Source organism: Microcystis ichthyoblabe FBCC-A1114, assembly GCF_050500245.1.
GTDB lineage: Bacteria > Cyanobacteriota > Cyanobacteriia > Cyanobacteriales > Microcystaceae > Microcystis > Microcystis ichthyoblabe_A.
On the sequence record NZ_CP191408.1, the window covers coordinates 4,146,405 to 4,377,090 of the forward strand.

Sequence of the window (230,686 nt, forward strand, 5' to 3'; positions counted from 1 at the left end):
GGGATTGAGATAAGGGCAGTTTGTTGGGTTGATTTTGCGTTAAAATTAAGTTAGATATGTCTTAATTGATGAAACTTAGCAAGACAATGAATACTTCGATTACTTTTCAAGAAATTGCCGCCGAAATACAATTATTTGATAATATTGAACAAAAAGAACAATTTATTTTTGTGGTGGGTGCTTTAGTTTCTCGCATCATCAGTCTTCATAAAGCCGCAGAAATCATGGAAATGGATACAGAAATGTTCTTGAAAATTTTAGAATTAATGGGAATCGATTTTTCTTATCTTACTACAGAAGACATAGATAGAGAAAAAAAATGGTAATCTCTATGAAAATTGTTTTCAATTCTTCCCCTTTAATCTTTTTGTCTCAGTTAGGATTTTTAGAAAAATCCCTAGATTCTAATGATAATTTTTATTTGCCTGCAACCGTACAACAGGAAATTAATGCCAAACAAGATCAATCTTCAGAGACTCTTAATAAGCTGATCAATCAACAGAAATTAATTATCCTAAATATTAAATTAATCTCTCTAGCAAATAGTTTAAATGAACGTTTAGGGAAAGGTGAATCTGATGCCATTACTTTAGTAGCAACAGTGAGTAAACCAATTGCGAATATCTTTTTGAGTAACTTGTAACATAGTGCGATCGCCGATTTAGTAGATTGGGTTGAGGCACGAAACCCAAGATGATCAACTATTAATTTATTTGGTTGGTGTTGGGTTGCACTTTGTTTAACTACATTTTGGCAGTAAAGAGGCGATTAGGGTTGATAAACGGCGAACGCTAATCTTGTAAGCTTTAAAAAGTGCTATCTAAAAAACTAAACAAACTATAATTAAAATTACTGCAAAAATTTAGAGAGTAAAGAAGGAAATATGACAGAAATAGTTTTTTTAGTGGAAGATGCACCGGAAGGGGGATATACAGCAAGGGCATTAGGCGAGTCTATTTTTACCGAAGCCGATGATTTACAATCTTTACGAGAAATGGTAAAAGATGCCGTTAATTGTCATTATGATGATAGGGAAAATCGCCCTAAAATTATTCGTTTACATATTGTTAGGGATGAGGTATTTGCGGTATGAAGCTACCCAGAGATTTATCCAGTGATGACTTAATCAAAAAATTGTCTGAGTTAGGTTATGAAGTGAGTCGTCAAACGGGTAGCCATATTAGACTAACTACTTCTGAAAATGGTACACATCAGATTACTATTCCTGCTCATAATCCTGTCAAAATAGGCACTTTAAATAATATTTTGCGCGATGTCGCTCTACATTTTAATCTAAGTAAAGATGAACTATTGAAAAGACTGTTTTAAAATGGCTATCTCCTGTAGATTGAGTGCGATCCAAGATGATCAATTATTAATTTATTTGGTTGGTGTTGGGTTGCACTTTGTTTAACTACATTTTGGCAATAAAGAGGTGAACGCTTTTATTTTAATAATCTTTCCTATTTTTCATGACTTCCTATCCACCCCCAAATATAATCTTCATCATCTTTAAAAGCTAAAGCTCTATAATTAATACCAAATCCTGCCGATCAAAATTCTCCAACTTTTTTAAAAGACAAAGAAGGATGGTTTAAGTCACTTTTTAAAAGCTCAAAATTCCTTCTTACTAAAATTTGATTTGTTTTTCCCATTGTTGATCGTCTAACTTATTAATCCAATTTCTTAAATACAAAAAGTCATCAAAAGTAAGGCTTTCAATTTCCGCTTGAGTTAATTGTAACTTTGTCATCTTACTATCTTTCCACAACAATAGTTCAAATTTGAGTTTTATATTATCATTTTTTATGTAAAAATGGAGATTTGTGATGGCATTTGGCAGAATATTAGAAGTGCAATCGCTTTTCTGATCGGGTGCATTAACAGAGTATAATGCGCCTTATTTCTTGTTATTGATGGATTCCCACCATAACTTTAAATCACTTTCATTAATCTTTTTTTGAAGATATTCAATCTGATCTGAATAGCTGAGATTTTTCATGTCTTCAGCCATTTTTTCTTGACTGGTTTGTTTAAAAGCTAAACAGTCAAAACTTTTTTTAATTGTCGTTGGCTTCATCAATTGTTACCTCTAAAGGAGAAATAATAGTCAAAATCCCATAGCCATTGAGTAAATTAATTTGATTATAGCCTTTCATTTTATCTAGGCGCACAATATGTTTAAAATTCCATGATATGATTGCATCCGCTCTAGCTATTGTAGCAGCCGCTACATGAGTAGCATCATTAATAGACTTTGATGTAACAACTCATTCATTGATATAAGCATCCCTTAACTGTAAAACTTCAGGTGTTATCTTAACTACTTCAATAACTCTCTGCGGAATCGATAATAAAATATCTTTAACCGATTGGGAGGCATTAATTAATTCGCTAACAATGATATCACTGATTAACAAAATAAACTTTTCTTGCTTAATGGCTTCCATCAATTGATTGGACTCTAAGGAAAATTCATCATCTAAACAGCATCCAATCACTGATGTATCAAGATAAACTCTAAGTTTTTTCATAAATGATAGAAAAAGTTTTCTGATCTTAGTTTAACATCAAAAGTGCGATCGCCGCTCTTTTAGAGTGGATTAAGGTAGTGTAATGCAGCTTATTGATAATAGAATTTTTGAAACCTAAAAGTCGAGGGCTTTGGTTTTAAGATTTATCAAGCTTAAAGTACAATTAACATTAAGCTATAATAATCATTAGTCAACAACAATTATTACTATGTCTTTTGCAGCTAAATATCGAGATCGGATTGTGATTAACCCAGACATTCGCAGTGGCAAACCTTGCATTGTTAATACTCGTATTGCAGTAGCAGATATTTTTGATTATCTAGGAGGAGGGATGACTATTGAAGAAATATTAGATGATTTCCCCGATCTTACCTTAGAAGATATACAAGCCTGTTTTGCATTTGCCGCCGAGCGGGATCGTCGTTTAATGGTTATTCCCTATGAAACTGCTATTTGACGAAAATTTATCACCTAAACTACCTCTGTTACTGGTATCACATTTTCCGGATAGCGCTCATGTTAGAGATTGTAGCCTAAAAGGGTTTCCCGATCAAAGGGTTTGGGAATATGCGCGTATCAATGGATTTATAATTGTCTCGAAAGATTCTGATTTTTATCAACGGAGTTTGTTGTATGGCCAACCTCCAAAGTTCATCTGGTTGAGGATTGGAAATTGTACCACTTATCATCTAATCAGTCTTATTTTAAAACATAAACAAGCTATTAAGAGATTTAGCGATAATTCTACCGAGTCTGTTTTAGTAATTACATAATCATATATTATCCTAAGCGATCGCTTTTCTGATCGGGTGCATTAACAAAGTATAATGTGCCTTATTTATTGTCTATTGATGAAATGAGCCAAAGACGTTAATTTAAAAGATTGAGGTCAGGGGAGTTTGTTAGGTTGGTCTTGTGTTAAAATTAAGCTGGAGTAAATTCTAATCCCCGATTAAAATTTCAACAGAACAATCACCATGAACTTTTATACCGTTATTCTGAGAAAAAGTGCAAATTATTGGGTTTCATTATGTCTTGAAAATGGATTAGTTGGACAAGGAGAAACTCAGGAAAAAGCTATTGAGAAACTAAAAGAAGCGATTGAATCTTTTTGGGAGATTTATCATGATCAAGCCAATATATATACCAGTCCTATTCCTATAGACGAACTTCATGAATTTTTAACTGTGGGAGATTCTGAAACTCCCGAAACTTACGAACTCAGAAAAGTTTATGCCTAAAAATATTCCTTCTCTTAAACCCAAAGCACTAATCAAAATTCTTGAAAAAGGCGGCTGTCAATTTTATCGAGAAGGAAAAGGTGATCATCGTTTATATTGTAGAGTATTGTATAATCAACGTCGAATCGTTCCTATTGATATAGGTGCAAAAGAAATGTCCCCTGCTTATGTTTTACGAATTTTTAGACAATTTGGTTTTACAGATGAAGAAATAGAACATTTATTAAAATAGATGATTGAATGGGTTTTTTCAAAAGAATAAATTATCTATTCTAGTACACTTTATCTTAATTTTATTTCCAAGAGCTAAAATAAAGCTAAAGCTAGTTTTTTAAGTTACATTAACGCGATAGTAAAACCCTAGATTGCTTGTTATAAATTGATTTAATGATTAATTTTCACCCAGTCATCGCCGATAAATTAGCCTGCCTTAAAAACAGGTAAAGTGACTATCACCATTTTGCGTAATTTTTCGCTCTGGTAATGAACTTTTGATTATGAAATGATCCAAAGACGTTAATTTAAAAGATTGAGGTAAGGCAGTTTGTTGGGTTGGTCTTGTGTTAAAATTGGGTTAGGGCTAGTCTGAATCATTTATCCTGTATCATTTAAGGGTGGAGAAAACTATGCTAAAAACCTTTAAAGCAATTTTGAAAAATAATACCCTTCAATGGCTTGATGAAACTCCTGAAATCAACTCAGAATATCCTGTTAATGTTTATATTACCTTATTAGAAGAAAATATCATTGGTGAAAATCGATCTAACGGTCAAAAAATGGCCAATGCTTTGAAAAAAAATTGCTAACAATAATACTTTTACTGCTGTTGATACCCAACAGTGGCAACAACAAAATCGTTGCGCTCTCTCTCTTCCTAATCGGGATTAAATCATGTTATTAGATAGCAATATTATTATCTATGCCGCTCAATTGGAAAATGAGTTTCTCAGGGAGTTTATTGCAGAAAATTCTCCTTATGTATCTGCTTTATCTTATCTGGAAGTTTTAGGTTACTATCGGTTAACTCATCAGGATAAAGTCTATTTTGAAGAATTTTTTACAAGCAGTAACTTTAAAACAAATCAGAAAGATGTCCTTAGGAGATGCCATTATTGCAGGAACAGCTTTCGTTTATAATTTAACAATTGTAACTCGCAATATTGATGATTTTAATTGGATCAGTAAATTAAATCTAATTAACTCTTTTCAACGGTAAAAAAATATCCATCCTGATATACTTTATCGCCAGTCCATTATTCAGAGTAAATCTTCTAGTTTTATGGTGATATAATTTTGAGTTTGATTGGGATTTTGGATAAACCTAACGACGATTTTATCTCGTTCTTCTAATAGGGTTTCTAGGGTTAATAAATTTGATTCTGTAGATTGAGAGAGAATTTTATATAAGGTACTCTCGCTCGAATTATAGTCTCGCTCATTTTCTTTGGCAATATCACTAATTTCGTTACGATTATAAAGAATAATTCCTCTGAATTGCACAAATATTTGTGCATTTTGATAGTTTTTCTGGGGATTAGCATGATTATTGAGAGTCAGAAGCATATAGATTCTATTCATCCCGCTTTGAAATTTACCAGCAATCTGCTTTAATGTGCTTTCTTTGTCTTTTTTTGCCTGTAGGGATGCTTTGAGTTCAATTAAACAAATTTGCAGATGATAATTGAGAATTTTACCCCCATCATCGACTTTTCTCTGTAAAACTAATATAGCTTTTTCAGGGGTTTTGCCGGAAGCAGAGATACCGGGTATCTCTTTTTCTAAATTGATAACCCAGATTTTATCTACTTCTGTAGATATATTTTTGTCATTTTTAGACGATAACTGTAAGTGATTAATAACTACTTTCTTTAAATCGCTCTTATTTGTTTCTTGAATTTCAATATACTCATCCTGACTAAGGGATATTTCTTGAATAAAACCCTGTTTTTCTAAAGCTTGGTGAAACTCTTGTCTAAGGGAAAATATTTCTTTTTTTGAGTTAGACTTACTCATTCTCTGCTAAATAGATATGATTGGTTAAAATTTCTCCAGATTTCTGCACGGAGTTGATAACTTCTGTAAAATTACGAAAATAAACACCATATTGACTGGTTCCATAATCAATAATTTTATCACCTGTGAAAAAGTAAACCCCTAAGTCTTCTTTAGCAATTGAAATTTCTGGATTTAAATTTTTTAATTGATTATCTTCAATAATTTTTGTGACATCAACACCATAACTTTTTAAGGTATGAAGATAAACATAATTGTTGAGAATATCGGTTAAAATTGGGCTATGGGTGGTGATCAAAACCCGATTATTATGCTCGGTGACAAATTGAACTAAAATATCCATTAAGCGAATTTGATTTTCGGGATGCAAATTAACCTCTGGTTCATCTATCATCAAAAAATTGTTTTTTTCCTTGGCCCAATATTTGAGATAAAGATACAAGATAGTCAACTGATTGACTGAAGATGAAGCTAGATACATAGGTAAATCTTTGCTTTCATCGAATTTAAAAGAAAATTGAATAGGTGCGATCGATTCTAGACTAGAAATGGTGATTTCTCCTCCCATTAATCTGCTCATCTTTTCGATCAGAGAATTATAAACTGAATTAATTTCTTTCTTGGTATTGAGAGAATAAAGCGACTCAATCACTTTATTCATTGGTTCTGTATAAGACCTTTTGGGTAATTGTTCCCGAAGACGTTTTAATTTATCTTCATTACTGTCACCATCATCATCAATATTTTCTATTAATTCTTGCAATCGACGATTATACTCACTTCTTTTATTTCTCTCTATCTCATAAATGTACTGGTAGAAAACAGGAAAAAAGCTACGACTAGCGGGGATAAAAAAAGTATCTTGTATCGGAGACAAAAGCACTCTTATTATTGACGGAATAATTACTGATTCCTTGTATGGTTTAGCTCTCTCAAAAAAGTCTCTGGGTATTTGATCAAATACTTTCTCAGGGATATTATTCTCTTTTATATTTATTGTTAGGCTACCTTTGCCCTTGCTAATCTGTAAATACTCCAGATCATTATTTCCTGCAACACGAACCAAAAAAGTTGTTTTAAATGTCGTCTCTTTAAATTCTTTGATATTTGCTTGAAAAATTAATTTATTGGAACCAATAATCGTTTCTTTAATACTGGCATCAAGATTATAAGTATTAACAACTTCTTTTTCAATAAACTGGCTAAATTTATTGAGAATTTCATCGATTAATTCTTGATTGATCCTAATTTTTTTAATAGGTTTTTCCGAGTCAATTAATAAAGAATCAATTTGGGTATTTTCGGAAAACTTTCTAATATTGTCATTATTAAAAATTGTCCATAAAAGCTGAGAAACTAGGGTTTTGCCACTATTGTTGTAGCCAATAAAAGTATAAAAATTCTTGGTTAAATCTATAGCTTGATTATTATTTCTAATTGATCCCAAATTCTTGATCAGTAGTTCCATATTATTTTTACCAATCACACCGAGAGAATAACTAATTTTTTAAAGGTGGACATTTTGTCCACCCTTAAAACTATTGTAAACTGCTAGTTAACTGACTTTTGGCCTTAGCTAAAGCTTCGCTTAACTTACTAGCATCCCGTCCCCCAGCTTGAGCTAAATTGGGACGACCACCACCACCACCGGCGCAGATTTTAGCGATCGCACCGATAAATTTACCCGCTTGTAAACCCTTATCTTTAATCACCCGGGGACTAAAAGCGGCCACTAAACTCACTTTATCAGCTGCGGGAGTCGAGGCCAAAATTACCGCCCCTTCCCCTAATTTTTGCTGTAGTCTTTCGGCTGCGGCCATCAAAGCATTAGCATCAATATCACCCAAAGAAGCGACTAATAGCTTAAATTCGCCGATAGATTCAGCTTGAGATAGCAAAGCATCCGATTTATTTAGTGCTAACTCCTGTTTAACCGCTTCTAACTGCTTTTGTGTCCCCTTTAACTCCGATTGTAGGGCCGTAATGCGATCGGGAATTTCCAGAGGTTTGACCTTAAAGCGATCGCACAAATCCCGTACCACCTGATCCCGTTCATTCAAATAGGCTAACACGGCAGGGCCGGCCACCGCTTCGATGCGTCGAATTCCTGCGGCGATTCCCGTCTCGGAGATGATTTTAAATAAACCGATCTCGGCGGTATTTTTAACGTGAGTTCCCCCGCATAATTCCATAGAAACGCTAGGAATATCGATAACTCGTACTTCTGAGCCGTATTTCTCGCCAAACATGGCAATAGCTCCCTTTTGCTTCGCTTCTTCCAATCCCATCACCGCTATCTCGGTGTCATGCGCTTCGGCAATCCAAGTGTTAATCTGTTCTTCCACCTGTTGCAATTCAGAGCTAGTCAGGGGACGAGGACAGTTAAAATCAAAACGGAGGCGCTCAAAACTGACGAGGGAACCCGCTTGGGAAATCCCCCCATCGACAAGCTTTTTCAGGGCCGATTGTAGCAGATGGGTGGCGGTATGATTAGCTTGAGCGCGACGACGACAGGAGCGATCAATCTGAGCATTAATTGTATCGCCGGTGGTGACAATTCCCCGCTCAATCCGACCAAAATGGATAAAAATCCCCGATTCTTTCTGCACATCCTCAACGCGGATAAGCAGATTATCGCCAGTTAAATAACCCTTGTCACCGATTTGTCCACCCGATTCGGCATAAAAAGGCGTTTTATCGAGAACTATCTGCACCTCAGTGCCTGATGCGGCCGATTCCACCGTTTTACCAGCGACTAAAACCGCCGTTACTGTTGCGGTTGCTTGCAAATCCGTATAACCGAGAAATTCCGTCGGGTGAATATGTTCTGCCAGCTTATCTAAACTGCCCTGTACCGTCAAATCTATGGTTTCGTGGGCGGCTTTTGATCTTTGCTGCTGTTTTTTCATTTCCTGCTCGAAACCCGCCGTATCGACGCTTAAACCCTGCTCCTCGGCGATTTCTTGAGTCAGTTCCAGGGGGAAGCCATAGGTATCATAAAGGGTAAAAGCATCGACTCCCGAAATCTGGCTTTTTTCTTTTTCTAGAATCGATTCGAGCAGTTTCTCGCCTCTTTCTAGGGTTTCTAAAAATCTCGCTTCCTCTCGCTCTAATTCTGCCTTGATCACCGTTTCTCGTTCCCGAACATTGCCATAGACGGACTCGGAAAGAGCGATCGCAACTTCCGCCACTTTGGTGATAAATTGACCTTCAATACCGATTAAACGCCCGTGCCGTACTACTCTCCGAATCAGACGACGCAGGACGTAACCTCTGTCAGTATTCGATGCTGAGATACCATCCGCTATCATGTGTACTACTGAACGCACATGATCGCCGATGACTTTTAGGGAAACTTTCGTTTTTTCGTCCGCTTTCTGGTAGTCTATGGCTGCTAACCGGGCCGCTTCAGCGACAATCGGGAAAATTAGGTCAGTTTCGTAGTTATTGGCGACTTTTTGCAGGATTTGCGCCATCCGTTCCAAACCCATCCCCGTATCGATGTTTTTATTCGCTAGGGGTGTCAGATTGCCATCCGCGTCGCGGTTATACTGCATGAAGACGAGGTTATAAAACTCGATAAAACGGCTATCATCCTCTAAATCGATGGTTTTATCCCCTAATTCCGGGTGAAAATCGTAGTAAATTTCCGAACAGGGACCACAGGGACCCGTGGGACCCGATACCCAAAAGTTATCCGCTTCGCCCATTTTTTGGATACGATGGGCAGGAATACCGATTTTATCGCGCCAGATAGCGAAAGCTTCCTCATCCTCTTTAAAGACACTAACGACTAATCTTTCGGGGGGAAGGTTAAAAACTTCTGTGGACAATTCCCAGGCCCAGGCGATCGCTTGTTCTTTAAAATAATCACCAAAGCTAAAATTGCCCAACATCTCAAAAAAAGTATGATGTCTAGCAGTCCGGCCGACATTTTCGATATCGTTGGTGCGAATACATTTTTGAGAAGTGGTAGCGCGGGGAAATTCTGGGGTCTTTTGCCCTAAGAAAATCGGTTTAAAAGGGAGCATTCCCGCAATAGTCAGCAAAACGGTGGGGTCTTCTGGTACTAGAGAGGCACTAGGGAGAATTTTATGGTTTCTGGCCGCAAAAAAGTCTAAAAATCGCTGGCGAATCTCGCTTCCGCTTAGGTGGTTACTCATAGAAGATGTCAGTTAGTCAGAAAATGCCTATTTTATCCATTGTGGCATTTTTGCGTTTTAACTCTCCACCTTTACTCTCGCGCCGCTTGTCGGACCTGCTCTAAGTCTAAATCCAAAGCTTGAGCGATTTGTTCCACACTTAAACCCAAGGCCAGCAAACGGGGAATAGATTCCAGTTTTCCTTCTAGTTTTCCTTCTAGTTTTCCTTCCAGTTTTCCTTCCTGTCGTCCTTCCCGTTTAGTTGCTTCCTTCCATTCCTGATAGGTTTGAGATAAAGTCATAAACACCTCTCTATCCTCAGTTTCTAGGATGTTATTTATTTCCATACTAACCCGCCAACTAATCAATAATTCCAAGACATTTTCCCGGAAAGCATTACCTTGAGGTAATTCTAACAATTCTCGCACCGCTTGGTTTTGCGTTTTTCCCCGTCCTAATAATCTTAACCAGAGAGTCTCAGCAGTCACAGGCAATTGATTAATAGCGATAATTGCCGTGCGATAAAGCAAGGGAAGAAAATAGACTCCTTCTGGCCAATCTGGATCTAATTTTGCCCCAAATCCTTCTAAAACAGTGATACCAGCGGAAGGGGATAAAATCCACAAACGAGGGGCATTCTCTTCATTGTAGCTCTGATTTTCCCGTTTAGCTTGTCTTTGCAGTTCGGCTAAAATCGTCAAAAGTTTCGCTAAACAATTACGAATCTCGCTCCGATTGGGAGGATTGCGATAGGGTTCAATTAAGACAGTATTAAGGACAATTCTGCCTAATAATCCCAGATAATCGGGGTTGGGTTCGGGATTGGGGGAAAAAAATACATCTATCTGTCGGGTTTCATCGCTGACTTCTTTGCTGATTTCGACGGTTCCCAGGGGAGAAAGTAATTGTTCAAGGTAATTTTTGGCAAATTGATCATGGGGTTTCATGAAGTTTCTTGAATAGCTTGTCGGACTTGTTCTAAGTCTAAATCCAAAGCTTGAGCGATTTGTTCCACACTTAAACCCAGAGCAAGTAAACGGGGAATAGATTCCAGTTTTCCTTCCTGTCGTCCTTCCTGTCGTCCTTCCCGTCGTCCCTCCTGTTTAGTTGCTTCCCTCCATTCCTGATAGGTTTGAGATAAAGTCATAAACACCTCTCTATCTTCAGTTTCTAGGATGTTATTTATTTCCATACTAACCCGCCAACTAATCAATAATTCCAGGACATTTTCCCAGAAAGCATTAGAACTCTTGCAAATTAATTATATGTTATAATGCTGGGTTAACTAATTTTTTTGGGAAAATTAGTTAATTGGTACATCGGGGTGAGAGCATCTCAAACGCTAAAAAAGGTAAAAATTTCGGCTCTTCGTTACTTGTTATGGTTCGATAGGGGGGCATAAATTGACTAAATCCTTCTCTGGCAAGAGACTTAATTGATGAGTTCGCTCTAGATAAAAAACAATTGACAAAAATCGCCAAATGCCTTTCTACATAAGGGTTCCATCCCTTATAACCCCAGTCCATTGCATAACACAAACCGGAGAACCAAGATTTCCATTATACCATAAAAAAATTATGCAAGATGTATATTATTGTAGGGACGAATTGCCTTCGCTCCTACAATAATAATTATTAACGGTATTAGCAGAGGATTGTTGATTACTTTCCTCTAGTTTTTTCGGCCCAAACTTTGCTGGGTAATCCCCAAACATAGATGAAACCTTCGGCCGCTTTATGATCAAACTGATCCTCGGCTCCGTAGGTAGCTAAATCGGGAGAATAGATAGAATTGACTGACTGACGACCGACCACTTTAGCGTTACCTTTAAACAGTTTGAGTCGCACCGATCCCGTTACCTGTTCTTGGGTTTTGAGGATAAAAGCATCGATCGCTTCCTTTAAGGGACTGTACCACAATCCTTTATAAATTAACTGTCCGTAGGTATCTTCAATTCCCCGTTTATATTGGGTAACATCTCCAGTTAAAGTTAAACTTTCTAAGTCCCGGTGAGCATCAATTAAAACTAATAAAGCCGGGGCCTCGTAAATTTCTCGCGATTTAATTCCCACTACCCGGTTTTCGATCATATCTAAACGACCAACACCGTGTTTACCCACTAGGTCATTTAATTGACTAATTAGCGTGACAGAATCGAGATTTTCTCCGTTTAAACTGACAGGAATACCCTGATTAAAACCAATATCGACGTATTCCGGCTCGTTGGGAGTATCGGCGATCGCTTTGGTCATTAGATAGATTTCTTCCGGGGGTTCCGTCATCGGATCTTCCAAGGGACCGGCTTCAATACTGCGCCCCAACAGGTTACGATCGATACTAAAAGGCGAGGATTTTTTCACAGGGGACTCGATCCCGAATTTTTCCCCGTAGGCGATGGTTTCTTCCCGGCTCATGCCCCATTCCCGGGCGGGAGCGAGAACTTTTAAACTAGGATTAAGGGTCATAATGCCCACATCAAAACGCACTTGATCGTTACCTTTGCCAGTGCAACCGTGAGCGACGGCATCGGCCCCGTATTTCTCGGCGGCCTCTACTAATAATTTAGCGATTAAAGGACGAGCCAGGGCGGTAGAAAGGGGATAACGATTTTCGTAGAGAGCATTAGCTTGAATTGAGGGAAAAGCGTATTCTTTGACGAATTCTTCCTGAGCATTGACCACTAAGGATTCGATCGCTCCGCAGCGCAGAGCCTTTTCTTGAATTGGTCCTAATTCGTCTCCCTGTCCTAAATCGGCGGCTAGGGTAATCACTTCTTCTACTCCCCATTCCTGTTTGAGATAGGGAATACAGACGGAAGTATCGACTCCTCCGGAATAAGCTAAAACCACTCTCTTGGCGCGTCCCATAATTTTTTCACCTAAAAACGACTAATTGATTACTCTTTTAAGTTTATTATATATCTTGGGGATTGGATGCTTCTTTTTTAATGCTTTTTTGTTTAGTTTTTGATGAAGAAAAGGAATAGGAAGTCACGAGCAAAGAGCCAAAACTAAACGGGCAACCGGCCGCTATTTACGTTTACTGGCAGCACGACGGGAGGATTTTTTCGGAGCGGTATTTGGGGGATTATCGTTAGTTTTATCTTTAAATATTGGAATAGTAAAATGAAACTGACTGCCGTTATTTTTGCCCCTCGATTCTGCCCAAATTTCGCCGCCCCAACCATTAACGATCTGACGACAGATAGCCAGTCCTAAACCGGTTCCCCCAGCACTGCGTCGCAGGGCCCCCTCCTCTTGGTAAAAGCGATCGAAAACCTGTTCTAAAAGATTGGGTTCGATCCCGCGTCCGGTGTCAGAAATCGTCACTTCTAGAGTTTTTGGTTTTCCCAAAGCGACTTCGATCGAGACATTTCCCTCCCGTCCGGTAAACTTACAGGCATTATCGAGAAGTTTGGAGAGTAATTCCACTAACCACTCGCCATCGGCTAAAACAAAGGGCAGATTAGGGGGGACAAGATTGCTAATTTTTGGATTTTCGTTGTCGAGATTGCGGGAGTGAACGTGACTGATGGCTAATTCTACACATTCCGATAAGGATAAAGCTTCAGGATTCCAATTAACCCGGCCACTTTCTAACCTGGAAAGAGTTAAAAAATCTTGGATTAATTTACGCATTCGTTCCGCATCTTTCAGAGCAGTATCAAGCATAATTTGGCGCATTTCCGCCGGCATATCCGGTTCCGAGGCCAAACTTTCTAGACAGACTTGAATGGTGGACAGGGGGGTGCGTAATTCGTGGCCGGTAATGGCGACTAAATTAGAACGAGTGCGATCGAGGGCGGCTAATTGTTCATTTAAATCCTGTAAATTAGCGTAGGCTTCTGCTTGAATGAGGGCGACTCCGATTTGAGTGGCCACCGCGTCCACCAGGGCGACATCCTCGCTTTTCCAAGTGGTGGTATAGGGTCCACAGTGATGCAGTTCCAACATTCCCAAGAGACGACTTTGGTAAAAAATCGGTACTAATAACCAGGAATAGATGGAACATTCCCGCACCAGATTTTGAATGGAATCGCCGGGGAGACGGGGATCGTGAATAGCGTCTTCAATTTTCAGGGATTCTCTCAATTCCAGCGCTTCCTGAAAAAGAGGATTATTTTTCAGAGGCCATTTTTGTCCTTTGATGGAACTAATGCCGGAGTTTAAAAATTCGTGTTCGATGGTGGCGTTAATGTCGGCTTCCTTACAACGATAGACCACGCAGCGACAGACTCCCAATCCCTCCCCCAATTTCCGCACTGCCACCTGGAGGATATCTTCCGGATCGAGGGAACGACGGATCGCCGCTGTCACCGAGTTGATCAGTCTTTCTTTGTGTTCTTTCGATGCCAGGGAACGATTGGCTTTCAGCAGTTTATACTGTCCCGCTTGCAAATAAGTGACCAATCGCTGGACAAAGGGATCCGGTTCCTCTTGATGATCCCTATCCGTCAGTTCACAGATTAGGTATTCTTCTTGAGCGCGCCTAATTTTGTCCGCCAGTTCGGGACGATAATCGAGAATATGATTTAAGAGAATTTGGGCGGCCTGTTGACTCACATGGCGATCACTCGTCCAAATCCCCTCAAAACGGCGATTATTATCCATAGCTGCCCTATTTTCCCCTTCGGCTACCAGATGGGTTCGCTCCCGACAGATTAAACAACTAGCATAATGGCGACTGATAACCACTAGATGCCATTCTTGGGCTAAACTGTCGTCCGGTTGAAAAGCGATCGTCTCGCAAACGTCGGAACTATGCTTAAAATCGGTTTCTGGGGCTGACAAAACATAAACTTGCCCGCTTTTGTGGGCAATGCGTCGGTAGCGATGGGCCTCTTGACGATAAAAGCGCTCACGCTGAAAACTGGCAATCACTAACGGTTGATCGTCTTCCGCTAAAACCTGATCCTCCATGGCGTGGGATAGCGCGGTCAGGGATGCTTTGAAGTACATCTGCGATCGCCATTGGGGGAGTAACTGCAACAGTTCTGTTAAAACAGAAGTTGATCTGCTCATCGATGATCTGTTTCGAGTCGAGTGTGACTAGCAAGCGCAATAGAGGGAACTAGCAATTTCTCCCTTGACCCTATCCTACAGGCTCAAGGGGACAAGAGGTGAGATCGTGTCGTGATCGCAAGAAATTTAAACCGAGTGATGCCAAAAAGTGAGGGAAATTATTCTAGTTAACTAGAGGTTGCTGAATAAATCTAAAAACCTTGTTGGGTCAGACTTTTAGACTTTTGAGAAATCAAAAAGTGCCAGCCGTTGCGGAGATCGGGGGGAAAATTCAGGTACTTTTTCCCTGAAAATTAGGTAACTGACTACCTCAAAATCGGTAAAACCCCACACCCCACACCCCACACCCTGCCCCCAGGAAAAGCTTTTTGCCGCAAACCCTAACTAGAGGTTGCTGAATAAATCTAAAAACCTTGTTGGATAAGACTTTTAGACTTTTGGGAAATCAAAAAGTGCCAGCCATTGGAGGGATCGGGGGGAAATTTTAGGGACTTTTTCCCTGAAAATTAGGTAATTTACCAGATGAAAATGGGTAAAACCCTACACCCTACACCCTACACCCCACACCCTGCCCCCACGAGAAACTTTTTGCCGCAAACCCTAACTAGATGTAGGCGACTTTCATTGCCCAAAGGATCAGAGCAATAATACTACCGATAACGATAATCGACGATATCGCCACTACTGCCGGTTTATCGGCTCCCTCGAATTTCATGATGCCACGATTTAAGTCTGACATTGCTTTTAACTCCTTTTCATGAGATGGATAAGGTATGAGACACTTTCGGATCATAAATTAGCGAACTCTCATCTATCCGTGTTATTAGAAATTGGTATCATTCGGCTGTCTTTAATCATTCTAGGCGTTCTTTTCCTTCTTGGCCTTCTCCTTGAGGCTATTTTAAGAATTGTCTTCGGGTTCGGTAATCCGCTTATTTACAAAGCCGATGCCGAAATTGGCTATCTTTTGGCTCCTAATCAACAAACGCGCCGGTTTTCCAATTTTATCGCCGTTAATCAGTATTCGATGCGGAGCGATCCGATTACACCCCAAAGGCCCCCAGAGACGACGAGAATAATGTTAATCGGTGATTCGATCGCTAATGGCTCCTGGTGGACAGATCAAAAAGAGACCATTTCTGCTTTAATCACCAAAAATTTAGGACAAAATCTGACAGGTTCGGTGCAAGTTCTCAATGCTTCGGCTAATTCGTGGGGACCGCGCAATCAATTGGCCTATCTGCGACGTTTCGGCACCTTTGAATCTCAGGTGATTGTGTTATTAATGAACACCGATGATCTGTTCGCTTTAGCTCCTAGTTCGGCGGTGGTGGGACGAGAAATTAATTATCCCGCTCACCGGCCGGCTTTAGCTTTAATCGAATTATACGATCGATATTTTAAGCGTTATCCTCCCCTGTCACCAGTGCAGGAAGGGGGCGATCGAGTGGGCAATAATTTAACCGCTCTTGCCCAAATTCAAGCCCTTGCTCAGGCTAATCAAGCCCGTTTAATTATCGCTATTACCCCCCTCATTCGCGAAGCTCAAAAACAGGGGCGAGATTATGAATTAAAAGCCCGTCAAAGACTAGCGGATTTCACCAGCAACCAGCAGATTTTTTATCTAGATTTTCTGCCCATTTTTCAAGCACATTCTAATCCTGATTCCCTCTATCGCGATAATATTCATCTCAGTCGAGACGGTAACGAGTTAATTAGTCAAAAACTGACCGAGGCAATCAAAAAGGTCTTTTAATTAGGGTTTACTGAATCAGTTATCAGTTATCAGTTATCAGTTCACTGTTTACTGATTACTGTTCACTGATTACTGTTTACTGAAAATACTTCCCACTTCCCTAACAACCATACCAAAGCTTTTCTATCTGTTTTGCTAGGTCCAATAACTCAGAGCGATCGCTTGTATCCCTTAAGAGGGTGACATGGCCTAATTTTCGACCGGGACGGGATTTTTTACCGTACCAAAAAACGTGAGCGTCTGGAATTGCCGCTAAAACTGCTCTTTTTTCGCCATAATCACCGTCACTATCCTCAAAACCCAATAGATTAACCATGACTGCCCCGGCAGATTTTAAATCCGTGGCTCCGAGGGGCAAATTAGCCACTGCTTGCAGTTGTAGGGAAAATTGGGAGGTAAGACAGGCAGAAAGGCTGTAATGACCCGAATTATGGGTACGGGGAGCGATTTCATTAATCAATACCTCCCCCTGCGGAGTGACAAATAACTCGATCCCGAAAACACCCACCGCCGACAAACTACTTAACAGATGATGGGCGATAGGTTCGGTTTGAGCCTGTAAAGATTGGTTAAGAGCGGCGGGAGCGATTACCCAGTGACAGACTTGCTCCTCTTGATAGGTTTCCACCACGGGATAGGTGACGATTTCCCCGGTTAATCCCCTAGCGGCAACGATGGCTAATTCGCGCTCGTAGGGAATATAAGCTTCTAACATCAAGTCAAGACGCTCTAATTGCGGCTTTTTGGCGTTTAATTCTTCAGGAGTGCGGATAATAAAGGTTCCCTGACCATCATAACCGTGTCGTCGTGCTTTCAGCACTAGCGGAAAAGGATAATTTTCTAGTTGGGATAAATTATCTATCGCCCAAAAATCAGGCACAGGCAACCCTAGAGAGCGTAAATAACATCTTTGCTCGTATTTATCCAATAGGGGGCGCAGATTTGCCAAACTAGGATAGAATTTAACTCCTGTGGCCGCTAATTCTTCTAGGGCATCTAAATTAACAAACTCATTTTCAAACGTGATCAGATCACAGTGTTGAGCTAGTTTTTTTGTGCCTTCCACGTCAGCTATTTCCGCAAAGACAACCCCGTCAGCTAAAGCAACGGCGGGATCGTCGGGGTGTGGTGTTTGTACAATTAGAGAAATGCCTAATTTCTTGGCTTCCTGTGCCATCATCCATGCTAATTGTCCACCACCAATAACACCAACCCTTGTTTGCATCATTGATCACATCCTAAAGATTCCGGGGTAGAGATGCCGGTTTTTGAGTTGACACCCTCGGCTCTTTCACAGAGATTTTTGATTTGTTGAGCGTCAAGCACGGCAAAACTAAAATCAGCACCGTTGATATTGACTCCCTCGAAAATGGTGCGCAGCATGATCGCTTCGGCAAAAATGGCATCGCTTAAATCGGAATTTTTAAAGGTACTCAGATAGGCTAACCCATTGGTTAAGTCCGCTCCATGAAAGTTGCCTTCGATGATAGAGGCTCCGTTAAACACTGCCCCGCGCAAATCGGCAGAGCTAAAGTTAGAATCTTGCAGATTAACGTTAGTAAATTGGGCAGATTGCAAATTTTGTCCCGAAAAATCCTTTCCTGTCAGATTCTGGTTTTCATAACTGGCATTGGCTCCTGTGACAGCAGCAGAACTGGCAGCTAAGGCATTGACAGGAGATAGGATAAATAGTGTTGCAAAAAAAGCGATCGCTAATCGAAAGATAGTCTTCATTGGCGGCAAATTCCATCAGTGGGCATTCTTGATTTTATAGCAGTAAGCCATCAGCCGTCAGCTTTCCGCTGGCCGCCAGAAATTGCCGGCACACAAACCTTTATAATAGCTGTCTGAGCTTATACTGTCATGCAATTTGGTCTAAACAAAAATATTTAAGCCACAGGCCCTCAGCTTTCAGTTAAATAAAGTAAAAGACAAAAGTTAATTAGTTTTCTCTCTCCTGACTCCTATTTCTAAGGACAATTTCTGATTTATACAAGAGGTTTGATGGATACACCGCAACTTTTATTCAATGGTTTAGCCGTCGGCAGTATTATTGCTCTGGCTGCTGTTGGTTTAACCCTTACCTGTGGCATTTTGCGTCTGTCTAATTTTGCCCACGGCGATTTTATGACTTTGGGTGCTTACATAACTTGGCTGGTAAATGCTCAAGGAGTTAATCTCTGGTTAGCGATGCCGGTGGGGGCAGCGGTGACAGCTATTGCCATGCTCATTGCCGAGAGATTATTATGGAAACCTATGCGCGATCGACGGGCTGACTCTACCACTTTAATTATTATTTCGATCGGTTTGGCTTTATTTCTTCGCAATGGTATTTTAATGATCTGGGGCGGCAGTAATCAACGCTACGATCTGCCTGTGATGACCGCTACGGAAATTTTTGGTATTAAAGTAGCTTTCGATCGCTTGTTAGTTATTGGTTTGGCAATTATAGTTATTATTGCCCTCCATTTTTTATTACAAAAAACTAAGATCGGTAAGGCGATGCGTGCCGTAGCTGACAGCAACGATTTAGCTAGAGTAACTGGAATTAACGTCGAATGGGTTGTCTTCTGGACATGGATAATTACCGGAGTTTTAACTGCTTTAGCTGGAGGGATGTTCGGGTTAATTACCGGGGGAGTACGTCCCAATATGGGCTGGTTTTTAATCTTACCAATGTTTGCGGCCGTTATTTTAGGTGGTATTGGTAATCCCTACGGAGCGATTGCTGGAGCTTTAATTATTGGTGTTGCTCAAGAAATTAGTGTTCCCTTAATTGGTTCTGATTATAAATTAGCCGTGGCTTTATTAATTATGATCTTGCTGTTATTATTCCGTCCCCAAGGTTTATTTAAAGGCACGGTTTAACAGTTATCAGTTATCAGTTATCAGTTATCAGATGTAAGTTTTAAGTTATTTATTTATCTTCATCTTTATCCCTGTTTACTGTTTACTGGACGGCTACGCCGTGCCTTTGGCAACACTGAAAAGCCCAATCTTTAATCCTGAATATATTCTTCCCCGGTGATTAAAGCGTATTCAGCGCGGGTGAATTCTCGACCTAAATAAGCAGCATGATCGAACATAGTAATAGGACAAGGTTGGGTTTCTTCGATCACTTTGACGGCTAATTCTTTGGCGGTTCTCGCGGTGTAAATAGACTCAGGATTGCGATCAAGTTTTTGCCTAACACCGATAACTTTTCCCGTTTCTGGATCGACGGCTAAACCTTTTTCGTTGATAATATTGCTGTAATGTTTGGCACAGATTAACCCTGCTTCTCGGTCGAGATAAATAATAAAATATCCTGCGGGATCGAGAGCGATCGGGCGTTTGGAAAGTTGATGATCAATAGCGGTGATTTGGGATTTTAATTCGCTCATTTTCTTGACAAAATCACTTAAATAGGGTTTGCTGAAAAAGTTTGTTGGTGGGGCTAGGAGTCAGTAGCCGGTCGTCAGGAGTCAGTAGCCGGTCGTTTCAGGCTTTGTTGCCCTTCTTTTTTTGTACCAGTCTATGTACTACAAGAAGAATAATGCAAGGTTTTTGAATGTCCCAATCCTATATTCTTGCACTAACATCGGATTTTAACAGGTCAAAAGCCTTATTTTAAAAGGGTTTTACCATTATTCAGCAAGCCCTAAATATGTAGTTGAAAGCAAGAGCAAATTATATCACATACCATCATCCGGCTCTTCTCGACTTTGTGTGATAATTTTTGCTTATGGAATCGTGAAATGTTGACTGAGAAGGACTTTTACGACTATTTTGCCGAAGAAACTATCAGTATAGGCTTCGTTTCCACACATAAACCAGAAGAGCCATCATCCTTGTCCTCTCCTCTGGCAACAGGAGGATAAACTCAGAAAAACATAAACAGGGACACTTGTAGAGTAACCCAAGGGCTAGTATGATTGTCTGCTGCGAGACGAATAGCACTGCCCGGAAACGCCACCGAACCAACCCCCTGAAGCAAGAAATTTTGAGACAGATAATATCGCCCAATTAACAGTAATTCATGGCCAAGATCATAGGATTTTAGCGTCTGGAGGGCGGGATTACCCCCTAATACCAATTCTCCAAAGTCTGACTACAGAAGTTTAATCCCCCTAAATCCCCCTTAAAAAGGGGAACTTAAAGGGGGATTTAAATTCGATGTGTAGTTTTCATTTAGAGAAATGGTATAACCGTAACCTTTCAGGGGGGAACAGAAGCGCTGTATTGGCTAAAAAAAGAAAAAGCTACCACCATCAAGGTGACAGCTAAGGGACTTGCGCTTTGATAATGTACCTTTTGGGCGAACGCAGTTCGCCCCTACATTGTGGACAAAATCCGTTACTGTAGGGGCGCAAGCAAGCATTCATTGGTGTCAACTTAAGGGAAGAGGTTCCCATATTTGTCGATGGAGAGCCTCTTTCTCTCGATGTCGCTGACGTTCAGCTTTAATCAGTCCAAAAAGTTGAGCGCGTTCGGCTAAATAGCTGATTACATCTGGGTTTTCGCCCCGAGAGAAAGCCTTCGCTACATAGTAAAGGCTTCTAAAAACCATCTCGACAGAAATTTTTTCTTGCGGCTGATGGAGAGCGACAGCCACATCTTGAACTATCTGAGTGAGAACAGTATAGAAAATCAAGGTAGTGAGAATTTGGATTTGTACGCCGTTAGTGTGTCCAACCCATAAATAGGCCAGTCCTAAGAGTCGCTTAGTTAAGAGAAAAGCTTCTTCTATCTGCCATCTTCTTCTATACAAATCACAAACTTCCTCAGCGGATAGTTGTTGAGAATCAAGCACGTTTGTCAAATAATCATACCAAGTATTTCCCCAAAGAACTGAGACTAATCTGACGGTCGAATGGCAAGGATTAGAGCGATACTGACCGAGGGTAATAATCTCATCTCGGTAAAGTTTTCCTGCGGACAAAACTTGCTTTATTTTGTAAGATGTTTTCCCCCTCATGCGGGTAAGAAAATATTTTCCTTCCTTAGTAAATTGGTCAAACCACGGAAAACTAAAAAAGCCTAGGTCAACGACTAGCAAGCCTGATGTAGGTAGCTCATTTATTAATTGTTCTGCCCATACTTTATCGTTACATCTCTCATTTTTCTGATACCATACTGTCACAGGTACTTGCGTAAATGCCTCAACAATCATCATTATTCTTCCAGCCAATTTCCCAGATTCCTTCTCGGAAGCTTTCAGGCTTTTCCTCAGCTGCTCTAGGGTTGAGCCATCGGCTATCCAAATAACACTGAATTTTTCTCTCACCTTTTGCCATTTCTCAGCTATGCTAATTTTACCTGACATTTCTTTTCTTTTTTCTAAAATATTTCTCAGCAGCAATACAAAGATTTCCGTAGGTAAGCTCATCAATCTTTTGGATACAGCTTGCTTACTTACTTTTAGAGGTTCTACCCAGAGTAATCCTTCCTCTTTTCAGACTCTTACAGCTTCACTTGATCCCGCTATCTGGCAATAGACTAAGCTTACCAATAAGGCGACCACCACGGGTAAGGTTAATAATCTATCTCTCATGATTTTTTCATGATTTCCTCGCATATATTTTAGCGGCGTAAATAATCTTGGCTCTAGATATTTTTTAAGTTCTTCTATTACTTGTGGGATTTCTGGGCTTGGGCATTGATGTGGTCGCCGCAAATCTGGAACCCCCTGTTTTCTCGGTCGTTGCTTAGAGCGCTTTTTCACTGACCCAACTCTGACTTCCCCACCCTATTTTACCATTTTTTACTTCCTTCCTCTTGGATAATCAGCTACCTTTTATAATTAAGCTTCTTGCTTAAGTTGACACCAATGGCAAGCCTTGCGCCCCTACAGTAACGGATTTTGTCCACAATGTAGGGGCGAACTGCGTTCGCCCAAAAGGTACATTATCAAAGCGCAAGTCCCTAACCCTTCTTCTGCTTTACGACGGCTAACCAGACCGGGTAAAACTTGGTGTCCTGCGTGAACCCATTTGCCAAATTCTTCTGCCGCACCCTGATAATCCTTGAGGTTAAGTTTATGGAGTAGGGTAGAGCCTGCAAGAGTTCCTAATCCTAAGTTAAAGGCAAACGAAACTAATGCGTCATATTGATCCTGGTTAATGGGGACTTTGACCAGATTGGATACTCCAGCTTCAAAGGTTTCTAGGTCTTGTTCGAGAAGATTTTCGGCTTCTGATCCGGTAATTGTCATTCCTGCGTGAACACCTTTGGTATGGCCATAACCAATTGTCCATACTCCAACAGTATCTTGGTAAGCGTTGAGTTTTACCCCTTCAAAGTGTTTAATGAGATCGATTCCTTTTTGGCTAATTTTCATGGCTTTTGCTCCTGTTTATTGATGGAGAAAATGATTTGAGATTGTTAGTAACGGTAGGATGTGTGGCTCTTTGGTTTGTGTTATGCAATGGACGGGGGTTATAAGGGATGGAACCCTTATATAGAAAGGCATTTAGCGATTTTTGTTAATTATTTTCGATCTAGAGCGAACTAATCAATTAAGTCTTTTACCAGATAAGGATTTAGTCGATTTATGCCCCCCTATCGAACCATACCAAGTAACGAAGAGCCGGATGTGTTAGCGTAACGCATCACAATTTAGATTAAAGTGTTTTGAAAAAGTAAAAGGTGCGTGGGTGCGTGGGGCGCACCCTACGCGATCGGCGATCACTCTTTTTCGTACAATTCGTTGTCAGGGCCAATTAACCCTGGCTCTTCGGGAATTGTTATGCAAATAATTAACTTAAAATAAAATTCGATGAGAGTACCTAAGCTCAAAAGTAGCTGAAATTCATACAGGGAAGGACTTAAGGCACAAACAGGTTAATGCCAAAAGATAGACAATTGAGTTAAGATTTGATATAATTGCCAAAAACGAGATTATTTTACTTATGATACTTGACAAATTTTTGAACCTACAAGGAACCTGTATTCAAGGCTATCGACACCTAGAAAATATCGGTATAGTTTGACCAGTCGAATCGAAAAATCAAAAAGCAATCTGTCCTCGTTGTGGGTTAGAGAGCGATAAACTCCACCAAAATCATCGACATTTAGTCAAAGATTTACCAATCTCAGGTCAACCAGTGTACCTACAAGTTAATCGTCGTCAATTTAAGTGCGGTAATTGTCAGAAACCCTTTAGCGAAGAGTTAGATTTTGTCGCCAAGAAACGAACCTATACGAAAAGACTAGCCGAGAATATACTCGAACAATTAAAAGAAGGAGATATTTTAAATGTTAGCCGAAGAAATGACGTAACGGAAGAAGAGATTCAAAGAATGATAGAGGACATCGCCGAAGAAATTACAGAGCCAGACCTATCGGAATTAAAAAGACTAGGAATTGATGAAATCGCTCTAGTCAAAGGGCAAAAAAATTACTGTGCAGTTTTAGTAAATTTAGATACGGGAAAACTAATAGCTATTCTAGAGAAGCGAACACAAGAAGAATTGAGGAAAACGCTGACAGGCTGGGGAAAAGAGGTGTTAGAGCAAATTGAAGAAGTCAGCATAGATTTTTGGTTGCCCTATAAAAATTTGGTGAAAGAATTGATGCCATCGGCCGAGGTAGTCGCCGATAGATTTCATGTAATGAAACAAATTAATCAAGAGTTAGACGAACAGAGAAGAGCGGAAAAAAGAGCCGTAGAAGCGCAGAAAAATAAAAAACAGAAAACGGAAAAAGAAGCAAAGCTAGAAGTTTTAAAGCGAAGTAAATATAGTCTGTTAAAAAATGAAGAAGATTTAACGGAAACTCAAAAAATCAAACTAGAAGCTATCAAAGAAAAATTCCCAAATTTGAAAAAGATGCAGGAATTAAAGGAAGAATTTAGAAAGATTTATGAAACCTCAGAGAATCCGACAGAGGGAATGCTATCCATCTCGGAATGGTTGGCAAAATCCTCCAGTGTTTTTACTAAGAGTTGTCAAACAATCCGAAACTGGTTTGGAGAAATAATTAGTTATTTCGAGCGAAGGACAACGAGGCTCTTCGTTACTTGGTATGGTTTGATAGGGGGGCATAAATCGACTAAATCCTTATCTGGTAAAAGACTTAATTGATTAGTTCGCTCTAGATCGAAAATAATTGACAAAAATCGCTAAATGCCTTTCTATATAAGTGTTCCATCCCTTATAACCCCCGTCCATTGCATAACACAAACCGAAGAGCCGAGAGCATCAAGAATACCTATAGGGCCAGACGAGGAAAAAGAAAGAGTCGAAGCGGAGCGAAAAATAAGCGTGGCGCGATTCCGGAGCGTGGCAGCATTGGCCAAGAACAAAACCGCATCGGACATCAACCCTTGTCACCGAAAAACTTTTCCAAGAGATTCCCCCTGACAAAAGAAAAACCGACCCTTGTGACAAGGTCAAAGAATTTTGTGGACATCAAGAGTTGAGTCAGAAACTAGGAGCAGATTTTTATTTTACTACTCCTTATCATTCTTGGGAAAGAGGATTAAACACAGGGTAAGAGTATCTTAAATCCTTGACAAAATGAACTTTATGTGGTTCTCTTCCCCATACCCCACACCCCAACAAACTTTTTGCCGCAAACCCTATGTAACCCTAAAGTTTTATTTACCTTCTCCTACTACAGATTGATAAAATCTTTCTAGACTTTCTACGGAGGTTCGATCGTTAAATACTGTATCGATATTCATTTTAGTATAATCTTTGATTGTTTGTCGCCATTGATTATCTAAACCTAAACGGATAGCAATTTCAATATAGTGATTTTTATCGGTAGCAATTGTCTCGGTTATGCCTAATTTTTTCAAGATAGCATAGGAATGTCGTCCGCGCATAAATTCCCCCGGACAGGTAACAACTGGAAGCTGACAGGCAATTGCTTCGAGGGTGGTATTTCCTCCCGACCAACTTAAGTTATCTAAATAGATGTCTGCTAATAAGTTAAGCTGAAAATAATCATTTTGTTCTAATTGTGGCATCATTACCCCGTAATTTTGCCAATTGAGTCCATACCTATTAAAAGCTTGACTTAATCTCGACTGAAAGCAATGGGTCACAAATTCGCTACGATGACAGATAAAAATAAAGTGGCTGTGGGGAACTTAGGGACTTCCAAAAAATAAACTATTCATTCTCAAGAATAATAATCATTCTCGGAGTGTGGGAGGTAGGGATCGATGGTTGCCCCCTCCTTCCAATTTTGTAGTAGAATTAATCCTGTACATTATTAATCAAGTTTTTCTTTTTAAGAATATATGGAATTAACTGATTCCCTCAAGAAATTGCTCAGTGAAACTGCACTTCAATTAAAAGGTGCAGCTAAAAGAAGATTCATGGCGCAAACAGTCTTAGAATTAGGCTATGGGGGACAAACCCTTGCTGCACAGGAGTTAGGCTGGAATCGAACTACTATTCGTAAAGGAATTAAAGAACTAAAAAGAGGCATTATTTGTGTTGATAATCATTCAGCTAAGGGGCGGAAAAAAGCAGAAGAACATTTACCTTTTCTATTGGAAAACATCAAAAATTTAGTGGATTCTCAAAGCCAAACTGACCCAAGTTTTAAAAGCCAAAGGCTTTATGTGAGACTGAGTGCGGCCGAAGTCCGAAAGCAATTAATCTCTAAATATGGGTACAGTGATGAGGATTTACCGAGCGAGGAAACTATTCGGGTTAAATTAAATAACTTAGGTTATCGTCTGAAAAGAGTCGCTAAAGTTTTACCTCAAAAAAAATTCCAGAAACCGAGGCAATCTTTGAGGAATTAGCTAACATTAATCGGGAAGCGGATGAAGACCCTACGATGTTACGTCTTAGTTTAGATGCCAAAGCCCGTGTTAATATTGGACTGTTTGATCGAGGAGGTAAAAATAGAATAACTGTCGAAACAAACGATCATGATTTTAATCCGAAAACAACCCTAACCCCTTACGGAATATTTATTCCAGAATTTGATGAGTTGTTTTTGTATTTCACTACCTCCACAGTCACCAGTAACTTTATTGTTGATATATTAGAGGATTTCTGGGAATCTGAAAAATCTCGTTTTGAGAAAATTAAAACTTTGATAATTAATCAAGATAATGGATCAGAAAATAATTCGAGACGAACTCAGTTTATGAAACGTATAGTTGAGTTTTCCCAAAAATATCAAGTTAATATACGTTTAGCTTACTATCCCCCCTACCATAGTAAATATAATCCTATTGAACGAACCTGGGCTGTGTTAGAAAACCATTGGAATGGGAGTATTTTAGATGAAATCGAAACAGCTTTGAAATTCGCCCAAACTATGACTTGGAAAGGAAAACACCCGATTGTTAAGTTGATTACTGAAACTTACGAAAAAGGAGTAAAGCTTACTAAAAAAGCCATGGAAAAAATCGAAGAAAAAATCGAACGTCTCACAGAATCAACGAATCAAGACTTTCCCGATTTGGGGCAATGGTTTATTGATATTTATTATGATAAGACCTAGTTTGTAGTTAACTAAGATGGTTAGCTAAAAACTGTATTTGATTCTTTAACTTGTCCTTGTTATACTCGAAAAAGCTCGGAAGTATAAAAGTTTATGCTGCTATTTTTTTTTCGGAAAAATAGGTTGTAATGGGAGACTCTTTGTTTTCCTAGACAAAAATAATTACTTTTTCAAAAAAACACTTTTCTATTTTTTTGTTGGGTATTTTATTCTCTGGAAGTCCCTTGTCGGGCAATTCTAGGAAAAATATCGTCATTTTCTGGCAGATATTTAAATAAACTTTGACAGTTTAAGTAGATGATTTTATCCTCGGCTAATCCCATCTCTAAACGAGTTTTTCTCTGGGGAGGAAGCGAGGGTTTAGCATAGGCAATACCTAAATTGGATAAGCGAATTAATTTTTAACTGTAGTGATTATCTCCCTCCGTGGGTTCCATTAATTCACTGGAGATAAAATAATCAATGGTTGGTAATCCTGAGGTGATTGGATGTCCCCAAGTTACACATTGTACTGGAGCTAAACGCAATCCTGCTAGTTGGGTAGTACGAGCATCCATACCAATATCTAAATAAACGAGAATATGTAACTGATTATCTAAAATATTTTGAGCAATTTTTTCCATATTAACTAAATTATCAAACTGATAAAAATAATCACTTTGCTCTTGATATTCTCTTGTAAAATTATCGCAGGTGTTATTAATATCTATTCCATAACAGTAAATTTCAAATTGCTCTCGATTTCGCCACTGCAACCATCCTTGAAAGAGTTTCGCTACTGTGTGATGACGCAGGTGAGCAGAAATATAGCCAAGGCGAATTTTTCCCGTAGGCATGGTTAGGTTTTTTACCCAATTGGGAAAGTTAACCGAGGCAATTTTATAAACTAATTCTCCATATTTTTTTTGTAGTTCTAAATCATTTTCCGCTTGATATTGAAGATAAAAATTAGTTCTTAATCCAATACTTTTCCACGCCTCCTGTTGTTGATTATTAGTGGTTAAATCAAGATTGGACAAGATATTATCTAACCGTTTCTCGTAGTTTGCTCGATATAGCATAATATCTGCTTGAGTTGTGTAAACTATCGGCATTAACCGCATTAATTCTAACTTCAGGGATAGGCGATCGGGAAGATACTCTAAAGCCGATTTAGTTGCTTGAATTGCCACCTCGATCGGATAATTATTTTGTAGTAACCAAATTAGGCGCAAATGTAAATCAATATTTTCTGGATGATAGGCAATTCCTTTTTTATACACTTCTAAAGCCTGTTTTTCTCCTTTGAGAATGAGATAGCAATGGGCGCAATTTAAATAAAAATTGCTGTCCTCTATTTTAATTGCTAATAATTTTTGATAATAGTTTAATGCTAATTGATAGATTTTTCTTTGATAAAAATAATCACCTGAATAAAGATTCGCTCTTTTTTGGTCAGCTTGCAGGTTTTCCCAAAGGGAGAGATTTTGACTAATTTCTCGTCTATCTCCTGCCAGTTGTTGGGCAGTTTTATAAGCATTTTTTGCTTCTGTCCAAGCTTGTTTAACTAAATAGACATTGCCTAAATTGATATAAAAAGGATAAAAATCTGCCTGGTTATTAATTCCCTGCTGATAGAATTTTTCGGCTGACTCTAGCTGCCCTAATCGATAAAATAAATTGCCCAGTTTATTATAAGCATCGACAAAATTAGCCTTGAGATCAATCGCTTTTTGATAAGCTGATAAAGCTGTATCTGAACGTGATTGTTTTTCTAGCACCATGGCCATGGTATAATGATATAAGGCTTGATTTTCCTCTAAGTTGATGGCTCGTGCCAAACAGTTAAAAGATTCTGTTAGTCGGTTAATTATATAGTATAAATATCCTAAATCGTGCCAGATGTAAGCTAATTGTTCACGCCAAGATAAAATTCTTAAGTAAAAGTCCTCAGCTAAAGTATATTCTCGCCGATTAATTGCCTCTTGCACCTCTTGAAGACAGGAGTTTATCGCAGTCAGGGCATAATTTTCTATCTCTTCATCCCCTTCTATTTCCTCTAATTCTAGCCACTGAAGATAGATTAATTTAGCTTGGCCAAACTGCCAGCAATCAAGATTTCTAATTATCTCTTTTTTGAGCAGCACAATTAAATCCTGACTGGACTCTGATTGTAACAGCCAAAATAACCAAATTTCTTGCGCTGTTGCTTGCTGCTCTAGCAGCAGATAAGCTAATCCCAGATAGGGATAATAATCAGTCACTTCCGGATGAACCGCCAGCACTTGCTGACAAAATAACAATAACTGATTATAGTCTCCCGATGCTAACATTAGCTCGATCGCTTGTTAGTGATCGCTGTTGATCATTATCTTTCACTCTCGTTGCTCGGCTCTTCTGGTTTCTGTGTGGAAACGAGGTCTATACTGATAGTTTCTTCTTTCAAAATAGTCCTAAAAGTCCTGACCAGTAAGCATTTAACCTTACATAAGCAAAAATTATCACACAAATTTGAGAAGAGCCGTTGCTCTCATTCCACAATACCCTCGATCGAGCTTAAGGTAACATCTTAAGCTTATTGAACTTAACTAGCGATAGATTCGAGGATTTATTAGCCCTATCAAAGCAAAAAACCCTGATTTTGCCTTGATTTTGCCCCATCTACCGCCCTAGCCCGACAAGTAATTTCTCATATAGATAAGAATTATTCTCAATAGCTGTACAATAGGAAAAGACAACTTTGCCAAGAATCGAGCAATGAACGATAAAATAACTCGGAGAGTCTTTCTAGGCGCGGGAACAGCCACCTTAGCAGTAGCAGTGGGTCAATTAGGGAAAATAAACGAAGTTTCCGCCCAAACTAAACAATTAAACCTCTATTCCTCCCGTCACTACAACACCGACCGACGATTGTATGACAACTTCACCCGACAAACGGGAATAAAAATTAACCTTGTCGAAGGGGAAGCAGACCCATTAATCGAACGGATCAAAAGCGAAGGCCGCAATAGTCCTGCTGATATACTCCTGACGGTAGATGCCGGGAGATTATGGCGGGCCGACCAACAGGGAATTTTTGCCCCGGTCAATTCCCGCATTCTCACCCAAAGAATTCCCGCTAATTTGCGTCACCCCAAAGGTCACTGGTTTGGGTTTAGTAAACGCTTGCGGGTAATCATGTATAACAAAGACAGAGTTAACCCCAGAGAAATCGATTCCTATGGGGATTTAACCAATCCCAAATGGAAAGGAAAAGTCGTCACTCGGTCATCTAGTAACATCTATAGTCAATCTTTTACCGCTTGGTTAATCGACATCCAAGGGGAAGCAGCCGCAGAAAAATGGTGTCGAGGATTAGTGGCTAATTTTGCCCGTTCACCCCAGGGCAATGATAAGGCACAAATCGAAGCTGTAGCCGCAGGAATTGCCGATTTAGCCCTAGCTAACACCTATTACTTAGCTGGGTATGCCGAAGAAAAAGACCCCGCTAAACGGGCAATTTATGACCAAGTAGGCGTAATTTTCCCCGACCAAACAGGGCGCGGCGCTCACGTTAATATTAGCGGTGGTGGTTTAATTAAAACCGCCCCCAATCGAGAATCGGCCATTAAATTTTTAGAGTATCTTTCTAGCAATGAAGCACAGAACTTTTTTGCTAAGGGTAATCAAGAATATCCCGTCGTTCGAGGAGTTGCTTTAGACCCTGTTCTGGCAAAACTCGGACGCGGGAAGGAAGATACAGTTAGTGTGGCTAATTATGGTCCTAATTTAGCCAAAGCAGTACAGGTAATGAATCGCGCTGGTTGGAAATAAGTTATCAGTTATCAGTTATCAGTTATCAGTTAAGGCAATTGAAATAAAACCGAGAGATTATTAGCTGGCATAGGAATTACTTCTAACAATTGTAAACCTCGATCGCTCGCTGCTTGCACCACATCTTCTAAATTCCTCACTCCCCAAGTAGAGTTTTGAGAACGGAGAGAAAAATCAAAGCTTTCGTTACTAGGAGAAGTATGTTTTCCCTGCCGTTTATAGGGACCATAAAGATAGAGAATTCCCCCCGAACCGAGAATGCGACTCGCTCCTGCCATTAAAGCTAAACAGGCGGACCAAGGGGCGATATGAATCATATTAATATTAACAATCGCATTAATAACAATATTTTCCGTCTCTACCGCCCAAACTGACTGATGAACATCGATAAATAGGGGGCGATCTAGATTAGAACTAGGATAATAATCGCACCAACTGCGAATACTATCTAGAGCCAGAGGGTTACAATCCGAGGGAATCCAACGACAAGGAGCAAGACGAGGGGCAAAAAAAACAGCGTGTTCACCCGTGCCGCTAGATATTTCTAGAATATTCCCAGTCTTCGGTAAAAATTGGCTGAGAACTTCCAAAATCGGCTGACGATTGCGTTCTGTTGCCGGGGCATATTGACGTAAATCAGACATAATTACAGCGTTTTTCCTAAAGATGAAGCGTAACCTAATTTAGTATCGACGACCGGCTCCCATCTTGAATCAGTTATCAGTTATCAGCTTTTTTCTCCCCCCTCCTTTCTCCCATCTCCCCATTCCCCCACTTCTCTATTCCCCTATTCCCCATCTCCCCTCTCCCCAACTCCCACTCTGCAATAACTACTGGCAGCCAGAAATACGTTGGGTGCATATCATACTTTGTGCTTTTTGTCAAAAAAACTTTTTTTTTGCAATAAAACTACACACAAAAAAGATCATCGTTGTTGGTGAAATTGACTAATTTACCCGTCCTAATTAGGATAACCTTCTAGGTGTGGCAAGGGTTTCAACCATTGCTGCCTAAAAAAGCACGGAATATCCCATTATGAAATTCAGTAAAATCGCTGTAACCATTGTAACATCGTTGTTAAATAAAAATCTTTCTCAATTAATTCTTAAGAATTTATAAATATTGCGGAATGTTAATTTAAATATTCTCAAGTTTTTGGCATCAATAAATAAATTTTGCTTATCTTTGGCAAACATTGGGTTAGGAGTCAGTCATCAGTCATCAGTTATCAGTGTCAGCTTTTTTCTCCCTTCTCCCCATTACCCCATCTCCCTGCTCCCCTCTTCCTGCTCCAGAAAAATATTAAGTTTTATTAAGAAGTTAGTGACAAAAGACCAGCTTTAATCTCTATTATCGTAGTAAGTGGCTTTTGACCCGAATCAAGCCGGTCAAGATAAATAGTAACTTTTGCCCATCATCAAACAAAGATGGTCAGTCTAACTAAAACAGTCGCTGTGGCCATGCCCTCGTGATCAATTCCTATGTCAACCCTGGTTATTGTCGAATCCCCCACCAAAGCTCGGACGATCAGCAATTATCTGCCTAGCGGCTATCGAGTCCAAGCCTCCATGGGCCACATCCGCGATCTGCCCGCCTCTGCCGAAGAAATTCCCCCCGCCCACAAAGACAAATCCTGGGCTAACTTAGGCGTGGATGTGGAGAACGATTTCGATCCTCTCTACGTCGTCCCCAAAACCAAAAGTAAAATCGTCAAAGAATTAAAAGAAGCCCTCAAAGGCGCGAGCGAACTGATCCTCGCCACTGACGAAGATCGGGAAGGAGAAAGCATCAGTTGGCATCTCTTACAGGTACTCAACCCGAAAATACCCACCAAAAGGATGGTATTTCACGAAATCACCAAAGAAGCGATCCAAACCGCCCTGAAAAATTGTCGCTCCATCGACGAAAATTTAGTTCACGCCCAAGAAACCCGCCGCATACTCGATCGCCTCTACGGTTATACCCTCTCCCCCCTACTCTGGAAAAAAATCTCCAAAGGTTTATCCGCCGGCCGGGTGCAATCCGTCGCCGTGCGTCTGCTCGTACAACGGGAACGGGAACGACGGGCTTTTAAAACCGCCAATTATTGGGATCTGAAGGCGACTTTAGAAAAGGACAAAAATCAATTCGACTCGAAATTAGTCACCTTAAACGGTCAAAAAGTGGCAAATGGGAGCGATTTCGATGCCGACACCGGCAGACTGCTCCCCGGTCGCCAGGTGACACTCTTAGATCAAGCCACCGCCACCGCCTTAAAAGAACAGATCCAAGACAAAATCTGGCGCGTTAGCCACACCGAAGAAAAACCCACCACTCGCAAACCATCCCCCCCCTTCACCACCTCCACCCTACAGCAAGAAGCTAACCGGAAACTGGGCATATCCGCCAGGGACACCATGCGAATCGCCCAAAATCTCTACGAACAGGGCTACATCACCTATATGCGGACCGATTCCGTCCATCTTTCCGATCAGGCCATCAGCGCCGCCCGTCATTGTGTAGAACAAATGTACGGAAAAAACTATCTCAGTCCCCAACCCCGGCAATACACCACCAAAAGCAAAGGCGCGCAGGAAGCCCACGAAGCCATCCGACCTGCCGGCAGTAGCTTTCGCTTGCCCCGGGAAACCGGCCTGAGCGGACTAGAATTCGCCCTCTACGACCTAATCTGGAAACGTACCGTCGCCTCACAGATGGCCGATGCCCGTATTACCCAGATCGCCGTTAATATTCAGGTGGAAAATGCCGGATTTCGCTCCTCCGGCAAAAGAATCGACTTCCCCGGCTTTTTCCGCGCCTATGTGGAAGGTTCCGACGATCCCGAAGCCGCCATCGACGACCAAGAAATAATCCTACCCCCCCTCAGCGTCGGTGATACCCCCAATTGTCGCCAACTAGAAGCCATTAGCCACGATACCCAACCCCCCGCCCGTTATAGCGAAGCCTCCCTCGTAAAAACCCTCGAAAGTGAAGGAATCGGGCGACCCAGCACCTACGCCACCATTCTCGGCACCATTATCGATCGCGGTTATGCCCAAATGCGGAATAAAACCCTCATTCCCACCTTCACCGCCTTCGCCGTGGTTAGTTTGTTAGAAAATCATTTCCCCGACCTGGTAGATCCCAAATTTACCTCGAAGATGGAGGAAACCCTCGACGACATCGCCACCGGTTCCGCCCAATGGTTGCCCTATCTCGATCGCTTCTATCGCGGCGAAAAGGGGCTAGAAAGCCAAGTCAAAGAGCGCGAGAGTCAAATTAACTCTAGCACCGCTAAATCGGTGATTTTAGAGGATTTACAGGCAACCATCAAGATCGGCAAATACGGTCCCTATCTAGAAGTCTCCCGAGGCGATGAAATCCTCACCGCTTCCATCCCCGCCGATTTAACCCCGGCGGATCTGAACCCCGAACAGGTAGAAACCCTGCTGCGACAAAAAACCGAAGGTCCGGACAAAATCGGTCTTCATCCCGACACCGGAGAGCCGATTTATCTGCTCGTGGGTAGTTACGGTCCCTACGTCCAGTTAGGAGATATCAGCGATGACAACCCCAAACCGAAACGCGCCTCCCTACCCAAAGGAGTCAAACCAGAGGATGTCACCCTCGAACAAGCAGTGGGTTTATTGGCACTGCCACGACTGCTGGGAACCCATCCCCTCACCGGAGGCAAAATTAAAGCCAGTTTAGGGCGTTTTGGTCCCTATGTAGTTCAGGAAGAGGGCAAGGAAAAAGAATATCGTTCCCTGAAAGCCGGCGATGATGTCTTAACCATAACCCTCGATCGAGCTTTGGCTTTATTAGCCGAACCCAAAAAAACTCGCGGCACTCGCGGTTCCACCAAACCACCCCTAAAAGAATTGGGTAAACATCCCGACGACGGGGAATTGGTGGGATTGTACGAGGGTCCCTACGGAGTTTATATCAAACACGGCAAAACTAACGCCAAGATTCCTGAAGGAGAAACCGCCGAAACCCTAACTCTAGAACAAGCTTTAGTCGCCCTAGCAGCCAAGACAACCACTGCCAAGAAAACCACTACCAAGAAAACTACTTCTAGCACCACTAAAAAAACTACTTCCCCGGGTAGTAAAACCGGCAAAAGTAAGACGGTTTAGCGGTTAGTGGTGAGGCAATTTTCTACCCGGTCAATTCCTCACCCTGATGCGAGGACAAATCTGGCTGGCTTTTTTGTCCTTGGCACCACTTTGACTAGGCTGATCCTAAGTAGGTAGGCGTTAAAAATTATCAGACACCCCCCTTATCAAGGGGGGCAGGGGGGATCGAACCCCCCTTATCAAGGGGGGATTAAGGGGGGATCAAACCCCCCTTATCAAGGGGGGATTAAGGGGGGATCAAACCCCCCTTATCAAGGGGGGCAGGGGGGATCAAACCCCCCTTATCAAGGGGGGCAGGGGGGATCAAACCTAAAATCCATTTTTAATTTAATTACAACCAGCTACTTATACCCCAAATTCCCTACTGTAAAGCAATCGCCATCGCTTCTTGGGGAATTTGTCGGTAAATTGGTTTTAAAAATTGTTCTATGGCATCCGATTCGGGGGCAGCCAGGGGAAAATTGCCTAAAATGTCGAGAATGGTTTGATTTTCATTCCCCTGCGTAATTACAACGAGGGAGGGATCTAGCTCCTCATCGTACTGCCAAAAGCGATCGATAGCACTTTCGGGGGCAGTTTTTTCGACTGCTGCGGGGGGTTCACTGACTGCTAAAGGTTGATTATCAGAGGAATAGGAGCGTTTTTCGCGTAAAGCTTCCAGAATTTGGCTTTTGCTTCGGCCGCGCAGTTGCAAAAGCAGGAAGGGATCGACACTAAAACGATCGCCCAATTGATAATATACTGCTCCTATATGTTTGCAGGGGTTGGCTTGATCGGGACAGGTGCAACGGGAGCGAATATCAGCTAGGGAAAAGGGAAATAAATTTACCCCACTATCGATAAAAACACGCTCGATATGATCGGGCATTTGTCCGGTGAGTAATTGAGCAGAATAAATGGCTTTTTTGGAGAGAAGCTTAATAATATAATCCCATTCTTCATCACTAAAAGCCGCTAGGGATAAATCCACTATATAAGGCTCTGGTTCACTGCCTTGTACTCTAGCAATAACTTGCGAGTCTTCAAAGTCAATACTTAAAACATTGCCCTCTCTAGCGTAGAGTCTAGCTCGTTCCAAGCGTTTTTTAAAGCGATAGGAATCGAGTAGTTCTAACCATTTTTGTACCCACCAAGTTTGTTCTGTCATTTTTTATTTACCCTACCGCTTATCAGCTTCGTTACTAACAAAAACACCAATTCAAAAAGGAAACACATCAGCCTAGAGGCCTGATTAAGAAAGGCTCATCAGGTATAGTCTGATCAATATAACAACAAATCAGACCCAAAAACGAAGCCCTCAACATTTTAACATAATACCATTTTTCTTTATTCGTGACAGGTATCCTACTCCCCTCTCCCAGAAAGGGGTTGGGGATGAGGGCAATTAACCATCTCTGCCATTACTTGAGAAAAATGGTATTAGTATTAAGATAAAATTATTGTAGTATCAACGGAAAGTGCGTAAAAAAACTTACTCCCAGGGATTTTACCAAAATGTCTAACGAAACCGTTACTTATAGTCTTGAATCCGTCCTCAAGGAAATCAAAGACAGCATCAAGGAAGTTAACCAAAAAATCGATACCTTGCAACAGGATATTAACCAGAAATTTGATAAAATCGACGAACGGCTAACTAAGCTAGAGGTAGGACAAGCAAAACTAACTGAGAAAGTCGATGGGATGGATAGAAGACTAGAAAAGCTGGAAGGAACCCAAAAAAATCAAGTTTGGACGTTAATTATCCTTTTAGGAGGAGCGATCGGAACGGCAGCGTGGCGATCCTTTTTTTCTGGTAATCCTTAGAAATATTAGCATAAGTAGCTGGTTATAATTAAATTAAAAATGGATTTTAGGTTCGATCCCCCCTTAATCCCCCCTTATTAAGGGGGGCATCTAATAATTTTTAACGCCTACCTACTTAATACTAAATCCTAGGCAATAGGTAATCAGTCTTTAATAACCAGATTTAGGATTAAAATAAAATTATTATACTATCATTACTCCCAGGGATGTTACCAAAATGTCTAACGAAACCGTTACTTATAGTCTTGAATCTGTCCTCAAGGAAATCAAAGACAGCATCAAGGAAGTTAACCAAAAAATCGATACCTTCCAACAGGATGTTAACCAGAAATTTGATAGCCTACAGAAGGATTTTAACCAGAAATTTGATAAAATCGACGAACGGCTAACTAAGCTAGAGGTAGGACAGGCAAAACTAACTGAGAAAGTCGATGGGATGGATAGAAGACTAGAAAAGGTGGAAGGAACCCAAAAAAATCAAGTTTGGACGTTAATTATTCTTTTAGGAGGAGCGATCGGAACAGCAGCGTGGCGCTCTTTCTTTTCTGGTAATCCTTAGAAATATTACTATAATTTCTCACTTTAGGGTAGTTATGAGGGGAAATCAGCAGATGTGAAACTCAGGTTAAAAATAAGGGATATTTAACCCATCCTACCCCTAATTATGCTTTCCTCAACCATCTTTTTAACAATCGCCACAATGCCACTATTATCCCCCCAATTAAAACTAAAGGAAACTTAACCACCCCCAGAAAGAAAGCAACGATTAAGGGATATTTTTGGGTTTCTAATTGCCGAATTGCCTGATCGCAATCTTGAACATCCGCTGCTAACCCCAATGCTTGAAATAATTCCCGCGACTGAAGAAATGCTTCTTTCGCTTCCGATATACGTTTGAGTTTATAGTAGGTAACTCCCAGATTAAACCAAGATTTCGCTTCACCCCCCCGATCACCGATTTCGCGTGTGATTGCTAAGGACTGTTGATAAAACTCGATCGCTTTTTGGTATTCTCCTAGGGAATCGTAAACATTGCCTAAATTACCGTAGGATTTCGCTTCACCCCCCCGATCACCGATTTCCCGAAGGATTGCTAAGGACTGTTGATAAAACTCGATCGCTTTTTGGTATTCTCCTAGGGAATCGTAAACAATGCCTAAATTATTGTAGGATACCGCTTCACCCCCCCGATCACCGATTTCCCGTTTGATTGCTAAGGACTGTTGATGAAACTCGATCGCTTTTTGGTATTCTCCTAGGGAATCGTAAACATTGCCTAAATTACCGTAGGATTTCGCTTCACCCCCCCGATCACCGATTTCCCGAAGGATTGCTAAGGACTGTTGATGAAACTCGATCGCTTTTTCGTATTCTCCTAGGGAATCGTAAACATTGCCTAAATTATTGTAGGAAGTCGCTTCACCCCCCCGATCACCGATTTCGCGTTTGATTGCTAAAGACTGTTGATGAAACTCGATCGCTTTTTGGTATTCTCCTAGGGAATTGTAAACAGTGCCTAAATTATTGTAGGAAGTCGCTTCAACCCCCCGATCACCGATTTCCCGAAGGATTGCTAAGGACTGTTGATGAAACTCGATCGCTTTTTGGTATTCTCCTAGGGATTTGTAAACATTGCCTAAATTATTGTAGGAATACGCTTCACCCCCCCGATCACCGATTTCCCGTGTGATTGCTAAGGACTGTTGATGAAACTCGATCGCTTTTTGGTATTCTCCTAGGGAATAGTAAACAGCACCTAAATTATTGTAGGAATACGCTTCACCCCCCCGATCACCGATTTCCCGTTTGATTGCTAAGGACTGTTGATAAAACTCGATCGCTTTTTGGTATTCTCCTAGGGAATAGTAAACATTGCCTAAACTGGTGAGGGATGCGGTATATTTCCAGTTGGTTTGCTCCTCCTGTTGTTGGTAAACAGTGACTAATTCAAGGTAATAATCCGCTAGGGTTTGATAATACCCCCGTCGGGTGAGAAAATCATCGATAGCACGGAGAATATCAAAAGCATTGTCGTACTCGGTTAACTGATAGTGATGATAGAAAATTTCTAGGTAAGGTTGCACATCGTTGAGGATTCCCCAGGAGTCGGGTTGAGCAATAGAAAGATAATAGGCGATCGCTTTTTGGTGTAATTCCCTTTGATCGCCGGCTTTGTATTGTGCATATTCCCAAACTAAAGGCTGAAAACTAAAAATTCGCTGGCGATTTTCCTCTTTTTCTTCTAATAATGATCGTCGCTGTAATTCTCGCAGATCTGCCGTGATCTCGGACAGTGCGATCTCCGGGTAATTATCCATCACCGCTTTGGCTGCCAGAGAATCAAATTCTCGGCGATAAATGCTGGTTTTAGTGAATAATTCCTGCTGTCTTTGGCTAAGTCGCTGAAAACTAGCATCTAAAACTAAAGCAATTCCCACTGTCTCTTGACGATGACTCCCCACCACCTGCGAATCGCTCAAAAGTTGCGATAAATTTCCTAATCCTAAATCCGCTAACCTTTCTAAACTGGGGTTTTGCGGAAATTCTGCTAAGATTAAATCCGCCACCAATCGCAGGAGTAATGGATGACCATCCACCCGTCGAGAAAAGTTCTCTAGATCCCCTGTTATTTGCGATTCCGCTAACAATTGCGCCCCTTCAGGAGGTTTCAAACCTTTTAGCTCAATCCAACGGTTAAAACCCATAGGTTTTGGCTTTTCTCTGGTGGTGACTATAATTTTGCTGGTGTCACCTTTTTCTATCCAAGCAGTGAAAAACTGCTGATAAAATTCATTATTCCAAGAACCATCTTTCCCTAATAAACTCTCTAGATTATCGATAATAATTAGGTGGCGATGGCGTTGCAGTTGTCTGATTAAAGCTTCCTGTAAATCTATTTCTTCTTTGGGGACGGGATAACCAAAGTCCGTCAGGAATTGGCGAGCTAAACCACTAAATCCGCCCAGATTTCCCGCTTCCCACCAAAAGCGTTTTGGGAATAAATCTTCATCGTCTCCTAGGGAAGGATCGAGGGGAATTTCCTCCTCAAAAATTTTGCTGGCTAGGGTAGATTTTCCAATTCCTCCAACTCCTTTGATGCCAATCATCGCAACATTTTGATCAGTAAACCACTGCTTAATTTGGGTGATTTCCTCCTTCCTTCCCTGCCAATGGACGAGACTTTTTCGAGCATTTCCTCCCTTGAAAATACTCCTTTGACTACTGCGATTATTTTCTATTGCGTCTGCTTTTGGGTGCAGATCCGCCAGTCATTCAGGAGGGATTCCTAGATTTAAATTACCCTTAACTTCTTGAATGTTCAATTGTTGTTTAATATCTTTGTTAATTTGCATACCGATTTGAGTTTTCCTTTCTGTTTGATTCTGATTAATTATCATAATTTGTTGTGCTAGGGTTTGGATTTCTTGGGCAAAATTGGGGTCTTTGAGCATTTCTACCTGTAAAAAAGGAACCACTTGCTGTTCAATCATCGCCTCGGATTTAGTTTGTTCTGCTGCCGCTAAAACCTGTGCTGCGGTGGGTTCCTTTTGTAACTTTTGCTTAATTTTTTGCCACAATTCTACACCTTTATCCATTGCTCCTTCCGTTAATTTACCGATAACAGCTTCAAAGGCGATTTTAGCGATTTCGGCGGCGGCTAATTCGGCTAACATAATTATCAATTGCGAGAATTTTTCGCCATTCTAGCACAACTATTTTGGGATGAAAGCAGGAAAGTCAATCACTCATCTTGTCGGGAATCAGCGTTCCTTTGATCCCCCCTTAATCCCCCCTTGATAAGCTGTCCTTTAGTCACATCTTTCTTAACATTTCAAACCTTTGTAGCACAAGGCTTTCAAGACTCGGTTAACAATTTGTAATATTCCTTGTTGACACCCTTACAAAACAAAGAAAAAACTGAAATCAAGTCAGGATAAGGGTTGGAGTGCTTACTGCAAAAATTGTTAAGAAAGATCCCTATAAGGGATAGCTTGATAAGGGGAGCAGGGGGGATCGACACCCCCCTTATCAAGGGGAGCAGGGGGGAGAACCCAAATAACCAGATTTAGTATAACCCCTAAACTAATACACTTGTTCTATAGCTTGCCCAAAAAAATTCCAGAAAAGGGAATGAGGGTAAAAAGGGAAAAAAAGAGAAAAAGGGTTACAAAGTCCTCCCAGCACCGCACACCACCCGAAAACCGCTGCCGTTGTAGTTGAAGTCGCGGCGGTTGTGGAAGGGGCGGTAAGCAGAACGGCAGTAATTCGGATTGCGGCACCAAGAACCGCCCCGCAATGGAGAACGATTATCATTATCATTTTCTATCCAAGCACTGCCATCCGTCGGCGCACCATAATAATTATTGTGCCGGGTATCGGCACACCATTCCCAGACATTGCCGTGCATATCGTACAACCCAAAGGCATTAGCTACCTGAAAATAGCCCACTGGGGTTGTTTTACGTCGATATCTTCCTGTGGGTTCATCGGCATAAGTTTCAGTAGCTCGATAGTTAGCTAAATCTGCCGTTATCGTTTCCCCAAAGTGAAAGGCGGTTGTTGTCCCCGCTCTACAGGCATATTCCCATTCTGCCTCACTCGGTAGCCGATACTCCCGTTTTGTTTCCCTTGATAGTCGTTTACAGAATTCCGTTGCTTGATACCAGTTGACTCTTTCTACGGGTAGCTCATCCCCTTTGAAGTTAGAAGGGTTTGTCTTCAGGTCGATGTCTATTTTAGCGGTTGCGGCGATAGCTTGCCACTGAGCTTGGGTGATAGGATAACGTCCCATGTAGAAAGAGGAAACGGTTACTCGGTGTGAGGGTTTTTCTCGTCTAAATCCATCCCAACCAAATTTTTTCACCAGTCTTTCGATTTCCTCGTCTTCAGTTCCCATCATAAATGTGCCGCCGGGGATTTCCATCAATTCCAATTCCACTCCCTCGGCTAGTTTTTCGACAATGCCTTCTGCTCGCCTTTTTTCCTTTTCAATTACCCATGTTGCTCCTTCAAAAGGATTTTGATACTGACGTTCTATGGTTGCTAGGGTAAATTCAAAGGTACGGGTTTCTAGGATTTCGATGGTGGCAACGTTAAAGATAGAGGTTTTTAAGGGAGGTGGCGAGGATTGAGGGATTGGAAGGGGATTGGAGATATTAACGGCGATTTTTTCGGCAAATTCTGCGTATTCTCCCCCCAGATTGCGTAAGACTTCGATGCTGACTTGAGCAAAGGGAAGAATTTTTTCTCTTTGTTCTGGGGGATAGGTGGGTAATAGGGTTAATAAAGCGACAAAACTGCGGATAGGACTTTTAATTTCCCCAGCAATATATTGGGAAATAGCATCGAGTACCTTGATAGTTTGTCGCCTACCGATAGCATCATTTAAGACTTGACGTACCCCGGGTAAAAAGTCATAGACTCGATACTGTCCTTCTTCATTTTCTACAATCGGTTTTAATAAACCTCCCATATAAAATTCTGCCACATGAACGGGACGCACTTCGTTTAAAAGAGTTTTACGAATAAGATTGACCACCTGCATACTTACCGGGGCAGCTGCCATCATTTTTGCTAGTTTTTTGGCTGGTTCTGACGCGGTGGCAAAAAATCGCTCGACCATTGCCTCGGCCTTATTTTTAATGGTGTTTTTATCCTCGCTGTCTTGCTTATTTTCCTCTCTGGACATAGGGGGAATTTCAATAATTTGTTGTTTAATAAATTCTAAATCAAATAAAAAGGCAGAAATCTGAGCATTACCTGAACCAGCGACAACTTTTGCCCATTGTTTGAGGACTTCTGTTTCTAACGTGATTACGGGAATAAGAAGGGTATTTTGCCAGTTAATCGGTAGCCATTGGGGATAATTTTTTAAGATTAATTTCGGATTGGGAACCCCGGCAGTTAAAGCAGTGGTGAAGAGTTTACGTCCTCGTCCTAGTTGGGTACTATTCCATAATCTTTCGGGGAAAAGTTGCAGAATAGCGGTGGGTTGTTTTTCTGACCAATCTTTTAACCAAGGATGAATTAAGGCTTTTTGCCAGAGAGGAGAGACACAATCACTTACTAGCAAAACTAATCCCCGTCCCCTGGGATGAATAAGTTCTTTATGGGGGTGATAACGTTGTCCCGGTTTACCTTTTTTTCTGCGTCTTACTAACTGTAATTCTTGATTATTTGAGGTTGATAGTTGCCAAACTCTGACGGTTTTAAATGCTCCTTGATTTTCTAAGAGATTTTGTAACTCATTAATTAATTCTCGCCAAATGAAAGAGGATCTAGATTCTTCTACTACTAATTCGAGGGTTAACCAGCGTTCCGGTTGGGGTTTAGTCACGGGTAGCCAAATATCCCTTTCTGCAATAAAAGAAGCGGTTGCTTCTTCATCTAAAATCGTTTTAGTTGCTGAGGGAACTTTTCCCATGAAAGGACGCAAAGCGCGACTAATAAAGAGTGCTGTCTGTAGTGCAGCGGCAGCAGGAACTTGAAAAGGAAAGTCTTGGATTGGGGTAGTTTTTTCTATTTCTTTGGGGAGAGATTCTTCGGTAATAATATCGACATTTGGCTGAGATTTTGATAGGTTATCTTCTGGAATCTCCTCTAAATTTTCCTCTATTTGATTAGAAGTTGATGAATCTATTGGCTGTTTATTTTCTGGACTTTCTGGGGGTGGTTGGAAGTCTTCAACTCCCATTTGTAGGGCCAACCAGATACTATCAGCTACATCTTCATCACTGAGTTGTAACCGTTCTAGTAGTCCTGTTTGCTCTAGATAATCTAATAGTTTTTTAATTGATGAATTGGATGGGGATTCACTCATCTTCTACCCTCCCCAAATCTTTCAAAAGTTGATTAATCAGGTCATCTGTAGTTGATATAGCTCCTTTTTTGACCATAAAAATAGCATTAAGTAATTGATCCGTGGCTAGGGTTTGTGAATTGCGCTTTTGAATGAAGTTATCAATCAGTTTATCGATGTCTGGATTGTTAGCAATTGTTTCTTCTAAATGGGCCTCAATTATTTTAATTAAGTCGGGTTTCTCTGGCTCTTTCATGGTTAAACGGAGACAACGACGCAAAAAAGGTGCAGGAAAGTCTCGTTCTCCATTGCTAGTTAAAATCACAAAAGGAAAAGCCTTACAGATAACTAAACCATCATTTATAGGTGTTTTTATATCTTTCTGGGTAACGTCGGTTGTATCGGTATAAGCAGTGCGGACTTCAACGCTTGGGACTTCTTCTTTTAGCCTAACTAATTCGGGAATTTCAAAGCGTCCTTCTTCAAATAAGGTGAGTAAATCATTGGGTAAATCGATATCACTCTTATCAATTTCATCAATTAACAGTACTCTTGGCTTTTCCGACTCTAATAGTGCGGTTCCCAAGGGTCCAAGGGTAATATATTTTTCAATCTGTTTTAATTGGTCTTTTCGTTCTTCTGGGGTTAATTCTTTTTGCTCTCGTTCCAGTAATTTAACTTCCTGTAACCGACCGATCGCATCATAGTTATAAAGTCCATCTTTTAGGGTAGTATGGGTGGTAATCGGCCAGTATAATACTTCTCCTAATTTTAATTCCTGGGCGACTTTATAGGCAAGAGATGACTTTCCTGTCCCTGGTTTGCCTGTTACTAATAAAGGTCGCCGTAAATACAAGGCTGCATTGACCATTTTTCTCTCTTCGTCGCGCACTAGAAAGGTTTCTCCCCGATGCTTACGACGACTTTCTCCCGGTTGCTTTTCTTTGCCAAAAGGTCGCCAGCTGGGAGGGTCTGGTAATGTCCAAGCGTCTGTGGGTTGTTGATTTCCTTTAAAAATTTCCCAGTCTTTCATAGTTCAATTTATGGCATTAAAAGTGGATAGTTGGGGGGAACAAGCTGGTAGTCATCCCAAAGTAATGATAGATGATTCCCAATATGATTATCTTCTAACCAAGCGGCGGAACGTCTATTTTTAATTATTTCTGGTAATTTTTCTAGTGGACATTGACAGATAGGGTCTAATTTTTCCTGACAGTTAAGTTCTGGGTTAGCATCGGGTCGTATCCACAGAGATAAAGGTATTCCAGTTTCGTATAAAATGGCTAGAATATTTTTTAACTCTAAGGAGTTTTCTTGACTGAGATTAGTTAACCTTGAACCGATAACATTGTTAAATTTATGATATTTGAGTATTTTATTCGGATGGTCATTATTTGCCAGAGGTTTTTTAAAAATAACTGTTTGCTGATTGTTTGATTCGATCAGTTCTTGGATTTCTTCTTCACACTTTAAAATTTGGGTCAGATTTTGCTGCTGTATATTCCGAAAAAGTTGGCATTTTTTGATCCATAAATAGCTTTGTTGATTGTTGATATTTTCGGCTGTTATTCGTTCTGAAAATCTCATGATTATCTCATGATCGACTCCCCAATGATGAGGATCGCAGCCTGTAGCTGTTGCCACTTCATCAATTGAGAATAAATCAATCGGTTTAATCTCTTTTTCAATAAATCTATAGGGAAGAAAAAATTGAACTTTTTCTAGGGAAGATTGACAGATATTTTCTGATTCTCGTTTAAATTTTTTTAGGTGATTAATCAATTCATTTTCTTGGAGATGATTACCCAGACTTATTCCTTCATTGGGGGTTAAAGATTGATATTCTCCACGTTTTTGAGGTTCTTTTTCTGTGGGATGATAATTGTTGATATCTTTAACAATCCAAGCTCTCAGCATTAAAGATTTGTTTTCTTCTGTAAGGGTAACAAATAAGCAGGGATTTTTGTCTGTTGATTTTTGAGCAATATTTAGTGATCGATGCTTAAGATTATTTTCTAAAGTATTGATTAAAACTTCCCATTTGGTTTGATATTTTTTTAGCCATTCTTTTAATAACTTTGCCAGAGCATCTGTTGAGTTTAACTGAATAACTAAATAGCCAATAAATATTTCTAGCCAAGAAAATTTTGATTGAGAAGTATAGGTAAAATGTCTTTCATCTAATTGATAGAGTATTTCTATAAAATCAGACCAAGAGGAAGGAATTTTTCTAGGTAAATCCACTAAATGATCCCTCACTTCAATTACTAAATTTTCATAAGCTGTATTAAGTTGATCTTGATAATTCTTGTTTTCAAATACACATCTAATCGAGGAGATAATATCAGGAATTTTTCCTTCTATTTGTGCTATATCTAGCAACTTATTCCAAGCTTTTAAAAGAACATTAGTAGGAATAAAAAATGCAGATTTTGCAAACATTTTTTCCTTATCAGCCATTACTGCCATCCCCACTACTCCCCCCAATTGCTCATCCCAGATAGCTGTCCCACTAAACCCACCTTCTACAGCATATCCTGTGCTTTTAGTATCTTCTATCTGAATTTTGTTGTTAGCAATATGACCTATTATCTTACCATCAGACCAGACACCTCCATCTCTGGAAAAACCATAAGCTTTATAATTATGATCAGATAAATCTCCTATTTCAGAAGTAATTAAAGAAACTGGTTGAGCTTGTGAAGGAACTGAATCTTTTAATTTTAAAATAGCAATATCTTGAGGATCGTTGCTGTTAAATTTAACCGGATGCCAAACTTCTACGGTTGCTTCTAAAGATTTACCCGATGCAATGATAGGAAAATCACACTCAATAATGTCAGTGGGTTTCTTAGTAGATGTTACATCTTTTTCTCCTATTGATTGATTAACAACATGAGCGCAGGTAATCAAGTATTCTGATGATATTAGAAATCCTGCCCCAACAATTTCTATTTTATCATCTTTATTTTGTCGTTGCTTATAAATTCTGACCACAGAAGATTCTAGAGATGCAACCATTATTTTTATCTAAGTCCTCATTGAGTAGATGATTGCTTATTTTTTTCCTTGTTATCCCATTTTAGGGTAATTTCATAGTTAACATCGGCGCTGCCAGATGCAATAATAGCCCCTAGTCCAACAGTCATTTTTATCCCGAATTTTACCTCTACCTGATCGGCTGGTTCATTCAAACTTTTGACCTTATTAATTATGGCATTTGCCACCGGTTTTATGCCATTTAATGCGTCTTCAAAAGACTGAGCGGCTTTAACAGCTATTTCATCTGTTAGACTAATAAGTTCATCTTCTGGTTTCGGTTTGGGTAAGGGTAACTTTTCATCCACCTCGATGTAAATAGTCCCCTCGTCTGAGGTAAATTCCACTAAAGGACTCATAAAAATTCTCCTGTTTATTTTATTGCGGTTGTCTAGACTTAATCAATCACAACTCCATCTTTTTAGCCTCATACCTAATTATATCTCTTTACCAAGTGTTCGGTTGAAAGTTAGCATCATTAATAATAGCCACCGTATCCCCAGATGGTTTAATCACAAATAAACCTTTTTTATAAGCATAGCGATCTACACCTTCGTTGATTTCAATTCCCGCTACTGCACCGTAAGCTCGATAGTTTTTGTAATGGGGAAAAGCGATTTTAAAACGAGTCAATTTTTCGATAAATTCATCCACATCATCTTGAGATAATCTCGATTTACATTCCACCACCACGAGATCGGTATCATCCACCGCTAGAATATCAATTTCCATGGCAATGCCTTGACGTTTGACTCTAGCACGGGGATAAACTTCCTTAATATCAATGCCTTTCTCTTGAAAAAGCCGTAAAACCGCCGGTTCTACCAATTCCTCCACAAATCGACCCCAGCGAGTGGTCAGACTATCTACCGCTTTGCTGGTTCGTTCTACGGTGCGTTTCAGTTCTGCCATCGAGCGATCGGCTTCGGCGGCCCGGCGATCGCTTTCTAATTTCGCTTCGGCGGCACGACGCTCGTTTTCTAATTTCGCTTCGGCAGCTTGGCGCTCAAGTTCGGCGGCCCGGCGCTCGCTTTCTAATTTCGCTTCGGCAGCTTGGCGCTCAAGTTCGGCGGCCCGGCGCTCGCTTTCTAATTTTGCTTCGGCGGCTTGGCGCTCAAGTTCGGCGGCCCGGCGCTCGTTTTCTAATTTCGCTTCGGCGGCACGGCGCTCGTTTTCTAATTTCGCTTCGGCAAAGATACGTTCCATTTCGGCCCGACGAAGATCGCTTTCCCTTAAACGGCGATCAAACTCCTCGGCGGAAGCGCGGAATAGCTGGTAAATATCCTCAAGGGTAACGGGTTCACTCATGGACTGACAGGGGGTGCCGATAGACGGGGGGATTTAACACTTACCTATAATGCCTAATTATATCTCTTTACCAGGTGTTCGGTTGAAAGTCAGCATCATTAATAATTGCCACCGTATCCCCAGAGGGTTTAATCACAAATAAACCTTTTTTATAAGCATAGCGATCTACACCTTTGTTAATTTCAATTCCTGCCACTGCACCGTAAGCTCGATAGTTTTTGTAATGGGGAAAAGCGATTTTAAAACGAGTCAATTTTTCAATAAATTCATCCACATCATCTTGAGATAATCTAGGTAGTAATTCGACTAAAACGAGTTCTGTATCATCCACCCCTAGGATATCAATTTCCATGGCGATACCTTGACGCTTGACTCTGGCACGGGGATAAACTTCCTCGCCAATTCAAAAATGATCGCCCCGTTCGTAGTAAGCTCTTTAGGACTGATTATGGCTAAAGCCATTACTACAAACAAAAAGGCGATCGCCCTGAAAATTAAGGAATAAGTTCGGGATTGGTACAGTTATTTTTTCCTCTTCCTGTAAGATCAACCCCTTCATGTACATAAGCAACACATTCCAAAGCTCTTTGATTTACACTATAAGGGACTTGCGCTTTGATAATGTACTATTTAGGGCTGGTCTTATTCTTCTAGAGAGCGATTTTCTGGCTGAGATATTATTCCCACGCAAGTCCCTAAAGATACAGGTATCTAAATAAGCGGCGGTTATCATAATTTTTTACCTCATGAACTTTGCACTGTACGGTGTTAGAGGTATCATGCAGATTCAGTTAGAGTATTATTTGTTATTAGCGGCGGCTTTATTTTATATCGGAATTTATGGTTTAGTCACCAGTCGCAATGCCGTCCGGGTTTTAATGTCGATCGAATTGATGCTCAATTCTGTTAACATTAACTTAATGGGTTTTTCCAACTATCTTGACCCCGCTAATATCCGAGGCCAAATTTTTACTATTTTCGTGATTACCGTAGCGGCAGCCGAGGCAGCCGTGGGTTTAGCGATTATCCTTACCATCTATCGTAACCGCGACACCATCGATATGGAACAGTTTAATCTGCTCAAATGGTAAGCTTTTAAATATTTACCCCCCCTCTCTCCCTTTTCTGGGGAGAGTTTTTTTTGGTTAATTTTTCCTGTTAACGGGGATAAATCTCGGTGACAACTCGATCGGGCGAGCTACTGGTAACAACAATGTTATTATCTTCTAAAGTGCCGATCGCTTTATCGCCAGTGAGATTAAATTTTGGTTCCTGTTGTTCATAGATAATATTCCCCTCGGCCTCGACAATTTTTTCCGACATTTTCCAAGTTAAGATCTGACTATACAATTGCGCCCCAGTTTTCTGATTAATCCCCTTAACCCCATCCTTGAGATAAGCGATGCGATTGCCTAATTCCACCACCACACGATTACCAGTAATAGTGATTTGATCTTGATATTGAAAAATTTCCGTGGGGCGATCGGAAGTTAGGGTACGATTTTGATAGTTCCAAATTGCCTGAGAACCAGAAATCTGTAAAGGTGGTTCTAAAGAGCGATATTCGAGGTTTTCTTGCAGGATAACCTGATTATTTTTTCTTTCCCAACGACCGCCGATAGCAGTAAGGCGATCGATAATAGTTTTATCAATATAGCGATCAAAAGCGACTTTTTGATCGGTACTAATGACTTGTTGAGGAATTTCCCAGTACAGGCGCTCGGTTTGCAGGACGACACGAGATTCCTTAGCGGTAGCCACCACTTGACCTTGTAATTCTAGTTTTTCTTGGCGCGTGTCGTAGCGTCCTTGGCGGGCCTTGGCTTCTAGTTGTAGATGACTACCTTTGATCCCTTTGGGGGAGATTAAAATACCTTCCTTGGGTAGCCAACGCAATTCCGGCGCGTTAATAATGGCTTTATTGCGGGGATCCACAGCCACAATATTATCTTTGAGGAGAATTTCCTGGCCTTCCTTATAGACTTCACCGCGGTCAGCACTAACCTGTAAAACTACTTTCCCATCTTGATAGATATTACCCTTGATATTTTCCAGACGGGCGATTTTTTGGTCTTGGGTGTAGGTAGCTTTTTTGACCTGAATTTTCCAGAGGGGTTGTCCGGAGGGGTTAGCCTGTTCTAAGGTGGCATTATTGAGAATTAAGCGGCCAGTTTCTTCAATTTTAGGCGATTCTGTCGGCGAAATTTTCGGCGGATCGGGAGGTTGACAGGCTGTTAATCCCAGCAAACCGATTAGAAGGGCAGCCCCGCGCCCAATTGATAGTTTTAATTGTAACCGCTGCCTCAATTTTGATCGCTCCGCTGCTATTTTCTCTCCTCCCAGTGTAGGGTAAGGGGTCGCCCCTTGACCGGTTGAAAGTAGTTTACTCGCTACTTTTGCTAGGAAAAACCCCCGGTTGAACGGTGAGAGTTTGTTGTTTACCCCTGCGGTTAATCTCGATTTCCAGATTACCACCGATCGCACTGGTTTCCACACCTTGCTGCACATCGGCGGCGGTTTTAACGGGGTTTCCTGCCACAGTTTCGATGATATCACCCGCTTGCATTCCGGCTTTTTGAGCGGGGGAATTTTCCACCACTCGCAGGACGATTACCCCTTCATTTTGGTCAATATTAAAGCTTAATTCTTTAGTTTCATTCAATTGCTGCCGTAATTCTGGGTTTAGCGTCACCATCTGGATACCGATGTAGGGATGTTCCGCTTTACCCTTGCTAGATAGCTGTCCCGCCACTTTTTGGGCGGTTTCGATGGGAATGGCAAACCCTAAACCCTGAGCATCGGCCCGAATTGCCGTATTAATGCCGATAACTTCCCCCTTGGCGTTCAGCAACGGGCCGCCGGAATTGCCGGGGTTAATAGCGGCATCGGTTTGAATAAAACGAACCCGTTTATCGGGAACCCCCACTTCGCTGCTAGTCCGGCCCAAGGCACTAATAATGCCCACTGTCACCGTATTATCCAAGCCTAGGGGATTGCCAATAGCGATCGCCCATTCCCCGGGGATTAAAGTTTCGGCCTTGCCAAAAGTCACCGTCGGTAAATTTTCCGCCTCAATTTTCACCAGGGCCACATCGGTCATATTGTCAACCCCCAGAACTTTACCCTGATAGATTTGACCGTTTTTCAAAGTCACTTTTACTTGGGTTGTCCCTTCCACCACATGGGCATTAGTTAAAAGTAGTCCATCTGTACTAATAATAAACCCAGAACCGGTTCCTCGTTCTAAATGCTCCTTGGGAATCGGCACTTGATCACCAAAAAAGCGCCGAAAAAAGGGCTGTTTAAATTCTTCGGGAATTTGGTCGGCCACTTCCCGGGCCGAGTCAATCCGCACCACCGCCGGCCCAACTTTCTGCACGGCCTGGGCGATAAAATTAACATTGCCGTCGGTTTGGGGAATAACAGGGAGAGAGAGGGAAGCGGGGAGGATTGCCGGCGGTTTATTTACCTCTAGGGGCGCTTTTCTGCTTAAATACTGATTTCCTAGCACTCCCACAGTACCACCTAGGGCGAGTAATCCCAGTGAAATCCCCAATCTTGTCAATAAACCCATAAGCTCTAGCCCTAAAATGTCGTGTGCGGTAGAATCGGCCCCAAACTTACCTATATTATAGGCTGTCTTTTTTGTCAGTAGAAAAGAATCAATGGGAACTTACCCCGTTTACGGGTCTTCTTTTAGGGGTAAAATCACGAAACAGCTATAAGAATCTCACTTCATGCAATTGTTTGATCGCATCCGTTTAGGGATAGCCGTAGCGGTGGCTAAAACCGTTACTGCTGTGGTTAAAGGACTCCGTTTAGGGGCCGCCAGCGTCTTGCCGGGGGAAATTGCCCGTCGTCTCCATCCCCGTTTGTTGCCGCTACTTTGTGGGCAAGTCCGACGGGGGGTAATTTTGGTGGTTGGCACGAATGGAAAAACTACCACTTCCCTACTGCTAAGAACTATTCTAGAGCGTCAGGGGGCAAAAGTCACCCATAATACCACTGGGGCAAATTTAATTAATGGTTTAATCACTGCTTTATTAGCCGATGCCAATTTATTCGGCACTTTAAAGGCTGATTATGCCATTTTAGAAGTGGATGAAAATATTCTCCCTTTGGTTTTAAAAGATTGTCGTCCTCGCGCTATTTTAGCTCTTAATTTGTTTCGCGATCAACTCGATCGCTATGGGGAAGTGGATACGATTAGTCGCCGTTGGCAAGGGGCCATATCTCCCCTACCCACCGATACTTTAGTGATTCTCAATGCTGATGATCCGACTCTTTCCCATTTGGGTCAACAACTGCCTCAAAGAGTTGTATATTTTGGCTTAAGTGAGCCAGAATTATATCTAGAAGAAATTCCCCACGCTGTCGATTCTATTTACTGTCCTAAATGTGGCGCTTCTTTGGATTATCGCGGAGTTTATCTCTCCCATTTAGGGGATTTTAGTTGTCCTAGTTGTGGCTTTAAAAAGAGTAATCCTGCTTTTCATAGTCACGATTGGCCGCAGATTTTAATCGGTGTTTATAATAAATATAATACTTTAGCGGCGGGTTTAGTAGCCCAGGAATTAGGGATTAAAGATCGAGAAATTTTTGAGACAGTTCAGGGTTTTAAAGCGGCTTTTGGTCGAGCGGAAGAATTAGAAATTGAGGGTAAAAAAGTTAGGATTTTACTGTCTAAAAATCCCGTGGGTATGAATGAAACAATTCGCGCAGTGGCTGATATTTTACAGAAAGAAAAGTCTTCTACTACTCTCTTAGTTCTCAATGATCGCATCCCCGACGGGACGGATGTTTCTTGGATTTGGGATGTGGATACGGAAAAATTAACCCGTTTGGGAACAACTTTAGTGGTAACAGGCGATCGACTTTATGACATGGCTTTGCGCTTACAATATAGTCAGGATAGTCTCGCTTATCCGGTTAATTTAATTGTTGAATCCGATCTAAAAAAAGCGATCCAAATTGCCCTTAATAACACCAAAAATGAGGAAACTTTACATATTTTACCCACCTATTCTGCTATGTTAGAAGTACGAGAGATTCTCACGGGTCGAAAGATTTTGTAGAAATAAAAGGGGGACATAAGCGCAAGCTTACATTAGCTTTTTTTGTGAGATGCTTACACGCAGTTGTTCATATACTGGTAATAATTTTTGATATTTCTACAAACTTGAGATGCAGCCTGTGTCTTATCCCCCATTCCCTAATCCCCTAAAAAATTATGCAAGAACTAGAACTAAAAATCGGCTGGTTATATCCGACCTTAATGAGTACCTACGGCGATCGAGGTAATGTTATTACTATTCAAAGAAGATGTCAATGGCGTGATATTCCTGTGACAATTATTCCCCTAGATGCTCAAACAGAAGCCGAGACATTTTACCAAGTAGATATAATTGTTGGGGGTGGAGCGCAGGATCGGCAACAGGAGATCGTTATGCGCGATTTACAGGGGAAAAAAGCAGCGGCGATGAAAGAACAATTATCGGCAGGAATACCAGGGGTTTTTACCTGTGGTTCCCCACAATTATTAGGGCATTATTACGAACCAGCTTTCGGTCAAAGAATCGAAGGATTAGGATTATTAGACCTAGTAAGTAAACATCCTGGCCCCAATGCAAAACGCTGTATCGGTAACGTGGTTTTTGAAATTACGGCCTCTCCCTTAGCGGAGGAAATTAAAGCTATGACTGGGGAAAAACCGCTAGTAATTGGCTTTGAAAATCACGGGGGTCGTACCTATTTACAAACCGTTTCTCCCTTGGGAAAGGTGATTACTGGTTACGGAAATAACGGAGAGGACGGTTATGAAGGAGCATTTTACCACAATGCGATCGCTACCTATGCCCACGGTCCCCTACTACCCAAAAATCCCTTTTTAGCCGATTGGTTAATCCAAAAAGCTTTAGAACAAAAGTATCAAAAACCCGTTTTTTTAACAAAACTTGATGATTCTCTGGCCCTGAAAGCACGATTTGCCATGTTTGAACGACTAGAACTAACCGGCGTGACCAATAAAGCCTAAACTGGTCATATACACTTATGGCAGGAGATAGTCAAACTAGCCATTAAAAATTTTAATTCTGGCAGCTTATGAAATTATGACTGGAAAAATTATCGATCGTCAGACGACGGGGTTTCTCGTCCTCATCATCCCCCTAGCGGTGCTAATCATCCTTGTTTTTACCGCTTGGCCATTGATCCTACTTGTCTTCCTCTTAACTCTGGCAGTCAAGGTGTGGCAAGACTATCGCTGGTCAAAATTATCGACGGTGATTAACCCCTATTTCAATCAACTTTTACAGGACAATCAAGGTTGTCTCACCCCGATTGACCTATCGGCAAAAGCCAATCTCACGGCCAAATTAGCCAGACAATTTTTAGACAGAAAAGCTGAGGAATTTGGGGCGCAAAAAAAAGCTGTAGGCGATAAGGGTATGGCCTATTACTTTATCACCGCCAGTACCTTGGGTAGTATTTTTGATGAGAGTGACCCCTCTTTAGAAGAAATAGGGGAAAAACAAATTCCTGCGATTACTGCCTCGAGATCTCCCCTGACCAATTTAGGGCAATCCCAGGAGGCTAAATCCTCTCTGATTGTCGCCGAGAAAAGCGAAAATTCTGTCCCAGAGGTTCCTGTTATTTCCTCCTCCCAACCCCTGACCAATTTAGGTAAATTATTTGAGGAAAAAGAGGAAGAAAATACCGCAGCAATCTCTGTTCAAGAAACGGTAATTCAAGAACGGGAGGAGATAATTAATCCTAGTTTAAACAGTTCTGCCAGTTCTTTATCCCAATCAGAATCAGAAGTTAGGGAAGAATCACTAACCTCTGTATCTGAAACCATCTCATCGATGAGTTTGGCGGATTTGGCTAAACGTTTAGGAGTTACCCCAGCCGTTTTGGGTAGAAACAAGAAAAATAAATCCGAAACAGAATTCGCCGATTGGAGTCGTATCAGAGATCCCGATGGTATTGCTTGGAAATTTGACGCAAAAAACTCCCTATTTTTGGCCAACTGATAGATAAATTTGTTTGGTTTTTTAGACAGGCTCCCTGCCTGTCTTTTTTGGCTCTACGTCCTACCCTCAATCCCATAGATGGTTGCTTCAGGCTCTTGGAAATCATCACCCACCACAAATCTGGCGGTTGTATCAGTAACAGGATAGGTTTTAACGTAAATGAGACAACCTGTTGTTGAGGAAGGACTGTAGGGGCAATTGGGGTAGGGCTGTTTCATTCTCCCATCAGAATATCAAAAGTAAAAGCGATCACAGTCAGGTAAAATGAGGAGTGACCGCCAACCTTTCAAATATATGTTGAGCTTAATAGAAAAACTAAAACAAGTCAAGGACTTTCGGAAAGATAAAGGAAAAAGACACCATTTATGGATAGTATTAGTAGTAATAATACTGGGAACAATGCTAGGATACTCAGGTTATAGAGAGCTAGGAGAGTTTGCTAAAAATAATCGGCACAGGCTGAGTAAAGAATTTAACATAATTCCAGAAAGAGTCCCATCCTATTCAACAATTATAAGGGTAATGATGGGAGTTGACTGGCAGAGTTTGTTAAAAATATTTAACGAATGGGCATTAGAAGAATATGGACAAAGAGATGATATAAATTGGCTAGGGATGGATGGAAAAAGTCTCAAAAACACCCTAAAGAATTCTAATAATGAACAACAAAATTTCATCATGTTTGTCTCATTGTTTAGTCAAGAAAGTGGATTAGTATTACACTTAAAAAGAATTGAAAACAAAAAAGGGTCTGAAATCGACGAAGGGCAAGCTATAATTGAGAATTGCTCTCTCCAAAATAAAGTTTTTACTGGCGATGCTTTACACTGTCATAAAAAAACAATCAGCTTAATAGCCAAGAGTAAAAATGATTATGTTATCACCGTTAAAGGAAATCAGAAAAATCTTTATCAGCGAATACAAGACCTGAGTAATTCCTCAAAGCCAGAAAGTTGCTTTCTTGAACAAGATAATAGTCATGGACGAAAAATATCAAGAAAAATAGAAGTTTTTAAAGTTAGAAAAAATGAAAGACAAGGGTTTGAAAATCTGCGAAGAGTTATTAAAGTAGAAAGAAAGGGTAGTCGCGGGGATAAAACCTATGAAGAAACAGCTTACTATATCAGTAGCCTAACCGAATCCGCTCAAGTATTTGCTAAAATTATTCGAGGACACTGGAAAATAGAAAATCAGTTACATTGGGTAAAAGATGTAATTTTTGAGGAAGATAAAAGCGAGATAAGTGATTTTCAAGGGGCAAGCAATTGGTCAATTCTCACAACCATAGGATTGAATCTTTTCAGAGGTTTGGGTTTTCTCTCAATAACGGAGGGACAGAGGTGGTTAGCTGAACGTTGGGAAAAACTGATAGTTTTATCGACGTAAGAAGCAGAAAAATTAGCTAAATTAACAGGATGTACTCTCGACAATTTCAAGAGAGATAGGCTTTTAGTGGCTTGGGAACAGGCTTTATCAATCTATTCATAATAAATATTGGCAGAAGATTAAAGATTAGTTATTATGACTAACTCTTTTGATTAGAAAAAGATAAACTTGAGAATCCTCGATCAAATTTATTGACTCAAAATCAGCTATACTTAATTTAAATGAAACAGCCCTAGGATTAAGGGGGGATCGATCCCAAAATCCATCTTCAATTTAATTATAACCAGCTACTTAACCGCTTCAGAAAAAATGACTAAATTAATCATTCACCGACAGCAACGAGAAGCACAATATTACAGCGAGAATTTAGGGGAAGGGATTAATCTCGACATGATGCTTATCCCTAGCGGTTCCTTTCAGATGGGAACCCCAGATCAAGAAATAGAAAGACTCTGTAAAGAATACGATCGAGACTATTTCCAAAGAGAAAGTCCTCAACACACCGTTAATATTTCAGCTTTTTTCATGGGACGCTATCCCATCACCCAAGTACAGTGGCGAGCGATCGCCGCAACTGCTAAAATAGACATCGATCTAGAACTAGAGCCTTCCCACTTCAAAGAGCCATATCAAGAGCAGGATAGATGGACAAGACCCGTAGAACAAGTAAACTGGGAGCAAGCAACAGAATTCTGTAAACGATTATCAAGGGAAACAAAACGGGAGTATCGGCTACCGAGTGAGGCAGAATGGGAATATGCCTGTAGAGCGGGGACAACAACCGCTTTTCATTTTGGGGAGACGATTACCACAGATTTGGCTAATTACAGCGGAACTGATTGGGAAAAAGACAAAAAAGTTTATCCAGGGAATTATGGAAGGGGACTAAAAGGCATCGATCGAAAACAGACGACACCAGTAGGCTATTTTAAGGTAGCTAATGCCTTTGGACTGTACGATATGCACGGAAACGTTTGGGAATGGTGCGAGGACGATTATCACCCTAATTATCAAGGCGCACCCACGGATGGGAGTGCTTGGATTAGTAAGAACAAATCTACTACAAAAGTGCTGCGGGGCGGTTCCTGGGGCAACAATCCTTTTTTCTGCCGTTCCGCGATTCGCATCAACTTCAACCGCCGCGACTACCGCCTCGACATTCTCGGTTTTCGGGTAGTCTGCGTATTCGGGAGGACTCTGTAACCCTTTTCCTCTTTTTTCCCTTTTTACCCTTGTTCGATTTTTTTGGGCAAATGTACTATATGTGTACTATAAAGGGATTGAGAGAATGATCTCTCTTTTGTCAAAGTGGGTTGAAATCTTGATTTCTCCTAGCCTGAAACGACGTAAATTCGTTAAAATTTTCAAGACTGACAGAAGAGACCACAAACGCGAGGTATCCCTCCGCACCACCTAAAAGGAGAATCTAATGTTCAAAATCGATACTTGCTGTACCCTCGTACCCTACTTTGAAGTACCAGAAGGAAAAATTGCTGCGTTCAAGGAACTAAGCCCCAAGTTCATTGAGAGAACCCGCACCGAAGAGGGCTGTATCCATTATGCTTTTTCCTTTAGCGGCAATATTCTTCATTGCCGCGAGGGTTACGTCGATGCTTCCGCAGTTCTTGCCCACCTGCAAAACGTCGGGGAACTGCTAGACGAACTTCTCAAAATCGCCAAGATTATTCGCCTAGAAGTTCACGCTCCCGCTGCCGAAATCGAAAAGCTGCGGGAGCCGTTGGCTTCTCTTAACCCTCAGTTCTTCATTCTCGACGAAGGTATTCGCCGCACCAGCGAAGCCTAACCCCAGACTGACAGAAAAGAGAAAAAGTAAACTAGAGAGTATAAATAAAGGATCCTTGTCCTCCATTATCCCTAGATTCTGGTTTCTTCTCTGAAAGAAACAAAAAAGCACCCCCTCGCAGGAGTGCTTTTTCGTTCAGACTAGAACTTAACCATTGATAGCAGGAGCAGTCAGAGCTACAGGAGCCTGTTCACCACTAGCCAAGTCTAAGGGGAAGCTGTGAGCGTTGCGCTCGTGCATTACTTCCATACCGATACCAGCGCGGTTCAGCACATCGGCCCAGGTACCGATTACACGACCTTGAGAATCGAGAATCGACTGGTTGAAGTTGAAACCGTTGAGGTTAAACGCCATGGTGCTAACACCCATTGCCGTAAACCAGATACCGATTACCGGCCAAGCACCTAAGAAGAAGTGCAGAGAGCGGCTGTTGTTGAAAGAAGCGTATTGGAAGATTAAACGTCCGACCGAGGTAGCAGAAGACACCTAGTAAGAAGTGGAAAATGACTAACTGGTAGGGACCACCGTTGTATAACCACTCACACGTCATCTCCATCAACCCAAAGAATCAACACAGGTCTTTTTTTTGATGATGTACCATCAGTAAATAGAATTTTGGCAACCCAGAACTCACCTCCTTTAATAATCGTCATATAAACCTTCGTCTTCTGAGGCATAACTATTCAGAAAAGAAGAATGAAGGCGATCGCTAACTAAGGTTTTGGGCTGAATAGTAATCACCCACTTCCCTTTACCAATTCCTTGCACAATAGAACTGGGAAGATTGAGTTGCTCCCCTTCTTCAATTTCTACTTCAAAAGCTAATTTTAATAACTGATTTTTCATAAAGCAAAAACACCTATAATATTGGAGATGTTAGCACAGCGCGTAGAAGCATCAGCGATCGCCATCATCAAAAGTGAAAATAACTCGGCCTTGCAATAAAGCATAAGCTAACTGTTCCTCATCAGAAACCCCCATTAGCTCTTTCTCTGAAGACATTGTAACATCAATCCCTCGCATCCTTAAACCTTTGGCGATCGCCTTAGAAATACTTTCATCCAGTGCGATCGCTTTAGTCTTGTCAACTGCGATCGCTGGTGGGCATTGTTAAGTTTTCTTGAACGGGGGATTTTTGTAATCAAGAGTAGAACCATCAATATTTATGGTTCGGTTGGCTCTTGGTATGATACGAATGTCTATGGAGAAATGGGTGTTATACATTCCAGTCAAATTAAATTTGACAACTAGCGATCGCTTTTCTACGGGAACAGAGAATTAGATAAAAAATACTAATATTTTGTCGCCATCAGGTTCTAGCCGCAATTCAATTGAGTATAAAATGATCTCAGAAAAAGCCTCCAGAAAATGTCAAATCAACCATGAAAAAAATTATTTTGATTTCTAGTCTATCTTTGACAATGGTAGTCGGTACTTCCTGGGCAAAACCCAATATAGTTTTGGCTCAAACTTGTAATTACTTTGCCGGAACTGCTGTGACGGGAAAAAGCGTTAACATCGATTTATGTTCAATTGTTCCGGCTAGTTCGCGTAGTGTTGACTTTGTTTATTATTTAGGAAATCAACGACTGGTTAGCCAAGCTAATTGTGATAACGGAACTTGGACGACTTTTCCCGAAAGACAAATTCATCGTCCCCGCTCTCAGGCGACTCAAACAATGCTAGAGGTGGTGTGTAGTTACAGATTTAATAGTTCTCAATCCACATCAAGAATCGCTACAGCAATAGTGTTTTCTCCACCATCAAATGTGAGAACATCCCCCAATGGCAATATCATCTGTTCAGTCAGAGAACGTAGAACCATCAATATTTATGGTTCGGTTGGCTCTTGGTATTATACGAATGTCTGTGGGGAAATGGGTGTTATACACTCCAGTCAAATTAAATTTGACAACTAGAGAGCGCTTTTCTACGGGAACACAGAAACGGGTAGAATCGATCAATGCAGTTGTTTTCTTTCGAGGTGTCGTCATTAATAAGAAAGCTACCCGTTCCTTAGCCGGTATTGCCGGAATTGTCGCCGTTGCCACCTTAATCAGTAAGGTTTTTGGTTTAGTCCGCGAACAGGTAATCGCCGCTGCCTACGGTGTCGGGCCAGTGGTGAACGCCTACGCTTTTGCCTACGTTATCCCCGGTTTTCTGTTAATTCTCCTCGGTGGCATTAACGGCCCCTTTCACAGTGCTTTGGTCAGTGTTTTGGCCAAAAGAGATAAATCCGAGTCCGCACCGATTGTCGAGACTGTCACCACCCTAGTCAGTGCGATTTTATTAACTGTCACCGTCTTTTTAATCGTTTTTGCCAATATTTTTATCGATGTTCTCGCTCCCGGTTTAGATGCCGCCACCCGCAGCATGGCCATTCAACAACTGCAAATTATGGCCCCCATGGCGGTTTTAGCCGGTTTAATCGGCATCGGTTTCGGTACTCTCAACGCGGCGGACCAATACTGGCTACCGAGTCTCAGTCCGCTTTTTTCCAGTGTGGCGGTGATTATCGGGGTGGGTTTGCTGGCTTGGTTTCTTGGCGATCGCATTGATGAGCCGCAATATGTGCAACTGGGGGGTTTTGTCCTCGCCGGTGGTACTCTCGTCGGGGCGCTCTGGCAATGGTTAGCACAAGTGGGCGCACAAGTCAAGGCAGGTTTAGGAAAATTAATATTTCGTTGGGATTGGCGGATACCGGGGGTGTCGGAGGTGTTGCGGGTGATGATTCCGGCCACCTTATCTTCGGGAATGTTGCATATTAACGTTTATACTGACCTCTTTTTCGCTTCTTTTATCGAAAATGCCGCTGCTTCCATGCGTTACGCCAGTTTTATCGTTCTCACGCCCTTGGGCATCATGTCTAACATGATTCTCGTGCCGTTTATGCCGATATTTTCTCGACTGACGGAACCGGAAAATTGGGGAGAATTGAAGCAAAGAATCCGTCAGGGTTTATTATTGACGGCTTTAACCATGTTACCCTTCACCGCTATCTTTATCGCCCTCGCTTTCCCGGTAGTGCGGGTTATCTATCAACGGGGTGCCTTTAATCTGGCTGCCTCGGAACAGGTGGTTCCCGTATTAATGGCCTACGGTTTCGGGATGTTTTTCTATCTCGGTCGCGATGTTTTAGTACGAGTGTTCTATGCTTTGGGTGATGGCGAAACTCCTTTTAAGGTGAGTATGGTAAATATTTTTCTCAATGGTGCGCTGGATTTCCTCTTGTATAGACCTTTTGGTACTCCGGGGATTGTTTTAGCAACTGTGGGGGTTAATATCCTTTCTATGGGCATTTTTACGGTGATTTTAAATCGTCGTTTAGGGGGTTTACCCTTGGGAGAATGGGGTTTATCCTTATTGGGATTAACGGTAATTACAATGCTTTCTGGTGTTAGTAGTTGGGGTGCTAGTTGGGGTTGGGAAAAGGTTTTCGGTGCTGGTAATATTTTCCTACAATTATTACAGTTAGGTTTTGCTTCAACCGTAGCGGTGGGTTTATTCCTCCTTGGTGCGATGTTATTGAAGTTACCGGAATTAGACCTATTAATCTCACGAGTTCGTCAGAAGTTCTTGAAAAAATCTTAGGTTTAAGTTGCTGCCTCACCTCATCATTACATAGGGTTTGCTGAATAAATGTGAAATATAGACGAGGTAAGGGTTTTAGGGTTCTATTTTGCTCTCACAGGTGCAAGATTTTGAGAGAATCGTCGTTCAAAACCTTGCGTCTTCATCGGCCCGCGTCCTGTAGGGGCGAAGCATTCGGACAATAACCTATCGGTGAAACCGTAGATTTTCTATCCGAATGCTTCGCCCGTACTTTTTCAGCAGACCCTACATAGGGTTTGCTGAAAAAGTTTTTTCTGGGTGTAGGGTGTAGGGTTTTACCGATTTTCATCTGGTCAATTATCTAATTTTCAGGGAAAAAGTCCCTGAGATAATTAGAACCAGATATTTTCGGAGGTAGGGGTGCAGAATTGCGAAAGGTTATTTATTTTTAGGAATTGGGGGAAGTTGCGGGGATTTTCGGCGAGAATTAGAACCGGATATTTTCGGGGGTAGGGGTGCAGAATTGCGATTAGATAAACTTTGAAGGCTCTTTTTCATATTAGCAGGTTCTGGCAGTTCTAGAGTTACCCCTTCCCCAGCAGTCATTGTTTCCTCTGGTAGGCATAAATCAAAAACAAACGCAGAATTATTAGTTAAATCGGCCAATTCTAATTTTACCATTTCTGGAGAGTATTCTCGTGCTAAGAAAGGTTCAATTTCGGTTTTAATTAACTGTTCTAATTGAGCCAGATAATTGATCTTAACAGGAGTAACAATTAAAGTTAACATTTCTTGCCAACCTTGCCCCCCTAATTCGGCCAAAATATCCCCATAACAGCGAATTTTCCAGCTACCTATTCCCAAATCTCGATAGGAAAAAATTTCCAGCCACCCCCCAGCATCCGATCGGTAATAATGAGTATATCGTTCACTACTTTCCGGAGATTCGTAATCGATACGCACTTCGATATTGACAAAAGGAGAATCCAGACGGGCCAAGAGACGATAGTTTCCCGAGACAATTTCTAGGGAATTAGTAGAAATTGTGCGTCCGTGATTCTCCCCTTGTTTTTGCAGTATAAATTCCATAATCTTAGCCTAGGCCTAATGTTTGGCCATGACGCTAAAACTTAGGATTTGTGCCTGGAGATTTGCGCTTTTAATTCCCCTGCTTGTGTCAATAAATCCGCTTGGGTTAGACTAATTTGTTCTTGGGTGGCCATCCATTTCAGTTGTACCGTGCCATTTTCAGCCTCAGCATCCCCCAAAATTATACAGCCCACGGCCTTAGCTCGATCGGCCCGTTTAAATTGTTTTCCGAAAGCGCTGCCGCTTAAGTCTAACTCAACGCTAAACCCCAATCCGCGTAATTGCTGCGCTAATACCACACTGCGGGCCTCAGCTTTTTCTCCTTTGGAGACGAGATAAAAATCGGGAACCAAAAAAGATAAAGATTGCTTTTGTTGTAATAATATAATCAGACGTTCTAAACCGATCGCCCAACCCACTGCTGGTGTGTCTGGACCGACTAATTGAGCTATTAAACCATCATAACGACCACCACCGCAAACCGTGGCTTGAGCGCCTAAATCATCGGACTGAATTTCAAAGGCCGTATGGGTGTAATAGTCCAATCCTCGCACTAAACAGGGATTAAGATTATAGATAACTCCCAAATCAGTTAGTAAAGATTGCACCCGTTCAAAATGCTTTTGAGAATCACTGCCGAGATGTTCAAGAATACTGGGGGCATTCTTACAGATAATCTTGGTTTTCTCGTCCTTACTATCCAAAATTCGCAGGGGATTTTTTTCTAATCTCTGTTGAGAATCCGCGTCTAAATCAGCTTTGTAGGGAGTCAAATAATCTAGCAGGGCCTGACGATAATTTTGCCTATCTTGGGCATTTCCCAGGGAATTAATATCTAATTTTAGGTTTTCTAGCCCCACAGCTTTTAATATCTCGCTGGCAAGGGTAATTACTTCCACATCCGCCCTAGGATCATCACTTCCCAACAATTCGACCCCGATTTGATGAAACTGTCGCTGCCTACCCGCTTGCGGACGTTCATAACGAAACATCGGCCCCTGATACCAGAGTCTTTGTACTCCTCCAGCGGCCTGTAATTTGTGTTCAATGTAGGCGCGAACGACCCCAGCCGTTCCCTCCGGTCGCAAAGTCAGGGAACGTTGACCGCGATCAAAGAAAGTGTACATTTCTTTACCCACCACGTCCGTCGCTTCCCCGATACCCCGTTCAAAAAGTTGCGTCTGTTCAAAAATGGGAGTTCGTATCTCTTGATACAGCGCAGTCCCTAAAATTCTGCTGGCAGTTTCCTCTAACCACTGCCAGTAACCGACCTCCGCCGGTAAAATATCTTTTGTGCCTCGGATTGCCTGGATTTCGCCCATAGTTCTCTGTATTTTTATCCCTATTTGAACAATCTTAAACCGCTTAGAGTCACTAATACCGTCGATCCTTCATGACCGATGACACCTAGAGGTAAAGTTATATCACCGGCAAAATTGGCTATTAGCAATATGCCGATAAACGCGAGGGCGAAGGTGATATTCTGTTTAACGATGCGATTGGCACGACGACCGAGGTTAATTGCGCTGGGAATTTTGGCTAAATTATCGGACATAAGGATAATATCGGCCGTTTCCAAGGCCACATCACTACCAGCTTTTCCCATGGCAATCCCCACATTAGCCATAGCTAAAGCGGGCGCGTCATTAATGCCATCCCCCACCATAGCGACAGTGTGATATTTTTCTTGGAGATTTTGGATAACGCTTAACTTATCTTCGGGCAGTAAATCAGCGTAAACCTCCTCAATACCGAGTTTTTCAGCAACTTTATCGGCACTTTGTTGATTATCACCCGTAATTAAAACGATATGTTCGATACCGATCTTTTTTAGCTGCTTCACCAGATTAACTGCCGATTCCCGCAGGGTATCGGACACAGCGATCGCACCAAGTATCTGATTCTCTTGTACTACCCATACCAGGGTTTTGCCTTCTTTTTGTAAACGCTCGCGCATAGCTAGGATATTCTGGTCAAGATCAGCAATATGGTCACGAATATAGGCAAAATTGCCCACAGATACCGACTTATCGGCAATTTTTCCCGTGATACCCCGTCCTGATACCGCTTGCACCTGATTAGCACTGAAGAAATTTATACCACGTTCCCTGGCTGTGGCGGTAATAGCGGATCCGATGGGATGTTCGGAACAGGATTCTAGAGCTGCAGCCACCGCTAACACCTCATTTTCACTGACTGCATGGATAGGGATAATTTCCACCACTTGCAACTTACCAAGGGTGAGAGTGCCGGTTTTATCAAAAGCGATCGCTCGTATGCGGCCGATCATCTCCAATCTTGCGCCATTTTTGAATAAAATCCCCTGTTTTGCCCCGTTAGCGATACCCGATAACAAAGCTGGCATAATCGAGGCCATTAAAGCACAGGGAGAGGCCACCACGAGAAAAATTAAAGCCCGATAGATAGTGGTTTCCCAGGTCCAACCCCAGAAAAAAGGCGGTAAAATCCCGAAAATTAAGCCCAAAATCACGATAATTTTCGCATAACCTCGCTCGAAACCTTCGATAAACTCTTGGGAGGGAGGGGATTCATTTTGCGCTTTTTCTACCAAACGAATCACCCTCTCAATTAAGCGACTTTCGGGGGGAGTTTCCACCTTTAAACGTAGCACTCCCGCACCGTTGAGAGTTCCCGCAAAGACTTCTTCCCCGATGGTTTTATCCACCGGAAGGGATTCTCCGGTAATTGGCGCTTGATTAATGGGACTGTTTCCCTCCATAATAATGCCGTCAATGGGGATTAATTCACCCGGTTTGACCAAAACTGTGTCACCGATCCGTAATTGCTTGATAGGAACCTCTTTTTCCCTGTCTCCCGTGATTAATCTAGCAGTATCGGGAGTCATAGCCATGAGAGAACGAATATTGCGATCGGTTTTTGCCATGGCAATCTGTTCTAATGCGCCACTAATAGCGAAAATCAGGATTAAAACGGCTCCATCGATGATGAGATAGTAATTACTGTCCCAGAGTCCCAAAATCGCCGCCCCTAACGCCGCTACAATCATTAACAGGTCCACATCTAGTTCTTTTTCCTCCCATAAAGTCGTCAATCCTGCTTGGGTACTTTCGTATCCTCCCACCACATAGGCGATCGCTAGTAGGATAAAAGCTGGGCCGATCAGATTAAGGTGTAGGCATAACCAACCAAAAAAGACTAAAATAGCGCAAATTCCTGCGGCAACTGCCGAGGAATACTCAGAAAACCAAGAGGACGAGATACTCTGAATCATGGATCGATGGCAATTACTTTTCTCCCCATTCTAGAAAAAATTAGATCGATGCAGAAAACCCCTAGGACGTTATCCCCTGCAGCTAACCTAGCCGATAATAATTGGAATTTTGCCGAGGTTTGGATCGATCCGCTGCTATCTCCTCCCTATATCTTGCTTTTACTGGCTGAATCTTCAGGAAACTATCGCGTGTACGATCCCTCTGAGGGTTATCAGGTGGTATTTACCGGTGCGAGTTACGAGGAAGCGGAAAATTGGCTACTAGAGGACGAATTTGAACCGGTAGAGGGACGACTTTCGCCAGTAGAGATATAATTTCCTTATCTTCCTTTCCGCTTTTCTTCGATGCTATCCTTACTAAAAAAGCGATGGAATTGGCTAAAATCGCTCTTTATTGGCAGTCCGAGGGCAATTAACCCCAAAAAAGTCAAAAATACTCCTCCAGAAGCCAGCGACGCACCAGAGGGATAGACCGAACTCATGAAAACCGACACGATTTTCTACCGACTTTTTCAAACCTTTCCCGATCTTCTGTTTGAGTTAATCGACTTTCCCAGGGAATTAGCCAATTTCTATCGATTTTCCTCCGTAGAGGTGAAACAACTATCTTTTCGCATCGATGGAGTCTTTCTACCAGAACGGCAAGATTTACCAATTTATTTTACCGAAGTTCAGTTTCAGAATGATCCGGAGTTTTATGCGCGTTTTTTCGCCGAAATTTTTCTCTATCTCAAACAGACGCAGTTAAAAAACAATTGGCGCGGGGTGGTGATCTATCCGAATCGAAGGGTGGAAAAGGAGAATATAGAGCGATATAGAGAGCTATTACAAGAAACAAGAGTACAAAGGATTTATCTCGAGGAATTAGCTGATATTCCACCAGATTCGCTCGGATTAGCGACGCTAGAGTTAGTAAGCTTACCCGAAGCGCAAGTGATCAACCGGGGAAGGGAGTTAATCGTGCGAGTGAGGGAAACGGGGGTAGAAAATCGCCAACAGGAACTTTTAGAATTGATAGAGACGATTTTGATTTACAAGTTGCCGCAGATTAATCGAAAGGAGATAGAAGCTATGTTTAGTTTAAGCGAGTTAAGACAGACGCGTGTGTTTCAGGAGGCCCTAGAGGAAGGTCGTCAAGAAGGGGAAATCATCGGAAAATTGGCTTCTGTTCCCTTATTATTGCGAGCGGGGGTTAATCCCAAGGAAATCGCCGCTTCTCTGGGATTATCTCTCGAACAGGTCTTAGAAGTGGCTCGCTCGCCGGGAGAGAGCGAGCGCTAGGGTATTTTCAGAACTAAAAAAGCGATGGAATTGGCTAAAATCGCTTTTTATTGGCAGTCTGAAGGCAATTAACCCCAAAAAAGTCAAAAATACTCCTCCAGAAGCCAGCGACGCACCAGAGGGATAGACCGAACTCATGAAAACCGACACGATTTTCTACCGACTTTTTCAAACCTTTCCCGATCTTCTGTTTGAGTTAATCGACTTTCCCAGGGAATTAGCCAATTTCTATCGATTTTCCTCCGTAGAGGTGAAACAACTATCTTTTCGCATCGATGGAGTCTTTCTACCAGAACGGCAAGATTTACCAATTTATTTTACCGAAGTTCAGTTTCAGAATGATCCGGAGTTTTATGCGCGTTTTTTCGCCGAAATTTTTCTCTATCTCAAACAGACGCAGTTAAAAAATAATTGGCGCGGGGTGGTGATCTATCCGAATCGAAGGGTGGAAAAGGAGAATATAGAGCGATATAGAGAGCTATTACAAGAAACAAGAGTACAAAGGATTTATCTCGAGGAATTAGCTGATATTCCACCAGATTCGCTCGGATTAGCGACGCTAGAGTTAGTAAGCTTACCCGAAGCGCAAGTGATCAACCGGGGAAGGGAGTTAATCGTGCGAGTGAGGGAAACGGGGGTAGAAAATCGCCCACAGGAACTTTTAGAATTGATAGAGACGATTTTGATTTACAAGTTGCCGCAGATTACTCGAAAGGAGATAGAAGCTATGTTTAGTTTAAGCGAGTTAAGACAGACGCGTGTGTTTCAGGAGGCCCTAGAGGAAGGTCGTCAAGAAGGTCGCCAAGAAGGTCGTCAAGAAGGTCGCCAAGAAGGTCGTCAAGAAGGTCGCCAAGAAGGTCGCCAAGAAGGTCGCCAAGAAGGTCGCCAAGAAGGGGAAATCATCGGAAAATTAGCTTCTGTTCCCTTATTATTGCGAGCGGGGGTTAATCCCCAAGAAATCGCCGCTTCTCTGGGATTATCTCTCGAACAGGTCTTAGAAGTGGCTCGCTCGCTGGGAGAGAGCGATCGCTAGGCTATTGATCGTGCGAGTGAGGGAAACGGGGGTAGAAAATCGCCAACAGGAACTTTTAGAATTGATAGAGACGATTTTGATTTACAAGTTGCCGCGGATTAATCGAAAGGAGATAGAAGCTATGTTTAGTTTAAGCGAGTTAAGACAGACGCGTGTGTTTCAGGAGGCCCTAGAGGAAGGTCGCCAAGAAGGTCGCCAAGAAGGTCGCCAAGAAGGGGAAATCATCGGAAAATTAGCTTCTGTTCCCTTATTATTGCGAGCGGGGGTTAATACCCAAGAAATCGCCGCTTCTCTGGGATTATCTCTCGAACAGGTCTTAGAAGTGGCTCGGTCACGCGAAGCGTGCGCGAAGCGTGCGCGAAGCGTTCGCCGGAAGATAGCGATCGCTAGGGAGTTAATCGTGCGAGTGAGGGAAACGGGGGTAGAAAATCGCCCACAGGAACTTTTAGAATTGATAGAGACGATTTTGATTTACAAGTTGCCGCGGATTAATCGAAAGGAGATAGAAGCTATGTTTAGTTTAAGCGAGTTAAGACAGACGCGTGTGTTTCAGGAGGCCCTAGAGGAAGGTCGTCAAGAAGGTCGCCAAGAAGGTCGTCAAGAAGGTCGCCAAGAAGGGGAAATCACCGGAAAATTAGCTTCTGTTCCCTTATTATTGCGAGCGGGGGTTAATACCCAAGAAATCGCCGCTTCTCTGGGATTATCTCTCGAACAGGTCTTAGAAGTGGCTCGGTCACGCGAAGCGTGCGCGAAGCGTTCGCCGGAAGATAGCGATCGCTAGGGAGTTAATCGTGCGAGTGAGGGAAACGGGGGTAGAAAATCGCCAACAGAAACTTTTAGAATTGATAGAGACGATTTTGATTTACAAGTTGCCGCGGATTACTCGAAAGGAGATAGAAGCTATGTTTAGTTTAAGCGAGTTAAGACAGACGCGTGTGTTTCAGGAGGCCCTAGAGGAAGGTCGCCAAGAAGGTCGCCAAGAAGGTCGCCAAGAAGGGGAAATCATCGGAAAATTAGCTTCTGTTCCCTTATTATTGCGAGCGGGGGTTAATCCCAAGGAAATCGCCGCTTCTCTGGGATTATCTCTCGAACAGGTCTTAGAATTGGCTCGGTCACGCGAAGCGTGCGCGAAGCGTTCGCCGGGAGAGAGCGAGCGCTAGGGTATTTTCAGATTTCGGCAGTAAAGATATAATTTCCTTATCTTCCTTTCCGCTTTTCTTCAAAACCCTTATTCTGTATGCTGTTTAGCAATAATTAGCGATCGCCAATTATCGGAGTAGTTGATAAACACTTATGAAGCTATCGTTTCTAAGGATTCACAAATCAATAACTTCCTTCCCAGAGCTAGAGCTACCTGATTTTGTGGTGCTTACAGGGGTAAACGGTGCGGGGAAAAGTCACTTACTGGAGGCTATCGAGAATGGGTCGATGCGGATTGATGATATAGAAGTGAATAATCAAACACGTCCTATTCGCCGGTTTGATTGGTCAAACCTTATTCCACAAGATACAGGTGCTTTTGCACCCTACCAAATTACTCAAGAAATATCTGGACTTTGGAATGAAATTAATCAGTATGTGAAAGAATCTCGTCTTCATATTTCTCAAAATCTTCAATACTTTAATCGAGTTGATTTAGATAAACTTAAGCCTCGTGAGCTTATAGGTCTTACAGCAGAAGAATTAACTAAAACAGGCAGTAGCGTAGAGCAAGCAAGTCAAATAATTCAAGCTATTCGGGATACCATTTCTACTGTAAATCAAAATGTGACTAATAGATTTATCCAAAATGATCGAGTCAATAGGCAACGCTTGATCGATTTATTTCAGAGCAACACCGATATTCCTTTAGTCGCTTTTGACGAAGATTATTTTTATGAACATTTTCCTAGAAGTTGGCAGTCTGTTGATATATTTCAGCAGTCACTTGCTAGGATCTTCGTAGATTATCAACGCAACTGGCTTACTAATCGGCTCAAACGTGTTGCAAATTTAGAAGGTGAGACTGTTAGCTTCTTAACTGAGGAAAAATTTTTAAACAAATATGGAGAACCACCTTGGGAGTTTGTAAATAGTATTCTAGAGACAGCAAATCTTGATTTCAGGATTAACCGACCACCGCAATACGAAGATCGCCCTTATGAGCCAATTCTCACAGATAGAGTTAGGAACTCACAAGTGAGGTTCAATGATTTGTCTTCAGGCGAACGGATTTTAATGTCTTTTGCACTGTGTCTTTATTACGCTGATGATAAGAACAAACTTATTGTAGATAATCCCAAAATTTTACTATTTGATGAAATAGATGCTCCCTTGCATCCTTCAATGACTCAATCTCTCTTGCGAACCATTCAAGATGTTTTAATCAATCGTCGCAATATTAAGGTGATTCTAACTACCCATTCACCCTCAACAGTCGCTCTAGCTCCAGAACAATCTATATACGCAATGTATAAGACTGAACAAAGACGGATGCAAAAGGTCACAAAAGATAAAGCTTTATCTATCTTGACTACTGGAGTTCCAACTTTAAGCATAGATTATGAGAATCGTCGGCAAGTTTTTGTTGAAAGCCGTTATGATGTTCAATTTTATGAGAAATTACACGAAAAGCTAAAAGATTATTTAACTCCTGAGATATCACTTAACTTCATCGCGTCTGGTGGAGGAAATGGTACCTGTGATCAAGTAAAAGATGTTGTTAATCAACTGAAAAAAGGAGGCAACCGAACAGTCTATGGAATCATTGATTGGGATTTAAAAAATTGTGGTAATGGTCGTGTTAAAGTTCTTGGCAAAGAAACGCGTTACAGCATCGAGAATTATATTCTTGATCCCGTGCTTATAGCAGCTTTTCTTGTACGAGAAAAGTTGATAGAACGCATTGAGGTTGGACTCAGTGAGCGTGAAACCTATGTTGATTTTGGCACTTTTGATTATACTCGGCTTCAACAAATAGCTGATTTCATAGTAGAGAAAGTTAAGCCTAAGATTCAATCAGAAGTTCAAGATGATTGTTTATTATGCCAGTATCTTAGTGGCAAAACCATCAAATTACCTAAGTGGTTTCTTCGGATTCAAGGGCATAAATTAGAAGAAATTCTGAAAGATCTCTTTCCAAAGTTAAAGAAATTTAAGCAAGAACCTGAGTTGAAATTAGAAATCATCTCAAAGGTAATTGACGATTTTCCGTCTCTTATTCCCTACGATATTTTATCCTTGTTAAAAGAAGTACAAGATGTTAAATAAGTTGAAAAGCTATATTATAGCAGTTATGTTAATGGTAAGATAGGACGTTTTCGTGGTGGGGAGTCGGTGGTCAATATCAAATTAGGTCATACTTAATCTTGATGAGACAGGCTATAAACATTATCAGTAAACCCCAAAAAAAAAGGAAGCTAAATCATGAAAATTACTATCGATATTCCCGATGAATTGCTTCAACATTACAACTACAATAATCTTACCCGTGAAATTTTAGAGGCTTTGGTGGTGCAGGCCTACCGAGCGGAAAAAATCACCAGTGCTGAGGTCGGAAGTATTTTAGGTCTATCTTCTCGTTGGGTGGTGGATGCTTTTTTGAAAAACCACGATGCCGATTTACATTACAATGAAGTCGATCTAGAGAGCGATCGCAAAACCCTTCAGCAACTTCGCAACAAACACGATCATAGTCTTTTATGATAGTCGTTTCAATTAAATTGAAGATAGATTTCGCCTTTGATATCCCCTTAATAAGGGGGGCGCTGATACCCCCTTGATCCTAGGGTTGATTCATGAATCAACCCTACTACCCTTAATAAGGGGGCGCTGATGGTTTTTAACACCTACCTACTTAGGGTCTGCTGAATAATGGTACGCCAATTCAACAACGCCGAATAATCTTATACTACTCCTAATCACTTCTTATCTCTTGACAATGACCTTAGAAACCGATCACGGTAAAAGCCATCCCGTCGGTGCGACTGTCTTGGCCGATGGTGTCAACTTCTCACTATTTTCTAAGTATGCCACTGCGATCGAATTATTATTATTTGATGATGCCAATTCCCCGCAACCTAGTCAAATTATTCGTCTCAATCCCCAAGAAAATCGCACTTTTTTCTATTGGCATATTTTCGTTCACGGGATTGGAGCCAGTCAAGTGTATGCTTATCGAGTCTATGGTCCGGATAATGCAGCCCAGGGTCATCGCTTCGATCCTGATAAAGTAGTTCTCGATCCCTATGCGAAAGCGATTGTCGGTGCGGAAATTTATGATCGACAAGCTGCCAGCGAAAAAGGCGATAATTGTCATCGAGCTTTGCGGGGTCTGGTGGTCGATCCGGGCTGCTATGATTGGGAAGATGACAAACCGTTACGCACTCCCTACTCTGCCAGTTTTATCTACGAAATGCACGTCGGTGGCTTTACTCGTAACCCGAATTCCGGCGTTAGCGAGGAAAAAAGAGGTACTTTTGCGGGATTAATCGAAAAAATACCCTATTTGAAAAACCTAGGCATTACTGCCGTGGAATTGTTGCCGATTCATTACTTTGATCCCGCTGCGGCCATGCCGGGGTTAACTAACTATTGGGGTTATAGCACGATCAGCTTTTTTGCGCCCCATGCCGGTTACAGTAGCGATCGCTCACCCCTGGGTCCTTTGAATGAATTTCGAGATCTGGTGAAAGCTTTACACAAAGCGGGGATCGAAGTGATTCTCGATGTGGTTTTCAATCATACCGCCGAGGGGGACGAAACCGGGCCGACTCTTTCCTTGAAAGGTATCGATAATCGCACCTACTACATCCTTGATGCGGTCGATAAAAGCCTCTATAGCAACTATACCGGCTGTGGTAACACCCTCAAGGGCAGTCATCCGATTGTCGGCAAAATGATTCTCGATTGTTTGCGCTATTGGGTGTCGGAAATGCACGTCGATGGTTTTCGCTTTGACCTAGCGGCCGTATTATCGCGCAATGTGGACGGGGAACCGATCCTGCAAAAAGGTTATAACATGATCTGGGCGATCGAATCGGATCCTGTCTTAGCCGGGACAAAATTAATCGCCGAAGCTTGGGATGCGGCAGGATTGTATAGTGTCGGTCAATTTGTCGAATTTGCCGATTGGTTTTCCGAGTGGAATGGTCCTTTTCGCGATGATGTGCGTGCTTTTGTCCGGGGAGATACCGGCATAGTCACGAAATTAGCGGCGCGGATTTTAGGAAGCCCCGACATATACCACAGACCTAACACTGATGTCAATAGAAGTATAAATTTTGTTACCTGTCACGATGGCTTTACCCTTAACGATCTAGTGTCCTACGACGAGAAACACAACGAGGCTAACGGCGAGGAGAATCGGGACGGTTGCAACGATAATTTTAGCTGGAATTGTGGGATAGAAGGGGAAACCAATAACGAGGCGATTAAAACCCTGCGACTGCAACAAATAAAAAATCTCTTAACGATCCTGTTCATTTCCCAAGGAACACCTATGCTGTTGATGGGGGACGAAGTGCGACGCACCCAAAAGGGCAACAATAACGCCTATTGTCAGGATAACCAGTTAAGTTGGTTCGATTGGAGTGCGGTAGAGCAAGAGTTCGATCTTTGGTGTTTCGTAAGGAGACTGATCGATTTTAATAAAAAATTAGCTCTTTTCCGTCAAGAAAAATTGCTAGAAGTCACCTATACCAGTCTTGAACCCCATCTCAGTTGGCATGGTGTACAGTTGAGTAAACCCGATTGGTCGGAAGATTCCCGCAGTTTAGCTTTTTCCCTGCGTCATCCTAAGGCAAACGAGTATTTACACATTATGCTCAACGCTTACTGGGAATCTCTCAACTTCCAGTTACCACCCTTGGGACAAGGGGAAAAATGGCATCGCGTCATTGATACTGCTGGGCAATTGTCCGAGGCAGCCTGTGATTTAGATGCCGCCGCCGCTATTGAATCGGAAAATTATCGGGTGCAAGCGCGTTCGGCGGTAGTTTTAATCGTTAAATCAGTATAACAAGAGGAGAGATATTGCTCGATCGACCGATGTTGAATGCTTTAACTAATGAACAATGGCATCAATTCAATCGTCAAGTGGAAAAACGTTATTTATTTGCGGAGCAATAGCTGAAATGATGCGGCTTTCATTAGCGAAACGGGTATCGATTCTCTCTTTGTGTTTAATTGGTTTTTCCCTGCCTTGGACTCCGTTCGGCGCTTCACCAGTACAGGCGAACCTAGAACCGACTGCGATCGCTCTTGGTGATCCCGTTCGGGAAGAAAAGCAAGCTCGGCAGATAGTGGAATGGTTGGGAACTAAACAATACGACAAGGTGATCGCAGCTTTGTCACCCCAACTAAAACCCCTCTGGACTGCCGAAAAACTGCAAAAGGTCTGGGAAAGTCAAGTAACTGACCATACTGGACCGTTTAAGCGCATTGTCAAAACCAAGGTACTCGATGCTATCAATGCCAATCTGGTGATTGTCACCGTTGAATTTGAGAAAGTTACCGACGATGTGATAGTTACCTTTAACCGAGCTGGTCAGATAGTTGCCGCCGATTTTCCCGAATTTCGTAGTATTTCTGAGATTGGCACGGCTTTTGTCACGGCCTTGGCCAATAAAGACTACGGCCTGGCCCGAGGTTTTTTACACCCTTTCCTGAAAGCTGAGGTTTTCCCCACCAGAGTACAAGGCGCTTGGGAGAATTTACTCAAGCGTACCGGCCCCGTGCGTCGGATCGTGGGAACTCAGGTCAGAAAAGGTTCGGGTGCGGACGGCGTGGATTTGGTGTTGGTGACGATTCAATTTGAAAAACTGACGGATACTTTAATCCTCGTTTTTGATGATCAAAAGCAGATTGTCAACGTGGATTTCCCTTTAGGCAATTAGTAATCAGCCGAAATTACCCCGTAAATTGAGTTGGAGACGATAAGTTATGTTAGATAAAATCGAAGTTCCCATCGAAGCGATCGCAGCTAGGGAGATTCTAGATTCCCGCGGCCGTCCCACCATCGAAGCGGAAGTGCTGTTAGAATCGGGGGCGCTCGGTTTGGCCCAGGTTCCCAGTGGCGCTTCTACGGGTAGTTTTGAAGCCCACGAATTGCGCGATGATGATCCCCAGCGTTACGGTGGTAAGGGTGTCCTGAAAGCGGTTCGCAATGTCCACGAAAAAATTGTCCCGGTTTTGGAGGGGATGAATGCTTTCGACCAAGCTAGTGTCGATTTAGCTATGATCCATCGCGATGGCACGGCCAATAAACGAGAATTAGGGGCTAATGCTATCCTAGCCGTCTCTCTGGCTACGGCCAAAGCAGCGGCGGCGGATCTGGGATTGCCTCTCTATCGTTATCTCGGTGGTCCGATAGCCAATGTGCTACCCGTCCCGATGATGAACGTGATCAATGGTGGTTCTCACGCTGATAATAACGTCGATTTTCAGGAGTTTATGATCTTCCCCATCGGGGCCGATTCTTTTAAGGAAGGTTTGCGTTGGGGAGCGGAAGTATTCGCCGCTTTGGGTAAGGCCTTGCACGAACGCAAATTACTGACCGGTGTGGGCGATGAGGGCGGTTATGCTCCTAATTTGGCTTCAAATCAGGAAGCTTTGGATATTTTGATTGAATCGATCGAACGTGCTGGTTATAAACCGGGGTCGGAGGTGGCTTTAGCTATGGATGTGGCCGCCAGTGAATTCTATAAGGATGGTCAATACATCTACGATGGTTCGGCCCATTCTCCGGCCGAAATGGTGGATTTTTTGGCCAGTTTAGTCGATCGCTATCCGATTATTTCTATTGAAGACGGTTTACACGAGGAGGATTGGGATAACTGGAAATTATTGACCGATAAACTGGGGGCGCGGATTCAGTTGGTGGGCGATGATTTGATGGTGACTAATCCCATCCGTCTGCAAAAAGCGATCGATCTGGGTATTGCTAACTCGATCCTGATTAAACTCAATCAGATCGGTTCTTTGACGGAAACCCTACAAACGATCGCCCTGGCCACCCGTCACGGTTATCGTTCTGTTATCAGTCATCGCTCTGGAGAAACGGAAGACACCACGATCGCAGATCTGGCGGTGGCTACTAATGCCGGACAGATTAAAACCGGTTCTCTCAGTCGCAGTGAACGGGTGGCTAAGTATAATCGCTTATTACGCATCGAAGAAGAATTGGGCGATCGGGCGGTGTACGCGCCGAAAGTCGGTTTAGGTCCAAAATTCTTGGCCTAAAATTTGCAAAAAGTCTTGCAGTGATCGAAAAAGGGTGTTATACTAAAGGTACTGATAACTGATAACTGGTCACTGACTATTGTGGTACTTCGCTGAAACCTTTTTCGGCGAAGTATTTATTTGTGGCCTTTTTTTTGCACAAAGTTATGATTTTTGGATCAAAGGTGTTATACTAAAGGTACTGATAACTGATAACTGGTCACTGACTATTGTGGTACTTCGCTGAAACCTTTTTCGGCGAAGTATTTATTTAACCACAGTTCGGGTTAAACAGAGGGGGATAAAGCCCATTCCATGGTCAAGCTGAACTTATCGGGCGTTGTCGCCGTCAGCGCTAGGGAGTTTTTGGGGAAGGGAAAGCATCCCGTCAGATTGCGACCTCCATTGATTTTTGTAAATAATAATTTCAAGGCACTCGCTACTAGCATAGGATGGAAACGTCAGATTTCTAGGATGGGGATGATGAAAGACAGTTCTATATTTCGACGTTTCCCACAGGTGTTCGCGGGTTTATCAGTGCTATCGATCGCTCTCGTCTTGAGTTCGTGGATAGCGGCACGCTCGTTCTTGGCGGTGAAACGGGCGAGCGATGTTTTTGTCGTCACTGGTTCGGCCAAAAGGGCGATTACATCCGATTATCTTCTCTGGCGTTTATCGGTTTCCAGTCAACAACCTACCGCCCAAGATGCCTACCGCGATCTGATCCGGCAAACCCAGCGGATACGAGCTTATCTCAAAGAAAAACAAGTTCCCGAAGACGCAATCACCACCAACGCGATCGAGACGATGGCGATTCCCGAAGTAACAGTTAACGGCCAGGAAACCGGACAAATTCTCGCCTATCGTCTCACCCAACGCTTCGAGATCCGAGCGAGCGATGTGGCCCGTTACACGGAACTTTCTAGGCAGGTAACGGAATTGATTGAGGAGGGAATTAACCTCGTCTCTGAACCTCCCCAATATCTTTACACCCAACTGGATAAGCTGCGGGTGGAAATGGTGGCGGCGGCGACCAAAGATGCGAGAGCGAGGGCTGAGGCGATCGCTAGTAGTACCGGCAGTCGGGTGGGAAGGGTGCGCGATGCGAAAACGGGAGTTTTTCAGATCACCTCGCGCAATTCCACTGACGTGAGCGATTCGGGAATTTACGACACTTCCTCGATCGACAAAGATATTACCGCAGTGGTTTCGGTGACGTTCGGGATCGAGTGAATTATAGCCTTTACCTAGGGGTGCATCTGATTTTTGTCAATCTACCCAGTGGGGATTTTTCCAGGGAAACTATCTTCTAAAATTCGCGCTTAATGGCGATTTTTTCCTCAATCCCGCCGCAGATTAGCTTTTGCAGTGGGATGCTTAGATGCGGTTGTTCATACATTTGTACTAATTTAAGGATGACTGATCATTGTTGATTGTCGGTATTTCTGCACATCTGAGATGCTCCCAGAAAGTCCGGACAAGCTAAGAGAAGATTTTAGTTTCAATCTGGTCATGACAAAACTACCTGAAACTTCAGGAACTGTCCTTGCTATTATCTTTTTGGTTGTCAATCTTTCCCAACTGCTTCGGCAGTTTTTTTGGGCTTTTTTTGTCTTTCTGGCTTTTTTTGCGAACAAATGAACTAAGATAGTCCTGCTCTTTAATAAAAATTATGTTTAAAGTTGTTTTACCCAAGCAAAACTTATCAATTGGGCGACAAATCAGTGGCATTCAATAGCATGATTTCTGGAGCGAATTTTTCAGCAGCCCCTATCTCATAGCAAGGAGAGAGTGAAACGGCTCTCTCCTTAATTATGGCTATTCGTCGTCGTCGCTGGCACCAACTTGCTTGAGATGAATATGTTTTCTCCCCAAAGTAATTTCAAATTCATCTCCCGGTTTGAGTCCCATTTTTTTGGTGTAGGCCGAACCGATCAGGAGATTATTATTTGATTGGACACTGATCCGGTAGCTGGCCGAGCGCCCACCTCGTCCATGACCATTGGCACTGCTATCTAAGTCAATTCCCTCAGCATCGATTAAAGCATTGAGAAATTTCATCATATTAACGCGTTCAATACCATTTTTTGTCATGGTATAGTAGCCGCATTCCCGGGCTTTTTCCTCTTTGCTGAGGTTGCCTAGCTGTTTAACTTTCTCAATTAGTTCGAGGCCAGTCAGGGGTTCTGGATTAGTAGTTGTGTTCATTTAAGTTTGCAGTAGATAAGTAAAGGTTAGGGTCATCAAGGCTAGTCGAGGAGAATTGCTCCCCCTGACCAGAAACAATCGGGTTACGATTGATCTCTACACTTATCTTACACGGTATAAACTAAAAATTGTCACTTGCTTGGGGAAATTGATTGTAATTGATTAGACTCTATCTCTCGATCAAAATCTTAACAGAATTTATCAATGTTGATGGAGATGCCGGGGTAAGGGAGGTTAGCCTTTCTGTCATCAATGAGAGCAGGGGCTAGGATAGAGATAAAGAGGTAAAAATGAGGGATAATGAAGCTAACAACTAGGGGTCACTATAGTGTTAAAGCCTTGCTGGATCTTAGTTTACAACCGAGGGGAACTCCCGTATCGGTAAAATCGATCGCCCTGCGTCAAGATATCCCGGCTGCTTATCTAGAGAAATTGCTGATAGAAATGCGACGAGCGGGGTTAGTTCGTTCCTTTCGGGGATCGCAAGGGGGTTATCAATTGGCCAGGCCGGCAAATCGGATCTCGTTGGGGCAAATTTTGGAGGCAGTGGGAGAGACGATCGAGCCATTATCAGGCTATCATCCCAGGGACGAACAGGCAGAAGATTGGGTGACATTTACTATCTGGAAACACCTCCACGAGAAATTAAAAGAGGCCCTGGGGAAGATTACCTTAGCCGATTTATACTACGATGCGCGTAGCTGGATCGCCGCTAGGGGAGAGGAAACCAGCTTTATTGTTTAGTAGTTTAGAAGTTATGACAGCAACAAAACAAGCAAAGATTTATGGGGGAGGTTGTCACTGTGGAGCGATCCGTTTTCAAGTGGCGATCGAGCATGATCAAGCTCTAGACTGTAATTGTTCGATTTGTCAGAAAAAAGGCTTTCTGCATCTGATTGTTCCTTCAGCACAATTTACCCTCCTAAGCGGTGAAGATTTCTTAAGTACCTATACATTTAATACCCACACAGCCCAACATTATTTTTGTCGTGTTTGTGGTATTCATCCTTTCTATCGTCCCCGCTCCCATCCTGACGCTATAGATATAAACCTGCGCTGTTTGGATGGCAATGTCTTGGAAGATTTTCAGATCCAGTTCTTTGATGGGGCTAACTGGGAAGACAATATTGAGAAAATTCGGGCTATCGATGGGAAAAGGGAGTAATTGTGAAGGGAACGGCAACGGCGATCATTTTAGTATTAGGGGCAGTTTTAGATTATCTGGTGGGCGATCCTTGGGGATGGATTCATCCGGTGCAGGTGATGGGGGCGATTATTGCCGTGGCCACAAAAGTTATTCTTAATTGGACGCAGGAAAAAATTTGCCAACGTTTAGGGGGCATAATTCTGGGACTGGGTTTAATTATCTTGGCCGGGGTCTTAACTTGGCTAGGAATCCAATGGTTAGGTCAGGTCAATTTGCTGCTGAGTTACCTAGTACAAATGATTCTCTTGGCCAGTTGTTTAGCCGGTAGAAGTTTACGCAGGGCTGCCGAAACCGTCATCGCACCTTTACAAGCGGAAAATATCACCCTAGCTCGTTGCCAACTAAGTTTATACGTTGGTCGCGACACAGATAATCTCGGCCAGGAAGAAATCCTTCGCGCCCTCTTAGAAACCGTCAGTGAAAATGGTGTGGATGGAGTTACCGCGCCGCTTTTTTATGCCCTTCTCGGTGCCTTTCTCGGGGTGTGACCAGTACCCCTCGCTTGCGCTTATAAAGCCGCTAGTACCCTCGATTCGATGATTGGCTATCGTCGGCCACCCTACACCCATATTGGTTGGTTTAGTGCCAAAAGCGAGGATGTTTTGACATGGCTACCCTGTCGTTTAACGGTCTTAACTCTCGCCCTAATTTCGGGCCAGCCGGGGCGGGTTTTAAGCATTTGTTGGCGCGATGCCCGTCGGGATACTAGTCCTAATTCTGGTTGGAGTGAATGCGTCTATGGGGCGATTTTGGGGGTGCAATTGGGGGGAAAAAATCAATATCGAGGACAGATTGTGGAAAAACCTTTATTGGGCGATAACCTCAACCCGATTACCGTCAAAACCGTCGAACAGGCTTTGAATTTAACTCGTACTTGTGTATTACTTTGGCTGGCGATCGCTGTTAGCTGCTTGATTGCTAGAGATTTTGCTCAATTTTAGCGACCACAGGCGACGGCGTTGACGGGATTGACGCTGCCAGTAACGGATAATCAGGGAGAAGGTCAAGAATAGCGATTGCAGTATCTGTATCTGTCCGCAGATGCGTTGATAGTTTTGTCGGAGATAATAGGTTTTCGCCCCGGCGATGACAATATATTCCGGGGCGGGGTAAAAAATGTGGTGTAAACGTCGTTCCACCCGGTTTAAAATTTTGGTCACTCGCCCTAAAATCCGCCGCAATTGCCACAATTTCCAGACTAGAAAGCAATTAAATAAAGTTAAGCCTAGATTGAAGCCGAGGACAAAAAAGAACATGATCGAGGCGATGGTCGAGTTATGCCAATTTTAGCCTAGATTCCCGACTTGAAAGTGTCGGGGAAAGAAATCTAAGACTAAATCCGTTGAGTAACGCACAGAAAACGGGTTTCTCCGAGAAACCCGTTTTCTACTCATGCAAAAGGCAAAGATTTAGCGTCCGAGAGCGTGTAATCCGTTAATAATTTCGGCACAGCGCTCGGTAACTGCCTGTAAAGCTTCTCTTTTGCTAGAAATCGGTGGCGGCAGCACTTCTCCGATGCGAATAGTTAAGGGGATACTATGGGGAAAAGAAGAACCTTTTTGAAAAATCTTTTCTGTCCCCCACAAACTGACGGGTAGCAGGGGAACTCCCGCTTTAGCGGCAATCATCGCCGCGCCTAGTTTTGGTTGATGGATCAATCCGTCCTCGGTGCGGGTTCCCTCCAGAAACACTCCCACTGCCCAGCCCGCTGCTAATGCTCCCATCGCCGCCCGAATGGCTCCGCGATCACCACTGCTGCGTTTGACGGGATAGGCCCCGTAAAGAGCGATCGCCTGTTTTAAAATCGGGATGGTAAATAATTCTTCTTTAGCCATATAAGCTACGGGACGACGCACGGCACAGGATAATAGGGGTGGATCGAAGTAACTGGCGTGATTGCAGACGATAATCAGAGGATGACGCTGAGGGACATTTTCCACTCCGTAAACGCGACCGCGAAAATAGCCGTGTAGGGTGGGGCTAACGATCGACCATTTAAAGAGATGATATAAAACTAAACTGGCAAAAGGTTCTCGCTCTTGAGGCTGGTTCATGACTGACAATTTTTCCCTAGACATGGAAAAGCCCCTGGGAGTCTTGCCGTGTTTCGACCCCAAGGACTTTGCTTTCTTCTCACTCCTCACACAATTAAAATATATAGCAATTTATAGGTTAGGGAAAGGTTAAGCGTGCCGCTTTCTTAACTGGCATAATTACCTACCTAGGGTTGAGAGCGGCAAAAGGATTAGCAAGATGTGTCATTGATTTTGCTTGGGTACTGAAAAAAGGGGTGGTGATTCGGTAGTAGTGATGGCGGCTTAATCCTTTGCTTTGCTGTGCATTGTAGTCATGGATAAAATACCAAAGGGTTCCCCAAGGTGATTCTCCATTTTTTTAGCCGACACTCCGCACTTCAAAATGTAGTATAAAGTAGCATAAACTCATTCAAGAAAAAATAAGTAAAAATACTCAGAGAATTAGTCCCAAAAAAGTGAGACAATCAAAAAGCTCAAAAATCTATTAAAGGTACAAAAATTGTCTCCTATCTCAGAGGTAAAAATTAAAAACCTAGATCACTTAGGAATAGTAGCCGGGCTAATTGACGAAATAGGAATAGTTGAAATAATCAACTCTAAATTAGGAATCGACCCCCGAGAAAAAATTTCAGCAGGAACAGTGGTCAAAGCTATTCTAATCAATGGATTAGGATTTGTTTCAAGACCTTTATACTTAGGCCAATTCAAGTCTGAATTGCATCACTGTCTGATCTACCTTTATAGAATACCTCATTCGGGGTACGATAGTCAAGACATTTTCGAGGACGATTGTTAATCAAGTTTACGGCTCTTTCCACCTCCTCTGGCTTAACGATTTTAAAATTCGTTCCCTTAGGGAAAAATTGTCTTAACAGTCCATTGGTATGCTCGTTTAATCCCCTCTCCCACGAATGATAAGGAGTAGCAAAATAAAAATCTGCTCCTAGTTTCTGACTCAACTCTTGATGTCCACAAAATTCTTTAACCTTGTCACAAGTAAAGGTTTTTCTTTTGTCAGGGTGAATCTCTTGAAAAAGTTTTTCTGTGACTCTATTGATTTCCGATGCGGTTTTGTTTTTGGCTAATCCTGCTACTAAAAATTTCGAGGCTTTATCTACATGAGTAACGAGAACTCCTAGATGATTGCCTCCAATCATTGTGTCACTTTCCCAATGACCGATTTCAGTTTTCTGGTCAGCAATTACTGGTCGCTCGCTGATATCTACACGCCCTGGAATCCCTCCACGCTTACTTTTTGCTCCGCCTCGACTCTTTCTTTGACAAAGCCCCCGGCGTAAATATTTCTGGTACTCTCCACATCCGTGATAGTTCTGATAGATCATTTGATAGATGGTTTCGTGACTGAGAGATTCTTGACTGGCTCTTTTCAGACGACCTGCTATTTGTTCGGGACTATGATAATCTTTCAATCCTTCTTTGACCAACTCTAAGGCTGACTCGCTGACATTTTTAAAGGGTTGTTTGGCATTTTTTCGCCTTGTCTCGCTTTCAGCTTGTGCTGTGTCAGGTAGATAGCAGCCAAGAGAACTTTGATTCCTTTTTAATTCCCGTGATATTGTGCTTTGATGACATCCGAGCCAGACGGCCATTTGCCGTTGAGATAAATTTCCCTCCTGACTAAGTTGGTAGAGCAAGTTTCTTTGTTCTATGTTAAGATGTTGGTGGCTCATTTTGGGTCTGATTTGTTTTTGTTAATGATCAGACAGTACCTGATGAGCCTTTCTTTGTCAACTCTTGAGGTTGATGCGTTTCATTTTTGAATTGGCGTTATTTAGTCAATTTTTTGAAGATAAAGGAATCGAAGAATTATTGGGAGAAGAAATAAAAACCGATTATATCAATGATGATAAAATTGGGAGAGTCATGGATGAATTATACAAACATGGACTGAATGATATCTTTATAGAAGTTGTCTTATCGGTCATCAAAAAATTTAAAATAGAGACAAAATATTCTCATCTAGATGCCACATCATTTCATCTAGATGGAGAATATAAAAGTGAAGAAAAAAAAGAGAAAGAAGAAGAGCTGCTCAAAGAAAGACCAATAATTATTACCAAAGGATATTCTCGTGACCATCGACCAGATTTGAAACAATGCGTCTTAGACTTAATAACAACCGAGGATGGAGACGTACCATTATTTGTGAGAGTCGGAGATGGAAATGAAGCGGACAAAGCTGTCTTTGGCAAAATCTTAGTAGAATTTAAAAAACAAATAAAATTTGACAGTATTATGGTCTGTGACAGTGCCTTATATAGTCAAGAGAATCTTCAACTAATTCAACATCTAAAATGGATAAGTAGAGTTCCCATGACTATAAAAAGAGCCAAAGAATTAGTCCAAAATTCAGAAATGGAAGAAATAGAGGCCAAGGAAAGAGAAAAAAGGGCAGAGCTAAATTTAGAAGGATATACCTGGAAAGAAGAAAAAGTGACTTATGGGGGAATCCAACAAATCTGGCTAATAGTAACCAGTGAAAAAAGACAAATAAGTGACTTAAAAAAACTAGAAAATAACCTGAAAAAAGAAAAAGACAAAGGGGAGAGAATTCTCAAGAGCTTGCAGAAAGAAGAGTTTGAAAATCCCCAACAAGCCCGATATAAATTAAGAGCAATTAATCAAAAATTAAACCTCGTTAAAATCCTAGAAATTGACCTAATTGCCAGTCAATCAAAAGACCATAAAACGATTTATAAAATTAGCGGCGTAGGGCAAGAAAAAACTGAAGAGATAGTCAGAAGAAGAAAGGAAGCAGGCAGATTTATTTTAGCAACTAACTTAGTTGATGAAGAAGACAAATTAGACTCAGCCGAAATGGTGACAACTTATAAAAATCAACAGTCTTGTGAAAGAGGATTTAGATTTTTGAAAGAGCCTTTATTTTTTGCGGATAGTTTCTTTGTTAAAAAAACGGAAAGAATCGAGACAATGTTATTCTTGATGTCTTTCTGCTTGTTAGTCTATAACCTCGGACAAAGAGAACTAAGAAATAGCTTAAAAAGAGCAAAGGCTGGAGTCAAAAATCAAGTCAGTAAATTAACGAGTCGTCCCACAATGAGATGGATATTTCAATGTTTTCAGGGCATTCATATTTTTATTGTGAATGGGGTCAAGCAAATTGTCAATCGCCAATTCAAAAATGAAACGCATCAACCTCAAGAGTTGACAAAGAAAGGCTCATCAGGTACTGTCTGATCATTAACAAAAACAAATCAGACCCAAAATGAGCCACCAACATCTTAACATAGAACAAAGAAACTTGCTCTACCAACTTAGTCAGGAGGGAAATTTATCTCAACGGCAAATGGCCGTCTGGCTCGGATGTCATCAAAGCACAATATCACGGGAATTAAAAAGGAATCAAAGTTCTCTTGGCTGCTATCTACCTGACACAGCACAAGCTGAAAGCGAGACAAGGCGAAAAAATGCCAAACAACCCTTTAAAAATGTCAGCGAGTCAGCCTTAGAGTTGGTCAAAGAAGGATTGAAAGATTATCATAGTCCCGAACAAATAGCAGGTCGTCTGAAAAGAGCCAGTCAAGAATCTCTCAGTCACGAAACCATCTATCAAATGATCTATCAGAACTATCACGGATGTGGAGAGTACCAGAAATATTTACGCCGGGGGCTTTGTCAAAGAAAGAGTCGAGGCGGAGCAAAAAGTAAGCGTGGAGGGATTCCAGGGCGTGTAGATATCAGCGAGCGACCAGTAATTGCTGACCAGAAAACTGAAATCGGTCATTGGGAAAGTGACACAATGATTGGAGGCAATCATCTAGGAGTTCTCGTTACTCATGTAGATAAAGCCTCGAAATTTTTAGTAGCAGGATTAGCCAAAAACAAAACCGCATCGGAAATCAATAGAGTCACAGAAAAACTTTTTCAAGAGATTCACCCTGACAAAAGAAAAACCTTTACTTGTGACAAGGTTAAAGAATTTTGTGGACATCAAGAGTTGAGTCAGAAACTAGGAGCAGATTTTTATTTTGCTACTCCTTATCATTCGTGGGAGAGGGGATTAAACGAGCATACCAATGGACTGTTAAGACAATTTTTCCCTAAGGGAACGAATTTTAAAATCGTTAAGCCAGAGGAGGTGGAAAGAGCCGTAAACTTAATTAACAATCGTCCTCGAAAATGTCTTGACTATCGTACCCCGAATGAGGTATTCTATAAAGGTAGATCAGACAGTGATGCAATTCAGACTTGAATTGGCCTACGCCAATTCAAAAATGAAATGCATCAACCTCAAGAGTTGTCAAAGAAAGGCTCATCAGGTACTGTCTGATCATTAACAAAAACAAATCAGACCCAAAATGAGCCACCAACATCTTAACATAGAACAAAGAAACTTGCTCTACCAACTTAGTCAGGAGGGAAATTTATCTCAACGGCAAATGGCCGTCTGGCTCGGATGTCATCAAAGCACAATATCACGGGAATTAAAAAGGAATCAAAGTTCCCTTGGCTGCTATCTACCTGACACAGCACAAGCTCAAAGCGAGACAAGGCGAAAAAATGCCAAACAACCCTTTAAAAATGTCAGCGAGTCAGCCTTAGAGTTGGTCAAAGAAGGATTGAAAGATTATCATAGTCCCGAACAAATAGCAGGTCGTCTGAAAAAAGCTGGTCAAGAATCGCTCAGTCATGAAACCATCTATCAAATGATCTATCAGAACTATCACGGATGTGGAGAGTACCAGAAATATTTACGCCTGGGGCTTTGTCAAAGAAAGAGTCGAGGCGGAGCAAAAAGTAAGCGTGGAGGGATTCCAGGGCGTGTAGATATCAGCGAGCGACCAGTAATTGCTGACCAGAAAACTGAAATCGGTCATTGGGAAAGTGACACAATGATTGGAGGCAATCATCTAGGAGTTCTCGTTACTCATGTAGATAAAGCCTCGAAATTTTTAGTAGCAGGATTAGCCAAAAACAAAACCGCATCGGAAATCAATAGAGTCACAGAAAAACTTTTTCAAGAGATTCACCCTGACAAAAGAAAAACCTTTACTTGTGACAAGGTTAAAGAATTTTGTGGACATCAAGAGTTGAGTCAGAAACTAGGAGCAGATTTTTATTTTGCTACTCCTTATCATTCGTGGGAGAGGGGATTAAACGAGCATACCAATGGACTGTTAAGACAATTTTTCCCCAAGGGAACGAATTTTAAAATCGTTAAGCCAGAGGAGGTGGAAAGAGCCGTAAACTTAATTAACAATCGTCCTCGAAAATGTCTTGACTATCAGACCCCCAATGAGGTATTCTATAAAAGTAGATCAGATAGTGATGCAATTCAGACTTGAATCAGCCCTAAAAAATCAACTGGAGGCAAGAATAAAATGTTAATTTCCTACAAATACAACTTTCTTTTTATCCATAATCCCAAAGTAGCGGGGTCGTCTTTGGAGAAATCTATGAGAAAAATCATCTTAAATGACTGGGAATATTTTAACTATAAAATTGATTGGGTATTAGGGAGAATTAATTTTCGTTTGGGAAATAAAGTTAATCTTCGCAATTACCTTTATTCTGACCCTATGGGTTGGGTTTATGATTCTTTTAAATTTCCTCAAGGCTATTTGAATCCTCACCCTTCAGCCCTAGAGGTTAAAAACCTAATTGGTCAAGATAAATATAATGAACTTTTCAAATTTGCCTTTGTCAGAAACCCTTGGGATTTAGAGGTATCAATGTATAAATATCTCTGTTGGAGAAAGCTGCATCCTTTACATCATGTGGTTAGAGCGATGAGTTTTGAGGAATATATATACTGGAAAGCTCAAAAAGGGATGGGCCTGCAAAAAAGGTTTTTAGCTGATAAAAATGGCGAGATTATCCTGGATTTCATCGGTAGATTTGAGACTTTACAAAAAGACTATGAGAAAATACTAGAATTGCTTAAGTTACCAGAAGTAAAACTAGCAAGCGTCAATCAAAATCATCAACGTCAGCGAGACTATAGGAGTTATTATAACGAAGAAACTAAAAATATTATTAGTGAACATCTCAAGGAAGATATAGAATTGTTTGGATACTCTTTTTAGTAAAAAATAGCTTTAGATACTTATGCAACTTAGCGCCTCCCTTGTCCTTTACAAAAATGACCCAGAGATAGTTATTCAAGCAATTAAGTCTCTGTTTAGCACACCCATGGAAATTAATTTATCAGTAGTAGATAACTCTCCCACCGATGAACTCAAAAAAATCTTTGATAATTTTCAGGAATACGACATCGATTATTATTTTAATGATGGTAATAACGTTGGTTTTAGCAAGTCTCAAAACCTAGCTATTACTAGGACTAAAAAGTATGATTATCATCTAGTAATGAATCCCGATATATACTTTGATAGCAAAACGATTTTAGAACTAATAGATTACTTAGAACATAATTTAGATATTGGATTAATTCAGCCTAAAATACTTTATCCCCACGGTGAAATACAATATCTGTGTAAACAGAACCCAACTTTTTTAGCACTGTTTATGAGAAGATTTATACCGAAACAATTAGCTAGTCAGAGTATGTTTAAAAAATATATGGACTGGTATGAAATGAGGGAAACTGGTTATGATAAAATTATGGACGTTTCCTATTTGTCTGGGTGTTTTATGCTGTTTCGTCGTCAATATTTAGAAGAAATTGGATACTTTGATGAAAACATTTTTATGTATCTAGAAGATGCGGATATAACCTTGAGAATGGCAGAAAAATATAGGTCTGTATTTTATCCCAATACCTATATTTATCACTACTGGGCTAGAGGTTCGCAAAAATCTCTTAAATTGACTTGGGTGACTATTCAATCAGCATTTTATTATTTTAGTAAGTATGGCTGGAAATTTTGGTAAATTAGGTTAACAACATAATTATAAAATAATTTTATGAAAAACATTTTAGTCACGGGTGCAACAGGTTTTATCGGCAGCTATCTTTTGCCAATTTTATCTCAGCAGAAATTCCAGATTACTGCGGCAGTACGAAAGAATTTATCTCAGTCCTTATCCAGGCCAATAAGAATAGTTAAAGTTGGCAATATCGATGAAAAAACTAATTGGCAAGAGGCACTTGAGGGAATTGATATAGTTATTCATCTAGCAGCCCGCGCTCATATTATCAACGAAACTATTCCCAATCCAGAAGCTGAATTTATTAAGGTTAATACTCAAGGTACAGCTAACTTGATTCAACAGTCAATTCAAGCAGGAGTTAAACACTTTATTTTTATTAGTTCTATCGGTGCGATGACAACTCAAAGCGATAGGATACTCACAGAAAACTCTCCCTGTCATCCCGATAGTCCCTATGGTCGTAGTAAACTACAAGCGGAACAAGCTTTAATTAACCTTGCCAAAGATAGTAACATGACTTGGACAATTATTCGTCCTACTCTAGTTTACGGTCCTGGTAATCCAGGTAATATGGAGCGCTTGATGAAACTAATTAAACGGGGATTACCTTTACCTTTTGGTGCAATAAAAAATCGCCGCAGTTTTGTCTTTGTGGGTAACTTAGTTGCTGCCATTATTACCTGTTTAGATCATCCTAATGCCGCTAATCAAATCTTTTTAATTAGCGATAACCAAGCTGTTTCTACTCCCCAATTAATTCGACTCATTGCTCAACAAATTCAACAACCCTGTCAATTGCTGCCCGTCCCCACTACCCTACTTAGATTCTTAGGTTATCTGGGTGATACCATAGAATCCATAACAGGGAAAAACCTCCCTTTTAACACCTATAGTATCGATCGCTTGCTTGGTTCTCTTGCCGTTGACTCTAGCTATATTCAAAAAAACCTAGATTGGCAACCTCCCTTTACTTTAGAGCAAGGATTAGCCCAAACAATTCAGCCAGAAAATTAGTGATCAGCTGATCAAAAAAGGCTTCATAATTCAAGTTCCGCTTTGACAAAATCGGCAGTTTTATAGAGAGAAAACCCCACTTTAGCAGCTATCATCTGCATAGCGCGGTTATCCCTTAAAATTTCCCCTTCAATTCCCTCTAATCCTTCCTTTTTGCCAATAGTGACTAAACGCTGTAGTAATTCTGTACCAACTCCTTGACCTTGATAGTCATCCCTAACTAATAGGTCAAATTCTGCCACATTAACGCCGTGCAGTTTATTTAAGCGTCCTATAGCGATAATTTCTGGTTCTTCCGTCTGATCGTTATTAATCTCTACCACTAAGCTCATTACTCGATCGTAGTCGATAAAACAAATGCGCGTAAGACGATCATAAGCGGTTTGGCGATCGAGATTGACAAGATGAAAATAACGATAATAAATGCTTTCTTCCGAGAGATAATGGTGAAATTGTCGCACTAAAGGCTCATCCGCTGCCCGAATCGGACGAATTAGCACCTTTAAGCCTCTTTTCGTCGTCCAAGGCCCTATATAATGTTCGGGATAGGGACGAATCGCCGGATGAGATAACTTTTCTGGGGGAGTAGTTGGAGGATGAAGAAGGATAGAAGCGGAAAGAGCGATCAATTGCTCTGAATCGGCAAAAAAGGGATTAATATCGATAGTTTTAATGCGAGGTTGTTCACTAACCAGGTTACTAAATCTCACGATTATTTGCTCTAAATTCGCCAAATTAAGCGATTTAAGCCCATTTGTCCCCTGAAAAGCCCGATAAATCTTGGTTTTTTCTAAAAGTCGGCGAGCGAGATTAGTATTTAAAGGAGGTAGAGCGGTGGCGTAATCTTGAAAAATATCGACTAAACGGCCACCAGTACCGAAAATTATCACCGGTCCGCACTGATCATCGTAATTAGAGCCGATAATTAACTCATATCCTCGATCGATTTCTAACATCGGTTGAATAATCACCCCGAGAAAATGCTCCCCACCCACTTGTGCGCTAATATTAGCTTCGATCGCCTGATATGCTTGCACCACTGCCATAGATGAAAAAAGCGGCAATTGTACCCCACCCACCGCACTTTTATGGATAATCGTTCTCGAATACAGTTTCATCACCACGGGATAACCGAGAGATTCAGCGAGATTAACTGCTTCTGCGGCACTTTGGGCGACTTTAGTAACAATAACAGGGATTCCATAAGCTTTCAGTAGCTCTAAAGACTCTGGCTCACTGAGAATTGTTCTATCCCCTGCTTGCTCAATAATCTGGCTCACTAAAACTCGATCGGAGCCATTTTCCCTGGAATTGGTTAAAATTGGCGTTTGATAAAGACCGCGCAGATTCTCTTCATATTTCCAGAGCAAATTAAACACCCGGGCTGCCGAATCGGGATAGCGATAGGTGGGGATACCCTGCTGATTTAATAACGCTACCCCCTCTGCAATGCCCTCTCCCCCCATCAAACTTGCTAAAATGGGTTTTTTGCTATTTTGAGCAATTGAAGCAATTCTAAGGGCAATTTCTCGCAGATCAGTGTTAAAGCGAGGCGAGAGAATCATCAACACCGCGTCGGTATGTGCATCCGCTAAAGCGATCTCTAGGGCGCGAGCGTAGCTATCGGGATCGCTGCTGCGACGCAGATCGATGGGATTTTGGGGGACGATATCCGCGGGAACAAGAGGCGCTAGTTTTCCGATCGTTGCGGGGGTAAGGGTTGCCAGTTGTCCATCTTCCGCCAGTAAAGCCGAGGCCGCTAAAAGAGCGGGAGCAACACCATTGCTGATGATTGTCAAGCGTTTTCCCCGGGGAAATCGGGGAATTTTCGCTAAAACTTGCGTGATATTCAAGAGATCGGCCAGTCTTTGTACTTCCACGATGCCACAACGAGCAAAGGCAGCGGAGAGAGTTAGCTGATCGCTGGTTAATTTGCCAGCATGGGAAAGAGAAGTGGGGTCAAAGTCGGTACTGTGGCGACTAATGGCGATAATTGGTTTATTTAGGGCAACTTCTCGGGCTGAGGACAGAAAAGAGCGGGCATTATTCAGGGATTCCAAGTAGATAACGATGCTTTTGGTTTGGGGATCGTCTCCTAAATAATAGAGTAATTCGCCCCAATCCACATCTAAAAGGACTCCGAGGGAGATAAAGTGACTAAAACCGACATTTTCGCTTAAACTCCAATCAAGCACGGAAGCAGCGATCGCGCCACTTTGACTAATCAGGGCAATTGAACCGGTTTTCGGCAGGATGGGGGAAAAGGTGGCGTTAAGATTTTGGCTTATATTGCAGATTCCTGAGCTATGGGGACCGATGATGCGTAATTTTTGACCAGCGATCGCTTTAATTTCCCTGAGTAAATTTTCCCCCATCTGGCCGGTTTCCCGAAAACCCGTGGAGAGAATCAGGGCGCATTTAACCTGTTTTTCGACAGATTGGGCGATAATAGCGGGAATTTCGGGAGCAGGGGCGGTGATAATTACCAGATCGATCGCCGCCTGGATATCCTCTAAACTGCTATAGGTGGGAAGATCGAGCCAGTTTTCGGGGTGAGGATTAACTAGATAAAGGTGGTGCTGACCGGGATTATGATGGAGATTATTTAAAAGAGTGCGATCAAGTTGGGGATTTTGGCGATTAAATCCCACCACAGCGATGTTTTTTGGCTCAAAAAAGGCTCTTATGGTTTGATGTTCGCCACCACGAGGCTCTAAGATGGGATTTAACATAAGTAAGCTAGGAGGCATTTAAACTGGGTATTGTTAAGTGAGCTAAAAAAGCGGCTAACCCTTACTTTTCCAGTGTTCTGTGGCGTTCCCCGATCAACCTAGACCAATTCTAGCTGTTTAATCAGGGTTTGATCGGTGTAATTAATTTTGTCTAGGTAGCGATCGGCAATAAAACAGCCCTAGCCGATGAACATTTTCCCCAAGAGATCTAGTAAACTAACTGATGCTGTAAATATTTAGAGACAGACGATGGAACTGGAATATCCCGAGGATTTGAGATACCTAGAAACCCACGAATACGTCAGACTCGAAGGTGAAATCGCTACCTTGGGAATTAGTGCTTTTGCCGTCGATCAATTGGGTGATATCGTGTTTCTAGAATTGCCCGAATTGGGAGAGGCGCTGGAAGTAGGTAGTAGTTTCGGCACGATCGAATCGGTAAAAGCGGTAGAAGATCTTTATCCTCCCGTCTCGGGGACCGTAGTCGATCGCAATCAAGCGATGATTGACTCCCCCGAATTAATTGCCGATGATCCCCACGGGGAGGGTTGGTTATTAAAAGTGCGGGTAGAAAATCCCGATACTGCCTTGGCTGATACCCTCTCCGCTAGTGAATACCGCGCCCAAGTAGCAGGGGAAAGTTAACTAATATTAACAACAGGGAGCCAGACCCTCACACTATCATAATCATAGAAAGAATTGAAAAAACAGGAAGCGATCGAGTCTTCCTGATTTTTGTCTCTAAATCGTGCTGAGACGAAATTCTTGCCCGAATCGAGTCAGGTTTCACTATTTACCCAATCTATGCTAAATCCTAATCTCGCGGCGATCGAACTTTCCAAAGAGGAGGTTCAACGCTACTCTCGACACATTATTCTGCCCGAAGTGGGCTTAGAAGGTCAAAAAAAACTAAAAGCCGCCAGTGTTCTCTGCATCGGCACCGGGGGACTCGGTTCCCCGCTTTTACTCTATCTAGCGGCGGCTGGCATCGGTAGAATCGGTATTGTTGACTTCGATATCGTCGATAGTTCCAATCTGCAACGTCAAATTATTCACGGCACTTCTTGGGTAGGCAAACCGAAAATTGTTTCCGCTAAGGACAGAATTCTAGAAATTAACCCCTATTGTCAGGTGGATTTGTACGAAACCCGCATAAGTTCCGAAAATGCCCTTGACATTTTAGCCCCCTATGATGTAGTTATCGACGGGACCGATAATTTCCCCACCCGTTATCTGACTAATGATGCTTGTGTTATTCTCGACAAACCCAACGTCTATGGCTCAATTTTCCGCTTTGAAGGACAAGCAACCGTTTTTAACTACCAAGGCGGTCCCAACTACCGCGATCTCTATCCCGAACCGCCACCACCGGGGATGGTTCCCTCCTGTGCCGAAGGCGGCGTTTTAGGGGTTTTACCCGGAGTAATCGGCACAATTCAAGCCACAGAAGCCATTAAAATCATCCTCGGCGCTCCGGATACCCTCAGTGGTCGTTTACTGCTTTACAATGCTTGGGAAATGAAATTCCGCGAGTTAAAATTGCGTCCGAATCCCATCCGTCCCGTCATTGAAAAACTAATTGATTACGAACAATTCTGCGGTATTCCGCAAGCGAAGGCACAAGAAGCAGCAGAACAGCAAAAAATGACAGAAATGACCGTAGTAGAGTTAAAAGCACTAATTGACAGCAATGCCAATGATTACATTCTCATCGATGTGCGTAATCCCAACGAGTACCAAATCGCTAAGATTCCCAACTCGGTATTAATTCCCCTACCCGATATCGAAAATGGTTCGGCAATTCCCAAAATTAAGGAATTAGTCAACGGTTATCGTCTTATCGCCCATTGTAAGATGGGGGGACGTTCCGCTAAAGCCCTCGCTATCCTCAAAGACGCAGGTATCGAAGGAATTAACGTCAAAGGTGGTATCAGCGCCTGGAGTCGTGAAGTCGATTCCACTGTACCAGAATACTAATTTTGGTCCCTGGGTTTTGGGGTGTTAGGGTTTTGGGGTATTAGTCAAATTCCCCCATCTCCCCATTCCCCCATCTCCCTAGGGTTGATTCAAGGTAGGGTTGATTCATGAATCAACCCTACCCCATTCCCCCATCTCCCCACTTCATAATTCATAATTTCCTCCCCCCATTATTGCCCGTGAATCTGTTAAAATCAAGGCGAGTTAGCCTTAAAATCTTCGGTGTGAGCAAACGATGAAAAACCATATTAAAAAAATTGCTAGTTGGAGCGCGATCGCTACTATTTCCCTTGGCTTAGTAGAAATGAACCGAACAGCGATCGCATTTGGCAATAATAATCAATTTAGTGCCTGTATCAGTCAGATTGTCCGCACGGGAGTCAGTCCCCAAGATGCCGCCACCGCTTGTTCAGAAGCATTAATTCCTAAAGAATTATCCCGCTGTGTGGTAATGATTAAATCCAAAACCCCGATCGATGGTAATCTGGCTCTGCAAGCTTGTTTTCAAGTGCGTCGTCCCATCGACCTAGGTCACTGTGTGGTCGATATCCATCGCGCTGCCCCCTTATTTGCCGCTAATTCCCTCAAACAAACGGAAACAGAAACAGCCAAGGAACCCGATAAATTAGGGATTTCTAAACAGGTTTTAGATTCCTGTCGTCAAAGTTTATTACCCGGGCGCTTTTCCGAGTGCGTTATCGCTGTCAGTCGTGGTGTGGACAAAAATAACCCCTCCCAAGCTTTACAAACCTGTTTAAGTGCCGAGGATTTCCCCAGAGATCTATTCCCCAGTTATCCCCAAAATCAAGACCAGAGACTTTAATCAAGATTATTTGGCTCTCTTATTTTGGTAATATACGGAAGAACCAGAAAACGTTAAATATTGAACCATCAATCAGACGAGTTCGGCGGCTTAGGAAAGGTACACTTAACCGTAATATTTAAATTACTTTTAGCGGTTCCTTTAGTAATATAAGGGATTCCTACCTCACCGCCGATTTCCACACCAAATTGTAAAGTGACTTCCTCAATGTTGGCAATGGCTAAATTGCGAAAAGCGTTTAAAGTGTAAGTAGTGTAAGTACGAATTGTATCTTCAATTGTCTGAAAATTCTGCAAAATTTGCTGTTTATCTGGTACATTAATTACCCCTTTAGCAACTCTTCCCTCCGTTTTTACAGTCTCGGCAGGAATTTCTAGGTCATCGGTGGACTCTATATAAATTAGAGTGTTTTCGTCAATTTGGATCGGAGTTAGTCGAGTCATAAATAATGCAGAAATTGAAAATTAACTTTTTTCTTAACTATTTCCTAGCTCTCCCATACTTGTGATGATAAGAAAAGATTATCTAAGAGAGGGCCTATGCTTTCCTTGCAGTTTACCAAAAAATAACCTAACATAAAAAACATTTCTATCCCTTGCTGACTGTCTATGACTCGCTACGCCCTTGTCATCGGCATTAACCATTACGATAACCGGAACTTTCTACCATCTTTGAGTAAACCCGCCAAAGATGCGGAAGCTGTTGCTAAATTCTTGGAGAATACTGGGACATTTGCCAATGTAGAACGCCTACCCAATTGCTGGATTGCCGCAGAAAAACGCTACGAAGTTGTTCCAGGAAAGGTAACGGGGAATGAAGTCTTGCAGGCCTTACAGCAAATTTTATCGGGAGAGCAGACCAAAAATCAAGAAGTCTTGATCTACTTTTCAGGACACGGGTTTCGCCTGATCAATCGCATCGGTGACGGGGAAGCCTATCTCGCCACCTCCGATAGCCAACCCGACGGCAAAAATGCCATTTCTTTAGACCGAGAACTCAATCCTTTATTACGGCGTTCTAATTTGAGTAATCTGGTAGTAATGCTAGACTGTTGCCATGCGGGGGCGTTATTGCCCGAAAATCGGGAATTAAATCGCACTTTGCTAGAACCTAGCCTCTCAGCGTTTAAGGAGAAGCAAGATTACTACCTAATCGCCGCCTGTCGGTCAGAACAGGTGGCTTGGGAAGATAAGAAATACAGTTTGTTCACCGCCGCCTTACTGAAAGGATTGTCCCAAAAAGAGGCGGACCCAAAAACGGGAGAAATTAGTGCCGATCGCCTGTTTGATTTCGTTTCGCGGGAATTGCGCGGGAAGGGTCAAGAACCGATTCGCATGGGAGTTGGGCGATCGCTAATTCTGGTCAAATATGGGGCGCAACCTCAAGTTAAAGAAGTGAACCCGTTACTAGATGAGAAGGGAGAATTGCGCTGTCCCTATCAAGGATTGCTGGCGTTTACTAAGAAGGAACGCCCATTTTTCTTCGGACGCAAGCGAGTGGTGGACGACATCAAATCTAAGCTGGATCGGCTAAATTTTGTCCCTCTGATTGGTGCTTCTGGAAGTGGTAAATCTTCGGTAGTTCTGGCGGGATTGATGCCCTGGTTGGAAGAATTAGGATGGCACATTCTCGAACCGATCAAGCCCGGATTTAAGCCGTTAACAATGTTGGAAAGCTTGCTGTTACCCTATTTTCGAGATGATCAACAATTGCTGGATCAATGTATCAATAATCAAGACAGGGAAGGCTTAAAACCGCTATTAGAGCTTTTTCCCCGCGAACACAAATTCTTGCTGGTGGTGGATCAATTTGAGGAATTATTCACTTTTGCTCTAGCGGAACAGCGCGATCGCTTTATCGAATTGATTACTCAAGTTGCCACAATTCCAGACTCTCCTCTGGCAGTTGTCGCTACCATGAGGGCGGATTTCATTGAACCCTGTTTGCGTTACGATTCTTTGCGAAAATTGATTCAAAATAACGCCGAATACCTGCCAGATCTAAGGGGATTAGATTTGCTAGAAGCTATCACCGAACCAGCCAAACTGCAAGGCTATGAAGTTACGAAAGAATTGCTCAATAAAATCCTTGAAGATATTAAACAAGAACCAGGATTTTTACCATTATTACTGAACTTCCCCCATACATATATACTATAATAGCCGAAAACCCTTATCCATCAATGGATACGCCCCTTAACTTTTCTTAATGTACCCATGTAATTTGTAACATTTCTTAATGGACAAGAATTCTCTCTATTTGCTAGAATGATAGCCATGTATATAGAAAAAGTTCCTAACCGTAATTCCCCCCCCGCCGTTCTTCTTCGGGAGTCCTACCGAGAAGGAGATCAAGTCAAAAAAAGAACCCTGGCCAATCTCTCAAAATTACCCGATGATATTATCGACAATTTGAAACTGGCTCTCAAAGGGGCAACACTGTCCATGAATGAAGGCATTCCCAATCATTTTGAAGTGATTAGAAGTCTTCCTCATGGTCATGTGATGGCTATTTTAGAGACGATTAAAAAATTAGGTTTAGATAAAATAATCAGTGAAAAATCCTCACGAATCAGAAACTTAGTAGTGGCGATGATTGTGGCAAGAATCATCAATCCTAAATCGAAACTAGCCACAGCGAGAGGGTTTAATAGCGAGACTTGTAGTCAGAGTTTAGGACAATTGTTAGACTTAGAGAAAGCCGATGAAGACGAATTATATAACGCCTTAGATTGGTTATTAGAAAAACAAGAGAAAATTGAGAAGCACCTAGCAATTAAACACTTAGAATCAGGAACATTAGTCTTGTATGATGTCACTTCTACCTACCTAGAAGGAAATGGTTGTGAACTGGGAAAATATGGTTATAACCGAGATAAAAAGAAAGGGAAAACTCAGATAGTTTTTGGTCTGCTCTGTTCAGCCAAGGGTTGTCCGATAGCGGTAGAAGTATTTGAAGGAAACACTTCAGACGGTGCTACTTTAAGCGGACAAATTGAGAAAGTCAGAAAGGGTTGGGGGATTGAGAATGTTGTCTGGGTAAGCGATAGAGGAATTTTAACCAACTCGAAAATCAACGAATTAGTAAAACCCATAGAAGGATTAGACTATATTACTGGTTTAACTAAGCCTCAAATTCGGAAACTGGCTGAGGTAGAAGTGATTCAATTAGGATTATTTGATCAGGTAAACTTGGTGGAATTTGAGAGTGAAGATTATCCCGATGAAAGATTAATTGCTTGTCGGAATCCCTTAATCGCCCAGAAAAATCAACTACAAAGAGAGGCATTATTAGAAGCGGTAGAGAAGGAACTAGATTTGATTGTTCAGGCGACTCAAAGGGAGAAAAGAGCTTTAAAGGGTCAAGATAAGATAGCTTTGAGAGTGGGCAAGGTTCTTAATCAGTTTAAGGTCAATAAATACTATAACTTAGAGATAACAGAAGAAGGCTTTTCTTATCAGCGTAAGCTGGAATTAATCGCTCAAGAAACGGCTTTGGATGGTGTGTATGTGTTAAGAACTTCTCTGGAGTCAACTTTGATGGATGCAGCGACGACGGTTAAAGCTTATAAAAGTTTGTCTCAAGTGGAGGAGGCATTTCGCTGTTATAAGTCAATTGATTTAAAGGTACGTCCTATATATCATTATAAGGGTGATAGAGTCAAAGCTCATATCTTTTTATGTATGTTGGCTTATTATGTGGAATGGCATTTAAAACAGTGCTTGGCTCCTTTGTTATTTGAGGATGAAGAAATTGATGATGGTTCTCTGAATGTGATTAAAGCGAGTCGCAGTGAATCCGCTCAGTCTAAAGAGAGAAAAAAACGGAATCAAGAGAACCTCCCTGTGCATAGCTTTCGGACTTTGTTGGAAGACCTGGGGACAATTTGCTTGAATACAGTGGAATGTACGATTAGGGAGGGAAGTTATCGTTTTTCTAAGATAACTCGACCGACCCAACTGCAACAAAAAGCGTTAGATTTATTGGGAGTTTCCCTGATTTGTACCCAGTAACGGGGCGGCGGAAATTCTCTTAATCCCTCCTACAGCATAGGTTATGGCCTTTTGTCAACGGGGAAGTCCAGTTATTAGAGTTTGCTTTAACCCAGCTTTGGCAGAGGCGAGATGAAGCAAAGTATCAGGTTACTTTAGACGCTTACCAGGCGATAGGTAGGATGGAAGGCGCATTAAATTGTCATGCAGATAAAGTTTATCAATATAGGGATTATGAAGAAGAAAAACCTGTAAAAGAGCGAACGGAAGCAGAGAAAGCTTTAATCAAGCGAATTTTCTTGAATCTTCTGCAAATAGGAGATGGGGAAAAAGATACCAGATTGCGTCAATCAAAAGCCTTTATCTTGTCTTTAGCTGGAGATAATCAAGAAGGACAAAAAGTTTTAACAGAACTAATTGAAGGAAAACAAGGATTAGTAAAAGGTCGCCTTTTAGTAACGGGAAAAACTGAACGAGAAGAAGAAGCTTGGGTAGATTTAGCCCATGAAGCTTTAATTGAAAAGTGGGACAACCTGAATCTGTGGCGAACCGAAACTCGCAAGGGAAGAGAATTAGCCAAACAGGTGGATAAAGATGCCAAAGACTGGCAAAAAAATAACAAATCTCAGTATTATTTGTGGTCGGGTGACAAGTTAGCAGATGCGGAGAAAGTCCTGCAAGAATATCAAGACACGGTGGAGACTACGCAATTGGCTAAAGATTTTCTCGAAGCTAGTAGCCAGGAGGAGTTGCGTTCTTATATGAGAAGGCCAGATATTGATGATTTAGACTGTCAAGCTTTAGAAAAAGAAGCAACTAACAAATCATTTTTAAGCCGAGAAAAGTTGAGAAATTTACTCGAAAATGAGAAGGAAAAACCACAGATAAGGCTGTCAGCGTCCTGGTTGCTGAAGCAGTGGGGAGAGGAGGTTCCTATCTGGACAGCAGAGGTTGATAAGCAAGGAAAAATTGCCCTCTCAATCATCGCAGAAAACGATCTACCAGCCACAGTAATCGAAGAGTTAGAAGACGGAATAAACCTAGAAATAGTGGAAATTCCCGGGGGTGAGTTTTGGATGGGTGCTTCTGAAGGAGAAGAAGGAGCATATCCAAATGAACGCCAGCCACATAAGGTCAAGATTTCTCCCTTCCTGATGGGCAAATATCTCGTAACGCAGGCGCAGTGGCGAGCAGTAGCTTCTTTGCCTAAAGTTGAACGGGATCTCAACCCAGACCCTTCACACTATAAAGGAAATAGCTGCCGACCAGTGGAACGTATTAGTTGGCAGGATGCGGTGGAATTCTGTGAGAGACTATCGCGCTGGTCTCAGAAAAAAGGGAAAGGCTATCAATACCGTTTACCCAGTGAAGCAGAGTGGGAATATGCTTGTAGGTCAGTTATCAGTTATCAGTTATCAGTTATCAGTGAAGAATTAAGCCAAAATCCGATTTATCCGCTTTATCATTTTGGTTGGAAAATTGACCCAGCTTTGGCAAATTATGCACAAACTGCTCTTGCAAGGACGACCACCGTAGGCAGGTTTCAAATCGCAAATGCCTTTGGACTTTATGATATGCACGGGAACGTCTCTGAATGGTGTTTAGATGATTGGCATGATCATTATGAAGGCGCACCAATAGATGGTCGGGCGTGGTTGAATGAGAATAATTCTCAATATAAGTTGCTGCGCGGCGGTTCGTGGGGCCACGACCCAGGAAGCTGCCGTTGTGCCTACCGCAACTGGGACGATCCCGATCTTAGAAGCTTCGGCAGCTTCGGGCTGCGGGTAGTTGCGTCGTCGAGGACTTAGCTTTTCCCTTTTTTCTCTTTCACTTTTACCCTTTATCCTGTATTTTTTTCCCTTTTAAGCGAGCGTAGCAAGCGAATTTTTTTTTGAAATTTGCTTGTGCCAAGGCTCTGGCTTGGTATATATAGTTGTTTCAAATAAGAATGAGATAAGACTCACCTAGCTCACTATTATTGTCAGTAAGCACTCCCGTAGGGGCGAAGCATTCGGGCAATAACCTATCGCTGAAACCGTAGATTTCTTATCCGAATGCTTCGCCCCTACAACCTCAAATACCAATTTAAATGATGAAAAGCTTATGTCTCAAACTTATTTGAAATGACTATAACATCTAGCGAGCAGACTACTTGAATAATTAGCGAGCAGGATGCTCGCATTCCCTTAAATCTAAGGCACTAAATTAGCTGTTTCAATCCAGTAGTATGCTATACTTATTACAGGTATAAACTCGTAAATTGGAGGAAAAAGCCATCAATAATGATACCCACTCCCGAACAGATGCTTACTTGCATTAGAATGTGTCAAACCCTGTCTAACTTCTATACCGATATTTATCTATTTCGGTATGATGAAAATAGTAATGTGAGCATCTTGCTCACTAATGTGGAGTTTGAAGATGAATCATCAACCTGATTTTTACCAAATGTCTCGCCCAGAATTAAGAAAATATGTCCTCTCCCATCGAGAAGATGATGAAGCCCTAAGAATTTATATGGATAGAATGCGAACTGAATCAGGTGTAACTAGATTTACCCTTACTCCTAGTCAAGAAGATATGAAGAAATTAGAAGAATTTCTCAAGGCAAAAATGGATAAATAAAATCAATTTAACTTGCTTGTACCAAGGCTCTGCCTTAATGTATGCTTCAGGTAGAACCTGGGAACGAGATGAAAAAGACGAATCACCGATTCTTCAACAGTACCAAAATCGATGCATCTCTAATAATCATCAGTTATAATAAAAATGCTAGCAAAAGATATTTATCATGATACCGTGAGAACTGCCTTAGACAAAGATGGCTGGACAATTACCCATGACCCCCTAATTATTCGCTGGGGAAAAAGAGATTTATATATTGACTTAGGAGCAGAAAAAATTATTGCCGCCGAAAAAGACAATCAAAAAATTGCCATTGAAATTAAAAGTTTTGTTGGCAAATCATCTATCGACGACTTAGAAAAAGCATTAGGACAATATATTTTATACTATGATTTATTGACAAAACTAAAATCTGAAAGAACTTTATATTTAGCAATTCATCAACAAGCTTTTGCCGATATTTTTCAAGATCTATTGGTCAAGTTTTATTAGACAACAAACGATTAAAATTATTAATTTTTGACGAAATTGAGGAGGTTATTTTAAGATGGATAGTTTAGAAAAAATGAGAAAAATTATTATTGAATCTCTCCGTTATTATGCAAACTTGCGCTATGCTACTGGAGAGGTAAACCGCCTCCTCATTATTGACAAAGACTCTGATAACTATCTAATTCTCTTAGAAGGTTGGGATAACCGAGAAAGAGTACATGGCTGTTTACTGCATTTACAAATTATTAATGGTAAAATCTGGATACAACGAGACGGAACCGAAGACGGTATTGCCACTGATTTATTAGCCGCCGGTATTCCTAAAGAGCAAATTGTCCTTGCCTTTAAACCCGAACATATTCGACCCTATACTGAATTTGCGGTAAAATAAGCTATAGAATGAAATTCTAGAAGGTTATGAGTATGGTTCTAGTATCCAACGGGCAATCAGCTATTATTCGTACAGAGCGTGGATTGATAATCGCCGGTACGCGAATTACCCTTTATGATGTTATGGATTACCTAAAGGCTCAGTATCCCCCCAAGCTGATTCGTGAAAAACTTGGTCTTAATGATAGACAGATTGATTCAGCCCTAGCATACATTGAGACTCATTGTACTGAGGTTGAAGAATCACCCTAACAACAATTCCTATTGTAGGGATAATTATGTAGGGATAATTCATGAATTATCCCTACTCAGGAATGCTTTGTTTAATGCTTGCCGGGGAGAGAAATTTTCCGTCTTCATACCTTTATCCTCTTCCTACCCAACCCGATTCTTGAGGCTATTTTTTTCTCTCTTATCTTCCCTCAAAAACCCTATATATATGGGCGCACGGATTCCCATTATATAAAAAGTCTAAAGCAAGTCTCGCCATTTGTCAAGGGTTTGGGTAATAATTTTCCGGTTGCCGTTTGCCAAGCTCAGAACTAGGATAGGAAAGAATAAGGTATTATTGCAGCCAGAGAGGCTTAGACTGTGACCAATGTAGCGATCGATGTCCGATTAACCGAGACTTCTCTGTGGCAATGGCAAACATGGCAAGGATTGCCCTATCTTACCTGTAATCTCCTAGAGGACTGGTCCCACGGCTTTTTTACCCGTCATTATTACCCCCAAACCCCGGAAGCTTTTACGGCTGCTCTAGGGGCAAATGTACCAGTTTATCGGGTCAAACAGGTACATGGCGATCGCCTATTAAATCCCCAAGGGATTACTAACCCAGAAATAGCCGAAGCGGATGGAATTATTACCGATGCTTCCGGTCAAGGGATTTGGGTGGCCAGTGCTGATTGTACACCTGTACTAATAGGCGATCGCTCTAGCGGTGTTGGGGTGGCGATTCATTCTGGATGGAGAGGGACAGCTAAGGGAATAGTTGTCAAAGCAGTTAAGCAGTTATTAAACTCCGGTAGTTGTTTAGATAACTTAGTGTTGGCCCTGGGGCCGGCAATTGCCGGGGAAGTGTATCAAGTAGAGGCAGAAGTTGCCGTAGAAGTGGGTTTAAGTTTATTTCCTCAAGAAACCAATCCCGACCAAATTCTGGCGAATTTATTTAACCTCTCCCCTTCCCCCTTATTTGCTGACGAGGAAAAAGGAAAAGTTCGCTTGGACGTGCGAAGGGTGATTTATCATCAACTACAACAGTTAGGAATTAGAGATCAACAAATTGCGATCGCTCCTTTTTGTACCTATCAACAAGAGGAGCATTTTTTCTCCTATCGTCGGGAAAAAGCCAAAAAAATCCAATGGTCTGGCATAGTTAGTCGTTAATGATTACTGCACACTGATAACTGAAAAATCCCCCCTCTCCCATGCGTATTGTTTTTTTCGGAACCCCGACTTTTGCCGTCCCCACCCTCAAAAAATTATTAGCCAATCCCGATATAGAAATAATTGCCGTCGTTACCCAACCGGACAAGCGCCGGGGAAGGGGTAATCAATTAATCCCCTCACCGGTGAAACAAATAGCCATAGAACAGCAAATACCAGTTTTACAGCCTAAAAGTGTCAAAAAAAATGCTAAAACCTTAGATTTTCTCAGACAATCGCGAGCGGATGCCTTTGTAGTAGTTGCCTACGGACAAATCCTCTCCCCAGAAATTCTAGAGATGCCGAGATTAGGCTGTATTAACGTTCATGGCTCAATTTTACCGAAATATCGGGGAGCAGCCCCCGTGCAGTGGTGCATCGCTAGGGGAGAAAAAGAAACCGGCATTACCACCATGTTAATGGATGCGGGCATGGACACCGGACCGATGCTACTGAAAGCCTACACCCCGATCGCTCTTTTTGACAATGCCGAACAGGTGGGAGCAACCCTAGGCCAAATGGGGGCGGATTTGCTCCTAGAAACCCTCTCTAAGCTCGATCGAGCAGAAATTACCCCAATTCCTCAAAATAACGATGATGCCACCTATGCCCCTTTAATTCAAAAATCTGACTATCTAATCCACTGGCAAGATTCGGGCCGGACAATTCACGATCGAGTCCGGGGTTTTTATCCTCATGCGCTAACCACTTTCCGGGGACAACCCTTTAAAGTGATGGCCACTATTCCCCTAGACGATCCGGAGCAACTGCCTCGAGAATTACAGACAAAAGACCTTTCTCATCTAAGCGGAGAAGTGGGATCGATCGTGGCTCTCTGGAAAAATTTCGGGCCGGTGGTGCAGACGGGAGCGGGTTTATTATTATTAAAAGAAGTGCAATTATCGGGAAAACCTCCGCGTTCTGGTGGGGATTTGGTCAATGGTTCCCGTTTAACTATTGGTGAGATTTTCGGTCAATAGTTTTCGGGGTATGGCTTTCCTTTGCTCCTCTATGCTTCACCGGCGAAGATTTTTTTTAACTTGCGAAAGCGATCGGAATAACTTCTTAATACTTCGATCGCAAACATGGGGGTTTCCTGCACGGCAAATAAAAACTGCGGTTGATTGAGATAGGCTAATTTACAATCAGTTTTGGCGATAGCTGTGGATTCTCGCAGTTTATCTGGGTGCAGGAGCGCTCCTGCTCCGAATACGTCCCCTTTTTGTAGAGTTTCTATCAATTGCCCCTTGATATACATCTCCACCTCTCCACTAAGAATACCGTACATTAAATCGCCCTCCGTGCCATCGGCAAAAATAACTTCACCAGTTGGAAAAGTGCGATCGGGATGATTTTCGAGAATTTTAATCGTCTCTACGGGACTTAACATGATTTAACAAGAATTTTTCGGGTTATCTCTCCCATTTTCCAATAGATTGAACTGCCCGATCATCGTTTTTGTATGTAAGAATACTTGAAACTTCTCTACCTGACAAAGATTCGGTTTGACTCTCAGAAATGCTTTGTTTAATCCGACATTCCGCACATCTTCATATACCTTTATATATTTTTACATTCCCCAAGATGTTTTGACGAAAAAGCTTCATTGTAGAAACTACTATTGAGAACATTTTCAATAATTGATTTTTTCTGAGAAAACAAATTACAATTCTTCACCTTGATGAAAATCGATCCTTGTAGCTACAATCTTTACTGGCAAAGGGTTGTAAGCAATGTATTAGTAAAAATTATCAATTGAATGTTAAGAAGTGCGGAAGGTGGGTTTAATGCTTGTCGGGGAGGGAAAATTTCCGTCTTCATACCTTTATCCTCTTCCTACCCAACCCGATTTTTGAGTCTATTTTTTTCTCTCTTATCTTCCCTCAAAAACCCTATATATATGGGCAAACGGATTCCCATTATACATAAAGTATAAAGCAAGTCTCGCCATTTGTCAAGGGTTTTTCTGAAAATCTCCCCACTGCCTTGACAAAACACTGGGGTTAAAACTGTTCGATCGCTGCTTGGGTGATTTCTGCGATCGCGGCTAAACTGGGACTAACTTGGCCAGTATCGGTGGACAACCAGAGAAGATACTCGACATTACCCGCAGGTCCGGTAATGGGAGACCAAGTTAAACCCCGATAGAACCATCCTAAGACTTCTGCGGCCTGTAAAACCTGAAAAATTGCCCCTGCTTGGTCTTGGTAGTCGCGAACTACCCCTTTTTTGCCGACTTTTTCCCGTCCCACCTCGAATTGGGGTTTGACTAATAAAATCGCTTCTCGCGGTGGATTTAATAGCGTCCACAGGGTCGGTAAAACTTTGGTCAGGGAAATAAAGGACAGATCCATAACTGCTAAATCGGCGGGTTTTTCCTGTCCGTATAACTTTTCTGGGGTTAAATAGCGAAAATTAGTTCTTTCTAGTAAAATAACTCGTTGATCCTGCCGTAAACTCCAGGCCACTTGTCCATAACCCACATCGACCCCATAAACCTGTTTTGCTCCTTTTTGCAAGAGACAATCGGTAAATCCCCCCGTGGAAATGCCTCCATCTAAACAAATGCGATCGCTGACATCGATGGCAAACAATTCTAAGGCCTTGGCTAATTTTTCGCCCCCCCTTGACAAATAGGGCAGTTTCTGCTTAACCTCGATCGCCGCTGACCGATCGATTTCTGTGGCCGGTTTATCGATGATTTGGTGATTGACTTTCACCTCTCCAGCGCGAATTAATCGCTGTGCCTGTTGACGGGAATCACAGAGATTTTTGGCTACCAATAATAAATCTAATCTTTCTTTCGGCAAGGAAGGCCTCCCAATAATCAGCGCCTAATTCTAAAAAATACCTTATTTTTCCCCAAGCAATCCCAGAAGGAAGATTATAAGTAAAGAAAGGGACAAGCGGAACCCATCAGCCAAATTTTCGCTGCCATCACGATATTTTATGGATAAAGATACTCGATTCGCCGTTTTAGTCATTGGCATTCCCTTTCTCGGACTAGCTTACTGTGGCTTGATTTTTGCCGTGATGATTTATTGGGTCTGGGCCCGGGAACATCCCGTGACCATGGCCACTTTTTTTGTCCTTGCTCCTTCTTTGATTTCTGGCTCTATTTGGCTGTTAGCTTCCTATAAAGCCCGTCAAAAGCAGCGTTTGGGTTTATAGTTGAATGTAGAGGCCGATGGCATTCGTCCAAAAAGAATCAACTGGATTTTAGAACTTGGTTTAGGTCTTTAGTGTCAACCTCGGCCTAACCGATGGCGATCGCTGTCAGGGATTGGGAAAAAAACCAAAAAGTTTAGCAGCCCCTCCTAAAATGGCGACAACTAGGGCGATAAAAATTCCCCGGTTGGTAAATTCCTGATAAGCAACCCGTGTCGTTAGTCCTTTAATTTCCGTAGTTAGTCGCTCATCTAAAGCTTTAATGTCCCCTCTGATCTCCGATTGTCCTATTTCTACTTTGGTTAACCGTTCATCGATTTTGTCGAATTTTTGATTGACATCTCTTTGTAGGGAGTCTATTTTCCCCTCGATCCTTGTCAGAACAGCTTCTAGGGAATAAGTAACGGTTTCGTTAGCCATTTTTTAATTGCGATCGCTGGTGAGATTGGGGATACCTAAATATGTCAGTTGTCTTGGCATGGTGCGATCGCTCCAGCTAGTTGTGCAAGTGAGCAGTTAAGGGATTGACATAGCTTTAATGTTTGAGATGGGTTCATTCTCGGTTCCCTGTAGCCTGTTTCCCAATTGCTTACGGTTTGCACTGTCACACCTAACCGTTCCGCTAGTTTTCTTTGAGTTAACCCAGCGTTTTCTCGTAATTTCTGCATACGCTGTCCTAGTTCCCTATCCGTCATTATATCTCAAAAATCATCTAAAAATACTGTTGACATTATATAACTATCATTATACATCAAGAATATAAAGGAAGACGACCGCCCTTCGGTGACTTACTGGTAAAAAGACAATGAAGTTGTTGAATAAATCGGTTTTACTTACCGTTTCTGACTTAGTGCGTCCAAAAAGAATTAATAATCATTCTTTAGTCAGAATCAGAGCAGCACAAGGCTGACATTTAGGGGCTGGGCGCGATAGGATAAAAAAGTGCTAGATAAAAACCCCTCTCCCTTACAGTCCCTAGTTGCGGGTCACTGGTTCAAGCTCATCTGTGGAGCTAGTTACCAAGATTTGCCCACGATTCGCAACCTCGCCTTGGCCTATACTATCGCCGGGGCCGATTGTATTGATGTGGCTGCCGATCGAGCCGTGATCCTTGCGGCCAAGGAAGGCATCGAAACGGCGGAAAAAATCGCTGGATTCTCCCCAAATCGACGACCTTGGTTAATGGTCAGTCTCAATGACGGTGAAGATCCCCACTTTCGCAAAGCTGTCTTTAACCCGCAACTCTGTCCGGTCGATTGTCCCCGTCCCTGCGAAAAAATCTGTCCCGCTTATGCTATTGATGGGGGGGGAGTGATTGAACAGCGCTGTTATGGTTGCGGTCGCTGTTTACCCGTTTGTCCCCCGCAGATAATCGAGACAAGATCCCGTGTCTGTCAACCCGCAGAAATTATCCCCTTAATTATCGAAATGGGAGTAGATGCGATCGAAATTCATACCCAAGTCGGTCATGGAGAGGCATTTGCTCGACTCTGGCAAGCGATCGCACCTTTAACTAAAAACCTAAAAATCCTCGCCATAAGTTGCCAAGATGATGAATATATCATTGATCACCTCCACTATCTGCGAGAAACCATTTCACCCCTAAGCTGTCCTCTGATTTGGCAGACGGACGGCCGACCGATGAGCGGCGATATCGGCAAAGGGACCACCCACCCGGCCATTAATATGGCCAAAAAAGTCCTTTCCAGCAATCTAGCCGGATTTGTGCAGTTAGCCGGGGGAACCAATGACCACACCGTGACCAAATTACAGCAACTGGGACTGAGAAAAAAAATCGCTGGTATTGCCTATGGAAGTTACGCCCGTTCATTGATTTTGCCAATTTTAGAGCATTTAGACCAGCCTAACCTTGAAAATGACCCACAAGCCTACCAAGAAGCCCTTAAAGCCGCTTCTATGGTGGTTGCTCAATTAAAAGCCTAGCCTTGGTCAAAAAACTATAATACTTTTTTAATTGACAACTAACCCATAAATGTGTTAGACCCCAAGAAAATCTTGGAAATAAAAACGGCCAATTATCGCCAAAACCCTTTACTATTAATGCCAGAAACCCTACCCTCCTCTCGGATGCCAGTGACCGACGATTTAAACAAACTCTTGGCAATTCTACCGGCTCGGATTCGCGGCAAAATCGAGGAACACCCGCGGCAGCATCAACTAATCGAAGTAGTTATGGATTTGGGACGCATACCAGAAGCGCGTTTTCCCGATGGGGCGATCGATCTGGGAGACGAACCGATCTCAAAAGAAGAAATCCAGTATTCGATCGCCAGGGTGGGCAGTTTTAGCGGCGATAATCGCGCCGGGATTGAACGCACCCTGCACCGGATCAGTGCCATTCGCAATCGAGACGGGGAAATTATCGGTTTAACCTGTCGTATCGGTCGGGCTGTTTTTGGTACGATCACCCTGATTAACGACCTAGTGGAAACAGGAAAATCCCTGCTGCTGCTCGGTCGTCCGGGGGTAGGAAAAACCACCGCTCTCCGGGAAATAGCCCGAGTTTTAGCCGACGATCTTAACAAACGGGTAGTAATTATCGACACCTCCAACGAAATCGCCGGAGATGGAGATATTCCCCATCCGGCCATCGGTCGCGCTCGTCGGATGCAGGTGTCCCGTCCGGAATTACAGCATCAGGTCATGATCGAAGCAGTGGAAAACCATATGCCAGAGGTAATCGTGATTGATGAGATCGGTACGGAATTAGAAGCTCTCGCTGCTCGCACGATCGCCGAACGCGGGGTGCAGTTAGTGGGAACGGCCCACGGCAATCAATTGGAAAATTTAATTAAAAACCCGACTTTATCGGATTTAGTCGGGGGAATTCAGGCAGTAACTCTCGGAGACGAAGAAGCACGCCGCCGGGGTTCTCAGAAGACCGTTTTAGAACGCAAAGCACCCCCCACCTTTGAGATTGCCATCGAAATGTTGGAACGTCAGCGCTGGGTCATCCACGAGGACGTATCTACTACTATCGACCAACTGCTGCGGGGACGGGAAGCAATTGCCCAAATCCGTTGGGTAGATGAGGAGGGAAAAATACAGGTCGCTCAGGAAGAACCAAAACCGGAAAACCTCACCCCTTTGCGCGGCAATTATCTGCCAGAAATGGATAAACCCAAGGGATGGCGGGCCGATGGCCGGATGACCCCCGTGGCCCGTTTCCCTGCGGGCCCTCTCAACCGGGAAAACGATTTTGATCGCCTCCTCGAACAATCTTGGCTACAGGAGGAACCGGAAACGGAAAAAGTCCGCGTCCCCGGTCCCAATGGCGAAGATTGGCCGGTTTATGTCTATCCCTACGGAGTCAGTCGCGCTCCGATCGAGCAGGTAGTACAGGCCCTAGATTTGCCGATCGTTTTGACCAAAGATTTACAGGAGGCCGATGCGGTGCTGGCCCTGCGTTCCCACGTTAAAAATCAGTCAAAATTGCGGCAAATTGCCAAAGTAAGACAAATTCCGATCCACGGCATCAAATCCAATACCCTGCCCCAAATTTCTCGCGGTTTAAAGCGGATTTTGGGCATTGATGACCCGATGAATCAGGAAGGTGCGGATCTGCGTTTATTTGCCCGCAGCGGTAGTGATGACGAGATCGAAGCTTTGGAGGAGGCCCGGTTAGCGGTGGAACAAATCGTTATTCCTACCGGCCAACCGGTGGAGTTACTGCCCCGCTCGGCGAAAGTGCGGAAAATGCAGCACGAATTAGTGGAACATTACCGTCTCCAATCCGATAGCTTCGGAGAGGAACCGAATCGCCGTATTCGCATCTATCCAGCTTAGGAGTCAGGAATTTGAAGCGACGCAGGCTCATCATTATAGGTACAGGGGCGGCGATCGGTGCGGTGGCCGTCCGGATTATCCATCGTCCCGAATCGGAGGCGGAATTGCGGGCTAAAATGCCCCTAGCTGAAAGAATTAAGCTCTGTCTCGATCTGGCTAGTTTAATTCTAGCCAGATCGACTATCTCGATGGTTATTTGGGGAATTCTCTATCCCTATCTTACCCATCCAGAGTCATCGGGTTTTAACAATGCCTTGGCTGAATAGTTACTAATTCTGTAGGCAAATATTGCATCTAGAATTAGCTTTGTACGCTTTGACCCGTACTGGGTTAACTACGAACCTCTCTATCGGATTCCCGCTAAAGGCGGCCTCTCCGACTACCTTTCTTCCAATATTTAAGGAACCATTAATATCTGCTCCATAGAAATAACCCGACGAGCTTCTGAATAGTCCTCTTTTAATTCTCTTGCCTAAATAGCTTTTTTGCTTTTGAATAGACTCTAAGTCCAAGAAACTACATTTAGAGGTATAGCTTTCATTAGTTGTTTTGACCTCTATTCCTACTAAATTTGCTTTATAGGTAAGTTGTTCGATAAACCTTGAATGAGGAATATTTACGAATGACTGGTTATTTCTATCTCCAATATTAATGTTTTGTTTCCAGCCTTGATTATGACCAATAACTAAAAGGTTAATTTGATGAGCTAGTAATTTATCAATAATATATTTACTAGCGGTGTGGAGGTAATAATCCACCTGGCAATTACGCTTTAAAGTTAAACCTTGTATTCTTTTACTGGTCTTCTGGAGACTGGGTAATTCCGATTTGAGTTTAGCTAGTGTCTTGTTGTACTTTTGATTGCAGGATTTTAAGGCTTTTCCACATACTAAAGTTGGCTGAAATTCGGGAATATTAGAGGTAACAGCAGCTAGGTTATTTAAGCCTAAATCGATAAAAGCATATCTTTCTCCCTCTTGACTTGATGAGGATGGTTGTTCATAGACAATCTCTAAACAATAAGCACCCAATTTAGGAATAATCCTGACCTCTAAGACTTTCTTTAAATTAGTTTTAAATTCTAAATTAGTCCCTGATAGCTTGATTAAACCTTGCTTCAACGCTTTTTTAGAAATGGCTTGATAGTTATAAGTTAAAACGTTTCTACCTTTTTCCTTGTCTTTGTATCTTGGCAACTTAGGCTCTCCTGTAAATTTATCTGGCGATTTTTTGTATTGTTCTTTCGCTTTTTGGTAGGATTTAAAGGTTTTTTCTACTTGCTTTAATACTAACTGACTTACTTTGGCGGGTAAGGCTTGATAATCTGGACTCATTTTTAAGGCATGATGTAACTCAGTCATTGTTAAAAATGGTTGATGTGAAAAGAAAACTTGACGGTTTAAATAAACAGCACAATTATACAGATTCTTCGATAAAAATCCTAATTTATCAATTACTGAATAATTTTTGTGATTAAATTTAATTAGATGTTTTTGAACTAATTTCATCATTCTCCTCAAGGCATTTAATTAAACATTCTATCTTTCTATTTCGTTGTCTTAATGAGTATAATCGAGCGCAAAATGAGGTAATTATGCTCAGGAAGTCTTGCATTAAATCGTCTTTTCTTTCTTCTGCTAGATTAACGACCTCTAGATCTCTATTTGTTTGAGTTAAAAGAACTTTCAGATAATTAAACCCTACTCTGCTTAAACGATCTTTATGTTCTACGACAATCAAATTATAATCAGTTTGTTCTAGAAGTTTTAATAATAGCTTTCGATGATCATTGACTCCACTTCCTACTTCTTTAACTACTCGAACAATTTGATAGCCTTTCGCAATACAATAAGCTTCCAATCTTTTTGCCTGAGTCTCTAAGTTAGATTTATTTTCTGAACTAGAAACTCGCGCATAAATAGCTACTTTATTTTCACCGCAAGAACGGTCATCTTCAAAAATAATAATTGTTCCTGTAGGAAGACGTTCTCCTTGTAACTGCCCTCGATTCCACATTCTCCAAGCAGTGTCATAACTGATCCCTTTTTTCTTAGCATAATCTGATAGTTTCATGTGAACTGCAACGTAAACTTGTACTAACCATAATATTAGCAGTTGTTTGCAGTCATTTGCATATATTTTTTACAAAACTTTACAATACCAAGATTTACCCTTTTTGATGGGGGAAGTGGCAAACTATTAACTGTTACCGTTGAATGGGAAAAGACTGTGGATATTCGCTTAATCGTTGTCGATGTGGATGGAACGATCGCCGGGGATAACAATCAGGTTAATCCAGCTGTGGTGCAAGCTGTCTCGGCCGTCCAAAAAAAGGGAATTCCCGTCGCTATCGGCACTGGTAGGATGTACCGCTCGGCTTTACGCTTTCATAAACGTCTTAAATCCACTTTACCTATAATTGCTTACAATGGGGCTTGGATTCAAGATCCTGTTTCCCAAGTTCACCATCGACATACCCCCATTTCCCCCGACTTAGCGCTCGATCTTTTAGATTATCTCGAACAACCCCAATGGAAGGAGAAAATCTCCCTTAATTTTTATATGGACGATGTGCTTTATGTGCGGCAATTAAACGCGGAAACGGAATTCTATCGGCAGCGATCGGGTATTATTGCCGAAGCAGTGGGAGATTTACGCAAAGTGGCCCACAAAACTACTAAAATCCTGGCCATGGGGGAAGATAAGCAATTTATCGCCGAGATTTGGCAGCATTTACAGCAACGCTATCAAAATCAAGATTTATACTTTACCCAATCGAGTCCGACTTTTTTTGAAGTTACCCACGTTGAGGCTACCAAGGGAAGCGCCACCCAATTTTTGGCCGAAGATATCCTAGGATTACAACCTAAAAACGTCATGGCGATCGGTGATAATTTTAATGATGTTTCTATGCTCACCTATGCGGGTGTCGGTGTTGCCATGGGTAATGCTCCCCAAGCTGTTAAGGATCAAGCCGATTGGGTTGCCCCCAGTGTAGACTTAAATGGGGTGGCCGCGGCCTTGGAAAAGTTTGTTTTAATTTGAGGAATGGGGGAATGGGGAAGTGGGGAAATGGGGAAGTGGGCAATTTTAACTAAAACCCTAACACCTTACAACCCTAACACCCTAACACCAATTCGCTTTTTACCGAGAAAATTATGACTATTAATACGCAAACTGTTACGATTTCTAACAAAGATATTGACATAGATGCTTATTTAGCCATTCCCGATCGAGTGGGAATTTATCCAGCAATTATCGTAATTCAGGAAATATTCGGCGTAAACGACCATATTCGCGATGTCACCCGCAGAATTGCCCAAGAAGGCTATATAGCGATCGCTCCTGCCATTTATCAGCGATTTGCTCCCGGTTTTGAAACGGGGTACAGTATGGCAGATATCGAAATCGGTCGTCAGTACAAAGAACAAACCAAAGCAGCCGAATTAATCAGCGATATCCAAGCCACCATCGATTATCTTTATAGTTTGCCACAGGTGCAAAAAACCGGTGTCGGCACGATCGGTTTTTGTTTTGGTGGTCATGTGGTTTATCTTGTCTCCACTCTAGAGGATATCAAAGTTAGTGCCTCTTTTTACGGTGCAGGAATCACCACGGGAACCCCCGGGGGTGGTCAAGGGACAGTGAAGGTGACTCCCCAAATCAAAGGGACAATCTACGCATTTTTCGGGGTGTTGGATACCAGTATTCCTCAAAAGCAAGTGGATGAGATAGAAAACGCATTAACCCGTTATCAAATCCCCCATCGAGTTTTCCGCTATGAAAACGCCGACCATGGCTTTTTCTGCGACCAAAGGGCTAGTTATAATGCTAAGGCGGCCAAATCTGCCTGGGGTCATGTGCTAGAGTTATTTAGCCTTCTTAAATCTTAATGGTCTGACTCCTCAAGCTTCAGCTTACACTGGAAGCAGCTCGAAATCATACTTGTAACTATTCTATTTATCATGACACCGAACCCAGCCTTTTCCATGGACGATTTTGCCAAAGCTCTTGATCAATACGATTATCAATTTGAAAAAGGGCAAATCGTGCGCGGGAGAGTCGATCAACACACCTCCGATGGAGCATTCATCGATATTGGCGGCAAATCCTCCGCTTTTATTCCTTTAAGGGAAATTTCCCTCGAAAATGTTATTTCTATTGCTGAAGCTTTACCCATAGGTGCAGAATTCGATTTTCTGATTACCCGTGGACAGGACGCGGAAGGACAAGTTACCCTGTCTCTGCGGCAATTATTACTACAAAAAGCTTGGGAAAATGTCAGGGAAATCTCTGAAAGTGGCAAGTCGGTACAGCTGCGCGTCACGGGGGTGAATAAGGGGGGAGTGACGGGAGAAGTGGAAGGATTAAAAGGATTTATCCCTCGCTCCCATTTAATCGAAAAAAATGATTTAGATTCCCTGATCGGACAACTTTTAACCGCAACTTTTATTCAAATCGATCAAGAAAATAATAAATTAGTTTTATCTCAGCGAGAAATTGCTCGCGCTAACGCTATCAGTCAATTAGCTGTGGGTAAATTATTAAGTGGCACTGTGGTTAAATTACAACCCTACGGTGTCTTTGTCGATTGCGGTGGAGTGACGGGATTACTCCATGCTAAACAGGTGACAGGAGCCTCTTTTAATTCTCCCATGACTTTCTTTAAAGTTGGTCAAGCAATTCAAGTGGTAGTCGCGGAAATTGACGAATATAAAAACCGCATTTCCCTATCCACAAAAATCCTGGAAGCACACCCCGGCGAAATTCTCGAAAACTTTGCAGAAGTCATGGAAACAGCAGCAGAAAGATTAAAACAAGCTCAGGGAAAAACCCCAGAAACTTAGTGTAGGGTGGGTTAGGCGACAATAATTTAGATATTTTACCACCTATTTAGTATTCGCCGTAACCCACCATCAGTTATCAGTTATCAGTTATCAGTTATCAGTTATCAGATGTGAGTTAGCGTAGGGTGGGTTAGGCGACAATAATTTAGATATTTTACCACCTATTTAGTATTCGCCGTAACCCACCATCAGTTATCAGTTATCAGTTATCAGATGTGAGTTTTAAGTGGACAGTCTTAAGTAGGAAATTGCCGTTTTCTTTTCGCTGATTGCTGTTTTTTACTTTTTCCTTGATCAAGATGTTTCAAGAAAAGATGTTTCAAGATCGGATAGCAATTTTAGGGACTATGCACGGAAAAGAGCGGGTGATTGCACCGATTTTAGCGCAAGAAATAGGCCTTAAGGTGATTGTACCCGATAATTTTAATACCGATCGCTTTGGCACTTTTACCCGGGATATTAAGCGCATCGGGACACAAATTGAAACCGCTCGCAGGAAGGCACAACAAGCGATCGAGCTTTCGGGATACGATATCGGAATTGCTAGTGAGGGTAGTTTTTATCCCTATCCTAACTTGCCGTTAGTTTCCTGTAATCGTGAATTGATTTTATTACTCGATCAAGTCCATAATCTAGAAATAATTGGTCAAGCAATAGTCACGGAAACTAATCACGCTCACCAAACTGTCACTAATCTAGCAGCTGCTTTAGAATTTGCCGAAAAAATAGGGTTTCCTAGTCATGGTTTAGTGGTGATGTTTGATAAAAATTCTCTCGACTCCGAGCAGATTTTTAAGGGAATTACTGACCAGAAAAATTTCGTTAAAATTGTTGAAGATATTCTTGACAAAAACGGCAAAGTACACCTAGAAACCGATATGCGCGCTATGCACAATCCCACGCGGATGAAAGCAATTGCAGCTGCGACAGCAAATCTTGTTCAAAAACTTAATCAATTATGCCCTAATTGTGGTTGTCCGGGGTTTGATATTATCGAAAGAACATCGGGTTTACCCTGTGGTTTATGTCACTTTCCCACCTCTTTAATTAAACTGGAACTATACGGTTGTCAAAGGTGTGATTATCGAGAGGAAAAACTCTTTCCCAACGGTGAAAAAACCGCCGATCCGATGTATTGTCAATATTGTAATCCCTAAAGATAGCTTTTCTATGGAAAGAATTTTAGAACCAGAAGTAATGGATGATCGGGAAGAAGTGATCGAATATGATGCCATGGACTTCACGGAAGTTAATACTAATTTCGCCAAAGAAGCCGTACAATTAGCCGGTATTAATGCTAGGGTCTTAGATGTAGGAACTGGTACTGCACGCATTCCGATTATACTCAGTCAACTACGTCCCCAATGGCAAATTATCGCTATTGATCTGGCCGATTCTATGTTAGAAATTGGTCAAAAAAATATCCTTAATGCTAACTGTCAAGAACAGATCAAATTGGAGAAAGTTGATGGAAAAAATCTTCCCTACCAATCCGAGCAATTTGATTTAGTTATTTCTAATAGTTTAATCCATCATCTCGAAAATCCTCTGCCTTTTTTACGGGAAATTAAGCGAGTTTTAAAACCGAATGGTGGCATTTTTTTAAGAGATTTATTCCGTCCTGATTCCGAGGAAATAATCCAGGGGATGGTGAGGGAAATCGATCCTAATTTTTCTCCCCGACAAGCGCAACTATTTAAAGATTCTCTCCATGCAGCTTTTACCCTAGCAGAAATCGCCGATTTAATCCAGCAGTCGGGATTAAAAAATGTTAAAATTTATCAGTCTTCTAATCGTCATTGGACAGCCATAAAAACCAGTAAAAACTAATCACTAAATCAGGGAAAAATTGAGTTATGAAAGTTGGATTTTTGGGAACAGGATTAATGGGAACGCCAATGGTAGAAAGATTATTAAATCAGAAAATTTCTGTTATTGCCTATAATCGCACCTTAGAAAAATTAGCACCTTTACAGCAGTTGGGAGCCAAAACAGTTAACTCTCCTGAACAAGTCATTCAAGAGGCAGATTGTCTGATTTTAATGTTAACTAATGCCGCCGCTATCCAAGAGGTTTTAGGATTAAATTACGAGCAATCTAACTTCAATAATCGGACTATTATCCAGATGGGAACCATTGCCCCTTCTGAAAGTAAACAACTGCGAGATCAAATTGTGGCTAAAGGGGGAGAATATCTAGAAGCACCCGTGTTAGGAAGTATTCCCGAAGCTAAAAATGGCACTCTCTTAGTTATGGTGGGAGCAACGGAGAAACAGTTCCATCAATGGTCAAATTTATTAGCACATTTTGGTCAAAAACCGATGTTAATCGGGGAAGTGGGAACCGCTGCGGCATTAAAATTAGCTTTAAATCAATTAATTGCCACTCTAACCAGTGCTTTTGCTTTGAGTTTAGCTTTTTTATCCCAGCAAGGAGTAGATCTAGAAAAATTCATGACTATCCTGCGTCAAAGTGCCTTATATGCGCCTACTTTTGACAAAAAATTAACCAGAATGTTAGAGAAAAATTATGCTAACCCTAACTTTCCCACTAAACATTTACTCAAAGATGTCAATCTCTTTTTAGAGGAATCGGAGAAGTTAGATTTAACCACTTTTCCCCTAACAGGAGTAGAGCGTCTTCTGGAAAAAGCTTTAGCAATGGGATTAGCAGAGGAAGATTATTCAGCTTTATATGAGGCGCTGAAAAAAGAATTATAAACCGCGTGGCAACATCAAAACGACTCTCTTTGGTTTGTCTAGTCGGACAACTGATAGGAGAAAAACTGGTAAAAGGCTTTAAATTTTCCTTAAGCTTTGTTGAGGTAGCCGGAAGAGGGGGTTAGAGTGGGAAGTGATGGAATTTTGGGCATATTTTCCTATGACGTTGACTGAATTTGGATTATTAGCGGGTTTACTTGTCCCCGGTATCCTGCTCTCGATTTTGGTGATGGTGAGTTTTGCCAAAGGGGGTTAAAAACTGATAGAGACACCGATGAAAGTGTCTCTATCTTTTTGGGGTGAGGATTAATCTATTTTTGGTTTTTTGCCCAATTTAATTGATTCTGTAGCTAACAAAATTGATTCTAAATGATGGCGCTTCTCCACTTGACCGAGGAAATAACCTGTCATCATCGCTGAAGCGAGAAGATTCGCCAAATTCTCGCGGTCAGTGGTAATTTGTACCGCAAAATCCTCTGAGGGCAACATTCCCACCAATCCCCTGACGTTTTGCGAGATAATATCTTTAATTTCGCTACTGACGGATTGGGCTATTCTCTCAAGGGTTTCAGGATGCTGCTGCTGGAGATACTGCATCAGACAGTTATCATTTTGTTCTTCGGTTTCCCAGGGAAAAAAATCAGGATTAAAAGTCATCAGAACTTCCACGCTGTAGTGGTTATTGGATCTAGGTTAACAAATCGCTCTTCTTGATTGCCCGAAGTCCCCCCTATCTTCTTCAAGTTTAGCTCAGTGATCAGAAATATTTACCCTTAATATACCCTCTCCCTCCTTATTCCTGATCGGTAGCTTCTAGAATACCCTGTTCCCTAAGATTGTCAACCTCGAAATATTGATGAAATTTATCGGTTACTTCTAACCAATAGGATCTACCTTCATTTTGCTTGCGTTTTCTCACAAATCCTCGTTCTACCAAGTCCTGAACCTGTTGATAGGCCGTACTGCCTCGTAAATTAATTAAATCCGCTTGCAAAATCGGTTCTTTCAGTGCGATCGCTGCTAAAGTACGGAGGGTTCCTGTGCCTAATTCGGCCGGGATCAGGTCTTCGATCAAATTCTGATAAGCTGACCGCAATTGTAAACTATAACCGAGGGGGGTTTCCACCACTTCCAAGGCACTATCCCGGTGGGCATAATCGGACATTAACTCGATCATAGCATCTTCCACCGTCAAGCGATCGCTGTTGGTTAATGTCACCATCTCGGTTAAGGGGACAGGCTGCCCTTTTAGGTAAAGTATCGCTTCTAGACGGGTAGCTAGTCTGATCTCTTGGTGGGCTTCCGCGCTCAATCTCGACTACCTAAGTTTAGACACTAAGCTAATATTCTACTAGAAAACGAACGAGAAAATTATGGAAACTTTTTGGAGTCAGGTTTTAGACTTTTGTTATCAGGCTACCGAGCAGGTGGGCGATCGCCTAGTAGCTGATTTTGGCAAATTACAGGCCACCAATAAAGCAGACGGGACTTTAGTGACGGCTGCCGACCGTTGGTCCGATGGCGAATTGCGATCATTAATTGCCCGCACTTTCCAGGATCATGGAGTCTTAACCGAGGAAACTACCCATATTTTCCCGGATCAAGAATGGTGTTGGGTAGTGGATCCAATCGACGGCACGACTAATTTTACTCGCGGTATTCCCATCTGGGGCATTTCCCTAGGACTTCTCTACCGGGGGACTCCTGTGTTCGGATTTGTTTATCTCCCCTGCCTGAAACAGTCCTATTATGGTTATTGGTACGGTGAGACGGGTTTAACCGGTCCAGAGGGGGCCTACTGCAACGGTCAACCGATTCACACCAGCGACGATTTTCCCAGCAAAAATCATCTGTTTAATCTCTGCGCTCGTAGTACAGGTGTATTAAAAAAACCCTTTCCCTGCAAAGTGCGGATGATAGGAGTGGCTAGTTATAATCTGCTTTTGGTTGCCGATGGCACTGTCTTGGGAGGAGTGGAAGCAACCCCAAAAGTCTGGGATATTGCTGCGGTTTGGGCAATTCTACAGGCCGCCGGCGGGGTATTTATCTCTTTAGGAGAAAAGATTTTTCCCTTACAGGTGGGGGAAAATTATAGTGATCGATCCTATCCCTGTTTAGCCGTGGCTCGATCGAATTTAGCGCCGGTTTTCTTGCCTTTAGTCGGTTTTCTCAAGGATGTTGCTTGAATGGAGAATTGCTCAGGTTAGAATAGCTGCATTTATTGGTTTTATCTCTATTTAGGGCTGGCTGAATAAATCTAAAAACCTTGTTGGATAATATCTTTAAGCTTGTTTGAAATCAAAAACTGCCAGCCCTTGGATTGATCAGGGGGGAAATTTAGGCACTTTTTGCCTGAAAATTAGGTAATTGACCCCCTGAAAATCGGTAAAACCCTACACTCCACACCCTACACCCCACACCCTGCCCCCACGAATTTATTTCATGAGTTTTGATACTTCCTCTCTCAGCGAACGCAACGATAAAGCCGAAGTCTATCAGCCGGTAATTATTCGCCTCGAAAATGTGTCTAAAATCTACGGCAGTGGCGAAACCATAGTTAAAGCCCTCAATAACATCAATTTAAGCCTAAAAAAAGGGGAATATTGCGCTATTATGGGGGCATCGGGTTCGGGAAAATCCACGGTCATGAATATTATCGGCTGTCTTGATCGTCCCACCTCGGGGTCCTATTATCTAGAAAATCTGGACGTTTCCACGCTGCCGGATGGGGATTTAGCTCAGATTCGCAATCGTAAAATCGGCTTTGTTTTCCAGCAATTCCATCTTTTACCCCAGATGAGTGCGCTAGAAAATGTCATGTTACCGATGATTTATGGTGGGGTTCCTCCCCAAGAAAGAAAGGAAAGAGCGATCGCTGCTTTAACGAGGGTAAAATTAGATAATCGACTGCACAATAAACCCAATCAATTATCGGGGGGACAACAGCAGCGCGTCGCTATTGCTAGGGCAATTGTCAATCAACCCATATTATTACTTGCTGATGAACCGACGGGGGCCCTAGACTCGAAAACGACCCAAGAGGTGATGGCTATTTTCTCGGAATTGAATAACAGTGGCATTACTATCGTCATGGTAACTCACGAGGCTGATGTGGCGCGTCACTCTCAGCGCATTATTTGGTTTAAGGATGGTGAAGTGGTTTATCCTAATCTCGCACCGACGGATTTACACGAGGTGATTGGGTAGGGTAGGGATTTTTCAGTTATCAGTGAAAAGAAAACGGCAACTTCCTAATTAGATATCTGTTAGGGATTGGGAAGAAAACCAAAAAGTTTAGCTGCCCCTCCTAAAATGGCAACAACCAAAGCGATTAGAATCCCTCGATTGGTAAATTCCTGATTAGCGACTCTTGCAGTTAATCCTTTAATTTCTGTGGTTAGTCGCTCATCTAGGGCTTTAATCTCCCCTTTTAACTCCGATTGTCCTATCTCTAGCTTGTTAACATCTCTTTGTAGAGAGTCTATTTTCCCCTCAATCCTTGTCAGAACAGCTTCTAGGGAATAAGTCACGGTTTCGTTAGACATGAGCTAAACTCCTATATTTTGCTATGTTGCAATCGCCTTATTTATGGGTTGCCACTGAGTAGAGAAAATCTGATGCTGACGGTGATTATTGCCCCGATACCGGCACTAATTCCCCCAACAATCAGAGGTAAAATTAACCCCCGAAATCCCTGTAAGTCAGAAACAGACTTAACTAAAACAGATTGCTCGTTTTCTACTTTCTCTAATCTTTTATCGATGCCCTCAATCTTAAAGCCTAAGGCTTTAATCTCCCCTTTTAACTCCGATTGTCCTATTTCTACTTTGGTTAATCGTTCATCGATTTTGTCTATTTTTCCCTCAATCCTTGTCAGAACAGCTTCTAGGGAATAAGTCACGGTTTCGTTAGACATTGGCTAGACTCCTATATTTTGCTATGTTGCGATTGCGCTATTTAGGGGTTGCCACCGAGGAGAGAAAATCTGATGCTGACGGTGATTATTGCCCCGATACCAGCACTAATTCCCCCAACAATCAGAGGTAAAATTAACCCCCGAAATCCCTGTAAGTCAGAAACAGACTTAACTAAAACAGATTGCTCGTTTTCTACTTTCTCTAATCTTTTATCGATGCCCTCAATCTTAAAGCCTAAGGCTTTAATCTCCCCTTTTAACTCCGATTGTCCTATTTCTACTTTGGTTAATCGTTCATCGATTTTGTCGAATTTTTGATTAACATCCCTTTGTAGAGAGTCTATTTTTCCCTCAATCCTTGTTAGAACAGCTTCTAGGGAATAAGTCACGGTTTCGTTAGACATGGGCTAAACTCCTATATTTTGCTATGTTGCGGTCTCGCGTAGCGAGCGCGTTGCGACCGCCTAATCTTCTTTGGGCGCGATTGCTCCAGTGGGGACTAATTCTAATAATTCTCCAGGCTGTACTCAGTAGCGATCGCATTAAAATAATCACACAATCAATTAAAAGTATAATAATACTAAATCCATTGAGTACAGGCTAGTTATGAGGAGAGGCACTCATGCAATAGGCAATAGGCAAAAGGGAGAATAAATAATCATTCTTTAATAACTGGATTTAATATTAGTAAAAATTATCAATTGAATGTTAAGAAGTGCGGAAATTGGGATTTAATACTGCTCACTTAAAACTCAAATCTGATAACTGGTAACTGGTAACTGGTAACTGGTAACTGGTAACTGATAACTGATAACTGATAAATCCTTAGATTTCGGGTGCTTTTAGGGAATAAAGGGAGAAACTAGCGGTTTTTGCCTTGGCCTGTTGCACTAAACTGGGGACGGAATTACGCGCTAGGGCGGTTAATTTATTGGTGGTAGCATCGTAAATTGTCGTCGCCACTTTGGGATAGAGTCCAATGCCGATAATTGGCACTAATAGAGAAGCGATGATAAAGACTTCCCGGGGTTCCGCATCCACTAGGGCATGGTGTTCTTCTAATTCCTTATTTTCCGGCCCATAGAGAATTTCTCGCAACATGGACAAGAGATAAATCGGGGTGAGAATGACACCGATAGCCGCTAAAAAGACGATAATGACGCGGAAAGTGGGACTATAGGCATCACTGGTGGCAAAACCGATAAATACCATTAATTCCGCCACAAAACCGCTCATCCCGGGCAAAGCCAGGGAAGCGAGGGAACAGGTGGTCCACATGGCAAAAACTTTCTTCATTTTCTTGCCGACACCGCCCATCTCGTCTAACATCAGGGTATGGGTGCGATCGTAGGTACAACCGACCATAAAGAATAAACTCGCCCCAATCAGTCCATGGGAAATCATCTGTAACATCGCCCCACTTGTGCCAATATCGGTAAAGGAAGCCATGCCAATCAGGACAAATCCCATGTGAGAGATGGAGGAATAGGCAATTTTGCGCTTAAGATTGCGTTGGGCAAAGGAAGTTAAGGCGGCGTAGATAATATTAACTACCCCTAAAATCACTAAAACGGGGGCGAAAACGGCGTGAGCATCGGGTAACATCCCCATATTCATCCGTAAGAGCGCATAACCACCCATTTTAAGCAAAATTCCCGCTAGTAACATATGGGCAGGGGCAGTGGCTTCGCCGTGGGCATCCGGTAGCCAAGTATGAAGAGGGAAGATGGGCAGTTTTACCCCGTAGGCAATCAGAAAACCAGCGTAGAGGAATAATTGCAGTTTCAGGGGGAAATCCTTGCCGGCAATAGTCACCATGTCAAAGGAGACGGTATCGCCATAAAAAGCCATCGTCAGCGCCGCTACAAGGATGAAGAGAGAGCCTCCGGCGGTGTAAAGGATAAATTTGGTGGCCGCGTAGAGACGGCGTTTACCGCCCCAAATAGAGAGGATCAGATAGACGGGGACTAATTCTAATTCCCAGACGAGGAAGAACAGTAACAAATCCTGTACGGCAAACACTGCAATCTGTCCCCCGTACATCAACAGCATCAGGAAGTAGAATAGTTTCGGTTTAAAAGTCACCGGCCAAGCCGCTAAGATAGCTAGAGTGGTAATAAATCCCGTTAAGATAATCAGAGGCATGGAGAGGCCATCGGCTCCTAATGACCATCTTAGGTCAATTTCGGGCAACCATTGGTAACTTTCCACTAATTGCAGATTGGGATTAGCGAAATCGTAACTGCTATAGAAAGCGTAGATAATTAGGGCAAAGTCGATTAATCCCACCGTCAGAGCAAACCATCTCACGGTTTTACCGTCTTTATCGGGAATTATGGGAACCAATAAAGCGGCGACGATAGGAAAAAGGATGATGACAGTTAACCAAGGAAAGTTCGTTAGATTCATCGGCTGTTTTAATATTTATTTAATCGTCAGAATCGAGAAATTAAGCTAGGGCTTTTTGGCGGTTTTACCTAGCAAAACCGCCTTTTTTTCGCTTGTTCTCGCGGTTACATTTGACTGTACCTAAATCAATCTAGCAATTATTTTCCTGTCCTTGTCTGTTAATATTGTTAAGTTTCAAGAGACTTCTGGCCTAATTAGGGTTTGCTAAAAAAGTTTTTCGGTGGGGGCAGGGTGTGGGGTGTGGGGTGTAGGGTTTTATACCATTAACCCATCCTACAAATAATTGTGCCTCCCTACTTAATCGGGCAAATCAAAGAGAACCCCCGTCATATAACGCTCTGCCCATTCCCAACCGAAGGCTTTTTCTAGTACACGACGAGTTTTATCGTTTTTTTGCTGTTGACTACAATAATCCCGTTGTCCCTGTAAATAAATGCGCGCTTCTTCCCCGGAAAGAGGCTGACTTTCCTTAGCACATTTGCAGTGAATTGTCAAGAAATCTGTTACTCTTTGTAAAAATTGTCGTTCCTCGGCGGCGGTTTCGGGACGAATAAACAGACAATATTGGGAGAAAATATGACCCCAAGGGGGCAAATCACGAGCTTGAGCGAAATTAGCCGCAGGTAAAGCCGCTAAAGCCTCATTATAGGCACTAGAGAGAGTTTTATCGCCACTGGTGGGAGAAAGATCCACAATAGCGGCACTGATTCCCGCTTTGCCGGAGACTATATCACATCCAAACATCGGCAGCGGATATTCTGGACGGGGGAACATGACACAGTGGAGAATATCCAAACCATTGCCCAGTTTAGCCAGTTCTAGGTGCATTTTGCGGAACTGGGGAGTTTGATAGCAGCGATTCTCGATAATCAATTTTTCCCCTTCTAAACGTCCCTCCACATAGCCTAAACCTTCCGGCAACTCAAAGGGCGACAAATCAAGATAATTTTCCCACTGGGACAAAATTGCTGTGGCTAATTGTCCAATCAGGGGATGAAGCAACGGTAAAATTTCAGGGTTGGTAACGGCTATCATAGGTCAGTTATCAGTAATCAGTTATCAGTTATCAGTTATCAGTCATCAGTTGTCAGTTATCAGTCATCAGTTATCAGTCATCAGCTTTTTTCTCCCTATTTGCCTATTTCCCTATTTCCCCATCTCCTTATCTCCCCATCTCCTTATCTCCCCTCTCCCTATTTCCCTATTTCCCTATTTCCCTATCACCCTATTTCCCTATCACCCTATCTCCCTATCTCCCTATCTCCCTATCTCCTGACATCTAAAATCCACTTTACCCCATGGAGCGATCGAGATTAGAACTGGGAAACATAAAATTAACTTTTTGATCCTTCTCCCAATTTAGCCTATGGTTAGCAGCGCTGCTCGTCCAAGACCTTCCTTAAAAACCCTCTGGCAAAAGATAGAATCTTTTCCCCTACCAGAAACCGAGGAATCGATTATTTTAAGAATTCTGGTGCAAGCTTTAGTAATCGTCGGTATTATCGCCACGGATGTGGCTACCGATAGTTATACCAGTATTTGGGCTGTTCCTCTCAGTATTATCGGCGGAATCTGGAGTTGGCGACGCAGGAAAAAGCGCAATATCGGGGCAAAATTTTGTATAGCGATCGGAATGTTGGTAGTTTTGGCGCTATTCTTGGGTGATATCGTTGCGATGCAGGATAGTCGTATTGCTCTAACACAATTACTAATTCAACTGCAAATTCTCCATAGTTTTGACCTGCCCCGACGCAAAGATTTAGGGTATTCTATGGTAATCGGTTTAATTCTCTTGGGAGTCGCCGGGACAATCTCCCAAACCCTCGCTTTTGCGCCTTGGTTAATCCTATTTCTGTTTTTATCCCTACCTACCCTAGTTTTAGACTATCGTTCTCGTTTAGGTTTAGATAATCTCAATCAGAGTCTCCCTTTCTTCCCAAGGAAACCCCCGCGTCTAGCCACAAAAAAATTAGTTTCCCCGCAAAATTCCCCCCTTTCTCCCAAACGTTTCGGGATTTTCTTTCTGACAATTCTCCTCTTGGGATTGACAATTTTTGCTCTGATGCCGCGTTTTCCGGGTTATCAAATTCAATCTTTTCCCGTCAATAGTCCCGAAGGTATGGAAAATCAGGGTTTTGAACAGGGAGACAGACAAATCGTTAACCCCGGCTATGTGCGCGAGGGTGAAACGGGGAAGGGTGGCGTAAATGGCGGTAATAGTCCCACTACAGGGTCAGGACAGCTAGATACTACCTTTTATTACGGTTTTAACAGCCAAATTAACCAAAATTTGCGGGGAAGTATGACTCCCCAGACAGTCATGCGGGTACATTCTCAAGCCCCCGGATTCTGGCGCGCCATGGCCTTTGATCGCTATACTGGTCAAGGGTGGCAAATCTCGCGAGATCAAGAATTAGAGGATTTAAATCGCAGTAGTTGGTCCTATCGCTTTTTTGTGCCGCTACCCGCAACCCAAGCCAAAACCCATCAGGTAGTCCAAACCTACAGCATTGTCTCCAGTTTACCGAATATTATCCCTGCTCTTACTTCGCCCCAGGTTCTCTTTTTTCCCACTCGACAGGTATCTCTGGACCGAGAAAATAGCTTAAGGTCGCCGGGAAGATTAGCAGAACGGCTAACTTATACTGTAATCTCACAAGTGCCGGAACGCAATCGCAGCCAATTGCGATCGGCCTCAGAAACCTACCCTAAGTCTATTCTCAAGTATTATTTACAAATTCCTGCCGAAATTGCCCCGAAAGTCCGCCGAAAAACCGAGGAATTGCTGGCCAAATCTCCCAAACCCTTAACCTCTCCCTACGAGAAGGCCCTATATTTGGCCCAAGCATTGAAGCAAAACTACGAATTAAAAACCGATTTGCCCTTTTTAGCCGAAAATGAGGATTTAGTCTCGGCCTTTTTGTTTCGTTTTCAGGGGGGTTACGCCGATCATTTTTCCACCGTGTTAACGATTATGTTACGCTCGATCGGTATTCCTGCCCGATTAGCCACCGGTTTTGCCCCTGGCCAGTTTAATCCTTTCACTGGCTTTTATGTTGTCCAAAATACGGACGCTTACGCCATCACAGAGGTGTTTTTCCCGGGTTACGGTTGGTACACTTTCGATCCTATCCCAGGCCACGAATTAATTCCCCCATCCTTTGAGGAAGCGGAACCTTTTAGCGTCCTCAAGCAATTTTGGCAATGGGTAGCCGGATGGTTGCCTTCCCCAGTCACGGGTTTTCTCGGTCTGATTTGGGAAAATGTTATCGTTACTATCGGTAAGTTATTGGCCTGGTTATGGCGCTTTATTTCTGGCAGTCTTTTCGGGGGAATTCTCGGTGGTTTAGTCGGGGTCGTCTTCGCTTACGCTGGTTGGTTAGGATGGCGACAGTTCCATCGTTGGCGTAGGAGTCGCAAGTTAGCAAAACTACCACCAATCGAGCGTTTATACCAGCAAATGTTAGGAATCTTAACAGAAGCCGGTTATGGCAAACATCCCGCTCAAACCCCTTTAGAATACGCCACCGCCGCCCGCCGCGTCCAACCGCCGCCAGTGGCGAATATTATCGAGGAGATTGCTCGCGCCTACGTTGATTGGCGTTATGGCGGTAAATCGGCTAATATCGAGAGATTACGCCAACGTTTTCGAGAATTTGTCAAGCTAGTGAAAAAGTGAGCTTGAGAGCAGTTATCTTAATGGTGAGGTAGGAAGTTTTCGTTTTGGGGAGTCGATCGCCGGTCGTCCATAGCAAATTAGGTTACACTTCATCTTGATGAGAAAGGCTATAAACAAGACTATGTTAAGAAATGTAACCAAGGCCGAAACCCTTACTGTTGCCTTGTCTGCACAGTTAACTTTATTTTTGTCCGACTACCGATAATTCTCAGCCAGTAATTTATAAGCAGATCAATGTCATCTTGTCAAGTATTTGAACAATCAATTCAGATTAAAGCTAGTGCCACGACGGTGGAGCGTTGTATCACGGATTTAGAGTTAATGCGTCGTTGGTTGAATCCGGTGTTAGTTTGTGAACCTATCGGCGATTGGAAGACCGATATCGGTGGTAGAAGTCGTTTTTTGATTCAAATTCCCCTAATTCAGCCAACGCTAAAAAGTACGGTGATTGAGAGGGAACCGGGGTTAATTGTCTGGCAATTTGAAGGATTTTTTCGCGGATGCGATCGCTGGGAATGTCAACCCAATGATGACGGCACTTGTTTAATCAATCGTTTTGAGTTTGCGATTCCTAATCCGGTTGTGGGGTGGGGATTCCAGCAATTCGCCGCCAAATGGACTAAAAAGGATATGGAAGCGCAATTAAGAAGATTAAAACGAGTAGCTGAGGAAATTTATCTACTTTCAGCAACAAGTTAAGCTGATGGGGTGGTAAGCGGGGGGTTTTGGGGATGGGAGAATACCCTCACCCCCAACAGCTAACCCCCGATCCCTAATCGATCGAGATCGACTGGGGACTGTTGCCGTTATCCTGATTATTGTCGTTAAAACTGACTAATCCCTGCTGTTCTAACCATTTTTTGAGGGGATCGTCCGAAAGTTTCAAGCGCAGTAATCCAGAGGCAAAACCACCGAAAAAAGCGATCGGTTGTTGAATCAGTTCTTTAACAACGGGTTGTAATTCATCGAGAAACATCTTATTCTATCTCCTGATATTGTCACACCTATCAATGTTAAGTTAATTGAAGTGATTCTGTAAGACTAGCATGACTGAAACTCCCAACACGGTGAAAAAATCTTTCCGGCTAACCCCGTTTATTTTTCTAGGAATACTGCTCATCTGGCTAGGAATTAGGTTAATCGCTCCCGATAGCGTCAGTTTATTCGCCGGTACTCGTCCCGATTATTTGGGAGTCAGGGAGGGTAAACTGGCCCCTTGTCCAGTCACTCCTAATTGTGTTAGTAGTCAGAGTCAGGATCAGGCTCATGCGATCGAACCCCTTAGTTATCAGGGTAGCGGTGAAAAAGCGATCGAGCAATTAGCTAAAATTATCGCCTCCCAACCGAGAACTAAAATTATTAACCAAGATAGTAACTATCTCTACGCCGAATTTAGCAGTCAATGGATGGGATTTGTCGATGATCTAGAATTTTCTCTTAATCCTAGCAAAAATGCGATCGATGTTCGCTCGGCCTCCCGGTTAGGAGAATCGGATTTAAATGTCAATCGAGAACGAGTGGAAACCCTGAGAAAACTCTTTTCAGTGATCAGTAAACAGTAAACAGTGAAAAGTAATCGGGTGCATCTCAATTTTGTAGAAATATCTATACTACATTTGGGCGCACGCGATGCGCCCCTACCATTGGTGCGATAATATTATTATTGTAGGGGCGAATTGCATTCGCCCTCTTTAAATGACTTCTGCTGCTCACCTATATGTCAGAGAAAGTCACCAATAGGAGATGCATCCAATCAGTAATCAGTAATCAGTAAACGGTGAAATGACTCAGAGAATACTGACTCGGAGAATAATATAAGAAAAATTATGTTTCGTCCCCAACCGATACCAGCAAAAGCAGGACAGGAATCCGTCTGGGATTATCCTCGTCCCCCGCGCCTAGAATTATCGCCTAAACACCTAAAAATCATCTTTAATGGGGTGATAATTGCCGATACTAAAAGCAGTTATCGAGTTCTAGAAACCAGTCATCCTCCAGTTTATTATCTACCGCCCCAAGATATTAAAATGGAATACCTGCAAGCCACAGCAGAAAAGTCTTTTTGTGAGTGGAAAGGTCTAGCTGGATATTACAATATCACCGTTGGGGATCAACAGGCAATTAACGCCGCTTGGTATTATCCGGACCCGACACCAGAGTTTCAGGCAATTAAGAATTATCTGGCTTTTTATCCCGCCAAAATGACCGCTTGTTATGCCGACGGGGAATTAGTACAACCGCAACCGGGCAACTTTTACGGGGGATGGATAACCTCCGATGTGGTTGGTCCATTTAAAGGCGTTCCCAATAGTTGGGGCTGGTAATCACGTTAAGTCCTTTGGGCATTATGCTACTTGTCAGAAGGGGCAAAAGGCAAAAGGCAAAAGGCAAAAGGCAAAAGGCAAAAGGCAAAAGGCAGCTACTGGCCAAAATTAATTAATTTTCTCCCCAAAACCCCACACCCCACACCCCACACCCTACACCCCACATCCCCTTAACTCCTAGTTTCTACTTTTTACGAGAAATTATGACTATATCCCAACCCGATCTAGAACCCACTTGGATGACGATTATTCGCCTCTTGCGCTGGGATAAACCCGCCGGTAGGTTAATTTTGATGATTCCCGCTTTATGGGCGGTATTTTTGGCGGCAGACGGGGTGCCACCGCTACCCTTGATCGGGGTGATCGTTTTGGGAACTTTGGCCACTAGCGCCGCCGGCTGTGTGGTTAACGATCTTTGGGATCGGGATATAGATCCACAGGTCGATCGCACTCGTAACCGTCCTTTAGCGGCCAGAGCTTTATCGATCAAGGTTGGTTTGATTATCGCTCTAATTGCTTTCTTTTGTGCCGCAATTTTAGCTTTATATCTCAATTTCCTGAGTTTTTGCCTATGTGTGGCCGCCGTTCCCCTGATTATCTGCTATCCTCTCGCCAAGCGTTTTTTTCCTGTACCCCAATTGGTTCTTTCTCTCGCTTGGGGTTTTGCGGTTTTAATCTGTTGGAGTGCCGTCACCGGGTCGTTAGATAGTAATACATTTATATTATGGGGAGCGGTGATTTTTTGGACATTGGCATTTGATACAATTTATGCTCTGTCCGATCGAGAGGATGATCTCAAGGTTGGTATTAACTCTAGTGCCATATTTTTCGGCAAATACGCCCCGGAAGCCGTGGGGGTCTTTTTTGCCATAACAGTAGGTTTATTGGCTTGGGAGGGGCAAAAAATGCAGTTATCAGCCTCTTTTTGGCTAGGGTTGGGTCTAGCGGCGATCGCTTGGTTGCGTCAATACTGGTTGTTACGTCAATCGGATTTACCCAAACCAGTTTATGGTCAAATGTTCGGTCAAAATGTTTGGGTCGGTTTTATTTTATTAGCGGCTATGATTGCGGGGAGTTATTTTTAAATAAGTAAATCGAGTAATTTTTGACTCTTTCGGTCTTCCCAAGCGTTTTTTAAGCTCGATCACTATAAAATCAAGTTAGTAAATTACCGCCCCTTAACTAATGTCTAACTCGAAATCCGATAACGTTTGGAATCACAAACCCCGTTGGTGTCAACCTTGGTCCATTCTGTTGACAGGAATTACCCTAATTGCTGGGTGTTGGTTTTTAACTCAGCGTCTCTGGTTAACCCTACTCCTATCTATTCCTATACTCCTCTGGTGGTTTGTCTTCCTAATTCTTTATCCGAGGACGCTGCAGCAACAGTTAAACACAGAAAGAATCGGGGAAAGCATTGATTAAAACAGGAAAGACAGGACAGGGATTTTTATCCTGTAATTGACTACTTTCATCTCCGCGAAAAGTGTTCCAACGGAAGGGAGCTTTTTTTTCACTCGACATCCATAAAAGTCTTTTTGCTCGCGTCATCGCTACATACAAAAGTCGGTATTCTTCAGCTTTTTTAAGTTGTCCAGCTTCTAACCAAGCGCTTAAAGGTGGGGGAATAATTGGTATGCTGTCGGGGTTTAAATAGCGTTGATGAACCGCTGCTCGAATTTGCGCTCGTGCCACTTCTGCGAGGGTAAAATCTCCCAAAAATTTTGCCCCATTGGGTACCCAAGGTTTGCCTGGGATAATATCTTCGTGAAGAAAGGGAATAAAAACATAATCCCAGTCTAAACCCTTGGCTTTGTGCATAGTAATAATCGTCAGTTGTCCAGGACGAGTATAACAATCGTCGTTATCTTCTTCCACTCCTTCAAAGCGCTCAGAGGCGATAATTTCATTAAGAGTATTAATTGTATTTTTGAGAGAACTATTACCAGCAGTTTCCTGATAAATACGGGCGGTTAATTTTTGCAAAGTGGCTAATTCTGACCCCGAATATTGGAGAGTCATAGCGAAAAAAGACAGGAGTTGATAATGGGGTAATTCTAATCTAGCTTTTAGTAAACTGCAGCAATAACGACGGGCGATTTTTTCGTTAGATTTCAGTTCAGGATCGAGGGGAGTGGGATAAAGAAATTGTTCGGGATAGGTAACTAAAGGATTTAAGTCTTGGGCAGTAATTAAACCCCTCAATTGTAGCACTTCTAAGGCCGCTTTGAGATAATCGGGAGAGTGGGGACGTTCGACAAAAGCCAATAGTTTCAGCATTTCGGCGGGAATTTGGGAAAAGCGATCGATCTCGTTAGCTTCAAAAATTCTGATTTGATAACTTTTATAAAAATGGGCGAATTTTTGAGCAAAAAAGTGTCCTTGTCGATTTTCTCTAACGAGGATAGCGGCATTATGTTGAGGGTTTTCTTGGAGTAATTTAACTAGACGTTTTTCGATTAATTCTACTGTTTGATAAATGTCATCGGGTTGATAAATTTCTAATCCTTTTCCCTCCTTGACTGGATTAGGTTGAGGATCTTCAGCACCGACGGGAAGAATCGCTTGAACCCGAAAAGGAGCCTCGGTAACTTTATGATTATCTTTTCCCTGTTTCCAATCTCGATCGACCCATTGTAAAACTAAATTAGCAGCTTCAATAATTTTAGTATTGCTGCGACCTGCTTGGTTCATAGTCGATAAATTGCCTTCGCTTTGACAACTTTCACAAAACCAATTAAAGTAAACAGGATCGGCGGGGGTAAAGGTAGAATTAATGGCTTGATTGGGATCGCCGACGCGAATTAAATTAGGTATTTCCCCGTCATTATTTTTTGCTAAAATAGTAATTAGTTTTTCTTGGAGAGGACTAGAATCCTGTGCCTCATCTTCAAAAACTCCAAAGACAGATTTTTGCTCTTGTCGGCGAATTTTTTCTTCCTCTAATACCCGCAAGGCTCCTAAAATCATGTCATCATAATCTATATAGTTTTTCTGACGCATCAGAATTTCATACTGTTGGTACAAACCACTAGCCATAGCGAGAATTTGATAATTATCGTCGCTATAGTGGCTTAATTCCCAGACTTGCTGCGGTGATAATCCCGAACTTTTTAGCTCATGAATGGCCGCATAAGCAAGACTAGGTAAAATTTCGGTTCTCAGCACCGATTGACGGCGTAATCTTTCGGTTTCCTCCCCATCAAATTCTACTCCTTCTAATAACTTTTGATAACGAATTGGGTCGGCAATTAGCCATTTTTCCACCGAGTTTCTAATAATTCTGTGGCTAGGAGTCGGAATAACTAAGGTAGAAGATTCGAGGTCTAATCCCGATAATTCCGGGTAACGACGGGCCAATTGTAGGGCCAGTCCGTGCAGAGTTTGGACGCTGAAACCTTGAGCAGAAAGCTGTAAATCTTGCAAGCGTTGTTTAATTTTAGCTTTAATACTAGCGGCAGCCGAGCGCGTGTAGGTGACAATAATTAACTGTTTTTTAGCATGAAGTTGCTCACGAGCAATAACCATGGCGGCAGCTACGGCCAAACTGTGGGATTTTCCCGCCCCCGGCACCGCAGAAATGGCCATTTTTCCCCCTTGCCAATCGGCTAATTCCTGTTGTCCGGCGCGTAGTTGTTGCCGGAGATTTACCAGTAAATTTTCTCGATTAATTACTTTAGTTTCGCTCATTATGCCCCGCCAATTTTATTTTTAGTTTAATTGTATTACTATTAACACGGTCCACTTAAAACTGTAATGGCTCTCTTAGGTTTGGTGGGTAAAATGTATTCTAAGATACAGTCCTGCTGGCGCGGGAGTGGAAGGAACCACTCCAGACACAGAGGACACAAAGATTGATCGCTTATATAGTAAGTTAAACTGATCACACAAAGAATAAGAGAACCCTGTAATCTGATCACTGATAACTGATAACTGATAACTGATCACTGATAACTGATATGTAGCCAATTTTGTTGTACTTCTACCCGAATTTTGCCGGTTAAGGAGGAAGTGGCATCGCGATTAACACCAGTAATAAGATTAACCACTGACTCAACTTCGGCAAAATTAGGGGATGAGGGTAAATATTGAGCCAAAAATAAACGAATCACTCGTCTTTGTATCGCTAGAGGTAGAATTTGTAAAGGCGAGCGATCGAGTCTTTGTTGATCTAGATCGATAACCTGACGAAAAATATCCCGGGCAATACTATCTAAATAATCGCTTTCTGCTTCCAAAATTTCGGCAGTTTGGGCGAGATGTTTTTCAATTTGGGGGTTTAAATTAGTTTGCAGGTAGGGTAATAATTCCAGACGGATACGATTGCGAGCATAGCGTAAATTTTCATTAGCTCGATCGTACCAGATCGGTAATTCTCGACTTTGACAAAAAGCGAAAGTTTCCCCGCGAGTAACATTTAAGAGGGGACGGACTAAAAAAATATCTGGGGTTAAACTTGTCAACCAAGTTAAGGCAGAAAGTCCATCACTACCCGCCCCGCGCATGAGATTATAAAGGAAAGTTTCCGCTCGATCGCTCCTCGTGTGTGCCGTGAGAAGATAATTAAAACCCTGTTCTTGGGCGATTGTTTGTAAAGCTTGATAACGCCATTGTCGGGCCTTGGCTTCCGTTTCCGCCATGGGGGGTGCGGTGGTAATATAAACAGGTAATTGCCAAATTTCGGCGATTTCCCGCACATGAGTGACTAATCCTCGGTCGGAGGACCAACGGTGATCACAATGAGCGATCGCTAGTTGCCAACCCCAACGAGGGCGCAAATCCAGCAATAATTGACCTAAACAGAGGGAATCCTGACCCGCCGACAATGCCACTAATAGAGACGCATTTTTAGGTAGTAATTGTCCCTTTTTGACTGTGGTTTCCAGACGAGTATGGAGAGGTGTCCAAAAATTAGCCAAAATTTTTAGATTTATTTACTTGACAAATGACAGATAACCAGAAAAAGAGAAGGGAGAGGGAATTATGAATTATGAATTATGAATTGGGAAGTATTTTCAGTGAACGGTAAACTGATAACTGATAACTGATAACTGATAACTGATAACTGATAACTGATAACTGATAACTGATAACTGATAACTGATAACTGATAACTGATAACTGATAACTGATAACTGATAACTGATAACTGATAACTGATAACTGATAACTGATAACTGATAACTGATTTAACCTTGCCAATTAACCCAATCTTGTGGTTTTAGGAAGACATCATAGAGTTTTGCTTCTGGGGTATTGGGTGCAGGTTGATAACAGTATTCCCAACGGACTAAAGGAGGTAAAGACATCAAAATTGATTCGGTACGACCGTTAGTTTGCAACCCAAAAATTGTGCCACGATCATAAACTAAATTAAATTCTACATAACGACCGCGACGATAGAGTTGAAACTGACGTTCTCTGTCACCGTATTCCGTCGAGTGCCGTTTCTGGACAATGGGAACGTAAGCGGGTAGAAAAGCTCGGCCACAGTCATTAATGAAACTAAAAATTTCTTCCCAGTTGCGCGGTTGTTGGGGAGATAATTTTTCTGAATAGATAGCGGCATCACTTTCGGCAAAAGGACCGCGATAGAGAGGGTCTAAACCGTCTTGGTAATCAAAGAAAATCCCACCGATGCCTCTGGCTTCCTGACGATGATTGAGATAAAAATATTCATCACACCAGCGTTTAAAAACGGGATAATATTCGGGATGATGTTGGTCGCAAACCTGTTTAAAAGTGCGGTGAAAATGACTAGCATCTTCTTCAAAGCCATAGTAGGGAGTTAAATCGGCACCACCGCCAAACCACCAAACTGGACCGGCTTCAAAATAGCGATAATTGAGGTGAACCGTAGGAATATAAGGATTGCGAGGATGCAAAACCATCGAGGTTCCCGTGGCGTAAAATTGATGACCGGCAGCCTCGGGCCGTTGTTTGGCAATGCTAGGAGGTAATTCTTTCCCCCAAACTTCCGAAAAATTCACCCCTGCTTGTTCAAAAATTGCCCCTTCCCGCAAAACTCGCGAACGTCCGCCGCCACCTTCAGGCCGTTGCCAACTATCTTCGATAAATTTTGCTTGTCCATCCACTTCTTCTAATCCCTGACAAATTTCATCCTGTAGGGATTTCATAAATTCACTGACACGGCTACGGCTGTCACTGGCGGGCAAATTAGCAAGGGTGGGGGTTGTGGTGAATGCAGTCATACTTAAGGATCAAAGTTGATAACTCAGTGATTATATTACTACTGGGTGATGAAACGGACGCTCTTCGATACTTAACTTAACATTTAGAGGGATTGGCGGTGGGGAAGTGGGGAGCGCCGGAGCGCATATTAGAGTTAGTCCCGCTCCGGGGACAATAACACAGATACCCAACTTCTACCACCATGTCCTCCCGTCGAATCATCATCGGTGACGTTCACGGTCAATACGATGCTCTTTTGCAGCTAATGGAAGCAATCGCGCCTCAAGAAAAGGAAACGGTTTATTTCTTGGGCGATTTAATTGATCGTGGTCTTAATAGCGCCGAAGTAGTCGAATTTGTTTGTCAACACCGCTATGGTTGTCTATTGGACAATCATGAACAGATGCTGCTAGAAGTGTTGGGCAGCCAAGGAATGATGGGGGAAATGTTGCCAGGTTGGCTTTATAATGGCGGTAATAATACTCTTTTTAGCTATAACCACAAAATACCGCAAGATCACATTGATTGGCTGAAAACCTTGCCTCTTTACCTCGATTTAGGCGATATTTGGCTGGTTCATGCCGGTGTTTATCCCCATTTACCCCTAGAAGAACAAGATGCTACTCATTTTTGTTGGATCCGCGATGAATTCCACAGTATGCCGGAACCTTTTTTTAGTGATAAATTAATTATCACTGGCCACACGATTACCTTTACTTTTCCGGAGGTAAGTCCGGGGCAATTAGTCGCCGGTGCCGGTTGGTTAGATATCGACACGGGAGCCTATCATCCCCACAGTAATTGGTTAACCGGATTAGATATCACTAATCGTTTGGTTTATCAGGTCAATACCAAAGATAAAACCCTGCGAAAATTCGATTTAGAAGATATAACCACCTCAATTAATCCCGCCGAAGTCTATACTAAAAGAGTGCAGCCCACCCCTTAAAAATAACTGTTATTAACAAAAATATAATTCTCGGACGGGGAATAATGTCAAATCCCCCCAGATAGCTCAGATATTAATCCCTGGATTGAATAACGCGAACCAGCAGCTTAGGCTATTGGGATTCTTTGATCGTAGGTTCTCAAGAGCGGTAAATTGAATAAAGAATTGTCCAGCTTTCCTTCACCCATGACTCTCCCCTCGGATTTTCCCCTAGAACCACCGGCTACCAATAAAGATCCCCATCGTGATTATCGCGGACTCGATCGCGATAAACTCACCCCCATGTACCAGCATTATGTGGAGGTAAAAGAAACCTATCCCAATGCCCTTTTACTGTATCGTGTGGGCGATTTTTTCGAGTGTTTCTTTCAGGACGCGGTGATTATCTCCAGAGAATTAGAATTAGTTCTCACCAGCAAGGAAGGGGGTAAAGGGATTGGGAGAGTCGCCATGACCGGGGTTCCCCACCACGCCCTAGAGCGCTATAGTCGTTTATTGGTGGAAAAAGGCTATGCAGTGGCGATTTGTGACCAAGTAGAGGATTCAACGGAAGCAGCCGCCGAAAAACGACTCGTAGAACGCGCTATCACCAAACTGCTCACCCCCGGAACCCTCACCGATGAGGGAATGTTAAACGCAAAAAAGAATAATTTTCTAGCTGCTGTGGTTATAACCGGAGAAAATTGGGGATTAGCCTATGCAGACATCTCCACCGGAGAATTCTACACCACCCAAGCCAGCGATTTAACGGCTTTAAGCCTAGAATTAACCCGTTTACAGCCCTCAGAAATCCTTTTTCCCATCAATGCCCCCGATTTAAACCGTATTTTGCGCCCCGGGGAAAAATCCGACCATCTCCCCCCCTGTTTACCCGATAGTTTTTGTTATTCTCTCCGTCCCCAAAATATCTTTACTCTCACAGAGGCGAAAAATCGTCTCCTAATCACCTATAAAATGCGTTCCCTAGAGGGGATGGGCTGCGAACATTTACCCCTCGCCATTCGCGCAGCCGGAGGCCTATTAGAATACATTGAAGATACCCAAAAAGCCAATCAAGTCCCCCTACAACCTTTAAAAACCTACTCTATCTCGGAATTTTTGATTTTAGATGGGCAAACCCGTCGTAACCTTGAAATTACCCAAACGGTGCGCGATGGTAGCTTCTATGGTTCTCTATTATGGGCGATTGATCGCACTTGCACGGCCATGGGTAGTCGCGCTTTACGTCGTTGGTTACTGCAACCCCTCTTAGATTCTCGCGGTATTCGCGCCCGTCAAGATACTATCCAAGAGTTAAAGGATAATCCCTCCCTGCGCCAAGATATTCGGCAAAAATTAGGGGAAATCTACGATATAGAACGTTTAAGCGGTCGTGTAGGTGCAGGAACCGCTAATGCCCGCGATTTACTTTCCCTAGCGGCATCTTTAGTCAAATTAGCCGATTTAGCGGCTTTGGTTGCTTCGGGAAATTCGCCCTATTTGAAAGCTTTACAGCAAATTCCCGCCGATTTAGAAAAATTAGGCCAGCAGGTGATAGCGCATCTGGTGGAATCTCCCCCGCTGCATCTGAAGGAAGGGGGGGTGATTCGCCAGGGAATTGATGCCCAATTGGATGCCCTGCGGCGCGACTATCAGGAAGTAATCGATTGGTTTAAGAATCTGGAGACGACAGAAAAAGAAAGAACGGGTATCAGTAACCTTAAGGTTAATTATAACAAAACTTTCGGTTATTATATCAGTTTACCCCGCAGTAAAGCCGATTTCGCCCCAAAAGAGTATGTGCGTAAGCAAACTTTAGTCAATGAGGAACGTTATATCACCACCGAGTTAAAGGAGAAAGAAAATATAATTCTGACGGCAGTAGATGAATTAAATAACCTAGAATACGAGATTTTTAGCGATTTACGCCGTCAAGTGGCCGAATTTTCCCCAGAAATCCGGGAAGTGGCCACAAAAGTCGCCGCTTTAGATGTGTTGGCAGCATTGGCAGAAATCGCCGTTTATCAGGGATATTGTCGCCCAGAAATCGCCGATGGTCGTCTTATCGATATTAAAGATGGTCGTCATCCCGTGGTGGAACAATCCCTTGGGGCCGGCTTTTTTGTGCCGAATTCGATTAATTTGGGCAATCAGGAGGGTTTAGAATACCCCGACTTGATTATTCTCACCGGTCCCAATGCTAGTGGCAAAAGTTGTTATCTGCGACAGGTGGGATTAATTCAATTGTTGGCCCAAACCGGCAGTTTTGTCCCGGCAAAGTCGGCCAAAATCTCCATCTGCGATCGCATTTTCACCCGGGTGGGGGCTGTGGATGACCTCGCTACTGGCCAATCCACCTTTATGGTGGAAATGAACGAAACCGCCAATATTCTCAATCACGCCACAGACAGATCATTAGTATTATTAGACGAAATTGGCCGGGGGACAGCCACTTTTGACGGTTTATCCATAGCTTGGTCTGTGGCCGAGTATTTAGCCACGGTACTGCAATCGCGGACGATTTTCGCCACTCACTACCACGAACTGAACGAATTAGCCTCAATTTTAGAGAATGTGGCCAATTATCAGGTAACAGTCAAAGAATTACCCCATGAGATAGTATTTTTGCACCAAGTACGACCGGGAGGTGCGGATAAATCCTATGGTATCGAAGCGGGGAGATTAGCCGGTTTACCAACTTCTGTGATCGATCGTGCCATGCAGGTGATGGGTCAAATCGAAAAACATAGTAAAATTGCGATCGGTTTGCGTCAAGGAATTAAGAAAATTAAACCGGTTAAGTCGGATAATTCCCCCTCTCTGCAGCAGTTAGATATTTTTGATGACAGTAAGTAGGGTTTGCTGAATAAATGTGAAATGTAGGCAAAGTAAGGGTTTTGGAGCTTTTCTCCCGAAACAGGTGCAAGATTTTGAGAGAATCGTCGTTCAAAACCTTGCGTCTTTATCGGCCCGCGTCCTGTAGGGGCGAAGCATTCGGGCAATAACCTATCGGTGAAACCGTAGATTTTCTATCCGAATGCTTCGCCCGTACTTTTTCAGCAGACCCTAAGTAGTTGTGAAAAGCCCAACTTTGTGTCCTTTGTGTCTCTGTGGTTCACAAAAACAAAAAAGGCTTAATTTGGCAACACTATTAAAACTGTAAAAACTTTTTAACTTGTGTCCAAAGATTGGTAAAAGACTCTTTCATTTCCTCCTTAATTTTCCAGCGTTTAAATGCCTCTTCGTAGGCAATTCCTTGATTTTGAAAAGTTTTCCAAGCAGAAAGGGAAAGAGGTAAACCCATCAGCAAAAAGATATAAATTGCCCAAGAAATTGTTCCCGAACTAATTAAATTAATGATAATAAAAAAACTATTAATAATCAGATAGCGAACGGTTTTATTTTTTAGCTCCTCGCGACGAAAGCGATCGAATTCTTGCCGTTTATAACTGAGCATTTTTGACTCTTGCCAGTCCTTTTCCGCCGCTTCTAAGTCTTTAACTTCAATAGCTAAATCGTCGGCAATTTCTAACAACTGTTGACGGGTAATTTCTCCCTTATCCCCTTGACGGGAGATAGCCAAATAGAGAATTTCCTGCACATCCTCTTGACTGTAGGATTGGGGAGGGAAAAAATCGGGGTTTGGCATAGCGATAGAGAAAGAAATAGGTTCCTTCTCTATTATGGGCGATCGATTTAGGGATTGACAGTTAGACGAGACAGGGAGTTTTTAACTGATTTATCCATGCTTCTAAATCCTGCAAAGAGCGATCGGCATATTGACCGTAACGTTCCCGTTTATTGCGGATTTTTCTGGTAAAATTCGGCAAAATGCCAAAATTTGGCGGCATCGGTTGAAAATGTTTCGGTTCGGCACTGCTGATAAACTCAAATAATGACCCCATCATCGTTGTGGTTGGCAATGTCACCGTTTCTAATCCTAAAGCTAAACGAGCGGCATTAGTTCCCGCTAACCATCCCCCAGCAGCCGCAGCCGTATAGCCTTCCGTGCCGATTAACTGTCCTGCCGCTAATAGCGTCGGTCGCGATTTAAACTGGAGACTGGAGGATAATAACTGGGGAGAATTAATAAAGGTGTTTTTGTGCATCACCCCCATACGGACAAATTCGGCCTTTTCTAACCCCGGAATCAGACGGAAAACTCGTGTTTGTTCACCCCATTTTAAATTAGTTTGAAATCCCACCATATTCCACAATTGCCCCGCTTTATCTTCCATTCGCAACTGTATAACTGCGTAGGGACGTTGATCCGGATATCTGGGATCCGCTAATCCCACCGGTTTCAGGGGACCAAAACGCATGGTATCCTCTCCCCGACAGGCTAATTCTTCGATTGGCAGACAAGCCTCGAAAAATTTGGCATTTTCTCGCTCAAAATCCTTTAATTCCGCTTGTTCTGCTTGTTTTAACTCTTGCCAGAAATGCAGGTATTGTTCCCGATCCATGGGACAATTGAGATAGGCGGCCTCACCTTTATCGTAACGGGAGGCCAGAAAAGCGATCGATCGATCGATCGATTCCCCTAGAATAATCGGACTAGCGGCATCAAAAAAACTCAGATAGTCCAGACCGGCAAAATTTTGCAGATCTGCGGCTAAAGCAGCACTGGTTAACGGTCCAGTGGTTAAAACGACGATACCATCCCGGGGAATTTCCGTGATCTCCTGACGTTTTAAGGTGACTAGAGGGTGGTTAGCCAAGATTTCCGTCAAATTTCGACTAAAGACCCCTCGATCGACCGCTAAAGCCCCTCCTGCTGGGACACTATGCTGATCGGCCTGGGCAATAACTAGAGAATTTAAGCGTCGTAATTCTTCATGGAGTAACCCGGTGGCGCGATCCACCGCCATGGCACCAAAGGAGTTACTACAGACTAATTCGGCTAAAAATTGGCTATGGTGGGCGGGACTAGAGCGAATTGGGCGCATTTCGTACAGGATCACGGGAATACCTGCTTGGGCTATCTGCCACGCCGCCTCAGTCCCCGCTAATCCTCCACCAATTACATGAATAGGGCGATCGATCATAGTTGGGAGAAAATGGCTAGAGTAGGATTATTTTAGCGTTAGTTCCGAGTCACCAAAAAATAGAGCCAGCCTAGTGCGATCGCATGAAAATTTTGGCTGATCGCAAACTCAGGTTATAATTAAAGAAGGGATAGAATATTATATTTTATCTCGGCACCGGTTTTGCTTTCGAGAAGGTGGCAACACCGCCCCACTTTCTCACCATCTCCTTCCAGATGGGCTAGTTAGCGGTTTGACTTCTATGAACACCAATTATCTTGAGGAATACCAAAAATACCTAGCCGAATGGCAGAAAATGCTTCTGTCCGCTTGGGGTAATGGTCTTCCCACGACTACACCAGTGTTTGAGTTTCCAGAAACTTTGGTTAAATCCCTCGAATATCAACAAGAATGGGTTAAATCCTACCTAACCGCCCAAGAAACCGCCACCAAAGTTGCCCTCGATAGTCAGAAACAATTCTGGGATAGTTATTTCGGTTTTGCTCGTCAGTCCATGGCTGTAATCAATAAACCAGCTTAATTAGGTATCAATTGACTAGATAGTTCGATTGGTGACTTAACTTCCCTTAGAAAATGAAATTCCTCAAATACAATCCCCTCTGGCTCTGTATTTGAGGCTTTTTTGGGTTTTATTACCTTTAGGCAATCAGGGAATTTTGGGGTTTAGCAAAAATCATCCGTCCGGCAGAGGTTTGCAGTGCAGATGTCACCACTACCCGCAATTCTCCCCCTAGATAATCTTTTCCTTCTTCTACCACCACCATCGTGCCATCTTCCAGATAACCGATGCCTTGGGTGGGTTCTTTTCCTGCTTTGAGAATTTTCAGATCCAAAGTATCCCCAGGCAGGTAGATCGGACGTACTGCTTGGGCGAGATCATTGACATTCAAGATGGTGACTTTTTGTAGATTGGCCACTTTGCTGAGATTATAATCGTTAGTGAGCAAGGTGGCGTTAATTTCTTGGGCAAGATGGACTAATTTAGCATCTACGGTGCTAATATCCTCATAATCGGCGGGATGAATGATAATACGCTCGGGGAATTCTTGCTGCATCCGGTTTAGGATATCTAATCCGCGTCTTCCTCTAACTCGTTTTTGGTCGTTACTGCCATCCGCTAACTGTTGCAATTCCTGAAGGATAAATTGGGGGATGAGTATCTGTCCCTCGATAAATCCCGTGTCTAACAATTGTTCGATACGACCATCGATAATACAACTGGTGTCCACAACTTTGGTGGCGGCCGCTTGTAGGGTCCCTTCTGCCACTAAAATTGATTCCATACTATTGGGGTTAATCAGACGCAAAAAAGTGCGACCGTGGGTATCTGCTAAACTAACCCCCAGATAGGAAAACATAACACTGCCTAAAATGGCGATTATCGGCTTAATAAACGAGAATTCTCTGGGAATCGGTAGGAAGAAAATCGGAGCTAGGATCAGATTAGCAATCAACAAACCGATAACTAGACCGACGGAACGGGTTAAAATAACTTCGATCGGAGTTTGCCGTACTTGGGTTTCTAGACGACGATAGGTAGTTTGGGCAACTAAACCAATAGCTAAACCAATAATTGAGGCAAAACCCGCCGATAACCAGCGTAAAGCTTCAATATTGCTGATTTGAGACTGGACAGTAACCGGCAGCAAGTCAACACCACTATAACCAATACTGGCAACAGCGAAGACGAATAGTAAAATTATGACGGCATCAAGCATGGGGATAATACCAGAGGGGATAGAGGGGAATGACGGTAGAAAATAATGAGTATGGATACTTTTACATTATATCCGTGGGCCTCTCCTAATTTGTGTCGGGAAAGTTGCTTTCATTCTAGGAGATGTTCTCCCCAGCCATAATACATCTTAACGAAGATAAACGAAATTATAGCCGTCAGCCTTGAATCAGTTATCACTTATCAGATACGAGTTACAGCGTTTCTCAGATAGATGAGGTTCGTTCTTGCATCTAAAATACTTGATTAGCAAGGCTTAGTTTGTACCTCACCTTGACGAGAAAGGCTGTATGAGTTCACTGATTACTGATTACTGATTACTGTTCACTGATAACTGCTGTAATGTCCTATTTTGACCCCGTAACCTCGGTTTATATTCATATTCCCTTTTGTCGTCGGCGCTGTTTTTACTGCGATTTCCCGATTTTTGTCCTTGGTAATCGCACCAATCCGGCGACTTTTCCCCCTGTGGTGGAGTATGTGGAAATATTACAAGAAGAAATTAGCCTTAGTCAGGGGACGGGGAAACCCCTAGAAACAATTTTTTTTGGGGGGGGGACTCCTTCCCTATTACCGGTGGAATTATTAGGATCGATTCTGGATACTTTAGCTAAAAAGTTTGATTTTGCGGCCGATATAGAAATTTCTATGGAGATTGATCCGGCTACCTTTAGTTTAGAACAATTACAGGGTTATGTTAGCGCGGGAGTCAATCGGGTTAGTTTAGGAGTACAGGCTTTTCAAGAACCATTATTACAGGTTTCTGGTCGATCGCATACCGTTAAGGATATCTATCAGGCAGTGGAATTAATTCAGGGATTGGGAATAGTTAACTATAGTTTGGATTTGATTTCGGGATTGCCACAACAAACCCTGACAGATTGGGAAAATTCCCTAGAAAAAGCGATCGAACTGCAACCGGCCCATCTTTCCTGTTACGATTTGGTCTTAGAAGCGGTTACTCCTTTCGGTAAACAGTATCAACCGGGGAAAAAACCCTTACCCGATGATGAAACCACGGCAAAAATGTATGTTTTAGCCGGTGAAAAACTAGCTTTAGCTGGTTATCAACATTACGAGATTTCTAACTATGCTAAACCGGGTTATCAATGCCGACATAATCGAGTTTACTGGGAAAATCGTCCCTATTATGGCTTTGGTATGGGGGCTGCTAGTTATCTTCATCAACAACGTTTTACCCGTCCGCGCAAAAGTCGCGACTATTTCGCTTGGGTAAAAGAAGGCTGCCCAATTGACGTGGAGAAAAATAGTTTTATCGATGATCTTCTCGAAACCTTAATGCTAGGGTTAAGGTTAGGGTCAGGGGTGAGTTTACCCGCGATTGAAGCTAATTTTGGTCCAGAAATCAAAAAAGCAATTTTAGAGGTCTTAGAGCCGCATAAACAGCGTAATCTAGTAATAATTGAGGGGGATACCAGGGTAAGATTAAGCGACCCCGAAGGTTTTTTGTTTTCTAATATCGTTTTAACCGATTTATTCGATCGCTGGCAATAGTCAGGAACTATATTTTACTAGCGATAATAGATAGCTAACCAAATACAAGGGGGATTATTGCTAGTAAATTCGACGCGATGTTTTTGGTGAGGAGGAATCAGGAGATAATCCCCCGCTTGCAGATTAACTTTGTTGCCATCTTCATAACTAATCTCAGCGTATCCCTGTAATAAAATCACCCATTCAAACTCAGATTGATCGTACCATTGACCCCGGGGAGTGGTTTGACCGGTGGAAATAATTCTTTCTAGACGAATAGCCTGACTTTGAGCTAAAATTTCCAGAATTTCTCGGTCGGGAATTAGTTCAGGTAAATCAAAAATTGAAGCTGCTATCATTAGTTATGATCCCTTTCTGGATGAAAATCTTTAATCACCGTCGGTATTGCTGTTAAAATTTTCTCAACGATATCAGTAGGTGTATCTAGGTCAGAAACAACAATCCTAATATCTGCTTCTGCATAAAGTCCTCGTCTTTGTTCTAATAATAATTCCAGTTTACTTTCTAAATCAGTGGACTGAAGCAAGGGACGAGAGGTATCTTGTTTTAAACGTTTAACCAAGACTTCGAGGGGAACATCTAACCAAATCATTAAACCGTGACGAAGATAACTCCAATTCATCGGTTTTAAAACCATCCCTCCCCCGGTGGCAATCACAGTTTTAGTCAGAGAGGATAATTCGGCTAAAACTTGGGTTTCTAACTCCCGAAAAGTCGCTTCTCCCTCGTCGGCAAAAATTTCCCTGATTTTCTTTCCCGCGACCCTTTCTATTAATATATCTGTATCAAAAAAACGATATTGTAACCGTCGGGAAAGCAACTCTCCCAGGGTGGATTTGCCAGATCCCATCATTCCTAGCAAAAAAACACTTAATCCCCGTAAGGAGTTAAAATCCGTTGAATTGTCCATAGTTAAAATTTAGCTGAATGTAGTCCTCGCTACTCAGGGATGATTTTTTGATAAGCATTTGGGAGTGAAAACCGCCAGATGGAATCAGAAAATCTTCTCAGAACCCCCATTGACACGGACATCGTGTCAGAATCTGGATAACCATGATACCATCTTGGTAATTCATCGACAAAATCAGCTTGATTAATTTAATCAAGTGGTGTGGGGAGTGTGAACACAGGAGTCTAAAATTCATGTCCAATCAACCAGCAAACTTTCCGGGTAATAGAAATCAACTCAAACCGATTAAAGTCGGGGTTATCGGGGTCGGTAACATGGGACAACACCATAGTCGCATCCTGAGTTTATTAAAAGACGTGGAATTCGTCGGGGTGGCCGATGTCAACGTCGAAAAGGGTCTGGAAACTGCCAGTAAATACCGAGTCCGTTTTTTTGAAAATTATTTAGATCTCTTACCTAGGGTAGATGCGGTTTGTCTCGCTGTCCCCACGCGGTTACACCATCGAGTCGGGATGGACTGTCTGCAAGCGGGAGTACATACCTTGATCGAGAAACCGATCGCCGCTAGTATTAGTGAAGCGGAATCTTTAGTCAACGCGGCAGCAGATCATGATTGTATTCTGCAAGTGGGTCATATCGAGCGTTTTAATCCCGCTTTCCAAGAGTTATCGAAGGTCTTGAAAACCGAGGAGATTTTAGCGATTGAATCCCATCGCATGAGTCCCTATTCCCAGCGCGCTAATGATGTGTCGGTGGTGTTAGATTTAATGATCCACGATATAGATTTAATTTTAGAATTAGTCGCCGCTCCTGTGGTGAAATTAACCGCTAGTGGTAGTCGCGCTGCCACTGATTCCGGTTATCTCGATTATGTCACTGCAACCCTTGGTTTTAGTAATGGAGTAGTGGCTAATTTAACCGCTAGTAAGGTGACTCATCGCAAGATTCGTCGTTTAGCAGCCCACTGTAAAAATTCTCTCACGGAAGCGGATTTTCTCAATAATGAAATCCTCATTCATCGGCAAACTACCGCTAACTATAGCACCGATTACGGTCAAGTTCTCTACCGTCAAGATGGTTTAATTGAAAAAGTTTATACTAGCAATATTGAACCTCTACACGCGGAATTAGAACATTTTGTTCATTGTGTGCGCGGTGGGGACCAACCTTCTGTCGGTGGGGAACAAGCTTTAAAAGCTTTACGATTAGCTAGTTTAATCGAACAAATTGCCCTTGATGGTCGCGTTTGGCAACAATCGGACTGGAATTATCAATATCTTAATTCTCCCGTGATTACTGCTTCTTGATTGTTTTCACCCCGATTCTTTAAGTGAGAGAATTGGGGTGAGGAAACAAAATTAGTTATCTGGAGAACTTTCCCAACATTTTTCTGAGGATTTTTTTCCACACCATTGACTTTCACAGGGAACTCCATCACCGTCTCCATCCATTTTGACATTGGGGCAATTTCTCAAGAAAAAAGTCGCTTCTGCACAGGAGGTCATCTGGGAACAGTGAGTTCTACCATCGCACCGAAACTGTGGAGAAGGAATAGGTTTTTTCTGGGGAGTGGGACGATTATTGTTGTTAGCTACGGCTAAATTATTGAGGGTTTGATTACCAGAAATTGGTGATTTTATTGATATTTGTTCGCTCAGAAAACCCAGAATTAAAATAACAACTACTTTTTTCATAAAATGCTTGCCTGATTCTCTGCTCTTATCATAGTAACAGATAGGAGACAGGATAATAAATCAGAGTTATTCCCCGTTTCCTATTCCCCCTATTTAGAGTAAAAATTCCCTGTGTTGAATTGCTAATTTATGGGCGGGAAAACCTTCGTACTCGGCTAAAGTTTTCGTGGTTTCTTTTAACTTTTCAAAGCCTTCGGAGGTGACATAAGCCAAAGTGGAGCGCTTGAGAAAATCATAAACCGAAACCGCCGAATAGGAACGGGCAAAACTTCCCGTCGGCAGCACAGCATTGACTCCGATGGCGTAGGTAGCCATAGAGGAAGGAGTATGATTTCCTAGGAGAATTTCGCCAGCATTTTTAATCTTGCCCAGAATGGCAAAAGGATTACTAACTAAAAGCTCTAGATGTTCCGGGGCGTACTCATTGACAAAATCGAGGGATTGCTGCAAACTATCGGTTAAAATTATGCCCCCATAGGCGGCTAAACCCGCCTCACAAAATTCCCGTCGCCAATCTGGGAGTTTTTGCAGGTATTCCTGAGCGTATTCACTAGCAGCGATCGCAACCTGTTCACAATGAGTGACTAATAAAGCCGCCGAATCCGCCCCATGTTCCGCTTCAATTAATAAATCCAAGGCCGCTAAACGGGCATCGGTGGACTCATCGGCCAAAACTATCGACTCACTTGGACCTGCCGGCAAACCCACATCCACAGTACCGAACAGTAACCGCTTGGCCGCCGCCCCATAGACGCTGCACGGACCTGTAATTTTGTCAACCCTTTTGATATTTTTTGTTCCTAAAGCTAAAGCAGCGATCGCTTGTACGCCCCCTAACTTATAAATTTCTCTGACTCCAGCCATGCGTGCCGCCACCAGAGACACTGGCTCCACGTTGCCCTGTTTATCGGGGGGAGTGCAAACGACAACTCTTTCCACTCCTGCCACCATTGCTGGTATAGCTAACATTAACATCATCGAGGGAAAAGCACCACGGCCCCGGGGAACGTATAAACCCACATTGGGGATAGGAGAGATTTTTTCGCCAGCAAAGACACCAGCTTCAATTTCTGCCAGTTGTATTTCTTCCGGCATTTGGCGACGATGTACCTCTTGAATATTCCGAAAAGCCTGTTCAATGGCGGTTTTTACTTCTGGTTCAATTAACTGAAAAGCCCGCTCAAATTCTGCCTCGTTGACTTTGATATTTTCTACCGTCGCACCTTCGTAGTCAAAACGCCGCACATAGTCCACAACGCCGGCATCCCCCCGTTCGCGGATGGTTTCTATCACCGTTTGAGCGACTTTTAGGGCGTTATCAATATCTAACTCGGCTCTTTTCTGAAGTTTTGCCCGTTCCGCATCACTTAATTGCGAAAGTTTTAATATTCTGACCACTATTGCTGCTCCTACTGCCCCCGTCCTCTCAAGAATAGCGGGGAATCTGAATCTTTTTTGATTATAATGCAGATCATGTTTAAGCTCTCTTGCTGTTCTGTAAATGCGATCGCTCTTAGTTTATTATGGGGGGCGAGTGGTGCTGTGTGGGCAGAAACGGATTTAGACTTAGATCCGAAAATTCGGCAAGAAAGCCCGGTTTTAGAGCGTTGGTTAGAAAAAATACCCGATATCGCCGAAGATATTCGCCGCGATCCCAGTTTTCGCACTCGTATCCGCTTGGGATATGCAGAGTTTCCTTCTAGCGATAATTCCAGTGGCCTGATTTTGGGGGTAGAAGATGTGTTTTTTGGTCAAACCAGTTTAACCCTAAGCGGCGATTATCAGACGGCTTTTAACGGCAAAAGGACGGCAATAGGAGGAAATTTACAATACTATCTCCTCCCTTTGGGTGATTATGTCAATCTGGCTCCCATGGTGGGCTATCGTTACATTCAGACAGGAAATTACAGCACCGATGGGCTTAACTTAGGATTAAAGCTCAAATTAGCCCTTTCTCGCACGGGGGCAGCAGATATCACCGTCAGTCAGAGTTTTATCTCCCCCGGTGGTGATAACGAGGTGGGATTGACTACTCTTTCGGTTGGTTATGCGATTACCCCTAATTTACGTTTAGCTGCCGATATTCAAGCCCAAAATTCCCGCGCTCGCAAAGATAGCTCCGTGGGAATTTTACTGGAATGGCTGCCCTAATTAGGTTCGTGGGGGCAGCGTGTGGGGTGTAGGGTGTAGGGTTTTACCGATTTTTGGGACGTTTGGCAAAGCTCAGTAAAAAAAAGGAATTGGGAGAAAAAATTTTAATTCTGCGTCAAGGATGTTGCAAGGTGACTGGGCAACATTTGGGAATTCTGCTCAAATGCCCCTATCATGAGGTTGACTTTACTACCGATCGAGTTTAAAACTTATATAATCGTGGGTTTGAGGAGTGAAAAAAGTGAAAAAAGTTAATTTTAACGGCCAACCTTTCCATTTTATCGGTATTGGCGGCATTGGGATGTCAGCCCTCGCTTATATCTTAGCCAAACGCAATTTACCCGTGTCTGGCTCCGATTTACGTCCTACTCATATCACCCAACGGCTACAGGGAGCGGGAGCGCAGATTTTCCACCGTCAAGAGGCAAATAATTTAGCTTTATTTCATTCTCCTGGCCTTCAAAACAGTAGCCAAACAGTTCCGCAAGTAATCTGCTCCACGGCGATTAATGACCATAACAAGGAATATCAAGCGGCCAGAGACTTAAGATACCCAATTTTTCACCGTAGCGATGTTTTAGCGGCTTTAATCGCTGATTACGACAGTATCGCCGTCGCTGGAACCCACGGAAAAACCACCACTAGCAGCTTAATCGGTTACGTTTTGTTAGAAGCGGGATTAGACCCCACGATCATTGTCGGTGGTGAGGTGGACGCGTGGGAAGGTAACGCTCGTCTTGGTCAAGGTCGTTTTTTAGTGGCAGAGGCCGATGAGTCCGATGGTTCCCTAACCAAGCACGCCCCAAAAATCGGCGTAATCACTAATATTGAGCTAGATCACCCCGATCATTACCAGAATTTAAGCGAAGTTATCGATACTTTCCGTGAATTTGCCGATCAGTGCCAGATTTTAGTCGCTTGTTTAGATTGTGACACGATCGCCGAGCATTTCCGTCCGACAATTAGTTATAGTCTCGATCCCGAAAAAGGTGCGGATTACACCGTCAGCGAGATTATCTATGAACAGGGAATGATGAAAGCTTCCGTCTGGGAAAAAGGCAGTTATCTGGGACAAATGGAGGTGAAAATCCCGGGGCAACATAATATTAGTAATGCTTTGGCAGTGGTTGCCATCGGACGTTATCTCGGTTTAGAATTTGCTGTTATTGCCGATGCGATCGCTACTTTTGCCGGGGCAAAACGCCGTTTTGAACACAAGGGAGAGGCAAACGGCATCACCTTTATCGATGATTATGCCCATCATCCTAGCGAATTGTTGGCCACGTTAGCGGCTGCAAAATTGAAGGTAGAAGGCAAACAGTACCAACGTTCGATCGCCATTTTCCAACCCCATCGCTACAGTCGCACCACTGCCTTTTTGGAGGAATTCGGCTCCGCTTTCAGTTCCGCCGATGTGGTAGTCTTAACGGATATTTATAGTGCCGGGGAAGTGAATATCGATCACGTCACCGGGCAGCAAGTGGTCGAACAGGTGAGAAAACACCATAAAAACGCCTACTATCACCCTGAATTGAGTTCTTTAGGTCAATTCCTGTTAGAAATTCTCCAACCAGGGGATCTGGCTCTGTTCCTCGGCGCCGGCAATCTCAATCAAGTTATCCCCGAAATGCTCTCTCTTTACCGCGAACAATTAGCAGTTAGAGTATAGGATTCAGTTATCAGTTATCAGTTATCAGTTATCAGTTATTATGTTTACTGATTACTGATTACTGTTCACTGAAAATGCTCCCCAACCCCCTAAAACCCTATGATTAAATCCTCTGTTTCTCTAGCTGATTTCACTTCCTACCGGGTGGGGGGAAGAGCGCAATGGTATGCCGAACCAGTTAATCTAGAGGAATTAAGAGAAGTGTTCGCTTGGTTGCGATCGCAAGATTTACTCTTGACTGTTTTGGGGGCTGGTTCAAATTTACTAATCAGCGATCGAGGTTTACCCGGACTTGTCCTCAATACTCGCCATCTGCGATCGAGTTGTTTTGATGCCGAAACTGCTACGATTACAGCAGCGGCGGGGGAACCCCTGCCAAAAATAGCTTGGAGAGCGGCAAAACGGGGCTGGAGGGGCTTAGAATGGGCGGTGGGTATCCCCGGGACGGTGGGGGGGGCTGTGGTGATGAATGCGGGCGCACATACCTCCTGTGTGGCGGATCGATTAGTGCGGGCGCTGGTATTAAATCCCGATGGTCAGTTAGAAACTTTAAGCAAAGAAGATTTAAATTATAGTTATCGCAGTTCTTCTCTGCAAGGGGATCAACGTTTAGTTGTCGAAGCCACATTTCAGTTAGAAGCTACCGATAATCACGAGGAAATAATGGCAATTACTACCCATAATTTACGCCATCGCAAAAGTACCCAACCCTATGATCGTCCTAGTTGTGGTAGTGTTTTCCGCAATCCTAAACCGCAATATGCTGGGGCTTTAATTGAGGGAATAGGATTAAAAGGTTATCAAATTGGTGGGGCGCAAGTATCAGAATTACACGCTAATTTTATCCTGAATATTGGTTCAGCAAAAGCCTCGGATATTCTGCGTTTAATTCGTCATGTGCAGGAACAAGTGTTCGATCGCTGGTCCCTCTGGTTAGAACCAGAGGTGAAAGTTTTAGGGGAATTTGACGGGATTTAACTATTTTTCTCGATAACGGTTGAACTCAGCCACGATGGGCTGGAGTGCGACGGCGGATATTTTTATAATCCTCTAGCATGGTGCGTTCCCCAAAAATCTATTGGTGGAGCAGTAGGAGCCACATTAGGGAACGCACCCTACGGCTAACGTTCCCAATCACCCGCCGCAGATAACCTTGAACTCTAACCGATAACCTTTCGTCGGTCGGAGTGCATTGGGGTTGTTATGCTGTGTCACCAACAGATATGATGCGCCAATCACCTTATGGAATAAACAACCGACCAGCCCCCATATAGTCTTGGATATCGATCACAATTTCTACAAGCCTTTCAACGCAGCGTTCTCGATAGTCAGATTCATTGACCCTATCCGGATCGCCAATCGTAATGATCGGAAATGAAGTCGGTTGATTTTCTTCACGCATTACTTGTTCCAACGAGTCTTCACCCTTCGCATTCCGGTTTGCCGTAAGTAAGAGCATCCCGTTGGTTTGGGCAAATCTCCAAACTACTCGATCATTGCTGTCTGCGGGTAAGCCAACGTCTTCAAATGTCCTCAACCGAATTAGAGCGAGATCTAATAACCCGCTAACAACAAGACTTCCAGAGATCAGAATTGCCTGCCGATTCAAGTTGTAATCAGCCAGAACAATCATTGCTTCTTCGCTTCCCGCTTTGCTCTCCGTTCCTGAAGTTTAGCTCTAACCGCTTCATAGCCTGGACGAGGAGGAGTAGCAGCGATCCGAGCAAAACGTTCGCGATTCCTCTCTTCCCAAAATTGTTTAGTTTCTGCAGCAGTCTTTAAAACCTCCTGATACTCCGCTTCCACTTCTGTTCGATGTGTTTCAATGTAGGAAAGGGCAGCATGAATCTGAGCATCTGTAAAATTGAAGGCATCACGAATAAACTTGGGTGGATACTGAGCTTTGAGATAATCCATTACGTCATACAGAGTAATACGAGTATCCGCAATTGTAAGCCCTCGCTCTGTGCGGATTATAGCTGTTTGTCCATTCGATGCCAGTGCCATAGCAGTCTTAGCTTTTAATCATTTAATTCCATAGTAGCGCACAAAAAAAGCAAGGGGAACCAACGCCCCCTAACGACTGATTCACAAAATCCTTAATCCTCAACCCAGACCTTCAAAATGTATTTCAGCCTCGTTCCTGCATCTAGCCAGTAGTGAACTCCAACATCTGGCAGTTCAGTATCATTTGTGTGAGCGTCACCCCGTCCTATGCCATCATCAAAGGGAGTAATACGGTGTTTGGAAACCTCTTTGTGGAATTCCACCCGTGTTATTCTTGCTCCAGTGCAAGGAAATTTATCGTCTCCTCGCTTGCCAAGCATACCAGATTCGTAAGTTCTCGAAACATCAACTGCTAGTCATTCAGCCATAATAAACCTCCTTTTTTGCTGTAACTTTTCCGTATATCACGCCCAAAAGCGTGTTATCCAGATTAGCCTACTGCTAGTGGAGCAGTAGGAGCCACATTAGGGAACGCACCCTACGGCTAACGGCAAAACGCAGCGGCGGCAGATAACCTCGGCATCCCCACAAGCGGCTTCTATCCGTCCGCTGCCGTGGAGTGTTAGCTTGAGATCGCTAACATTAAGTGCCAATAAATCCTGAGAAAAGTTTTGTATTATCTTATTCACATTGGACCTGGTGGAGTAAGTAGTATAGTCCAGTAAGCAATTGAAACAGTAATTCCATTAGCAATTACTAGACACCAAAAAATTTTTGCTGTCCACCTAAACTTAAAAATCCAAATTAGACTCATAACCTCAACAACTGCATTCAACAGCGCAGCCAGAATACAACTCACTATCCAAGTAACTGGATTGAATGTACCCCAGTGAAACAGGGGATGGATTGTGATAGTTGCAATTAACTCCCAGACAATACCAGACAAAGGGATGCCGACAATACCTACAACTGTAGAAACGAGGTTCATCACAAGAGTCATCAATCCTACTTTCCATATTTTTTCTTGGGTCAGCCATATTAAGCAGAGGAACTCAATCAGGAGACTAATTCCAACTATCCACCATGTGTTTATACGTTCAACCAGATACAAAGACGGCCAAATGACATTTGCGAGAATCATCATTTTTATAATTAACGGATTGGCTCAATATTAATAAATTATGCTCACAGTATAATCTTTGAACAAATTTATGGACGACCTCGAAGCTCTGTCCCAGCAGAAAATCTAGCAAGCTAACGATCCGCTTCACCCGCCGCTAGTAGCTTTCACTTACTTTGTCTGCCAGTCCGGACTATACTTCTGACAGGTTTCTCTAGCACCTCTAGCAATTTCATCCTGAGCTAAAGTTTCAGGATCGTTCAAAACGGGATGGTAGCGGAGTCTATTGCAAGCAATTTTCAGAAAGGCTTGCCAATTAGCGGGAAAGAAATGAATTTCTCCATATTTTGAGGTCAAAATATATTGACTATTGCGACTAAATGCTAAAAAGTCCACGCCACCTTCCTGCTCAAATTTACCGATAGGTTGACCATTAATATCAAAAAGCTGTAAAGGTGGTCTAGTTACGTCGCCAGGCTCTCGTTTTTTTGCTGCTGCGATTGTTCTGCCATCAGGACTAATGGCAGCAATATCGATTTGTCCATCATTGATAAATATAGTCAGTGGTTTACCTTGAAAGTCTCGAATTTCGATTTCATCCGGCTTAATAATCACTACTTTTTTAGTATTGCTACTAAGGGCAACAAATTCAACCTTTCCTATTACCTCAAACTCTCCTAACTGAGCGTTTCCTTGTTTTGCTTTAATTTGGATAAGATTTTTGAAAGAATTAAAATTGTTTTCTGTTTCGTTAAACCTCTTCGGATCGTGTTGGACTATTGCCATACTATCACCATCAGAACTATAAAAAATACTGGTATAGTCTGACAAGGATGGATTTTGGGTTTCCTCTACTTCTTGTTCGATTGCATTACCTTTTTGACGTAACTTCAACTTACGACCTGAAAAATCCCAGAACTCTAGTTGATGGTTAGGTTGCTCCTGAAAGAGAGTTGCAACATCAGTAGAAATGCTTTTCATGCTCCATAACCTGACTGTACCATCGCTACCTCCACTAACAAGATTTTTACCATCTTTACTGAGAGAAATCGCATTTACCGTGCCTTTATGCCCGACAAACGCAAATACTATGTTATGAGTCCAGGGATCGAGTAGAATTAAATTATTGCCGTCCCCCCGTTCATCGCCACCACTAACAATTTGCTTTGTATCAGGATTAATTACAACTGCACGAGCAATGTTTTGGTGTACATTCAATGCTTTTTCTTCAGTCCATGCCCCCCGCTCATCTCTAGTTAGAGTTCGGATAATTCTGCCAGAGGCATACTCTAGCATTTCGTGGACACCAATACCAATAGTGATAAAATAACTATCAAAGGCTAACGATTGAATTGATTCAGCATAACCTGGTCTTCCTTCTAACAAAGTTTGTTGAGTCTTATCGGAAAGATTTAACAATCTTAAGCCGGACACAGAATCACCTATAACTAATAGATTACCGTCATGACTAAACGCAATAGATGTGACAGATGGATAGATTGTGCCAGCATGAAAATTCGTCGCATATTTCTCTGCATATTCTAAAGTGTCAATTACCTTAGAGTCACAATAAGCTATGTTGAATAAACGAACTTTATTATCAGGGCCTGCGCTAGTCAATAAATTCTCATTTTGAGGGTTAAAGGCTAACACTGTCCTCGAATAATATTCATTACCATTGGCCTTTTCTTTCGGTTCACCTTGATAGTTACAGACAAGAGAATTATCTTGTAATTTGCGAATTTTTATATTTCCATTAATGTCGGCAATGGCTAAAAGCGTTCCATTGCGGTTGAACACAACGCTCGTAGCTTGAGTCCCTTGAAAATCATCTATAACCTGCCCATTATAATTACTGAGAGTCCAAATTCTGACTGTTCCATCTGCTCCAGCACTGGCAATCTTTTGCCCATCAGGACTCATTGCAACGGATAAAACTGCCCCTTGATGCCCTTCAAATACATTTTCTTCTCTTGCTCCCTGAACACTTGCTAGTAAACTATTTTCTGCCGAACTCAGGACATTTTTATACTCTGCTACACTTTGCCCTGTAGCATAAATTGATAGGACTGCTGCTCTAGTTGGTTCTTTGGGCAGTAAATTATTGGCTAACACAATTTTTGTTTGCAGTTGAGCCATTCGAGTCTGACGTTCAGCTTTTTGCCACTGGTAAGCAGCAGCGAGAGCAAATAAGACAGCCACTACCAAGCCACCAGAAAGCCATTGAATCGCTCGACGCTGGAGACGTACTTTTTCTTTTTGAATGCGATCGCGCTCACCTTGACTTGCATCTAAAAACTGATTAGCTTCCTGACTCAAACCGCCGAGAATCTGATTAAAGGTTTCATCTTTTCTCAGTTCTAAAGCCTGCTCTAGTCGAGAACCTGACCACAAATCTTCATGGGAATTTGTTTTCTTCCATTGTTCAACATCATCATTTAAGCGATTACGCAGAGCGATCGCCTGACGATTTTCCTTAATCCAAGTATTTAATGTTACCCAGGAAGTCAGCAAAGCTTCGTGAGCGATCTCAATCGTGCTTTCTTGGGAGTCAGTAACACGATTACTCACTAATAAGTTCTGATTGACCAACTGAGTTAAAACAGTCTGCTCTAGTGAGTCGCTAAACTCTGAACGGGTAGCACGTCGCCGCACAGGTTTCCATTCAGTTCCAGATTCTTCATCTTCGCCAATACCCACTAACTTCAGAAATATCCTCTGAGCCGACAATTTCTCCGATTCAGACAAGGATTGGTAGATTTGCTCTACGTGCTGCTGGAGTGCGCCCCGCACCCCACCCAATTTCCGATAGTTGCTGATATTTAGCGTCCGGTCTTCAATGCCTTGGTTATGAACTTCCGTTTCCCACAACAAATTTAGCGTGTACTGCAACAAAGGCAAATATCCAGCCTGTCCTTGCACATCATCAATGATTTGCTTGACTAACCCGGTCTCAAACACTACACCATGATGGGCAGCAGGTTGTTCGATCGCCAAGCGCAATTCATCCAATTGCATTTCCGCAATCATGGGGCGATGCCGATCCGTAACTTTGATTAAATCGGGATAAGGACTGAGCCGATCCAAAAAATCTGCTCGCATCGTTGCTACAAGTTTGACCGAGCGATCGCCAGCCTTGTTGAGAGCTTTCACCAGTTGCACCAAGCTCTTGATGGAGACATCTCGTTTGCTTGACTCAGTGGTAGTAAACAACTCCTCAAACTGGTCGATGAGAATGAACCAGTAATCATCTTCTTGTTTGAGCGATCGTACCAGCTGAGTTAGCGTATCTTCCTTAGCAATACGAGCAATCTGCGCTTCTGACTGTTTATACTTCCCTAACAAACTGGCATACAGGGATTCAAACGGATCTTGATCCGGAGTAAAGACCAGATTCACAAAATGGCTTCCTTGTCTCTCTGCCAGCCAAGGAATCAAACCTGCTCTAATTACTGAAGATTTGCCGCTTCCCGATGCACCTAGAAGTAATACAAAATTGGTCTGCTCCAGTTCATTCACCAATCCTGTGAGAAACTGATCCCGCCCGAAAAAGCGATCCTTATCTTCTGATTCAAACTTCTTTAGCCCTTTATAGGGGGATGTGATAATGAATTTCCGAGTCTTGACCTCTTCAACTGAGATCTGAATGATCTGTGTCTGGTTAAATGTAACGTTTTGGCTACTAACAACCGACACATCATGGATTGTCTGCTCGCGTCCACTCTCCCCTAAATTCTTAGAAAATTCATGCGTCATGGGACTACCATCCAGGCTTTAGCCACCAAACCGGCAACTTTCATCACTGGCTCTGCCAGTTCTTCTACCCCTGCTAATCCCTTTTTCAAGGCTGCAATTGCTTGATCCACCAAGCTTTTATCTGGCTGTGGCTTTTTTACTTCTTTCTGGATAGCCTCAATTTTCTCCTCTGCCACTTCCTTTATCAGAGGATTAAGATCGCTATTAATGACAACTGCCTGCTTTAATTTTTCCAGCACACTCAGTGCTTCCTTTAAATCAGTATTCTCTAGTTTTGCTTGAGTCTTACTCTGATTGATACTACTTCCTTCTGCCTGAATTTGACTCAGACCAATGTCACTACTACCTGTAATAGTTACCCCACTCATACTTTGACTCTTAGCAGGAGTTGTCGCCTCCTTGCCAACAGCAGCTAGAACACTGGGGAGTTCGCGTTGAAGTTCCAGCTTTTGTTCGGGGTTTAGAGTTTTGATAATTTCTAAAATGTCGCTAACGCTATAAGTAGGCATAGGTCAAATTACCAAAAAACGAATTGTTGACAAAATGTAAAAAAGTGATGTGATTTCTTCTCAAAAGAGTTTATGAAGGCTTGATCTGTCTGCATAACTATTGATTATACGGAAAATTTCCGTATAACACTCCTGAAAGTAATGATATGGGTCAACTTTCGGCATCTCACCCCATTTAGGCGCGATCGCCAGAACTTTTCCGTATATCACGCCCAAAAGCGTGTTAGCCAGATTAGCCTACTGCTAGTGGAGCAGTAGGAGCCACATTGGGGAACGCACCCTACGGCGATGGCTATCACACTAATTATATGCTAGACGGATTTTTTCCACACAACACCCCAAATACGGATTTTCTGGCTCTTCATTACTTGTTATGGTTCGATAGGGTGGCATAAATCGACTAAATCCCTATCTGGCAAGAGATTTAATTGATTAGTTCGCTCTAGATCAAAAACAATTGACAAAAATCGCCAAACGTTTTTCTCTATAAGGGTTCCATCCCTTATAACCCCCGTACATTGCATAACACAAACCAAAGAACCCATTTCGTCGTCGTGCCTAGAATTTTATTGTCTAGTACAGCATCGCTATCATAGCACGATCGATTTAACTTGACTAGGAATGGATAAAGGCAAATAATCAATTAATCGATCGAGATCAAGACTCAATGTCTGATAACTTGTTATTGGTGGGGTAGGAAATCACCTAAGTCACCCTGTCGAATTATTGATTGTCATTAAAAATGTTTAAGCGATCGCTTTTCTTGCCCCTGTTAATTTTATCCCTTAGTTGTACGCTGCTTTTTAGTGCTTGTCGTCAACAAACAGCTAATAATCCCCCAGCAACGACCAATAATAATTCAGAAACTTTAAAACTTTTATATTGGCAAGCACCGACGATTTTAAATCCCCATCTCTCCACGGGATTTAAAGACTCAGAAGCGAGTCGCATTACCTTAGAACCTTTGGCTAGTTTCGATGAAAAAGGGGAATTAGTTCCTTTTTTAGCGGCAGAAATTCCTACTATTGAAAATGGGGGAGTTGCCCGGGATGGTAAATCGGTGACATGGAAGCTAAAAAAAGATATTAAATGGTCGGATGGTACTCCTTTTACTGCCAAAGATGTCATCGCTACCTATAATTTTATTACCAATCCGAAAACTGGTTCTACTAGCGCTGGCAATTATGAAATAGTTAAAAGTGTGGAAGCGATCGATCCCCATACAGTTAAAATAACTTTTAAGCAAGTTAATCCCGCGTGGTCATTAGTTTTTGTGGGGACAGAAGGGATGATTTTACCAGCACATCTCTATGAAAAGTATAGCAATGAAACGGCACGCCAGGCCCCCGCTAATTTATTACCGGTGGGAACTGGCCCCTATAAAGTGGTAGAATTTAAACCGGGAGATACGGCGGTTTATGAACCAAATTCTTTTTTTCGAGAAGCGGATAAATTAGGTTTTCAAAGAATAGAATTAAAAGGAGGAGGTGATGCCACTTCTGCGGCAAGAGCGGTTTTACAGACACAGGAGGCGGATTATGCCTATAATTTGCAAGTAGAGGCCAAGGTTTTAAGTGATTTAGAAAAAGCGGGTCGAGGTCAGTTAATATCTAGTTTCGGTTCTTTGATTGAACGAGTTTTATTTAATCTGAGCGATCCTAATCAAGCTACTCCTGAAGGTGAGAGGTCTAGTATTAAGTTTCCCCATCCTTTTTTGAGTGATGTGAAAGTAAGAGAAGCTTTGTCGTTAGCCGTTGATAGAGATACTATTGCCACGCAGCTTTATGGTATTACTGGGAAAACAACTCCTAATTTTATCGTGATGCCATCGGAATATAATTCGCCCAATACTAGCTATGAATTTAATCTAGAAAAGGCTAAGAAATTACTAGATGATGCGGGATGGAAAGATAGTAATGGTGATGGCACTAGGGATAAAAATGGGGTAGAAATGAAATTAGTTTTTCAAACCACTGTCAATCCTCTCCGTCAGAAAACCCAAGAAATTATCAAACAAAGTTTACAAGCGATCGGGGTAGGAGTAGAATTAAAAACTGTTGATGCCAGTATTTTCTTTTCTAGCGATCCTGCTAACGATGACACGGTAGAAAAGTTTTATGCTGACCTACAAATGTACACTACTGGTAATAATAGTCCCGATCCGAAAGCCTATTTTAAAACCTTTACCTGTAGCGAAATTCCCCAAAAAGCTGATGGTTGGGCCGGTGATAATTATGCTCGTTATTGCAATCCTGAATACGATAAATTATGGCAAGCTTTTAGTCAAGAATTAAACGCAGAAAAACGGCGAGAAATAGCGATTAAAATGAATGATATGTTAATCAATGATTTTGTGATTATTCCCCTAGTTCATCGTGCCGATGTGGTGGCAATTAGCAATAGTTTGTCGGGGTTTAAATTAACTCCCTGGGATAGAAATACTTGGAACATCAAGGACTGGAAGCGTAGTAAATAAATGCTCAAATATTTTCTGAAAAGATTATTATTTTCGATTCCCACTCTTTTAGCTATTAGTATGGTGGTTTTTGGCATTTTGGCCCTAGCACCGGGGGATCCGATGGGAGAATTTGCCGCTAATCCTGCTATTACGGAAGCGGTGCGAGAAAATATTCGCAAAAGTCTCGGATTAGATCAACCGCTTCCCGTGCGTTATGTCAAGTGGTTGTTAGCATTTCTTCAAGGAGATATGGGCTATTCTTTCACCAGTCGCAGCCCGGTTTTTACCCTCATTTGGCAGCGTTTACCCACAACTCTCTGGATTGTCGGTATTGCCTATATGTTCGGGGTTTTAATTGCTTTTCCTTTAGGCGTAATTTCAGCAGTCAAGCGCTATTCTTGGTTAGACAAAATCATCTCTACTTTTTCGCTACTTGGCTTTTCTTTACCCACTTTTGTAACGGGATTATTATTAATTATTATCTTTAGTGTGCAGTTAAACTGGCTACCATCTTTTTATAACAGTACCCTAGAAATCAGTGATTTTAATAGTTTGATCGAGCAGGTTAAACAGTCAATTATGCCCGTAACTGTATTAAGCTTATATCAAGGGGCGATGTTGATGCGTTTCGTGCGTTCTTCCGTAACTGAAGAAATTCACCAAGAGTACGTTAAAACTGCCTTAGCCAAGGGATTAACTAATTTTTCTGTCCTAACTAAGCATATAGTTCGCAATGCTTTAATCCCCGTTGTCACCCTGATTGCTCTCGATATTCCCTCAATTTTTACTGGGGCCTTAGTTACAGAACAAGTGTTTCGTGTGCCGGGTATCGGTGCTTTATTAATTGATTCTATTTCCCGCAGTGATACCCCCGTAGTGATGGCGATTACCTTTATCTATGGGATTTTAATTGTTATCTTTAACTTAATTGCCGATTTAACCTATAGTTGGCTCGATCCGCGAGTCAGATATTAACTATGAACATCATGCGATCCTTACACACGGCGATTTTAGTCACCGATCTAGAAAAAGCTGTTAACTTTTACGAAAATGTTCTAGGATTGACTAGAATTGATCGCCCTTTTCAATACGATGGGGTTTGGTATCAAGTGGGAGATTATCAAATTCATTTAATTGTCGATACCAATTATCAAAACTACCGTTCCAATCCCCAAAAATGGGGACGCAATCCTCATATTGCCTTCGCTATTGATGACGTGACGGCCATGGGTAACTATCTAGAAAGTCAAGGTTATACAATTCAAATGAGTGCCTCAGGTAGAAAGGCATTATTTGTCAGTGATCCCGATGGTAATATCCTAGAAATGAGCCAAATTTAGCCTTAATTAGCTAGACACAATTAATTACACATATCTAACTACCCCTTGCCTCTTGCCTATCCTAACCAAGAAGTTAATTTTGTTCCATTGCTTAAAAATTCTCGAATATGTTAGACCAATTACAGACTCAACTCTATCACCTTGAACAATACGCCGATCGCTTAGTGACTTCCCAACTAACTCACCTTAGTTTTGTCAGTATTGCCGTGATTTTTCTAGCCGGTTTACTCACCAGTCTTACCCCCTGTATGCTGTCGATGTTGCCGATTACCGTCGCTTATATCGGGGGTTACGAAAATCAAGGTCGTTTAGCGGCTTTTTGGCAGTCCACATGGTTTTCCCTGGGATTAGCTACCACCTTAGCGGGATTGGGACTAATTGCCGCTACTTTAGGGAAAGTCTATGGACAGGTGGGGATCGGTTTACCAATTATCGTCAGTGCGATCGCTATTTTGATGGGGTTAAACCTCTTGGAATTATTACCCCTGCGCTTCCCCTCCCTTGGCGCTACCGATTGGATTACCGGCGATTTTCCCCCGATTTTGCGGTCCTATCTTCTCGGTTTAACATTTGGTTTAATCGCCTCTCCATGTAGTACACCTGTCCTAGCAACTCTATTGGCATGGGTGGCAAATACGGGGGATTTAAGCTTAGGAGGGGGATTATTGTTATCCTACACTGCCGGCTATGTTTTACCGCTAATTATCGTCGGTTCTTTTACTGCCTCGCTGAAAAGCTTTCTTTCCCTACGTCAATGGTCCGGGTGGATTAATCCTGTCAGTGGGGTTTTATTAATCGGTTTTGGAGTTTTTTCTTTATTATCCCGTCTGCTGTGATGGTGGAGAGTTATGATAGATAATTGGCTAGAATTGTAAAACTTTTAACTATGACTATATCGGAAACTTCCTCAAATTTAAAGAATAGACCGCCTCAATGGGGACGTAAATTTATCCAGACTATTGCCGATCTGCGATTGGCAATTATCCTTTTACTTTTAATCGCTATTTTTAGCATTTCTGGGACGGTAATAGAACAGGGACAATCTCTATCTTTCTACCAAGTTAATTATCCTGAGAAACCCGCTTTATTTGGCTTTCTGACTTGGAAAGTTTTATTACTATTGGGATTAAATCATGTTTATAGCACTTGGTGGTATCTATCATTATTAATTCTCTTTGGTTCCAGTTTAACCGCTTGTACCTTCCGACGACAATTACCCGCTTTAAAGGCGGCCAGAAACTGGCAATTTTATCAACAATCTCGCCAATTTCAAAAACTGGCTTTAAGTGCCGAATTAGAAACTGGTTCCCTAGAATCCCTCACCCCCCTATTAGAAAAAAAAGGCTACAAAGTTTTTCTAGAAAATAACAGTCTTTATGCTCGTAAAGGTCTGATCGGTAAAATCGGTCCGATTATCGTTCATGCAGCCATGTTAATTATTTTAGCAGGGTCGATCTGGGGAGCGTTAACGGGGTTTTTCGCTCAAGAAATGGTAGCTAGTGGCGATAGTTTTCAGGTTAAAAATATTATTGAAGCTGGACCCTTATCTAAAAATTCTCTCCCTAAGGATTGGGGGATTAAAGTTAATCGTTTTTGGATTGATTATAGTCCTAAAGGTGATATAGAACAATTTTATTCTGATTTGTCGGTGATCGATAATCAAGGACAGGAGATCGATCGCAAAACTATTCAAGTTAACCAACCTTTGCACCATAAAGGGGTGACTTTTTATCAAACCAGTTGGGGAATTGCTGGGGTAAAAGTACAGGTGAATAATAGTCCGATCCTACAGCTACCGATGGCTAGTTTAGACACCAAAGGTAATGGACAAATCTGGGGAACGTGGATTCCGACTAAAACCGATCTTAGTGAGGGAGTTTCTCTTTTAACCAGAGATTTACAAGGTACGGTAATCGTCTATGATGCTAAGGGAGATTTAACCTCTGCGGTACGAGAAGGAATGACGATTCCTATCAATGGAGTTAATCTAAAAATAGTCGAATTAGTGGGCAGTACAGGTTTACAAATTAAGGCAGATCCGGGAGTACCGATTGTCTATTTAGGTTTTGGTTTATTGATGATGGGAGTGGTAATGAGTTACTTTTCCCATTCGCAAATTTGGGCTTTACAATCGGGCGATCGCTTTTATATTGGTGGTAAAACTAATCGCGCTCAAGTCAGTTTTGAACGGGAAATAATTGATACTATCGAAATGTTAAAGTTAAAGTAGAATTGACGTTAATTTGGTGTCGTTTCCCGATGAAAAGTTCTGTTTATCTATCTTTTGCCTTTTGCCTACCCTAACCAAGAACTTAATTTTGTTCAATTACTTATATGCCAGAATTGCCAGAAGTAGAAACGGTGTGTCGCGGATTAAATCAAGTCACCCAGGGCAAAAAAATTATCGGTGGGGAAGTATTATTACAGCGTACCCTAGCCTATCCTAATTGTGAGGCAACTTTTCTGCAAGGAATTGCTCAGACTACGATTACCAATTGGCAGCGCCGAGGCAAATATCTCCTCGCCAATTTAGATAATGGTAGCAGTATCGGGGTTCATCTGCGTATGACCGGACAATTGCTCTGGGTAAAAGATACCACTCCCCTGCCGATTCATACGCGCTTACGCTTCTTTTTTGCCAATCAGCAAGAATTGCGCTTCGTCGATACCCGCACTTTCGGGAAAATTTGGTGGATTGCCGCCGATAAAACCCCAGAAAGCGTGATTACTGCTCTCAAAAAACTGGGACTAGAACCCTTTGATCGCAATTTTACCCCCGATTACCTCTATAGTCACTGTCAAAAAAGTCGTCGTCCGATTAAAACTTTTCTCCTCGATCAAAATGTGGTGGCAGGAATTGGTAATATCTACGCGGATGAAGTTCTTTTTAAAAGTGGTATCCATCCCCAAACTGCCGCTAATCTCTTAAAAATTGAGCAAATAGACTTATTGACAAAAAACATTATTTCTGTACTGGAAACAGCGATCGCTGAAGGCGGCACCAGTTTTAGCGATTTTCTCCACGTTACGGGAGTTAATGGCAATTATGGGGCGATGGCCTGGGTTTATGGTCGTACTGGCGAAAATTGTCGCCTTTGCGGTGCAACTATTGCCAGAATTAAATTAAGTGGACGCTCCTCTCATTTTTGTCCCCAATGTCAAGTCTCAACAGTAATCAGTAAACAGTTGTAAGCTGATAGCTAGATGGTCAGGTCACGGAAATCGATGCAAAGTTCACTGAAAAGGATTATCATCGGTGCGAGTTTTTTTCTCGCTACGGTAGTCGGAGCAACTATCGGTTATATGGCCTACGGTTGGAGTTTTCTAGATGCCGTTTATATGGTGATTATCACCATATTTGGGGTAGGTTTCGGGGAAGTTAAACCGATTAACACTCCCAGTCTGAGAGCTTTTACCATGTTAGTTATCATCTGTGGGACTACCTCGGCCGTTTATGTGGTGGGAGGGTTTTTTCAGATGCTCACCGAGGGAGAAATTAACAAAGCCTTTAGCGATCGCCGGATGAATAAAGAGATGGAATCCCTAGAAAATCACGTCATAATCTGTGGTTTTGGGCGCATAGGACGCATCCTAACGACTAAATTGGCAAAAACAGCCCAATCCTTTATTATCGTCGATAATAACCCCGATCGCATTAGATTAGCTCAGGAAAAAGGTTACATAACTCTTAATGGTAACGCCACCGATGAAAGTATTCTCCAGAAAGCCGGCATCGACAAAGCGCGAGTTTTAGCGACTGTGTTACCCGATGATGCCTTAAATGTCTTTATCACTTTAACCGCAAGAGAACTCAGTCCGCAACTATACATCATCGCTAGAGGAGAATATCCCAGCACTGAGAAAAAATTAAAATTAGCTGGAGCCGATCAAGTGGTTTTACCTGCTACCATTGGAGCAGAAAGAATGGCCCATTTAATCACCCATCCGGCCGCGATTGATTTTTTACAGGAAGATGAAGGTAGGCGCAATCTTAACGAATTATTAGCCGATATCGACCTACAATTTGAAGAATACTCGATTTTAAGCAATTCTCCTTTTTTGGGACAACCCATCAGTCAGATGGAAGTGCGGGGACAGGGTGCTTTTATTATCGTTGCTGTGCGTCAATTTGATGGTGGTGTCATCGCCCATCCCGACAATTCCACCATTCTACAGCAAGGCGATACGGTCATTTTATTAGGTCATCGGGGCGATGTTCCTAATTTTGCCCGTCGTTATGCTCTGCGTCGAGAAATGCGCTATCGTGGGTCTTCTTGGTAGGATATTTACCTACAAAAAAGTTGAGATTTTCTGGAATTAATTTCGCTACCGATGGAGATAAAACTAACTCACTAATTATCTCCAGGGACAGCTATGAAATTAACCTATCGCGGCATTCCTTACGATAAAAACCCCACTGCCACCGTTGTTTCCAGTCCGCTGATTTTAGGCTATCGTGGTGTTCCCTATTTAAAAAACCTTGGTGTCGTTCAAACCATTCAGAAACAGGTAGCCGTTACCTATCGCGGTCAAGCCTATCATATCACTCAATCTTTAGCTTCTTTGCCCATGGAAAGACCCTCTTTAAGTTTTTAACTTCTAGTTCTTTTTTCAATCAATCTCTTTTAAAGATTGTCAATTAATGATTTTATCAATTACCTTAAACGGGTTGTATCTCCCCTCTTGCTCCCTCGCTCCAAGGCGGATTTTTTACTCGTTTTTGCCAACAAGAAATAAGTACCTAAGCAAAATTAATTACACATATTTTTCCCTTCCGCAGTTCCGCAGTTCCAGCGTTCCCCCGAAAGGGGGTGTGAATTTAATTTTGTCGAACTGCTGATAGTTATCAGTTTTTTGTAGAATAGGGAGATTGAGAAAACGAATACCTGCCCCTATGACAAGATTCCCTTTGACTGGTCGCTATTCTGGTTTATGCGTCTTGCTCACTTTATTCTGGTTAAGCGGTCAATCTTTACCAGTGCGAGCAGAAAAAATCTATAGTCCCGTCCCCCTCATCCTCAACAAAGAAATTAACGATACTCTCACCGACAAGGATATTCCCACGGGGGAGGGGGGGTTTGCTAGGGATTATACCGTAGATTTGGAAAAGGACGATCAGGTGGCCATCGATCTCAAATCGGAAAACTTTGATGGAGTTTTAATTCTCCTGGCCGACGATGGTTCCACTGTAGCGGAAAATGATGATGGTCCCGATGGTGGCACTAATGCTCTCCTCTTTGCACGGATTACCGAGTCGGGTAAATATATTATTCGGGTGAGAGCTTTCGGAGAAACCGGTGGGGGAAAATTTACCCTGAAATTAACCCGTTTACGGGCTGTGGAGGGCAAAAATTAGCTAATTATTGTTAAAAAAACCAAGAATAGAGCCTCTGTCCACTCTACCACCGCACCGTAGGTATCGCCAGTGTGACCGCGAAGACGACGATATAACCAGTAACCAGTAAGCAGAGCGAGGGCGATTCCAGCACTAATGGCGATTATTCCCCACCTTAGACCACCAAATAGGGCGATTAACCCCCAAATTACTCCCCCACAGTCCCAAGGCAGACAAAAAGCCACTTTATGAAAGGCTCCCTTACCGGTGGGTTTGAGGTAGGGATAAAGAGCGATCGCCATTACTTGCCCCCAACGTCCCCAAATTGGTGCTAAAATTAGGGCTAAGGCTCGATTATCGCTTAAATCAGTCAAAGCGGCGATTTTTAACAGCAAAACCATGGTCACGGCCATGACTCCAAAGGCCCCAGTAACACTATCGGCCATGACCGCTAAACGACGCTGGGGGTCGGTGACAGCTAAACCATCGGCCGTGTCACTAACTCCATCAAGGTGTAGTCCTCCCGTCAGATAAACCCAAACCCCCACAAGGACAACCGCACGAGTCAGGGGTGGCATTCCCAGACCAGCTAGAGTTATATCGAGCAAAACCAAAATTAAACCCAAAAATAAGCCCACTAAGGGAATCCATCGGGCAATTCTACCAAAATCCGGCCAGGCAATCGGAACCGGAATAATCGTGTAAAAAGCGATCGCACCTAAAAATGAGCGAATTTCTTGACAAATGAAGTTAAATATGGTAATCAATCTCCCCAAAATTAGATTCCGGTATGGCAGCTTTTCTCATAAAGATGAAGTATAACTTAATTTTGTATCGGCCACCCTGTGGGATTTTCAAAACATCTGAGAACGCCTATAATAATTCGGCATAACACGCTTATTGTAATGTTATAGGAAGAGTTCTTGTGATCTCTTCATTTGAGAGTAATAGGCGGAAAGATTTTTTAAAAAATGTGTATTTAGTGTGAGATACGGAAAGTTTCCGTATATTATGTAGTTAGATTGACCCAGCGTAATATTAATATAGATTACTCCTACTTAGGTTCTAGGACAATTGAATATGACAACAACTGACGAGGATAATGGCAAGCCGATAGATAATTCAGAGTTAAAAGATGTTGTAGCTCTAGCAGCTTATATTGAGCAATTGATCATGTCTGAACAACAGTGGATCATGAACCGTTTATCATGGTTGTTCACCTCACAATCTTTTTTATTAACTGCATTTGTTGTTCTTCTTATTAACTCACAAAAGTCTACTCCCTCTCCCTCTGTCCTTGTATTACTCTTTGGTTTACCTCTTTTAGGACTTATTTGCTGCGGAACGGTTGGTCTTGCTATAAGGGCTGCTGAGAGTGTGGTTAAACATCTTCTCGATCAACGTGATTTATTGTCAATTAGTATCACTGAAAAAGCCAATAGTATCACTGAAAAAGCCAAGTACTCCTTGAGGGATAATAAAGAAGCCAAGAGCCTTGCGAAAATTTCAAAGATTGGATTCAACCGAGAGCAGAAGTGGACTTTATCTCGTGGAGCACTACCTCACCTCTTACCTTGGGTGTTTGCTATTCTGTGGTCTGTACTTTGGGTTTCTTTATTTCTACCCTAGCCGTAGGGTGTGTTCCCTAATGTGGCTCTTACTGCTCCAGCGATCGATTTTGGGGAACGCACCATGCAGATTGATTGCAGCTGTGGGTTAAAGTGCGGTGGCGAAGGCACTACGTGGCAGTACGCTGATCCTGTCGGTTGGGTTGGCGGCTGTTACCCAACACCCTCAAAACCAAGATTAAATAAGGTAGGATAGAGAGCGAAAAGATATTCTAGATTGCCGTGAATGGAAGCGTCTATATTGAAACAAGTATTTTTGGGCATTTAACCGCCAGACCCACTGACAATCTGATCGTTGCTGCTAATATCAAGATCACCCAGGATTGGTGGAACGAACATAGTAGCTCATTTACGCTTTACGCATCAGAGATCGTTGAAGATGAGGCAGCTAAGGGAGATCCGATAATCGCCGCTCAACGGTTAAACTTGTTACAATCCCTAATGCTTCTCGAACTTACAGAAGATGCGTTTGAACTTTCGCAAGCATTTCTGACTCAAAGCAATCTGCCCCTAAAGGCATCTAACGACGCTTTACATATGGCATTAGCAACCGTCTATAACTTAGATTATTTGCTAACATGGAACTGCAAGCACATGGCAAATGCCCAAATTCAGCGTAAGCTGGCTCAGATTAGTTCTGGTCTCGGATATATATTGCCAGTTATTTGCACTCCTTATGAGCTTATTGGATATAACCTAGAGGTTTAGTCATGTATAAAAATGAAATTCTCGATGAAATTCACAAGTATAGAGAAGAATACGCTCAATCGTTTCAATATGACTTAAGAGCTATTTTTAATGACTTAAAGCAGAAGCAACTGGCTCATAAAGATAGATTAGTTAGGTTGCCAATTAAGCGAGCGTCTAACAAATCACTGCACCCGACCGCCGGCTAAAGCATTCAATGGAACCGCTAAATCTATAGTGCGATGGCGAAGGCACTGCGCAGCAGTACGCTGATCCTGTCGGTTGGGTTGACAGACATTGGCATCTGGTAAGTTTAGCGATGGAATTAGATCTTTATAACCCTGAACGAGACAGTCACGTACATTACTGTTCATCAGAGCTTTTGTGCGGTGAAGACGCTCCTCCGTGAGCTCAGGTCTATTCTTCAAAAGATTCCGAATCCACTCATCATGAATTTCATCGAAAATTTGGGTCTGAAACCCCGTCGTTCTACGACGGCTTTACTGTTAAATATGAGCATCGTTTACGAAATATATGCTAAAATGTGAGATATGGAAAAAGCCTATTCTTACCGATTTTACCCCACACCCGAACAAGAGTCGCTATTGCGGCGCACATTGGGCTGTGTAAGATTGGTTTACAACAAAGCTCTCCATCTCAGAACACAAGCATGGTACGAAAAGCAAGAAAGAGTAGGATATACTGAAACTTCTTCAATGCTAACCGACTGGAAAAAGCAAGAAGAATTAGAGTTTTTAAACGAAGTTAGCTGTGTACCTTTACAACAAGGGTTAAGACACCTACAAACAGCTTTTACTAACTTCTTTGCTGGTCGTACTAAGTATCCCACCTTTAAGAAAAAACATCAGGGAGGAAGTGCCGAATTTACCAAATCTGCTTTTAAATTTAAAGACAAACAAATCTATTTAGCCAAATGCACAGAACCTTTACCTATTCGATGGTCAAGACAAATACCAGAAAGCTGTGACCCAAGTACAGTAACAGTCAGGCTACATCCCTCTGGACGTTGGCATATTTCAATAAGATTTGATGACCCAACAATTAAGCCATTACCAGTAACAGATAAAGCCATCGGAATTGACTTAGGAATTAGTAGCCTTGTGATTACCAGCGATGGCGGCAAAGTATCTAATCCTAAGCATTTTAAGAAACATTATCAGAGGTTGCGAAAGGCACAAAAAAGCCTTTCTAGAAAACAGAAAGGCTCAAAAAATCGGGAAAAAGCGAGAATCGAAGTAGCAAGGATTCACGCCCAAATTACTGATAACAGAAAAGACCATTTACATAAGCTAACCACTCAATTAGTTCGGGAAAACCAAACGATTGTGGTTGAGAATTTAGCCGTCAAGAATATGGTCAAAAACCCGAAATTATCTCAGGCAATATCTGACGTTAGTTGGGGAGAAATCACTCGTCAATTAGCCTATAAATGCCTTTGGTATGGGAGAAATTACATCGAAATAGATAGATGGTTTCCTAGCTCTAAAAGGTGTAGTAATTGCGGGTATATTGCTGAGAAAATGCCGTTAAATATTCGAGAATGGGATTGTCCAGACTGTGGGACACACCATGACCGAGATATTAACGCTAGTAAAAATATTTTGGCCGCAGGGCTTGCGGTGTCAGTCTGTAGAGCGACCTGATGACCAGAACAGAGTAAATCTGTTAAGGCAGGTGCGAAAAATCCTTCGGGAAAGAAGCAGAAACCCAAATCGTGAGGTTTGGGAATCGCCGTCCGTTTTACGGCGGCGAGGATGTCAAACTGTTGATTGAACTCTTGTCCAGAGTTACTACGGCCTAGTGTACCCCACATACGAAATAAATCCAACAAACGCAACAAACGAAAAATATGTTTTTGTCACAACTTGCTCACCAGTTCGGAATCAAGTGTGATGGCGAAGACACTGGGTAGCAGTACACTGATCTTGTCGGTTGGGTTGGTGGCTGTTACCCAACACCCTCAAAACCAAGATTAAATGCAGTAGGATAGACGTTGGATAGATTTTCTAGATGGCGTTGTCAAATTCAAAGATGATCCGAATCAGCACCGGAAATGAAATTACTTTGATAACAAGGATTGCATTGCATCTTTCCTATTCTGAGCTGACAACGCCCACTTTCTTATATTTTAAACAGCATTTAGTATCGTATCTTGATTCAGCAGGGACGAAAATCTTTTCAGGACTCGTAGCGTCGATAAAGCCGCTGCACCTTGTCAGAGAAACGCTTGCGGACTTTTTCCGGGGAGATCAACAAGCAATCTTCCCCGTAGGGGAGAATCTCGCGGAAAAACCAGAAGCTACTCGTTATCTGTCGGGTAATCTGCCGGATGGGGGGATCGTTCGAGATCAATTCGTCGGCGATATCGATAGCGCTTTTAGTCCGGTACGATCGAGCTAATCCATCGAACAGGTGAAACTCGGCCGACACACTATCAAGCTGATTGCGCCATTTGGCCCTAGGGATCGGGGTAATTAAGGAATCGTTGGGGATTCGATCGATCCTTAAACTCCAATTATGGTGTAGTTCGGAAATATCTTGATTTCCCTCGGTTTCCTCGCACCAACAATCGAGATATAAGCGATCCTCGTGACGATTGATAGCGGCATGGTAAAGATGGAATTCCCAGATTCGATCGCCGGCATCCTGATAGGATAACTGAAACGGTTGTTGTCGGAGAATGCAGCGATCGAGTTCTAACCGCCATGGCGGGGGAGGATTATCGAGGCTACGTTCTAGCTCTTTCCGTAAGGGTCCCGACAGTTCGCTCCGTTCTAATAGTAGTTTAGTTAGTTCTAGGGCGATGGGGATTTGTCCAGCATCGATGAGAAAATCGATCGCCTGTTGGAGCATCTGCAAGCGCTCGGGCTTCCAGTCGTGATTAGGAGCGATTTTAAGCTTATTACGGGCAATTTCTTTGATTAACTTCGATATATTCGGTTTATCTCCCCAAAATAGCCCGAATTCACTGGCAAGGATTTCTAGGGCCTGTTTTTCTTTTTCACTGACCGATAAAGTGATCGATTGTCCTATCCGGCTCATAGTTTATAAGTGTACGGACACTTTTTCTGTTAAGGTACTTGTCCATCCCTATTATCGTGGTTATTATGGAAGATAGCAAGGATTTACGGACAGAAATTCATGGTAAATTATCAAGTAAAGCTCAGGCCAGTCTATTCCTGTCCCGCAGACGAGATACCAGACGGGATCAAGGTTCCGCAAGGATGGCGGTTATCGTGGCATCAGGTGGAGACGTGGAAAGCACTCAACGATCCCGATATCGATGTGATTTTCAATACGGCCATGACGGGGGACGGGAAAAGTCTAGCGGCCTACCTGCGAACTTTGCAAGGATATTTCCCGATTATGGGACTCTACCCAACCAACGAACTAGCGCGGGATCAGCGGGGTCAGATCGAGGCATATATTCAACGATTTCAACCAACGGATCAACCCCGGGTCAATCTTTTAACCGGGCCCGAGTTGGAATTGTACGCCGAACGGGATGGGAAAACGAAAGCGATCGCTCTAGAGACTCGATCGAAACAGTCGGAAATTCTCTTAACTAACCCCGATATTTTCCATTATCTGCATCGGGGGGCCTATTTAACCCCCTACGATAACCCCGATCAGCTATGGAACCGGATCGATAAACATTTCGATCTCTTCCTATTCGATGAATTTCACGTTTTCGGCACGCCACAGGTCGCCAGCATAATCAATACCATGCTTCTAATCCGACGGGCCAATCGTGGGAAACGATACCTGTTTTTGTCCGCAACTCCCGACGAGAGTTTACTAAAACGATTGGATAAAGCGGGGTTTCGCTATCGATCGATCGACCCGGTAAGAGAAGGAAAATACCGGTTTCCCGATACCCCAGAAGAGGCCAATTCCCTCGCTCAACAGGGATGGCGACAAGTAACCTCGGAAATCGAGCTATCTTTTATTCCTTTACCGTCGAGTTTTCAAACTTCGGAAAATTGGTTGAAGGAAAATAAAGAGCGAATTTTAGACTATTTTAAGCGATACCCCGGCAGCAAGGGCGCGATTATTCTCAATTCGATCGCTTCGGTTAAACGTCTGCTGCCGATTTTCCGAGAATTATTGGCGACTATCGGTTTAACAGTGGGGGAAAATACGGGTCTTTCGGGAACGCGGGAGAAGTTGGCATCGTTAAATCGTGATCTGGTGATCGGAACGAGTACCATCGATGTGGGGGTGGACTTCAAGATTAATTTCCTCATTTTTGAGTCGTCGGATGCGGGAAATTTTATTCAACGTTTCGGCCGTTTAGGCCGTCACAGCGGCTACGATCGAAAGGGAACGGCGGTAAAATTTGCTAACTTCACCGCGATCGCTCTGGTTCCGAAATTTTTCCTAGAACGGTTATTCGAGAAGAAAGACGCACCGTTACAAGTCGGGGAACGGTATGACCGAATTCAGCTACAGGAGGCCATCAAGAGTAACTACCGTCATATCAATAATTTCGAGGGTTATTACCAACGTTGGGGAGCGGTACAATCATTTCAACTCTGGTGGAATTTAGGGAGTCCGAAGATCAAATCCCAATACGGGGAAAGTCGCCAGAAGTTTCAACAGGAATGCGAGGAGGTTTTCGATACCAGTTTAAAACGGGTCGCCGGTCGGGTGAAAGGATGGGCCGACGAATGGAAGGAGTTATCGGGGAAAAGCGGTAATCCGATTTTCGAGGATGCGTCTAGTTTTCGCGGGTCAAGTCCGTTATTATGCGGGTTATACGATTCGACGGAACCGGAGGAATGCGATCGCTTTAAAACCTACGATTTACCCAGTATTCTCGGTAATCTAGAGGTGGAGGTGTGGAGAAAAGGCGAGTTTAAGCGCCAGATCGAGGCCACGAAAACACCGATCGCGCGCAGACGTTTCGATTATTGTCTTGCGTTTCTGAATTTAAAGGGGTATCGAGAGGAACGGTTAAACTGGCGCTTTACCTACGACGGCGATTTAGGCGAGATTGCCTCCGCGTGGAAAGTGCAGGTTTTGACGGGAATCGGTGTTTGGCAACCAGATAATCCTTGGCTCGATCGAATTAGTCGGGAGTTACGGGATCAGGCTCTGGTTAGCTTCGTTCTTGCCTATCCCGTCGCTGCAGTTCGCCAACGCTTACAATTACCGATGCACTTCGGTATTTATCCGATTAGTGACGAGAGTAGTATTCATTCTCCCGTGTCTCCCTATTCTATCGCGATCGGTCAATCGGCTTTGTTGTTGGATACTCTCGCTCATCGGTTCAAAGGTAAAGGGGGTGAGGTGTGGATCTGTTGATGCCGTTTGAGGCTACCAAGAGATGAGGGAGTCAAAGTGTACGGACACTTTTTCTGGGATTTAGTTGCTCTTTGCTTCCTCCGCGTTTGATAATAGACATAGACAGACGCTAGGGACATCGATCGATATATCCATCGGATTCTTGCCATTTTTTTTGATGGGAGCTAAATATGAATAGGCTAGTAGAAAAAATTACGGCTATTGTCGAAAAACTACCGAATTTAAAACTATTAATTCTCTTCGGTTCTAGAGCGCGTGGAGAGCATAAACCTGATAGCGATTGGGATTTCGCTGTTTTATACGAGGAAAGAAGCGCTCAAAAGGATATTTCGAGTCTGTTGAAAATTTATACACTACTCGAACAAGCTTTAGAGATTCCCGAGGACAAAATTGATGTGATTGATTTAAAAGAATGTTCGCCGATCCTCGCTCATTATGTCGCGCGAGATGGTCAACTTCTATACGAACGGGAAACGGGACTATTCGAGGGATTTAAAGAAAAATTTCTCATGAATCCTGAAGAATCGAAAGCGTTATACCGTCAATTACGGAATAATCTGGAGATTTCTCTACGAGAAAAAGGAGTGTAAATGCTATTCAACCTCTGATTGCGATAGACGAATTAAACATCATGAATCAATACCTCGCCGAACTTAGCGAGTACGGTTCGATCACCTTAGAGGATTATCGTACATTAAGAGAACGTCAATTAGCCATAGAAAGGTTAATTCAGCTTATCGTTCAAACTGGCATCGATATCAATTACCAGATTTTAAAATGTTTAGATATCGAGTCTCCGAATAATGCTCGCGACGCATTATTTCAAATCGTAGAACTGGGAATCTTAGAAGAACACCTAGCCGTTCAACTGGCCGAGTCTATTAAATTAAGAAACTTACTCGTACACCTATACAAGAAAATTGATCCCGATATCGTTCATTCCTCGATCGCTAATATTTTACGATATTATCCCCGCTACCAACGCTCGATCGTTCAATATCTAGATTCCTTGGAGGCAGAAAATGGTTAGAAATACGAAAGAATTAAAAATTATCAATACAGTCAATAGAATAACCACGACTGTGGAAAAAATACCGAATTTAAAACTATTAATTCTCTTCGGTTCTAGAGCGCGTGGAGAGCATAGACCTGATAGCGATTGGGATTTGGCAATTTCACACGATGAAGCAAACAGACAAACACATATTAAGGAAATCAGTGATGATTACTTAACTTCTCTCTCTATCTTGAGTGAATTGTTTGAGATAAACCGTGATTTGATCGATCTAATTGAACTCGATCGCTGTTCTCCATTAATGAAGTATCAAGTCGCACGAGATGGAAAACTTATCTATGAAAAAAATACGGGAGACTTTTTAAAATTTCGTGTACGCGCTTGGAAAGAGTACGCCGATACCGCTAAATTCCGAAAGATTCAAAAAGACAGTATCGATCTTTGGCTCAAACAATGGGGAGTTTAAACGATGGAAAGGGAGATAGTCACCGTTAGAATTCGTTTGATGATCAAATATCTTAATCGATTACGGGGGGGCGAAATCATCAGGAATGCGAAATCGTTTAGTGCATCAATACGAGGCGATCGATAATGAACTTGTTTTTAAGGCGATTCCGATCGCTTTATCTCAATTTCCGCTTTATCTCAAACAAATTACCGACTATTTAGACTCTCTAGAGGTGAAAGATGCCTAAAAAACAAAAAAAATTAGAGGAAACGGGACAGTTAAATCTATTCGATAACACTACAGAAATTGACGATAAAGATCTGGATTTTGAGTTCGAGGATATTGATTTAGAATCTCTTGTTTCCGAAGATTTAGGAATTAGCGAATCAGTAAGCGATCGCCGAGTCGAAACCGTTCGCCAACTGCTAACCCTAAAACTCCTACGGGAGGCGATTCGAGCGGAAAACCCCGACGATCGAGTTATGGCAGATTTTGCCGAAATGGTATTACCCAATTTACTCCGATTAGCGATCGGATCAACAGCTAAAGGAGGAAATTTTATTGAGGCAGTTGATCGCGGTCGTGAATTGAGAAACAAACCTAAAGCTAAACGGGATAACGCTGGTGATCAATCTCTAAATACTCATTTACTTAATGGGTTATTTCCTGCCAATCTCATCGAGAAACGCTTACAAAAGCTTAATACTACGGTGCGGCGGATAATTAAAGAGTTCGAAAGAAGATTGGCCATAGCAGGATTTCTTGTTCATGATTTCGAGAAATTCTCTTACGATCGCTTCCCGTCCATGTCAGAGAGATATATACAAATTCAGCGAGATTTCATTCAAGATCCGTTTAAAAATCAAGACCCTCGTAAATTATCTAGGGAAGAACATCGGGAGATTCTACAGGTACTAATTCCCGAATTGGGATTAGATCGTTTCTTATTTCCAGATAATCCCGAACGATGGTTAGAATATCTCGATGATCTACTATATATTGCCAAAAACACCCAACGCCGTAATGACACCGACCTTAACACTTCTGAGGATGGGTTAAATGTTCGTTTAAACGATCGCGTTATAGAGAGTCTATGCGATCTTGCCTGTCTAGCCGATCGCCTCGCATCCATTATTAAACACCCCCACGATGCGGAAAAAGCCTCGTTACAAGATCTTTTATACAGCCTCAGCGATGGGGAACTAAAATTCACTTACCACAGCATCGCCGAAAACCGCGGGGTACTAACAAACGTACTTAATAACGCGGTGATGGAAGCACATCAAGAACTAGACTATCAGCCTTTACTTTACTTGCCTACGGGAGTTGTCTATATCGCCCCCAAAAACGCGCCAGAAGTGTCCCTAGAAACCTTACCGAATCGAGTGGTGGACACTATTAAATCCCTCTGTAGCGGCGAATTACAGCGTAAACAAACGGGATTCGGCAGAGATGGCAAGGGGATGAAATACGCAGATTACTACAGCCAATTTTTCGACGATGCTGGGTTAATGCGCGCTGCCCTCAACGCCACCCTTCGCATCCTCGGTGATAATAAAGCGTCCGTGGCCCGAAGTCGCGGCGAAAACCTGATTAAATTTCAACAACAGGGCGTTTTACCGACGGATTACGATTTTCATTGTGAAGATGATATCCGCATCGATCGCCTAGCGGAATTCGGGGACGTGGTGACGCGGAAAATCTGGGGCGATCGCCTGGAAAAAATCGAACAGGCGCGAAAATTGCAGAAAAACTTACCCGCACCGCCGGATTTAGATTTAATTAGCGAGATCGCGCATTATTGGAATCTAGAAAATTATCTGCCACAAATCCGAGCGATCAAGCGTATTAATGAATCGTTAAAAGAACTCAAACTGAAAGGCAATACGGGAGGGGTTCCCTACGAATGGTATTATCTAGCGGCACAATACCTGAAACAACATCCCGGAATCGAGGATATTAGACCGGTTGCAGAAGATTTAATCGCTTTTCTCGCCGCAAAAATCGCCGCCATAGTTGCGGGATATAACTTACCCGATGGTTGGGAGGATTTGCGAGAGTGGGTTAATCAAGTGGTGCAGTTACCCGGTCGGGAATTGGCCCACTCGATCGAAATCTTCCAGAAAGAATTAAACCACTACAACGCCGCTAAAAAACAAGGTCGCGGCCGTCAACTTCTCTGTTCGATCTCCCATTCTCCCTATAGTGTCAGCGAACAGATGGAATCGGCGGTTCTTTTTACTCCCCAAGTCTATACTAATAAACAAATGCTGGCAGGCTCGAACGCCAAACGAAACATTTCCAGTATCGCGGGAACGGAAATGATGTTGCGTCAGATTCTTATGAATCAAACCCAAGCGGTAGGAAAACGTTTCGAGGACGGCAAATATCGCTATCTGTACTTTTACCCGACCTATTATTTTACTCCCGAAACCAATAGTTTTTTACAAAAAGCCTACGCTAACATCGCTCAAACTCGTTTTGATAGCTCGATAAAGTTGCACTTTGTCGATAAGGATCTGGTCGCTAACTTCGATCGAACCCGTTATCAGAGTGTCGATAGTTTCCTGATCGATGAAAAATTAAGGCAGAAAAAGGAAAGAATTAACGAGGAGGAAGATGGCAAAAAAGACCGCACTTTTAAACTATCCTATCCCGAAGATAAACCCTTAACCTTTTATTTTATGGCCCTACCTCCCGGCCGCGATCCCACCGATACGGAATCCTGGGTTATGCCGGCATGGTTAGGATTAGCTTTCCCGATGATTTTAGATGTCAAAACGGTGGTTTCTGAGTCTCCTATTCCTCCCTATCGCGACGGTGCGGAATTTGAAGAGACGGTATTTCTGGACAGTGCGCCCCAAGCGATCCGGTCCTTAACCCGATGCGATCGATTCCGTCTCGATCGCGTCTTGAACGAGTGGGAAGATAATGACGGAAAAAAATATTCCGCCCCCTTAAATACCCTAACCGCAGCCTATTCTATTCATTTAGACGTGAACTCGAAGCAGGGTAAGACGGGTTATGATCCCAATTGGGGCAAATTAACGGAACTCGCTATTAATTTAGAAACCAGTCCTCTCTATGTTTTTCATTACCTTAAACAGTGGAAACGGGGCAAAGATGCCGATATACCGAGTGCTAATCGAATCGCTCTGTATCTCTACGATTTTTATCCTTGTTTCGATCCTTACGTTACAGAAGTTCACCGTTCTAATTTCACAATTAATATGGAAGAGCAATCCCCGTTAAATCACCCGAAAAAATTAACCGAATTGTATCGTCAATTCTATCGAGCTAATAAACGATATAACCCGAAAGCGAACGCAGTTTTAAAACCGATCGATGTGGCCGCCGATACGATTCTCAAAGGAGGAATCTATCAGGGAGAAGCCCTAGTCTCTGTAGTAGCGGCGGAAGTGGCCAGCTTAATGAATCGGGTTCATGCTTCTACAGCAGAAGGTCGCTGTATTTTATCCGATCGAGAACAGGAAAGACAGAAAATATTGTCTTTTGCTCGTTATTTTGTGATCGATGTGTTCGAGGTTTCTTTTAAGGGCGATCGAGCGCGTCTAGCTGGCAGACAATTAAACCTCCTTCGCGATACCTGCGAATTTCTTTACCGTCTTGAACAGGACAGAGACAATCAAGAGTTAAAAGCCCAGGGTCAAACTGTGGATGAAGATTCTGAAAACAATAATTAATTCAAGGAGTACCTACCATGTCTTTACTGAAAACCCTCGATTCTAAATTCTTTCATAGCGATATTCCCTACAAACCGATGGGAAAATACGTTCACTTTTTGACGATTAGAGTCACAGAATTTTATCCTTTATTTCAAACAGATGGAGAGCTAAATAAAGCTCGTGTTCGTGCGGGAATTGATAGCAAAAAAACGATTAGTCGTTTATCGATGTTTAAACGGAAACAGTCAACTCCAGAACGTTTAGTCGGTCGAGAATTACTCAGAAACTACAAATTAATTACCGCCGAAGAATGTGAGTACAATGTAAAATTTGCCATGAATAACCCCGACTGTATTATTTATGGTTTTGCCATCGGTGATTCGGGTTCAGAAAAATCGAAAGTAGTAGTAGATACGGCTTTTTCGATCACACCCTTTGATGAATCCCATGAAAGTTTTACTTTAAACGCTCCCTACGAGAATGGTACTATGGCATCAAAGGGAGAAAATAACACAAAAGTAGGGGAAGTGACTAGCAGGATTAACCAGCAAGATCACATCCGTCCGCAGGTGTTTTTCCCTAGTATTGTCACTTTAAAAGATCCGACAGAAGCGGGTTTTCTCTATGTTTTTAATAACATCCTGCGTACCCGTCACTACGGCGCGCAAACCACCCGGACGGGACGGGTAAGAAATGAGCTTATCGGTGTTATTTTTGCCGATGGGGAAATTGTTAGTAATTTGCGCTGGACACAGGCAATATATGATCGCCTTCCCGATGAGGTATTACAATCGATCGATCCCTTAGACGAGGATTTAGTTATGGAAAAAGCCACCGAGGCAATACAAGCATTAATGGCGGAAGAATTTATCGTTCATACCGATTTTATCGGGGAAAATTTTCAACCTTTATTAACTGAGGTGAAAACTCTCACGGGTACGGAAGCAGGAATTTTATCGGTTCTAGATCAAGCAAATAAGGAGTCAAAAAAATACTTTAAACAATATATCGAGAAAAAGAAAGCCGAGAAAAAATAGCTAATTTCGTCGGGTGGGTGTCGCCCACCCTATCATTATGGTACATATTTATTCCTGTCAATTAGAACTGCACGATAGTCTTTATTACGCAACCCGTGAAATCGGCAGACTCTACGAAAGCGAACCCGTAATTCATAATTACGCGCTCTGTTATGCTTTGGGATTGGTAAATAGCGATAGTTATCGTTACTTCTGTTCCGAACAGATTCCCCAGTACCAAGAACATTTAAATCCTCTTAACGAAGAGAAAATTTATGTCACTCCCGCACGGGCGATCGCTCATACGGCGGTTCTCAATACTTGGAAATATGCCAATAATAACTATCATGTGGAGATGGAAAAAACCCAGAAAAATATTCCCAGTTTTGGCAGAGCCAAAGAAATCGCTCCCGAAAGTGTTTTTGAATGTTTTATCATTTCCCATCACCCCCTACAACTTCCTAAATAGACCTCTTGCATAATTTTTTTATGGTATAATGTAAGGTTTTGCTTTTTTCTCAATTCTTAGATTGAAGTGGAAAAAAGAATAAAATGTGATCTTAGGTCAGGAAATCATCTATAATTTTGCTATGTTTATTAGCAAAATTATGGATTATCAAAACTTATCAGATGAACAATTCAAACGCCGTTTCGGTGTGTATAAACAAACATATAGAAAGATGGTAGAATCAGTAAAAAGTGTTGAAGCCGACTCTAATTCACCATCTAAAAGGGGACCGAAACCTAAACTATCTATAGAAGAACAAGTTTTAGTAACGTTAGAATATTGGCGAGAATATAGAACATATTTTCACATTGGTACAAGCTGGGAACTATCAGAATCAACTATATGTCGGATTGTAAATAAGACGGAAAAAATGCTTTTACAATCGGGAAACTTCCGTTTAAAAGGAAAAAAAGCTTTACTCAATCAAGCAGAGATACCGGTCATAACGGTAATGGATGTAACGGAAACTCCCATTGAACGCCCCCAAAAGAAACAGAAAGATTTTTTTTCGGGTAAAAGAGGTTATCATACTTTAAAATCCCAATTAGTAGCTGATCAAAATACCGAGGAAATTATCTGTGTCTTTTGTGGGAAAGGTAGAGGTCATGATTTTAGTTTATTTAAAAAAAGTCGAGTTCGTTTTCATCCTTTAACTACCAGCATAGAAGACAGTGGTTATCAGGGAATAGCTGCATACCATAGTAATAGTTATACACCGAAAAAGAAATCGAAAAATAGAAAATTAACAGAGTTAGAAAAAGAGTATAACAAGGCTTTAGCCAAAGAAAGGATTATCATTGAACATATAAATAGGAAACTCAAAATCTTTAAAATCTTATCCTGTAAATATCGGAATCGTCGTCGAAGATATAGTTTAAGAGTTAACTTGTTGGCGGCTATTTATAACTGTGAGTTAGGGATAGGTATAGCAGCTTCTTAAAAGTTGCCTAAAGATTAATCAAGTCAAGGATAATTTATTCTCAATTTTTATAATTGAGATAGTTTGTGCCGCTTAAATAAAGAGGTTTTGATAACCAAATTAAAGCAGCTCTAAAGAGTTTTGAGTTAAAAGTTAAACTTCAAGTTTTCATTCAGGACGAATGTACTGATTAACTAATTTTTTGGGGAAAATTAGTTAACCCATTATTATAACATATAATTAATTTGCAAGAGTTCTAATGGATTCGTTTGGGAAAATGGATGAGTAAAGCGGAAGTAAAACTGACAGAACTTTCCCTATCAAAACAAAAAGAGGATTTATTTATTTATCCCTATCCTTTAAATCCTCTCGATGTTATGTTTACCCATCAGGTGATTGGCTACGATGTGATTAATATGCCTCCCGTTAGTTTGATTCGTAATGTACGAATGCGCGGGGAATATTACCAAATAAGCGATCGCCCCGATCTGAAAATTCCCGCTCGATTGTCCTATCACTTCGGTTGAAAATTGACCATGACTCTTATCTCTTCTAAACCCCTCACTTTACCGGAATTTTTCTCGCTAACCGCTCCCGATGGCGATATTACCGTCGCATCGCACACCTTACTCCTATTCGTACTGTTGACGAGATTTAAATAAAATTTGTTTGATCCGGTTGCGTAATGGCTCTGGTGTAAGTACAATACAGCGATCTCCGTAGGGTAAAATCTCCCGAATTAACCAAAAAGGACTAGAGACTTTACGGGTTATAATCCTTTTTCCGTTTACCTCTCGGTCGTCGATATCCCTTGTGTTCCTTTCATAGGCCTTCACGAGGTCTTTTTCTAATTGTAATTGTACTTCTATAAAATCGAGACTGTCTCGCCATTGTTCTTCGATCGGGATCAGGCTTTGAATACGAGAGAATTTAAGACAGCGATTGTGAACAAGCTCGGGAAAGTCTCGCCTATCTTCTTCTGGCAGGTCAACCGTTTCCTCACACCAGATCTCTAGATAGAATTCTTTTTCCCGAAACATGATCTCGGCAGAGCGAACGGTAAATTCTAGGGTCTGTCCCTGAGAATTTTTGTACATTACCCGAAAAGCTTGCCGGTCATGGATATAGCGCTCCACCGTGAGCCGCCAATCGCGATCGTACTGACTGACCTGTTCGGAAATCTCCCGACGCTCTTGAGGGGAGAGATTTCCCTTCTCTAAAAGAAAATTAGAAAGAGTCTGGGCCTGTTCGATGTGACCCGATCGCACCAGACGGTCGATCGCTTCCTTGATCGCTTCGACCCGCTTTGCCGAGAGGGTAAAAGGTTCACCGATCTCCAGTTCTCCTTCGGCGATGGCGGCGATTAGACCTGACGGACTAGGACTTTTCCCCCAAAAGATGTTAAAGCGTCGGGCGATCGCCTCTAGCTTCTCCTTCGTGCCGGGAGGGATTGACAGTGTAATTGTTTCTTTTTTGCGATTCACCTGAAAAATGTACTTGTAATTTTAGAATATTTGTGCTACGATGCCTATATTGTAATGATAAATGAGGACAAAGGACTATGAGCAAAGGATAGTTGAGAAGGATAAGGAAGTGATCGGGGTTATTGCCGATTCCGCTATTCGTTTTAGGAAATCTCGAATCGGGGATGAGTTGACCGTTATGTTTTGCGATGGGTCGGTCAAAGTAAACAAAATTTAATCAAGCCTAAAGCTGATTAAAGGAGCAAAGTGCGATTATCAAGCTATCCCTATTAGGGAATTCCTTTCGAGCAACGTCATATCGAAAGAAAGCGCTACGAGTGGCGACTAAAAACCTATTAAAGCGACCGCTCCGTGAATCTATGCCGGTATGGGGGATTTTCTCCCCCTATACTGATCACCTGTTGTATTCGATCGCGAGATGAGCGAACAATATGATGTTCATAACAGACGAGTGCCAACCAACCTTAGAAGAAAGGTATTTTCTAAAAATCCGTCCCCAGCTTTACAAGCTACACGCGTCCCATTACCAATATGGGGTTAGAAAGGGAACAAGCCTAGCCGAGCATTTAGATTCTGTCTGTCAATTTCTTTTAACCATCACCCGTATCGCGGGAGTGCCAGAAGAAAAACGAGGGATAATTTTAGCCGTCGGAGTGACCCATGATTTAAATAAATTAGATGAATCAGGACGTAGTGTTAAGAAACTGGCGAGAGATCGGGCTTTTTTACAGGAACAGTTGGAGTTAGCCGGTGTATCGACTCTGGTGAAAACCGAAGAGGATTACGAGCTAGTCAGAAGATTAATCGAGCGTCATTCTGGTCATAGTGCCAGCGATGGAATGAGATTTTTTCCAGAAGATGGAAATATTAAAAAATGGGCGGCCATGTTGATCGGGGCTGATCTATTCGACTTGGGGATAGGGGAAGAAAAACGTCTTCGTAAGGTCGAGAACGAATTAACGATCGCTCTCGGCCGTCCCTGTCAATTATTTCGTGTTTGCTTATCGGAGGATAAAGGGTATTTAACCTCGCTTTTGTTGGGAGCCTGCGAAGAAGTGTTGATGAAATACAGCCTACAGTCTTTAGCGATCTATCCCGACGGACAACTATTTTTAGGTGAGAAATTCCCTGATCGAGATCTGACGAAAGAGATAGCGATCGCTTGGCAAAATAGAATCGATCGGGTGTTCGGTAACAATATCGAACAGCTTGTCCATCCGACAAAAGACGGGATTAAAATCGAGCTTCAAGCGATCCAACAAAATCCAGAGGAAACCCTCGGTTGTGTTATTGCATTGTTAGAAAAAAAGAAAGCGGGCATCAAGTCCGATAAAATTCAACAAGATGTTAGCAAATACGCGGGAATGGCGGGAGAGAAAGCGGTTCGAGAAGCCGAAGCGGTTGGATTATTACCGATTGCCACTGCCGACGATTTCGCCATTTCTGAAGGTCTGAAGGCCGCTTACCTGAGTTATCGAGGGGCTGGTATAAATCCGCAGGAAGCTTGGGATCGGATTGGCGAGCGCACCGGACTATCGAAAGAACAAAGGATCGCACTCGAACCTTTTAATTCTCAATACGGCCGTTGTCTGTTCGCAGCTAAATCCGCAGAGAGGGGAATGGAAGGGATTCAAGAGGCTTTAAGGGAATCTTTTCAACTACGTTTGGCAACAAACCTCCAGGACTCGGATTTGGAAGTATCCGAAGAAATGATAGCGGTAGTTTCTCAATGGCTGAATTTCCCTAATGCGAGAACTTGGCGGGCAAAAGACGAGCTTGACGCTTATATCGAAGCAAATCCCCGACAACGTTCCTCCCTCGGTAGCACATCGAAACAGATTGAAGAACTCATGTCGAATAATATGCCCCCAGAGACAAAAGTTCAATCTTTTTCCAATCGTCTCCCTGGGGGAATGAGTGCGGAACCGAAAAGACAAGCAGATACAATGGCTTCTCTCGCCTATAAATTAATGGCTGTCGGCGCATCTTTTCCCGCCGCTAGTAAGCAAGAACCGCTTTATCTTCATTTTGCTTTACCGAAAGGGTCTAGTCGCGATCTATTGAGCTTTTGGAGACGATTTTTAGAGGAGAAAGCGGCGATAGGCGAGGGAGGAACGGTCACAATCGATGAACTCAAGTTCTATAAAGTCGATAACGAACAGTTAATTTACAAACCTCGATCGATCGATGAATTGGGTATCGAGTTCAAATTGAACAAAGTAGTCGGTTTGGCTTTTCCTAAACGTCCTGAGTTTATCCAATCGACCGTAATTATCCCAATTTTATGGGGTGATGTGAATAATTCAATAGCCTTATTGAAAACAATTCACTTGGTCTTAGATTTGTCTCTTGCGACGGATTTCGGGTTTCCTTTTGTAGTCAGTAGTAATTTGGAGGTGGAATCATGGAATAATTTTTATGGAAGAGTTGAGGGGATTCCCTCTACTTTGCAACCGTTACTAGGAAACGGTCAATATCGGCGGAGCGGTCAGAGTAAGCCAAAAACTTTAAGACCCGAAGAAATCGCTGAGGAAATTTTAACTCGATTAAGATGTTTGGGTAAATTAGCGATAACAATTGCTAGTCTTCAAAAGAAAGATGATTGTCTTTACGACCTCGCCCGATCGCTAAGAAGACCGATCGAACTTTACTATGTTATTCTTCGTTGGTTATTACGAGAACATGATGATCCGAATTTAGAGTATTTTTGGCACCAGATTTCTCAACCCTTGAATATTTTACTGGAAAGTTGCATGAAGGATGAACATGATCTATTAAGTCGCTATCTTAAAGAAGCGGCTCGTATTGCCGAAGAAGCGGTCTTACGGGGGAGTTCTTTCCGTCGAACCTCGCAAGCGGAACCGTTTACCGAATTTATTACTGCGATTCGTTCTCGCAAAGCCCATCTGTCTTGGGATGTGGTTTTCGGTGCGTTAGTGCAGAATTATCACAACCGACTTGATCGCATACGCGAACACGGTGTCGGTGCAACTAAATACGAACAGATCAAGCGGTATTACGAGGTATTGAGACAACTTTTCGAGGAAGTTTATCAATCTCGCCCCGAAAAACTTCTAGCCGATAAAAAAACACTAGAAGCCGCATATCTTTTCTTCCTACAGGAAGCCAGGCAACGGATCAAAGAAGAATCGAAAAATCAACCCCCAACTGCCGCAGAAACTAACGAGCAATAAATAATCCACGAATATTCAGGAAAACGATTCTATGACTATCGAAAAATTAACCCCCTTTCTTGCGCCCGCTTACGAGAACTTCCCCAAAGGCAGAACGATCGGGCTAGTTGTTTTAAGAACTACTCGCTCCGAAACGATCTTCCGCACCGAAGGGTCTGGAGAGCCGATGTGTGGTGAATTCGTACAAGCGGGAATCAACGATCCGACAATTATCCCCCGTTTGGTTATGACAAAACGTAAACAGATCGCCCCGGAAAGACGACGGGGACGGGAATTTTTAAGAGCAAATAACCTACTGTATAACGCGCCCAAGAACGGCACAGTTTGTTCTTTAAACACGAACGCGCCCTGTGAATGCTGTATCGATTGTTTCCTGTACGGTTTCGCTGCGGGGGGTGAAGGCGCTCAGAAAAGTCGGGTTTGGACAGAAGACGCGTTTAGTGTTTTATCGAGTACCGAATTAATCGGGGAGCGGACGATCAACGCTATTTTCGAGAATGGCACGATGCGTGATGAAAAAGGAACCGCTTCTACCGCTTTGAACACGAGCGAGTACATTAAACCGGGGGTTCATTTCCTCGATATCGTCACTCTAAAAGATGTTACGGCCGACGAGTTACGCTACACGGTCGGAAATATTCTTATGACGACCCGTTACGGCGCGGTTTCAAGTCGATTAGGACGGATGGATAATGAAATTATCGGGGTTTTCGGCGGAATGGCGGAATTACCCAGTTCTCTAGAATTGGTGCAGTCTGTTTACGACTTGCTGGGAGCGCCTGAAAAGCTATTGGAACATCCTTTTAACACCGAGGAGCTAACTACCGCCGTCAAATCCGCGATCGCTCCGTGGACAAATAAGCGAGGTATTTCTATGCGGTTATCAGAGGAAGAGTTAGCTGAGTTGATCTTGGATGTTGATCGCCATTGGTCTTTGGACGATCAGGAAACCTTTTTAAAACGTCTCGATGAATCCTATGCTTCTTTCCGTAAACCTCGTTCTGAAGACGTTGGCAAAAAAGGAAAAGGCAAAAAGGATGCTTCGTCCGTTTCGCTGTAAATCGTTTACGGGTTAGAGGATCGAAAATTTTTCTAACCCTTCATCTCAAAATCGAATTTTATGCAACAACTTCAATTACCTCTCCCGTCCCTAGCGGAACCGAAAAAGACAATTTACGAAAGTGCGAGGCTGATCGAGCTTTGGTGTGCCGAACCCGTTTTTTTCGCCTCTAGAGAGTTATCCGACACCTACTATACCGAGGGAGCGATCGGTAACTACGCACTCGCTTATGCGTTTGGTTGGGCGCGTTCTCCCTACCGTCTGACGGGAACCGTAACCTGTAGACCGAGATACCGGGAAGACCTATCGCCTTTAGATAGTTACATTTTGCCCGCGTGGCCGAAAAACGATCAAGCATCTTTTCGATTTGAACGTTTTAACGCACTGTCCGATAGTTACTGGTATGCGATGACGAATAATCGTGTGGCGATCGCCCGTGAAGACTTACCGATCAAACGCTCCGGGAAAAAGCCGAATACCTTTCGACCGAGCAATTTTCCTCAAACGGGACGACTACGGATAATAGAACGAGGAAGTCGTTTTCAAACTTTAGTGTTCGGAAATAGAGAATTGCCCGAATATATTCGCTTAGGCAAATTCACCAGTAAAGTGAAAGTAACCATCCTTTCCGAAAATAGAGTTATTCTATTACCCAACGGGGAATATCGTAGTCATATCTACCTCAATACTGCTGATATACCCGCTAGTGTAAATTTTTTATCGTTCGATCTAATTGCAATTCCGCCAGTCTCCCTTTTCAAAAATCTTCACTTTCAAGGAGAAGCTTGGCAGATAGGTGAATCGATTGTTCCCGCCTATTTAAAATTCTGCGGAGGGTGAAATTATGGATAATCAATTTTTAAATATATGGCTAGAGCCAAAAAGTATTGCGGTTTGTGATTCTCTTCCTGATAAACTCCATTTTATGAAACCAGCCCTACAACATCAGGTAGAAGTGTATGAAAAATCCCGCAATCACGATTTAATTCTCGATCTAGCACCAACTGGAACTGGAAAAACAAAAGCGGGTTTTACGGTTCTTTTACATAATCCCAATCAAACTGCGATTTATATCGCTCCGACTAACGCGCTTGTCACCCAACAAGCGGAAGCGGCCGAGGCTTTTGTGAGGGATGCTAAATTAACGCACGTTGTCAAGGCCGCATCGGCCAAGGAAATTCAGGGATGGTCAGATGATCGGGTAGGCAAACGATCGGGAGAAAAGCTCTATAATCTTCTTCAGAATCCCGCTACGATTTTTCCCGAAGTAGGAGCAAATAGACCACTTTTCTTAGTTACAAACCCTGATATTTTTTATTATGCTACGTTTTGGGCTTATAATAGCTTAGATAAATCTAACATAGCTAGTGAGTTTTATAGCAGATTTTCTACAATTATATTTGATGAATTTCATCTGTATAGTGCTAAACAGCTAGTTGGCTTGCTATTTTTTATCGCTTATTCTAAGGTTTTAGACTATTTTCAGAACAATCGGAAAATCGTTATCCTAACTGCGACTCCAGAGAAAGCCTGCGATGAAGCTTTTAACACTTTAGAAAGAGCGGGAATCAGAATTGCGCGAATTGACGGGGAGAGTAACCATAGTAATCAAGTTCCTTCGCAGACTAAAGTGGCTCTAGAAATTCGTCCGAAAATTGAACGAGACGAATATCTATTACAAATCGCGGATGAAGTCAAGGAAAAATATCTAGCGAATCCCAATGACAATGGTGCAGTTATTCTCGACTCTAAAGATCACATTAATCGGTTGGCCGATTTGCTGACGGAACGAGGATTAAAAGAGGGTTACGGAAGAATACACGGATCGACACCTCAAAAGGATAGACTTTTAGCAGTTCAAAAACCGATTATTCTCGCAACTAGCACCGTGGATGTCGGTTTTAATTTCGAGAAAAATCCAGTCCCAACCCGACAAACTTTAGATTGGTTAATTTTTTCTGCGAAGGATCGTCATTCTTTCTGGCAAAGATTAGGAAGAGTTGGCAGAGTATTAGGGCGCAAAATTACAGATATCCCGTCGGAAGCGATCATCTATATAGATCCGAAAGCCTGGGAAGAGGGAATTCTCGAACTTGATCGATCAGGTGGTCGAGAGTCTTTGAAAAAGATGCTAGAAAGTTTACCTTGCTTAGATCGTCCTTTTTTAAGTATTTACTGGCGTTCCGAAGCTTCTTTAGAAATCGCTCGTCCTTTATCCGAGTTAGAAGACCTTTTAACAGATTTACCCCAAATTAGCGTTATTGAAGAGTTATATCAAACCATGCAGTCTATATTAGGAGGCACAAAAGACTGGAGTTACTATCGGTCTCGAATGCGTGTTTTTACTGGTGCAGAAAAGATTAAAGATATTTCTATTAAAAAACTAAAAAGTGATTGGAAATTTACCAAGGGAGGTCAAGCGCTGATTAAAACTTTCTTTAAATGTTATTATCCTGAATATTTGAAAGAAATAGAAGCCGATCAGAATAAAATTAAACATTATGAAGATATGTTTAAAAAATACCCAGAAAATTTCGAGAGTTTGAAGGGTTTCGCTAGGATGTGGTATGCCACCTATCAGCCTATATTTCAATTCCGAGATAGTATTTTTGACAACATTAAGGTTGTTGATCGCTTTAATCTTTTGCTCGATGAATCCGAAGAAACTATTATCGATCCTATTCATTTACTTAGGTATTATGATTTCGCTACCGATGGAGAGAAAATTGAACTTAAGAGACGAGTAGATAAACCTTATGAGCTTAAATTTATTCTATATAATCAAGATTCATTGGAGAAATTTAAACAAAATAAGCTGAATCGATTAATGGCTTTTGAGGACTGTAACCTTGAAAGATGGCTAAGAGGCGCAAAAATTCCAACTCCCTCATTACAACAACTAAGGCAACAATTCGTATCGGGAGTAATTGTATCTACGCAAGAAAATCAGGGTACAATTATTCAGCTTAGAAAACAAGGGCTAACAATATTTCCGATGTACGTTCATTTTGCTGAACAACCTAGACCGAAGGAGTTTACTTTTTTTCCGAGTTTATCTGGTATATTAGCGATCGCTTCCAGTGGAAGAAGATTAAAACTACCAGATGGCGAGGACTTTTACATAGCTTAAAAATAGCGTAAAACTTACAGCAGGCTGGAGAATATTTGTTATGACTAGCGTTACATCTAAATCCCTCACTTTACGGGAATTTTTCTCACTAACCGCTCCCGATGGCGATATTACCTATGAATTAGTCGATGGAGAAGCGATCGCAAAAATGTCACCGAAATTCTTTCATTCTCGTTTAACTGGTGCTTTATTTCTCGTACTCGATCGCTGGAATCAAGGACGGGGAGAAGTGGGAATCGAATGGGCAATTATTCTAAGCAAAAACGATCGAGATTGGTGTCCGGTTCCCGATCTTCTCTACATTTCCCTGGAAAGGTTAGGAGATATTCCCCTCACCGATGAAGCTTGTCCCGTTCCCCCGGAATTAGTCATCGAAATTATTTCTCCTGAACAATCCTTCAGCAGCCTGAGCGAAAAAGCCGTGGACTACCTAAAAGCGGGAGTCAGTCGCGTCTGGATCGTCGATCCCCGGGCCAAGCAGATCACGATTTTCTATCCCGACGCACCCCCAGCGATTAAAAAAGGCGATGACGAAATTAGCGATATTCTCCTCCCCGATTTAACCCTAACCCCCGGACAAATTTTTGCCAAGGCCCGATTAAGTTAAGTAGGCAGGCGTTAAAAATCATCAGATGCCCCCCTTATTAAGGGGGATCCCCCCGCCTATCGGCACCCCCCTTATCAAGGGGGGCAGGGGGGATCGAACCTAAAATCCATTTTTAATTTAATTATAACCAGCTACTTAATGCCCTACAGTCTCGTTCTCAATCTCACCCCTCGATCGCCGATCTATCCGAATTTTCTCACCGGACGACACCTTCACGCGCTATTCCTTACCCTTGTCAGTAGTGTCGATCAGGAATTAGGGAACATTCTACACACAGCCGAGGCAGATAAAGCCTTTACCTTATCGCCACTACAGATGCAATCCGGGGGAAAAACGATAAATTGCCCGCAGTGGCGACACGAACGGCCAATCGCCCCAGAAACTCCCTGCTGGTGGCGGATTTCTCTGCTCGATGACCGATTATTCGGTAAATTAACCTCGCTCTGGTTGAATCTCAATCCAAAACACCCCTGGCATCTCGGTTCCGCCGATCTGGTTATCACCAGCGTCCTCGCCACCCCACAATCGGTTCAACCCTGGGCGAACTCTTGTACTTATCAATACCTGTATGAAAACGCCTCGGAAACGAATCGGGAATTTGATTTCCTTTTTGCTACCCCCGTCACCTTCCGGCAGGGAAAATTCGATAGTGCCTTACCGACGCGGGAACTGGTGTTTAATAGCCTTCTCAATCGTTGGAATCGCTATAGCGCTATCCCCTTCGATTCCATCGTCCTAGAGTCGATTTTCCCCAGTTTCTTCGATATTCAAACGAAATTAGCCGACGAAGCCTATAAAAACCAGTCGTTCGGTTGTGTAGGCGAGATTCACTATCGTCTTTTGGGAGAGGTGGAACCCGCAAAGATTAAAGCGATTAATGCACTGGCGGATTTTGCCCTCTACGCGGGAGTGGGACGGAAAACCACCATGGGAATGGGGATGACTCGCAGAATTGCTAAGGAGAAAAGATAGTTATGGATGAATCTGATTACATACCGATCGCCGCTCTCAACCATTACGCCTACTGTCCCCACCGTTGTTGGAGGATGTTCGTCGCCGGGGAATTTCTCGATAATAGCTATACGATCGAGGGAACAAATTTACACGAGCGAGTTCACACCGTCGGGGCGGCAAACCGCGAGGAAATATGGCAAATTCGGGCGATCTGGCTTAAATCAGATAATTACCGTCTCATCGGTAAAGCCGATCTGATCGAGTCCCACGACGGCGAATTTATCCCCGTGGAATACAAACGGGGCAGTAAGGGCGAATGGGATAACGACGAGTTGCAGGTGTGCGCTCAAGCCATCTGTTTGGAAGAAATGACGGCAAAAAGGCTAGATACTGGCTATATCTACTATGCCAGTTCTCACCAGCGTCAACCGGTGGCGATCGATCTTGCTCTACGGCAACGGGCGATCGCTACGATCCGAGCAGTTGAAACCCTGATCCAGACGGGAAAAATGCCACCGGCGGTCTATTCGCCCCGCTGCAAGGGATGCAGTTTGTTTGATCGCTGCTTGCCTCGATTAACTGAAAAAGTCCAACGATATCAAGAGGAAGACTAAAAAATATGGGAACGGTATATGTGACGAGAGAAGACGCATTTCTCGGCAAAAATGACGAGCGTTTAACGGTCAAAGCATCCAAAGAAACGATCCTCGATGTTCCTTTATTAAATGTTGATGGGGTGGTTTTATTTGGTCGCGGTTCGCTATCCCCAGCTTTGGTGATCGAATTGTTGGAACGTCATATTCCGCTCAGTTTCGTCACATCCACCGGACGCTATCTCGGTAGATTGGAACCGGAGATGACCAAAAATATTTTCGTTCGTCGAGCGCAATGGCAGGCCGCCGGCGATTCCCCGAAAGCCATTCATTTAGTGCGGGGATTCGTCCGCGGCAAGCTGAAGAATTACCGCAACATTCTACTCCGTCGTCAACGCGATCGAAAAGAGTTGGATTTACAAACGGCGATCGCTTGTCTGGAAGCAGCGATCGGCTCGATCGAAACAACCTCGGCGATCGATTCTCTCCGGGGGTTAGAGGGAGCGGGAAGCGCAGCCTATTTCAGTTGTTTTGATTCCTTAATTCTCGGCGATACTTTTACCTTTGCCTCGCGTAACCGTCGCCCCCCGCGAGATCCGGTCAATTCTCTTTTGAGTCTGGGTTATGCGTTATTGCGCCATGACGTGCAGAGTGCGATCAATTTGGTCGGTTTTGACCCCTATCTCGGTTATCTTCACTATCAACGCTATGGTCGCCCCTCGCTGGCACTAGATCTGATGGAGGAATTTAGAGCGATCGTCGTTGATGCCGTGGTTCTCAATGGGGTCAATCATCCTTATCTTACCCCCGAACATTTCACCACCGAACCCTTAAGCGGTGCGGTTTCCTTGACGAGAGAGGGATTACAGATTTTCCTGCGCTTGTACGAACAGAAGAAACAATCCAAGTTTAAGCATCCGGTAATGAGTAAACAGTGTACTTATCAAGAAGCTTTCGAGATTCAGGCCCGACTAATGGCGAAATATCTGATGGACGAGACGGATAAGTATCCACCTTTGATTTTAAAGTAGGTAGAGGCGGTCATGTATTTTGTTATCAGTTACGACATTTCCGATGATAAGCGACGAACCAAAATTCACAATACGTTAAAGTCCTACGGCCAACGGGTGCAGTATAGTGTTTTTGAGTGCGATCTAACCGATACCCAGTACGCTAAGCTGCGCGGGCGCTTGAGTAAGTTGATCAAACCCGATACCGATAGCATCCGCTTTTATTTTCTCTGCGCCTGTTGTCGGGGTAAAGTGGAACGTATCGGTGGTGAGTTGCCCCGGGATAATACAATTTTTTTTGTTTAGCTCGGTTGCGCTTCGGGGTAGCTGTAAAAATCCTTAACTATTATCTGGTGGCTGAAAAGCTTATGCAATATAGATTCGAGATGATTTTCCTTTCCAACGCGGGGCGCACCTTATCCCGTAAGGTTTTGCGGGGTCTTGAAGAACTGGGTCACTTGCTGTACAATAGATTTATTGCGGGTGCGGCGCATACGAACCTTGAAAACCCCATAGCGTATAGCTTTTACCACTGGGCGGTTCCAATTAATCTTAAACCCTATTAGGGATTGAAACTCTCTACAGCAAAAGAAACCAAAAAGCGATCGCGTTCCAATTAATCTTAAACCCTATTAGGGATTGAAACTAATCTTGAGTAGAGGAGATCGACCTTTACCTCCTAGTTCCAATTAATCTTAAACCCTATTAGGGATTGAAACTAATCAAGTTAGTTTCGTGAACCCAAATAGTTTGGTTCCAATTAATCTTAAACCCTATTAGGGATTGAAACTTACGGCCTCAACGACAATTTCTTGAACAGTAGAGTTCCAATTAATCTTAAACCCTATTAGGGATTGAAACCAGCGATTGCTCGCTCGATCGCTTCGATTCTATCTGTTCCAATTAATCTTAAACCCTATTAGGGATTGAAACGAAATAAGCTGCCTGCTCGTTAAGCGTTCTCAAAGGGTGTAAAGTTCCAATTAATCTTAAACCCTATTAGGGATTGAAACATCAACCTAAACAGGATAAACCTATAGGAAAGCCTCCTAGTTCCAATTAATCTTAAACCCTATTAGGGATTGAAACATTTTGCCAGGGAAAATAAACTCAAGATTAGTCCCGTTCCAATTAATCTTAAACCCTATTAGGGATTGAAACAGACCCACCCGCCGCGACTTCTCACACACCTTTACCGTTCCAATTAATCTTAAACCCTATTAGGGATTGAAACCAATAGCCACACTCACACCAATAAAACTCAGCTTGTTCCAATTAATCTTAAACCCTATTAGGGATTGAAACGTTTTGGGCATACATAACCCACTGTTCTCTATAGTTCCAATTAATCTTAAACCCTATTAGGGATTGAAACAAGATTTAGTCACTGGGGAGGTGAAAAGATTCTAGTTCCAATTAATCTTAAACCCTATTAGGGATTGAAACGGTTTCTCGGATTTCTGAGAGCGATCGGACAATGTTCCAATTAATCTTAAACCCTATTAGGGATTGAAACGTTCCCCAGAGAATTCCTACGGCGCGACGATTTACTGTTCCAATTAATCTTAAACCCTATTAGGGATTGAAACTTTCATTGACATTCACCTCTTTATAATACCATGTTCCAATTAATCTTAAACCCTATTAGGGATTGAAACGAATTTTGGCTTGGCCGTTTCGATCGCATTTCATCGGAAGTTCCAATTAATCTTAAACCCTATTAGGGATTGAAACAGAGGTTTGTCGCCCGCCCGGCCCGGGAAAAGGTGTTCCAATTAATCTTAAACCCTATTAGGGATTGAAACCACCCATTCGCATCTCATCGCTTCGGCCAAAATTTAGTTCCAATTAATCTTAAACCCTATTAGGGATTGAAACCTGAGTAGTTGAGAATAGGTGTACTGCTGTCCCTTGTTCCAATTAATCTTAAACCCTATTAGGGATTGAAACGCTGCTTGTGGCTAATGCCCAATCATCGAAGCGATTTGTTCCAATTAATCTTAAACCCTATTAGGGATTGAAACTTCGCTTTCTTGGAACCCCCCTTCCAAGAATTTTTGTTCCAATTAATCTTAAACCCTATTAGGGATTGAAACTGATCTCGGTTAAAGTCAATCCTTCCCAATTAAAGTTCCAATTAATCTTAAACCCTATTAGGGATTGAAACCGCGAGGGTACTGGAACTAATCAAGCAAAATTTTATTGTTCCAATTAATCTTAAACCCTATTAGGGATTGAAACATGGTATTATAAAGAGGTGAATGAAAGACGGATGAAGTTCCAATTAATCTTAAACCCTATTAGGGATTGAAACTTGTTGTTTTCAGCCCTATGGACCAAAAAAGTTTCGGTTCCAATTAATCTTAAACCCTATTAGGGATTGAAACGAAAGATCAGCTTAAAGTAGTAATCGATCTTTTGCCACAGTTCCAATTAATCTTAAACCCTATTAGGGATTGAAACATTGCACAAGGCCTCACCAGAACTAAGGCTCCTCGCGTTCCAATTAATCTTAAACCCTATTAGGGATTGAAACGGGGCATTCATCGCGGGTAATTGATAAAATTACATTATTGTTCCAATTAATCTTAAACCCTATTAGGGATTGAAACGGGCGGATTTCCGCCCTCTTTTTCATCATGAAAGGGTTCCAATTAATCTTAAACCCTATTAGGGATTGAAACGTTGCTCAAAGCTTAGATAATTGGTATGCCGGTTCCAATTAATCTTAAACCCTATTAGGGATTGAAACGCAATCAAAATCGAGCCTTAAAATTTCATTTAAGGTTCCAATTAATCTTAAACCCTATTAGGGATTGAAACTACGGAGCTAGGACGGCGAGTGGAAGCGGAATTTCTTCGTTCCAATTAATCTTAAACCCTATTAGGGATTGAAACGGTAGGCAAACTCCCTACTGGATATTACTTGGCAGGTTCCAATTAATCTTAAACCCTATTAGGGATTGAAACGGCATTACCTCTAAAATCCGATGCTTCCCGTACCGGTTCCAATTAATCTTAAACCCTATTAGGGATTGAAACACCCATGCAACCGTAAGCAGGGTGAGAGCGATCGCTGGTTCCAATTAATCTTAAACCCTATTAGGGATTGAAACAATAAGGATTGAAAATCTTATATCGCTAGAATCTTGTTCCAATTAATCTTAAACCCTATTAGGGATTGAAACCCCGATCCTTCCCCCGCACGCCCTCCGGCAACTGTTCCAATTAATCTTAAACCCTATTAGGGATTGAAACAAAGGATATCGGGCAGGAAATAAAAGATAAATCGAGTTCCAATTAATCTTAAACCCTATTAGGGATTGAAACGATCGACTTTGGGGCTACAGCTTCCTCCGTGGCCGTTCCAATTAATCTTAAACCCTATTAGGGATTGAAACTTCTCAAATGGCAGGCACTACACAAAGCAATTAAAGTTCCAATTAATCTTAAACCCTATTAGGGATTGAAACTTCCAGATTCTCTTTTATGGAATCACTTGCCAGAAGTTCCAATTAATCTTAAACCCTATTAGGGATTGAAACCGATGATTCCTTCGGCTCGAATTTGGAATCGGCAAAGTTCCAATTAATCTTAAACCCTATTAGGGATTGAAACTTTCGAGGACCAAAAGGCGATCCCGGTCAGCCCGTTCCAATTAATCTTAAACCCTATTAGGGATTGAAACGGGCGATTAGCTTGCAAGCAAGTAATAATCATACTCGTTCCAATTAATCTTAAACCCTATTAGGGATTGAAACATTTTACCTACGTTTGGAGAGATACCTTCCGGCGTAATGTTCCAATTAATCTTAAACCCTACTAGGGATTGAAACTGGAACTTGAAACCTTCTAGTCTATTAATTTCAAAATGAGAATTGCTGTCAGTGAGTTTATCGAACTGCTTGCGTCCAAAATATCCTATAAATTAGAGGAAGTATAAGCTAATTTGTATTGATAGTAAATCTGTTTTTAATAGTATGAGCAACTCTCAATCGCACGCTAAAAACCTTCTCCCTTGTTCCTTCTCCCCACTTCCCCATACCTATTACCTAGCATTGTTAGTATTCTATAATACCAATGCTTAGGAAACTATAAAGAAAATCCCAAGATTAGGCGAGTCCCTTGGCGAAAAAGGCTATAGTAGCATAAAATCCGTAATTTTATCTACAAAATTGTTATGACAGTTACCAATAGACAAGAGCTAGAAGAACTGATTCAACAGGTGAAAAAAGCTCAACAACAATTTGCCAACTATAGCCAAGAACAAGTAGATCTTATCTTCAAAAAAGCGGCATTAGCAGCCAACAACGCTCGCATTCCCTTGGCTAAAATGGCCGTACAAGAGACAGAGATGGGAGTAATAGAGGATAAAGTGATTAAAAACCATTTTGCCTCAGAAATCATCTACAACAAATATAAACACAGCAAAACCTGCGGCATTATCGAAGAAGATAAATCCTTTGGATTGCAAAAAATCGCCGAACCCGTGGGCATTTTAGCGGGGATCGTACCCACCACAAATCCCACCTCCACAGCCATTTTTAAAGCCCTAATTGCCCTGAAAACCCGCAACGGCATCATTTTTTCCCCCCATCCGCGAGCCAAAGACTGCACGATCGCGGCGGCCAAAATAGTCTTAGAAGCAGCCGTGAAAGCGGGCGCACCGGCTGGTATTATTGGTTGGATCGATCAGCCATCGGTGGAACTTTCCCAAGCATTAATGCAACATCCCAGCATTAATTTAATCCTTGCCACCGGCGGTCCCGGTATGGTAAAAGCGGCCTATTCTTCGGGAAGACCTTCCCTAGGAGTTGGCGCCGGCAATACCCCCGCTTTAATTGACGAAACCGCGCACATAAAAATGGCTGTTTCCTCGATTATTCTCAGTAAAACCTTCGATAACGGCATGATTTGCGCCTCCGAACAATCGGTAATCGTTGTCGATAGCATCTATGAAGAAGTTCGACAGGAATTTATTGATCGCGGGGCCTATCTTCTTTCCCCCGCAGAAAAGGAAAAAGTCGTCGGGATTCTCCTAAAAGATGGTCATATCAACCCCGATATCGTCGGGCAACCGGTGGAAAAATTAGCCAACATGGCCGGAATTTCTGTTCCTGAAGATACCAGGTTAATAATCGCAGAAGTGGAAAATATTGGCTTAGAGGAACCATTTTCCTACGAAAAACTCTCGCCAATTTTAGCCATGTACCGGGCCAAAGACTTTGAAGATGGGGTAAAAAAAGCCGAAAAACTGGTCTTATTTGCCGGTCGAGGTCATACGGCCGTGCTTTATACTGCACCCTCTAATCGGGAACACATTAAGCGCTTTGAAGACAACGTACAAACAGCCCGGGTGTTAATTAATACCCCTTCCTCCCAGGGTGCGATTGGTGATATCTATAACTTCCGTCTCGATCCTAGTTTAACCCTCGGTTGTGGCACTTGGGGCGGTAATTCCATCAGCGAAAACGTCGAACCTACCCACCTATTAAATATTAAAACCGTAGCCGAGCGCCGGGAAAATATGCTTTGGTTCCGAGTACCACCAAAAGTATATTTTAAATACGGGTCATTACCGATCGCTATTCGGGAATTAGCCGGCAAAAAACGGGCCTTTATTGTCACCGATAAACCTCTTTTCGACCTAGGAGTTACCGCACCTTTACAGGAAATTTTAGAAGAAATCGGCATCACGGTTAATATCTTTTATGATGTGGAACCCGATCCTTCCCTGGAAACCGTCGAACGGGGTTTAAATGTCATTAATACCTTCAATCCCGATGTAATTATCGCTATCGGTGGTGGTTCCCCCATGGATGCCGCTAAAATCATGTGGCTACTCTACGAGCATCCAGAGATAGAATTCGAGAGCTTGGCCATGCGTTTTATGGATATCCGCAAACGAGTCTATGAATTGCCCCCTTTAGGCGAAAAAGCTCTGATGGTGTGTATTCCCACCACTTCGGGAACAGGATCGGAAGTGACTCCCTTCGCCGTCGTCACCGATCGCCGTAATAATATTAAGTATCCTCTGGCAGATTATGCCCTAACTCCCAGCATGGCCATCGTCGATCCGGAATTAGTGCTGAATATGCCGAAAAAATTGACAGCCTACGGCGGAATTGACGCTTTAACTCACGCTCTTGAGGCCTACGTCTCGGTTTTAGCCTCAGAATATACTAACGCTCTTGCTCAAGATGCCATCCGACTGCTGTTTAAATACTTGCCCAGTTCCTATCATAACGGAGCTAAAGACCCGAAAGCGCGGGAAAAAGTCCATTATGCGGCGACAATGGCAGGAATGGCCTTCGCTAATGGCTTTTTAGGCATCTGTCACTCCATGGCTCACCAATTGGGGGCAATTTTCCACATTCCCCACGGTCTGGCCAATGCCTTGATGATTTCCCACGTCATCCTCTATAATGCCACCGATGCCCCCTTTAAACAGGCGACCTTCTCTCAGTACAAATATCCTAACGTGAAGTGGCGCTATGCCAGGATCGCTCATTCTCTGGGATTGGGGGGAGAAAGCGAGACCGAAAGTGTGGAAAGATTGGTATTAGCGATCGAATGTTTAAAACGGGAAATCGGTATTCCGGCCAGTATCAAAGAGGTAATTCCCGAAAGTGAAGCCGAATTTATGGCCAAATTAGACCATTTAGCCGAACAAGCTTTCGATGATCAGTGTACCGGAGCCAATCCCCGTTATCCCCTGATCGAGGACTTAAAAACCCTGTTAATCCAAGCTTATCACGGCAATTTGCCCCTAGAGGTGGCGGTAAATGGTCACGGTGAGGTCAGTCTTGCCGATTTGAAGTTAGATCCGCAACCCTTGAGCTTGTAGAGATAGATTTTGCCTTTGATCCCCCCTACCCCCTAGTAGGGTTGATTCATGAATCAACCCTACCCCTTGCCTATTGCCTATTGCCTGTCTTCATCAGTAGCCTATACTCAACGGATTTAGTATGACAGGTCTTTTGCCGCGGGTCTAATATTGATTTTTATCAACGATTAATCTAAGTTGCTCGACAAGAAGCTATATTAAGTAATAATACCTACAGCCTCATCCTGAGGAGGGAACATGGTAGTTAATCCGCTTCCCGATTTCTCGTTACCGTCAGAATTAACAGATATTCTGCAATCATGCCCGAATTTCACCCTGGCTGCGGATGTCGAACAACTAATTGAATTAGCCGTTAAAGATGCCAAAAACGGCTATCATGAGGTTGCCTATGACATCCCCAACCGAGGTAAAGTGGTAGAAGCCTTAGTGTGTCGGGTTCGCAATGGCATTAGTGCTAATTATACGGAACCGTATATGCGGCGGCGCGATCCCGATTGTATGGTCATTGGCGACGAGTTGCCAACTAATAAACCGACTTTTAAGTCTCGTTTTGGTTTTGAGTTTGAAGAACTAAGACAACAGACCTTTGCGTGGTTAAAAACTCAAGAATTAGCACTTTTTACCTTTGTAGCTGGAGTCAAGGGAAAAGGCCCCGATGTTGTGGTTGTCGCCCCCGCTAACGCCGGTTTCTTCGCTTTAGGGCTTTCTCTGCTCCAAGGCATCGACGATCCTAGTGAAATCGGTTCTGACTTTTTACCCGGGGCGGTTCTCTATGTGGCGCCGCCGTTTCGCCATCAGGTGTTTCAAGGCAAGCAAGTGGTTGTCCATAACCGCCGTCCGGGGTTGCATGAGCTATTCAGCTACAATCTTTATCCCGGTCCTTCGGCTAAAAAAGGAATCTATGGCGTATTGTTAGCCATGGGAGAGCAGGAAAACTGGGTGACAGCCCATGCTTCTACCGTTCAAGTGATTACCCCCTACGATCACAAAGTCACCTTTATGCACGAAGGGGCAAGTGGTGGGGGAAAAAGTGAAATGCTAGAACCGGCTCATCGCCGCCCCGATGGGAGTCTCCTATTGGGAAAAAATCTGGTCACGGGGGATGAACGCCACCTAATCTTACCCAAAGCTTGCGATTTGCGTCCTGTAACCGATGATATGGCCCTCTGCCACCCCAGTCTGCGCCAGCCCAAAAATCAAGACAAACTGGCTTTAATGGATGCAGAAAATGCTTGGTTTGTGCGTCTCAATCACATCACCCATTACGGCACCGATCCCTATTTAGAAGAACTGACCATTCATCCACCCCATCCGCTTTTATTTCTCAATATCGAGGCACGGCCGGAAAGTACCGCTCTGATTTGGCAACATATCGAGGATGAGCCAGGAAAGCCCTGCCCCAATCCTCGCGTGGTCATTCCCAGAGATATCATCCCTAACGTAGTTAACGGGGCAGTTAGCGTCGATATTCGCAGTTTTGGGGTGCGGACTCCTCCCTGCACCAAGGAAAGACCGAGTTACGGCATCATCGGGCTGCTGCATCTTCTCCCCCCCGCCTTGGCTTGGTTGTGGCGGTTAGTTGCTCCTCGCGGTCATGCCAATCCCAGTATCGTCGAGAAGGAGGGGATGAGTTCCGAAGGGGTTGGCTCTTACTGGCCCTTTGCCACCGGACGGCGAGTGATTCAAGCTAATCTGATTTTGCAACAAATTCTCACCACCCCCAAAGTTCGTTACACCCTCTGTCCCAATCAGTATATTGGTGCTTGGGAAGTGGGATTCATGCCTCAGTGGATCGCACGGGAATATCTAGCCCGTCGGGGTGGCGAAAAATTTTCTCGCCAACAGGTTGTTCCCTCCCGTTGTCCCTTGCTCGGTTACACCTTCCGCTCGATGATGGTTGAGGGGCAAACTATCGGTAACTGGTTTTTCCGTGTCAACCTGCAACCAGAAGTGGGAAATGAGGCCTTTGACCGGGGGACTACGATTCTTAAAGAATTTTTTGCCGGCCAACTTCGGCAATTTCTCGAACCCGATCTCGATCCTCTGGGTAAAACAATTATTGACTGCTGCCTCTCCGATGCCAGTTTAGAAGATTACGAACGACTGATTCCCTACCCGATCATCAGTGATGAAGACTGATTAGGGCTGGCTGAATAAATCTAAAAACCTTGTTGGGTAAGACTTTTAGACTTTTTGTCAATCAAAAAGTACCAGATATGGGAGTGATCGGGGGGAAATTTCAGGGACTTTTTCCCACACCCCACACCCGACACCCCACCAACAAGCTTATTCAGCAAACCCTAACCACTCCTAAAAATTATCTTTTTTCCCCCGCAGCCGTGCAAACACTTGTACTGGTTCGCTGCTATTCATGGTCATGGCCAAAGCGGGACTATCCCAGCGCAAAAAAGGATTAGTCAGCTTTTCCGTCCCCAAAATTGCCGGAATCGTGGGAAGATCTTCAGCGCGATGTTTTTCCACTTCCCGATAACGCTGTTGCAGAGCAGCATTATTAGGGTCAACTGTCAAGGCAAACTTTAAATTATTTAACGTATATTCGTGAGCGCACCAAACCCTGGTCTGGTCAGGCAGCGATCGCAATTTAGTTAAAGAAGCCACCATTTGGCCCGGTGTTCCCTCAAATAAACGACCACAACCCCCAGAAAACAGGGTATCACCACAGAATAACTCACCGTAATCTCCGGGGTTAACCGGGGGAAAATAATAGGCAATATGGCCGCGAGTGTGGCCGGGGACAAAGAAAACCTCGGCCCGGCGACCGGCAAATTCCACCCGGTCCCCCTCCTCTAAAAACAGCTGCTGGCCCGGAATGCGACCGCGATCCTCCTTTCCCCCATAAACACAAAGATGGGGATAACGATTAATTAAAGCCTGATTAGCCCCCACATGGTCGCCGTGGTGATGAGTATTGAAAATAGCGACTAAATCCACCTGTAAAGCCTCTAATCGCCTGAAAACCGGTTCAGGTTCCGCCGGATCCACCACGGCCGCGATTTTTTGTGCCGGATCGTAGAGGAGGAAAATATAATTATCGGAAAGGGCGTTAAGACGTTCGATCTCCATGGTAGAATTTTGGGCTAAGGTTTAACTCGATCATACCTATAGCAGCATCTTTGAGAAATCAGGCTAGAAACCTCAACCACTGGGACAAAATCTTAAATATGGCCGATGTAGAATAATAACTATAATAAAAGTGTCATAAAAAAGCAGTGAATTTATAGTAGTTATGACGATCAAATTTCGGTTTCATCCAGAGAAAGCAGTGGAAGCCGCTGCTATACTCTTAAAGCTGCACGGCAAACCGATGAAGTATTTAGGGTTGCTGAAAATGCTCTATATAGCTGACCGTCTTGCTTTAAAAACCATGGATCAACCAATTACTGGGGATAGATATATATCAATGGATTATGGACCGGTTCTCAGTGGTGTTTATGATTTGATTAAAGGACAGCCCGTGGACTCTGCTTTACCCCTGTGGTCGAAATATATTTCTCCCCGGGATTCTAATTATGTTGACCTGCTGCAATATCCCGGCAATGAAGAACTCTGTGAAGAAGAAGAAATGATTCTTAAACAGGTTTACAAGACTTTTGGCCATCTCAATCCCTTTCTTGTAGCCGAATGGACTCACGATCTACCAGAATGGAAGGATCCCCATGGTTCGGCTATTCCAATTTTAGTAGAGGATGTTTTGCGATCTATGGGTAAAACGGAGGAGGAAATCGAAGATATTAGCCAAGAAGCCCAGCGAGAAGCCTATTTAGATGGAGCTTTACATGGCTAGTCTGGTAGTCAAGCTGGGGGATGCCTTTTTAATCGATACACCCCCTAATAAGCAACATCTCTATATTGCGATCGCAAAGACTTCTGAAAATAGATATTTATTTGTCAATGTTACAACTCGAAGAAGCAGTTCGGAAGCTACTTGTGTGCTTTTGCCCGGCCTTGGTGTCCCGAATTTTATAGTCTGTGAATCCGTGATTGCCTATCAATTTGCCCGGGAGATGGATGCCACGGAATTAGCCAGTTTAATCACTGCGGGTAGTCCGATTCCAAAAGGCTCCTGTTCAGCCACAATTCTCGCACAGATTCAGCAAGGTGGTCTGGTTTCTCCACGGCTGAAAAACAAGTACAAAATTGCCCTGAGAGCCTTCTTAGATACATAGCTTCAGCCGTTTTCTGGTTAACAAGTTTTTGTCCCCTAACTCCCCGCAGGACAGGAATCGGCGAAAATTACGCAGGGAATCCCCACATGACTAACGGGAACAATATAGGTTTCTGTGGGGGGAAATAAAGCGACAACGTGGGGAACGGGACGGGGAGTATAATGCACTTGCGATTGGCCCTGATAAGCGAGGGAGGTGCTTGCTCCTGAATCCAACATCACTGCCTCCCGAAAGCCTGCCTGTACTAATAATTCTCCCAAAGCCATGGAATCGATCGGGTCTCTGGAAACCCCGATTACTGGCTGTCCTGCCTGATTAATCCCCCAAAAAGCCCGGTGACGCAGGGCATCAAAACCGTAAAGTGTACCAAAGGATTCTCGCGATTGTGGTTGTCCATCTTTGACTAACCAAGCGGCCGCGACAAAAGCATCCGTAACCTTGAGATCATTTCTAGCCTCCGCTGCAATTCCTTCTAGGGTATTATGACGAGCAGGATCAAAAGGAAGATAACGCACCCATCGATCGGTAATGATTACTAAAGGACGACCCTCTAACTTGTCAATTTCTCCCTCATATCCCGGGATAAAGCCGCCATTTTGGCTTAAAACCGGCCCGATCATCTGATTTGAGTCCAATTCCTTGAGAGAGAAAAAACCGCCATCTACAGCCGCGATCGCTTCTGTACCGGCGATAATTTCCTCCACTTGATAGCGACTATCAGCGTGGATAGTTTTGGGAATCCCGCCACTAATTAATACAAGTGTATTAGTTGGAAATTCCACTTCCCGTTTTTGGATGGTGGTAGCAAAGTTAAAACCGCCATCGGTACGGGGTAAGGGATCACCCCCCCAAGCTTGCGGTACAACTTCTCGCGTGCGCGATTGCCCAAAGCGTCCAATCGTGAGTAAATTGGGGGATTGTCCAGCAAAATGCTCATCGAGGTCATTCATCGATAAAGCCGCCCGATAACCCGCTTTTTTGACGAATTCCTTCACTCGATCGTCCGCCTTCCCTTCCGGATAGGTGAAATAATTAATCGGAATACCCAATTCTTTTTCTAAGATTTGTTTCGATTGCTTGACTTCTTGCTCCAAATCTGCATCGGACAATAATCTTAAATCCCGGGGATGACTGACGCTATGGGAGACAATTTGGACTAGAGGATCGGCGGCCATTTCCTGGAGTTGTTGCCAAGTGACACTGGTTCTACCAGTTTTTTGAGTCATTTTATTGATATAAATCGAGAAAACAGCAGGATAGCCGTATTTTCTCAATAAAGGATAGACATACTGGTAATGTCCCCCATAACCATCATCAAAAGTTAATAAAACTGGTTTAGCGGGAAGGGGAATACCTGTCCGCAGATGGGAAATTAACCAATCGATACTGATAGGAGTTGCCCCGATTTCCCGCAAAAATTGAAAATGTGCCTCTAATTCGGCGGGAGTAACGTCAAAGAATACCTCTTTTTCCGGTAAAATGTCGTGATACATTAAAATCGGTACTTTTGTCTCTTGAGCGCGGGGATGAATTTCTGGCCAGGGTGCTAATTCGATCGCTGTTGCCGAGTTATTTTGCCAATTATCGAGACTAATATCGTTTTTTTGGAGAGATAGGGGTAGAATCACTCGATCAGAGATGTTTTTATAGGTTTTACAGTCAAAAATTCTCGATATATCCTTAAAGGAACTATCTTCTAGGACATAATCCGCGCATTCCGGTTGAAACTCCCTAAAAGGTGCGGGAAGATAATCACCCCCCACCAGAGCATTAGAACGAGGATAGAGAGAAATTGCCCAAATAATCAGACAAACGACGATAAATGCCAAAAATCCGTATAGGGGAAGGAAAGGAAACGAAGATTTTTGCCGAGCTTGCCAACGCATAAGATCAAGTAATAAAGTAAAAAGTAAAAAAGAAAAAGTAAAAAAGCAGATAGTCCCTAATTTACTGAAAAAACTGCTTTTTATCTAGATTTTTGGCTTTTGTTTTCTCGTCAGCAAAGCCCACCGATTACAAGCTGAGTTTCTCTGTAATCCGTTCCCTTGTCAAGTTTTCTAGAACACCCTCATCAGTTATCAGTTATCAGTTATCAGTGAGCAGTGAGCAGATTTGAGTTTTCAGTGGACAGTGGTAATCAGTGAGCAGTTGTCAATAGACTACCTTTATTGATTCTCCCTATTTCCCCACACCCCACACCCTACACCCCACACCCTACACCCTACACCCTACACCCCACACCCCACACCTCACTATGTTCAGGGGGATTAAGCTGGTAAAGCGTGACACAAAACTGCTAGAGTTACCAAAGACGAGTATATAAACTTTACAGATATTGTATGAGAGTTTTGGTTATTGGCGGAGACGGCTATTGTGGTTGGGCAACGGCACTCCATCTATCAAATAGAGGTTACGAAGTAGGCATACTTGATAGTTTAGTTCGTCGCTATTGGGACTTACAATTAGGCTGCGATACCTTAACACCGATCGCACCCATATCTCATCGGATTCAACGCTGGCAAGATCTGACAGGAAAATCGATCGATCTTTTTGTCGGAGATATTAATAACTACGACTTTCTGATTCAATCCCTGCGACAGTTTCAACCAGACACCATTGTTCACTTCGGAGAACAGAGATCTGCACCCTTCTCCATGATCGATCGCGAACACGCAGTTTTAACCCAAGTTAACAACGTGGTTGGCAATTTAAACATCCTCTACGCGATGAAAGAGGAATTTCCCGAAGCGCACCTAGTAAAACTGGGAACCATGGGTGAGTATGGCACACCGAATATAGATATTGAAGAAGGCTACATCACGATCGAACATAACGGTCGTAAGGATACTTTACCCTATCCCAAACAGCCCGGCAGTATGTACCATCTTAGCAAAGTCCACGATAGCCATAATATCCATTTTGCCTGTCGGATGTGGGGTTTAAAAGCCACAGATCTCAATCAAGGGGTGGTTTATGGAGTCCTCACCGAAGAAACGGGAATGGATGAGATGTTAATTAACCGTCTTGATTACGATGGGGTTTTTGGTACTGCTTTAAACCGTTTTTGTATTCAAGCAGCGATCGGTCATCCCCTAACAGTGTACGGTAAAGGTGGTCAAACGCGAGGATTTTTAGATATCCGCGATACCGTGCGTTGTTTGGAATTAGCGATCGCCAATCCTGCTCAATCCGGGGAATTCCGCGTTTTTAACCAATTTACCGAACTGTTTAGCGTCGGTGACTTGGCACTGATGGTGAAAAAAGCTGGTTCTGCGTTAGGGTTAAATGTGGAGATTAACAATCTTGACAACCCGCGCATCGAGTTAGAGGAACATTATTTTAACGCTAAGAACACAAAATTACTCGATCTAGGCCTACAACCTCACTATCTCTCCGATTCTCTCCTTGATTCCCTCCTAAACTTCGCCACCAAGTATAAAAATCGGGTAGATATGAATCATATCCTACCAAAAGTCACTTGGAAACGATAATTTATTAGTAAATGATAAGTTGAGGATGGGTTACTTGCCCATCCTTTGCGTTTTTCTAATGTATCGCCATCAAACTCGATCTTAGGCTCTTCTCGACTTTGTGTGATAATTTTTGCTTATGGAATCGTGAAATACTTATCGGGTAACACTTTTAGGACTATTTTGTCGAAGAGACTATCAGTATAGACCTCGTTTCCACACAGAAACCAGAAGAGCCGATCTTAATCCGCACTGATGGGAATTATTGTCGTCCGCGATTGCGGGAATTAGCGCGACGTTCCTGCATTAACTGGGAAAATTCCTTTCTTTGAGCGGGAGTTAAGACTTGACGAATTTCTAAAAAACTTTCAAATTGCAGGTTACTCATTTCTTGGCGATTCCGAGAGATTTGCTGATGTTTAGCACGAATATCTCGATCGGAGGCATTATTCGATAATAAACTATTTAATTCTTGTTCGTTGCTTCTCAGGGTTTCTCGCAACTTTTTGGTTTTTTCCTGATATTTCTGACGAATAGCGGCAACTTTCGACTTTTGGTCATCGGTAAGGTTCAATTGTTCAATTAGTCTTTCTCTAGAATTATCCATCCCACGGGGACGATTTTCAGGACGTTGGGGAGAGCTAGTTTGAGCAATAAATAGACCATCTTGGGGATAGGATAGCACAGTGGCAGTGGGGACTAGGTTAGCGGCCAGAGTTAAAGCCATGGTTGTGCCGAGAATCGAGACAGTAGAAAAGTACATAATTGACCTTGACAAAGAAATTAAGGATTATAGGTAGAATAGGTGAGTTGAGGCTCGTTTAAGCTCATCCAAGGCGAACTATAAACGCTAGGAGCAGCAATCGGTGGAGCGATGCTATGGTTCCAACTCTCCACTAAAAAAGCTTCTAACTCCTCGTCGGAAATTTGGCTCAGTTGTGGATGAGGATGAGACCAACGATAGGAAGCAAAAATCAGCACAGATAAGGCAGTAATACCAGTTATCCACCCCAATTTTGGGAAATTTACTGGCTTTTCTTCCCTAATCATTTGCATTAACTGTTCTTCTTCATCTATCGGTCGAGGTGGCAGCGATGGACGATAGCGACGCAGAAAATTAACCACTTTGTCATCTTCTGGGGACATTAGAGAACTCCTTGTTTTTGCAAAAATTGGCCCATGATTTTACGCGCATAATGAAGACGTGATTTCACCGTACCGAGGGGAATTTCTAAGATTTCGGCGATTTCCTTTTGGGGTAAGTCCTCTAGATCGTGAAGGATAAGGACAGCGCGATGTTCTAAACTGAGAATTTCTAACCCTTGTCGGACCACTTCCTCATAATGCAATTGCATCAAATCAGGACTATCTTGGGGACGGGATTCGCTATCAAGGGGGTTTTCCTGATCAGTGCTTTTGGCGATCCTCATTTGTCTTTTGGCTAATTGTCGCCGACCATCGAGCGCCACATTGCAGGTGATCCGATAAACCCAAGTGGAAAAGTATTCAGGTGAACGCAATTTCGGCAACCCGTGCCACACTCTTAAAAATACCTCTTGGACAAAATCCTCTAGGAATTCCTGTCCACAGAGTTGATAGAGAGTAGAGCGGATTTTTGGTTGATAAAGACGGTAAAGGTGACGAAAAGCACCCCTATCACCCCTTTGACATTTTAAAACTAACTCTCGAACGCTCACACTTGTTTGCTTCTCGGTTATCACCTCGATCATTCCCCTCACCCCTAGCTACTTGTCCCTTTAGACTAGGGGGTATCAAGAATGGTTCATAACCAGTTATCAGTTATCAGTTACCAGTTATCAGTTATCAGCTTTTTTCTCCCCACACCCCACACCCCACACCCGATCACCGAGGGAGTAATTGTTGATAGAAATCCAATTGTTTTTGAGCGAGGGCTTTATTAGTATAATTGGTCATTACTCTCTGATAACCTCTCTGGCCTAATTCTTGAGCGAAGCTGGGATTATCTAAGAGAATTTGTATAGATTTAGCCAGTGCTTCCCCATCTTTTTCGGGAAAAATTAACCCCGTATCAGCAATAACAAAGGGAATTTCTCCTGAATCAGAACCAATAACAGGAACCTGACAGGCCATAGCTTCAATTAAAACATGACCGAATTGTTCTTTCCAACCGACGGCCGTTAAAGTTTTGACCCGATAGGTGATTTCTGAAGGCAAAACTAAAGTGTTCATCAGGTTAATATAATTAACTACTTGATCGTGGGGAACACTTTCCACTATTATCAAGCGATCGCTTATTCCTGCGGCTGTAGCTTCGCTGACTATTTTATCTTTCAGGATGCCCCGACCTAACAGTAATAACTTCCACTTACCTGTTAATTTATTTACAGCTTTAATCAAGGTTAAAATGCCTTTTTCTTCCACAAAACGACCGATAAAACCAATCACAAATTCATCGCTTTCAATGCCTAAAGATCGGGCTAAATCGGGTTGCTTGCCCGGAGAAAAAAGAACTTCATCCACGCCTAATTGCGGTAAAACGGTGTATTTACCCCTGTAACCCCGTTCTTTTAAAACATCTACTCCGTCCTGATTACCGGCAATTAAACCATCGGTATTTTTCAGGTTATAAGCTTCTAACCAAGAGATGGGAAATTTAGGAGTATAGGGAAGATTCCACCAAGTAAAAAATACATTTTTAGCCCGGAGATTTAAGAGACGATTCAGAGTAATAAATTGTGCATAACCGAGAGATTTAGAACCCTGTTCCACTTGAATAATATCTGGTCTAAATTTTTGCAATAAAGAAATTATATCAATACCAAAAGTTAATAAAGCTTGGTTATTCTGGCTAAAATTAGAGATAGGAATGACTTGGAAATTATCGGCTATTTTCGGTTGACTTTCAATGATTTTATTTTGGACTCCTCCCGGTTGCCAACGTTGGGGAACAACAATAGTAACTTCAATATTAGGATTTAATCTTGTCAGGGAGCGCAGTTTCTCACAGTTGAGATCAACTATATATGTATGACTAGCGACTAAAATTCTCATAGATTATCTAGTTTTGTATAAATTTGGCCATCATTCCAGAGGGACTTAACTTGAGTTTTCAGAGCATCCAGAAAACCTAAACCATAAAAAATTCCCCTAGAAAGAATTTTAATCGGGGAACCACCTTTATTACAGGGAGGATTGCCAAGAACGTGACAGTCAAATAATTTAGCATAGAGTCGCAATTGTTGAGCAGGAGTGAGATTTTTCAAGGCCATCAAAAAGTGATTATGATAAAAAGTCGTCTGATAACTCAAAGAACGAGTGCTAATATCATGACAGCCGCCGGTTTCTTCCCCTAAATGAACCAGATAAGCGGTGGGATCGTACCAGACATGATAGGGAGTCTGGCGTAACCTTAAGCAAAAATCCGATTCCTCGCGCACGGCACTGCCACGAAAGCGTTCATCGAACCAAATGCCGTATTTCGTAAATATATCCTTCCGGAAAGACATATTACAGCCCCGGGCCGAGATTACCTGCTGGGGTTTAGTGGTGTGGACAAGATCGATGTAATACCAAGCAATGCCGGGATCCATGGCTTGGGGGGGTAAAAAGTCGATTTCGTAGGGTTTGCTGGTATCTGTCACCATTTTTTGGGAGTCACCCAATTTCATGCGATCAAATACCCGACCTGCCACTACACCTATCTCAGGGTTCTTGACAAAATTCTCACCATGTGCTTTGAGATAATTATCCGGTAGCCGCACATCATCATCGATAAAAAGAACGATATCGCCCTGGGTGCGACGGACTCCATAATTTCTGGCACCGGGTAAACTCGCCCAATCCAGCCGATACCAGCTAATTTTGTGCTGATTAGCCAGATTTTCTAGATAGGATTGTATTTCGGGGCTGTGGGTAGCGGTTTGGTCGATAACCAATACCTCAAAATCGGGATAATCTTGTTTGAGCAGGTCATCGAGAGTATCTTTAAGAGGCTCTTCGCGTCGATAGGTGGGTATGATGACAGAAATCGAGGGAAAATTCATAGCAGTAATCAGTAATCAGTAATCAGTAAACAGTAATCAGTAAACAGTAAAAAGACGGTAGGAAACTTCTATTTAATACCGCACACTTAAAAACTCACATCTGATATAGCGTTTCTTACACCTGTGTGGTACAGTTAAACATTTGCTGATTAAGCTTTTCACCATCGACAATGTACCTCTTGCGAACAGGAAACGCTATAAATGAAAACTTACATCTGATAACTGATCACTGATAACTGATCACTGAAAGGGCTGATAGCTTATAGTAATTTGGCTCTACCGAACCTGTCATGTAAAACTATCAATAACTCATGCTTGTAAAGTTTGTACACTAAGGCTTTGAGTTTTTGTTAGATTGATATTTATCAACTTTAGAGCCTTGCTGTGCAGAGAGGGAGCTTGAGGAATTTTCTACAGTGTAAGTTCGGAAGAACCAGTAATTTTAAGCTAAAGAAACACCTTTGCGTTTAAATTTTAAGCCCTTTTTGGAGGATTTTGTTTCAGTTTCCCCCGCCAAAATTTTGGCTTCTTTTTCCTGTTTTTCGATCACGGGTAATTTAAAAATTACGCCCGCAAATATCCAGTAATAAACGCCCACAGGATCCGTATCGAGGGCATACCAATAGGGAAGATAGGCAACAAAGGGCAGCAAAACCCAATAACTACCGGCAAAACCCCGCAGAGTGGAATCTTTGAGAGAAAGATAGGTGCGGAAGGCCAGATAAACTAGATGGGTTATGAATATCATGTACAAGGCAAAACCAATGTATCCCAACTCGAATAAAACTTTACTGTGAAAGGTTTCCACGAAAGAAATATCACCGAAAAACCTAGCAGAAGATGTGGCCACACCGAGTCCACGACCTAAAATACCGCCCTGATTACGGATAGCAAAATCCAACTGTTCTTGAATAAAAGCGGTGGGGGGACTGTTTTGCCAACGGGCGATGGCGCTATCGTAGCGTTGTTGGACAAAATCGGGGTTAAGGAAAGAAAAACCGACAGCTAGGAGTAAAGCGACGGAAAAAATGATCGGCAAAAATCGTTTTAAGTTAGCGATTTGTCCCGTAAGAATCGTCATCAGACCAACAATCATCGGTACAGCAAAGAAAGCTAATCTTTGCCCGGAGACCACTGCATTAATAAGAACTAGGGTTAAACCCACTAGGGCTGCTAGTCGCCATTTTTGAGAAATTTCACTAAAGGCACTGGCATAACAAATCACGGCACTAGAGACCAAAAACCAAGCCCAGTGCCAGGGAGAAACAAAAGTACCGGGTAGGCGGATCATATTTACTTCTGGACTATAGACTAATCCTCCACCGACCAAACACCTTGCCTCTAAGGTGGCTTTGAATAGTGAGTCACCCAGGTAGCCTCTAGTTCCTGCACAACGACCGGTTTTCAGCATCCAGTATTGCATTAGTCCTAGGACACAACAAATAATCGCTAAAGTCACTAAAAAACGACTAAAAAATAAGAGGGTCGGTTTGTCTTTGATTAAGTAATAAGTGCAGAAGATCAAGGGGACATAACCTAGCAAAACTTTAAACCCTAATACTCCTTGCAGAAAAGTCTCACTTTCCCGACAGGGAAGTCCGACCAAACGGCCATCCCTAAAGATACTCATCCCAGCCACGGAATCGCAAGTAGGCAGAAATTGTCTCTGTAAATTGACGGCTAATAGACAGACTACACAGAAAACAAAGATTAATAATAGGGTTGTACCCAATTGTTTCGGGACAATAATCGGTAATCGCTTTTTTCGACATTCTAAAACTAAGGCGATTAAAGCGGGTAGATAAAAGATATCTTTACTTAGCTGGAGGATTGGACTACCCCCCAACCAATAGACGATAGTGCCAGTGAAGGGGACATAGATAATAAATGTCCAAAGAGCCGTACGAGGATAGCTAAAGGAGAAAACTCCTAAAATTAAGGCTAAACTTACTACAGTTCCTATCTTGGGATCAAACAACAAGCTGAGGGGTAATCCGATCAAAATTGCTACACAAATGGCAAAAACAATCAACCCTGTTAACTTTTGTTTCCTTTGCCTTTCTTCTTTTTTCAGGGCAAGTTTCTCCTTGATGTTAGGCGGGCGACTATCGGCTTTTGTTTCCCCTTGTTTATGCTTTTTTTTCTGGCGATCGATACTTAGTCCAGTCATAATTATCCCTTGCTAGGCTAGGCTAAGGGCATTATAATCCCTGTTCCCCTCGATCGACTACAAAAGATAGCTTCGCACCGCTTCCACTAGCCTTTCTGTCCAAAAACTGGCTAATTCGAGGGTTTCTGCTTCCACCATTACCCGAATTAACGGTTCTGTCCCGGAAGCTCGCACCAAAATTCGGCCTTTTTCTGCCATGGCTGTCTCAGCTTGGCAGATTTCCCGTCGCAAAGGTTCACATTGCTGCCAATTACGTCGCACTTCTCTATCTTCCACCCGCACATTGCGTAAAATCTGCGGATAGGTGACAAAGCTATGATCGACTAAATTAGCCAAGGAAACCCTCGATTTCTGCACTAAAACCGCTAAATGTAGGGCGGTTTGCATTCCATCCCCAGAAACTCCGTAATGATGGCAGAGAATATGGCCGGATTGTTCACCCCCTAGCATGGCCCCAGTTTCCCACATTTGCGCCTGAACGTGCTGATCGCCCACGGCAGTCCGCAAGAATTGACCCCCCAGTTTTTGCCAAGCGCGTTCAAAACCTAAATTAGCCATCACCGTGGCTACTAATAACCCATCGGGTAGCTGTCCGGCTTCTAAGAGGGAACGACCCCAAAAATAGAGGATATAATCGCCATCTACTACTCTACCCTGACTATCCACGGCCATTACCCGATCAGCATCGCCATCGAAGGCAAACCCTAAATCCGCTTGCTGATTAATCACCGCAGCCTGTAAGCTTTCTAAATGGGTAGAACCACAATTAACATTAATGCGATCGCCATCGGCTCGCTCGTGTAGGCAGATAACTTCCGCCCCCAAGGTTTGGAATACTAAAGGTGCTAGGTTAACGGCTGCCCCCCAAGCTAGATCTAAAACTATTTTTAATCCCGATAGGTTAATATCCGTCCCGACGGAATCAATCACAGCTTGATAATATTTTTGGATTAATTCGGGACAAAAAGTCGCTTTTCCCCAATTTTCTGGTTTATCTGCTAATTCTAAATTGCCCCTTAAACCCGCTTCTATCTGTGCCGCTAAACTGCCAGACAATTTTAAACCGCTGCCGTCAAAAAATTTAATGCCGTTATCTTCAGGAGGATTATGACTGGCAGAAATCATGATCCCCCCCATCGCTTCGCTTTCTCTGGTTAAATAGGCTACGCAGGGGGTAGGACATAATCCCAGTTGCCAGACTTCTATTCCCGCCCAAGTTAAACCCGCAGTGATAGCATTGGCTAACATATCACTGGAATTACGCGAATCTTGACCAATAATTACCGGTTTGGTGACACCAGCTTGATTTTTTAAGACCTGTCCCGCCCAAAATCCGATTTGTAGTGCTAGGGGGGCAGTTAATAATTCTCCCACTTGACCGCGAATTCCGTCCGTGCCGAACAGGGGTGATGACGGTAATTCGATCAAACCCCCTAAGGATAACAGGGGATGCGATCGAGCTTTTTGCCCATTTTGATACGATAGAGACGCTACCATGGCCGATTCCTTTCCTCACACAACACACTCAGAGAATAACATGATCGCCGATTTTTTAAAATCAATGTTCCCAGTTGACCTTAATCATCCTCCCGGAGTTCCTTACAGTGTGGGGTGTGGGGTGTGGGGTGTGGGGAAATGGGGAGAATAAATAAAAATAATCTCCTGAATCCTGTCTCCTGAATCCTGTCTCGGCTCTTCTCGACTTTGTGTGATAATTTTTGCTTATGGAATCGTGAAATGTTGACGGAGAAAGACTTTTACGACTATTTTGCCGAAGAAACTATCAGTATAGGCTTCGTTTCCACACAGAAACCAGAAGAGCCCTGTCTCCTGAATCCTGAATTAAAGATTGTGGATTTTTGCGGGAAGTCTAATCAAGGAACCGAGGTTATTTGGTAAGCTAAAACGATAATCTTGACCCCCGAATGCCCGTGCTGATCAGTGTTGTCATCCCTACCTACAATCGCCAAGCAATCTTAAAAAAATGTTTACTCGCCCTAGAAAATCAGCGTTTAACCGATAATAAGGTGGAAAACTACGAAATAGTCCTTGTCGATGATGGCTCTACCGATGGGACGATCGCTTGGCTAGAAACTCAAAAGGCTAATTTACCCCACCTGCAACTGTGGCAACAGGATCACGGCGGACCAGCGATCGCCAGGAATCTGGGGGTAGAAAAAGCTCGTGGTGATACGATTATTTTTATCGATAGCGATCTGGTAGTGACAGAAAATTTTTTGCAAGCCCACGCCGACGCTTTAACCGCCGGGGCAGCAAGTCTCGGTAGTGATCGCTTATTTACCTACGGCAGCGTCATTAATACCTGTAACTTCGAGCATCCCACCAGTGAACCCTATAAAATCACCGATTTCTCCGCCGCCTATTTTGCCACGGGCAACGTGGCGATCGCCAAAAAATGGTTATTAGCGGCGGGGTTATTTGATACTCAGTTTCAACTCTACGGTTGGGAAGACTTGGAATTAGGGGTGAGATTGAAGCAATTGGGACTAAAATTAATTAAATGTCCTGAAGCCGTCGGTTATCATTGGCATCCCCCCTTTAATCTCGCTCAAATTCCCAATCTCATCGATAAGGAAATTCAACGGGGACGAATGGGAGTGCTTTTTTATCAAAAACATCCCACCTGGGAAGTGCGGATGATGATTCAAATGACTTGGATTCACCGACTTTTGTGGGGTTTACTTTCCCTAGGCGGAACCCTGAATGAACGCAGCCTCTCCCCGCTGTTACAATGGTTAATCGATCGAGGTAAACCGCAATTAGCCCTAGAAATTGCCCGCATTTTTCTCAATTGGTACAACGTGCGCGGCGTTTATCAAGCTTATCGGGAAATGCAGCCTCAGTGAAATGTCTTGCCAAACACCGATGCGGTGTGACAGGATCGAGCATCGACAACCAACTCCCTAAAACCAGAGACTTTGTACCTCACCATATTTGCCGAGAAAAAACTTAATATTTTCTTTCTTTTTTTGATAATTGCTGCCACAATCAAAAGCAATCGGCATAGAGAGCGGCGGATTACAAGTAAATTTTCCTAGAGGAGGAATCCCATAATGAGTATCGTCGATATTTTAATCGGTTTTGTCGGTGGAGGTGCGATCGGGGGTGGGGCTTTATATGCCCTGCAAGAGGGAAAAATCAGGGAGGCACGGCAAAAACAGGGTAAAATTCGGGCGGATTTAGGTAAAACCGAAGCGGAGTTAGAAGATACCAAAGGAGAGTTAAAACGACTCGAACTCTCCCAAGAACGGATGGGCAATATCGAAGCCGCCTATAGAGAAGAAGTGGCTAAATTACAAAAAGAGTTAGAAGATAGCCAAGGACGTTTACAAGAGGCAGCCGGCGCAAATCCAGTTCAAGCCATGGAAGTTGCCTATAAAACCCAAATTCAGGAACTTGAACAGGAATACGAGACTAAAATCGAGGAATTGCGCCAAAGCTATCAAAGTCAAATTCGAGAGATTATCGACGGCAAGCAAGCAGAAATGGAAGCCCTGCGTCAAAGTCAACAGGCGCAGATTCTAGAATTAGAAAAGGGCTATCAGTGGCAAATTCAACAACTAGAACAGAGTTATCAAAGCCAACTGTTAGAACTACAAAACGACACCCAAACAATCCAACCTGGGGAAGAAATCAATCCTTTTGATGGTTTTATCACCGAAGAAACTCTAGGATTGGAGCCAGAATTTGCTCCCGAAACGATGCTAGAAGCCACAGTTTCTGAACCAGAATTCGTCAGTGAAATCAATACTTTTGATGGTTTTATCACTGAAGAAAATCTAGATTTGGCAGCGGAATTCACTCCTGAGATGGAGATGTTTGACGAAGAGGAAGAAACTAGAATGATCGGTAGCCTAGAAGAATTATCGGGTAATTACGATCAGAGCTACAGTCAAGAAACCGTTGGCAGTGACACGGGTTTCCCTGATTTATTAGCCACCGACTCAGAAAAATTCGCCGCTGCCCCAAATTCTCTAGATGACTTATTTGCCGATATTACTGACAGCAATAGCCCAGAATTATTCGATCCTTTTGCTGAAGAAACCCCTAAAGTTGAATCTAACCGCCAAAATGTTGCTTCTGTTCCGAGTTACCAAGAGGAACTAGATTTCTTCAGTATGTGGGATGATGAAGGAGTGGGCGATCTAGAATCCCTGCCTTCTGAGGAAGAATTTCCCCTTGATGATCTATTTAGCGATGATTTATTCTCCGATGGAGATAATACCAAAACCACGATGCCAGAATCTCATCAGTAGGTGGATTGCCCGCTATGAAACTAATCTACTCACTTAAAGCAACCAACAGGGAGAAATCTAGATATTAGGTAAAGTTACGTCAATGGTCGTTGGAGCAATAAGGGTGGCAGCGAAATTCAAGGAACTGTAGCCCGTCCCTAGCAGATTTGACATTTTCTCAATCGGGACACAAGGGATAAAAACTTAGTAAGGGCCATAATTACCCCTTGCCAAGGGGAATTTTTTGACTGGAAAACCAATGTTCGCCGTTGGGGCAGCCAAGATCCCTTCAATGGAACCTGTGGCCAGAAAAATTGGAAAAACAGCCCTGGGGTTTCTCGCGAGTGCTATAAAGGAAATAGTCATTTTGATCGCCTACTCGTCCTAACTATGCCACGCACTCAACGTAACGATAATTTTATTGATAAATCTTTTACCGTCATGGCGGATATCATTTTAAAGATACTCCCCGCCGATAAAAAAGCCAAGGAAGCCTTTGTTTATTATCGCGATGGGATGTCTGCTCAAGCTGACGGTGAATACGCCGAAGCCCTCGATAATTACTATGAAGCTTTAACATTAGAAGAGGATCCTAATGATCGCAGTTATATCCTCTACAATATCGGCATTATCCACGCTAGTAACGGCGAGCATCAAAAGGCCTTAGAATACTACGAAGAAGCTATCCAACTTAATCCCAGAATGCCCTCCGCCTTGAATAATATCGCTGTTATTTACCATTTTCAAGGGGAAAAAGCCAGAGAAGACGGACAACAGGCCGAAGCAGAAGCACTCTACGACAAAGCGGCAGAATACTGGAAACAAGCCATCCGATTAGCCCCCAATAACTACATTGAAGCCCAAAACTGGCTGAAAATTACCGGGCGCTCGGAAATTGATGTTTTCTTTTAAATTGAGGAGTCGCTCGTCGGTCGTTAGGAGACGGGAGACGGGAGATTATTTTTATTTATTCTCCCCACACCCTACACCCCACACCCCACACCCCACACCCCACACCCCACACCCCACACCCCACACCCCACACCCTACACCCCCATTTCTCCCATGATCGATAGAGCTACAGTTGAAAAAATCGCCCATTTAGCCCGTTTAGAGATTACCAACGCTGAAGAAGAACAATTTGCGGGGCAATTAAGCGGGATACTGGATTATTTCGAGCAGTTAAGCGAATTAGACACGGAAAATGTGCCACCCACCACGCGAGCGATCGAAATTCAAAATATCACTCGCGCTGATAGTAATAGACTTTATCGCGATCACGAGGTCTTAGTGCAGGAATCGCCGGTCCCGGAAGGAGATTATTTCCGGGTTCCCCGTATTCTCAACAGCGACGAAGAGTGAATCAGTGAGCAGTTGATCACTGACTTAGATGCCATCTAGGGTTTTTGCTGCTATCTTGGACTAAGATCAGACCTAGCAATGGAGACATAATATAATGATCGCAGCCCAAGATGTGGCACCATTTCAGCTTATTTCGAGCGTAGAATCGGCGGCAACAGAATTTAGGCCCTGGGGTTCCTTCACCACCCTAGAAGAGGGTCCCGGTTATAAAATCAAGCGGATTGAAGTGAATCCGGGTCATCGTCTCAGTTTACAGATGCACTACCATCGCAGTGAACATTGGATTGTCGTTTCGGGGACGGCAAAAGTCACCTGTGGAGATAACGAGGAAATTCTCGGTGCTAATCAGTCCACCTATGTGCCGCAGTGTACCGCTCACCGTCTGGAAAACCCCGGGGTAATCAAATTGGTATTAATTGAAGTGCAGAATGGGGAATATTTAGGAGAGGATGATATAGTGCGTTTTCAGGATGATTATGCTCGTCACCAGAGCTAAGACTGCTTTTAGGGGGACAGAAAGGCAAGAAACTATATTTTCGCTCCAAAAACCTTTTTAGTTTAGTCTGTCTGACTGTCTTCCCTGCTGTCAAGGCTTGTCAATTTCTAGAAAAATTTTCTTTTCGGGCCAGGTAGCGGTTTTCCTCATGGGCAGAAAAATAAACTTCCCCTAGACCCTGTGTGGGAAGCTTGAGGAAAGCTGGGCTAGGGGAAATAATTTATTCCTTTGCTGGATTAACTTTAGCATATAACTCTCATTTGTCAGGACTATAACAGCCGGATGTCAATTCTGTGACAAGTGCGAGTTTTCAGTTTACTGATTGCTGGTGACTGATTACTGGTTACTGTCGTCCACCTATTTTCTGAGAATTCTAGAGGTACTTGTAAAGATTTGTTACAAAGAGACGCGGAAAAATCTGAGGACAGGGAGACAAGAAAGGATTATCGACGGGGATCAAGGATTTCAGTAGGAAACTGGATTGGGGATCAAGGGAAACCGATTGTAAAGTTTTCGATACCTCTTGGCGATTTTTGTAATAGTTCGATACATATAACATAGATGATCGGCGATGATTGTAAATTTATATTGCGAATAGCTCATTTTCTTCGGTGTTTTTCCTATACTGGTTTTCATCAACTTTGAGCCGACGTGCAGAAAAGTTAGACCACCAAGTTTGTAAGAGGTCAGGAAGATGCAATTAACCGCAAGAAATAACTGGGGCCACGTTTCTTTAGCAATGCTAAAAAGCTTTCTTCTCTGGAGTTTCGTCCTCACTGTCTGTTTATTAGTAGTGGGATTTCCTTTAGTAGTATTAATGATGACAGTGGGGGCATTGTCTGCGATTATCTTACAGTCAGTTTTACCGGTTAGTTCCGTGCTTTTAGTGGCAGGAATGATTATTGGTATTAACATTTTGGCTATCCTAATTAGTGCCGCTTTGTTGGCAGCAAAAGGTGTTCATCCCCATGAAGTTAGCTGGCTGCACTGGTTACACGGTGAGGTAAAAACCTCTCATCAAGCTGTTTATGCTTCTTGTCCCCTAACTTGCGGGATGATTCATTAAATCTGATTCTCTTACAGCGGAATTGCTTACCTTTTTTCTATTTAGATTTATTTAAGTTTTCAACTGCCTTATCGGTTGATTATACACACTCCAAGCTAGTGCAACCCGGTGAAACCGGGTTTTTTCATTGTTATTGAGCTAAAGCAGTTATCTGAATGGTGAGGTACGAAGTTTTCGTTTTGGGGGGTAGGTCTTCAATCAAATTAGGTTAAACTTCATCTATTATCAGAAAAGCTGTGACTGAATATTAGGAAGATAGGGAGATGAGAGCTTTTTTGCTGTGATCGGTAAACAGTGATTAGTGAACTGAAAACTCACATCTGATAACTGATAACTGATCACTGATAACTAACTGGTATAATGGGCGAGAAAACCGGAAAAAATCGATGTCTAGCCTTCCAGAAACCGACAATCCCAGTTACAAGGCCATCTTAGCGGCATTAAACCATTTAATCAGCGTTGTTGCCCGTTTACGAGACCCAGAAAGCGGCTGTCCTTGGGATTTAGCGCAAACCCCGGAAACCCTAATTCCCTACGTTATCGAGGAAGCTTATGAGGTGGTAGCAGCGATTAAAAGTGGTGATAAAACTGCCATTGCCGAGGAATTAGGCGATTTACTGCTACAGGTGGTTTTACAAGCTCAAATTGCCAGTGATGAGGGTAATTTTAGCCTAGAAGAAGTGGCTAGGGGCATCACTGATAAATTAATTCGTCGTCATCCCCACGTTTTTGGGGAGCTATCCCTAGAAAATCCCGAACAGGTGCGTCAAAATTGGGAGAAAATCAAAGCTGAGGAAAAAAATGACCCGACTATTAGCGGCAAATTAACCCGTTATGCCCAAACTTTACCACCCTTGATCGGGGCGATGAAAATTTCTCGGCAAGCAGCGCGAGTCGGTTTTGATTGGGAAAATATCGCGGGAGTCTGGGAAAAATTTGGCGAAGAGTTGGCAGAATGGCAAGAGTCCCTAGAATCGGGCGATAAAGAGCATCAACAGGCCGAATTAGGCGATTTACTCTTTACTATTGTCAATCTTGCTCGCTGGTATGATTTAGACCCCAGTATCGCTTTACAAGAGACTAATCTGCGTTTTATTCAACGTTTTTCCCTAGTGGAATCCGTGGCAGAAAAGCCTCTCCATGACTATACACTAGAGGAATTAACAGTTTTCTGGCAGCAAGCGAAAGCTAAGTTAAACCAACCATCATCTGGGCAATAATGCAAGAGCAAGAAATTAATAAGGACAAATCCAAGAGTTTTTGGGCTTCTATTCGAGAAAATCTGCAAATTATCACTATAGCTTTAGTTTTAGCCCTATTGATTCGCACTTTTGTGGCTGAACCTCGTTTTATCCCCTCTGATTCTATGTTACCCACTTTAGAACAGGGCGATCGCTTAGTGGTGGAAAAACTTTCCTACGATTTCCATCCTCCTCGACGGGGGGATATCGTCGTCTTTGAACCGCCGGCACAATTACAATTACAGGGATATCAAAAGGACCAAGCTTTTATTAAAAGAGTGATTGCCACCCCAGGGGATGTGATTGCTGTCAAGGAGGGCAAAATTTATCTGAATAATCAACCCTTGGCAGAGGATTATATTCTAGAATCCCCTCAATATAATTTAATGCCTTTGCTCGTGCCGGAAAATAACTTATTTGTCATGGGAGATAATCGCAATAATAGCAATGACTCCCATATCTGGGGGTTTTTACCGGAAAATAACGTGATTGGTAGGGCGGTTTTTCGCTTTTTTCCTTTTAATCGTTTGGGGATTTTAGGGGGGGAATAGCTAACAGGAATTTTTAGTCCTGAGGATGTTGAACAATTAAGACGGAACAGGGGGCATGATGGAGAACATAATTACTCACACTACCTAAGAATAACTCTCCTAGACCCGATCGCCCACGCCGACCGATAACAATTAAATCAATATTTTCCTCTCGCGCCACTTTACAGATAGTTTTGGCGGCATGACCATAAATTTGCCGGTATTCTCCCTTTACACCCATTTCTCCCGCTTGATTAGCTCTTTTTTGCAACATTGCCAACCCTTTCTGCTCAAATTCTTCCCATTGTTGCCGCCAAAAATCAAGAGTCAGATCATTACCCTGGGCGGGGTAAATATCGGCTAAGTTGGGCGGAATCGGTAAAGGGCTATAATCTTCTTCAGGAGAAAGGACGTGCAGTAGTAGGAGGTTAGCTTCGTACTTACTGGCTAAGGATACAGCCTCCTTAAAGACACTCTCCCCCATCTCCGACAAATCTACTGCTATCAAGATTTTTTGATACATTTTTCAGCCTCTGCAACCATGCCTTATTTAACGGAATCCGACGCTATTAGGAATGCGATCGATCACTTTTCTCATTTTCCCATTCTTTGGTTAGATAAGGAAGTGGCCGATTACGATAGCAAGACTCCCCGTTTGTCTCTGATTCAAATTCTGGCTGATTCCACGGATTTAACGGGGGAGCGGGTGACAATTTTGGATGTTCTCGAACGACTGGATCGTACTGACTATTTTATCACTAAAATACTGTTGGTTGACCGGATAGAAAAGGTTTTTCACAATGCTACTTATGATTGTAAATTTTTGGGCGGTAAAAGCAAAGTTAAAAAAATTACCTGTACCCTAGAGTTAGCTAAAAAGGTTCCCTACTATATTGCTCCTTTACCCAATTATCAACTGAAAACGCTGGCTGAATTAGGTTATACTTGATATTTATGAGAAAGGCTGTAATAGCTAGAAAAAATTGCTTGCGGGGATAATCTAAATGACTGTAAAGATCGCTTATCTGGGGCCAGTGGGAACCTATTCAGAAACAGCCGCTTTAGCCTATGCTAACAGTTTACCACCCCAGCCTCATCAATTAATACCCTATCCTAGCATTGCCCTGTCCCTGCGATCGGTTGTCCAAAATCAGGCCGATTTAGCAGTGGTTCCGGTGGAAAATTCCACCGAAGGAAGTGTGGTAATGACTCTTGATGCTTTATGGCAATTACCCAGGTTACAGATTCAACAAGAATTAGTTTTACCGATTTCCCATGCACTTCTATCTCCTCAACAATCGCTAACAGAAATTAAAACCGTTTATTCCCATCCCCAAGCTTTAGCTCAATGTCAAAAATGGCTAGAAAATAATTTACCTAACGTGCCGATTATTCCCACCAATTCTACCACAGAAGCGATTCAAATTCTCGATCGAGAGGCTAATTCGGCCGCTATTGCTTCCCCCCGAGCAGCAAAACTCTATCATGTACCAATATTAACACAACCAATTAATGATTATCCCGATAATTGTACCCGTTTTTGGGTAATGGCTTTAACTTCCCATCCTCAAGGAGAGCGAATGTCCCTCGCTTTTCAAGTTTTAGATCAACCCGGTGCTTTAGTCAAACCTTTAGAAGTTTTTGCCAAACGTCAGCTTAATTTATCTCGGATTGAATCGCGACCAACTAAACGATCTTTAGGGGAATACATATTTTTTATTGATCTAGAAATTAATCTGGATCAACAGCATTTAATCGCAGAAACTTTAGAAGAATTAACAAATTATACCGATGCGATAGAGGTTTTTGGTGCTTATCAGGTGGTTAATTTACCCGTAGAAAGTTTAGAGGAATTATAAACTAAATTCCTCATAAATTACAGTAGTTAAATAGAGATATTTTAGCTTTTAAGAGAAGGAAGAATCGGCAAAGATGAGTTTTCCTCTGGTGGGGTAAAATCAAGCTTTCTTTCCCCCACCAGAGGAAGAATAATTTCTACAGTTGTTCCTAAACCTTGACCTTGACTAGAGATAGTAATATCTCCCCCCATTATTTTCATAAAATTCTTAGAAATAGCTAATCCTAAACCCGTACCGCTAAATTTTCTAGTTGTGGAACCATCAATCATCACAAAAGGACGGAATAATTTTAATTGCTGCTGGGGGTCGATACCGATTCCTGTATCGATTATAGTGATAATAGCCTGTGGATATTCTAAGTGAGTTATCAGAGAAATAGTTCCCGTCTCGGTAAATTTAATTGAGTTAGAAATAACATTCAAAATTACCTGTTTTAATTTAGTGGGATCAGCATAGACTATCGGATTTTCTGGACAGAAAAGCAAATTTAATTTTAAGTGCTTACCCTGCAGCGATGCTGTTTGTAAATTAATAACTTCATTGATAATTTGGTGTAAATCTACTGGTTCAGGATTAACGGAAAGTTTGCCTGCTTCTATTTTAGCAATACTGAGAATATCATCAATAATTTCCAAAAGATGTACGGCTGCCTTATCCGCTTGTTGCAAATATTCTTTTTCTTCCTCTTCACTGTTACAAAATCCATCCATAACGCAACGAATTGAGCCAATAATACCATTGAGAGGGGTGCGTAATTCGTGGGAAGTATTCGCCAAAAATTGGTTTTTTAATTGATTAGCATTTTCCGCTTCTTGCCAACTCTTAACTATTTCCTCTCCCCAAAGACGTAAACGTTCGAGCATTTCCTCTAGGGACGAGGCTAACTGATTAATTTCTCTAATATTAAAATTTTGTGGTCTAATCTTTTGGGAAGGAATTTTCTGAATATTTAAGGCATAATCTCGCAGTTTTTCTAAAGGTCTAGCTAAATCCCTAGCAATAAGTACAATAGCTACTAAATAAGCTAATAATAAACCAGAAATTAGATAAAAAATTGCCTCCCAAATTTGTTGTAGAGGAGCCAGAGCTTGGGAGAGAGAACTAATGGCTAAAACTACCCATTTTTGGGATGATTCTCCCGCAACTGGACTGGGGAGGGAACTGTAACCAGCGACTAATTCTTTGCCATATTTCTCGAAAGAAAATAAATGGAGAAATCTCCGTCGACCTCTAACAGCATTATCGATGATCAGATTGAGACGTTCCGCATCAGCTTCTTGACTGATATGGCTACCAATGCGATGAAAATAGGGATGAGCGAGAATAATGCCATTTTCAGAAATAACCACGGGATAACCTGACAAAGAACCGGGTAAAACCTTCTCAGCGTAAAGTAGAGAAGTTTGTAAAATCAGACCAGATTGTAATTGTCCTTGATTGTCGTAGATGGGAACGGCAAAGACTAATTCTAATTGACGATTGTTATCGGGAGATTTAATTAGAAATTTTCTAGGTAAACTTTTAACTAAAATATTCTCGATATTACCAGCAAAGCTATTCCGTTTTTCTGCCCATCTTTCCAGAGGCAAAATTTTGAGGATTTCTGGTTCACAGGCTCGATTTAATAAAGGTTTCTTGGTCTTAATATCAATTAATTCCACACAGTTAATCTGATTAGGAAGCATCGCTGTTAATTGTTGTAAAAAAGCTTCTTTTTCGGCTAAGGTTCCCTGTTTTAAAACCAGACTTTCCCCCGCAGTGATCAGATTGGCCCGCAAAAGTTGAATTGATTGCTCAATATTGTCTGCTTTTCTGATGGCACTTTCGGTGAGATTTTGACGGGCCGTTTCCAAAAAAGCCGATCGCGCCTTACGATAGGTAACATAAACCCCCATTAGTAGTACAGGAACACTAACCAGGAGTAAGCGAGAGAGCAGAATACGACGAAAGGAGGATTGACCGATAGACATGGGCGGAAATTGGTTTGATTCTTGCTATCAAACTCCTGACTATACTAGCCTATTCACCAATCGGACCTGGTGATATCCCTCATCATTTACTATGAATCATCCTCACACCACCGTTATTTTAGCCATGAGTGCCGATGGTAAAATTGCCGACGCCTACCAGTCAGCGGCCAGATTTGCCTCTGCTACCGATAAAATGCGTCTAGAACAACATTTATCCCGCATGGATGCCGCTTTATTCGGTGCTAACACCCTGCGCGCTTATCACACCAGTCTTCCTATCCGTCATGGCGATTTTCTCGCTTATCGTCAACAACGGG

The 230,686-nt window shown here is 42.6% G+C and carries 207 protein-coding genes, 20 pseudogenes and 1 CRISPR repeat array (1 of these 228 running past the window's edge); of the genes and pseudogenes, 139 read left to right on the plus strand and 88 right to left on the minus strand.

The window, feature by feature from the left end; genetic code table 11:
- Positions 1 to 86 precede the first annotated feature (86 nt).
- The 4 genes from ACQY1Y_RS20145 to ACQY1Y_RS20160 all read left to right on the plus strand — a co-directional run bounded on the left by ACQY1Y_RS20145 (position 87) and on the right by ACQY1Y_RS20160 (position 1,329).
- The gene (locus ACQY1Y_RS20145; protein ID WP_002754053.1) at positions 87 to 326 is read left to right on the plus strand and encodes a UPF0175 family protein; all 240 of its coding nucleotides are present in this window, start codon (positions 87 to 89) and stop codon (positions 324 to 326) included.
- A gap of 5 nt (positions 327 to 331) precedes the next feature.
- Positions 332 to 643, plus strand: coding sequence for a hypothetical protein (locus ACQY1Y_RS20150; RefSeq protein ID WP_253852363.1), 312 nt, complete (start codon positions 332 to 334; stop codon positions 641 to 643).
- Positions 644 to 883: 240 nt separating this feature from the next.
- Entirely contained in the window at positions 884 to 1,093 is a 210-nt protein-coding gene (locus ACQY1Y_RS20155) for a hypothetical protein (RefSeq protein WP_002747310.1), read from the plus strand.
- Complete coding sequence (locus ACQY1Y_RS20160) at positions 1,090 to 1,329, plus strand: type II toxin-antitoxin system HicA family toxin (RefSeq protein ID WP_002747313.1); 240 nt, start codon at positions 1,090 to 1,092, stop codon at positions 1,327 to 1,329. The genes ACQY1Y_RS20155 and ACQY1Y_RS20160 overlap by 4 nt, the downstream gene beginning before the upstream one ends.
- A 301-nt stretch (positions 1,330 to 1,630) precedes the next feature.
- Here ACQY1Y_RS20160 and ACQY1Y_RS20165 read toward each other — a convergent pair whose 3' ends face one another.
- The 3 genes from ACQY1Y_RS20165 to ACQY1Y_RS20175 all read right to left on the minus strand — a co-directional run bounded on the left by ACQY1Y_RS20165 (position 1,631) and on the right by ACQY1Y_RS20175 (position 2,450).
- Positions 1,631 to 1,753, minus strand: coding sequence for a hypothetical protein (locus ACQY1Y_RS20165; protein WP_272076465.1), 123 nt, complete (start codon positions 1,751 to 1,753; stop codon positions 1,631 to 1,633).
- 147 nt (positions 1,754 to 1,900) lie between these two features.
- The gene (locus ACQY1Y_RS20170; RefSeq protein ID WP_002747316.1) at positions 1,901 to 2,080 is read right to left on the minus strand and encodes a hypothetical protein; all 180 of its coding nucleotides are present in this window, start codon (positions 2,078 to 2,080) and stop codon (positions 1,901 to 1,903) included.
- 190 nt (positions 2,081 to 2,270) lie between these two features.
- Entirely contained in the window at positions 2,271 to 2,450 is a 180-nt protein-coding gene (locus ACQY1Y_RS20175; RefSeq protein ID WP_430013435.1) for a hypothetical protein, read from the minus strand.
- A 292-nt stretch (positions 2,451 to 2,742) separates the two neighbouring features.
- On the opposite strand from ACQY1Y_RS20175, the gene ACQY1Y_RS20180 reads away from it, so the two are divergent.
- The 6 genes and pseudogenes from ACQY1Y_RS20180 (at position 2,743) to ACQY1Y_RS20205 (ending at position 4,912) form a co-directional block, all read left to right on the plus strand.
- Positions 2,743 to 2,991 carry a DUF433 domain-containing protein gene (locus tag ACQY1Y_RS20180; RefSeq protein ID WP_002735373.1) on the plus strand — a complete coding sequence of 83 codons (249 nt, stop codon included), beginning with the start codon at positions 2,743 to 2,745 and terminating at the stop codon, positions 2,989 to 2,991.
- The gene (locus tag ACQY1Y_RS20185; RefSeq protein WP_103112056.1) at positions 2,975 to 3,307 is read left to right on the plus strand and encodes a DUF5615 family PIN-like protein; all 333 of its coding nucleotides are present in this window, start codon (positions 2,975 to 2,977) and stop codon (positions 3,305 to 3,307) included. The genes ACQY1Y_RS20180 and ACQY1Y_RS20185 overlap by 17 nt, the downstream gene beginning before the upstream one ends.
- 204 nt (positions 3,308 to 3,511) lie before the next feature.
- Complete coding sequence (locus ACQY1Y_RS20190) at positions 3,512 to 3,775, plus strand: type II toxin-antitoxin system HicB family antitoxin (protein WP_002776938.1); 264 nt, start codon at positions 3,512 to 3,514, stop codon at positions 3,773 to 3,775.
- Positions 3,768 to 4,007, plus strand: a complete 240-nt coding sequence (locus ACQY1Y_RS20195; RefSeq protein WP_002798208.1) for a type II toxin-antitoxin system HicA family toxin — start codon at positions 3,768 to 3,770, stop codon at positions 4,005 to 4,007. Before ACQY1Y_RS20190 ends, ACQY1Y_RS20195 begins: the two co-directional genes overlap by 8 nt.
- Before the next feature lie 394 nt (positions 4,008 to 4,401).
- Positions 4,402 to 4,663 (plus strand): annotated as a pseudogene (locus ACQY1Y_RS20200) (hypothetical protein).
- Positions 4,664 to 4,666: 3 nt separating this feature from the next.
- Complete coding sequence (locus ACQY1Y_RS20205) at positions 4,667 to 4,912, plus strand: twitching motility protein PilT (protein WP_103112057.1); 246 nt, start codon at positions 4,667 to 4,669, stop codon at positions 4,910 to 4,912.
- Between the two features lie 120 nt (positions 4,913 to 5,032).
- On the opposite strand, the gene ACQY1Y_RS20210 is transcribed toward ACQY1Y_RS20205, so the two are convergent.
- The 8 genes and pseudogenes from ACQY1Y_RS20210 to ACQY1Y_RS20245 all read right to left on the minus strand — a co-directional run bounded on the left by ACQY1Y_RS20210 (position 5,033) and on the right by ACQY1Y_RS20245 (position 15,690).
- Positions 5,033 to 5,788: a hypothetical protein gene (locus ACQY1Y_RS20210; protein WP_103112058.1), complete on the minus strand. Its 756-nt coding sequence runs from the start codon at positions 5,786 to 5,788 to the stop codon at positions 5,033 to 5,035.
- Positions 5,781 to 7,256, minus strand: coding sequence for an AAA family ATPase (locus ACQY1Y_RS20215; protein WP_430013436.1), 1,476 nt, complete (start codon positions 7,254 to 7,256; stop codon positions 5,781 to 5,783). Before ACQY1Y_RS20215 ends, ACQY1Y_RS20210 begins: the two co-directional genes overlap by 8 nt.
- A gap of 70 nt (positions 7,257 to 7,326) precedes the next feature.
- The gene (gene alaS, locus ACQY1Y_RS20220) at positions 7,327 to 9,951 is read right to left on the minus strand and encodes an alanine--tRNA ligase (RefSeq protein ID WP_430013437.1); all 2,625 of its coding nucleotides are present in this window, start codon (positions 9,949 to 9,951) and stop codon (positions 7,327 to 7,329) included.
- A 71-nt stretch (positions 9,952 to 10,022) separates the two neighbouring features.
- Positions 10,023 to 10,877 carry a flagellar assembly protein H gene (locus tag ACQY1Y_RS20225; protein WP_430013438.1) on the minus strand — a complete coding sequence of 285 codons (855 nt, stop codon included), beginning with the start codon at positions 10,875 to 10,877 and terminating at the stop codon, positions 10,023 to 10,025.
- Positions 10,874 to 11,173: pseudogene (locus tag ACQY1Y_RS20230) on the minus strand (Rpn family recombination-promoting nuclease/putative transposase); the annotation flags it as partial. The pseudogene ACQY1Y_RS20230 and the gene ACQY1Y_RS20225, both read right to left, overlap by 4 nt.
- Positions 11,174 to 11,591: 418 nt before the next feature.
- Entirely contained in the window at positions 11,592 to 12,797 is a 1,206-nt protein-coding gene (locus tag ACQY1Y_RS20235) for an argininosuccinate synthase (RefSeq protein WP_002790869.1), read from the minus strand.
- 162 nt (positions 12,798 to 12,959) lie between these two features.
- Positions 12,960 to 14,951, minus strand: coding sequence for a DICT sensory domain-containing protein (locus tag ACQY1Y_RS20240; protein WP_430013439.1), 1,992 nt, complete (start codon positions 14,949 to 14,951; stop codon positions 12,960 to 12,962).
- A gap of 604 nt (positions 14,952 to 15,555) precedes the next feature.
- A complete protein-coding gene (locus tag ACQY1Y_RS20245) occupies positions 15,556 to 15,690 on the minus strand; it encodes a hypothetical protein (RefSeq protein WP_002736350.1) in 135 nt (44 codons plus the stop codon).
- A gap of 78 nt (positions 15,691 to 15,768) precedes the next feature.
- On the opposite strand from ACQY1Y_RS20245, the gene ACQY1Y_RS20250 reads away from it, so the two are divergent.
- Positions 15,769 to 16,707: an SGNH/GDSL hydrolase family protein gene (locus tag ACQY1Y_RS20250; RefSeq protein ID WP_430013440.1), complete on the plus strand. Its 939-nt coding sequence runs from the start codon at positions 15,769 to 15,771 to the stop codon at positions 16,705 to 16,707.
- Positions 16,708 to 16,807: 100 nt separating this feature from the next.
- On the opposite strand, the gene ACQY1Y_RS20255 is transcribed toward ACQY1Y_RS20250, so the two are convergent.
- Positions 16,808 to 17,935, minus strand: coding sequence for a 5-(carboxyamino)imidazole ribonucleotide synthase (locus tag ACQY1Y_RS20255; protein ID WP_430013441.1), 1,128 nt, complete (start codon positions 17,933 to 17,935; stop codon positions 16,808 to 16,810).
- Positions 17,932 to 18,441: a pentapeptide repeat-containing protein gene (locus ACQY1Y_RS20260; RefSeq protein WP_430013442.1), complete on the minus strand. Its 510-nt coding sequence runs from the start codon at positions 18,439 to 18,441 to the stop codon at positions 17,932 to 17,934. The genes ACQY1Y_RS20255 and ACQY1Y_RS20260 overlap by 4 nt, the downstream gene beginning before the upstream one ends.
- A gap of 270 nt (positions 18,442 to 18,711) precedes the next feature.
- Here ACQY1Y_RS20260 and ACQY1Y_RS20265 point away from each other — a divergent pair, with 270 nt between their 5' ends.
- Positions 18,712 to 19,575, plus strand: coding sequence for a branched-chain amino acid ABC transporter permease (locus ACQY1Y_RS20265; protein WP_002767732.1), 864 nt, complete (start codon positions 18,712 to 18,714; stop codon positions 19,573 to 19,575).
- Positions 19,576 to 19,706: 131 nt separating this feature from the next.
- Here the strand turns inward: ACQY1Y_RS20265 and ACQY1Y_RS20270 are convergent, their stop codons facing one another.
- The 3 genes and pseudogenes from ACQY1Y_RS20270 to ACQY1Y_RS20280 all read right to left on the minus strand — a co-directional run bounded on the left by ACQY1Y_RS20270 (position 19,707) and on the right by ACQY1Y_RS20280 (position 23,026).
- Entirely contained in the window at positions 19,707 to 20,090 is a 384-nt protein-coding gene (locus tag ACQY1Y_RS20270) for a DUF4346 domain-containing protein (RefSeq protein ID WP_002735883.1), read from the minus strand.
- A gap of 986 nt (positions 20,091 to 21,076) precedes the next feature.
- Positions 21,077 to 22,411, minus strand: a pseudogene (locus ACQY1Y_RS20275) (IS4 family transposase).
- Between the two features lie 123 nt (positions 22,412 to 22,534).
- Positions 22,535 to 23,026 carry a lysozyme gene (locus ACQY1Y_RS20280; protein WP_016514703.1) on the minus strand — a complete coding sequence of 164 codons (492 nt, stop codon included), beginning with the start codon at positions 23,024 to 23,026 and terminating at the stop codon, positions 22,535 to 22,537.
- A 571-nt stretch (positions 23,027 to 23,597) separates the two neighbouring features.
- On the opposite strand from ACQY1Y_RS20280, the pseudogene ACQY1Y_RS20285 reads away from it, so the two are divergent.
- Both ACQY1Y_RS20285 and ACQY1Y_RS20290 read left to right on the plus strand, forming a co-directional pair.
- A pseudogene (locus ACQY1Y_RS20285) lies at positions 23,598 to 24,692 on the plus strand (ISL3 family transposase); the annotation flags it as partial.
- Between the two features lie 276 nt (positions 24,693 to 24,968).
- A pseudogene (locus ACQY1Y_RS20290) lies at positions 24,969 to 25,173 on the plus strand (IS30 family transposase); the annotation flags it as partial.
- A gap of 112 nt (positions 25,174 to 25,285) precedes the next feature.
- Here ACQY1Y_RS20290 and ACQY1Y_RS20295 read toward each other — a convergent pair.
- Positions 25,286 to 25,783 (minus strand): annotated as a pseudogene (locus tag ACQY1Y_RS20295) (tetratricopeptide repeat protein); the annotation flags it as partial.
- A 153-nt stretch (positions 25,784 to 25,936) separates the two neighbouring features.
- Here ACQY1Y_RS20295 and ACQY1Y_RS20300 point away from each other — a divergent pair.
- A protein-coding gene (locus tag ACQY1Y_RS20300) for an ISAzo13-like element ISMae28 family transposase (RefSeq protein WP_430013443.1) occupies positions 25,937 to 27,159 on the plus strand; the annotation gives its coding sequence in 2 pieces (ribosomal slippage) (positions 25,937 to 26,417 and positions 26,417 to 27,159; 1,224 coding nt in all).
- Between the two features lie 401 nt (positions 27,160 to 27,560).
- Here the strand turns inward: ACQY1Y_RS20300 and ACQY1Y_RS20305 are convergent.
- Entirely contained in the window at positions 27,561 to 29,471 is a 1,911-nt protein-coding gene (locus ACQY1Y_RS20305; protein ID WP_430013444.1) for a tetratricopeptide repeat protein, read from the minus strand.
- Positions 29,472 to 29,895: 424 nt separating this feature from the next.
- Here ACQY1Y_RS20305 and ACQY1Y_RS20310 point away from each other — a divergent pair, with 424 nt between their 5' ends.
- Positions 29,896 to 30,951: a Fe(3+) ABC transporter substrate-binding protein gene (locus tag ACQY1Y_RS20310; protein WP_430013445.1), complete on the plus strand. Its 1,056-nt coding sequence runs from the start codon at positions 29,896 to 29,898 to the stop codon at positions 30,949 to 30,951.
- Positions 30,952 to 30,980: 29 nt separating this feature from the next.
- On the opposite strand, the gene ACQY1Y_RS20315 is transcribed toward ACQY1Y_RS20310, so the two are convergent.
- The gene (locus ACQY1Y_RS20315) at positions 30,981 to 31,595 is read right to left on the minus strand and encodes a DUF938 domain-containing protein (protein WP_079205599.1); all 615 of its coding nucleotides are present in this window, start codon (positions 31,593 to 31,595) and stop codon (positions 30,981 to 30,983) included.
- Between the two features lie 837 nt (positions 31,596 to 32,432).
- Here ACQY1Y_RS20315 and topA point away from each other — a divergent pair.
- Positions 32,433 to 35,069, plus strand: a complete 2,637-nt coding sequence (topA, locus tag ACQY1Y_RS20320; RefSeq protein WP_430013446.1) for a type I DNA topoisomerase — start codon at positions 32,433 to 32,435, stop codon at positions 35,067 to 35,069.
- A 361-nt stretch (positions 35,070 to 35,430) separates the two neighbouring features.
- Here the strand turns inward: topA and ACQY1Y_RS20325 are convergent, their stop codons facing one another.
- A complete protein-coding gene (locus ACQY1Y_RS20325) occupies positions 35,431 to 36,216 on the minus strand; it encodes an SWIM zinc finger family protein (RefSeq protein WP_430013447.1) in 786 nt (261 codons plus the stop codon).
- A 347-nt stretch (positions 36,217 to 36,563) separates the two neighbouring features.
- Here ACQY1Y_RS20325 and ACQY1Y_RS20330 point away from each other — a divergent pair, with 347 nt between their 5' ends.
- Both ACQY1Y_RS20330 and ACQY1Y_RS20335 read left to right on the plus strand, forming a co-directional pair.
- On the plus strand, positions 36,564 to 36,872 hold the full coding sequence (locus ACQY1Y_RS20330) for a hypothetical protein (RefSeq protein ID WP_002736903.1): 309 nt from the start codon (positions 36,564 to 36,566) through the stop codon (positions 36,870 to 36,872).
- A gap of 217 nt (positions 36,873 to 37,089) precedes the next feature.
- Complete coding sequence (locus ACQY1Y_RS20335; protein WP_002776981.1) at positions 37,090 to 37,431, plus strand: DUF4164 family protein; 342 nt, start codon at positions 37,090 to 37,092, stop codon at positions 37,429 to 37,431.
- A 103-nt stretch (positions 37,432 to 37,534) separates the two neighbouring features.
- Here the strand turns inward: ACQY1Y_RS20335 and ACQY1Y_RS20340 are convergent, their stop codons facing one another.
- The 8 genes and pseudogenes from ACQY1Y_RS20340 to ACQY1Y_RS20375 all read right to left on the minus strand — a co-directional run.
- Positions 37,535 to 39,979 carry a tetratricopeptide repeat protein gene (locus tag ACQY1Y_RS20340; RefSeq protein WP_430013448.1) on the minus strand — a complete coding sequence of 815 codons (2,445 nt, stop codon included), beginning with the start codon at positions 39,977 to 39,979 and terminating at the stop codon, positions 37,535 to 37,537.
- Between the two features lie 162 nt (positions 39,980 to 40,141).
- Positions 40,142 to 40,546: a hypothetical protein gene (locus ACQY1Y_RS20345; RefSeq protein ID WP_430013449.1), complete on the minus strand. Its 405-nt coding sequence runs from the start codon at positions 40,544 to 40,546 to the stop codon at positions 40,142 to 40,144.
- 491 nt (positions 40,547 to 41,037) lie between these two features.
- Positions 41,038 to 43,692, minus strand: a complete 2,655-nt coding sequence (locus ACQY1Y_RS20350) for an SAV_2336 N-terminal domain-related protein (RefSeq protein ID WP_430013450.1) — start codon at positions 43,690 to 43,692, stop codon at positions 41,038 to 41,040.
- Positions 43,685 to 44,704 (minus strand): AAA family ATPase, encoded by a 1,020-nt coding sequence (locus ACQY1Y_RS20355; protein ID WP_430013451.1) that lies wholly within the window; start codon positions 44,702 to 44,704, stop codon positions 43,685 to 43,687. The genes ACQY1Y_RS20350 and ACQY1Y_RS20355 overlap by 8 nt, the downstream gene beginning before the upstream one ends.
- An 8-nt stretch (positions 44,705 to 44,712) precedes the next feature.
- Positions 44,713 to 46,692 (minus strand): trypsin-like peptidase domain-containing protein, encoded by a 1,980-nt coding sequence (locus tag ACQY1Y_RS20360; RefSeq protein ID WP_430013452.1) that lies wholly within the window; start codon positions 46,690 to 46,692, stop codon positions 44,713 to 44,715.
- 17 nt (positions 46,693 to 46,709) lie between these two features.
- Positions 46,710 to 47,069, minus strand: coding sequence for a CU044_2847 family protein (locus tag ACQY1Y_RS20365; RefSeq protein ID WP_430013453.1), 360 nt, complete (start codon positions 47,067 to 47,069; stop codon positions 46,710 to 46,712).
- Between the two features lie 88 nt (positions 47,070 to 47,157).
- Positions 47,158 to 48,018: a DUF3782 domain-containing protein gene (locus ACQY1Y_RS20370; RefSeq protein WP_430013454.1), complete on the minus strand. Its 861-nt coding sequence runs from the start codon at positions 48,016 to 48,018 to the stop codon at positions 47,158 to 47,160.
- 67 nt (positions 48,019 to 48,085) lie between these two features.
- Positions 48,086 to 48,415 (minus strand): annotated as a pseudogene (locus tag ACQY1Y_RS20375) (DUF3782 domain-containing protein); the annotation flags it as partial.
- Between the two features lie 388 nt (positions 48,416 to 48,803).
- Between ACQY1Y_RS20375 and nuoK the strand changes: the two are divergent.
- Positions 48,804 to 49,109 carry an NADH-quinone oxidoreductase subunit NuoK gene (nuoK, locus tag ACQY1Y_RS20380; RefSeq protein ID WP_221178078.1) on the plus strand — a complete coding sequence of 102 codons (306 nt, stop codon included), beginning with the start codon at positions 48,804 to 48,806 and terminating at the stop codon, positions 49,107 to 49,109.
- A 67-nt stretch (positions 49,110 to 49,176) separates the two neighbouring features.
- Here the strand turns inward: nuoK and lptC are convergent, their stop codons facing one another.
- Together lptC and ACQY1Y_RS20390 are read right to left on the minus strand one after the other, a co-directional pair.
- Positions 49,177 to 50,325 carry an LPS export ABC transporter periplasmic protein LptC gene (gene lptC, locus ACQY1Y_RS20385; RefSeq protein WP_002796349.1) on the minus strand — a complete coding sequence of 383 codons (1,149 nt, stop codon included), beginning with the start codon at positions 50,323 to 50,325 and terminating at the stop codon, positions 49,177 to 49,179.
- A gap of 76 nt (positions 50,326 to 50,401) precedes the next feature.
- Positions 50,402 to 51,592 (minus strand): HhoA/HhoB/HtrA family serine endopeptidase, encoded by a 1,191-nt coding sequence (locus ACQY1Y_RS20390; protein WP_430013455.1) that lies wholly within the window; start codon positions 51,590 to 51,592, stop codon positions 50,402 to 50,404.
- A 163-nt stretch (positions 51,593 to 51,755) separates the two neighbouring features.
- Here ACQY1Y_RS20390 and ACQY1Y_RS20395 point away from each other — a divergent pair, with 163 nt between their 5' ends.
- The 3 genes from ACQY1Y_RS20395 to ACQY1Y_RS20405 all read left to right on the plus strand — a co-directional run bounded on the left by ACQY1Y_RS20395 (position 51,756) and on the right by ACQY1Y_RS20405 (position 55,049).
- Positions 51,756 to 53,093 (plus strand): Mur ligase family protein, encoded by a 1,338-nt coding sequence (locus ACQY1Y_RS20395; RefSeq protein ID WP_002776995.1) that lies wholly within the window; start codon positions 51,756 to 51,758, stop codon positions 53,091 to 53,093.
- A 155-nt stretch (positions 53,094 to 53,248) separates the two neighbouring features.
- The gene (locus ACQY1Y_RS20400; protein WP_002735455.1) at positions 53,249 to 54,052 is read left to right on the plus strand and encodes a type 1 glutamine amidotransferase; all 804 of its coding nucleotides are present in this window, start codon (positions 53,249 to 53,251) and stop codon (positions 54,050 to 54,052) included.
- A gap of 76 nt (positions 54,053 to 54,128) precedes the next feature.
- The gene (locus tag ACQY1Y_RS20405) at positions 54,129 to 55,049 is read left to right on the plus strand and encodes a hypothetical protein (protein ID WP_430013456.1); all 921 of its coding nucleotides are present in this window, start codon (positions 54,129 to 54,131) and stop codon (positions 55,047 to 55,049) included.
- Positions 55,050 to 55,102: 53 nt separating this feature from the next.
- On the opposite strand, the gene ACQY1Y_RS20410 is transcribed toward ACQY1Y_RS20405, so the two are convergent.
- Entirely contained in the window at positions 55,103 to 55,267 is a 165-nt protein-coding gene (locus ACQY1Y_RS20410) for a hypothetical protein (RefSeq protein ID WP_238560436.1), read from the minus strand.
- A gap of 76 nt (positions 55,268 to 55,343) precedes the next feature.
- On the opposite strand from ACQY1Y_RS20410, the gene ACQY1Y_RS20415 reads away from it, so the two are divergent.
- The 3 genes from ACQY1Y_RS20415 (at position 55,344) to ACQY1Y_RS20425 (ending at position 58,239) form a co-directional block, all read left to right on the plus strand.
- Complete coding sequence (locus ACQY1Y_RS20415; RefSeq protein ID WP_430013457.1) at positions 55,344 to 56,435, plus strand: ISAs1 family transposase; 1,092 nt, start codon at positions 55,344 to 55,346, stop codon at positions 56,433 to 56,435.
- 309 nt (positions 56,436 to 56,744) lie between these two features.
- A complete protein-coding gene (locus tag ACQY1Y_RS20420) occupies positions 56,745 to 57,638 on the plus strand; it encodes a formylglycine-generating enzyme family protein (protein ID WP_430013458.1) in 894 nt (297 codons plus the stop codon).
- Positions 57,639 to 57,864: 226 nt separating this feature from the next.
- Positions 57,865 to 58,239, plus strand: a complete 375-nt coding sequence (locus ACQY1Y_RS20425; RefSeq protein WP_002735682.1) for a putative quinol monooxygenase — start codon at positions 57,865 to 57,867, stop codon at positions 58,237 to 58,239.
- A gap of 147 nt (positions 58,240 to 58,386) precedes the next feature.
- Here ACQY1Y_RS20425 and ACQY1Y_RS20430 read toward each other — a convergent pair.
- The 3 genes and pseudogenes from ACQY1Y_RS20430 to ACQY1Y_RS20440 all read right to left on the minus strand — a co-directional run.
- Positions 58,387 to 58,704 (minus strand): annotated as a pseudogene (locus ACQY1Y_RS20430) (hypothetical protein); the annotation flags it as partial.
- Between the two features lie 174 nt (positions 58,705 to 58,878).
- Complete coding sequence (locus ACQY1Y_RS20435) at positions 58,879 to 59,085, minus strand: hypothetical protein (RefSeq protein WP_002737153.1); 207 nt, start codon at positions 59,083 to 59,085, stop codon at positions 58,879 to 58,881.
- Between the two features lie 51 nt (positions 59,086 to 59,136).
- On the minus strand, positions 59,137 to 59,334 hold the full coding sequence (locus tag ACQY1Y_RS20440) for a DUF5615 family PIN-like protein (RefSeq protein WP_430014702.1): 198 nt from the start codon (positions 59,332 to 59,334) through the stop codon (positions 59,137 to 59,139).
- 287 nt (positions 59,335 to 59,621) lie between these two features.
- Here ACQY1Y_RS20440 and ACQY1Y_RS20445 point away from each other — a divergent pair, with 287 nt between their 5' ends.
- Both ACQY1Y_RS20445 and murJ read left to right on the plus strand, forming a co-directional pair.
- Complete coding sequence (locus tag ACQY1Y_RS20445; RefSeq protein WP_069475280.1) at positions 59,622 to 60,158, plus strand: hypothetical protein; 537 nt, start codon at positions 59,622 to 59,624, stop codon at positions 60,156 to 60,158.
- Positions 60,103 to 61,830 carry a murein biosynthesis integral membrane protein MurJ gene (murJ, locus tag ACQY1Y_RS20450; RefSeq protein ID WP_430013459.1) on the plus strand — a complete coding sequence of 576 codons (1,728 nt, stop codon included), beginning with the start codon at positions 60,103 to 60,105 and terminating at the stop codon, positions 61,828 to 61,830. Before ACQY1Y_RS20445 ends, murJ begins: the two co-directional genes overlap by 56 nt.
- 399 nt (positions 61,831 to 62,229) lie before the next feature.
- On the opposite strand, the gene ACQY1Y_RS20455 is transcribed toward murJ, so the two are convergent.
- The 3 genes from ACQY1Y_RS20455 to ACQY1Y_RS20465 are packed head-to-tail and all read right to left on the minus strand — an operon-like array spanning position 62,230 to position 66,133.
- The gene (locus ACQY1Y_RS20455; protein WP_430013460.1) at positions 62,230 to 62,880 is read right to left on the minus strand and encodes a hypothetical protein; all 651 of its coding nucleotides are present in this window, start codon (positions 62,878 to 62,880) and stop codon (positions 62,230 to 62,232) included.
- 41 nt (positions 62,881 to 62,921) lie between these two features.
- Positions 62,922 to 64,202, minus strand: coding sequence for a histidine--tRNA ligase (gene hisS, locus ACQY1Y_RS20460; RefSeq protein ID WP_430013461.1), 1,281 nt, complete (start codon positions 64,200 to 64,202; stop codon positions 62,922 to 62,924).
- A 20-nt stretch (positions 64,203 to 64,222) separates the two neighbouring features.
- Positions 64,223 to 66,133: a heavy metal translocating P-type ATPase gene (locus ACQY1Y_RS20465; protein WP_430013462.1), complete on the minus strand. Its 1,911-nt coding sequence runs from the start codon at positions 66,131 to 66,133 to the stop codon at positions 64,223 to 64,225.
- A 6-nt stretch (positions 66,134 to 66,139) separates the two neighbouring features.
- Here ACQY1Y_RS20465 and ACQY1Y_RS20470 point away from each other — a divergent pair, with 6 nt between their 5' ends.
- Positions 66,140 to 66,448, plus strand: a complete 309-nt coding sequence (locus ACQY1Y_RS20470; protein WP_024971306.1) for a hypothetical protein — start codon at positions 66,140 to 66,142, stop codon at positions 66,446 to 66,448.
- A gap of 5 nt (positions 66,449 to 66,453) precedes the next feature.
- Here the strand turns inward: ACQY1Y_RS20470 and ACQY1Y_RS20475 are convergent, their stop codons facing one another.
- The gene (locus ACQY1Y_RS20475) at positions 66,454 to 66,615 is read right to left on the minus strand and encodes a hypothetical protein (protein WP_164516996.1); all 162 of its coding nucleotides are present in this window, start codon (positions 66,613 to 66,615) and stop codon (positions 66,454 to 66,456) included.
- On the opposite strand from ACQY1Y_RS20475, the gene ACQY1Y_RS20480 reads away from it, so the two are divergent.
- From ACQY1Y_RS20480 to ACQY1Y_RS20530, 11 genes and pseudogenes are all read left to right on the plus strand, one after another.
- Positions 66,614 to 67,414 carry an Rpn family recombination-promoting nuclease/putative transposase gene (locus ACQY1Y_RS20480; protein ID WP_430013463.1) on the plus strand — a complete coding sequence of 267 codons (801 nt, stop codon included), beginning with the start codon at positions 66,614 to 66,616 and terminating at the stop codon, positions 67,412 to 67,414. The two genes, ACQY1Y_RS20475 and ACQY1Y_RS20480, sit on opposite strands and share 2 nt — an antisense overlap.
- Positions 67,415 to 67,550: 136 nt before the next feature.
- Positions 67,551 to 68,447: an Rpn family recombination-promoting nuclease/putative transposase gene (locus ACQY1Y_RS20485; RefSeq protein WP_430013464.1), complete on the plus strand. Its 897-nt coding sequence runs from the start codon at positions 67,551 to 67,553 to the stop codon at positions 68,445 to 68,447.
- A gap of 4 nt (positions 68,448 to 68,451) precedes the next feature.
- On the plus strand, positions 68,452 to 69,228 hold the full coding sequence (locus tag ACQY1Y_RS20490; protein ID WP_430013465.1) for a DUF2887 domain-containing protein: 777 nt from the start codon (positions 68,452 to 68,454) through the stop codon (positions 69,226 to 69,228).
- Positions 69,227 to 69,607: pseudogene (locus tag ACQY1Y_RS20495) on the plus strand (DUF2887 domain-containing protein); the annotation flags it as partial. The gene ACQY1Y_RS20490 and the pseudogene ACQY1Y_RS20495, both read left to right, overlap by 2 nt.
- Before the next feature lie 133 nt (positions 69,608 to 69,740).
- Positions 69,741 to 71,696: an AAA family ATPase gene (locus tag ACQY1Y_RS20500; RefSeq protein ID WP_002735424.1), complete on the plus strand. Its 1,956-nt coding sequence runs from the start codon at positions 69,741 to 69,743 to the stop codon at positions 71,694 to 71,696.
- Positions 71,697 to 71,852: 156 nt separating this feature from the next.
- A complete protein-coding gene (locus ACQY1Y_RS20505) occupies positions 71,853 to 72,131 on the plus strand; it encodes a UPF0175 family protein (RefSeq protein ID WP_002797556.1) in 279 nt (92 codons plus the stop codon).
- Positions 72,132 to 72,366: 235 nt separating this feature from the next.
- The gene (gene glgX, locus ACQY1Y_RS20510; RefSeq protein WP_016515291.1) at positions 72,367 to 74,445 is read left to right on the plus strand and encodes a glycogen debranching protein GlgX; all 2,079 of its coding nucleotides are present in this window, start codon (positions 72,367 to 72,369) and stop codon (positions 74,443 to 74,445) included.
- Positions 74,446 to 74,560: 115 nt separating this feature from the next.
- Entirely contained in the window at positions 74,561 to 75,322 is a 762-nt protein-coding gene (locus tag ACQY1Y_RS20515) for a DUF3887 domain-containing protein (RefSeq protein WP_430013466.1), read from the plus strand.
- Between the two features lie 46 nt (positions 75,323 to 75,368).
- On the plus strand, positions 75,369 to 76,667 hold the full coding sequence (gene eno / locus ACQY1Y_RS20520; protein WP_430013467.1) for a phosphopyruvate hydratase: 1,299 nt from the start codon (positions 75,369 to 75,371) through the stop codon (positions 76,665 to 76,667).
- Positions 76,668 to 77,129: 462 nt separating this feature from the next.
- Positions 77,130 to 77,879, plus strand: coding sequence for an SIMPL domain-containing protein (locus ACQY1Y_RS20525; RefSeq protein WP_002754107.1), 750 nt, complete (start codon positions 77,130 to 77,132; stop codon positions 77,877 to 77,879).
- A gap of 236 nt (positions 77,880 to 78,115) precedes the next feature.
- A pseudogene (locus ACQY1Y_RS20530) lies at positions 78,116 to 78,281 on the plus strand (transposase); the annotation flags it as partial.
- A 183-nt stretch (positions 78,282 to 78,464) separates the two neighbouring features.
- On the opposite strand, the gene ACQY1Y_RS20535 reads toward ACQY1Y_RS20530, so the two are convergent.
- Positions 78,465 to 78,854, minus strand: coding sequence for an AbrB family transcriptional regulator (locus ACQY1Y_RS20535; protein WP_002737568.1), 390 nt, complete (start codon positions 78,852 to 78,854; stop codon positions 78,465 to 78,467).
- Between the two features lie 300 nt (positions 78,855 to 79,154).
- On the opposite strand from ACQY1Y_RS20535, the gene ACQY1Y_RS20540 reads away from it, so the two are divergent.
- The 3 genes and pseudogenes from ACQY1Y_RS20540 to cbiB all read left to right on the plus strand — a co-directional run bounded on the left by ACQY1Y_RS20540 (position 79,155) and on the right by cbiB (position 81,002).
- On the plus strand, positions 79,155 to 79,598 hold the full coding sequence (locus ACQY1Y_RS20540; protein WP_002738021.1) for an Rrf2 family transcriptional regulator: 444 nt from the start codon (positions 79,155 to 79,157) through the stop codon (positions 79,596 to 79,598).
- Entirely contained in the window at positions 79,546 to 80,019 is a 474-nt protein-coding gene (locus ACQY1Y_RS20545) for a GFA family protein (RefSeq protein WP_103113391.1), read from the plus strand. The genes ACQY1Y_RS20540 and ACQY1Y_RS20545 overlap by 53 nt, the downstream gene beginning before the upstream one ends.
- Before the next feature lie 2 nt (positions 80,020 to 80,021).
- Positions 80,022 to 81,002, plus strand: a pseudogene (gene cbiB / locus ACQY1Y_RS20550) (adenosylcobinamide-phosphate synthase CbiB).
- Here the strand turns inward: cbiB and ACQY1Y_RS20555 are convergent.
- Both ACQY1Y_RS20555 and ACQY1Y_RS20560 read right to left on the minus strand, forming a co-directional pair.
- Positions 80,943 to 81,317, minus strand: coding sequence for a hypothetical protein (locus tag ACQY1Y_RS20555; protein ID WP_149106412.1), 375 nt, complete (start codon positions 81,315 to 81,317; stop codon positions 80,943 to 80,945). The pseudogene cbiB and the gene ACQY1Y_RS20555 sit on opposite strands and share 60 nt — an antisense overlap.
- A gap of 153 nt (positions 81,318 to 81,470) precedes the next feature.
- On the minus strand, positions 81,471 to 82,139 hold the full coding sequence (locus ACQY1Y_RS20560; protein ID WP_430013468.1) for a lysophospholipid acyltransferase family protein: 669 nt from the start codon (positions 82,137 to 82,139) through the stop codon (positions 81,471 to 81,473).
- Positions 82,140 to 82,596: 457 nt separating this feature from the next.
- On the opposite strand from ACQY1Y_RS20560, the pseudogene ACQY1Y_RS20565 reads away from it, so the two are divergent.
- Positions 82,597 to 82,794, plus strand: a pseudogene (locus ACQY1Y_RS20565) (DUF4277 domain-containing protein); the annotation flags it as partial.
- A 7-nt stretch (positions 82,795 to 82,801) separates the two neighbouring features.
- On the opposite strand, the gene ACQY1Y_RS20570 reads toward ACQY1Y_RS20565, so the two are convergent.
- The gene (locus ACQY1Y_RS20570; protein ID WP_430012831.1) at positions 82,802 to 83,788 is read right to left on the minus strand and encodes an IS30-like element ISMae39 family transposase; all 987 of its coding nucleotides are present in this window, start codon (positions 83,786 to 83,788) and stop codon (positions 82,802 to 82,804) included.
- A 91-nt stretch (positions 83,789 to 83,879) separates the two neighbouring features.
- Between ACQY1Y_RS20570 and ACQY1Y_RS20575 the strand changes: the two are divergent.
- The 6 genes and pseudogenes from ACQY1Y_RS20575 to ACQY1Y_RS20600 form a co-directional block, all read left to right on the plus strand.
- Positions 83,880 to 85,247, plus strand: a pseudogene (locus tag ACQY1Y_RS20575) (IS1634 family transposase); the annotation flags it as partial.
- A 97-nt stretch (positions 85,248 to 85,344) separates the two neighbouring features.
- The gene (locus tag ACQY1Y_RS20580) at positions 85,345 to 86,331 is read left to right on the plus strand and encodes an IS30-like element ISMae39 family transposase (RefSeq protein ID WP_430012831.1); all 987 of its coding nucleotides are present in this window, start codon (positions 85,345 to 85,347) and stop codon (positions 86,329 to 86,331) included.
- A 106-nt stretch (positions 86,332 to 86,437) separates the two neighbouring features.
- Positions 86,438 to 87,424, plus strand: a complete 987-nt coding sequence (locus ACQY1Y_RS20585) for an IS30 family transposase (protein WP_430013469.1) — start codon at positions 86,438 to 86,440, stop codon at positions 87,422 to 87,424.
- 36 nt (positions 87,425 to 87,460) lie between these two features.
- On the plus strand, positions 87,461 to 88,165 hold the full coding sequence (locus ACQY1Y_RS20590; RefSeq protein WP_430013470.1) for a sulfotransferase family 2 domain-containing protein: 705 nt from the start codon (positions 87,461 to 87,463) through the stop codon (positions 88,163 to 88,165).
- A 22-nt stretch (positions 88,166 to 88,187) separates the two neighbouring features.
- On the plus strand, positions 88,188 to 88,973 hold the full coding sequence (locus ACQY1Y_RS20595; RefSeq protein ID WP_430013471.1) for a glycosyltransferase: 786 nt from the start codon (positions 88,188 to 88,190) through the stop codon (positions 88,971 to 88,973).
- Positions 88,974 to 89,006: 33 nt separating this feature from the next.
- Positions 89,007 to 89,987 carry an NAD-dependent epimerase/dehydratase family protein gene (locus tag ACQY1Y_RS20600; protein WP_430013472.1) on the plus strand — a complete coding sequence of 327 codons (981 nt, stop codon included), beginning with the start codon at positions 89,007 to 89,009 and terminating at the stop codon, positions 89,985 to 89,987.
- A gap of 23 nt (positions 89,988 to 90,010) precedes the next feature.
- Here the strand turns inward: ACQY1Y_RS20600 and ACQY1Y_RS20605 are convergent, their stop codons facing one another.
- Positions 90,011 to 92,719, minus strand: a complete 2,709-nt coding sequence (locus ACQY1Y_RS20605) for a GNAT family N-acetyltransferase (RefSeq protein WP_430013473.1) — start codon at positions 92,717 to 92,719, stop codon at positions 90,011 to 90,013.
- A 249-nt stretch (positions 92,720 to 92,968) separates the two neighbouring features.
- Between ACQY1Y_RS20605 and gcvH the strand changes: the two genes are divergently transcribed.
- The 3 genes from gcvH (at position 92,969) to ACQY1Y_RS20620 (ending at position 95,519) form a co-directional block, all read left to right on the plus strand.
- Entirely contained in the window at positions 92,969 to 93,364 is a 396-nt protein-coding gene (gcvH, locus tag ACQY1Y_RS20610; RefSeq protein WP_002737085.1) for a glycine cleavage system protein GcvH, read from the plus strand.
- 159 nt (positions 93,365 to 93,523) lie between these two features.
- Complete coding sequence (moeB, locus tag ACQY1Y_RS20615) at positions 93,524 to 94,696, plus strand: molybdopterin-synthase adenylyltransferase MoeB (RefSeq protein WP_430013474.1); 1,173 nt, start codon at positions 93,524 to 93,526, stop codon at positions 94,694 to 94,696.
- A 235-nt stretch (positions 94,697 to 94,931) separates the two neighbouring features.
- The gene (locus ACQY1Y_RS20620) at positions 94,932 to 95,519 is read left to right on the plus strand and encodes a hypothetical protein (RefSeq protein ID WP_002736844.1); all 588 of its coding nucleotides are present in this window, start codon (positions 94,932 to 94,934) and stop codon (positions 95,517 to 95,519) included.
- Between the two features lie 68 nt (positions 95,520 to 95,587).
- Here the strand turns inward: ACQY1Y_RS20620 and ACQY1Y_RS20625 are convergent, their stop codons facing one another.
- Positions 95,588 to 95,962, minus strand: coding sequence for a CU044_2847 family protein (locus tag ACQY1Y_RS20625; protein WP_104396437.1), 375 nt, complete (start codon positions 95,960 to 95,962; stop codon positions 95,588 to 95,590).
- Between the two features lie 165 nt (positions 95,963 to 96,127).
- Here ACQY1Y_RS20625 and ACQY1Y_RS20630 point away from each other — a divergent pair, with 165 nt between their 5' ends.
- The 10 genes and pseudogenes from ACQY1Y_RS20630 (at position 96,128) to fmt (ending at position 105,426) form a co-directional block, all read left to right on the plus strand.
- Complete coding sequence (locus tag ACQY1Y_RS20630; protein ID WP_430013475.1) at positions 96,128 to 97,678, plus strand: caspase family protein; 1,551 nt, start codon at positions 96,128 to 96,130, stop codon at positions 97,676 to 97,678.
- A 117-nt stretch (positions 97,679 to 97,795) separates the two neighbouring features.
- A complete protein-coding gene (locus ACQY1Y_RS20635) occupies positions 97,796 to 99,532 on the plus strand; it encodes an IS1634 family transposase (RefSeq protein ID WP_430014703.1) in 1,737 nt (578 codons plus the stop codon).
- 59 nt (positions 99,533 to 99,591) lie between these two features.
- Positions 99,592 to 101,322, plus strand: a pseudogene (locus ACQY1Y_RS20640) (formylglycine-generating enzyme family protein); the annotation flags it as partial.
- A gap of 474 nt (positions 101,323 to 101,796) precedes the next feature.
- A complete protein-coding gene (locus ACQY1Y_RS20645) occupies positions 101,797 to 101,952 on the plus strand; it encodes a DUF6888 family protein (RefSeq protein WP_430013476.1) in 156 nt (51 codons plus the stop codon).
- Positions 101,936 to 102,139 carry a DUF6887 family protein gene (locus tag ACQY1Y_RS20650; RefSeq protein ID WP_002758886.1) on the plus strand — a complete coding sequence of 68 codons (204 nt, stop codon included), beginning with the start codon at positions 101,936 to 101,938 and terminating at the stop codon, positions 102,137 to 102,139. The genes ACQY1Y_RS20645 and ACQY1Y_RS20650 overlap by 17 nt, the downstream gene beginning before the upstream one ends.
- 144 nt (positions 102,140 to 102,283) lie before the next feature.
- Positions 102,284 to 102,699: pseudogene (locus tag ACQY1Y_RS20655) on the plus strand (element excision factor XisH family protein).
- Positions 102,687 to 103,022 (plus strand): XisI protein, encoded by a 336-nt coding sequence (locus ACQY1Y_RS20660; protein ID WP_002736025.1) that lies wholly within the window; start codon positions 102,687 to 102,689, stop codon positions 103,020 to 103,022. Before ACQY1Y_RS20655 ends, ACQY1Y_RS20660 begins: the two are co-directional and overlap by 13 nt.
- Before the next feature lie 32 nt (positions 103,023 to 103,054).
- Positions 103,055 to 103,416, plus strand: a pseudogene (locus ACQY1Y_RS20665) (DUF433 domain-containing protein).
- Positions 103,417 to 103,612: 196 nt separating this feature from the next.
- Positions 103,613 to 104,407 (plus strand): peptidoglycan editing factor PgeF, encoded by a 795-nt coding sequence (gene pgeF / locus ACQY1Y_RS20670; protein WP_430013477.1) that lies wholly within the window; start codon positions 103,613 to 103,615, stop codon positions 104,405 to 104,407.
- Between the two features lie 41 nt (positions 104,408 to 104,448).
- Entirely contained in the window at positions 104,449 to 105,426 is a 978-nt protein-coding gene (gene fmt / locus ACQY1Y_RS20675) for a methionyl-tRNA formyltransferase (RefSeq protein ID WP_069475440.1), read from the plus strand.
- A gap of 29 nt (positions 105,427 to 105,455) precedes the next feature.
- Here the strand turns inward: fmt and ACQY1Y_RS20680 are convergent, their stop codons facing one another.
- Together ACQY1Y_RS20680 and ACQY1Y_RS20685 are read right to left on the minus strand one after the other, a co-directional pair.
- On the minus strand, positions 105,456 to 105,836 hold the full coding sequence (locus tag ACQY1Y_RS20680) for a cyclic nucleotide-binding domain-containing protein (RefSeq protein ID WP_430013478.1): 381 nt from the start codon (positions 105,834 to 105,836) through the stop codon (positions 105,456 to 105,458).
- Positions 105,837 to 106,449: 613 nt separating this feature from the next.
- Complete coding sequence (locus ACQY1Y_RS20685) at positions 106,450 to 107,256, minus strand: TlyA family RNA methyltransferase (protein WP_024969913.1); 807 nt, start codon at positions 107,254 to 107,256, stop codon at positions 106,450 to 106,452.
- A gap of 139 nt (positions 107,257 to 107,395) precedes the next feature.
- On the opposite strand from ACQY1Y_RS20685, the gene ACQY1Y_RS20690 reads away from it, so the two are divergent.
- Entirely contained in the window at positions 107,396 to 107,617 is a 222-nt protein-coding gene (locus tag ACQY1Y_RS20690; protein ID WP_079209331.1) for a hypothetical protein, read from the plus strand.
- Between the two features lie 105 nt (positions 107,618 to 107,722).
- Here the strand turns inward: ACQY1Y_RS20690 and ACQY1Y_RS20695 are convergent, their stop codons facing one another.
- Together ACQY1Y_RS20695 and ACQY1Y_RS20700 are read right to left on the minus strand one after the other, a co-directional pair.
- Positions 107,723 to 108,034 carry a DUF4164 family protein gene (locus tag ACQY1Y_RS20695; protein ID WP_002737935.1) on the minus strand — a complete coding sequence of 104 codons (312 nt, stop codon included), beginning with the start codon at positions 108,032 to 108,034 and terminating at the stop codon, positions 107,723 to 107,725.
- Between the two features lie 44 nt (positions 108,035 to 108,078).
- Entirely contained in the window at positions 108,079 to 108,309 is a 231-nt protein-coding gene (locus ACQY1Y_RS20700; protein ID WP_016516364.1) for a helix-turn-helix domain-containing protein, read from the minus strand.
- 247 nt (positions 108,310 to 108,556) lie between these two features.
- Here ACQY1Y_RS20700 and ldpA point away from each other — a divergent pair, with 247 nt between their 5' ends.
- Genes ldpA through ACQY1Y_RS20715 form a run of 3 tightly spaced genes read left to right on the plus strand, consistent with a single transcriptional unit; the run spans position 108,557 to position 111,687 of the window.
- On the plus strand, positions 108,557 to 109,558 hold the full coding sequence (gene ldpA / locus ACQY1Y_RS20705) for a circadian clock protein LdpA (RefSeq protein ID WP_430013479.1): 1,002 nt from the start codon (positions 108,557 to 108,559) through the stop codon (positions 109,556 to 109,558).
- 51 nt (positions 109,559 to 109,609) lie between these two features.
- Positions 109,610 to 111,421: a R3H domain-containing nucleic acid-binding protein gene (locus tag ACQY1Y_RS20710; RefSeq protein ID WP_002773647.1), complete on the plus strand. Its 1,812-nt coding sequence runs from the start codon at positions 109,610 to 109,612 to the stop codon at positions 111,419 to 111,421.
- An 11-nt stretch (positions 111,422 to 111,432) separates the two neighbouring features.
- Positions 111,433 to 111,687, plus strand: a complete 255-nt coding sequence (locus tag ACQY1Y_RS20715) for a hypothetical protein (RefSeq protein ID WP_430013480.1) — start codon at positions 111,433 to 111,435, stop codon at positions 111,685 to 111,687.
- A 3-nt stretch (positions 111,688 to 111,690) separates the two neighbouring features.
- On the opposite strand, the gene ACQY1Y_RS20720 is transcribed toward ACQY1Y_RS20715, so the two are convergent.
- On the minus strand, positions 111,691 to 112,929 hold the full coding sequence (locus tag ACQY1Y_RS20720) for an RNA-guided endonuclease InsQ/TnpB family protein (protein ID WP_430013481.1): 1,239 nt from the start codon (positions 112,927 to 112,929) through the stop codon (positions 111,691 to 111,693).
- A complete protein-coding gene (locus ACQY1Y_RS20725; protein ID WP_430013482.1) occupies positions 112,901 to 113,494 on the minus strand; it encodes an IS607 family transposase in 594 nt (197 codons plus the stop codon). The genes ACQY1Y_RS20720 and ACQY1Y_RS20725 overlap by 29 nt, the downstream gene beginning before the upstream one ends.
- A gap of 156 nt (positions 113,495 to 113,650) precedes the next feature.
- On the opposite strand from ACQY1Y_RS20725, the gene ACQY1Y_RS20730 reads away from it, so the two are divergent.
- The 6 genes from ACQY1Y_RS20730 (at position 113,651) to ACQY1Y_RS20755 (ending at position 118,988) form a co-directional block, all read left to right on the plus strand.
- A complete protein-coding gene (locus ACQY1Y_RS20730) occupies positions 113,651 to 114,466 on the plus strand; it encodes a Cof-type HAD-IIB family hydrolase (RefSeq protein ID WP_409880144.1) in 816 nt (271 codons plus the stop codon).
- A 113-nt stretch (positions 114,467 to 114,579) separates the two neighbouring features.
- The gene (locus ACQY1Y_RS20735; protein WP_430013483.1) at positions 114,580 to 115,314 is read left to right on the plus strand and encodes a dienelactone hydrolase family protein; all 735 of its coding nucleotides are present in this window, start codon (positions 114,580 to 114,582) and stop codon (positions 115,312 to 115,314) included.
- A 96-nt stretch (positions 115,315 to 115,410) separates the two neighbouring features.
- Complete coding sequence (locus tag ACQY1Y_RS20740; RefSeq protein ID WP_002737055.1) at positions 115,411 to 116,268, plus strand: S1 RNA-binding domain-containing protein; 858 nt, start codon at positions 115,411 to 115,413, stop codon at positions 116,266 to 116,268.
- Positions 116,269 to 116,567: 299 nt separating this feature from the next.
- Positions 116,568 to 117,425 (plus strand): DUF6671 family protein, encoded by an 858-nt coding sequence (locus ACQY1Y_RS20745; protein WP_430013484.1) that lies wholly within the window; start codon positions 116,568 to 116,570, stop codon positions 117,423 to 117,425.
- Between the two features lie 13 nt (positions 117,426 to 117,438).
- A complete protein-coding gene (locus ACQY1Y_RS20750; protein WP_430013485.1) occupies positions 117,439 to 118,098 on the plus strand; it encodes a class I SAM-dependent methyltransferase in 660 nt (219 codons plus the stop codon).
- A 26-nt stretch (positions 118,099 to 118,124) separates the two neighbouring features.
- Complete coding sequence (locus ACQY1Y_RS20755) at positions 118,125 to 118,988, plus strand: NAD(P)-dependent oxidoreductase (RefSeq protein ID WP_271939023.1); 864 nt, start codon at positions 118,125 to 118,127, stop codon at positions 118,986 to 118,988.
- A 306-nt stretch (positions 118,989 to 119,294) separates the two neighbouring features.
- Here ACQY1Y_RS20755 and ACQY1Y_RS20760 read toward each other — a convergent pair whose 3' ends face one another.
- Together ACQY1Y_RS20760 and scpB are read right to left on the minus strand one after the other, a co-directional pair.
- The gene (locus ACQY1Y_RS20760) at positions 119,295 to 119,645 is read right to left on the minus strand and encodes a DUF760 domain-containing protein (RefSeq protein ID WP_002735620.1); all 351 of its coding nucleotides are present in this window, start codon (positions 119,643 to 119,645) and stop codon (positions 119,295 to 119,297) included.
- Positions 119,646 to 119,781: 136 nt separating this feature from the next.
- Complete coding sequence (gene scpB / locus ACQY1Y_RS20765; protein ID WP_002737651.1) at positions 119,782 to 120,300, minus strand: SMC-Scp complex subunit ScpB; 519 nt, start codon at positions 120,298 to 120,300, stop codon at positions 119,782 to 119,784.
- 61 nt (positions 120,301 to 120,361) lie between these two features.
- On the opposite strand from scpB, the gene ACQY1Y_RS20770 reads away from it, so the two are divergent.
- Positions 120,362 to 121,174: an inositol monophosphatase family protein gene (locus ACQY1Y_RS20770; RefSeq protein ID WP_430013486.1), complete on the plus strand. Its 813-nt coding sequence runs from the start codon at positions 120,362 to 120,364 to the stop codon at positions 121,172 to 121,174.
- Positions 121,175 to 121,430: 256 nt separating this feature from the next.
- The gene (locus tag ACQY1Y_RS20775; RefSeq protein ID WP_430013487.1) at positions 121,431 to 122,195 is read left to right on the plus strand and encodes an ABC transporter ATP-binding protein; all 765 of its coding nucleotides are present in this window, start codon (positions 121,431 to 121,433) and stop codon (positions 122,193 to 122,195) included.
- A gap of 59 nt (positions 122,196 to 122,254) precedes the next feature.
- Here ACQY1Y_RS20775 and ACQY1Y_RS20780 read toward each other — a convergent pair whose 3' ends face one another.
- The 5 genes from ACQY1Y_RS20780 to ACQY1Y_RS20800 all read right to left on the minus strand — a co-directional run bounded on the left by ACQY1Y_RS20780 (position 122,255) and on the right by ACQY1Y_RS20800 (position 126,348).
- Positions 122,255 to 122,533, minus strand: coding sequence for a hypothetical protein (locus tag ACQY1Y_RS20780; protein ID WP_002735949.1), 279 nt, complete (start codon positions 122,531 to 122,533; stop codon positions 122,255 to 122,257).
- Between the two features lie 41 nt (positions 122,534 to 122,574).
- Entirely contained in the window at positions 122,575 to 122,904 is a 330-nt protein-coding gene (locus ACQY1Y_RS20785; protein ID WP_069475451.1) for a hypothetical protein, read from the minus strand.
- 41 nt (positions 122,905 to 122,945) lie between these two features.
- Positions 122,946 to 123,308 carry a DUF4164 family protein gene (locus ACQY1Y_RS20790; RefSeq protein ID WP_002736814.1) on the minus strand — a complete coding sequence of 121 codons (363 nt, stop codon included), beginning with the start codon at positions 123,306 to 123,308 and terminating at the stop codon, positions 122,946 to 122,948.
- Positions 123,309 to 123,729: 421 nt separating this feature from the next.
- On the minus strand, positions 123,730 to 125,313 hold the full coding sequence (gene ndhD1 / locus ACQY1Y_RS20795; RefSeq protein ID WP_072923547.1) for a photosynthetic/respiratory NAD(P)H-quinone oxidoreductase subunit D1: 1,584 nt from the start codon (positions 125,311 to 125,313) through the stop codon (positions 123,730 to 123,732).
- Between the two features lie 297 nt (positions 125,314 to 125,610).
- Entirely contained in the window at positions 125,611 to 126,348 is a 738-nt protein-coding gene (locus tag ACQY1Y_RS20800; protein ID WP_430013488.1) for a phycocyanobilin:ferredoxin oxidoreductase, read from the minus strand.
- 331 nt (positions 126,349 to 126,679) lie between these two features.
- Between ACQY1Y_RS20800 and ACQY1Y_RS20805 the strand changes: the two genes are divergently transcribed.
- On the plus strand, positions 126,680 to 128,992 hold the full coding sequence (locus tag ACQY1Y_RS20805; protein WP_430013489.1) for a transglutaminase TgpA family protein: 2,313 nt from the start codon (positions 126,680 to 126,682) through the stop codon (positions 128,990 to 128,992).
- Positions 128,993 to 129,226: 234 nt separating this feature from the next.
- Complete coding sequence (locus ACQY1Y_RS20810) at positions 129,227 to 129,691, plus strand: SRPBCC family protein (protein ID WP_002736419.1); 465 nt, start codon at positions 129,227 to 129,229, stop codon at positions 129,689 to 129,691.
- Positions 129,692 to 129,764: 73 nt separating this feature from the next.
- Here the strand turns inward: ACQY1Y_RS20810 and ACQY1Y_RS20815 are convergent, their stop codons facing one another.
- Entirely contained in the window at positions 129,765 to 129,968 is a 204-nt protein-coding gene (locus ACQY1Y_RS20815; RefSeq protein ID WP_002737727.1) for a hypothetical protein, read from the minus strand.
- 70 nt (positions 129,969 to 130,038) lie between these two features.
- On the opposite strand from ACQY1Y_RS20815, the gene ACQY1Y_RS20820 reads away from it, so the two are divergent.
- The 4 genes from ACQY1Y_RS20820 (at position 130,039) to ACQY1Y_RS20835 (ending at position 132,741) form a co-directional block, all read left to right on the plus strand.
- Positions 130,039 to 130,554 carry a DUF1499 domain-containing protein gene (locus ACQY1Y_RS20820; protein WP_002778574.1) on the plus strand — a complete coding sequence of 172 codons (516 nt, stop codon included), beginning with the start codon at positions 130,039 to 130,041 and terminating at the stop codon, positions 130,552 to 130,554.
- 264 nt (positions 130,555 to 130,818) lie between these two features.
- Positions 130,819 to 131,316 (plus strand): DUF427 domain-containing protein, encoded by a 498-nt coding sequence (locus tag ACQY1Y_RS20825; protein ID WP_004163102.1) that lies wholly within the window; start codon positions 130,819 to 130,821, stop codon positions 131,314 to 131,316.
- Positions 131,317 to 131,519: 203 nt separating this feature from the next.
- Positions 131,520 to 132,401 carry a 4-hydroxybenzoate solanesyltransferase gene (locus ACQY1Y_RS20830; RefSeq protein WP_430013490.1) on the plus strand — a complete coding sequence of 294 codons (882 nt, stop codon included), beginning with the start codon at positions 131,520 to 131,522 and terminating at the stop codon, positions 132,399 to 132,401.
- A gap of 100 nt (positions 132,402 to 132,501) precedes the next feature.
- Positions 132,502 to 132,741 carry a DUF6737 family protein gene (locus tag ACQY1Y_RS20835; RefSeq protein ID WP_002736158.1) on the plus strand — a complete coding sequence of 80 codons (240 nt, stop codon included), beginning with the start codon at positions 132,502 to 132,504 and terminating at the stop codon, positions 132,739 to 132,741.
- Here the strand turns inward: ACQY1Y_RS20835 and ACQY1Y_RS20840 are convergent.
- The 3 genes from ACQY1Y_RS20840 to hemF form a co-directional block, all read right to left on the minus strand.
- Entirely contained in the window at positions 132,706 to 135,006 is a 2,301-nt protein-coding gene (locus ACQY1Y_RS20840; RefSeq protein ID WP_430013491.1) for an ATP-dependent helicase, read from the minus strand. The two genes, ACQY1Y_RS20835 and ACQY1Y_RS20840, sit on opposite strands and share 36 nt — an antisense overlap.
- A 254-nt stretch (positions 135,007 to 135,260) precedes the next feature.
- Positions 135,261 to 136,235: a tRNA lysidine(34) synthetase TilS gene (gene tilS / locus ACQY1Y_RS20845; RefSeq protein WP_430013492.1), complete on the minus strand. Its 975-nt coding sequence runs from the start codon at positions 136,233 to 136,235 to the stop codon at positions 135,261 to 135,263.
- A 270-nt stretch (positions 136,236 to 136,505) separates the two neighbouring features.
- Positions 136,506 to 137,528 carry an oxygen-dependent coproporphyrinogen oxidase gene (hemF, locus tag ACQY1Y_RS20850; protein WP_002738246.1) on the minus strand — a complete coding sequence of 341 codons (1,023 nt, stop codon included), beginning with the start codon at positions 137,526 to 137,528 and terminating at the stop codon, positions 136,506 to 136,508.
- Positions 137,529 to 137,710: 182 nt separating this feature from the next.
- On the opposite strand from hemF, the gene ACQY1Y_RS20855 reads away from it, so the two are divergent.
- Entirely contained in the window at positions 137,711 to 138,457 is a 747-nt protein-coding gene (locus tag ACQY1Y_RS20855; protein ID WP_430013493.1) for a metallophosphoesterase family protein, read from the plus strand.
- Between the two features lie 186 nt (positions 138,458 to 138,643).
- On the plus strand, positions 138,644 to 141,292 hold the full coding sequence (gene mutS / locus ACQY1Y_RS20860; RefSeq protein ID WP_430014704.1) for a DNA mismatch repair protein MutS: 2,649 nt from the start codon (positions 138,644 to 138,646) through the stop codon (positions 141,290 to 141,292).
- 295 nt (positions 141,293 to 141,587) lie between these two features.
- On the opposite strand, the gene ACQY1Y_RS20865 is transcribed toward mutS, so the two are convergent.
- Together ACQY1Y_RS20865 and trmFO are read right to left on the minus strand one after the other, a co-directional pair.
- Positions 141,588 to 142,085 (minus strand): 2TM domain-containing protein, encoded by a 498-nt coding sequence (locus tag ACQY1Y_RS20865; protein ID WP_016514515.1) that lies wholly within the window; start codon positions 142,083 to 142,085, stop codon positions 141,588 to 141,590.
- Positions 142,086 to 142,146: 61 nt separating this feature from the next.
- Positions 142,147 to 143,484: an FADH(2)-oxidizing methylenetetrahydrofolate--tRNA-(uracil(54)-C(5))-methyltransferase TrmFO gene (gene trmFO, locus ACQY1Y_RS20870; protein ID WP_287233145.1), complete on the minus strand. Its 1,338-nt coding sequence runs from the start codon at positions 143,482 to 143,484 to the stop codon at positions 142,147 to 142,149.
- Between the two features lie 241 nt (positions 143,485 to 143,725).
- On the opposite strand from trmFO, the gene ACQY1Y_RS20875 reads away from it, so the two are divergent.
- Positions 143,726 to 144,004 carry a hypothetical protein gene (locus tag ACQY1Y_RS20875; RefSeq protein ID WP_002736942.1) on the plus strand — a complete coding sequence of 93 codons (279 nt, stop codon included), beginning with the start codon at positions 143,726 to 143,728 and terminating at the stop codon, positions 144,002 to 144,004.
- A gap of 118 nt (positions 144,005 to 144,122) precedes the next feature.
- Here the strand turns inward: ACQY1Y_RS20875 and ACQY1Y_RS20880 are convergent, their stop codons facing one another.
- Entirely contained in the window at positions 144,123 to 145,202 is a 1,080-nt protein-coding gene (locus tag ACQY1Y_RS20880; protein WP_430013494.1) for a PIN/TRAM domain-containing protein, read from the minus strand.
- A gap of 359 nt (positions 145,203 to 145,561) precedes the next feature.
- Here ACQY1Y_RS20880 and hemW point away from each other — a divergent pair, with 359 nt between their 5' ends.
- Entirely contained in the window at positions 145,562 to 146,734 is a 1,173-nt protein-coding gene (hemW, locus tag ACQY1Y_RS20885) for a radical SAM family heme chaperone HemW (RefSeq protein WP_430013495.1), read from the plus strand.
- A 17-nt stretch (positions 146,735 to 146,751) separates the two neighbouring features.
- Here hemW and ACQY1Y_RS20890 read toward each other — a convergent pair whose 3' ends face one another.
- Together ACQY1Y_RS20890 and ACQY1Y_RS20895 are read right to left on the minus strand one after the other, a co-directional pair.
- Positions 146,752 to 147,072 (minus strand): cupin domain-containing protein, encoded by a 321-nt coding sequence (locus tag ACQY1Y_RS20890; protein WP_002778598.1) that lies wholly within the window; start codon positions 147,070 to 147,072, stop codon positions 146,752 to 146,754.
- Positions 147,072 to 147,644 (minus strand): shikimate kinase, encoded by a 573-nt coding sequence (locus ACQY1Y_RS20895; protein ID WP_016514518.1) that lies wholly within the window; start codon positions 147,642 to 147,644, stop codon positions 147,072 to 147,074. The genes ACQY1Y_RS20890 and ACQY1Y_RS20895 overlap by 1 nt, the downstream gene beginning before the upstream one ends.
- A gap of 233 nt (positions 147,645 to 147,877) precedes the next feature.
- Between ACQY1Y_RS20895 and ACQY1Y_RS20900 the strand changes: the two genes are divergently transcribed.
- Positions 147,878 to 148,951 (plus strand): Gfo/Idh/MocA family protein, encoded by a 1,074-nt coding sequence (locus tag ACQY1Y_RS20900; RefSeq protein ID WP_002737757.1) that lies wholly within the window; start codon positions 147,878 to 147,880, stop codon positions 148,949 to 148,951.
- Positions 148,952 to 149,002: 51 nt separating this feature from the next.
- On the opposite strand, the gene ACQY1Y_RS20905 is transcribed toward ACQY1Y_RS20900, so the two are convergent.
- Both ACQY1Y_RS20905 and hisD read right to left on the minus strand, forming a co-directional pair.
- Positions 149,003 to 149,338, minus strand: a complete 336-nt coding sequence (locus ACQY1Y_RS20905; RefSeq protein ID WP_149107812.1) for an excalibur calcium-binding domain-containing protein — start codon at positions 149,336 to 149,338, stop codon at positions 149,003 to 149,005.
- Positions 149,339 to 149,431: 93 nt separating this feature from the next.
- Positions 149,432 to 150,736 carry a histidinol dehydrogenase gene (hisD, locus tag ACQY1Y_RS20910; RefSeq protein WP_149107813.1) on the minus strand — a complete coding sequence of 435 codons (1,305 nt, stop codon included), beginning with the start codon at positions 150,734 to 150,736 and terminating at the stop codon, positions 149,432 to 149,434.
- Between the two features lie 66 nt (positions 150,737 to 150,802).
- Between hisD and ACQY1Y_RS20915 the strand changes: the two genes are divergently transcribed.
- From ACQY1Y_RS20915 to murB, 3 genes are all read left to right on the plus strand, one after another.
- Complete coding sequence (locus tag ACQY1Y_RS20915) at positions 150,803 to 151,489, plus strand: hypothetical protein (RefSeq protein ID WP_430013496.1); 687 nt, start codon at positions 150,803 to 150,805, stop codon at positions 151,487 to 151,489.
- Positions 151,490 to 151,730: 241 nt separating this feature from the next.
- Complete coding sequence (gene murC, locus ACQY1Y_RS20920) at positions 151,731 to 153,158, plus strand: UDP-N-acetylmuramate--L-alanine ligase (protein ID WP_430013497.1); 1,428 nt, start codon at positions 151,731 to 151,733, stop codon at positions 153,156 to 153,158.
- A 99-nt stretch (positions 153,159 to 153,257) separates the two neighbouring features.
- Positions 153,258 to 154,136, plus strand: a complete 879-nt coding sequence (gene murB, locus ACQY1Y_RS20925; protein ID WP_430013498.1) for a UDP-N-acetylmuramate dehydrogenase — start codon at positions 153,258 to 153,260, stop codon at positions 154,134 to 154,136.
- Positions 154,137 to 154,398: 262 nt separating this feature from the next.
- Here the strand turns inward: murB and ACQY1Y_RS20930 are convergent, their stop codons facing one another.
- The 6 genes from ACQY1Y_RS20930 to ACQY1Y_RS20955 form a co-directional block, all read right to left on the minus strand.
- Positions 154,399 to 154,791, minus strand: a complete 393-nt coding sequence (locus tag ACQY1Y_RS20930; protein ID WP_002791850.1) for a hypothetical protein — start codon at positions 154,789 to 154,791, stop codon at positions 154,399 to 154,401.
- Positions 154,788 to 155,165, minus strand: a complete 378-nt coding sequence (locus ACQY1Y_RS20935) for a DUF433 domain-containing protein (RefSeq protein ID WP_016514527.1) — start codon at positions 155,163 to 155,165, stop codon at positions 154,788 to 154,790. The genes ACQY1Y_RS20930 and ACQY1Y_RS20935 overlap by 4 nt, the downstream gene beginning before the upstream one ends.
- A gap of 464 nt (positions 155,166 to 155,629) precedes the next feature.
- Positions 155,630 to 155,794 (minus strand): hypothetical protein, encoded by a 165-nt coding sequence (locus tag ACQY1Y_RS20940; RefSeq protein WP_185237913.1) that lies wholly within the window; start codon positions 155,792 to 155,794, stop codon positions 155,630 to 155,632.
- On the minus strand, positions 155,791 to 156,249 hold the full coding sequence (locus ACQY1Y_RS20945; protein WP_185237914.1) for a hypothetical protein: 459 nt from the start codon (positions 156,247 to 156,249) through the stop codon (positions 155,791 to 155,793). The genes ACQY1Y_RS20940 and ACQY1Y_RS20945 overlap by 4 nt, the downstream gene beginning before the upstream one ends.
- A 147-nt stretch (positions 156,250 to 156,396) precedes the next feature.
- Positions 156,397 to 159,981 carry an NACHT and WD repeat domain-containing protein gene (locus ACQY1Y_RS20950; protein WP_430013499.1) on the minus strand — a complete coding sequence of 1,195 codons (3,585 nt, stop codon included), beginning with the start codon at positions 159,979 to 159,981 and terminating at the stop codon, positions 156,397 to 156,399.
- Positions 159,978 to 160,490 carry a hypothetical protein gene (locus ACQY1Y_RS20955; RefSeq protein ID WP_430013500.1) on the minus strand — a complete coding sequence of 171 codons (513 nt, stop codon included), beginning with the start codon at positions 160,488 to 160,490 and terminating at the stop codon, positions 159,978 to 159,980. The genes ACQY1Y_RS20950 and ACQY1Y_RS20955 overlap by 4 nt, the downstream gene beginning before the upstream one ends.
- A gap of 742 nt (positions 160,491 to 161,232) precedes the next feature.
- Between ACQY1Y_RS20955 and ACQY1Y_RS20960 the strand changes: the two genes are divergently transcribed.
- The 9 genes from ACQY1Y_RS20960 to ACQY1Y_RS21000 all read left to right on the plus strand — a co-directional run bounded on the left by ACQY1Y_RS20960 (position 161,233) and on the right by ACQY1Y_RS21000 (position 169,644).
- On the plus strand, positions 161,233 to 162,966 hold the full coding sequence (locus ACQY1Y_RS20960) for a peptide ABC transporter substrate-binding protein (RefSeq protein WP_430013501.1): 1,734 nt from the start codon (positions 161,233 to 161,235) through the stop codon (positions 162,964 to 162,966).
- Positions 162,967 to 163,923: an ABC transporter permease gene (locus ACQY1Y_RS20965; RefSeq protein ID WP_110545758.1), complete on the plus strand. Its 957-nt coding sequence runs from the start codon at positions 162,967 to 162,969 to the stop codon at positions 163,921 to 163,923.
- A gap of 2 nt (positions 163,924 to 163,925) precedes the next feature.
- Complete coding sequence (locus tag ACQY1Y_RS20970) at positions 163,926 to 164,288, plus strand: VOC family protein (protein WP_430013502.1); 363 nt, start codon at positions 163,926 to 163,928, stop codon at positions 164,286 to 164,288.
- A gap of 107 nt (positions 164,289 to 164,395) precedes the next feature.
- Positions 164,396 to 165,124 carry a cytochrome c biogenesis protein CcdA gene (locus ACQY1Y_RS20975; RefSeq protein WP_002736734.1) on the plus strand — a complete coding sequence of 243 codons (729 nt, stop codon included), beginning with the start codon at positions 164,396 to 164,398 and terminating at the stop codon, positions 165,122 to 165,124.
- 50 nt (positions 165,125 to 165,174) lie between these two features.
- On the plus strand, positions 165,175 to 166,518 hold the full coding sequence (locus ACQY1Y_RS20980; RefSeq protein WP_430013503.1) for a cytochrome c biogenesis protein: 1,344 nt from the start codon (positions 165,175 to 165,177) through the stop codon (positions 166,516 to 166,518).
- Between the two features lie 104 nt (positions 166,519 to 166,622).
- Entirely contained in the window at positions 166,623 to 167,480 is an 858-nt protein-coding gene (locus tag ACQY1Y_RS20985; protein WP_002778625.1) for a DNA-formamidopyrimidine glycosylase, read from the plus strand.
- Between the two features lie 33 nt (positions 167,481 to 167,513).
- Complete coding sequence (locus ACQY1Y_RS20990; protein ID WP_002736402.1) at positions 167,514 to 168,569, plus strand: potassium channel family protein; 1,056 nt, start codon at positions 167,514 to 167,516, stop codon at positions 168,567 to 168,569.
- A gap of 93 nt (positions 168,570 to 168,662) precedes the next feature.
- Positions 168,663 to 168,884, plus strand: a complete 222-nt coding sequence (locus tag ACQY1Y_RS20995) for a DUF4278 domain-containing protein (protein WP_430013504.1) — start codon at positions 168,663 to 168,665, stop codon at positions 168,882 to 168,884.
- A 298-nt stretch (positions 168,885 to 169,182) separates the two neighbouring features.
- Positions 169,183 to 169,644 carry a PPC domain-containing protein gene (locus tag ACQY1Y_RS21000; protein WP_002742906.1) on the plus strand — a complete coding sequence of 154 codons (462 nt, stop codon included), beginning with the start codon at positions 169,183 to 169,185 and terminating at the stop codon, positions 169,642 to 169,644.
- On the opposite strand, the gene cobS is transcribed toward ACQY1Y_RS21000, so the two are convergent.
- Entirely contained in the window at positions 169,641 to 170,399 is a 759-nt protein-coding gene (gene cobS / locus ACQY1Y_RS21005; protein WP_002766151.1) for an adenosylcobinamide-GDP ribazoletransferase, read from the minus strand. The genes ACQY1Y_RS21000 and cobS overlap by 4 nt on opposite strands.
- 304 nt (positions 170,400 to 170,703) lie before the next feature.
- On the opposite strand from cobS, the gene ACQY1Y_RS21010 reads away from it, so the two are divergent.
- The 4 genes and pseudogenes from ACQY1Y_RS21010 (at position 170,704) to ACQY1Y_RS21025 (ending at position 173,677) form a co-directional block, all read left to right on the plus strand.
- A complete protein-coding gene (locus ACQY1Y_RS21010; protein WP_409879398.1) occupies positions 170,704 to 171,252 on the plus strand; it encodes a hypothetical protein in 549 nt (182 codons plus the stop codon).
- Between the two features lie 221 nt (positions 171,253 to 171,473).
- The gene (locus tag ACQY1Y_RS21015; protein WP_430013505.1) at positions 171,474 to 171,959 is read left to right on the plus strand and encodes a type II toxin-antitoxin system VapC family toxin; all 486 of its coding nucleotides are present in this window, start codon (positions 171,474 to 171,476) and stop codon (positions 171,957 to 171,959) included.
- A gap of 2 nt (positions 171,960 to 171,961) precedes the next feature.
- A complete protein-coding gene (locus tag ACQY1Y_RS21020; RefSeq protein WP_002757942.1) occupies positions 171,962 to 172,147 on the plus strand; it encodes a hypothetical protein in 186 nt (61 codons plus the stop codon).
- 342 nt (positions 172,148 to 172,489) lie between these two features.
- Positions 172,490 to 173,677, plus strand: a pseudogene (locus tag ACQY1Y_RS21025) (RNA-guided endonuclease InsQ/TnpB family protein).
- A 460-nt stretch (positions 173,678 to 174,137) separates the two neighbouring features.
- Here the strand turns inward: ACQY1Y_RS21025 and ACQY1Y_RS21030 are convergent.
- Positions 174,138 to 175,001 (minus strand): WYL domain-containing protein, encoded by an 864-nt coding sequence (locus ACQY1Y_RS21030; RefSeq protein ID WP_430013506.1) that lies wholly within the window; start codon positions 174,999 to 175,001, stop codon positions 174,138 to 174,140.
- Positions 175,002 to 175,100: 99 nt separating this feature from the next.
- On the opposite strand from ACQY1Y_RS21030, the gene cas3 (ACQY1Y_RS21035) reads away from it, so the two are divergent.
- From cas3 (ACQY1Y_RS21035) to ACQY1Y_RS21085, 11 genes and pseudogenes are all read left to right on the plus strand, one after another.
- A complete protein-coding gene (cas3, locus tag ACQY1Y_RS21035; RefSeq protein WP_430013507.1) occupies positions 175,101 to 177,266 on the plus strand; it encodes a type I-D CRISPR-associated helicase Cas3' in 2,166 nt (721 codons plus the stop codon).
- A 170-nt stretch (positions 177,267 to 177,436) separates the two neighbouring features.
- Positions 177,437 to 177,856, plus strand: coding sequence for a type VII toxin-antitoxin system MntA family adenylyltransferase antitoxin (mntA, locus tag ACQY1Y_RS21040; RefSeq protein ID WP_016515576.1), 420 nt, complete (start codon positions 177,437 to 177,439; stop codon positions 177,854 to 177,856).
- A gap of 41 nt (positions 177,857 to 177,897) precedes the next feature.
- Positions 177,898 to 178,296 (plus strand): type VII toxin-antitoxin system HepT family RNase toxin, encoded by a 399-nt coding sequence (gene hepT / locus ACQY1Y_RS21045; protein ID WP_409779062.1) that lies wholly within the window; start codon positions 177,898 to 177,900, stop codon positions 178,294 to 178,296.
- Entirely contained in the window at positions 178,289 to 178,747 is a 459-nt protein-coding gene (mntA, locus tag ACQY1Y_RS21050; RefSeq protein WP_430013508.1) for a type VII toxin-antitoxin system MntA family adenylyltransferase antitoxin, read from the plus strand. Before hepT ends, mntA (ACQY1Y_RS21050) begins: the two co-directional genes overlap by 8 nt.
- 85 nt (positions 178,748 to 178,832) lie before the next feature.
- On the plus strand, positions 178,833 to 178,976 hold the full coding sequence (locus ACQY1Y_RS21055) for a HepT-like ribonuclease domain-containing protein (protein ID WP_002797931.1): 144 nt from the start codon (positions 178,833 to 178,835) through the stop codon (positions 178,974 to 178,976).
- Positions 178,969 to 182,433 carry a type I-D CRISPR-associated protein Cas10d/Csc3 gene (cas10d, locus tag ACQY1Y_RS21060; protein ID WP_430013509.1) on the plus strand — a complete coding sequence of 1,155 codons (3,465 nt, stop codon included), beginning with the start codon at positions 178,969 to 178,971 and terminating at the stop codon, positions 182,431 to 182,433. The genes ACQY1Y_RS21055 and cas10d overlap by 8 nt, the downstream gene beginning before the upstream one ends.
- Before the next feature lie 17 nt (positions 182,434 to 182,450).
- On the plus strand, positions 182,451 to 183,452 hold the full coding sequence (gene cas7d, locus ACQY1Y_RS21065) for a type I-D CRISPR-associated protein Cas7/Csc2 (protein ID WP_430013510.1): 1,002 nt from the start codon (positions 182,451 to 182,453) through the stop codon (positions 183,450 to 183,452).
- 37 nt (positions 183,453 to 183,489) lie between these two features.
- Positions 183,490 to 183,897: pseudogene (gene cas5d, locus ACQY1Y_RS21070) on the plus strand (type I-D CRISPR-associated protein Cas5/Csc1); the annotation flags it as partial.
- Between the two features lie 124 nt (positions 183,898 to 184,021).
- Complete coding sequence (locus tag ACQY1Y_RS21075; protein WP_002732125.1) at positions 184,022 to 184,879, plus strand: IS5-like element ISMae4 family transposase; 858 nt, start codon at positions 184,022 to 184,024, stop codon at positions 184,877 to 184,879.
- A gap of 239 nt (positions 184,880 to 185,118) precedes the next feature.
- Positions 185,119 to 185,385: pseudogene (cas5d, locus tag ACQY1Y_RS21080) on the plus strand (type I-D CRISPR-associated protein Cas5/Csc1); the annotation flags it as partial.
- Positions 185,386 to 185,394: 9 nt separating this feature from the next.
- Positions 185,395 to 185,469, plus strand: a pseudogene (locus ACQY1Y_RS21085) (Uma2 family endonuclease); the annotation flags it as partial.
- Between the two features lie 21 nt (positions 185,470 to 185,490).
- On the opposite strand, the gene ACQY1Y_RS21090 reads toward ACQY1Y_RS21085, so the two are convergent.
- Positions 185,491 to 186,342, minus strand: coding sequence for a helix-turn-helix transcriptional regulator (locus ACQY1Y_RS21090; RefSeq protein WP_430013511.1), 852 nt, complete (start codon positions 186,340 to 186,342; stop codon positions 185,491 to 185,493).
- 431 nt (positions 186,343 to 186,773) lie between these two features.
- Between ACQY1Y_RS21090 and ACQY1Y_RS21095 the strand changes: the two genes are divergently transcribed.
- The 11 genes from ACQY1Y_RS21095 to ACQY1Y_RS21145 all read left to right on the plus strand — a co-directional run bounded on the left by ACQY1Y_RS21095 (position 186,774) and on the right by ACQY1Y_RS21145 (position 205,876).
- Positions 186,774 to 189,536 carry a hypothetical protein gene (locus tag ACQY1Y_RS21095; protein ID WP_430013512.1) on the plus strand — a complete coding sequence of 921 codons (2,763 nt, stop codon included), beginning with the start codon at positions 186,774 to 186,776 and terminating at the stop codon, positions 189,534 to 189,536.
- Positions 189,537 to 189,567: 31 nt separating this feature from the next.
- Positions 189,568 to 190,596 carry a type I-D CRISPR-associated protein Cas7/Csc2 gene (gene cas7d / locus ACQY1Y_RS21100; RefSeq protein ID WP_430013513.1) on the plus strand — a complete coding sequence of 343 codons (1,029 nt, stop codon included), beginning with the start codon at positions 189,568 to 189,570 and terminating at the stop codon, positions 190,594 to 190,596.
- A gap of 60 nt (positions 190,597 to 190,656) precedes the next feature.
- Entirely contained in the window at positions 190,657 to 191,436 is a 780-nt protein-coding gene (gene cas5d, locus ACQY1Y_RS21105) for a type I-D CRISPR-associated protein Cas5/Csc1 (protein ID WP_430013514.1), read from the plus strand.
- 4 nt (positions 191,437 to 191,440) lie between these two features.
- The gene (gene cas3 / locus ACQY1Y_RS21110; RefSeq protein WP_430013515.1) at positions 191,441 to 193,726 is read left to right on the plus strand and encodes a type I-D CRISPR-associated helicase Cas3'; all 2,286 of its coding nucleotides are present in this window, start codon (positions 191,441 to 191,443) and stop codon (positions 193,724 to 193,726) included.
- A 40-nt stretch (positions 193,727 to 193,766) separates the two neighbouring features.
- Complete coding sequence (locus tag ACQY1Y_RS21115; protein WP_430013516.1) at positions 193,767 to 194,333, plus strand: Uma2 family endonuclease; 567 nt, start codon at positions 193,767 to 193,769, stop codon at positions 194,331 to 194,333.
- 138 nt (positions 194,334 to 194,471) lie between these two features.
- The gene (cas6, locus tag ACQY1Y_RS21120) at positions 194,472 to 195,305 is read left to right on the plus strand and encodes a CRISPR-associated endoribonuclease Cas6 (protein ID WP_430013517.1); all 834 of its coding nucleotides are present in this window, start codon (positions 194,472 to 194,474) and stop codon (positions 195,303 to 195,305) included.
- A gap of 2 nt (positions 195,306 to 195,307) precedes the next feature.
- Positions 195,308 to 195,901: a CRISPR-associated protein Cas4 gene (gene cas4, locus ACQY1Y_RS21125; protein WP_430013518.1), complete on the plus strand. Its 594-nt coding sequence runs from the start codon at positions 195,308 to 195,310 to the stop codon at positions 195,899 to 195,901.
- A gap of 5 nt (positions 195,902 to 195,906) precedes the next feature.
- Positions 195,907 to 196,911, plus strand: a complete 1,005-nt coding sequence (gene cas1d, locus ACQY1Y_RS21130) for a type I-D CRISPR-associated endonuclease Cas1d (RefSeq protein WP_046663051.1) — start codon at positions 195,907 to 195,909, stop codon at positions 196,909 to 196,911.
- Positions 196,912 to 196,923: 12 nt separating this feature from the next.
- A complete protein-coding gene (gene cas2 / locus ACQY1Y_RS21135; protein WP_046663050.1) occupies positions 196,924 to 197,196 on the plus strand; it encodes a CRISPR-associated endonuclease Cas2 in 273 nt (90 codons plus the stop codon).
- Positions 197,197 to 197,429: 233 nt separating this feature from the next.
- Positions 197,430 to 200,726: a CRISPR direct-repeat array (repeat unit 37 nt; unit sequence GTTCCAATTAATCTTAAACCCTATTAGGGATTGAAAC).
- Positions 200,727 to 201,070: 344 nt separating this feature from the next.
- A complete protein-coding gene (gene adhE, locus ACQY1Y_RS21140) occupies positions 201,071 to 203,737 on the plus strand; it encodes a bifunctional acetaldehyde-CoA/alcohol dehydrogenase (protein WP_002738695.1) in 2,667 nt (888 codons plus the stop codon).
- A gap of 237 nt (positions 203,738 to 203,974) precedes the next feature.
- On the plus strand, positions 203,975 to 205,876 hold the full coding sequence (locus ACQY1Y_RS21145; RefSeq protein WP_002754908.1) for a DUF4914 family protein: 1,902 nt from the start codon (positions 203,975 to 203,977) through the stop codon (positions 205,874 to 205,876).
- Positions 205,877 to 206,047: 171 nt separating this feature from the next.
- Here ACQY1Y_RS21145 and gloB read toward each other — a convergent pair whose 3' ends face one another.
- Positions 206,048 to 206,821, minus strand: a complete 774-nt coding sequence (gene gloB / locus ACQY1Y_RS21150; RefSeq protein WP_430013519.1) for a hydroxyacylglutathione hydrolase — start codon at positions 206,819 to 206,821, stop codon at positions 206,048 to 206,050.
- Between the two features lie 163 nt (positions 206,822 to 206,984).
- Here gloB and ACQY1Y_RS21155 point away from each other — a divergent pair, with 163 nt between their 5' ends.
- Positions 206,985 to 207,542, plus strand: a complete 558-nt coding sequence (locus ACQY1Y_RS21155) for a Panacea domain-containing protein (protein WP_409879313.1) — start codon at positions 206,985 to 206,987, stop codon at positions 207,540 to 207,542.
- The gene (locus ACQY1Y_RS21160; RefSeq protein WP_002803334.1) at positions 207,535 to 207,924 is read left to right on the plus strand and encodes a hypothetical protein; all 390 of its coding nucleotides are present in this window, start codon (positions 207,535 to 207,537) and stop codon (positions 207,922 to 207,924) included. The genes ACQY1Y_RS21155 and ACQY1Y_RS21160 overlap by 8 nt, the downstream gene beginning before the upstream one ends.
- A 35-nt stretch (positions 207,925 to 207,959) precedes the next feature.
- Here ACQY1Y_RS21160 and ACQY1Y_RS21165 read toward each other — a convergent pair whose 3' ends face one another.
- Positions 207,960 to 209,810 (minus strand): polysaccharide deacetylase family protein, encoded by a 1,851-nt coding sequence (locus ACQY1Y_RS21165; RefSeq protein WP_430013520.1) that lies wholly within the window; start codon positions 209,808 to 209,810, stop codon positions 207,960 to 207,962.
- A 453-nt stretch (positions 209,811 to 210,263) separates the two neighbouring features.
- On the opposite strand from ACQY1Y_RS21165, the gene ACQY1Y_RS21170 reads away from it, so the two are divergent.
- The gene (locus ACQY1Y_RS21170) at positions 210,264 to 211,415 is read left to right on the plus strand and encodes an NAD-dependent epimerase/dehydratase family protein (protein WP_002747854.1); all 1,152 of its coding nucleotides are present in this window, start codon (positions 210,264 to 210,266) and stop codon (positions 211,413 to 211,415) included.
- 241 nt (positions 211,416 to 211,656) lie between these two features.
- Here ACQY1Y_RS21170 and ACQY1Y_RS21175 read toward each other — a convergent pair whose 3' ends face one another.
- From ACQY1Y_RS21175 to glmM, 7 genes are all read right to left on the minus strand, one after another.
- Positions 211,657 to 212,157 carry a Spy/CpxP family protein refolding chaperone gene (locus ACQY1Y_RS21175; protein ID WP_430013521.1) on the minus strand — a complete coding sequence of 167 codons (501 nt, stop codon included), beginning with the start codon at positions 212,155 to 212,157 and terminating at the stop codon, positions 211,657 to 211,659.
- A 20-nt stretch (positions 212,158 to 212,177) separates the two neighbouring features.
- Positions 212,178 to 212,540, minus strand: a complete 363-nt coding sequence (locus tag ACQY1Y_RS21180; RefSeq protein WP_002791902.1) for a hypothetical protein — start codon at positions 212,538 to 212,540, stop codon at positions 212,178 to 212,180.
- A complete protein-coding gene (locus ACQY1Y_RS21185) occupies positions 212,540 to 213,124 on the minus strand; it encodes a sigma-70 family RNA polymerase sigma factor (RefSeq protein WP_430013522.1) in 585 nt (194 codons plus the stop codon). The genes ACQY1Y_RS21180 and ACQY1Y_RS21185 overlap by 1 nt, the downstream gene beginning before the upstream one ends.
- A 133-nt stretch (positions 213,125 to 213,257) precedes the next feature.
- Positions 213,258 to 214,427 carry a hormogonium polysaccharide biosynthesis glycosyltransferase HpsO gene (gene hpsO, locus ACQY1Y_RS21190; protein ID WP_430013523.1) on the minus strand — a complete coding sequence of 390 codons (1,170 nt, stop codon included), beginning with the start codon at positions 214,425 to 214,427 and terminating at the stop codon, positions 213,258 to 213,260.
- Entirely contained in the window at positions 214,424 to 215,419 is a 996-nt protein-coding gene (hpsN, locus tag ACQY1Y_RS21195; protein ID WP_016515869.1) for a hormogonium polysaccharide biosynthesis glycosyltransferase HpsN, read from the minus strand. Before hpsN ends, hpsO begins: the two co-directional genes overlap by 4 nt.
- 442 nt (positions 215,420 to 215,861) lie before the next feature.
- The gene (gene hpsL, locus ACQY1Y_RS21200; RefSeq protein WP_430013524.1) at positions 215,862 to 217,589 is read right to left on the minus strand and encodes a hormogonium polysaccharide biosynthesis protein HpsL; all 1,728 of its coding nucleotides are present in this window, start codon (positions 217,587 to 217,589) and stop codon (positions 215,862 to 215,864) included.
- 57 nt (positions 217,590 to 217,646) lie between these two features.
- A complete protein-coding gene (glmM, locus tag ACQY1Y_RS21205; protein WP_016515871.1) occupies positions 217,647 to 219,086 on the minus strand; it encodes a phosphoglucosamine mutase in 1,440 nt (479 codons plus the stop codon).
- A gap of 207 nt (positions 219,087 to 219,293) precedes the next feature.
- Here glmM and ACQY1Y_RS21210 point away from each other — a divergent pair, with 207 nt between their 5' ends.
- The 9 genes from ACQY1Y_RS21210 (at position 219,294) to lepB (ending at position 226,561) form a co-directional block, all read left to right on the plus strand.
- A complete protein-coding gene (locus ACQY1Y_RS21210) occupies positions 219,294 to 219,488 on the plus strand; it encodes a hypothetical protein (protein ID WP_430013525.1) in 195 nt (64 codons plus the stop codon).
- A gap of 26 nt (positions 219,489 to 219,514) precedes the next feature.
- Entirely contained in the window at positions 219,515 to 220,456 is a 942-nt protein-coding gene (locus tag ACQY1Y_RS21215; protein ID WP_271935425.1) for a glycosyltransferase family 2 protein, read from the plus strand.
- Positions 220,457 to 220,663: 207 nt separating this feature from the next.
- The gene (locus tag ACQY1Y_RS21220; RefSeq protein ID WP_103112801.1) at positions 220,664 to 221,866 is read left to right on the plus strand and encodes a hypothetical protein; all 1,203 of its coding nucleotides are present in this window, start codon (positions 220,664 to 220,666) and stop codon (positions 221,864 to 221,866) included.
- A 369-nt stretch (positions 221,867 to 222,235) separates the two neighbouring features.
- Positions 222,236 to 222,757, plus strand: a complete 522-nt coding sequence (locus ACQY1Y_RS21225; protein ID WP_002738883.1) for a photosystem I assembly protein Ycf3 — start codon at positions 222,236 to 222,238, stop codon at positions 222,755 to 222,757.
- Between the two features lie 153 nt (positions 222,758 to 222,910).
- Entirely contained in the window at positions 222,911 to 223,207 is a 297-nt protein-coding gene (gene gatC, locus ACQY1Y_RS21230) for an Asp-tRNA(Asn)/Glu-tRNA(Gln) amidotransferase subunit GatC (protein WP_002738949.1), read from the plus strand.
- A gap of 94 nt (positions 223,208 to 223,301) precedes the next feature.
- Entirely contained in the window at positions 223,302 to 223,703 is a 402-nt protein-coding gene (locus ACQY1Y_RS21235) for a phosphomannose isomerase type II C-terminal cupin domain (RefSeq protein WP_002738428.1), read from the plus strand.
- Between the two features lie 694 nt (positions 223,704 to 224,397).
- Entirely contained in the window at positions 224,398 to 224,769 is a 372-nt protein-coding gene (locus ACQY1Y_RS21240) for a hypothetical protein (RefSeq protein ID WP_002739421.1), read from the plus strand.
- Positions 224,770 to 225,155: 386 nt separating this feature from the next.
- A complete protein-coding gene (mazG, locus tag ACQY1Y_RS21245) occupies positions 225,156 to 225,989 on the plus strand; it encodes a nucleoside triphosphate pyrophosphohydrolase (protein WP_130758306.1) in 834 nt (277 codons plus the stop codon).
- Positions 225,989 to 226,561 carry a signal peptidase I gene (gene lepB / locus ACQY1Y_RS21250; protein WP_002754900.1) on the plus strand — a complete coding sequence of 191 codons (573 nt, stop codon included), beginning with the start codon at positions 225,989 to 225,991 and terminating at the stop codon, positions 226,559 to 226,561. The genes mazG and lepB overlap by 1 nt, the downstream gene beginning before the upstream one ends.
- A gap of 13 nt (positions 226,562 to 226,574) precedes the next feature.
- Here lepB and ACQY1Y_RS21255 read toward each other — a convergent pair whose 3' ends face one another.
- The gene (locus tag ACQY1Y_RS21255; protein WP_002738803.1) at positions 226,575 to 227,063 is read right to left on the minus strand and encodes a universal stress protein; all 489 of its coding nucleotides are present in this window, start codon (positions 227,061 to 227,063) and stop codon (positions 226,575 to 226,577) included.
- Positions 227,064 to 227,081: 18 nt separating this feature from the next.
- On the opposite strand from ACQY1Y_RS21255, the gene ACQY1Y_RS21260 reads away from it, so the two are divergent.
- Positions 227,082 to 227,489 carry a ribonuclease D gene (locus ACQY1Y_RS21260; protein WP_016516609.1) on the plus strand — a complete coding sequence of 136 codons (408 nt, stop codon included), beginning with the start codon at positions 227,082 to 227,084 and terminating at the stop codon, positions 227,487 to 227,489.
- Between the two features lie 55 nt (positions 227,490 to 227,544).
- Entirely contained in the window at positions 227,545 to 228,399 is an 855-nt protein-coding gene (pheA, locus tag ACQY1Y_RS21265) for a prephenate dehydratase (RefSeq protein ID WP_287231730.1), read from the plus strand.
- A 41-nt stretch (positions 228,400 to 228,440) separates the two neighbouring features.
- Here the strand turns inward: pheA and ACQY1Y_RS21270 are convergent, their stop codons facing one another.
- A complete protein-coding gene (locus tag ACQY1Y_RS21270) occupies positions 228,441 to 230,369 on the minus strand; it encodes a sensor histidine kinase (RefSeq protein ID WP_287231731.1) in 1,929 nt (642 codons plus the stop codon).
- Positions 230,370 to 230,460: 91 nt separating this feature from the next.
- On the opposite strand from ACQY1Y_RS21270, the gene ACQY1Y_RS21275 reads away from it, so the two are divergent.
- On the plus strand, positions 230,461 to 230,686 hold the 5' end (the start) of the coding sequence (locus ACQY1Y_RS21275; RefSeq protein WP_430013526.1) for a RibD family protein. Its footprint extends 455 nt past the window's final position; 226 of the gene's 681 nt are visible here — the first part of the coding sequence; the start codon lies at positions 230,461 to 230,463; its stop codon lies off the right edge, out of view.

Coding starts and splice junctions, on each gene's coding strand:
- ACQY1Y_RS20315 (WP_079205599.1), bottom strand. CDS start 31,595: ATGTCTGATTTACGTCAATATGCCCCGGCAACAGAACGCAATCGTCAG.
- ACQY1Y_RS20890 (WP_002778598.1), bottom strand. CDS start 147,072: ATGATAGCAGCTTCAATTTTTGATTTACCTGAACTAATTCCCGACCGA.
- ACQY1Y_RS21170 (WP_002747854.1), top strand. CDS start 210,264: ATGAGAGTTTTGGTTATTGGCGGAGACGGCTATTGTGGTTGGGCAACG.
- pheA (WP_287231730.1), top strand. CDS start 227,545: ATGACTGTAAAGATCGCTTATCTGGGGCCAGTGGGAACCTATTCAGAA.
- ACQY1Y_RS20650 (WP_002758886.1), top strand. CDS start 101,936: ATGAATCATCAACCTGATTTTTACCAAATGTCTCGCCCAGAATTAAGA.
- ACQY1Y_RS21115 (WP_430013516.1), top strand. CDS start 193,767: ATGACTAGCGTTACATCTAAATCCCTCACTTTACGGGAATTTTTCTCA.
- ACQY1Y_RS20265 (WP_002767732.1), top strand. CDS start 18,712: ATGGATACACCGCAACTTTTATTCAATGGTTTAGCCGTCGGCAGTATT.
- ACQY1Y_RS20555 (WP_149106412.1), bottom strand. CDS start 81,317: ATGTTCTTTTTTGTCCTCGGCTTCAATCTAGGCTTAACTTTATTTAAT.
- ACQY1Y_RS20915 (WP_430013496.1), top strand. CDS start 150,803: ATGCAGATCATGTTTAAGCTCTCTTGCTGTTCTGTAAATGCGATCGCT.
- ACQY1Y_RS21225 (WP_002738883.1), top strand. CDS start 222,236: ATGCCACGCACTCAACGTAACGATAATTTTATTGATAAATCTTTTACC.
- ACQY1Y_RS20485 (WP_430013464.1), top strand. CDS start 67,551: ATGAAAACCGACACGATTTTCTACCGACTTTTTCAAACCTTTCCCGAT.
- ACQY1Y_RS20955 (WP_430013500.1), bottom strand. CDS start 160,490: ATGCCTACTTATAGCGTTAGCGACATTTTAGAAATTATCAAAACTCTA.
- cas4 (WP_430013518.1), top strand. CDS start 195,308: ATGGATGAATCTGATTACATACCGATCGCCGCTCTCAACCATTACGCC.
- ACQY1Y_RS20865 (WP_016514515.1), bottom strand. CDS start 142,085: ATGCCAAACCCCGATTTTTTCCCTCCCCAATCCTACAGTCAAGAGGAT.
- ACQY1Y_RS20540 (WP_002738021.1), top strand. CDS start 79,155: ATGAAGCTAACAACTAGGGGTCACTATAGTGTTAAAGCCTTGCTGGAT.
- ACQY1Y_RS20435 (WP_002737153.1), bottom strand. CDS start 59,085: ATGAAAAATCAGTTATTAAAATTAGCTTTTGAAGTAGAAATTGAAGAA.
- ACQY1Y_RS20635 (WP_430014703.1), top strand. CDS start 97,796: ATGTATATAGAAAAAGTTCCTAACCGTAATTCCCCCCCCGCCGTTCTT.
- ACQY1Y_RS20345 (WP_430013449.1), bottom strand. CDS start 40,546: ATGTTAGCCGAATTAGCCGCCGCCGAAATCGCTAAAATCGCCTTTGAA.
- ACQY1Y_RS20900 (WP_002737757.1), top strand. CDS start 147,878: ATGTCCAATCAACCAGCAAACTTTCCGGGTAATAGAAATCAACTCAAA.
- ACQY1Y_RS20325 (WP_430013447.1), bottom strand. CDS start 36,216: ATGACAGAACAAACTTGGTGGGTACAAAAATGGTTAGAACTACTCGAT.
- ACQY1Y_RS20500 (WP_002735424.1), top strand. CDS start 69,741: ATGAAGCTATCGTTTCTAAGGATTCACAAATCAATAACTTCCTTCCCA.
- ACQY1Y_RS20545 (WP_103113391.1), top strand. CDS start 79,546: ATGCGCGTAGCTGGATCGCCGCTAGGGGAGAGGAAACCAGCTTTATTG.
- ACQY1Y_RS20405 (WP_430013456.1), top strand. CDS start 54,129: ATGACTGGAAAAATTATCGATCGTCAGACGACGGGGTTTCTCGTCCTC.
- ACQY1Y_RS20725 (WP_430013482.1), bottom strand. CDS start 113,494: ATGAAACTATCAGATTATGCTAAGAAAAAAGGGATCAGTTATGACACT.
- ACQY1Y_RS20465 (WP_430013462.1), bottom strand. CDS start 66,133: ATGATTCAGAGTATCTCGTCCTCTTGGTTTTCTGAGTATTCCTCGGCA.
- ACQY1Y_RS21260 (WP_016516609.1), top strand. CDS start 227,082: ATGCCTTATTTAACGGAATCCGACGCTATTAGGAATGCGATCGATCAC.
- ACQY1Y_RS20395 (WP_002776995.1), top strand. CDS start 51,756: ATGCAATTGTTTGATCGCATCCGTTTAGGGATAGCCGTAGCGGTGGCT.
- ACQY1Y_RS20965 (WP_110545758.1), top strand. CDS start 162,967: ATGCTCAAATATTTTCTGAAAAGATTATTATTTTCGATTCCCACTCTT.
- ACQY1Y_RS20975 (WP_002736734.1), top strand. CDS start 164,396: ATGTTAGACCAATTACAGACTCAACTCTATCACCTTGAACAATACGCC.
- hepT (WP_409779062.1), top strand. CDS start 177,898: ATGAATCAATACCTCGCCGAACTTAGCGAGTACGGTTCGATCACCTTA.
- ACQY1Y_RS20855 (WP_430013493.1), top strand. CDS start 137,711: ATGTCCTCCCGTCGAATCATCATCGGTGACGTTCACGGTCAATACGAT.
- gatC (WP_002738949.1), top strand. CDS start 222,911: ATGATCGATAGAGCTACAGTTGAAAAAATCGCCCATTTAGCCCGTTTA.
- ACQY1Y_RS20205 (WP_103112057.1), top strand. CDS start 4,667: ATGTTATTAGATAGCAATATTATTATCTATGCCGCTCAATTGGAAAAT.
- ACQY1Y_RS20560 (WP_430013468.1), bottom strand. CDS start 82,139: ATGTCTAGGGAAAAATTGTCAGTCATGAACCAGCCTCAAGAGCGAGAA.
- ACQY1Y_RS20145 (WP_002754053.1), top strand. CDS start 87: ATGAATACTTCGATTACTTTTCAAGAAATTGCCGCCGAAATACAATTA.
- ACQY1Y_RS20785 (WP_069475451.1), bottom strand. CDS start 122,904: ATGTCTAACGAAACCGTGACTTATTCCCTAGAAGCTGTTCTGACAAGG.
- ACQY1Y_RS20215 (WP_430013436.1), bottom strand. CDS start 7,256: ATGGAACTACTGATCAAGAATTTGGGATCAATTAGAAATAATAATCAA.
- hpsL (WP_430013524.1), bottom strand. CDS start 217,589: ATGACTGGACTAAGTATCGATCGCCAGAAAAAAAAGCATAAACAAGGG.
- murJ (WP_430013459.1), top strand. CDS start 60,103: ATGTCTGTGGGGAAATGGGTGTTATACACTCCAGTCAAATTAAATTTG.
- ACQY1Y_RS20355 (WP_430013451.1), bottom strand. CDS start 44,704: ATGAAAGACTGGGAAATTTTTAAAGGAAATCAACAACCCACAGACGCT.
- ACQY1Y_RS21020 (WP_002757942.1), top strand. CDS start 171,962: ATGTATAAAAATGAAATTCTCGATGAAATTCACAAGTATAGAGAAGAA.
- mazG (WP_130758306.1), top strand. CDS start 225,156: ATGTCTAGCCTTCCAGAAACCGACAATCCCAGTTACAAGGCCATCTTA.
- ACQY1Y_RS21165 (WP_430013520.1), bottom strand. CDS start 209,810: ATGCGTTGGCAAGCTCGGCAAAAATCTTCGTTTCCTTTCCTTCCCCTA.
- ACQY1Y_RS20700 (WP_016516364.1), bottom strand. CDS start 108,309: ATGACGGATAGGGAACTAGGACAGCGTATGCAGAAATTACGAGAAAAC.
- ACQY1Y_RS20340 (WP_430013448.1), bottom strand. CDS start 39,979: ATGATTGGCATCAAAGGAGTTGGAGGAATTGGAAAATCTACCCTAGCC.
- ACQY1Y_RS20840 (WP_430013491.1), bottom strand. CDS start 135,006: ATGAGCGAAACTAAAGTAATTAATCGAGAAAATTTACTGGTAAATCTC.
- ACQY1Y_RS20330 (WP_002736903.1), top strand. CDS start 36,564: ATGTCTAACGAAACCGTTACTTATAGTCTTGAATCCGTCCTCAAGGAA.
- ACQY1Y_RS21010 (WP_409879398.1), top strand. CDS start 170,704: ATGACAACAACTGACGAGGATAATGGCAAGCCGATAGATAATTCAGAG.
- cas10d (WP_430013509.1), top strand. CDS start 178,969: ATGCCTAAAAAACAAAAAAAATTAGAGGAAACGGGACAGTTAAATCTA.
- cas6 (WP_430013517.1), top strand. CDS start 194,472: ATGCCCTACAGTCTCGTTCTCAATCTCACCCCTCGATCGCCGATCTAT.
- ACQY1Y_RS20880 (WP_430013494.1), bottom strand. CDS start 145,202: ATGCTTGATGCCGTCATAATTTTACTATTCGTCTTCGCTGTTGCCAGT.
- ACQY1Y_RS20605 (WP_430013473.1), bottom strand. CDS start 92,719: ATGTTAAATCCCATCTTAGAGCCTCGTGGTGGCGAACATCAAACCATA.
- ACQY1Y_RS20335 (WP_002776981.1), top strand. CDS start 37,090: ATGTCTAACGAAACCGTTACTTATAGTCTTGAATCTGTCCTCAAGGAA.
- ACQY1Y_RS20180 (WP_002735373.1), top strand. CDS start 2,743: ATGTCTTTTGCAGCTAAATATCGAGATCGGATTGTGATTAACCCAGAC.
- ACQY1Y_RS20240 (WP_430013439.1), bottom strand. CDS start 14,951: ATGAGCAGATCAACTTCTGTTTTAACAGAACTGTTGCAGTTACTCCCC.
- ACQY1Y_RS20270 (WP_002735883.1), bottom strand. CDS start 20,090: ATGAGCGAATTAAAATCCCAAATCACCGCTATTGATCATCAACTTTCC.
- hemF (WP_002738246.1), bottom strand. CDS start 137,528: ATGACTGCATTCACCACAACCCCCACCCTTGCTAATTTGCCCGCCAGT.
- ACQY1Y_RS20690 (WP_079209331.1), top strand. CDS start 107,396: ATGGATAAAGATACTCGATTCGCCGTTTTAGTCATTGGCATTCCCTTT.
- ACQY1Y_RS20735 (WP_430013483.1), top strand. CDS start 114,580: ATGACTATTAATACGCAAACTGTTACGATTTCTAACAAAGATATTGAC.
- ACQY1Y_RS20235 (WP_002790869.1), bottom strand. CDS start 12,797: ATGGGACGCGCCAAGAGAGTGGTTTTAGCTTATTCCGGAGGAGTCGAT.
- ACQY1Y_RS21215 (WP_271935425.1), top strand. CDS start 219,515: ATGCCCGTGCTGATCAGTGTTGTCATCCCTACCTACAATCGCCAAGCA.
- ACQY1Y_RS20190 (WP_002776938.1), top strand. CDS start 3,512: ATGAACTTTTATACCGTTATTCTGAGAAAAAGTGCAAATTATTGGGTT.
- ACQY1Y_RS20950 (WP_430013499.1), bottom strand. CDS start 159,981: ATGACGCATGAATTTTCTAAGAATTTAGGGGAGAGTGGACGCGAGCAG.
- ACQY1Y_RS21175 (WP_430013521.1), bottom strand. CDS start 212,157: ATGTACTTTTCTACTGTCTCGATTCTCGGCACAACCATGGCTTTAACT.
- ACQY1Y_RS20505 (WP_002797556.1), top strand. CDS start 71,853: ATGAAAATTACTATCGATATTCCCGATGAATTGCTTCAACATTACAAC.
- ACQY1Y_RS20625 (WP_104396437.1), bottom strand. CDS start 95,962: ATGACTCGACTAACTCCGATCCAAATTGACGAAAACACTCTAATTTAT.
- ACQY1Y_RS20470 (WP_024971306.1), top strand. CDS start 66,140: ATGGCAATTACTTTTCTCCCCATTCTAGAAAAAATTAGATCGATGCAG.
- ACQY1Y_RS21255 (WP_002738803.1), bottom strand. CDS start 227,063: ATGTATCAAAAAATCTTGATAGCAGTAGATTTGTCGGAGATGGGGGAG.
- ACQY1Y_RS20740 (WP_002737055.1), top strand. CDS start 115,411: ATGGACGATTTTGCCAAAGCTCTTGATCAATACGATTATCAATTTGAA.
- ACQY1Y_RS20160 (WP_002747313.1), top strand. CDS start 1,090: ATGAAGCTACCCAGAGATTTATCCAGTGATGACTTAATCAAAAAATTG.
- ACQY1Y_RS20995 (WP_430013504.1), top strand. CDS start 168,663: ATGAAATTAACCTATCGCGGCATTCCTTACGATAAAAACCCCACTGCC.
- ACQY1Y_RS20600 (WP_430013472.1), top strand. CDS start 89,007: ATGAAAAACATTTTAGTCACGGGTGCAACAGGTTTTATCGGCAGCTAT.
- ACQY1Y_RS20905 (WP_149107812.1), bottom strand. CDS start 149,338: ATGAAAAAAGTAGTTGTTATTTTAATTCTGGGTTTTCTGAGCGAACAA.
- topA (WP_430013446.1), top strand. CDS start 32,433: ATGTCAACCCTGGTTATTGTCGAATCCCCCACCAAAGCTCGGACGATC.
- ACQY1Y_RS20415 (WP_430013457.1), top strand. CDS start 55,344: ATGTTGAGCTTAATAGAAAAACTAAAACAAGTCAAGGACTTTCGGAAA.
- ACQY1Y_RS20390 (WP_430013455.1), bottom strand. CDS start 51,592: ATGGGTTTATTGACAAGATTGGGGATTTCACTGGGATTACTCGCCCTA.
- murB (WP_430013498.1), top strand. CDS start 153,258: ATGATTAAATCCTCTGTTTCTCTAGCTGATTTCACTTCCTACCGGGTG.
- hemW (WP_430013495.1), top strand. CDS start 145,562: ATGTCCTATTTTGACCCCGTAACCTCGGTTTATATTCATATTCCCTTT.
- adhE (WP_002738695.1), top strand. CDS start 201,071: ATGACAGTTACCAATAGACAAGAGCTAGAAGAACTGATTCAACAGGTG.
- ACQY1Y_RS20620 (WP_002736844.1), top strand. CDS start 94,932: ATGAAAAACCATATTAAAAAAATTGCTAGTTGGAGCGCGATCGCTACT.
- ACQY1Y_RS20280 (WP_016514703.1), bottom strand. CDS start 23,026: ATGAAAATTAGCCAAAAAGGAATCGATCTCATTAAACACTTTGAAGGG.
- ACQY1Y_RS20150 (WP_253852363.1), top strand. CDS start 332: ATGAAAATTGTTTTCAATTCTTCCCCTTTAATCTTTTTGTCTCAGTTA.
- ACQY1Y_RS20420 (WP_430013458.1), top strand. CDS start 56,745: ATGACTAAATTAATCATTCACCGACAGCAACGAGAAGCACAATATTAC.
- ACQY1Y_RS20875 (WP_002736942.1), top strand. CDS start 143,726: ATGAACACCAATTATCTTGAGGAATACCAAAAATACCTAGCCGAATGG.
- ACQY1Y_RS20175 (WP_430013435.1), bottom strand. CDS start 2,450: ATGGAAGCCATTAAGCAAGAAAAGTTTATTTTGTTAATCAGTGATATC.
- ACQY1Y_RS20170 (WP_002747316.1), bottom strand. CDS start 2,080: ATGAAGCCAACGACAATTAAAAAAAGTTTTGACTGTTTAGCTTTTAAA.
- ACQY1Y_RS20210 (WP_103112058.1), bottom strand. CDS start 5,788: ATGAGTAAGTCTAACTCAAAAAAAGAAATATTTTCCCTTAGACAAGAG.
- ACQY1Y_RS20780 (WP_002735949.1), bottom strand. CDS start 122,533: ATGTCTAACGAAACCGTGACTTATTCCCTAGAAGCTGTTCTGACAAGG.
- trmFO (WP_287233145.1), bottom strand. CDS start 143,484: ATGATCGATCGCCCTATTCATGTAATTGGTGGAGGATTAGCGGGGACT.
- ACQY1Y_RS20980 (WP_430013503.1), top strand. CDS start 165,175: ATGACTATATCGGAAACTTCCTCAAATTTAAAGAATAGACCGCCTCAA.
- hpsN (WP_016515869.1), bottom strand. CDS start 215,419: ATGAATTTTCCCTCGATTTCTGTCATCATACCCACCTATCGACGCGAA.
- hpsO (WP_430013523.1), bottom strand. CDS start 214,427: ATGAGAATTTTAGTCGCTAGTCATACATATATAGTTGATCTCAACTGT.
- ACQY1Y_RS21075 (WP_002732125.1), top strand. CDS start 184,022: ATGTTTATTAGCAAAATTATGGATTATCAAAACTTATCAGATGAACAA.
- ACQY1Y_RS21180 (WP_002791902.1), bottom strand. CDS start 212,540: ATGTCCCCAGAAGATGACAAAGTGGTTAATTTTCTGCGTCGCTATCGT.
- ACQY1Y_RS21055 (WP_002797931.1), top strand. CDS start 178,833: ATGCGAAATCGTTTAGTGCATCAATACGAGGCGATCGATAATGAACTT.
- ACQY1Y_RS20930 (WP_002791850.1), bottom strand. CDS start 154,791: ATGATTGTTCTGGCTGATTACAACTTGAATCGGCAGGCAATTCTGATC.
- alaS (WP_430013437.1), bottom strand. CDS start 9,951: ATGAGTAACCACCTAAGCGGAAGCGAGATTCGCCAGCGATTTTTAGAC.
- ACQY1Y_RS20745 (WP_430013484.1), top strand. CDS start 116,568: ATGTTTCAAGAAAAGATGTTTCAAGATCGGATAGCAATTTTAGGGACT.
- ACQY1Y_RS20755 (WP_271939023.1), top strand. CDS start 118,125: ATGAAAGTTGGATTTTTGGGAACAGGATTAATGGGAACGCCAATGGTA.
- ACQY1Y_RS20185 (WP_103112056.1), top strand. CDS start 2,975: ATGAAACTGCTATTTGACGAAAATTTATCACCTAAACTACCTCTGTTA.
- gcvH (WP_002737085.1), top strand. CDS start 92,969: ATGGAACTGGAATATCCCGAGGATTTGAGATACCTAGAAACCCACGAA.
- cas7d (WP_430013510.1), top strand. CDS start 182,451: ATGTCTTTACTGAAAACCCTCGATTCTAAATTCTTTCATAGCGATATT.
- ACQY1Y_RS20445 (WP_069475280.1), top strand. CDS start 59,622: ATGAAAAAAATTATTTTGATTTCTAGTCTATCTTTGACAATGGTAGTC.
- ACQY1Y_RS20580 (WP_430012831.1), top strand. CDS start 85,345: ATGAGCCACCAACATCTTAACATAGAACAAAGAAACTTGCTCTACCAA.
- ACQY1Y_RS21235 (WP_002738428.1), top strand. CDS start 223,302: ATGATCGCAGCCCAAGATGTGGCACCATTTCAGCTTATTTCGAGCGTA.
- ACQY1Y_RS21240 (WP_002739421.1), top strand. CDS start 224,398: ATGCAATTAACCGCAAGAAATAACTGGGGCCACGTTTCTTTAGCAATG.
- cas1d (WP_046663051.1), top strand. CDS start 195,907: ATGGGAACGGTATATGTGACGAGAGAAGACGCATTTCTCGGCAAAAAT.
- ACQY1Y_RS20585 (WP_430013469.1), top strand. CDS start 86,438: ATGAGCCACCAACATCTTAACATAGAACAAAGAAACTTGCTCTACCAA.
- ACQY1Y_RS20805 (WP_430013489.1), top strand. CDS start 126,680: ATGGTTAGCAGCGCTGCTCGTCCAAGACCTTCCTTAAAAACCCTCTGG.
- ACQY1Y_RS20945 (WP_185237914.1), bottom strand. CDS start 156,249: ATGATGATTCTCGCAAATGTCATTTGGCCGTCTTTGTATCTGGTTGAA.
- glgX (WP_016515291.1), top strand. CDS start 72,367: ATGACCTTAGAAACCGATCACGGTAAAAGCCATCCCGTCGGTGCGACT.
- ACQY1Y_RS20525 (WP_002754107.1), top strand. CDS start 77,130: ATGAAAGACAGTTCTATATTTCGACGTTTCCCACAGGTGTTCGCGGGT.
- ACQY1Y_RS20480 (WP_430013463.1), top strand. CDS start 66,614: ATGAAAACCGACACGATTTTCTACCGACTTTTTCAAACCTTTCCCGAT.
- ACQY1Y_RS21030 (WP_430013506.1), bottom strand. CDS start 175,001: ATGAGCCGGATAGGACAATCGATCACTTTATCGGTCAGTGAAAAAGAA.
- ACQY1Y_RS20195 (WP_002798208.1), top strand. CDS start 3,768: ATGCCTAAAAATATTCCTTCTCTTAAACCCAAAGCACTAATCAAAATT.
- ACQY1Y_RS21185 (WP_430013522.1), bottom strand. CDS start 213,124: ATGATCGAGGTGATAACCGAGAAGCAAACAAGTGTGAGCGTTCGAGAG.
- ACQY1Y_RS20660 (WP_002736025.1), top strand. CDS start 102,687: ATGGATAGTTTAGAAAAAATGAGAAAAATTATTATTGAATCTCTCCGT.
- ACQY1Y_RS20895 (WP_016514518.1), bottom strand. CDS start 147,644: ATGGACAATTCAACGGATTTTAACTCCTTACGGGGATTAAGTGTTTTT.
- ACQY1Y_RS20425 (WP_002735682.1), top strand. CDS start 57,865: ATGTTCAAAATCGATACTTGCTGTACCCTCGTACCCTACTTTGAAGTA.
- ACQY1Y_RS20570 (WP_430012831.1), bottom strand. CDS start 83,788: ATGAGCCACCAACATCTTAACATAGAACAAAGAAACTTGCTCTACCAA.
- moeB (WP_430013474.1), top strand. CDS start 93,524: ATGCTAAATCCTAATCTCGCGGCGATCGAACTTTCCAAAGAGGAGGTT.
- ACQY1Y_RS20775 (WP_430013487.1), top strand. CDS start 121,431: ATGAGTTTTGATACTTCCTCTCTCAGCGAACGCAACGATAAAGCCGAA.
- ACQY1Y_RS21145 (WP_002754908.1), top strand. CDS start 203,975: ATGGTAGTTAATCCGCTTCCCGATTTCTCGTTACCGTCAGAATTAACA.
- mntA (WP_430013508.1), top strand. CDS start 178,289: ATGGTTAGAAATACGAAAGAATTAAAAATTATCAATACAGTCAATAGA.
- cas2 (WP_046663050.1), top strand. CDS start 196,924: ATGTATTTTGTTATCAGTTACGACATTTCCGATGATAAGCGACGAACC.
- ACQY1Y_RS20825 (WP_004163102.1), top strand. CDS start 130,819: ATGTTTCGTCCCCAACCGATACCAGCAAAAGCAGGACAGGAATCCGTC.
- ACQY1Y_RS20165 (WP_272076465.1), bottom strand. CDS start 1,753: ATGACAAAGTTACAATTAACTCAAGCGGAAATTGAAAGCCTTACTTTT.
- gloB (WP_430013519.1), bottom strand. CDS start 206,821: ATGGAGATCGAACGTCTTAACGCCCTTTCCGATAATTATATTTTCCTC.
- ACQY1Y_RS21270 (WP_287231731.1), bottom strand. CDS start 230,369: ATGTCTATCGGTCAATCCTCCTTTCGTCGTATTCTGCTCTCTCGCTTA.
- cas7d (WP_430013513.1), top strand. CDS start 189,568: ATGACTATCGAAAAATTAACCCCCTTTCTTGCGCCCGCTTACGAGAAC.
- ACQY1Y_RS20810 (WP_002736419.1), top strand. CDS start 129,227: ATGTCATCTTGTCAAGTATTTGAACAATCAATTCAGATTAAAGCTAGT.
- ACQY1Y_RS20935 (WP_016514527.1), bottom strand. CDS start 155,165: ATGGCACTGGCATCGAATGGACAAACAGCTATAATCCGCACAGAGCGA.
- eno (WP_430013467.1), top strand. CDS start 75,369: ATGTTAGATAAAATCGAAGTTCCCATCGAAGCGATCGCAGCTAGGGAG.
- fmt (WP_069475440.1), top strand. CDS start 104,449: ATGCGTATTGTTTTTTTCGGAACCCCGACTTTTGCCGTCCCCACCCTC.
- cas3 (WP_430013515.1), top strand. CDS start 191,441: ATGGATAATCAATTTTTAAATATATGGCTAGAGCCAAAAAGTATTGCG.
- ACQY1Y_RS20310 (WP_430013445.1), top strand. CDS start 29,896: ATGAACGATAAAATAACTCGGAGAGTCTTTCTAGGCGCGGGAACAGCC.
- ACQY1Y_RS20350 (WP_430013450.1), bottom strand. CDS start 43,692: ATGAGTGAATCCCCATCCAATTCATCAATTAAAAAACTATTAGATTAT.
- ACQY1Y_RS21155 (WP_409879313.1), top strand. CDS start 206,985: ATGACGATCAAATTTCGGTTTCATCCAGAGAAAGCAGTGGAAGCCGCT.
- ACQY1Y_RS20970 (WP_430013502.1), top strand. CDS start 163,926: ATGAACATCATGCGATCCTTACACACGGCGATTTTAGTCACCGATCTA.
- ACQY1Y_RS20770 (WP_430013486.1), top strand. CDS start 120,362: ATGGAAACTTTTTGGAGTCAGGTTTTAGACTTTTGTTATCAGGCTACC.
- ACQY1Y_RS20835 (WP_002736158.1), top strand. CDS start 132,502: ATGTCTAACTCGAAATCCGATAACGTTTGGAATCACAAACCCCGTTGG.
- ACQY1Y_RS20695 (WP_002737935.1), bottom strand. CDS start 108,034: ATGGCTAACGAAACCGTTACTTATTCCCTAGAAGCTGTTCTGACAAGG.
- ACQY1Y_RS20800 (WP_430013488.1), bottom strand. CDS start 126,348: ATGATAGCCGTTACCAACCCTGAAATTTTACCGTTGCTTCATCCCCTG.
- ACQY1Y_RS20985 (WP_002778625.1), top strand. CDS start 166,623: ATGCCAGAATTGCCAGAAGTAGAAACGGTGTGTCGCGGATTAAATCAA.
- ACQY1Y_RS20305 (WP_430013444.1), bottom strand. CDS start 29,471: ATGTTAGCATCGGGAGACTATAATCAGTTATTGTTATTTTGTCAGCAA.
- ACQY1Y_RS20645 (WP_430013476.1), top strand. CDS start 101,797: ATGATACCCACTCCCGAACAGATGCTTACTTGCATTAGAATGTGTCAA.
- mutS (WP_430014704.1), top strand. CDS start 138,644: ATGACTCTCCCCTCGGATTTTCCCCTAGAACCACCGGCTACCAATAAA.
- ACQY1Y_RS20760 (WP_002735620.1), bottom strand. CDS start 119,645: ATGACTTTTAATCCTGATTTTTTTCCCTGGGAAACCGAAGAACAAAAT.
- ACQY1Y_RS20750 (WP_430013485.1), top strand. CDS start 117,439: ATGGAAAGAATTTTAGAACCAGAAGTAATGGATGATCGGGAAGAAGTG.
- ACQY1Y_RS20260 (WP_430013442.1), bottom strand. CDS start 18,441: ATGAAGACTATCTTTCGATTAGCGATCGCTTTTTTTGCAACACTATTT.
- ACQY1Y_RS20680 (WP_430013478.1), bottom strand. CDS start 105,836: ATGTTAAGTCCCGTAGAGACGATTAAAATTCTCGAAAATCATCCCGAT.
- ACQY1Y_RS20475 (WP_164516996.1), bottom strand. CDS start 66,615: ATGAGTTCGGTCTATCCCTCTGGTGCGTCGCTGGCTTCTGGAGGAGTA.
- ACQY1Y_RS20255 (WP_430013441.1), bottom strand. CDS start 17,935: ATGATGCAAACAAGGGTTGGTGTTATTGGTGGTGGACAATTAGCATGG.
- ACQY1Y_RS20515 (WP_430013466.1), top strand. CDS start 74,561: ATGATGCGGCTTTCATTAGCGAAACGGGTATCGATTCTCTCTTTGTGT.
- ndhD1 (WP_072923547.1), bottom strand. CDS start 125,313: ATGAATCTAACGAACTTTCCTTGGTTAACTGTCATCATCCTTTTTCCT.
- cas3 (WP_430013507.1), top strand. CDS start 175,101: ATGGTAAATTATCAAGTAAAGCTCAGGCCAGTCTATTCCTGTCCCGCA.
- ACQY1Y_RS20595 (WP_430013471.1), top strand. CDS start 88,188: ATGCAACTTAGCGCCTCCCTTGTCCTTTACAAAAATGACCCAGAGATA.
- ACQY1Y_RS20720 (WP_430013481.1), bottom strand. CDS start 112,929: ATGAAATTAGTTCAAAAACATCTAATTAAATTTAATCACAAAAATTAT.
- ACQY1Y_RS20630 (WP_430013475.1), top strand. CDS start 96,128: ATGACTCGCTACGCCCTTGTCATCGGCATTAACCATTACGATAACCGG.
- ACQY1Y_RS20590 (WP_430013470.1), top strand. CDS start 87,461: ATGTTAATTTCCTACAAATACAACTTTCTTTTTATCCATAATCCCAAA.
- ACQY1Y_RS20360 (WP_430013452.1), bottom strand. CDS start 46,692: ATGGTTGCATCTCTAGAATCTTCTGTGGTCAGAATTTATAAGCAACGA.
- glmM (WP_016515871.1), bottom strand. CDS start 219,086: ATGGTAGCGTCTCTATCGTATCAAAATGGGCAAAAAGCTCGATCGCAT.
- cas5d (WP_430013514.1), top strand. CDS start 190,657: ATGCAACAACTTCAATTACCTCTCCCGTCCCTAGCGGAACCGAAAAAG.
- ACQY1Y_RS20225 (WP_430013438.1), bottom strand. CDS start 10,877: ATGAAACCCCATGATCAATTTGCCAAAAATTACCTTGAACAATTACTT.
- ACQY1Y_RS21095 (WP_430013512.1), top strand. CDS start 186,774: ATGATGTTCATAACAGACGAGTGCCAACCAACCTTAGAAGAAAGGTAT.
- ACQY1Y_RS20245 (WP_002736350.1), bottom strand. CDS start 15,690: ATGTCAGACTTAAATCGTGGCATCATGAAATTCGAGGGAGCCGATAAA.
- ACQY1Y_RS20365 (WP_430013453.1), bottom strand. CDS start 47,069: ATGAGTCCTTTAGTGGAATTTACCTCAGACGAGGGGACTATTTACATC.
- lepB (WP_002754900.1), top strand. CDS start 225,989: ATGCAAGAGCAAGAAATTAATAAGGACAAATCCAAGAGTTTTTGGGCT.
- ACQY1Y_RS20820 (WP_002778574.1), top strand. CDS start 130,039: ATGACTGAAACTCCCAACACGGTGAAAAAATCTTTCCGGCTAACCCCG.
- ACQY1Y_RS20370 (WP_430013454.1), bottom strand. CDS start 48,018: ATGAGTGAACCCGTTACCCTTGAGGATATTTACCAGCTATTCCGCGCT.
- ACQY1Y_RS21160 (WP_002803334.1), top strand. CDS start 207,535: ATGGCTAGTCTGGTAGTCAAGCTGGGGGATGCCTTTTTAATCGATACA.
- hisS (WP_430013461.1), bottom strand. CDS start 64,202: ATGGGCGAAATCCAGGCAATCCGAGGCACAAAAGATATTTTACCGGCG.
- ACQY1Y_RS20410 (WP_238560436.1), bottom strand. CDS start 55,267: ATGAAACAGCCCTACCCCAATTGCCCCTACAGTCCTTCCTCAACAACA.
- ACQY1Y_RS20455 (WP_430013460.1), bottom strand. CDS start 62,880: ATGGAATTTATACTGCAAAAACAAGGGGAGAATCACGGACGCACAATT.
- mntA (WP_016515576.1), top strand. CDS start 177,437: ATGAATAGGCTAGTAGAAAAAATTACGGCTATTGTCGAAAAACTACCG.
- ACQY1Y_RS20155 (WP_002747310.1), top strand. CDS start 884: ATGACAGAAATAGTTTTTTTAGTGGAAGATGCACCGGAAGGGGGATAT.
- ACQY1Y_RS21220 (WP_103112801.1), top strand. CDS start 220,664: ATGAGTATCGTCGATATTTTAATCGGTTTTGTCGGTGGAGGTGCGATC.
- ACQY1Y_RS20400 (WP_002735455.1), top strand. CDS start 53,249: ATGCAAGAACTAGAACTAAAAATCGGCTGGTTATATCCGACCTTAATG.
- ACQY1Y_RS20815 (WP_002737727.1), bottom strand. CDS start 129,968: ATGTTTCTCGATGAATTACAACCCGTTGTTAAAGAACTGATTCAACAA.
- ACQY1Y_RS20960 (WP_430013501.1), top strand. CDS start 161,233: ATGTTTAAGCGATCGCTTTTCTTGCCCCTGTTAATTTTATCCCTTAGT.
- ACQY1Y_RS20990 (WP_002736402.1), top strand. CDS start 167,514: ATGCAAAGTTCACTGAAAAGGATTATCATCGGTGCGAGTTTTTTTCTC.
- ACQY1Y_RS20535 (WP_002737568.1), bottom strand. CDS start 78,854: ATGAACACAACTACTAATCCAGAACCCCTGACTGGCCTCGAACTAATT.
- ACQY1Y_RS20830 (WP_430013490.1), top strand. CDS start 131,520: ATGACTATATCCCAACCCGATCTAGAACCCACTTGGATGACGATTATT.
- ACQY1Y_RS21000 (WP_002742906.1), top strand. CDS start 169,183: ATGACAAGATTCCCTTTGACTGGTCGCTATTCTGGTTTATGCGTCTTG.
- ACQY1Y_RS20790 (WP_002736814.1), bottom strand. CDS start 123,308: ATGTCTAACGAAACCGTGACTTATTCCCTAGAAGCTGTTCTAACAAGG.